The 225,913-nt window shown below is 67.0% G+C and carries 212 protein-coding genes and 5 pseudogenes (2 of these 217 cut by a window edge); 118 read left to right on the top strand and 99 right to left on the bottom strand.

What is annotated here, in order from left to right:
* Positions 1–183 (top strand): annotated as a pseudogene (locus GJG85_RS25080) (hypothetical protein) (its annotated part extends 3 nt beyond the left edge of the window); the annotation flags it as partial.
* Between the two features lie 65 nt (positions 184–248).
* On the opposite strand, the gene GJG85_RS25075 reads toward GJG85_RS25080, so the two are convergent.
* Both GJG85_RS25075 and GJG85_RS25070 read right to left on the bottom strand, forming a co-directional pair.
* Positions 249–758 carry a GNAT family N-acetyltransferase gene (locus GJG85_RS25075; RefSeq protein WP_204384478.1) on the bottom strand — a complete coding sequence of 170 codons (510 nt, stop codon included), beginning with the start codon at positions 756–758 and terminating at the stop codon, positions 249–251.
* 293 nt (positions 759–1,051) lie between these two features.
* The gene (locus tag GJG85_RS25070) at positions 1,052–1,714 is read right to left on the bottom strand and encodes a glycine zipper 2TM domain-containing protein (RefSeq protein ID WP_204383944.1); all 663 of its coding nucleotides are present in this window, start codon (positions 1,712–1,714) and stop codon (positions 1,052–1,054) included.
* 459 nt (positions 1,715–2,173) lie between these two features.
* Here GJG85_RS25070 and GJG85_RS25065 point away from each other — a divergent pair, with 459 nt between their 5' ends.
* From GJG85_RS25065 to GJG85_RS25055, 3 genes are read left to right on the top strand one after another with little or no spacing between them, the layout of a single operon-like run.
* Positions 2,174–3,373, top strand: coding sequence for an amidohydrolase family protein (locus tag GJG85_RS25065; protein WP_089489906.1), 1,200 nt, complete (start codon positions 2,174–2,176; stop codon positions 3,371–3,373).
* A gap of 49 nt (positions 3,374–3,422) precedes the next feature.
* A complete protein-coding gene (locus GJG85_RS25060) occupies positions 3,423–4,607 on the top strand; it encodes an amidohydrolase family protein (protein WP_050013412.1) in 1,185 nt (394 codons plus the stop codon).
* 54 nt (positions 4,608–4,661) lie between these two features.
* Positions 4,662–5,138 carry a nuclear transport factor 2 family protein gene (locus tag GJG85_RS25055; protein ID WP_050013411.1) on the top strand — a complete coding sequence of 159 codons (477 nt, stop codon included), beginning with the start codon at positions 4,662–4,664 and terminating at the stop codon, positions 5,136–5,138.
* 56 nt (positions 5,139–5,194) lie between these two features.
* Here the strand turns inward: GJG85_RS25055 and GJG85_RS25050 are convergent, their stop codons facing one another.
* Both GJG85_RS25050 and GJG85_RS25045 read right to left on the bottom strand, forming a co-directional pair.
* Positions 5,195–6,058 carry a LysR family transcriptional regulator gene (locus GJG85_RS25050; RefSeq protein WP_089489904.1) on the bottom strand — a complete coding sequence of 288 codons (864 nt, stop codon included), beginning with the start codon at positions 6,056–6,058 and terminating at the stop codon, positions 5,195–5,197.
* Between the two features lie 170 nt (positions 6,059–6,228).
* Positions 6,229–6,564 (bottom strand): nucleotidyl transferase AbiEii/AbiGii toxin family protein, encoded by a 336-nt coding sequence (locus GJG85_RS25045; protein WP_235356192.1) that lies wholly within the window; start codon positions 6,562–6,564, stop codon positions 6,229–6,231.
* A gap of 520 nt (positions 6,565–7,084) precedes the next feature.
* Between GJG85_RS25045 and GJG85_RS25040 the strand changes: the two genes are divergently transcribed.
* Positions 7,085–7,888, top strand: a complete 804-nt coding sequence (locus GJG85_RS25040; protein ID WP_050013409.1) for an ABC transporter substrate-binding protein — start codon at positions 7,085–7,087, stop codon at positions 7,886–7,888.
* A 31-nt stretch (positions 7,889–7,919) separates the two neighbouring features.
* Positions 7,920–8,768: a phytanoyl-CoA dioxygenase family protein gene (locus GJG85_RS25035; protein WP_050013408.1), complete on the top strand. Its 849-nt coding sequence runs from the start codon at positions 7,920–7,922 to the stop codon at positions 8,766–8,768.
* 82 nt (positions 8,769–8,850) lie between these two features.
* Here the strand turns inward: GJG85_RS25035 and hutC are convergent, their stop codons facing one another.
* Entirely contained in the window at positions 8,851–9,588 is a 738-nt protein-coding gene (gene hutC, locus GJG85_RS25030) for a histidine utilization repressor (protein WP_050013407.1), read from the bottom strand.
* A gap of 31 nt (positions 9,589–9,619) precedes the next feature.
* The gene (locus tag GJG85_RS25025; protein ID WP_050013406.1) at positions 9,620–10,162 is read right to left on the bottom strand and encodes an XRE family transcriptional regulator; all 543 of its coding nucleotides are present in this window, start codon (positions 10,160–10,162) and stop codon (positions 9,620–9,622) included.
* A gap of 134 nt (positions 10,163–10,296) precedes the next feature.
* Between GJG85_RS25025 and GJG85_RS25020 the strand changes: the two genes are divergently transcribed.
* Genes GJG85_RS25020 through GJG85_RS25010 form a run of 3 tightly spaced genes read left to right on the top strand, consistent with a single transcriptional unit; the run spans position 10,297 to position 12,727 of the window.
* On the top strand, positions 10,297–11,079 hold the full coding sequence (locus GJG85_RS25020) for an aldolase (RefSeq protein ID WP_050013405.1): 783 nt from the start codon (positions 10,297–10,299) through the stop codon (positions 11,077–11,079).
* Between the two features lie 50 nt (positions 11,080–11,129).
* Positions 11,130–12,026 (top strand): dihydrodipicolinate synthase family protein, encoded by an 897-nt coding sequence (locus GJG85_RS25015; protein ID WP_204383943.1) that lies wholly within the window; start codon positions 11,130–11,132, stop codon positions 12,024–12,026.
* On the top strand, positions 12,023–12,727 hold the full coding sequence (locus GJG85_RS25010) for an MOSC domain-containing protein (RefSeq protein WP_176016307.1): 705 nt from the start codon (positions 12,023–12,025) through the stop codon (positions 12,725–12,727). Before GJG85_RS25015 ends, GJG85_RS25010 begins: the two co-directional genes overlap by 4 nt.
* Positions 12,728–12,744: 17 nt before the next feature.
* Here GJG85_RS25010 and GJG85_RS25005 read toward each other — a convergent pair whose 3' ends face one another.
* Positions 12,745–13,506, bottom strand: a complete 762-nt coding sequence (locus GJG85_RS25005) for an SDR family oxidoreductase (RefSeq protein ID WP_124556552.1) — start codon at positions 13,504–13,506, stop codon at positions 12,745–12,747.
* Between the two features lie 408 nt (positions 13,507–13,914).
* Between GJG85_RS25005 and GJG85_RS25000 the strand changes: the two genes are divergently transcribed.
* Entirely contained in the window at positions 13,915–14,625 is a 711-nt protein-coding gene (locus tag GJG85_RS25000; protein ID WP_050013493.1) for a YceH family protein, read from the top strand.
* Positions 14,626–14,724: 99 nt separating this feature from the next.
* Here GJG85_RS25000 and GJG85_RS24995 read toward each other — a convergent pair whose 3' ends face one another.
* Positions 14,725–15,147 (bottom strand): hypothetical protein, encoded by a 423-nt coding sequence (locus tag GJG85_RS24995; RefSeq protein WP_124556551.1) that lies wholly within the window; start codon positions 15,145–15,147, stop codon positions 14,725–14,727.
* A 28-nt stretch (positions 15,148–15,175) separates the two neighbouring features.
* On the bottom strand, positions 15,176–15,730 hold the full coding sequence (locus GJG85_RS24990) for a hypothetical protein (RefSeq protein ID WP_050013400.1): 555 nt from the start codon (positions 15,728–15,730) through the stop codon (positions 15,176–15,178).
* Between the two features lie 283 nt (positions 15,731–16,013).
* Here GJG85_RS24990 and GJG85_RS24985 point away from each other — a divergent pair, with 283 nt between their 5' ends.
* Complete coding sequence (locus GJG85_RS24985) at positions 16,014–17,144, top strand: 3-deoxy-7-phosphoheptulonate synthase (protein ID WP_050013399.1); 1,131 nt, start codon at positions 16,014–16,016, stop codon at positions 17,142–17,144.
* Between the two features lie 438 nt (positions 17,145–17,582).
* Complete coding sequence (locus GJG85_RS24980) at positions 17,583–18,011, top strand: PRC-barrel domain-containing protein (RefSeq protein WP_050013398.1); 429 nt, start codon at positions 17,583–17,585, stop codon at positions 18,009–18,011.
* Positions 18,012–18,067: 56 nt separating this feature from the next.
* Here the strand turns inward: GJG85_RS24980 and GJG85_RS24975 are convergent, their stop codons facing one another.
* The 8 genes from GJG85_RS24975 to dapF all read right to left on the bottom strand — a co-directional run bounded on the left by GJG85_RS24975 (position 18,068) and on the right by dapF (position 24,337).
* Complete coding sequence (locus tag GJG85_RS24975; protein ID WP_204383941.1) at positions 18,068–18,820, bottom strand: SDR family oxidoreductase; 753 nt, start codon at positions 18,818–18,820, stop codon at positions 18,068–18,070.
* A gap of 40 nt (positions 18,821–18,860) precedes the next feature.
* Positions 18,861–19,376: an Ohr family peroxiredoxin gene (locus tag GJG85_RS24970; RefSeq protein WP_050013396.1), complete on the bottom strand. Its 516-nt coding sequence runs from the start codon at positions 19,374–19,376 to the stop codon at positions 18,861–18,863.
* 25 nt (positions 19,377–19,401) lie between these two features.
* Complete coding sequence (locus GJG85_RS24965) at positions 19,402–20,157, bottom strand: SDR family oxidoreductase (protein ID WP_050013395.1); 756 nt, start codon at positions 20,155–20,157, stop codon at positions 19,402–19,404.
* A gap of 205 nt (positions 20,158–20,362) precedes the next feature.
* Positions 20,363–21,367 (bottom strand): LysR family transcriptional regulator, encoded by a 1,005-nt coding sequence (locus GJG85_RS24960; RefSeq protein WP_050013394.1) that lies wholly within the window; start codon positions 21,365–21,367, stop codon positions 20,363–20,365.
* Positions 21,368–21,477: 110 nt separating this feature from the next.
* Positions 21,478–21,879 carry a cupin domain-containing protein gene (locus GJG85_RS24955; protein ID WP_089489896.1) on the bottom strand — a complete coding sequence of 134 codons (402 nt, stop codon included), beginning with the start codon at positions 21,877–21,879 and terminating at the stop codon, positions 21,478–21,480.
* A gap of 75 nt (positions 21,880–21,954) precedes the next feature.
* Positions 21,955–22,434: a carboxymuconolactone decarboxylase family protein gene (locus GJG85_RS24950; protein WP_050013392.1), complete on the bottom strand. Its 480-nt coding sequence runs from the start codon at positions 22,432–22,434 to the stop codon at positions 21,955–21,957.
* 209 nt (positions 22,435–22,643) lie between these two features.
* Complete coding sequence (locus GJG85_RS24945) at positions 22,644–23,528, bottom strand: RNA polymerase sigma-70 factor (RefSeq protein ID WP_050013391.1); 885 nt, start codon at positions 23,526–23,528, stop codon at positions 22,644–22,646.
* Positions 23,525–24,337, bottom strand: coding sequence for a diaminopimelate epimerase (gene dapF, locus GJG85_RS24940; protein WP_050013390.1), 813 nt, complete (start codon positions 24,335–24,337; stop codon positions 23,525–23,527). The genes GJG85_RS24945 and dapF overlap by 4 nt, the downstream gene beginning before the upstream one ends.
* Before the next feature lie 269 nt (positions 24,338–24,606).
* On the opposite strand from dapF, the gene GJG85_RS24935 reads away from it, so the two are divergent.
* The 3 genes from GJG85_RS24935 to GJG85_RS24925 all read left to right on the top strand — a co-directional run bounded on the left by GJG85_RS24935 (position 24,607) and on the right by GJG85_RS24925 (position 27,733).
* On the top strand, positions 24,607–26,685 hold the full coding sequence (locus GJG85_RS24935) for a carbon starvation CstA family protein (RefSeq protein WP_050013389.1): 2,079 nt from the start codon (positions 24,607–24,609) through the stop codon (positions 26,683–26,685).
* 12 nt (positions 26,686–26,697) lie between these two features.
* A complete protein-coding gene (locus tag GJG85_RS24930) occupies positions 26,698–26,904 on the top strand; it encodes a YbdD/YjiX family protein (RefSeq protein WP_050013388.1) in 207 nt (68 codons plus the stop codon).
* 208 nt (positions 26,905–27,112) lie between these two features.
* Complete coding sequence (locus GJG85_RS24925; protein ID WP_050013387.1) at positions 27,113–27,733, top strand: hemolysin III family protein; 621 nt, start codon at positions 27,113–27,115, stop codon at positions 27,731–27,733.
* Between the two features lie 59 nt (positions 27,734–27,792).
* Here the strand turns inward: GJG85_RS24925 and GJG85_RS24920 are convergent, their stop codons facing one another.
* Both GJG85_RS24920 and GJG85_RS24915 read right to left on the bottom strand, forming a co-directional pair.
* On the bottom strand, positions 27,793–28,218 hold the full coding sequence (locus GJG85_RS24920; protein ID WP_050013386.1) for a nuclear transport factor 2 family protein: 426 nt from the start codon (positions 28,216–28,218) through the stop codon (positions 27,793–27,795).
* A 118-nt stretch (positions 28,219–28,336) separates the two neighbouring features.
* Positions 28,337–28,690 (bottom strand): DOPA 4,5-dioxygenase family protein, encoded by a 354-nt coding sequence (locus tag GJG85_RS24915; RefSeq protein ID WP_050013385.1) that lies wholly within the window; start codon positions 28,688–28,690, stop codon positions 28,337–28,339.
* A gap of 489 nt (positions 28,691–29,179) precedes the next feature.
* Between GJG85_RS24915 and GJG85_RS24910 the strand changes: the two genes are divergently transcribed.
* The 3 genes from GJG85_RS24910 to GJG85_RS24900 all read left to right on the top strand — a co-directional run bounded on the left by GJG85_RS24910 (position 29,180) and on the right by GJG85_RS24900 (position 30,690).
* Positions 29,180–29,557: a hypothetical protein gene (locus GJG85_RS24910; RefSeq protein WP_204383939.1), complete on the top strand. Its 378-nt coding sequence runs from the start codon at positions 29,180–29,182 to the stop codon at positions 29,555–29,557.
* 223 nt (positions 29,558–29,780) lie between these two features.
* Positions 29,781–30,260: a hypothetical protein gene (locus tag GJG85_RS24905; protein ID WP_089489892.1), complete on the top strand. Its 480-nt coding sequence runs from the start codon at positions 29,781–29,783 to the stop codon at positions 30,258–30,260.
* Positions 30,261–30,429: 169 nt separating this feature from the next.
* The gene (locus GJG85_RS24900) at positions 30,430–30,690 is read left to right on the top strand and encodes a hypothetical protein (protein WP_050013382.1); all 261 of its coding nucleotides are present in this window, start codon (positions 30,430–30,432) and stop codon (positions 30,688–30,690) included.
* A 154-nt stretch (positions 30,691–30,844) separates the two neighbouring features.
* Here GJG85_RS24900 and hpnH read toward each other — a convergent pair whose 3' ends face one another.
* Positions 30,845–32,005 (bottom strand): adenosyl-hopene transferase HpnH, encoded by a 1,161-nt coding sequence (hpnH, locus tag GJG85_RS24895; RefSeq protein ID WP_012339213.1) that lies wholly within the window; start codon positions 32,003–32,005, stop codon positions 30,845–30,847.
* Positions 32,006–32,017: 12 nt separating this feature from the next.
* Entirely contained in the window at positions 32,018–32,959 is a 942-nt protein-coding gene (gene ispH, locus GJG85_RS24890; RefSeq protein ID WP_050013381.1) for a 4-hydroxy-3-methylbut-2-enyl diphosphate reductase, read from the bottom strand.
* A gap of 403 nt (positions 32,960–33,362) precedes the next feature.
* On the opposite strand from ispH, the gene GJG85_RS24885 reads away from it, so the two are divergent.
* A complete protein-coding gene (locus tag GJG85_RS24885) occupies positions 33,363–34,550 on the top strand; it encodes a glycosyltransferase (protein WP_089489891.1) in 1,188 nt (395 codons plus the stop codon).
* Positions 34,551–34,669: 119 nt separating this feature from the next.
* Here GJG85_RS24885 and GJG85_RS24880 read toward each other — a convergent pair whose 3' ends face one another.
* Together GJG85_RS24880 and hpnA are read right to left on the bottom strand one after the other, a co-directional pair.
* Entirely contained in the window at positions 34,670–36,067 is a 1,398-nt protein-coding gene (locus tag GJG85_RS24880; RefSeq protein ID WP_050013379.1) for a hypothetical protein, read from the bottom strand.
* Between the two features lie 108 nt (positions 36,068–36,175).
* A complete protein-coding gene (gene hpnA / locus GJG85_RS24875; protein WP_011353724.1) occupies positions 36,176–37,183 on the bottom strand; it encodes a hopanoid-associated sugar epimerase in 1,008 nt (335 codons plus the stop codon).
* A 152-nt stretch (positions 37,184–37,335) separates the two neighbouring features.
* On the opposite strand from hpnA, the gene GJG85_RS24870 reads away from it, so the two are divergent.
* The 3 genes from GJG85_RS24870 (at position 37,336) to GJG85_RS24860 (ending at position 40,102) form a co-directional block, all read left to right on the top strand.
* Positions 37,336–37,632: an acylphosphatase gene (locus GJG85_RS24870; RefSeq protein ID WP_050013378.1), complete on the top strand. Its 297-nt coding sequence runs from the start codon at positions 37,336–37,338 to the stop codon at positions 37,630–37,632.
* A 27-nt stretch (positions 37,633–37,659) separates the two neighbouring features.
* Complete coding sequence (gene rarD, locus GJG85_RS24865; protein WP_050013377.1) at positions 37,660–38,559, top strand: EamA family transporter RarD; 900 nt, start codon at positions 37,660–37,662, stop codon at positions 38,557–38,559.
* A 418-nt stretch (positions 38,560–38,977) separates the two neighbouring features.
* Positions 38,978–40,102, top strand: coding sequence for an OpgC domain-containing protein (locus GJG85_RS24860; RefSeq protein ID WP_089489889.1), 1,125 nt, complete (start codon positions 38,978–38,980; stop codon positions 40,100–40,102).
* A gap of 40 nt (positions 40,103–40,142) precedes the next feature.
* Here the strand turns inward: GJG85_RS24860 and GJG85_RS24855 are convergent, their stop codons facing one another.
* Positions 40,143–40,349: a hypothetical protein gene (locus GJG85_RS24855; protein ID WP_050013375.1), complete on the bottom strand. Its 207-nt coding sequence runs from the start codon at positions 40,347–40,349 to the stop codon at positions 40,143–40,145.
* Between the two features lie 120 nt (positions 40,350–40,469).
* Positions 40,470–41,987: a peptide MFS transporter gene (locus GJG85_RS24850; RefSeq protein ID WP_050013374.1), complete on the bottom strand. Its 1,518-nt coding sequence runs from the start codon at positions 41,985–41,987 to the stop codon at positions 40,470–40,472.
* Positions 41,988–42,483: 496 nt separating this feature from the next.
* On the opposite strand from GJG85_RS24850, the gene GJG85_RS24845 reads away from it, so the two are divergent.
* The 7 genes from GJG85_RS24845 to GJG85_RS24815 all read left to right on the top strand — a co-directional run bounded on the left by GJG85_RS24845 (position 42,484) and on the right by GJG85_RS24815 (position 50,365).
* Positions 42,484–43,062 carry a cupin domain-containing protein gene (locus GJG85_RS24845; protein WP_011548888.1) on the top strand — a complete coding sequence of 193 codons (579 nt, stop codon included), beginning with the start codon at positions 42,484–42,486 and terminating at the stop codon, positions 43,060–43,062.
* 178 nt (positions 43,063–43,240) lie between these two features.
* Positions 43,241–44,854, top strand: a complete 1,614-nt coding sequence (locus GJG85_RS24840; protein ID WP_050013373.1) for a peptide ABC transporter substrate-binding protein — start codon at positions 43,241–43,243, stop codon at positions 44,852–44,854.
* Between the two features lie 10 nt (positions 44,855–44,864).
* Positions 44,865–45,803 carry an ABC transporter permease subunit gene (locus tag GJG85_RS24835; protein WP_050013372.1) on the top strand — a complete coding sequence of 313 codons (939 nt, stop codon included), beginning with the start codon at positions 44,865–44,867 and terminating at the stop codon, positions 45,801–45,803.
* A 13-nt stretch (positions 45,804–45,816) separates the two neighbouring features.
* Positions 45,817–46,719 carry an ABC transporter permease subunit gene (locus GJG85_RS24830; RefSeq protein ID WP_050013371.1) on the top strand — a complete coding sequence of 301 codons (903 nt, stop codon included), beginning with the start codon at positions 45,817–45,819 and terminating at the stop codon, positions 46,717–46,719.
* A 2-nt stretch (positions 46,720–46,721) separates the two neighbouring features.
* Positions 46,722–47,714, top strand: coding sequence for an ABC transporter ATP-binding protein (locus GJG85_RS24825; protein ID WP_089489888.1), 993 nt, complete (start codon positions 46,722–46,724; stop codon positions 47,712–47,714).
* The gene (locus tag GJG85_RS24820; RefSeq protein ID WP_050013369.1) at positions 47,711–48,730 is read left to right on the top strand and encodes an oligopeptide/dipeptide ABC transporter ATP-binding protein; all 1,020 of its coding nucleotides are present in this window, start codon (positions 47,711–47,713) and stop codon (positions 48,728–48,730) included. The genes GJG85_RS24825 and GJG85_RS24820 overlap by 4 nt, the downstream gene beginning before the upstream one ends.
* A 168-nt stretch (positions 48,731–48,898) precedes the next feature.
* Complete coding sequence (locus GJG85_RS24815) at positions 48,899–50,365, top strand: OprD family outer membrane porin (RefSeq protein ID WP_050013492.1); 1,467 nt, start codon at positions 48,899–48,901, stop codon at positions 50,363–50,365.
* Between the two features lie 55 nt (positions 50,366–50,420).
* Here the strand turns inward: GJG85_RS24815 and GJG85_RS24810 are convergent, their stop codons facing one another.
* The 3 genes from GJG85_RS24810 to GJG85_RS24800 all read right to left on the bottom strand — a co-directional run bounded on the left by GJG85_RS24810 (position 50,421) and on the right by GJG85_RS24800 (position 54,441).
* Positions 50,421–51,413 carry a DedA family protein/thiosulfate sulfurtransferase GlpE gene (locus tag GJG85_RS24810; protein WP_050013368.1) on the bottom strand — a complete coding sequence of 331 codons (993 nt, stop codon included), beginning with the start codon at positions 51,411–51,413 and terminating at the stop codon, positions 50,421–50,423.
* A gap of 155 nt (positions 51,414–51,568) precedes the next feature.
* Positions 51,569–51,838, bottom strand: a complete 270-nt coding sequence (locus tag GJG85_RS24805) for a hypothetical protein (protein ID WP_050013367.1) — start codon at positions 51,836–51,838, stop codon at positions 51,569–51,571.
* 269 nt (positions 51,839–52,107) lie between these two features.
* The gene (locus GJG85_RS24800; protein ID WP_089489886.1) at positions 52,108–54,441 is read right to left on the bottom strand and encodes a phospholipase C, phosphocholine-specific; all 2,334 of its coding nucleotides are present in this window, start codon (positions 54,439–54,441) and stop codon (positions 52,108–52,110) included.
* Between the two features lie 349 nt (positions 54,442–54,790).
* Between GJG85_RS24800 and GJG85_RS24795 the strand changes: the two genes are divergently transcribed.
* The 3 genes from GJG85_RS24795 (at position 54,791) to GJG85_RS24785 (ending at position 57,384) form a co-directional block, all read left to right on the top strand.
* Positions 54,791–54,937 carry a hypothetical protein gene (locus tag GJG85_RS24795; RefSeq protein WP_235356191.1) on the top strand — a complete coding sequence of 49 codons (147 nt, stop codon included), beginning with the start codon at positions 54,791–54,793 and terminating at the stop codon, positions 54,935–54,937.
* A gap of 99 nt (positions 54,938–55,036) precedes the next feature.
* On the top strand, positions 55,037–55,537 hold the full coding sequence (locus GJG85_RS24790; protein ID WP_176016300.1) for a GNAT family N-acetyltransferase: 501 nt from the start codon (positions 55,037–55,039) through the stop codon (positions 55,535–55,537).
* A 251-nt stretch (positions 55,538–55,788) separates the two neighbouring features.
* On the top strand, positions 55,789–57,384 hold the full coding sequence (locus tag GJG85_RS24785) for a thioredoxin family protein (RefSeq protein ID WP_089489884.1): 1,596 nt from the start codon (positions 55,789–55,791) through the stop codon (positions 57,382–57,384).
* Positions 57,385–57,423: 39 nt separating this feature from the next.
* Here GJG85_RS24785 and GJG85_RS24780 read toward each other — a convergent pair whose 3' ends face one another.
* Positions 57,424–57,675, bottom strand: a complete 252-nt coding sequence (locus GJG85_RS24780; protein ID WP_011694888.1) for a DUF4148 domain-containing protein — start codon at positions 57,673–57,675, stop codon at positions 57,424–57,426.
* A gap of 284 nt (positions 57,676–57,959) precedes the next feature.
* On the bottom strand, positions 57,960–59,270 hold the full coding sequence (locus GJG85_RS24775; RefSeq protein ID WP_080334224.1) for an alpha/beta hydrolase: 1,311 nt from the start codon (positions 59,268–59,270) through the stop codon (positions 57,960–57,962).
* A gap of 349 nt (positions 59,271–59,619) precedes the next feature.
* Between GJG85_RS24775 and GJG85_RS24770 the strand changes: the two genes are divergently transcribed.
* Together GJG85_RS24770 and GJG85_RS24765 are read left to right on the top strand one after the other, a co-directional pair.
* A complete protein-coding gene (locus GJG85_RS24770) occupies positions 59,620–60,909 on the top strand; it encodes a hypothetical protein (protein WP_124631352.1) in 1,290 nt (429 codons plus the stop codon).
* A gap of 37 nt (positions 60,910–60,946) precedes the next feature.
* Positions 60,947–61,453 (top strand): 3D domain-containing protein, encoded by a 507-nt coding sequence (locus GJG85_RS24765; protein WP_050013361.1) that lies wholly within the window; start codon positions 60,947–60,949, stop codon positions 61,451–61,453.
* A gap of 117 nt (positions 61,454–61,570) precedes the next feature.
* Here the strand turns inward: GJG85_RS24765 and GJG85_RS24760 are convergent, their stop codons facing one another.
* Positions 61,571–62,974 (bottom strand): GntP family permease, encoded by a 1,404-nt coding sequence (locus GJG85_RS24760; protein WP_050013360.1) that lies wholly within the window; start codon positions 62,972–62,974, stop codon positions 61,571–61,573.
* A gap of 326 nt (positions 62,975–63,300) precedes the next feature.
* Between GJG85_RS24760 and GJG85_RS24755 the strand changes: the two genes are divergently transcribed.
* From GJG85_RS24755 to GJG85_RS24735, 5 genes are all read left to right on the top strand, one after another.
* A complete protein-coding gene (locus tag GJG85_RS24755; RefSeq protein ID WP_050013359.1) occupies positions 63,301–64,788 on the top strand; it encodes a sigma-54-dependent Fis family transcriptional regulator in 1,488 nt (495 codons plus the stop codon).
* Between the two features lie 54 nt (positions 64,789–64,842).
* Entirely contained in the window at positions 64,843–65,370 is a 528-nt protein-coding gene (locus GJG85_RS24750; protein WP_050013358.1) for a BON domain-containing protein, read from the top strand.
* 61 nt (positions 65,371–65,431) lie between these two features.
* Positions 65,432–65,704 carry a hypothetical protein gene (locus GJG85_RS24745; RefSeq protein ID WP_012493616.1) on the top strand — a complete coding sequence of 91 codons (273 nt, stop codon included), beginning with the start codon at positions 65,432–65,434 and terminating at the stop codon, positions 65,702–65,704.
* Between the two features lie 102 nt (positions 65,705–65,806).
* Positions 65,807–66,112, top strand: a complete 306-nt coding sequence (locus GJG85_RS24740; RefSeq protein ID WP_050013357.1) for an H-NS histone family protein — start codon at positions 65,807–65,809, stop codon at positions 66,110–66,112.
* A 581-nt stretch (positions 66,113–66,693) separates the two neighbouring features.
* On the top strand, positions 66,694–69,051 hold the full coding sequence (locus GJG85_RS24735; protein ID WP_050013356.1) for a GNAT family N-acetyltransferase: 2,358 nt from the start codon (positions 66,694–66,696) through the stop codon (positions 69,049–69,051).
* Positions 69,052–69,703: 652 nt separating this feature from the next.
* On the opposite strand, the gene GJG85_RS24730 is transcribed toward GJG85_RS24735, so the two are convergent.
* Both GJG85_RS24730 and GJG85_RS24725 read right to left on the bottom strand, forming a co-directional pair.
* Complete coding sequence (locus GJG85_RS24730) at positions 69,704–70,255, bottom strand: hypothetical protein (RefSeq protein ID WP_050013355.1); 552 nt, start codon at positions 70,253–70,255, stop codon at positions 69,704–69,706.
* A gap of 205 nt (positions 70,256–70,460) precedes the next feature.
* Positions 70,461–71,282 carry an IclR family transcriptional regulator gene (locus GJG85_RS24725; protein ID WP_050013354.1) on the bottom strand — a complete coding sequence of 274 codons (822 nt, stop codon included), beginning with the start codon at positions 71,280–71,282 and terminating at the stop codon, positions 70,461–70,463.
* 654 nt (positions 71,283–71,936) lie between these two features.
* Between GJG85_RS24725 and GJG85_RS24720 the strand changes: the two genes are divergently transcribed.
* Positions 71,937–72,785, top strand: coding sequence for an ureidoglycolate lyase (locus GJG85_RS24720; protein WP_089489882.1), 849 nt, complete (start codon positions 71,937–71,939; stop codon positions 72,783–72,785).
* Positions 72,786–72,924: 139 nt separating this feature from the next.
* Here the strand turns inward: GJG85_RS24720 and GJG85_RS24715 are convergent, their stop codons facing one another.
* Complete coding sequence (locus GJG85_RS24715; RefSeq protein ID WP_050013351.1) at positions 72,925–73,308, bottom strand: VOC family protein; 384 nt, start codon at positions 73,306–73,308, stop codon at positions 72,925–72,927.
* A 251-nt stretch (positions 73,309–73,559) separates the two neighbouring features.
* Here GJG85_RS24715 and GJG85_RS24710 point away from each other — a divergent pair, with 251 nt between their 5' ends.
* Complete coding sequence (locus GJG85_RS24710) at positions 73,560–74,219, top strand: ABATE domain-containing protein (protein ID WP_089489881.1); 660 nt, start codon at positions 73,560–73,562, stop codon at positions 74,217–74,219.
* 15 nt (positions 74,220–74,234) lie between these two features.
* Here GJG85_RS24710 and prpR read toward each other — a convergent pair whose 3' ends face one another.
* The gene (gene prpR / locus GJG85_RS24705) at positions 74,235–76,223 is read right to left on the bottom strand and encodes a propionate catabolism operon regulatory protein PrpR (protein ID WP_089489880.1); all 1,989 of its coding nucleotides are present in this window, start codon (positions 76,221–76,223) and stop codon (positions 74,235–74,237) included.
* Positions 76,224–76,393: 170 nt separating this feature from the next.
* Here prpR and prpB point away from each other — a divergent pair, with 170 nt between their 5' ends.
* The 4 genes from prpB to prpF all read left to right on the top strand — a co-directional run bounded on the left by prpB (position 76,394) and on the right by prpF (position 82,391).
* The gene (gene prpB, locus GJG85_RS24700) at positions 76,394–77,287 is read left to right on the top strand and encodes a methylisocitrate lyase (RefSeq protein ID WP_006480320.1); all 894 of its coding nucleotides are present in this window, start codon (positions 76,394–76,396) and stop codon (positions 77,285–77,287) included.
* 40 nt (positions 77,288–77,327) lie between these two features.
* A complete protein-coding gene (gene prpC, locus GJG85_RS24695) occupies positions 77,328–78,500 on the top strand; it encodes a 2-methylcitrate synthase (RefSeq protein WP_006480321.1) in 1,173 nt (390 codons plus the stop codon).
* Between the two features lie 81 nt (positions 78,501–78,581).
* The gene (gene acnD, locus GJG85_RS24690) at positions 78,582–81,176 is read left to right on the top strand and encodes a Fe/S-dependent 2-methylisocitrate dehydratase AcnD (RefSeq protein ID WP_050013348.1); all 2,595 of its coding nucleotides are present in this window, start codon (positions 78,582–78,584) and stop codon (positions 81,174–81,176) included.
* Positions 81,177–81,200: 24 nt separating this feature from the next.
* Complete coding sequence (gene prpF, locus GJG85_RS24685; RefSeq protein ID WP_050013347.1) at positions 81,201–82,391, top strand: 2-methylaconitate cis-trans isomerase PrpF; 1,191 nt, start codon at positions 81,201–81,203, stop codon at positions 82,389–82,391.
* Positions 82,392–82,449: 58 nt separating this feature from the next.
* On the opposite strand, the gene GJG85_RS24680 is transcribed toward prpF, so the two are convergent.
* The 7 genes from GJG85_RS24680 to GJG85_RS24650 form a co-directional block, all read right to left on the bottom strand.
* Positions 82,450–83,388 (bottom strand): alpha/beta hydrolase, encoded by a 939-nt coding sequence (locus GJG85_RS24680; protein WP_050013346.1) that lies wholly within the window; start codon positions 83,386–83,388, stop codon positions 82,450–82,452.
* Between the two features lie 38 nt (positions 83,389–83,426).
* Positions 83,427–84,581, bottom strand: a complete 1,155-nt coding sequence (locus tag GJG85_RS24675) for an acyl-CoA dehydrogenase (protein ID WP_050013345.1) — start codon at positions 84,579–84,581, stop codon at positions 83,427–83,429.
* A gap of 37 nt (positions 84,582–84,618) precedes the next feature.
* A complete protein-coding gene (locus GJG85_RS24670) occupies positions 84,619–85,941 on the bottom strand; it encodes an MFS transporter (protein WP_050013344.1) in 1,323 nt (440 codons plus the stop codon).
* 10 nt (positions 85,942–85,951) lie between these two features.
* Positions 85,952–87,004, bottom strand: a complete 1,053-nt coding sequence (locus tag GJG85_RS24665; RefSeq protein WP_050013343.1) for a porin — start codon at positions 87,002–87,004, stop codon at positions 85,952–85,954.
* 81 nt (positions 87,005–87,085) lie between these two features.
* Positions 87,086–87,883, bottom strand: coding sequence for an enoyl-CoA hydratase-related protein (locus GJG85_RS24660; RefSeq protein WP_080334222.1), 798 nt, complete (start codon positions 87,881–87,883; stop codon positions 87,086–87,088).
* On the bottom strand, positions 87,880–89,100 hold the full coding sequence (locus GJG85_RS24655; protein ID WP_050013342.1) for a CoA transferase: 1,221 nt from the start codon (positions 89,098–89,100) through the stop codon (positions 87,880–87,882). The genes GJG85_RS24660 and GJG85_RS24655 overlap by 4 nt, the downstream gene beginning before the upstream one ends.
* An 80-nt stretch (positions 89,101–89,180) precedes the next feature.
* A complete protein-coding gene (locus tag GJG85_RS24650) occupies positions 89,181–89,963 on the bottom strand; it encodes a crotonase/enoyl-CoA hydratase family protein (protein WP_050013341.1) in 783 nt (260 codons plus the stop codon).
* Positions 89,964–90,097: 134 nt separating this feature from the next.
* On the opposite strand from GJG85_RS24650, the gene GJG85_RS24645 reads away from it, so the two are divergent.
* From GJG85_RS24645 to GJG85_RS24630, 4 genes are all read left to right on the top strand, one after another.
* Positions 90,098–90,862: a helix-turn-helix domain-containing protein gene (locus GJG85_RS24645; RefSeq protein ID WP_050013340.1), complete on the top strand. Its 765-nt coding sequence runs from the start codon at positions 90,098–90,100 to the stop codon at positions 90,860–90,862.
* A 160-nt stretch (positions 90,863–91,022) separates the two neighbouring features.
* A complete protein-coding gene (locus GJG85_RS24640) occupies positions 91,023–92,075 on the top strand; it encodes a CaiB/BaiF CoA-transferase family protein (RefSeq protein WP_050013339.1) in 1,053 nt (350 codons plus the stop codon).
* Between the two features lie 128 nt (positions 92,076–92,203).
* Positions 92,204–92,452, top strand: coding sequence for a type II toxin-antitoxin system Phd/YefM family antitoxin (locus tag GJG85_RS24635; RefSeq protein WP_048023838.1), 249 nt, complete (start codon positions 92,204–92,206; stop codon positions 92,450–92,452).
* Positions 92,442–92,723, top strand: a complete 282-nt coding sequence (locus GJG85_RS24630; RefSeq protein ID WP_050018268.1) for a type II toxin-antitoxin system RelE/ParE family toxin — start codon at positions 92,442–92,444, stop codon at positions 92,721–92,723. The genes GJG85_RS24635 and GJG85_RS24630 overlap by 11 nt, the downstream gene beginning before the upstream one ends.
* 28 nt (positions 92,724–92,751) lie before the next feature.
* Here the strand turns inward: GJG85_RS24630 and GJG85_RS24625 are convergent, their stop codons facing one another.
* Positions 92,752–93,195 carry a PaaI family thioesterase gene (locus GJG85_RS24625; RefSeq protein ID WP_050018269.1) on the bottom strand — a complete coding sequence of 148 codons (444 nt, stop codon included), beginning with the start codon at positions 93,193–93,195 and terminating at the stop codon, positions 92,752–92,754.
* Between the two features lie 250 nt (positions 93,196–93,445).
* Between GJG85_RS24625 and GJG85_RS24620 the strand changes: the two genes are divergently transcribed.
* A complete protein-coding gene (locus GJG85_RS24620; protein ID WP_050018270.1) occupies positions 93,446–95,065 on the top strand; it encodes a methyl-accepting chemotaxis protein in 1,620 nt (539 codons plus the stop codon).
* On the opposite strand, the gene GJG85_RS24615 is transcribed toward GJG85_RS24620, so the two are convergent.
* Positions 95,038–96,147, bottom strand: a complete 1,110-nt coding sequence (locus GJG85_RS24615; RefSeq protein WP_176016298.1) for an AGE family epimerase/isomerase — start codon at positions 96,145–96,147, stop codon at positions 95,038–95,040. The two genes, GJG85_RS24620 and GJG85_RS24615, sit on opposite strands and share 28 nt — an antisense overlap.
* Positions 96,148–96,260: 113 nt before the next feature.
* Here GJG85_RS24615 and GJG85_RS24610 point away from each other — a divergent pair, with 113 nt between their 5' ends.
* Positions 96,261–96,959 carry an MgtC/SapB family protein gene (locus GJG85_RS24610; protein WP_050018272.1) on the top strand — a complete coding sequence of 233 codons (699 nt, stop codon included), beginning with the start codon at positions 96,261–96,263 and terminating at the stop codon, positions 96,957–96,959.
* 123 nt (positions 96,960–97,082) lie between these two features.
* Here GJG85_RS24610 and GJG85_RS24605 read toward each other — a convergent pair whose 3' ends face one another.
* Positions 97,083–97,634, bottom strand: a complete 552-nt coding sequence (locus tag GJG85_RS24605) for a YbhB/YbcL family Raf kinase inhibitor-like protein (RefSeq protein WP_124631379.1) — start codon at positions 97,632–97,634, stop codon at positions 97,083–97,085.
* 213 nt (positions 97,635–97,847) lie between these two features.
* Here GJG85_RS24605 and GJG85_RS24600 point away from each other — a divergent pair.
* The 3 genes and pseudogenes from GJG85_RS24600 to GJG85_RS24590 form a co-directional block, all read left to right on the top strand.
* A pseudogene (locus GJG85_RS24600) lies at positions 97,848–98,124 on the top strand (transposase); the annotation flags it as partial.
* Positions 98,125–98,249: 125 nt separating this feature from the next.
* Positions 98,250–99,158, top strand: a complete 909-nt coding sequence (locus tag GJG85_RS24595) for an AraC family transcriptional regulator (protein WP_239468944.1) — start codon at positions 98,250–98,252, stop codon at positions 99,156–99,158.
* A gap of 88 nt (positions 99,159–99,246) precedes the next feature.
* Positions 99,247–100,536: an MFS transporter gene (locus GJG85_RS24590; protein WP_204383937.1), complete on the top strand. Its 1,290-nt coding sequence runs from the start codon at positions 99,247–99,249 to the stop codon at positions 100,534–100,536.
* 109 nt (positions 100,537–100,645) lie between these two features.
* On the opposite strand, the gene GJG85_RS24585 is transcribed toward GJG85_RS24590, so the two are convergent.
* Together GJG85_RS24585 and GJG85_RS24580 are read right to left on the bottom strand one after the other, a co-directional pair.
* Positions 100,646–101,329, bottom strand: coding sequence for a response regulator transcription factor (locus GJG85_RS24585; protein ID WP_124631341.1), 684 nt, complete (start codon positions 101,327–101,329; stop codon positions 100,646–100,648).
* Between the two features lie 124 nt (positions 101,330–101,453).
* Positions 101,454–101,822, bottom strand: coding sequence for an H-NS histone family protein (locus tag GJG85_RS24580; protein WP_081083370.1), 369 nt, complete (start codon positions 101,820–101,822; stop codon positions 101,454–101,456).
* Between the two features lie 609 nt (positions 101,823–102,431).
* Here GJG85_RS24580 and GJG85_RS24575 point away from each other — a divergent pair.
* From GJG85_RS24575 to GJG85_RS24535, 9 genes are all read left to right on the top strand, one after another.
* Positions 102,432–108,551: a YadA-like family protein gene (locus GJG85_RS24575; RefSeq protein ID WP_204384477.1), complete on the top strand. Its 6,120-nt coding sequence runs from the start codon at positions 102,432–102,434 to the stop codon at positions 108,549–108,551.
* Between the two features lie 144 nt (positions 108,552–108,695).
* The gene (locus tag GJG85_RS24570; protein ID WP_204383935.1) at positions 108,696–109,847 is read left to right on the top strand and encodes a DUF2827 domain-containing protein; all 1,152 of its coding nucleotides are present in this window, start codon (positions 108,696–108,698) and stop codon (positions 109,845–109,847) included.
* 204 nt (positions 109,848–110,051) lie between these two features.
* A complete protein-coding gene (locus GJG85_RS24565) occupies positions 110,052–111,167 on the top strand; it encodes an EAL domain-containing protein (RefSeq protein WP_176016294.1) in 1,116 nt (371 codons plus the stop codon).
* 65 nt (positions 111,168–111,232) lie between these two features.
* Entirely contained in the window at positions 111,233–112,381 is a 1,149-nt protein-coding gene (locus tag GJG85_RS24560) for a DUF2827 domain-containing protein (protein ID WP_060733344.1), read from the top strand.
* A 26-nt stretch (positions 112,382–112,407) separates the two neighbouring features.
* Positions 112,408–112,875 (top strand): DUF4019 domain-containing protein, encoded by a 468-nt coding sequence (locus GJG85_RS24555; protein WP_050012205.1) that lies wholly within the window; start codon positions 112,408–112,410, stop codon positions 112,873–112,875.
* Between the two features lie 162 nt (positions 112,876–113,037).
* Entirely contained in the window at positions 113,038–113,535 is a 498-nt protein-coding gene (locus GJG85_RS24550; protein WP_124631333.1) for a hypothetical protein, read from the top strand.
* A gap of 542 nt (positions 113,536–114,077) precedes the next feature.
* Positions 114,078–115,439: a flagellar hook-length control protein FliK gene (locus tag GJG85_RS24545; RefSeq protein ID WP_204384476.1), complete on the top strand. Its 1,362-nt coding sequence runs from the start codon at positions 114,078–114,080 to the stop codon at positions 115,437–115,439.
* Positions 115,440–115,614: 175 nt separating this feature from the next.
* Positions 115,615–115,770, top strand: coding sequence for a hypothetical protein (locus tag GJG85_RS24540; RefSeq protein WP_162838117.1), 156 nt, complete (start codon positions 115,615–115,617; stop codon positions 115,768–115,770).
* A 159-nt stretch (positions 115,771–115,929) separates the two neighbouring features.
* Positions 115,930–116,409, top strand: coding sequence for a GNAT family N-acetyltransferase (locus tag GJG85_RS24535; protein ID WP_050012203.1), 480 nt, complete (start codon positions 115,930–115,932; stop codon positions 116,407–116,409).
* A 149-nt stretch (positions 116,410–116,558) separates the two neighbouring features.
* On the opposite strand, the gene GJG85_RS24530 is transcribed toward GJG85_RS24535, so the two are convergent.
* The 3 genes from GJG85_RS24530 to GJG85_RS24520 form a co-directional block, all read right to left on the bottom strand.
* Positions 116,559–119,636, bottom strand: coding sequence for a heavy metal translocating P-type ATPase (locus GJG85_RS24530; RefSeq protein ID WP_124631332.1), 3,078 nt, complete (start codon positions 119,634–119,636; stop codon positions 116,559–116,561).
* 192 nt (positions 119,637–119,828) lie between these two features.
* Positions 119,829–120,152, bottom strand: coding sequence for a toxin-antitoxin system HicB family antitoxin (locus tag GJG85_RS24525; RefSeq protein ID WP_050012202.1), 324 nt, complete (start codon positions 120,150–120,152; stop codon positions 119,829–119,831).
* Positions 120,149–120,400, bottom strand: coding sequence for a toxin HicA (locus GJG85_RS24520; protein ID WP_050012201.1), 252 nt, complete (start codon positions 120,398–120,400; stop codon positions 120,149–120,151). Before GJG85_RS24520 ends, GJG85_RS24525 begins: the two co-directional genes overlap by 4 nt.
* Before the next feature lie 304 nt (positions 120,401–120,704).
* Between GJG85_RS24520 and GJG85_RS24515 the strand changes: the two genes are divergently transcribed.
* Positions 120,705–122,141: a DUF1254 domain-containing protein gene (locus GJG85_RS24515; RefSeq protein WP_050012200.1), complete on the top strand. Its 1,437-nt coding sequence runs from the start codon at positions 120,705–120,707 to the stop codon at positions 122,139–122,141.
* Between the two features lie 149 nt (positions 122,142–122,290).
* Positions 122,291–126,124: a DUF748 domain-containing protein gene (locus GJG85_RS24510; protein ID WP_204383933.1), complete on the top strand. Its 3,834-nt coding sequence runs from the start codon at positions 122,291–122,293 to the stop codon at positions 126,122–126,124.
* A gap of 60 nt (positions 126,125–126,184) precedes the next feature.
* On the opposite strand, the gene GJG85_RS24505 is transcribed toward GJG85_RS24510, so the two are convergent.
* Entirely contained in the window at positions 126,185–126,406 is a 222-nt protein-coding gene (locus tag GJG85_RS24505) for a hypothetical protein (RefSeq protein WP_050012198.1), read from the bottom strand.
* A gap of 239 nt (positions 126,407–126,645) precedes the next feature.
* On the opposite strand from GJG85_RS24505, the gene GJG85_RS24500 reads away from it, so the two are divergent.
* Positions 126,646–128,304, top strand: a complete 1,659-nt coding sequence (locus tag GJG85_RS24500) for an alkaline phosphatase family protein (RefSeq protein WP_089489869.1) — start codon at positions 126,646–126,648, stop codon at positions 128,302–128,304.
* A gap of 78 nt (positions 128,305–128,382) precedes the next feature.
* Here GJG85_RS24500 and GJG85_RS24495 read toward each other — a convergent pair whose 3' ends face one another.
* A complete protein-coding gene (locus GJG85_RS24495) occupies positions 128,383–129,279 on the bottom strand; it encodes a LysR substrate-binding domain-containing protein (protein ID WP_050012197.1) in 897 nt (298 codons plus the stop codon).
* A 161-nt stretch (positions 129,280–129,440) separates the two neighbouring features.
* Between GJG85_RS24495 and GJG85_RS24490 the strand changes: the two genes are divergently transcribed.
* The 6 genes from GJG85_RS24490 to GJG85_RS24465 all read left to right on the top strand — a co-directional run bounded on the left by GJG85_RS24490 (position 129,441) and on the right by GJG85_RS24465 (position 134,146).
* Positions 129,441–130,292 carry an ABC transporter permease subunit gene (locus tag GJG85_RS24490; protein WP_050012196.1) on the top strand — a complete coding sequence of 284 codons (852 nt, stop codon included), beginning with the start codon at positions 129,441–129,443 and terminating at the stop codon, positions 130,290–130,292.
* A gap of 7 nt (positions 130,293–130,299) precedes the next feature.
* Positions 130,300–131,343, top strand: a complete 1,044-nt coding sequence (locus tag GJG85_RS24485) for an ABC transporter ATP-binding protein (protein ID WP_050012195.1) — start codon at positions 130,300–130,302, stop codon at positions 131,341–131,343.
* Between the two features lie 26 nt (positions 131,344–131,369).
* The gene (locus tag GJG85_RS24480; RefSeq protein WP_050012194.1) at positions 131,370–132,458 is read left to right on the top strand and encodes an extracellular solute-binding protein; all 1,089 of its coding nucleotides are present in this window, start codon (positions 131,370–131,372) and stop codon (positions 132,456–132,458) included.
* 10 nt (positions 132,459–132,468) lie between these two features.
* Positions 132,469–133,299 (top strand): ABC transporter permease subunit, encoded by an 831-nt coding sequence (locus tag GJG85_RS24475; protein ID WP_050012193.1) that lies wholly within the window; start codon positions 132,469–132,471, stop codon positions 133,297–133,299.
* Between the two features lie 76 nt (positions 133,300–133,375).
* Positions 133,376–133,831, top strand: coding sequence for a TIGR00725 family protein (locus GJG85_RS24470; protein ID WP_089490019.1), 456 nt, complete (start codon positions 133,376–133,378; stop codon positions 133,829–133,831).
* Positions 133,832–133,951: 120 nt separating this feature from the next.
* On the top strand, positions 133,952–134,146 hold the full coding sequence (locus GJG85_RS24465; RefSeq protein WP_034206306.1) for a YqaE/Pmp3 family membrane protein: 195 nt from the start codon (positions 133,952–133,954) through the stop codon (positions 134,144–134,146).
* Positions 134,147–134,357: 211 nt separating this feature from the next.
* Here the strand turns inward: GJG85_RS24465 and GJG85_RS24460 are convergent, their stop codons facing one another.
* The 3 genes from GJG85_RS24460 to GJG85_RS24450 are packed head-to-tail and all read right to left on the bottom strand — an operon-like array spanning position 134,358 to position 136,958.
* On the bottom strand, positions 134,358–134,537 hold the full coding sequence (locus tag GJG85_RS24460; RefSeq protein ID WP_050012191.1) for a hypothetical protein: 180 nt from the start codon (positions 134,535–134,537) through the stop codon (positions 134,358–134,360).
* Positions 134,509–135,516 carry a cytochrome d ubiquinol oxidase subunit II gene (gene cydB, locus GJG85_RS24455; RefSeq protein WP_050012190.1) on the bottom strand — a complete coding sequence of 336 codons (1,008 nt, stop codon included), beginning with the start codon at positions 135,514–135,516 and terminating at the stop codon, positions 134,509–134,511. The genes GJG85_RS24460 and cydB overlap by 29 nt, the downstream gene beginning before the upstream one ends.
* Positions 135,517–135,545: 29 nt before the next feature.
* Positions 135,546–136,958 (bottom strand): cytochrome ubiquinol oxidase subunit I, encoded by a 1,413-nt coding sequence (locus GJG85_RS24450; protein ID WP_089489867.1) that lies wholly within the window; start codon positions 136,956–136,958, stop codon positions 135,546–135,548.
* A 386-nt stretch (positions 136,959–137,344) separates the two neighbouring features.
* Here GJG85_RS24450 and ltaE point away from each other — a divergent pair, with 386 nt between their 5' ends.
* On the top strand, positions 137,345–138,358 hold the full coding sequence (ltaE, locus tag GJG85_RS24445; RefSeq protein ID WP_050012188.1) for a low-specificity L-threonine aldolase: 1,014 nt from the start codon (positions 137,345–137,347) through the stop codon (positions 138,356–138,358).
* Positions 138,359–138,471: 113 nt separating this feature from the next.
* Here the strand turns inward: ltaE and GJG85_RS24440 are convergent, their stop codons facing one another.
* Together GJG85_RS24440 and GJG85_RS24435 are read right to left on the bottom strand one after the other, a co-directional pair.
* On the bottom strand, positions 138,472–138,684 hold the full coding sequence (locus GJG85_RS24440; protein WP_034205979.1) for a DUF1059 domain-containing protein: 213 nt from the start codon (positions 138,682–138,684) through the stop codon (positions 138,472–138,474).
* A 159-nt stretch (positions 138,685–138,843) separates the two neighbouring features.
* Positions 138,844–139,749 (bottom strand): HTH-type transcriptional regulator ArgP, encoded by a 906-nt coding sequence (locus tag GJG85_RS24435; protein WP_050012187.1) that lies wholly within the window; start codon positions 139,747–139,749, stop codon positions 138,844–138,846.
* 288 nt (positions 139,750–140,037) lie between these two features.
* On the opposite strand from GJG85_RS24435, the gene GJG85_RS24430 reads away from it, so the two are divergent.
* Complete coding sequence (locus GJG85_RS24430) at positions 140,038–141,108, top strand: MBL fold metallo-hydrolase (RefSeq protein ID WP_204383931.1); 1,071 nt, start codon at positions 140,038–140,040, stop codon at positions 141,106–141,108.
* Between the two features lie 130 nt (positions 141,109–141,238).
* Complete coding sequence (locus GJG85_RS24425; protein WP_124631326.1) at positions 141,239–141,898, top strand: glutathione S-transferase family protein; 660 nt, start codon at positions 141,239–141,241, stop codon at positions 141,896–141,898.
* 102 nt (positions 141,899–142,000) lie between these two features.
* Here the strand turns inward: GJG85_RS24425 and GJG85_RS24420 are convergent, their stop codons facing one another.
* Together GJG85_RS24420 and GJG85_RS24415 are read right to left on the bottom strand one after the other, a co-directional pair.
* Positions 142,001–142,693, bottom strand: a complete 693-nt coding sequence (locus tag GJG85_RS24420) for a phosphatase PAP2 family protein (RefSeq protein ID WP_050012184.1) — start codon at positions 142,691–142,693, stop codon at positions 142,001–142,003.
* Between the two features lie 428 nt (positions 142,694–143,121).
* Entirely contained in the window at positions 143,122–144,354 is a 1,233-nt protein-coding gene (locus tag GJG85_RS24415) for an MFS transporter (protein WP_050012183.1), read from the bottom strand.
* A 101-nt stretch (positions 144,355–144,455) separates the two neighbouring features.
* Between GJG85_RS24415 and GJG85_RS24410 the strand changes: the two genes are divergently transcribed.
* Positions 144,456–145,439 carry a LysR family transcriptional regulator gene (locus GJG85_RS24410; protein ID WP_080334160.1) on the top strand — a complete coding sequence of 328 codons (984 nt, stop codon included), beginning with the start codon at positions 144,456–144,458 and terminating at the stop codon, positions 145,437–145,439.
* A gap of 30 nt (positions 145,440–145,469) precedes the next feature.
* Here GJG85_RS24410 and GJG85_RS24405 read toward each other — a convergent pair whose 3' ends face one another.
* Together GJG85_RS24405 and GJG85_RS24400 are read right to left on the bottom strand one after the other, a co-directional pair.
* Positions 145,470–146,108, bottom strand: a complete 639-nt coding sequence (locus tag GJG85_RS24405) for a 2-hydroxychromene-2-carboxylate isomerase (protein ID WP_204383930.1) — start codon at positions 146,106–146,108, stop codon at positions 145,470–145,472.
* A 145-nt stretch (positions 146,109–146,253) separates the two neighbouring features.
* The gene (locus GJG85_RS24400; protein ID WP_050012180.1) at positions 146,254–147,072 is read right to left on the bottom strand and encodes an IclR family transcriptional regulator; all 819 of its coding nucleotides are present in this window, start codon (positions 147,070–147,072) and stop codon (positions 146,254–146,256) included.
* 172 nt (positions 147,073–147,244) lie between these two features.
* Between GJG85_RS24400 and GJG85_RS24395 the strand changes: the two genes are divergently transcribed.
* The 4 genes from GJG85_RS24395 to GJG85_RS24380 all read left to right on the top strand — a co-directional run bounded on the left by GJG85_RS24395 (position 147,245) and on the right by GJG85_RS24380 (position 152,028).
* Positions 147,245–148,231 carry a hydroxymethylglutaryl-CoA lyase gene (locus GJG85_RS24395; RefSeq protein ID WP_204383929.1) on the top strand — a complete coding sequence of 329 codons (987 nt, stop codon included), beginning with the start codon at positions 147,245–147,247 and terminating at the stop codon, positions 148,229–148,231.
* Positions 148,228–149,520, top strand: a complete 1,293-nt coding sequence (locus GJG85_RS24390; RefSeq protein WP_089489864.1) for a CaiB/BaiF CoA-transferase family protein — start codon at positions 148,228–148,230, stop codon at positions 149,518–149,520. Before GJG85_RS24395 ends, GJG85_RS24390 begins: the two co-directional genes overlap by 4 nt.
* An 83-nt stretch (positions 149,521–149,603) precedes the next feature.
* Positions 149,604–150,911 (top strand): MFS transporter, encoded by a 1,308-nt coding sequence (locus tag GJG85_RS24385; RefSeq protein ID WP_050012177.1) that lies wholly within the window; start codon positions 149,604–149,606, stop codon positions 150,909–150,911.
* A 1-nt stretch (position 150,912) separates the two neighbouring features.
* Entirely contained in the window at positions 150,913–152,028 is a 1,116-nt protein-coding gene (locus GJG85_RS24380) for an amidohydrolase family protein (protein WP_089489863.1), read from the top strand.
* Positions 152,029–152,043: 15 nt separating this feature from the next.
* Here the strand turns inward: GJG85_RS24380 and GJG85_RS24375 are convergent, their stop codons facing one another.
* The 3 genes from GJG85_RS24375 to GJG85_RS24365 all read right to left on the bottom strand — a co-directional run bounded on the left by GJG85_RS24375 (position 152,044) and on the right by GJG85_RS24365 (position 153,462).
* Positions 152,044–152,520 (bottom strand): SRPBCC family protein, encoded by a 477-nt coding sequence (locus tag GJG85_RS24375; protein ID WP_050012440.1) that lies wholly within the window; start codon positions 152,518–152,520, stop codon positions 152,044–152,046.
* 119 nt (positions 152,521–152,639) lie between these two features.
* Positions 152,640–153,125 carry an SRPBCC family protein gene (locus tag GJG85_RS24370; RefSeq protein WP_124555264.1) on the bottom strand — a complete coding sequence of 162 codons (486 nt, stop codon included), beginning with the start codon at positions 153,123–153,125 and terminating at the stop codon, positions 152,640–152,642.
* On the bottom strand, positions 153,097–153,462 hold the full coding sequence (locus tag GJG85_RS24365; protein ID WP_124555265.1) for a metalloregulator ArsR/SmtB family transcription factor: 366 nt from the start codon (positions 153,460–153,462) through the stop codon (positions 153,097–153,099). The genes GJG85_RS24370 and GJG85_RS24365 overlap by 29 nt, the downstream gene beginning before the upstream one ends.
* A 219-nt stretch (positions 153,463–153,681) precedes the next feature.
* Between GJG85_RS24365 and GJG85_RS24360 the strand changes: the two genes are divergently transcribed.
* Both GJG85_RS24360 and GJG85_RS24355 read left to right on the top strand, forming a co-directional pair.
* Positions 153,682–154,212 (top strand): GNAT family N-acetyltransferase, encoded by a 531-nt coding sequence (locus GJG85_RS24360; protein ID WP_204383928.1) that lies wholly within the window; start codon positions 153,682–153,684, stop codon positions 154,210–154,212.
* Between the two features lie 25 nt (positions 154,213–154,237).
* Positions 154,238–154,816 carry a hypothetical protein gene (locus GJG85_RS24355; RefSeq protein WP_050012172.1) on the top strand — a complete coding sequence of 193 codons (579 nt, stop codon included), beginning with the start codon at positions 154,238–154,240 and terminating at the stop codon, positions 154,814–154,816.
* A gap of 48 nt (positions 154,817–154,864) precedes the next feature.
* Here GJG85_RS24355 and GJG85_RS24350 read toward each other — a convergent pair whose 3' ends face one another.
* Positions 154,865–155,443 carry a TetR family transcriptional regulator gene (locus tag GJG85_RS24350; RefSeq protein ID WP_050012171.1) on the bottom strand — a complete coding sequence of 193 codons (579 nt, stop codon included), beginning with the start codon at positions 155,441–155,443 and terminating at the stop codon, positions 154,865–154,867.
* Positions 155,444–155,785: 342 nt separating this feature from the next.
* Between GJG85_RS24350 and GJG85_RS24345 the strand changes: the two genes are divergently transcribed.
* Positions 155,786–156,490 carry an SDR family oxidoreductase gene (locus tag GJG85_RS24345; RefSeq protein WP_050012170.1) on the top strand — a complete coding sequence of 235 codons (705 nt, stop codon included), beginning with the start codon at positions 155,786–155,788 and terminating at the stop codon, positions 156,488–156,490.
* 57 nt (positions 156,491–156,547) lie between these two features.
* Here GJG85_RS24345 and fabV read toward each other — a convergent pair whose 3' ends face one another.
* Complete coding sequence (gene fabV, locus GJG85_RS24340; protein ID WP_089437238.1) at positions 156,548–157,750, bottom strand: enoyl-ACP reductase FabV; 1,203 nt, start codon at positions 157,748–157,750, stop codon at positions 156,548–156,550.
* A gap of 162 nt (positions 157,751–157,912) precedes the next feature.
* On the opposite strand from fabV, the gene GJG85_RS24335 reads away from it, so the two are divergent.
* The 6 genes and pseudogenes from GJG85_RS24335 (at position 157,913) to GJG85_RS24310 (ending at position 163,081) form a co-directional block, all read left to right on the top strand.
* Positions 157,913–158,446: a MarR family transcriptional regulator gene (locus GJG85_RS24335; RefSeq protein WP_050012168.1), complete on the top strand. Its 534-nt coding sequence runs from the start codon at positions 157,913–157,915 to the stop codon at positions 158,444–158,446.
* Positions 158,447–158,534: 88 nt separating this feature from the next.
* Complete coding sequence (locus GJG85_RS24330; RefSeq protein WP_050012167.1) at positions 158,535–159,854, top strand: SDR family oxidoreductase; 1,320 nt, start codon at positions 158,535–158,537, stop codon at positions 159,852–159,854.
* Positions 159,851–160,321 (top strand): DUF2269 domain-containing protein, encoded by a 471-nt coding sequence (locus tag GJG85_RS24325; RefSeq protein ID WP_089489857.1) that lies wholly within the window; start codon positions 159,851–159,853, stop codon positions 160,319–160,321. The genes GJG85_RS24330 and GJG85_RS24325 overlap by 4 nt, the downstream gene beginning before the upstream one ends.
* 145 nt (positions 160,322–160,466) lie before the next feature.
* A pseudogene (locus GJG85_RS24320) lies at positions 160,467–160,889 on the top strand (DUF393 domain-containing protein); the annotation flags it as partial.
* Positions 160,886–162,385: a TIGR01777 family oxidoreductase gene (locus GJG85_RS24315; RefSeq protein WP_204383927.1), complete on the top strand. Its 1,500-nt coding sequence runs from the start codon at positions 160,886–160,888 to the stop codon at positions 162,383–162,385. The pseudogene GJG85_RS24320 and the gene GJG85_RS24315, both read left to right, overlap by 4 nt.
* A 72-nt stretch (positions 162,386–162,457) precedes the next feature.
* The gene (locus GJG85_RS24310; RefSeq protein WP_050012163.1) at positions 162,458–163,081 is read left to right on the top strand and encodes a glutathione S-transferase; all 624 of its coding nucleotides are present in this window, start codon (positions 162,458–162,460) and stop codon (positions 163,079–163,081) included.
* A gap of 78 nt (positions 163,082–163,159) precedes the next feature.
* Here the strand turns inward: GJG85_RS24310 and GJG85_RS24305 are convergent, their stop codons facing one another.
* Positions 163,160–164,581, bottom strand: a complete 1,422-nt coding sequence (locus GJG85_RS24305) for a serine hydrolase (protein WP_204383926.1) — start codon at positions 164,579–164,581, stop codon at positions 163,160–163,162.
* Between the two features lie 242 nt (positions 164,582–164,823).
* Here GJG85_RS24305 and GJG85_RS24300 point away from each other — a divergent pair, with 242 nt between their 5' ends.
* From GJG85_RS24300 to GJG85_RS24280, 5 genes are all read left to right on the top strand, one after another.
* Complete coding sequence (locus GJG85_RS24300) at positions 164,824–165,243, top strand: HIT domain-containing protein (protein ID WP_050012161.1); 420 nt, start codon at positions 164,824–164,826, stop codon at positions 165,241–165,243.
* 263 nt (positions 165,244–165,506) lie between these two features.
* Positions 165,507–165,671: a hypothetical protein gene (locus GJG85_RS24295; protein WP_162838116.1), complete on the top strand. Its 165-nt coding sequence runs from the start codon at positions 165,507–165,509 to the stop codon at positions 165,669–165,671.
* 156 nt (positions 165,672–165,827) lie between these two features.
* Complete coding sequence (locus tag GJG85_RS24290; RefSeq protein WP_124594348.1) at positions 165,828–166,487, top strand: isoprenylcysteine carboxylmethyltransferase family protein; 660 nt, start codon at positions 165,828–165,830, stop codon at positions 166,485–166,487.
* Positions 166,488–166,864: 377 nt separating this feature from the next.
* Complete coding sequence (locus GJG85_RS24285; protein ID WP_050012159.1) at positions 166,865–167,302, top strand: hypothetical protein; 438 nt, start codon at positions 166,865–166,867, stop codon at positions 167,300–167,302.
* A gap of 846 nt (positions 167,303–168,148) precedes the next feature.
* A complete protein-coding gene (locus tag GJG85_RS24280; protein ID WP_050012158.1) occupies positions 168,149–168,985 on the top strand; it encodes a bifunctional allantoicase/(S)-ureidoglycine aminohydrolase in 837 nt (278 codons plus the stop codon).
* Between the two features lie 81 nt (positions 168,986–169,066).
* Here the strand turns inward: GJG85_RS24280 and GJG85_RS24275 are convergent, their stop codons facing one another.
* Positions 169,067–169,480 (bottom strand): hypothetical protein, encoded by a 414-nt coding sequence (locus tag GJG85_RS24275; RefSeq protein WP_050012157.1) that lies wholly within the window; start codon positions 169,478–169,480, stop codon positions 169,067–169,069.
* Between the two features lie 248 nt (positions 169,481–169,728).
* Positions 169,729–170,523, bottom strand: coding sequence for an aminoglycoside phosphotransferase family protein (locus tag GJG85_RS24270; RefSeq protein ID WP_050012156.1), 795 nt, complete (start codon positions 170,521–170,523; stop codon positions 169,729–169,731).
* Positions 170,524–170,763: 240 nt separating this feature from the next.
* Here GJG85_RS24270 and GJG85_RS24265 point away from each other — a divergent pair, with 240 nt between their 5' ends.
* Positions 170,764–172,893, top strand: coding sequence for a PBP1A family penicillin-binding protein (locus GJG85_RS24265; protein WP_050012155.1), 2,130 nt, complete (start codon positions 170,764–170,766; stop codon positions 172,891–172,893).
* 8 nt (positions 172,894–172,901) lie between these two features.
* Positions 172,902–173,513 (top strand): trimeric intracellular cation channel family protein, encoded by a 612-nt coding sequence (locus GJG85_RS24260; RefSeq protein WP_050012154.1) that lies wholly within the window; start codon positions 172,902–172,904, stop codon positions 173,511–173,513.
* A 31-nt stretch (positions 173,514–173,544) separates the two neighbouring features.
* Here GJG85_RS24260 and GJG85_RS24255 read toward each other — a convergent pair.
* The 10 genes and pseudogenes from GJG85_RS24255 to GJG85_RS24210 all read right to left on the bottom strand — a co-directional run bounded on the left by GJG85_RS24255 (position 173,545) and on the right by GJG85_RS24210 (position 183,099).
* Positions 173,545–173,933, bottom strand: a pseudogene (locus GJG85_RS24255) (VOC family protein).
* A gap of 95 nt (positions 173,934–174,028) precedes the next feature.
* The gene (locus tag GJG85_RS24250) at positions 174,029–174,859 is read right to left on the bottom strand and encodes a heme ABC transporter ATP-binding protein (protein WP_050012153.1); all 831 of its coding nucleotides are present in this window, start codon (positions 174,857–174,859) and stop codon (positions 174,029–174,031) included.
* A gap of 19 nt (positions 174,860–174,878) precedes the next feature.
* The gene (locus GJG85_RS24245; RefSeq protein WP_050012152.1) at positions 174,879–175,967 is read right to left on the bottom strand and encodes an iron ABC transporter permease; all 1,089 of its coding nucleotides are present in this window, start codon (positions 175,965–175,967) and stop codon (positions 174,879–174,881) included.
* A gap of 15 nt (positions 175,968–175,982) precedes the next feature.
* On the bottom strand, positions 175,983–176,852 hold the full coding sequence (locus GJG85_RS24240) for a helical backbone metal receptor (protein WP_239468999.1): 870 nt from the start codon (positions 176,850–176,852) through the stop codon (positions 175,983–175,985).
* 32 nt (positions 176,853–176,884) lie between these two features.
* Positions 176,885–177,976 carry a ChuX/HutX family heme-like substrate-binding protein gene (locus GJG85_RS24235; protein WP_089489851.1) on the bottom strand — a complete coding sequence of 364 codons (1,092 nt, stop codon included), beginning with the start codon at positions 177,974–177,976 and terminating at the stop codon, positions 176,885–176,887.
* A 49-nt stretch (positions 177,977–178,025) separates the two neighbouring features.
* On the bottom strand, positions 178,026–180,302 hold the full coding sequence (locus GJG85_RS24230) for a TonB-dependent hemoglobin/transferrin/lactoferrin family receptor (RefSeq protein WP_050012149.1): 2,277 nt from the start codon (positions 180,300–180,302) through the stop codon (positions 178,026–178,028).
* 233 nt (positions 180,303–180,535) lie between these two features.
* Positions 180,536–180,763, bottom strand: a complete 228-nt coding sequence (locus GJG85_RS24225; RefSeq protein WP_012339294.1) for a hypothetical protein — start codon at positions 180,761–180,763, stop codon at positions 180,536–180,538.
* A gap of 186 nt (positions 180,764–180,949) precedes the next feature.
* Positions 180,950–181,333 (bottom strand): DUF6232 family protein, encoded by a 384-nt coding sequence (locus GJG85_RS24220; protein WP_050012148.1) that lies wholly within the window; start codon positions 181,331–181,333, stop codon positions 180,950–180,952.
* 124 nt (positions 181,334–181,457) lie between these two features.
* On the bottom strand, positions 181,458–181,718 hold the full coding sequence (locus tag GJG85_RS24215; RefSeq protein ID WP_011548992.1) for a DUF2866 domain-containing protein: 261 nt from the start codon (positions 181,716–181,718) through the stop codon (positions 181,458–181,460).
* A 220-nt stretch (positions 181,719–181,938) separates the two neighbouring features.
* Positions 181,939–183,099 carry a porin gene (locus tag GJG85_RS24210; protein ID WP_050012147.1) on the bottom strand — a complete coding sequence of 387 codons (1,161 nt, stop codon included), beginning with the start codon at positions 183,097–183,099 and terminating at the stop codon, positions 181,939–181,941.
* A gap of 310 nt (positions 183,100–183,409) precedes the next feature.
* Here GJG85_RS24210 and GJG85_RS24205 point away from each other — a divergent pair, with 310 nt between their 5' ends.
* Entirely contained in the window at positions 183,410–184,216 is an 807-nt protein-coding gene (locus GJG85_RS24205) for a MetQ/NlpA family lipoprotein (protein WP_050012146.1), read from the top strand.
* Positions 184,217–184,367: 151 nt separating this feature from the next.
* Here GJG85_RS24205 and GJG85_RS24200 read toward each other — a convergent pair whose 3' ends face one another.
* The 4 genes from GJG85_RS24200 to GJG85_RS24185 form a co-directional block, all read right to left on the bottom strand.
* Positions 184,368–185,483, bottom strand: a complete 1,116-nt coding sequence (locus tag GJG85_RS24200) for a succinylglutamate desuccinylase/aspartoacylase family protein (protein WP_050012145.1) — start codon at positions 185,481–185,483, stop codon at positions 184,368–184,370.
* Between the two features lie 224 nt (positions 185,484–185,707).
* Positions 185,708–186,490, bottom strand: a complete 783-nt coding sequence (locus GJG85_RS24195) for an ABC transporter substrate-binding protein (RefSeq protein ID WP_050012144.1) — start codon at positions 186,488–186,490, stop codon at positions 185,708–185,710.
* Positions 186,491–186,716: 226 nt separating this feature from the next.
* Positions 186,717–187,637 carry a LysR substrate-binding domain-containing protein gene (locus tag GJG85_RS24190; RefSeq protein WP_050012143.1) on the bottom strand — a complete coding sequence of 307 codons (921 nt, stop codon included), beginning with the start codon at positions 187,635–187,637 and terminating at the stop codon, positions 186,717–186,719.
* 60 nt (positions 187,638–187,697) lie between these two features.
* Positions 187,698–188,645 carry a helix-turn-helix domain-containing protein gene (locus GJG85_RS24185; protein ID WP_050012142.1) on the bottom strand — a complete coding sequence of 316 codons (948 nt, stop codon included), beginning with the start codon at positions 188,643–188,645 and terminating at the stop codon, positions 187,698–187,700.
* Between the two features lie 105 nt (positions 188,646–188,750).
* Here GJG85_RS24185 and GJG85_RS24180 point away from each other — a divergent pair, with 105 nt between their 5' ends.
* The gene (locus GJG85_RS24180; RefSeq protein ID WP_050012141.1) at positions 188,751–189,059 is read left to right on the top strand and encodes a DUF3817 domain-containing protein; all 309 of its coding nucleotides are present in this window, start codon (positions 188,751–188,753) and stop codon (positions 189,057–189,059) included.
* Positions 189,056–189,457: a CopD family protein gene (locus GJG85_RS24175; RefSeq protein ID WP_089489849.1), complete on the top strand. Its 402-nt coding sequence runs from the start codon at positions 189,056–189,058 to the stop codon at positions 189,455–189,457. The genes GJG85_RS24180 and GJG85_RS24175 overlap by 4 nt, the downstream gene beginning before the upstream one ends.
* 10 nt (positions 189,458–189,467) lie before the next feature.
* On the opposite strand, the gene GJG85_RS24170 is transcribed toward GJG85_RS24175, so the two are convergent.
* The 3 genes from GJG85_RS24170 to GJG85_RS24160 form a co-directional block, all read right to left on the bottom strand.
* A complete protein-coding gene (locus GJG85_RS24170) occupies positions 189,468–190,061 on the bottom strand; it encodes a hypothetical protein (RefSeq protein ID WP_050012139.1) in 594 nt (197 codons plus the stop codon).
* Positions 190,062–190,275: 214 nt separating this feature from the next.
* Positions 190,276–191,664 (bottom strand): NCS2 family permease, encoded by a 1,389-nt coding sequence (locus tag GJG85_RS24165; protein WP_050012138.1) that lies wholly within the window; start codon positions 191,662–191,664, stop codon positions 190,276–190,278.
* Positions 191,665–192,115: 451 nt separating this feature from the next.
* Positions 192,116–192,793, bottom strand: coding sequence for a TetR family transcriptional regulator (locus GJG85_RS24160; protein WP_204383922.1), 678 nt, complete (start codon positions 192,791–192,793; stop codon positions 192,116–192,118).
* A 48-nt stretch (positions 192,794–192,841) separates the two neighbouring features.
* Between GJG85_RS24160 and GJG85_RS24155 the strand changes: the two genes are divergently transcribed.
* Entirely contained in the window at positions 192,842–193,507 is a 666-nt protein-coding gene (locus GJG85_RS24155) for an O-methyltransferase (RefSeq protein ID WP_089489847.1), read from the top strand.
* Positions 193,508–193,628: 121 nt separating this feature from the next.
* Here the strand turns inward: GJG85_RS24155 and GJG85_RS24150 are convergent, their stop codons facing one another.
* The 7 genes from GJG85_RS24150 to GJG85_RS24120 all read right to left on the bottom strand — a co-directional run bounded on the left by GJG85_RS24150 (position 193,629) and on the right by GJG85_RS24120 (position 199,930).
* Positions 193,629–194,147, bottom strand: a complete 519-nt coding sequence (locus tag GJG85_RS24150) for a DUF3455 domain-containing protein (protein ID WP_050012135.1) — start codon at positions 194,145–194,147, stop codon at positions 193,629–193,631.
* 138 nt (positions 194,148–194,285) lie between these two features.
* The gene (locus tag GJG85_RS24145) at positions 194,286–195,251 is read right to left on the bottom strand and encodes a cyclase family protein (protein WP_089489846.1); all 966 of its coding nucleotides are present in this window, start codon (positions 195,249–195,251) and stop codon (positions 194,286–194,288) included.
* A gap of 19 nt (positions 195,252–195,270) precedes the next feature.
* Positions 195,271–196,386, bottom strand: a complete 1,116-nt coding sequence (locus tag GJG85_RS24140) for an alkene reductase (RefSeq protein WP_089489845.1) — start codon at positions 196,384–196,386, stop codon at positions 195,271–195,273.
* Between the two features lie 69 nt (positions 196,387–196,455).
* Positions 196,456–197,262 carry a 2,5-didehydrogluconate reductase DkgB gene (gene dkgB / locus GJG85_RS24135; protein ID WP_050012132.1) on the bottom strand — a complete coding sequence of 269 codons (807 nt, stop codon included), beginning with the start codon at positions 197,260–197,262 and terminating at the stop codon, positions 196,456–196,458.
* 149 nt (positions 197,263–197,411) lie between these two features.
* Positions 197,412–198,362, bottom strand: coding sequence for an LLM class oxidoreductase (locus tag GJG85_RS24130; RefSeq protein WP_050012131.1), 951 nt, complete (start codon positions 198,360–198,362; stop codon positions 197,412–197,414).
* A 13-nt stretch (positions 198,363–198,375) separates the two neighbouring features.
* Positions 198,376–198,699, bottom strand: coding sequence for a hypothetical protein (locus GJG85_RS24125; RefSeq protein WP_050012130.1), 324 nt, complete (start codon positions 198,697–198,699; stop codon positions 198,376–198,378).
* Between the two features lie 28 nt (positions 198,700–198,727).
* Positions 198,728–199,930 carry an MFS transporter gene (locus GJG85_RS24120; protein ID WP_050012129.1) on the bottom strand — a complete coding sequence of 401 codons (1,203 nt, stop codon included), beginning with the start codon at positions 199,928–199,930 and terminating at the stop codon, positions 198,728–198,730.
* Between the two features lie 101 nt (positions 199,931–200,031).
* Between GJG85_RS24120 and GJG85_RS24115 the strand changes: the two genes are divergently transcribed.
* The gene (locus tag GJG85_RS24115; protein ID WP_204383920.1) at positions 200,032–200,973 is read left to right on the top strand and encodes a LysR family transcriptional regulator; all 942 of its coding nucleotides are present in this window, start codon (positions 200,032–200,034) and stop codon (positions 200,971–200,973) included.
* Between the two features lie 70 nt (positions 200,974–201,043).
* Here the strand turns inward: GJG85_RS24115 and zwf are convergent, their stop codons facing one another.
* Complete coding sequence (gene zwf / locus GJG85_RS24110) at positions 201,044–202,519, bottom strand: glucose-6-phosphate dehydrogenase (protein ID WP_089470721.1); 1,476 nt, start codon at positions 202,517–202,519, stop codon at positions 201,044–201,046.
* A 201-nt stretch (positions 202,520–202,720) separates the two neighbouring features.
* Here zwf and GJG85_RS24105 point away from each other — a divergent pair, with 201 nt between their 5' ends.
* The 5 genes from GJG85_RS24105 (at position 202,721) to GJG85_RS24085 (ending at position 207,903) form a co-directional block, all read left to right on the top strand.
* Entirely contained in the window at positions 202,721–203,299 is a 579-nt protein-coding gene (locus GJG85_RS24105; protein WP_050012126.1) for a TetR/AcrR family transcriptional regulator, read from the top strand.
* 152 nt (positions 203,300–203,451) lie between these two features.
* Complete coding sequence (locus tag GJG85_RS24100; RefSeq protein WP_124638893.1) at positions 203,452–204,327, top strand: SDR family NAD(P)-dependent oxidoreductase; 876 nt, start codon at positions 203,452–203,454, stop codon at positions 204,325–204,327.
* A gap of 258 nt (positions 204,328–204,585) precedes the next feature.
* Positions 204,586–205,203, top strand: a complete 618-nt coding sequence (locus GJG85_RS24095; protein WP_089489843.1) for a glutathione S-transferase — start codon at positions 204,586–204,588, stop codon at positions 205,201–205,203.
* 100 nt (positions 205,204–205,303) lie between these two features.
* Positions 205,304–207,373 (top strand): pyridoxamine 5'-phosphate oxidase family protein, encoded by a 2,070-nt coding sequence (locus GJG85_RS24090; RefSeq protein WP_204383918.1) that lies wholly within the window; start codon positions 205,304–205,306, stop codon positions 207,371–207,373.
* A gap of 50 nt (positions 207,374–207,423) precedes the next feature.
* Positions 207,424–207,903 (top strand): nuclear transport factor 2 family protein, encoded by a 480-nt coding sequence (locus tag GJG85_RS24085; protein ID WP_089489841.1) that lies wholly within the window; start codon positions 207,424–207,426, stop codon positions 207,901–207,903.
* Between the two features lie 57 nt (positions 207,904–207,960).
* Here the strand turns inward: GJG85_RS24085 and GJG85_RS24080 are convergent, their stop codons facing one another.
* Positions 207,961–208,866, bottom strand: a complete 906-nt coding sequence (locus GJG85_RS24080) for a LysR family transcriptional regulator (RefSeq protein WP_089490014.1) — start codon at positions 208,864–208,866, stop codon at positions 207,961–207,963.
* Positions 208,867–208,916: 50 nt separating this feature from the next.
* The gene (locus GJG85_RS24075) at positions 208,917–209,954 is read right to left on the bottom strand and encodes an AraC family transcriptional regulator (protein ID WP_089489840.1); all 1,038 of its coding nucleotides are present in this window, start codon (positions 209,952–209,954) and stop codon (positions 208,917–208,919) included.
* 65 nt (positions 209,955–210,019) lie between these two features.
* Here GJG85_RS24075 and GJG85_RS24070 point away from each other — a divergent pair, with 65 nt between their 5' ends.
* A complete protein-coding gene (locus GJG85_RS24070) occupies positions 210,020–210,556 on the top strand; it encodes a carboxymuconolactone decarboxylase family protein (protein WP_089489839.1) in 537 nt (178 codons plus the stop codon).
* 54 nt (positions 210,557–210,610) lie between these two features.
* Here GJG85_RS24070 and GJG85_RS24065 read toward each other — a convergent pair whose 3' ends face one another.
* Positions 210,611–211,441 (bottom strand): IclR family transcriptional regulator, encoded by an 831-nt coding sequence (locus GJG85_RS24065; RefSeq protein WP_089489838.1) that lies wholly within the window; start codon positions 211,439–211,441, stop codon positions 210,611–210,613.
* Between the two features lie 113 nt (positions 211,442–211,554).
* On the opposite strand from GJG85_RS24065, the gene GJG85_RS24060 reads away from it, so the two are divergent.
* Both GJG85_RS24060 and GJG85_RS24055 read left to right on the top strand, forming a co-directional pair.
* Entirely contained in the window at positions 211,555–213,903 is a 2,349-nt protein-coding gene (locus GJG85_RS24060) for a cytochrome P450/oxidoreductase (protein ID WP_089489837.1), read from the top strand.
* 67 nt (positions 213,904–213,970) lie between these two features.
* Positions 213,971–215,302, top strand: a complete 1,332-nt coding sequence (locus GJG85_RS24055; RefSeq protein WP_050012116.1) for an MFS transporter — start codon at positions 213,971–213,973, stop codon at positions 215,300–215,302.
* A 703-nt stretch (positions 215,303–216,005) separates the two neighbouring features.
* On the opposite strand, the gene GJG85_RS24050 is transcribed toward GJG85_RS24055, so the two are convergent.
* On the bottom strand, positions 216,006–216,635 hold the full coding sequence (locus GJG85_RS24050; protein WP_089489836.1) for a TetR family transcriptional regulator: 630 nt from the start codon (positions 216,633–216,635) through the stop codon (positions 216,006–216,008).
* Between the two features lie 132 nt (positions 216,636–216,767).
* On the opposite strand from GJG85_RS24050, the gene GJG85_RS24045 reads away from it, so the two are divergent.
* From GJG85_RS24045 to GJG85_RS24010, 8 genes are all read left to right on the top strand, one after another.
* The gene (locus GJG85_RS24045) at positions 216,768–217,850 is read left to right on the top strand and encodes an alkene reductase (protein WP_089489835.1); all 1,083 of its coding nucleotides are present in this window, start codon (positions 216,768–216,770) and stop codon (positions 217,848–217,850) included.
* 56 nt (positions 217,851–217,906) lie between these two features.
* Positions 217,907–218,695, top strand: coding sequence for an SDR family oxidoreductase (locus tag GJG85_RS24040; protein ID WP_089490013.1), 789 nt, complete (start codon positions 217,907–217,909; stop codon positions 218,693–218,695).
* A 224-nt stretch (positions 218,696–218,919) separates the two neighbouring features.
* Complete coding sequence (locus GJG85_RS24035) at positions 218,920–219,765, top strand: alpha/beta hydrolase (RefSeq protein ID WP_204383916.1); 846 nt, start codon at positions 218,920–218,922, stop codon at positions 219,763–219,765.
* Positions 219,766–219,820: 55 nt separating this feature from the next.
* Positions 219,821–220,219 carry a helicase gene (locus GJG85_RS24030; protein ID WP_089490012.1) on the top strand — a complete coding sequence of 133 codons (399 nt, stop codon included), beginning with the start codon at positions 219,821–219,823 and terminating at the stop codon, positions 220,217–220,219.
* Between the two features lie 6 nt (positions 220,220–220,225).
* Positions 220,226–221,476: an NADH:flavin oxidoreductase/NADH oxidase family protein gene (locus tag GJG85_RS24025; protein ID WP_089489833.1), complete on the top strand. Its 1,251-nt coding sequence runs from the start codon at positions 220,226–220,228 to the stop codon at positions 221,474–221,476.
* Positions 221,477–221,521: 45 nt separating this feature from the next.
* Positions 221,522–222,103 (top strand): TetR/AcrR family transcriptional regulator, encoded by a 582-nt coding sequence (locus GJG85_RS24020; RefSeq protein ID WP_204383914.1) that lies wholly within the window; start codon positions 221,522–221,524, stop codon positions 222,101–222,103.
* Between the two features lie 70 nt (positions 222,104–222,173).
* Positions 222,174–223,037 (top strand): alpha/beta hydrolase, encoded by an 864-nt coding sequence (locus tag GJG85_RS24015; RefSeq protein WP_089490011.1) that lies wholly within the window; start codon positions 222,174–222,176, stop codon positions 223,035–223,037.
* A gap of 315 nt (positions 223,038–223,352) precedes the next feature.
* The gene (locus GJG85_RS24010) at positions 223,353–224,354 is read left to right on the top strand and encodes an NADP-dependent oxidoreductase (protein WP_089489831.1); all 1,002 of its coding nucleotides are present in this window, start codon (positions 223,353–223,355) and stop codon (positions 224,352–224,354) included.
* Positions 224,355–224,686: 332 nt separating this feature from the next.
* Here GJG85_RS24010 and GJG85_RS24005 read toward each other — a convergent pair.
* Positions 224,687–225,019, bottom strand: a pseudogene (locus GJG85_RS24005) (SOS response-associated peptidase family protein); the annotation flags it as partial.
* 626 nt (positions 225,020–225,645) lie between these two features.
* On the opposite strand from GJG85_RS24005, the gene GJG85_RS24000 reads away from it, so the two are divergent.
* Positions 225,646–225,913: the 5' portion of a TRAP transporter substrate-binding protein gene (locus tag GJG85_RS24000; protein WP_089490010.1), read on the top strand. It continues 764 nt past the right edge of the window; only the first 268 of its 1,032 coding nucleotides appear in the window; it begins with the start codon at positions 225,646–225,648; its stop codon lies beyond the right edge, outside the window.

Here is a 225,913-nt window from a genome sequence, read left to right as displayed (position 1 = left end):
GTCACGCTCGGCTGCGACGACCAACTGATGAGCGACGCGATGTGCACGCGAGCACCGGTCGTGCAGAACGTGACGGTCACGTCGCCGGGGCCGATCTATGCGTTCAACGTGAGCGCGATGACGCTGACGAACGTGACGATCGCCGGGCAGGTCGTCAACACGACGATCACCGACAAGCGGTGAGATGAGGTGACACGCCACGACGTTCGCGTGCGGCCGATCGGTACCTGCACGCGAACACGAATACGCTACGCCAGCGTCTTCACCATGTAGTGCTCGTCGTAGAAGCGGCCGTCGACGCACATCGAGCGCGGCTCCGTGCCGAACCGCACGAATCCCTGCGACGCATACAGCCGCTCCGCGGCGTGGTTGACTTCGTTCACGCACAGCATCAGCTGGCTGCATCCCCACGCGTTCGCCGCATGCGCGGTCGCGCGGTCGAGCAGCGCCTGCGCGACGCGTTGCCCGCGATACGCGGCGTCGACGTACACGCCCCAGATCGTCGCCTTGTGCGCGATCTTCGTGCGCGCATCGCGGCGTACGCCGGTGATGCCGACGAGCGTGCCGCCGTCGAACGCGCCGAACACGGCCTGTGCTTGCGTCGGCGTGAGGCGTTTCGCGAATTCGTCGACCGGCACCTGCGACTCTTCGTCGAGCGTCGGCAGGAAAGACGTCGGGGCAGTGTCGACCGCACGCAGGCGGACGGTATGGAACTGCGCCGCGTCGGCGGCGTCAAGCAGGCGGATCGTGATTGTCATCGTGATCGTCATCGGCGGCATTCCGGTTGAGGGGTGTGCATGCCGGCGCGCCGCTGCGGCGGTCGCGGGGATGCATCGTCCTGATCCTAATAGGAATCCGGATGCCGCGTGGCGATGCGCGGTGCGTCGCAGGGGCGGCGGGCGCGATCGTGAACGGAGAAGACAGTGATGATGGCGTGTCGTACCGCGATCAAGGAGGGTGCGCGTCAAGCGCATGCGCGGTCGCGCCGGTCTGGCGCACGACGTCGAACAGGCGACGTGCGCGCGATCAACTCACGCGCACGCCACGGGAATCAATAGCGCGACAGTTGATTGCCGTTGATCTGTACGCGGTCGCCCGGACGCAGGTTGCCCGGCGACTGCACGTCGAACGAGCGCATCGAGCCGTCGCTGACCTGCACGTCGATCCGGTAGCTGCTCGGGCCTTGCGCGGCGCCCATCTGCTGGCCGATCTGGTTGCCGGCCACCGCGCCGCCGAGCGCGCCGATCACGGTCGCCGCATCGCGGCCGTGACCGCGGCCGAACTGGTTGCCCACCAGCCCGCCGACCAGCGCACCGACGACGGTGCCGGCGATGCCCGACGGAGCGACCGAGCCGTTGACCGGCTGGATGTTCGACACGGTGCCGTACTGCGTGCCGTAGCCGTTGCCGTACGGGGTCGCGTATTGCTGTTGCGGGTTGCCGTACTGGTCATACGGCTGCGAGCCGTATTGCGACGGGTTGCCGTATTGATCGTACGGTTGCGGCGCCTGGTTCGGATACGCCGGTTGCTGCTGCACGTAGCCCGGCTGCGAATATGCGGGCTGCGCATAGCCGGGCGTCGCGTATTGCTGTTGCTGCGGATAGCCCGGCTGCGCGCCGTAGTAGCCCGGCGCGACGCACGCGGTGAGCGGAAGCGCCGCCACGGCGACGAGCGAGGCGAACAGAACGGTCTTCGTGGAAGGCATGCGCATCATGATGTTTCCTGCATCGGCAACGTGTCCGCCGATGGATTCCCGTCAGGGTGGCGAACTCGGCGTGAGTATAAGGAATGGCCGGATGCGCGTCCGGTGCGGCCGGGTAACAACGTGTAAAGTCTGTTGCCGCGTAAATCGCCGGTGGGGTGGGCGTCGAAGGGGCGGCCGGCAACGGCGCGACGCGGTTCCCCGGCGCACGCGTGCGGGCGCTGCACCCCCGCGCGGCCGCCGACATTCCAGCCGCTTCCACGGCCAACGAAACCCGTCTCCGCGTTCGGTCCGCCGGCGCTGCGCGCCGCACATCGGGAAATCGAATGCGCGGCATCGCGACTTTTAATTGGCCTCGCGCAGCGGCGTCCGATATCGTGGCCGGATTCCCTGCCAACGGTCGCGCCGCGCCGGCCGCGTTTCCTCCCCTGTCCGCGTCGGTGTCGCGCCGCGACCGCCCCAATCGAAGCCATGACCGAACGATTCTTCATCAACGCCCGCGACGCCAGCGGCCAACCCGTCAATCTCGTCGTCCGCGACGGCCGCTTCGCCGCGATCGGCGCCGATTGCACCGCCGCGCCCGGCGCGCAGACGATCGACCTCGACGGCCGCGTCGTGCTGCCCGGTTTCGTCGACGGCCACATCCATCTCGACAAGAGCTTCGTCGGCGATCGCTGGGTGCCGCATGAGCCGGTCGGCTCGCTGCGCGAGCGGCTCGCGGTCGAGAAGCGCCAGCTCGCGGCCGCGCCGCCGATCGTCGAGCGCGCGAACGCGCTGATCGCGCAGGCCGCCGCGTTAGGCACGATCGCGATGCGCAGCCACGTCGACGTCGATGCGACGACGGGGCTGTCGAACCTGCACGCCGTGATGGCCGCGCGAGAACAGTGGCGCGGGATCGTCGACATCGAACTGGTCGCGTTTCCGCAGGCCGGCGTGATCACGTGCCCGGGCACCGCCGAGATCCTCGATGCGGCGGTGCGCGAAGGCGCGGACGTGGTCGGCGGAATCGACCCGACGACGCTCGACGGCGATGCGGACGGCCAGCTCGACATCGTGTTCGGCATCGCCGAGAAGCGCGGCGCGAAAATCGACATCCACCTGCACGAGCCGGGCGAAACGGGCATCGCGCAATTGCTGCGGATCGCGGCGCGCACGCGCGCGGCCGGGCTCGGCGGACGCGTGAACGTGAGCCATGCGTACGCGCTCGGCCAGGTGAGCGCCGACGACGTGCAGCGCACCGCTGCGGTGCTGGCCGACGCCGGCGTATCGATCCTGACGAATGCACCGGGCGACTGCGCGTTCCCGCCGGTGCAACGGCTGCGCGACGCGGGCGTGCACGTGTTCGCGGGCAACGACAACATCCGCGACGCGTGGTGGCCGTACGGCAACGGCGACATGTTGCAGCGCGCGATGATGATCGGCTACCGGTCGGGCTTCTACACCGACGAAGCGCTCGGCATCGCACTCGACATGGCGACGCACGCCGGCGCGCGCGTGATCGGCAAGGAGCACTACGGAATCGCGGTCGGCTGCGACGCGAGCTTCGTCGCGGTGCGTGCGCCGAACGCGGCAGCGGCCGTCGCGGGCGTGCCGGCCGAACGCTGGGTATTCCGCCGCGGCGAAAGCGATCAGGGCGCACCGCTCGCGCCGTCGCTGCGCTTCACGCGCTGATCCGCCCGACCCGCGGCACCTTGCACCGACCGACCCGACCGGAACCGACATGACGAACCTGCTGATCCGCAATGTCCGCACGAACGCCGACGCCGCGCTCGATATCCTGATCGAAGGCGATCGCATCGCGCGCGTCGGCCCGTCGCTCGACGCGCCCGCCGGCTGTGCGATCGAGGACGGCGCGCTCGCGTTGGCGCTGCCCGGCCTCGTCGAAGGCCACACGCACCTCGACAAGACCCATTGGGGGATGCCGTGGTATCGCAACGCGGTCGGGCCGCGTCTCGTCGACCGTATCGAGAACGAACGCCGCTATCGCGCGACGAGCGGGCATGACGCGGGCGCCGCGTCGCTCGCGCTGGCGCGCGCGTTCCTCGCGGCCGGCACGACGCGCATCCGCACGCACGTCGACGTCGATACCGAAGCCGGGCTGCGCCATCTGCACGGCGTCCTCGCGACGCGAGAAACGCTGCGCGGGCAGGTCGAGATCCAGATCGTCGCGTTTCCGCAGTCGGGCGTGCTCAAGCGGCCGGGCACCGATGCGCTGCTGTCCGACGCGCTCGACGCGGGCGCCAACCTGCTCGGCGGGCTCGATCCGTGCGCGATCGAAGGCGATCCGGTCGAGGCGGTGGACGTGCTGTTCGCGATCGCCGAACGCCACGGCCGCGGACTCGACATCCATCTGCACGAGCGCGGGTCGATGGGCGCGTACTCGCTCGACCTGATCCTGCAGCGCACCGCGACGCACGGCATGCACGGCAAGGTCACGATCAGTCATGGTTTCTGTCTGGGCGATCTCGTCGAACGCGAGCGCGATGCGCTGCTCGCGCGGATGGCCGAGCTCGGCGTTGGAATCGTCACGACCGCGCCGGCCGCGGTGCCGGTGCCGCCGGTAGCCGCGTGCCGCGCGGCGGGCGTGACCGTGATCGGCGGCAACGACGGCGTGCGCGACACGTGGACGCCCTACGGTTCGCCCGACATGCTCGAACGCGCGATGCTGATCGGCATGCGCAACGATTTCCGCCGAGACGATGCGCTCGAAGTCGCGCTCGACTGCGTGACGCACGGCGCGGCGCGCGGCTGCGGTTTCGCGGATTACGGGCTGCAGCCGGGCAGCCGCGCGGACGTCGTGCTCGTCGATGCGCTGACGTTCGCGGAGGCCGTCGTCGCGCGGCCGGTGCGGCGTCTCGTCGTATCGTCCGGGAAGATCGTCGCGCGTCATGGTGCGCTGGTCTGAGCGCCGCGTCGCCCCGGTATGATCCGGTTTTCAACCGGATGTCGGGAGACGACGATGCGACGCACGACCGCGGCACGGGCCGCACGATGGATGGCGGCGGCCCTGTTCGCCGTGAGCGCCGCGCATGCGGTGGCGACCGGCTCGGCCGACGACGCGCAGCAGGAAGCCAACCGGCGCACGGTGCTCGCGTTCTATGAGAAAGGCTTGAACGAGAAGGATGCGGACGCCGCGCTCGCGTATGTCGGCGATCGCTACGTGCAGCACAACCCGAACGCGGCCGACGGGCGTGACGGTTTCCGCAAGTTCGTCGCGTTCCTGCGCGACAAATATCCGCAGTCGCACAGTGAGATCAAACGTTCGTTCGTCGACGGCGACTACGTGATCCTGCACGTGCACGCGGTGCGCGAACCGGGCACGCGCGGCAGCGCGATCATGGATATCTTCCGGCTCGAGCACGGCAAGATCGTCGAACACTGGGACGTCAACCAGCCGGTGCCCGAGCAGGCGGCGAACGGCAACACGATGTTCTGACACGTGTGGCGCGCGGCGCCCCCCTGCGCGCCGCTCCCGTTCGAAATCCGCTTCGCCTACCGCCCTTCGAGTTCCAGCATCGCCGCGAGCGTCTTCGTCAGCGCGCGGACCATCGGGTCGGCCGTCGGCCGATGCAGGATCGCGATGTCCATATGCTCGATCGGCGCGAAGCCCTGCTTCGCGGTCAGCACCACATGCTCGTCCGTCACCACGCGCGCGGGCAGTACGCTGATGCCGAGCCCGTCCGCGACCGCCGCCTGGATGCCGCTCAGGCTCGACGTCGTGAAGCTGATCCGCCAGCGGCGGCCGCGCTCCTCGATCGCCTTGATCATGTCGTCGCGGTAGAGTCCGCGCGGCGGGAACACGACGATCGGCACCGGGTCGAGATCGATCGACGGATGCTTCGCGCTGTCGATCCAGCGTAGCTTCTCCGGCCAGCGCACGACGGCCTCGCGGCTGTCGCGCCGCTGCTTGATCAGCACGAGGTCGAGTTCGCCGCGATCGTACGCGGCGCTGATGTCGCGACTCAGCCCGCACGTCACTTCGAGCTTCACCTGCGGATGCTCGCGCTTGAACGCCGCGAGCGCGTGCGTCGTGCGGCCCGCCGCGAAATCGTCGGGCACGCCGAGCCGGATCGTCAGCGCGACCGTCGCGCCCGACAGCGCCTCCAGCATCTCGTCGTTCAGCGCGAGCATGCGTCGCGCATAACTGAGCACCGTCACGCCCGCATCGGTCGCCCGCACGTCGCGCGCGCCGCGGTCGAGCAGGCGGTGGCCGGCGATTTCCTCGAGTCGGCGCACCTTCTGGCTGACCGTCGACTGCGTCGAATGCAGGCGCGCGGACGCCGTCGTGAAACTGCCGCAGTCGGCGACCATCACCAGCGCACGCAGCAGGTCGATGTCGAACAGGGGTCTATTCATTTATGCACTTCTAGGGATTCGGGCATTGCATTTTCAAATGCGTGCGACGACTTTTAACATGGCAGGGCAGCGCGGGCAATCGCGGTTTCGCCCGAGTTGGGCGGGTGTTTTGCGGGGTTGTGAGGTGCTTGACGACTTCCTGTGGATGACGTTCGCGGGCGCGGTAGGGATCAGCGGCGGCGCGATTTGGGTTCAGGCGTGCCGCCGGGGAGTTTTCGCAGGAATGCGTCGGCGAGTTCAACGCAATAGTCGAACGACGGCGTGTAGCCGAGTGTCCGGATGTCGTCGAACCGCGGTTGTACGAAGGCGCGATGCTCGTTGAGCAGACGCAGAAACGTGTCGCGATGCCGAACGAGGAACGCACCGGCTTCCATCAAGCTTTCCGGCTCCCGCTCGATGACCAGGCACAGATCGAACAGGTCCCGCGCAGTCGGACGATCGCCGCGGTGCCGCATTTTCTTGGCGACGATTTCCGCGGAAGTCTCGACCTTGACGACACGATCCATCAGCGTCCGTTCGTCGTAGCCGGGAGACGTCAGATTCCGGGAGACCCACGAAGTCGATTTCGCCGTCGGGCAGCATCAGCTTCACGAACCCGGCGTGTTCCTCATCATTCGGCGTGATGTCGGACGCGGCATCGCTGATGTGGGGATTCACGTTGAAAAATTCCATCGCAGTATAGGGCACGTTGCCAGTAGATTCGACGGAACCGCGGGAAACACGTCGCGGTGGTGGCCGGTGTCCGGAAAACGCATTCTGGGTCAGGTGCGGATCGCGCAGGGTAAACATCCGAAATTTCCCGGAAAATCTCTCAATGGAGCGTCACCCGCCTCCCCGGCTTCGATCTTTTATTAATCCGCCGCCCTCCCGCATTTCCCTGCTTGTGCTCAAAAATCAAGCGGTCTAGACTGCATGGCAGTTTCACCGAAGTCCCTCGTCTTTCGCGCCCCGCGCCGGCACCCCGTCGCATCGCCCCAAACCGAACGCCGGCGTCGCCCGCCGCGTCGAGACCTTCAAGGACATGCCATGAACCGCACCGCAAAGCTCCTCGTCACCGCGCTGGCGTTCGCACCGCTCGTATCGTTCGCGCAGGACGCGTCGACGATCCGCTGGGGCATCGACCCCACGTATCCGCCGTTCGAGGCGAAGCAGCCCGACGGCTCGCTGGCCGGCTTCGACATCGACCTGCGCAACGCGATCTGCGAGCAACTGCATGCGAAGTGCGTGTGGGTCGAACAGAGCTTCGACGGGATGATCCCGGCGCTGCGTGCACGCAAGTTCGACGTGATCATGTCCGCGATGACGGCCACCGACGAGCGGCTCAAGCAGATCGACTTCTCGAACAAGCTGTATGCGTCGCCGGGCGCGCTCGTCGCGCCGGTCGGCTCGAAGCTGCTGCCGAATGCCGCGTCGCTCGCCGGCAAGCGCGTCGGGATCGACCAGGGCACGACGCAGGAGGCGTACGCGAAGGCCGAATGGGCGACCAAGGGCGTGACGATCGTGTCGTACCAGAATCAGGACCAGGTGTATCAGGATCTGGTGAACGGCCGGCTCGATGCGACGTTCCAGGACAAGACCCAGGCCGGCTACTCGTTCCTGAAGACGCCGCGCGGCAAGGGTTACGCGTTCGCGGGCCCGGACGTGACCGACGCGCGGATTACCGGACACGGCGTGGCGATGGGCATACGCAAGGGCGACGGCGACATGAAGAAGCGGCTGAACGACGCGATCGTCGCGATCCGTGCGAACGGCACGTACCAGAAGATCGCCGCGAAATACTTCGACTTCGACATCTACGGCGCAAAGCAGCAACTGACTTCGGCGCCGTGACCCCGTGACTCATCCAACCGACAGGCACACCATGACGAGTATCCAGGATCGCGTCGCGCAAGCCGTGACGCCCGAACTGATCGCCGCGTTCCGCGACGAAGGCGCGGTCTGCATCAAGGGCATCTTTTCGCCGGACGAAGTGGCCGCGCTGCAGGCCGGCATCGACGCGAACCTCGCGCAGCCGAGCGAACGCGCGAAGGTCGCGAGCCGGCCCGACGATCCGGGCTGGTTCTTCGAGGATTTCTGCAACTGGCAGCACAACGACGCGTATCGCGACTTCATCGTGCGCTCGCCGGCGCCGTCGGTCGCCGCCGCGCTGATGGGCACGGACACCGTGCGGCTGCATCACGACCACCTGCTCGTGAAGGAGCCCGGCACGCGGCAGCGCACGCCGTGGCACCAGGACCAGCCGTACTACGACATCGAAGGCGACGACAACGTCAGCATGTGGATTCCGGTCGATCCGGTGCCGCTCGAATCGACGCTCGAATTCGTCGCGGGTTCGCATCGCGGGCCGTGGCTGATGCCGCGCACGTTCATGGACAAGGAGGCGAAGTGGTTTCCGGAAGGCAGCCTCGCCGACCTGCCCGACATCGAAGCCGACCGCGCGGCCTTCCCGATCCGTCGCTGGGCGCTCGAACCGGGTGACATGGTGTGCTTCCGGATGCTGACGCTGCATGCGTCGGGCGGCACGCAGAACCGCCGGCGCGCGTTTTCGATCCGCTTCGTCGGCGACGATATCCGTCACGCGTCGCGCCGCTGGAAAACGTCGCCCCATTTCCCCGGGCTCGCGGAACAACTGCCGGACGGTGCGCCGCTCGATCACCCGCTGTTTCCGGTCGTGTGGTCGCGCGATGCGGGGCAGGTCGGCGCGATCTGACTCTGGCGCGTCGAGGTAACGAACCCGGCGGCGGTTCCAGGGACGAAACGGCCGTCGTGCGTTGGGCGCGTGCGACGAAGGATCAGGTCGGGTGGCGTCCCGCGCCCGGTTTGAAGCGCGAGCCGAGCCGGTAGCGGTTGCCCGGATGCAGGAAATGCACGAACGTGACGGGCAGCCCATCCGTCCACGTGCGGCGCGTGAGCGTCAGGCACGGCTCGTCGGCGCGCATGTCGAGCAGCTGCGCCTGCTCGCCGGTCGGTAGCGACGCGTCGACGACGTGCTCGATTTCCAGTTCGTGGTGCGACACGTTGTTGTACAGGTACTCGGACGGCGGCTCGGTCTGGAAATCCTGATCGATGAAGCCGGGCGCGGCGGCCGGGTTCACGTAGCGATCCTCGAGCTGGATCGGGCGGCCGTTCTCCTCGTGCACGCACACCACGTGAAAGACCGGCGTGTTGACCGGCAGGCCGAACGCGGCCGCGACGTCGAACGACGCGGGCTCGCGCGACTGGCTGAGCACGCGGCAGCGGTACTCGTGGCCGCGCGCGCGGATCTCGTCGCGGATATGCGCGATCATCAGCAGGTTCGACTGCGGCTTCACCTCGGCGACGAAGGTGCCGACGCCCGCGATGCGCTTGAGCACGCCTTCCTCGGTCAGCTCGCGCAGCGCGCGGTTGACCGTCATGCGCGCAACGCCGAACTGCGCGGCGAGATCGAGCTCGGACGGGATGCGGTCGCCGGGGCGCCAGTCGCCGGACTCGACGTGCTGGCGAACGAGCGTCTTGATCTGCTGGAACGGTGCGGTGGCCTTGGTGACCATCGGAAGATCCTTGCGCGAAGAAGTGACGAGGCTAGTCGTCGTGGCTGACGATGACCAGGATCTCCGCCTGCGCGGCGCCGAGGCTGCGCGTGCGGTGCGGGATGAGTGCGTTGAAATAGACTGAATCGCCGGTCCTGAGTTGCACCGTCTCGTTCGGAAATTCGATTTCGACGCGCCCCTTGTGCACGAACAGGAATTCCTCGCCTTCGTGTTCGCGGAACGTCGACGCGACGAATTCGTGGGGCGGATGCACGACGAACGGCAGCATCTTCTTCGGCGCGACGCCCGCCGCGATGCTCTCGAAGCGGTGCGCGTGACTATCGGCTGCCGCGCCCATCGCGGTGCGCTCGCCGGCGCGCGTGACCGTGATCAGCTCGCGGTTGCTGCTTTCCGAGAACAGTTGCTCGACGTCGACGTTCAGCGCCTTCGACAGCTTCAGCGCGACCGCGATCGACGGCACGCTCAGGCCGCGCTCGACCTTCGACAGGTAGCTCTTGGTGAGGCCGGTCTCGTCGGCCAGCACGTCGAGCGTCCAGCCCTTCTGTTTTCTGAGCAGCTTCAGGCGAATCGTCATGGGGCGCCAGGTGTCCTTCGAAAAACCGATTGTAACGCATGACACAAAGTGTCATTCGGTGTATCGTGTGTCACGAACGCCGGAAAAAACGGCCGCGGACGGCGCGGCAGACCCGGTTCATTCAGGAGGCGAACATGGCGGAAACGCTGAATTTGACGAAGGAAGCGCTGGTCGCGCTGGCGGAGCGGCGGCTTGAAAACGAAGTGGGCGACAGCGGCTGGTCTGCGCGACAAAAGCTCGCGCTGACGTGCCGGATCCTGTTCGACGCCGGCCACGATTCGGGCCTGGCCGGGCAGATCACCTGCCGCGCGGATGCGGCCGGCACGTACTACACGCAGCGGCTCGGGCTCGGTTTCGACGAAATTTCGGCCGCGAACCTGCTGCGCGTCAACGAGGATCTCGACGTCGTCGATGGCGAAGGCATTCCGAACCCGGCCAATCGGTTCCATACGTGGATCTATCGCGAGCGCCCGGACGTGAACTGCATCATCCATACGCATCCGGCGCATGTCGCGGCGCTGTCGATGCTCGAACAGCCGCTGGTCGTGTCGCACATGGACACCTGCCCGCTGTACGACGATTGCGCGTTCCTGAAGGACTGGCCGGGCGTGCCGGTCGGCAACGAGGAGGGCGAGATCATCTCGAGGGCGCTGGGCAGCAAGCGCGCGATCCTGCTGTCGCATCACGGCCAGCTGGTGGTCGGCAAGACGATCGAGGAGGCGTGCATCCTCGCGCTGCTGATCGAACGCGCGGCGAAGCTGCAACTGCTCGCGATGTCGGCCGGCGAGATCAAACCGGTGCCGCCGGCGCTGGCGCGCGAAGCGCACGACTGGATCTCGAAGCCGAAGCGCGATGCGGTGACGTTCGACTACTACGCACGCCGTGCGTTGCGTACGCATCGGGATTGCGTCGCTTGAGCGCGTGCGCCGTTTCGATCTCTTCACACAATCATTGAGGAATACCCATCGTGTCCATCCTGCTGAAAGGCATCATTGCCTACCCGGTCACGCCGTTCTCCGCCGCCGGCGACGTCGATCTGAAAGCGCTCGATGCGCTGATCGAACGCCTGATTGCCGACAGTGTTCACGCGATCGCGCCGCTGGGCAGTACCGGCGAAAGCGCATACCTGTCCGATGCCGAATGGGAGGCCGCCGCCACCGCGTCGATTCGCGCGGTGCGCCGGCGCGTGCCGACCGTCGTCGGGATATCCGATCTCACCACGGCGGGCGCGGTGCGCCGTGCCCGCTACGCCGAACAGGCCGGCGCCGATGCGGTGATGGTGCTGCCGGTGTCGTACTGGAAGCTCGGCAACGACGAGATCGTCGCGCACTATCGCGCGATCGGCGACGCGATCGGCATCCCGATCATGCTGTACAACAACCCGGCGACGAGCGGCGTCGACATGTCGCCCGACCTGATCGCGACGATCTGCCGGGCCGTCGACAACGTGACGATGGTCAAGGAAAGCACCGGCGACATCGGCCGGATGCACCGGCTCGCGCAGTTGAGCGACGGGACGATTCCGTTCTACAACGGCAGCAATCCGATGGCGCTCGCCGCGCTGGCCGCGGGCGCGTCCGGATGGTGCACGGCCGCGCCGAACCTGAATGCCGCGTTGCCGCTCGCGTTGTTCGACGCGATGCGCACGGGCGATCTCGCGCGCGCCAGATCGGTTTTTCACGCGCAGTTGCCGTTGCTGCAGTTCATCGTCAACGGCGGGTTGCCGGTGACGGTGAAGGCCGGACTGAGGCTGCGCGGTTTCGACGCCGGCGAACCGAGGCGGCCGCTGCTGCCGCTCGGCGACGCACGCACGCGCGAACTCGAGCGCCTGCTGGCGGCGCTGCCGGAGGTTGCCGCGGCATGAGCGACGACGCGCGGCCGGCGATCGCGGCCGTCATCGACGCGGTGCGGATCGGCGCGAGCCGGCCGCTCGCCGGCACGCCGCACGCGAGCGCGATCGACAAGCAGCCGGTCGATGCGCGCCGGTGGCTGGGTGCGCTCGGCTTTGCCGGCGACGAGCAGGCCGATGCGCGGCATCACGGCGGCCCCGACAAGGCCGTTCATCACTATGCGCACGATCACTATGCGTGGTGGGCCGGGCAGATCGGCGCGCGCGACGTGCTCGCCCGGCCGGGCGCGTTCGGCGAGAACCTGTCGACGAGCGGCATCACCGAGCGCGACGTGTGTCTCGGCGACGTGTTCACGCTGGGTGGCGCGGTGCTCCAGGTGTCGCAGTCGCGGCAGCCGTGCTCGAAGCTCAACGCACGTTTCGATCATCCGAGGATGGCGGCGCTCGTGCAGCAAAGCGGCCGGACCGGCTGGTACTACCGCGTGCTGCAGGAAGGCTGGGTGGCGGCGGGCGACGTGCTGGCGCTGCATGCGCGCCGCTACCCGCAATGGCCGTTGTCGGCGGTGCTCGACGTGCTGTATCGACGCACGCTCGACATGGCCGCGCTCGACGCGCTGTGCGACGTGCCGCTGCTGCCGCCCGGCTGGCGCAAGATGCTCGAGAAGCGCCGCACGGAGCGGCAGGTCGAGGACTGGACGAAGCGGCTCGAAGGATGACGGGCCGCGTCCGATGCTTACTTCGTCGGCAGGTTGCGCACGTCGGCCGTCGGCTCGTTACCGAATGCGTCGCTCAGCACATAGCCGATCAGCTGTCGGGCGGTGGCCTCGGGCGTGGCGAGCGCGCCGCTCGCCTTCAACTCGTCGAATTTCTCGCGCATCGGGAAATTGTTTTGGTCGGTCGCGCGGATCGTGGCCTGCATGCCCGTATCGACGACACCCGGCGCGACGCTGCAGATCCGCAGTGCGCCGTTCGCGTCGAGCGCGACGGCGCGCGCATGGTGATCGAGCGCGGCCTTGGTCGCGCAGTAGATGCTCCAGCCCGCATACGCGTTGCGCGCCGCGCCGCTCGACAGGTGCGCGATCCGGCATTCGGTCGCGGCCGACGCGGCTTGCACGAGCGCGGCCGACAGCATCAGCGGCGCGGCGACGTTCAGGCCGACCGCGCGGGCGACGATCGTCGGGTCCTGCACGGCGAGCGGGCCGATCGGATCGACGATGCCCGCGTTGTTGAACAGCAGCACGAGCGACGCGCCGTCCACGAAGCGGCACAGCGTGTCGCCGGCCAGCCAGGCCGCGACGGCCGTGGAATCCGACAGGTCGAGTTCGACTTCGGCGAAGCGCTCGCCGGCCTGCGACGCGAGCGACGGATGGCGGCTGCGCGACACGCCGAGCACGGCGATGCCTTCCTGCAGCAGTTGTTCGGCGAGCGCCGCGCCGACGCCGCGCGTGTGTCCGGTGACGATGGCGCGCACGGGTGCGGGAGAAGATGCAGTCATGGTGGTGAACCGGTGAGGGGTGAACGGTAGTGGCGAGCGGCGCGCACGCACGGCGGCAGTGAATTCGGGGCGAGTGATGCGTGGTATCGACGAGCGAAGACGGTCGCGCGCGGCGCGCTCGATATCGGGATGAGCGCCTATCGTAGCGCCGGCATGGGCATCGCGCAAACGCGGGGGCGTGCGCGAAGGCCGAATCTGCGGCGCTGCGGCCCACGCATCGTCGCATTGCACCGCGCGCGATCGGCCGCGCCGCTACGTCGGACGAAAGCATGCCGCGGCACGTGCGCGCGCTGGTGCGATGAGCGGCGCCGGGCCGCTCGCCGCGAGCTATCATATGGCTCGCCCGTGCGCGATGCCGCGCGGGCCGCGATCGTTTCCCTTCACCTGCTGCACGCCGCGACGCTACTCATGAACACCACGCCGGATACGCCCACGCCCCGCGCCCTTCGCGAACTCACGCCCCTCGAGGCCCGCATTCTCGGCGTGCTCGTCGAGAAACAGCACACGGTGCCGGATACCTACCCGCTGTCGCTGAACGCGCTGACCGCGGGCTGCAACCAGAAAACCGCGCGCGCGCCGGTGATGAACGTCAGTGAGGACGAAGTCACGACCGCGCTCGACGGGCTGAAGCACCTGAGCCTCGTGATGGAAGGCAGCAGCAGCCGCGTGCCGCGTTTCGAGCACAACATGAACCGCGTGCTCGGCATCCCGAGCCAGGCGATCGCGCTGCTGACGATCCTGTTGCTGCGCGGCCCGCAGACGGCCGCCGAGCTGCGCCTGAACAGCGCGCGCCTGCACGGCTTCGCGGATATCTCGTCGGTCGAGGCGTTCCTCGACGAACTCGCGGCGCGCACGCAGCCGCTCGTCGTCCGGCTGCCGCGTGCACCGGGTGCGCGCGAGAACCGCTGGATGCACCTGATGTGCGGCGAAGTGAACATGGCCGACTTCGCGAGCGCGGATGCCGGCGGTGGCGCGGATTCGGTGCCGCCTTCCGAATTCGAGGCACTGAAGGCCGAGCAGAAGCGCCTCGCGGACGAAGTGGCGCGACTCAATGCGCTGGTTCAGCGGATGGCGAGCGAACTCGGTATCGACGTCGATGCGCCGGGCGACGCGGGCTGACAGACGCCCAAGGCACCTGAAACGGAGTGACACCGGCGCACACGCGCTCACGCGCGCGCCGGGTGACGAACGCGCTCCGCAACCCTGCCCGAAGCCGCATTACCAGCGGCACCCCGCCTTCGCGGACGCATCGACGTCCTGCGCCCACGCGAAATCCGTTTGCTTGCCGGTGCGTGCGTTGCGGTACGTCATCGAATAGACGATCGCGCCCTGGCTCGTCATCTCGTACTCGCCGTTGATCTTGCCGTCGACCATTTCCCACCACGTGGTCGTGAACTGGTACGGTCGGCCCTCCGCCAGTTCTTCGTGATCCTCGTGCTTGAACAGCAGCGGGATCGCCGTCTTCGACTTCGCATACCGGACGACACCGCCTTGCCACTTGGCCACGTCGTCGTAGTACGTGCGCAATTCGAAGCGCACGGGTTTGTCTCCGCTCGTCTGAAAACACAGCACTTCGGTACTGACTTCCGCCGACGCGGGCAATGCGATGCACACCAGCAACGCCGCGAATGTTTTTTTCATGTTCGTCTGTCCGTCATGGAAAAGCGCTTCAACCGACACTGATTCGCGTGGCGCCCGCATCGACGAGCCGGAACAGCAGGTCCTCGACCGCCGCGCCCGGCGCCGAGCCGAGATCCGCGTTGACGCGCCATCCTTGCTCGGTGTTCGCCGGTTCCGACAGATAGTGAACGATGCCGTGCAGGCCGTCTTCGGCCGGCATGCTTTCGTCGTCGGCGTCGAACCACGCGAAGAACCAGGTCTTGAACACCTCGGTGGCCGCGGCTTCGTCGAGACCGTCGGCTTCGATCGTCGCCCAGTCCCACACGAACGGATGGATCGATACGGCTACCGTTTCGAGCTCGAACGCGAACGGCTCGAAATCGAGTTGTGTGGTCGAATCGACCATCGCCGGCTGGCCAGCCGATTCGCCTTCGCCGTGAATGGTGTCGGCCCGGCATGGCAGCGCGAGCGGGCCTTCGGTGGCGAGCGTGCCGTCGGCTTTCCGGTAGGCCGGCTCGACGACGGCGGCCGGTTGCGTGGCCGCTTGCGCGAGCAGGTCGGCGTAGGGTTGGCGGATGGCGCTGAGGAGGTCGGATACGGTCATCGTGGCGTGTCGGGCAAGGGGTGAACGATCGGTCGCAGGCAGGCGGCGCATGGTGCCGCCGGTGTCGAGCGAGGGGCCGCATCGGCAGCGGACAGCCACGATCGTACGGCACCGCGGTGACATGCGACCACTCGGCCGAATGGCCGGCGGACTGCGATCGCCGTCACGTCGCGACCCGTCGTGTCGATTTCGGTCGACTTCCCCGCAACCCGCTATCGTTCCGCACGGGTGCCATAATCGAGCCTGCCCATCATTCCAGACAGATGTCCCCCGGAGAATCACCATGCAGAACCTCGACAATCCTTCCCACGATCGCGAGGTAGGCAGCGCCGACGCGACGCAGGACACCACCCGCATCGACGACGTCCGCATCGGCGCGGTGCGTCCGCTGATTTCTCCCGCGCTGCTGCTCGACGAGTTGCCGGTGCCGGCCGCGACGCAGACGCTCGTCGAGGATACGCGCCGCGCGATCGGCGACATCCTGCACGGCCGCGACGACCGGCTGCTGCTCGTCGTCGGCCCGTGCTCGATCCACGATCACGACCAGGCGCTCGATTATGCGCGCCGCCTGAAGGCCGCCGCCGACGCGCTGAAGGACGACCTGCTGATCACGATGCGCGTGTACTTCGAGAAGCCGCGCACGACGGTCGGCTGGAAGGGGTACATCAACGATCCGCGCCTCGACGGCAGCTTCCGCATCAACGAAGGGCTGCGCGCCGCGCGGCAACTGCTGCTCGACATCAACGCGCTGGGCCTGCCGGCGTCGACCGAATTCCTCGACCTGCTGAGCCCGCAGTACATCGCCGACCTGATCGCGTGGGGCGCGATCGGCGCGCGCACGACCGAGAGCCAGAGCCATCGTCAGCTCGCGTCCGGGCTGAGCTGCCCGATCGGCTTCAAGAACGGGACCGACGGCGGCGTGCAGGTCGCGTCGGACGCGATCGTCGCCGCGGCCGCGAGCCATGCGTTCATGGGGATGACGAAGATGGGGATGGCCGCGATCTTCGAGACGCGCGGCAACGACGACGCGCACGTGATCCTGCGCGGCGGCAAGAACGGCCCGAATTACGATGCGGAGCACGTCGAAGCGAGCTGCGCGGTGCTGCGCAAGGCCGGCTTGCGCGAGCAGGTGATGGTCGACTGCTCGCATGCGAACTCGAACAAGTCGCACGAGCGGCAGATCGAGGTCGCGCAGGATCTCGCGCGGCAGTTGGGGCAGGGCGAGCACCGGATCGTCGGCGTGATGGTGGAGAGCCATCTCGAGGCGGGCAGGCAGGACCTGAAGCCGGGCGTGCCGCTGCAATACGGCGTGTCGATCACCGATGCGTGCCTGAGCTGGACGCAGACGGAGCCGGTGCTCGACGTGCTGGCGGAGGCGGTGCGGCATCGCCGGGTGTATGCGCGGAATGCGTGATGCTGCGCGGCGGCGCGGCGCCCGCCGCGTGATTCGATGTGTTCGACACGCCGCGAAGATCGGGCGCTCGTCCGTGAGATTGCGCTAATCGACGGGTCACGGCGCGATTTTCCGCGCCGCGCGCGCCGTCTGTTTGCACGAATCTTGATCCTGATCCGTTCCGCCCCGCTTGCCACGTTGCACGCTCAACGCACGATCCGGCGAATCCCGCTACCATGAAAGACGTGTTGCTCGCTGCAGTCCGGCCACGCACACACGCAGTGGCGGTGCGGCCGGCCGTCACGCGACCGACGAAGCGCGGGGCGGCCGTCCGCGGGGCGGCCATCCGCGGGGCGGCCATCCGCGGGGCGGCCATCCGCGGGCGCTCACCGATCAGCCATTGCGCCCGCGTCGCTTCGTTCCCGGAATCCACAACAACCGAACCGGAGTGCATCACACATGAAGTTCTACAAGACCCTCCTCGCAGCAACCGTCCTCGCGTCGAGCATCAGCGCGCATGCGCAGATCGCGGGCGCGCAGCCGATCAGCGTGACCGTCGAGCAATCGCAGGCGCTGCTCGAAGGCTGGAGCGTGAAGAAAAGCGTGCTCGGCAAGACCGTGTACAACGACGAGAACCAGAAAGTCGGCAAGGTGCGCGACCTGATCGTCGCGCCGGACGGCTCGGTGTCGGCCGCGATCGTGTCGGCAGGCGGCTTCCTCGGCGTGGCCGCGCACGACGTCGCGGTGCCGATCGCGTCGCTCGACGTGCGCAACGGCAACATCTACCTGCCGGGTGCGACCAAGGAAGCGCTGAAGGCCACGCCGGCGTTCCAGTACGCGAAGGTGCCGTCGGCGCCGAAGCCGAAGAAGGTCGACGAAAAGCACTGATTTGCCGTATCGCGCGGCACGCGTCGTACGTCGCGTGCCGCGCGTCCTTGCGACGGTCAGGTTGCGTCGAGTCCGCCGTCGACCGTGACCACCTGACCTGTCATCCATGCCGCCTGCGGCGACGCGAGCGACACGATCCAGTTCGCGACGTCCGCGGGCTCGCCGCGCCGGCCAAGCGGAATGCGCGTGCGCTCCTGCGCCTTGATTGCTTCGATGTCGGGTGCCGACAGCTTCATCCGTTCGGACAGGAAGTCCGTTTCCGTCGGGCCCGCCGCGACGGCGTTCACGCGTACGCCCGCCGATGCGAGCTCGAGCGCCCAGCAGCGCGTCAGATGCTCGAGCGCGGCCTTGCTCGCTGCATAGTGCGACAACAGCGCCGCGGCCTTGTGTCCGAACGTGCTCGACACGTTGACAATGCTGCCGCGGGCTGCTTTCAGATGCGGCAGCGCGGCGGTCGCGAGCATCGACGGTCCGAGCGTATTGACGCGGAAGATCGCGCTGATCGCGTCGAAGGTCGCCGACTCGAGCGGCAGGATCGCCCCCGCGCCCGCATTGTTGACCAGCACGTCGAGCCGCCCCGCCAGTGCGACCGTTTCGTCGATCGTGCGCGTGGCGTCGGCCGGATCGCCGGCATCCGCGACCACGTAGTCGATGCCCGGCGCGCTGCGCGCGGCGGCGGAAAGCGCCTCTTCGCGGCGGCCCGTGATGACGACGCGCGCCCCTTCGCGTGCGAACGCGACGGCCGCCGCCCGCCCGATGCCGGCGCCGCCGCCGGTAATGAGGACCACCTTGTTGTCGAATGACTGCATGACTTTCTCGTGAAGATGATGGGTTGAACGTGCGTGCCGTTTAGCGTTCGTGCGCATCGTCCGCCGGCGCCAGCGCCACCACGTGGCTGATTCCCTCATGCGCCATCTTCGTGTAAGGACTGAAACGCTCCGTATTGCGGACGAGCTCTTCCGCCACGACGCGTTCGACGCCCGGCAGCCGCACGCGAATGTTCGCGTTCAGCATGAACAGCCCGTCCATCGGATCGCGGCAGAAGTCGATCGACGCGGACACCGATGCACCGGCGATCGACACCCCCGCCCGTGCAGCCAGCAGGCTCAGCGCGCCGTGAAAACACGCCGCATAGCTCGCGGCGAACAGTTGCTCCGGGTTCGGGCCGTCGCCGGGTCCGCCGAGCGCGGACGGCAGGCGCAGCTCGACATCGAGCCGCCCGTCGTCGGAACGCGCGACGCCCGATGCGCGGCCGTGCTCCGCCGCGCCGCCGGTAACGGTCACCGTCGTCGAGTACAGCGTCTGCGGTTCTCGTCCGCGATACCGGTCGAGCAGCGATAGCGGCGGCGGGCGCAGCGGCGTCATGATGTGCGTGATCCGGCCGAGGCGCTCAGCGCGCGGGCTGGTTCTGCCGGAACCACGCGTCGAAGGTCGTCGCGCCGAGGCGCGCACCGGCTGTCGGCACGAGCGTATCGTCCTGCAGCACGGCGCCGAAGTAGTCGGCGCTGGCGTCGCGCGTCACCGTGCGCGCGTCGTGCGTCGCCGACAGGAAACGCTCGACCAGATCGGCGATCCGCACGCGCTCGGGGCCGCCGATTTCGGCGATGCCGTTGCGCGGCGCGTCGAGCGCGAAGTCGGTCACGGCGGCCGCGACGTCGTCCGATGCGATCGGCTGGAAGTGCGCGGTGGTCAAGCGGACCGTGTCGCCCTGCGCGCCGGCCTGCGCGATCGCGCCGACGAATTCGAAGAACTGCGTCGAGCGCACGATCGTGTACGGCACGCCGGCTTCGCGGATCAGGTTCTCCTGGATGATCTTGCCGCGGAAATACGCGCTCTGCTGCAGCCGGTCGGTGCCAACCACCGACAGCGCGACGTGATGGCGTACGCCGGCCGCGCGCTCCGCGGCGAACAGGTTGCGCCCCGACGCCTCGAAGAACGCCTTCACGGCCGCTTCCTCGAACGACGGCGAATTCGCGAGATCGACGACGACCTCCGCGCCGGCCAGCGCGGCGTCCAGCCCCGCGCCCGTGATCGTATCGACGCCCGTCGACGGCGCGGCCGCCACCGCGTCGTGGCCGCGTGCGATCAGGTTCCTGACGACCTTGCTGCCGATCAGGCCGGTACCACCAATCACGACGATTTTCACGATTGCTCTCCTTGAACGGGCGCGCGACATGCGCGCCGCTTGAATCTGCCGAAACCGGCGCCCATCGCGTTCGCGCGATCGGGCCGGTACGTTGCCGAACGGCGCAGCGCCGTATTCGCGTGCCTGTCGAACAGCCCGCATCGTAGGCATGCGCCGCGCGATCCGGTAGAGGCCGGCAAGCCCTCACCATGTTGCCGGGAATGCATCAATCGACCGTCTCCAGCGGCGCCAGCGTCGTCATCGTGGTCAGGCACTGCAGATCGCGCGCCCGCGTCTGTTCGATCATGTAGTCGATGAACACGCGGATGCGCGTGGGCAGATGCTTGCGGCTCAGGTAGCAGAGATAGTGGCCGCCGTCGTCCGGCGCGTGCTGGCCGAGACAGCTCAGCAGCCGGCCGTCGGCGAGCAGGTCGCACACCTGGTACGCGGGCAGTTGCGCGATGCCGAGCCCGTCGAGCGCCGCGTGCACGACGAGATCGATGTCGTTGAACGTGTGATGCGCGGCGATCTGGCGCTGCTGCGTCGCCCCGTCGATCCTGAATTCCCATTCCGTCACGCGGCCCGATGCGGTGCGCAGGTTGATGCAGCGATGCCGCTCGAGATCGTCGACGTGGCGCGGCAAGCCGTGCCGGTGCGCGTACGATGGCGACGCGCAGACGATCATCTGCATCGGAATCAGCCGGCGCGCGACGATCGCGCTGTCCTCCATGCGGCCGTCGCGAAACGCGACGTCGATGCGGTCGGCGGAGAAATCGACGGGCCTGTCGTTCAACAGCAGTTCGAGCGTGATGTCCGGATACCGCGCATGGAAGTCGCGCAGCAGCGGCGCGATGACCTTGCGGCCGAAGCCCGGCGTCGCGCCGATGCGCAGGTGTCCGCTCGGCGGCCCGCTGCGCAGCTCGCGCATGTCCTCGAGCGCCTGCGCCAGATGCTCGATGCCGGGCCGGCAGTTTTCGTAGAAGAGTTCGCCTTCGCGCGTCAGCGACATGCTGCGGGTCGTGCGCTGGAACAGGCGGGCGTCGAGCCGATCCTCGAGCCGTTGCACGTGGCGGCTGACCGACGAGCGGCCGACGCCGAGGCGATCGGCGGCGCGTGCGAAGCTGCCTTCCGTGACAACGGCCAGGAAGGTGACGACGCCGGCGTAGCAGGTCGAGAAGCTGCGTGCGAAAGGGTCGTCGGCGTCGGGGCGGCGGATGGAGGTGTCGGGCATGGAGGCGCTGGAATCGTGGTGTCCGTATGCGACTAGACGGTTCAGCGCTGCCGCCTGTGACACCGCCCGCCGCATTTTTTCAAAAAAGGGCGCGGCGGCGTGCGGGCCGGCTATTTCTCCGGCACGAGCACGGGCGCGCCCTTGTCCTTCAACAGCAGCACGATGAACTTCGCGGGCCGCGTCCGGCTCGCGTTGCGTCCGACCGTGTGCAGATCGTTCGGGCCCTCGTAGAAGGTCTGGCCCGGCTTCAGCGTGACGGGCTCGCCGCCCTTCACCTGCATCACGATCGAGCCCTCGACGACATAGACGAAGGCCTCGGCGTGGTGACGGTGGACCGGGTCGACCGCGCCGGGCGGGTATTCGACCGAGATCATCTGGGCTTCCTTGCCCGGGTATGCGTCGAGCGGCTTCGTCATCAACGGGGTGACGATGGCCGAAGGCGCCGCGTGGGCAGCGCCGGTGGTCGAGGCGGCGACGAGCGCGGCCGCGATGGCATGTTTCAGGCGAATCATCGGATGGATTCCAGTGAAGCCGCCGGCCGGCAGCCGGCGGCGAAGCAGGGAGCGGCCCGTAGCCGGGCGCGGGCGTCAGGCGAGATTGGCCTTGTCGAGGCCGTAAGCCTTGTCGGCCGAGCCCGGCGCGGTGCGGAACGCCACGTTCGCGCGGTTCCAGCCGTTGATCGCCATCACTTCGAACGTCAGGTCCGACAATTCCTTCTCGGAGAACTGGCCGCGCACGCGATCGTAGACGTCGTCGGGCACGCCGTGCTCGGGGAGTTTCGTCAGTACTTCGGTCCAGGCCAGCGCAGCCCGCTCGCGCGGCGAGAACAGCGTCGATTCGCGCCACGTCGCGAGATGGTGAAGGCGCAACTCGCGCTCGCCGTGCAGGCGAGCCTCCTTCACGTGCATGTCGAGGCAGAATGCGCAGCCGTTGAGTTGCGACGCACGCGCGGACACGAGGTCACGGATCGATTCCTCGATCGCGCTGCCGCGCAGCAGGTTGCTGAGTTCGAGGAATTGCCGGAACAGTTCCGGCGATTGATGCATGTAGTTGAGACGCTGCGTCATGATTTCTCCTGGCGACGAAGAGGCTGGCCCGCGTTGCGCGGGCGTCGGGGGCGGCAGGGCGCCGCGCGAAATCATCTTAGGAGTGTGGGCCGGCGCGCGGTAGCCACGCACAGGGACGCATCGTGTTGCGCGGGCTGCACCAATGCCGCATCGAGCGGTGCACGACGCGCGCTTCGGGGTTCAACCCATCGCTAGGGCGTGAACACGCCCTAGCCAGCACTGCACGCGGCTGCGATGCGCGCGAGCTTGTCGGGGTTGCGCTGCACGAGAATCCGGACGATGCGCGTGCCGTCCGTCTCGAACGCCATCGCGGATTCGAGCTGGCCGGCGATGATGCGCAGCATCGCCCATTCGCCGTTCAGCACGACCGGACGCATTTCGACGCCGCTGCCGCAGCGCAACCACGTCGCGTAGAACAGTTGTGCGATGCGGCGACCGCCGACCATCGGTTTCGGGAAACTCTGGACCTTGCCGCCGCCGTCGCCGATCAGCATCGCATCTTCGGCGAGGAGCGCCTGGATCGACGGAAAATCGCCCTGCGCGAGGGCATGCGAAAAGGTCTGCAGCAATTGCCGGTGCGTTTCGCGCGGCACGATGTGGCGCGGCCTGTCGTCGTCGCGCAACTGGGCCTTCGCCCGGCTGACGAGCTGCCGGCACGCGGCTTCGGATTTGCCGATCGCGTCGGCAATCTCGTCGTAGTCGGCATCGAACACTTCGCGCAGCAGAAAGGCTGCGCGCGCTTCCGGCGTCAACCGCTCGAGCAGCAGCAAATAGGCGACCGACACGTCGTTCGCGCGCTCCGTCACTTCCTCGGGCGTCGCAGGCGATTCGCCGAGTTCCGGCTCGGGCAGCCAGATACCCGTGTAGTGCTCGCGCCGGATCTTCGCCGCGCGCAGCCGGTCGATCGACGTCCGGGTCGTGACCGCGACGAGCCATGCCTCGGCATTCTCGATACCGTCGCGCGCCGCGTCGTGCCAGCGCAGCCACACGTCCTGCACGATGTCTTCGGCGTCCGCGATGGAGCCGAGCATCCGGTACGCGATCTTTTGCAGGCGCGGACGCAGCGTGTGGAAGATCTGTGCGTCGTCGCTCATGACAGCCACACCCCGCTGAACCCGAATGCAACCGGCCCGCTCAGGAACACATTGCCGGTGCCATCCCAATGCACCGTCACGTTGCCGCCGTCGCATTCGACGTTCACGGTCTCGTCCAGCAGGCCGCGCCGGATACCGTTGACCACCGCGCCGCACGAACACGAGCCGGAGCCGAGCGGCACGCCGCCGCCGCGCTCCCAGATGCGCAGGCGAATGTGCGTGCGATCGATGACCTGAACGAAATGCACGTTGGTTTTCCGCGGAAACAGCGGATGCGTTTCGATCGCCGGGCCGAGCGTTGCGAGGTCGAGTGCAGCGACATCGTCGAAGAAGAACGTGCAGTGCGGATTGCCCATGCTGCAGGCGGCCGGTGTGCCGGGCAGCGGCAGCGCGAGCGTGTCGGCGGCTTCGGCAAAGGGTATGTCCTGCCAGCCGAACCGCGGCGCGCCCATCTCGACCTTGATCAGTCCGTGCGCATCCTGCGAACAGTGCAAGCGGCCGCGATTCGTGCGCAGCACGACCGACGCCGCGCCGGTTTCCCGCATCAGCTTCCATGCGGCGCCGCGCGTCGCGCTGCCGCAGGTATCGAGCGTCGAGCCGTCGGGATTCCGGAAGGCGACGTACGCGGTGGCGTCGTCGCAGTCCGAGATCAATGCGAGCTGATTGAAGCCGATGCCGCGATGCCGGTCGCCCATGCGCCGCACGAGATCGCGATCGACGCGGTGCGCTTGCTCGTGTCCCTGATCGCGCAGGTCGACGATGACGAAGTCATCGCCATTCGCGTTCATCTTCTGAAATGCGATCGGCATGGCGGTTCCGGAGTGGGGGTAGGCGAACACTGTACGTGGCTCGGCGGTCGCGGGCAATCGTTGCCCGACGAGGCGCATGCGACAGGGGGCTACGTAATTCTACGTAGCCCCGCATACGTAGTTATCCGCTTGTAAGCCTCCCCCATCGCGCGGAATACTACGGCCCATCGCCGCGGCCTCTGCGAGGCTGTGGCACGACGCATCGACGTCACGCGGGTTCGGCGCCTCGCCGCATCCACTCAAAAACACATTGGAGACCAGGAGACGCCATGAATCGGGCTTCCAGTACCCTGCTATGGATCGCGGTCGCGCTGCTCGGCGCGTTCGCATTCGGCACGATCGCACTCGCGCACGGCGAACGCGTCAGTGCCCTCTGGATCGTGATCGCCGCAGTCTGCGTGTATCTGATCGCGTATCGCTTCTACAGCCGTTTCATCGCCAGCAAGGTCATGCAGCTCGACGGGCTGCGGATGACGCCGGCGGTCAAGTACAACGACGGCCTCGACTACGTGCCGACCAACAAGTACGTGCTGTTCGGCCATCACTTCGCCGCGATCGCCGGCGCCGGGCCGCTGGTCGGACCCGTGCTCGCCGCGCAGATGGGCTATACGCCCGGCATGCTGTGGATCCTGGCCGGCGTCGTGTTCGCCGGCGCGGTGCAGGACTTCATCGTGCTGTTCATCTCGACGCGCCGCGACGGCCGCTCGCTGGGCGACCTCGTCAAGATGGAGCTCGGCACGGTGCCCGGCGTGATCGCACTGTTCGGCGCGTTCCTGATCATGGTGATCATCCTCGCGGTGCTCGCGCTGATCGTCGTGAAGGCGCTGACCAATTCACCGTGGGGCACGTTCACCGTCGCCGCGACGATTCCGATCGCGCTGTTCATGGGCGTCTATACGCGCTACATCCGCCCGGGCCGCATCGGCGAAGTGTCGATCATCGGCTTCATCGGGCTGATGGCCGCGATCGCGTTCGGTCAGAACGTGGCCGCCTCGCCGGCGATCGCCGCGTGGTTCACGTTCAGCGGCACGCAGCTCACGTGGATCCTGATCGGCTATGGCTTCGTCGCGTCGGTGCTGCCGGTGTGGCTCTTGCTCGCGCCGCGCGACTACCTGTCGACGTTCCTGAAGATCGGCACGATCCTCGGCCTCGCGATCGGCATCCTGGTCGTCGCACCGGAACTCAAGATGCCCGCGCTGACGAAGTTCGTCGACGGCACGGGCCCGGTGTGGGCGGGCAACCTGTTCCCGTTCCTGTTCATCACGATCGCGTGCGGCGCGGTGTCGGGCTTCCACGCGCTGATCTCGTCAGGCACGACGCCGAAGCTGATCGACAACGAAACCAACGCGCGCTTCATCGGTTACGGCGCGATGCTGATGGAATCGTTCGTCGCGATCATGGCGCTGGTCGCCGCGTGCGTGATCGAACCGGGCATCTACTTCGCGATGAACGCGCCGGCCGCCGTGCTCGGCTCGACGCCGGAAGCGGTCGCGAACACCGTCACGCAATGGGGCTTCGTGCTGACGCCCGACATGCTCACGCAAACCGCGAAGGCCGTCGGCGAAACCACGATCATCGCGCGTGCGGGCGGCGCGCCGACGCTGGCCGTCGGCATGGCGCACATCCTGCACCAGGTGATCGGCGGCGAAGCGATGATGGCGTTCTGGTATCACTTCGCGATCCTGTTCGAGGCGCTGTTCATCCTGACGGCCGTCGACGCCGGCACGCGTGCGGGCCGCTTCATGCTGCAGGATCTGCTCGGCACGTTCCACCCGGCGCTCAAGCGCACCGAGTCGCTGCCCGCCAACCTCGTCGCCACCGCGCTGTGCGTGGCCGCGTGGGGCTACTTCCTGTACCAGGGCGTGGTCGATCCGCTCGGCGGCATCAACACGCTGTGGCCGCTGTTCGGCATCTCGAACCAGATGCTCGCCGCGATCGCGCTGGTGCTCGGCACCGTCGTGCTGTTCAAGATGAAGCGCGAGCGCTACGCCTGGGTGACGATCGTGCCGACCGCGTGGCTGCTGATCTGCACGCTGACGGCCGGCTGGCAGAAGATTTTCGACGCGAACCCGAAGGTCAGCTTCCTCGCGCACGCCGCGAAGCTGCAGGCCGCGGTGGACGAGGGCAAGGTGCTCGCGCCGGCGAAGTCGATCGCGCAGATGAAACGGATCATCTTCAACGACTACATCGATGCGGCGCTGGCCGGGCTGTTCATCTTCGTCGTCGTGGCGATCGCGGTGTACGGCCTGCTCGCCGTGCTGCGCGCGCGCCGCGAGTCGAAGCCGACCGTGCGCGAGACGCCGTACGAAGCGATGCCGGCCGCGCAGGCGCTCGGCAGCGGACGTTAAGGGGAGGCCGCGATGTTCAGCGATCTTGGCGGCGACCTGCGCAGCGCGGGGCGTTACCTTGGGCAGGCGTTGCGGCTGATGGTCGGCCTGCCCGACTACGATACCTACGTCGCGCACATGCGCGACACCCATCCGGACCGCGAGCCGATGACGTACGAGGAATTCTTCCGTGAGCGTCAGAATGCGCGGTACGGGTCGGGGGCGGGGAAGTGTTGCTGAACCGGGCCGTTGCAATCGCCTGACGAATCGGTTCGGTATCGAAACGGAAGCGCCGCGATGGCTGTCGCGGCGCTTTTTTCTTTGGTGGGCCGACGACGCGCACCGCAGGGCGCTTGCGTGCCGTTTGCCCGCGCGCAGCGCGGCGGCATCCGGCCGCCGGTATCATTAGGGCACTTTCTTTTCCCGATGGACCGCAGGAGAACACGTCGTGCATGTCGGTGAGCGTTTCAACAGCATTTCCCATCTCGTCGGCGCGGTGCTGTCGGTGGCCGGCCTCGTCGCGCTCGTGACGATGGGCGCGCTCGAAGGCGACCCGTACAAGGTGGTGAGCTTCAGCGTGTACGGCGCGATGCTGATCCTGCTCTACGCGATCTCGACGGCCTATCACAGCGTGCGCAACCCGCGCCTGAAGGCGATCCTGCAGAAATGCGACCATGCGGCGATCTATCTGCTGATCGCAGGGAGCTATACGCCGTTTACGCTCGTCACGCTGCGCGGCCCGTGGGGCTGGTCGCTGTTCGGCGTGAGCTGGGGGCTCGCCGTGTTCGGCATCGTGCAGGAGCTGACGCTCGGGCGCCGCACGCGCCTGCTGTCGATGATCCTGTACGTGCTGATGGGCTGGCTCGCGCTCGTCGCCGTGCGGCCGCTGATCCACGCGCTGCCGCCGGTCGGCACCGCATGGCTCGTGGCCGGCGGCGTGATCTACAGCGCGGGGATCTACTTCTTCATCAACGACGAACGCATCCGCCACGGACACGGTATCTGGCACCTGTTCGTGCTGGCCGGCAGCCTGTGCCAGTTCGTCAGTGTCGCGATGTACGTCGCGTGAGGGGCATGGCGCGTTGAGCGCGTGATGCTCCGCGCGTCGCGAGTCGGCCGCAGCATGCGCTACCGGCGCGGCGCGTCCCGCAGCGCGCCGAAGCCCACCCATCCCCAGTACACGCGATGATGCGCGATCAACCCGTCGCGCAGATCCATCACCTCGACGAGATCGACCTGATCGCCGTCCGGCGTGGCGCGCGGGTATTCCCAGACGAGCTGGCGGCCGTTCGAGAAGAACAGCCCGGTCCGGTACCAGCGTCCGAGCGGGTTGTCCGGATTGCGCAGGCCGGCCGCGAAGAACGCGCCGATCGCGGCCTTGCCGTGCAGCACGCCCGAGCCGTGTTCGGGCAGCGTGGCGACGACGAGCGGCGTTTCGAGCACCGCGTCGTCGGCATACAGCGACATCAGCGCGTCGAGGTCGCGGGCGACGACGGCCGCGTGCCAGTCGTCATGGATGCGCCGGGCATCGGCATCGGTGTCTGCGGGTGTCATGGCGGGTTTCCGGAAGTCGATCACGGAAACCACTGTAGGGGTGCGCCGCCGCGAGACGTTTCACGTCGACCCGAAACGTGGATGCCGGGCCGCGCCGCGGGCGCTCTGCGGGTGGCGCCTAGCCGGCCAGCGCGTCGAGATTCAGCGCATGCGACTTGCCGATCCACACCGCGCAATCGCGGTGGTCGCGCAGTTCGTCGTGCGTATTCGGATGCAGGAAGATGTCGAGCGCGCCGTGGTTCAGCACGAGCCACGGCACGATGTCGTCGAATCGCGCGGCATCGAACGCGATCTGGTACGACCACGCCGGATGCGGGCCGACGAGGCGTTCGTGAAAGCGGCCGAGTTCGATGACCGCGCCGAACCGCGCGTCGACGACCTGGCGAAATGCCCAGGCCGCGTCGCGGCTTGCCGCATCGAAATAGACGTGCGCGTGCCAGCTGTCGATGGCGGTAGTGTCGAGAGCAGCCATGGGAAGACTCGATTAAAAATGAAAATGCCTGGGATGCCGTGCGAAACGGTCGATGCGTGATTATCGCGCGTCCTGGCAGATTGCGTCGCGTCTCAATCCGGCGGGCCGATGCGAGTGATTTGTCCTGCATCAGAAGAATCGGCTGATCCGACTCGATCGCTTCGATGGTATCCGTGTGCGCGATAACACGCCGGAAGCCTTGTGCGCAGGCGCGTCGGCCGGATTTCCGTCGGCAACACGTCATTTCGGAAATTGAAAGAGCGCGGTGAGTGCCCCACCGGATCGCCGGTCAAAGTCCGATCAGATCGTTGAATGAAATAAAGAAATTCCATTTCGAAGGGATACGCGAATGACGCAGTTCGCACGCCGAATGCGCGGCTGAAAATAACAATTGCGGATTCGGCTATTCAAGCGGGATGCGGCCCGACATACGATGATTTCAACGCATCGATGCTGGATCGATGCGGGGACAACCATCTGGAGGCCATTATGCGATCCCTCGTTCCCGTTGCCGTTCTTTCCTGCGCACTCGCTGCGCTGCCGGCCGTCAGCTTCGCGCAGTCGATCGGCGTCGCCGACACGTCGCATGCCGCGCCGTTGACCTGGTCGGCGGCGCGTGCCGAAACCGATGTGCAGCTGATGCAGATGACGCGTGCCGGCTATCGCGCGACGACGGCCGGCAACCAGAACTATCCGCTCGCGATGCAACGTGCGCTCGAGCGCGTGTACAACCCGGTGCCCAACCGGTGGCCCGACGAAAAAGCCGCGATGCAAGCGCGGGCGGCCCGCGACGTGCAGAGCGGCCATCCGGTGAAGGCGTTCTTCGTGAAAACCGCGTACTACCTGAAGGGCGACAACACGTTTTGACACAGGAGACGAACATGGCATGCGCTGACCGATTGCTCGGCGGGTGGCGTGCGTCGGCGATACGCAGGCCGCCGCACGCGTGCGCGGCACGGCGGCGCGCCGATGTGCACGGCATGCGACGCCGAGCGGACGACCTGCGCGACGCGGGCGGGTGCGCGGTTGCATGCGGCGACGCGCGGTCCGGGGCGACGGCGGACGACGCGAGCGCGAGCGAGGGCGGATCATGAAGGCTGCCCGGAAAGGCCGTCGCCATCCGCCGTTGACGCGCGAATGGCTGCTGCCGCTGCCGCCCGCGCATGCACGCGACATCTCGCTGAAATGCCACATGGCGCTGGTCGCGCTGCGCGGCGAGCACGGTAGCGAAACGCTGCTGATGAGGCTGCGCACGAGCGTGTATCTGGTGTTCCTCGCGCTCGACGATGTGGTCTCTCCCGACGCGACCATCGACCTGTGCGTCGACGCGGAGCGCGTGCTGGACGCGAGCGTGGCGCGCGCCGCGCGAAGCGGTGCATGGACGCTGCACGACGACGAATGCGCGGTGCTCGAACGCGTGCTCGCCGCGAACGACGCATGCGTCGCGACGCTCACGCGGCATCGGCTGGCCGAGCTGTGGCGTCACGTCTGCACGTTCGCTTCCGCCGAACAGCCGGGGATCGTCGCGCAGGCGGCGGCGAAGATGCGGGCGCCGGCCGTTCTGCATTGAATCGCTGGCCGCGGGCCGCGTTTCATACCCGTCCGATTCCATCGCGCGGCCGCGCGCCGTCTAATGACACGACTGGAACCCGGCGTGGCCGGGCGACGAGGATCCATCCTCGCGTTTGCGGCGATCGTGCGTGTCGACGCGAACGCATTCGTTTCGGTCAGGAGGAGCGATGGCGCTATACAGGAGCGGCGGCTACTTCACGTGCGGAAGTGGCCGCGCATTCAGCGAGAATCTGCCGCCGGGCAGCAAGGTGACGGTGGCGGGCATCTATCGATGCACCGTGTGCGGCGACGAAATCGGCATTGCGAAATGGCAGATGCTGCCGTCCGAGGACGCGCATCCGCACGATCTCGATCCGCCGTCCGACCCGCTGCTCGATCCGGGGCCGACCGCGTGGCAACTGATCGCCGCGGCGGAGTCGCGCAGCTAGGCAACCGACGTTCGCCGCCGCACGCACGCGCGTGAGCGCAATGCGGCACGCGGCGTCCGCCAAAACAAAAAGCGCCGCGGAGCGAACTCCGTGGCGCTTCTTCGATCCCAGGCCGCTGCGAAGGCGCGACCCTCCGCGCGGCTCACCGCGCTGCTTAAGCGGCCGTCGCCGACTTCGCCGGCTTCTGCAGCTTGCCCTTGCCGGCGCGCTGGATTTCCTCGAGCTTGATCTCGACGTGGCGCGAGAACACGTACTCGGCCGGACGCTGCTTCGCGATCGAGATATCCGGTGCGAACGGGCCGTCGGTCTTGATGCCCTTGCGGCTCACGCGCAGCGCCTTCAGCGGGTTCGAGATCGTGTCCATCACGGCCGTGGCCTCGAAGCCGCAGTGGACCATGCAGTCCGCGCACTTCTCGTAGTTGCCGACGCCGTAGTTGTCCCACTCCGTCGTTTCCATCAGTTCCTTGAAGGTCTTCACGTAACCTTCGCCGACCAGGTAGCACGGCTTCTGCCAGCCGAACACCGTACGCGCCGGGTTGCCCCACGGCGTGCACTTGTACGTCTGGTTGCCGGCCAGGAAGTCGAGGAACAGCGACGACTGGCTGAACGACCAGCGCTTGCCGCCTTCGCCGCGCTTCAGGATTTCGCGGAACAGGTTCTTCGTCTTGTCGCGGTTCAGGAAGTGCTGCTGATCCGGCGCGCGCTCGTATGCATAGCCCGGCGACACGGTGATGCCGTCGACGCCGATCGGGCCCAGCGTGTCGAAGAACTTCGCGACGCGTTCCGGCACCGCATCGTTGAACAGCGTGCAGTTGATGTTCACGCGGAAGCCGCGGCGCTTCGCTTCCTTGATCGCCGCGACGGCCTTGTCGTACACGCCTTCCTGCGACACCGAGTGATCGTGCGCTTCCTTGTCGCCGTCGAGGTGGACCGACCAGACGAAATACGGGCTCGGCTGGTAGTCGTCCATCTTCTTTTCCATCAGCAGCGCATTCGTGCACAGGTACACGAACTTCTTGCGCTTCATGATGCCCTTGACGATTTCCGGCATCTCCTTGTGGAGCAGCGGCTCGCCGCCGGCGATCGACACGACGGGTGCGCCGCACTCGTCGACGGCCTGCAGGCATTCCTCGACGGACAGGCGCTGGTTCAGGATCGGATCCGGATAATCGATCTTGCCGCAGCCGTTGCACGCGAGGTTGCAGCGGAACAGCGGCTCGAGCATCAGCGCGAGCGGATAGCGTTTGTTGCCGGACAGGTGCTGGCGCACGATGTAGGCGCCGACACGGACTTGCTGGAGCAGCGGAATAGACAAGGGATGTCCTCCTTAAACTTCGCGGGCGACAGCTTGCGTGAGCTTCGCCGGCAACTTGAATTCGACTTTTTCTTCACGGCCCGCCATCGTCGCGACATCGACGGGCCCCAGCGCGCGCAGCGCGCCGATTACATCCTCGACCATTTCCTCGGGCGCCGACGCGCCGGCGGTCAGGCCGACCGTCTGCACGCCCGCGAACCATTCGGCTTTCACTTCCGAGCCGTCGGCGACGAGATAGCTCGGTACACCGCTTTCGGTGCCGATCTCGCGCAGGCGGTTCGAGTTCGAGCTGTTCGTCGCACCGACGACGAGCAGCACGTCAACCTGTTCGCTCAGCTCGCGCACGGCGGCCTGGCGATTCTGCGTCGCATAGCAGATGTCGCGCGTGTCCGGGCCGACGAGGTCGGTGAACCGGCGCTGCAGCGCTTCGATGATGCCGCGCGTGTCGTCGACCGACAGCGTGGTCTGCGTGATGTACGCGACCGGCGTATCGACGGGCAGCGTCAGCGTATCGACTTCGGCTTCGCTCTGCACGAGGATCACCTCGGCCGGAATCTGGCCGATCGTGCCTTCGACTTCCGGGTGGCCCGCGTGGCCGATCAGGATCAGCCGGCGGCCCGCCGCGACGTACTGGCGGCCCTGTACGTGCACTTTCGTGACGAGCGGGCAGGTCGCGTCGAGCACGTCGAGCCCGCGCGTTTGCGCGTCGCGCTCGACCGTCTGGGCGACACCGTGCGCGCTGAAGATCGCGACAGCGCCGTGCGGCACCTCGTCGAGTTCCTCAACGAATCGTGCCCCTTTATTACGCAGATTTTCGACGACATGCCGGTTGTGCACGATCTCATGACGCACATAGACCGGCGCACCGTGCTGTTGCAGCGCGCGATCGACGATCTCGATCGCACGGACAACCCCCGCACAGAAGCCGCGGGGCTGGGCAAGGATGACTCGCATAAGTGAGCGAACTCCGACGACAGACGCCGGGGTTCGAGGCGCTTGGCACGCGCTTGCTCGCCCCGGCTTGATGTTATGAAGGCAGGAACGAACCGGCCGGCCAGGCCCCGGAACCCCGAATTAATCGCGCATTTTAACCCTATCGGGCCGTCCGTGCTTCGGTGCCGTGTCGACACCGTTGCAATTGCGGGAGAGCCGCGTCGGCGCTGGCGCGCGCGGAACCCGGTAAACTGCGCGGTTTCGCGGGCGGCCGCTCCGGCTGCCCGCCGTCGCGCTCATTTCAAGGCCATTCGATGACCGTCGATTCTCACGCGTATTGCCCGTCCGCCCGTGCGGCGTCGGGCGTTTTGTTCCAGACCCTTATTTCTACCGAACGAGCCGACGGGCGGCAGGAGGCAGGCCGATGATGCTCGCGATCGCTTTCCTGGTGTCCGGCCTGTCGCTGGTGATCTGGATCGTGCTGCTCGTCGCGCGCGGCGGCTTCTGGCGCGCGCAGCCCGCACGGCCGCTGCCGCCCGACGCGCGCGGCGCGGCGGCCGAGGCCGGCTGGCCGGCCGTCGTGGCGGTCGTGCCGGCGCGCAACGAAGCCGACGTGATCGCCCGGGCGGCGACTTCGCTGCTCGAGCAGGACTATCCGGGCGACTTCCACCTGATCATCGTCGACGACCACAGCGACGACGGCACCGCCGACGCGGCCCGCGCGGCCGCGCTCGCGATCAACCGCGCCGACCGGCTGACGGTGCTGAGCGCGAAGCCGCTGCCGGCCGGCTGGTCGGGCAAGGTGTGGGCGCAGTCGCAGGGAATCGCGGCGGTGCAGACGCTCGGCCTGCCGGCCGACTACCTGCTGCTGACGGATGCCGACATCGGCCATCCGTCCGACGCCGTCGCGCAACTCGTCACGCGCGCGCAGGCCGAGCAGCGCGATCTCGTGTCGCTGATGGTGCGGCTGCGCTGCGACTCGTTCTGGGAAAAGGCGCTGATCCCGGCGTTCGTGTTCTTCTTCGCGAAGCTGTACCCGTTCTCGTGGATCAACAACCCGCGCAACCGGACGGCCGGCGCCGCCGGCGGCTGCATGCTCGTGAAGCGCACGGCGCTCGAGGAAGCGGGCGGCATCGAATCGATTCGCGGCGCGCTGATCGACGACTGCAGCCTCGCCGCGCAGATCAAGCATCGCGGCAGCGGCCGCCATCCGATCCGGCTCGATCTCGCCGATCGCAGCGTGTCGCTGCGCCCATACGACAGCTGGCGCGACATCTGGAACATGATCGCGCGCACCGCGTTCACGCAGCTGCACTATTCGCCGCTGCTGCTGGCCGGCACGCTGCTCGGGATGACGATCATCTATCTGGTGCCGCCGGTTGTCGCGCTCGCCTACGGTGCGCGCGCGTGGCCGGCATGGCTCGCGTGGGCGTCGATGTGCGCCGCGTATGCGCCGATGCTGCGCTACTACCGGCGCTCGCCGCTGTGGGCGCCTGCCCTGCCGCTCGTCGCGCTGTTCTATGTGGGCGCGACGTTCGCGTCCGCGTGGCGTTACTGGCGCGGCAAGGGCGGCCAGTGGAAGGCGCGCGTGCAGGCGCCGGTGGAGCGTTGACCACGCCGGCGGAGGCCGGCCGTCCCGATCAACCGGAACGCTGAAAACACACAGCCCGGATCGACGCTAGCCGATCCGGGCTGTTTGCTTTTTGGCCGGTTTCCGGCCGATGCGCGTGCTTACCGCTGCGTCAGCATCATGTACATCTGGATCACGACGTCCGGCGAGAACGTGAACGGCACCCAGCCGTAGCCCGTGTGGCGGGCGACCAGCAGGCGGTCGCCGTTCGACTGCTTCTGCACGGCCATCATCGGATTCTTCGTCGTCACGAAACGCCAGCCGGCCGGAATGCCGGGCGGCGGCTCCGGCTGCATCGACGCGCGGGCGTGCGCGAGTTCCTCGATCAGCTGGCCCAGTTGCTCCGGATGCAGCGTGATCGACTGGCCGTTGATGGTCAGCGTGAGTTCGTTCTGGGACGGGCGCGCGACGTGCAGCGTCGCCTTGTCGGCCGGCGCGGCAGCGGTGTCGGCTTCAACCGCGGTTTCGGCTTGCGTCGTCGGAATCGGCGCGGTCTCGGCATTGGCCGGGGCGTCGGCGACTTCGACCACATCGATCGTTTCCACCGTTTCCGCCGCCAGCGCGGTCGTGTTCACCGACGCTTGCGCCGCCACGGACGGCTCGACGACATCGGCCGTCACGGCAACCGCGCTCGTCGCGGCTTCCTTGACGACGGCCTCGACCAGCGCTTCGGCGTCGGCGATCGCCTTCGCGTGGTGCTGCGCGGCCGCTTCGGCCTGCGCGATCGCTTCGGTATGGCGCTGCGTGATCGCTTCGGCTGCGGCGGTCGCTTCCGCGTGGCGTTGCGCGGCGGCTTCGGCCTGGGCGATCGCTTCGGCGTGACGCCGTGTGATGGCTTCGGCCTCGGCGGTTGCGTCGGCGTGACGCTGGGCGGCGGCCTGCGTGTCGGCGAGCGCTTGCGTATGACGCTGGGCGAGCGCCTCGGCCTCGGCGATCGCGGCTATGTGGCGCTGCGCGGCGGCTTCGGCTTCGGCGGTCGCTTCCGCGTGGCGCTTCGCGGCGGTTTCCGCTTCGGCAGTCGCCGCGGCATGACGTTGCGCGGCCGCTTCGGCTTCGGTCGCCGCGGCGTGATGACGCTGCGCGGCGGCCTCGGCTTCGGCGATCGCCGCCGCGTGGCGCTGCGACGCGGCTTCGGCATCCGCGTGACGTTGCGCGAGCGCTTCGGTCAGCGCGGTGGCTTCCGCATGGCGCTGCGAAGCGGCTTCGGCTTGCGTGGCGGCATCCGTATGACGTTGGGCGGCCGCTTCGGCGGCGGCGGTGGCGTCGGCATGACGCCGCTGCGCGGCTTCGGCGTCGGCGGCTGCGGCCGTGTGGCGCTGCGCGGCCGCCTGCGCTTCGGTTTCCGCCGCCGCGTGACGCTCGGCCGCGGCCCGGGCTTCCGCTGCCGCGGCGCGCGCGAAGGCTTCCGCGCTGCGTGCCGCCTGCTGGGCGGCGTGGTGATCGTGGAGGAGCTGATCGACGCCCGTGGCGAGCGAAGCGATCTGATCGTTCAGGTTCATGCGTGTCTTCTCTGCGTAAGACCCGCGATTTTAACCGCAGCGCCGATGCCGGTCCGTGCGCGACGTGTAACAAAGTGCGCAAAGCGGCGCGACGTGCGCCGCTTTGTGTTACTTCAGGTAGCCCGCCGAGCCGAACCAGTCGAGCGCATCGCGCAACCCTTCGCGATACGGGCGCGCACGGTAGCCGAGCTCGCGCTCGGCCTTCGCGGACGTGAAATACATCTTGTTCTTCGACATCCGCAGCCCGTCGACGGTGACGAACGGCTCCTTCTTCGTGAACTTCGCGACCGCTTCGGCGCCGACCGCGAGCGGGTACAGCGGCCAGCGCGGCAGTGCGATCGTCGGCGCCTTGCGGCCCGTCATCTGCGCGATGTCCGCGAGCATCTGCTGCAGCGGCAGGTTCTCGCCGCCGAGGATGTAGCGCTCGCCGATCCGGCCGCGCTCGAGCGCGAGGAAGTGGCCGTGCGCGACGTCGTCGACGTGCACGAGGTTCAGCCCCGTGTCGACGAACGCGGGAATCTTGCCGAGCGCGGCCTCGACGATGATGCGGCCGGTCGGCGTCGGCTTCACGTCGCGCGGGCCGATCGGCGTCGACGGGTTGACGATCACGGCCGGCAGCCCTTCGTCGGCGATCATCCGTTCGACCGCGCGCTCCGCGAGCACCTTGCTGCGCTTGTAGACGCCGATCGCCTGCTCGGCCGTGAGCGGCCGATTCTCGTCGGACGGATCGCCGGCGCTCGTCACCTTCAGCGTCGCGACGCTGCTCGTATAGACGATCCGCTCGACGCCTTCCGCGCGGGCCGCGCGCATCGTCGCGACCGCGCCTTCGAGGTTCGCGCGCTCGATCTCGTCGGGATCGGGCGCCCACAGCCGGTAGTCGGCCGCGACGTGCAGCAGGTAGCGCACGCCGCGCAGCGCGGCGCGCATCGACGCCTCGTCGCGCATGTCGCCGGTGACGATCTCGGCGTCGAGATCCGCGACGTTCGTGCGCGGGCTGGTGGGGCGCACCAGCACGCGCACCGCATAGCCTTTCTGCTGCGCGATGCGCGCGACGGCCGAGCCGACGAAACCGGACGCGCCGGTGACGAGAACGAGATCGCGGGAAGTATCAGTCATGCGTTTCCTTCGGGGCCGCGCGGGCGGCGCGGCGGTTGAGCATCGGCGAGATTGTACGTGGTCGGCGCGCGCGGCGACGCCCGGCCGGCGCGTGTGCGAAGCGGCCGACGCGACTACAATGCCGGGCTTGAATGCAACGGGAGGGCGACGCGATGAGCCGCAATGAACTGGACGAACGGATCGAGACCTACTACGTGCGGGTGCGCGGCGTCGTGCAGGGCGTCGGCTTTCGTCATGCGACGGTGCGCGAAGCGCATGCGCTGAAGCTGCGCGGCTGGGTCGCGAATCTCGAGGACGGCACCGTCGAGGCGATGATCCAGGGCCCCGGCGCGCAGATCGACCGGATGCTCGCGTGGCTGCGTCACGGGCCGCCTGCCGCGCGCGTGACCGAGGTGACGTTCGAGGAACGGCCGACCGAGAAGCGCTTCGAGCGTTTCCAGCAGCAGTAAGCGGCACGCGAAGGGACACACAACAATATGACGGGGTATCCGGAAGCCGGGCGCGGCCTCTTGCTGTCGGTGATGGCGTCGACGCTGTTCGCGCTGATGTCGGCTTACGCGAAACTGCTCGCGCCGCTCACGGGGCTCGACATCTTCGCGTGGCGCATCGTGTGGACCGCGCCGGGCGCGCTCGCGCTGATCGCGCTGCGCGGTCGCTGGCCGGCGCTCGTGGAGCTCGCGCGGCGCAGTGCGCGCGACTGGCGCCTGCTGGTCGCGCTGCCGGTGAGCGCGGCGTTGCTCGGCGTGCAGCTGTGGCTGTTCCTGTGGGCGCCGCTGCATGGCCGCATGCTCGAAGTGTCGCTCGGCTATTTCCTGCTGCCGCTGACGATGGTGCTCGTCGGCCGCTTCTACTATCACGAAAGGCTCGACCCGCTGCAATGGGCGGCGGTCGCGTGCGCGGCGCTCGGCGTCGCGCACGAAGTGTGGGCGACGCGCGCGTTCGCATGGCCGACGCTCGTCGTCGCGCTCGGCTATCCGCCGTATTTCGTGCTGCGCCGGCGGATCAACGCCGATTCGCTCGCCGCCTTCGCGATCGAGATCGTGCTGCTGTGCCCGATCGCGTTCGCGATGGTCGCGACGAGCGCGACGCGCGTCGCCGGCCATCCGCTGCTGTGGGCCGCGCTGCTGCCGGGGCTCGGCCTCCTCAGCACGCTCGCGCTCGCGAGCTACCTGAAGGCGAGCCGGATGCTGCCGATGGCGCTGTTCGGGATTCTCGGCTACGTCGAGCCGGTGCTGCTCGTCGTGGTGTCGCTGCTGCTGCTCGGCGAGACGCTGAGCGTCTCGCAGCTCGCGACGTACGGGCCGATCTGGGTCGCCGTCGCGCTCACCGCATGGCACAGCGCGATGCTGATGCGGCGCTTGCCCGCGCGCGGTTAAGCGCATCGTCGCGATGCGCGGGCCGTGCGGAACGTGCCGCGCATCGCGCATCGTCCGGCCGTCGAACCGCGTTCGTTCCGCTGCCACGTCCTCTCGAATCCGTCGATACTGACCGCCGACTGACGCCGCGCTGACGCGAATCTGGCGACGCTGCCTGCTTCGCCGCGCCACGCTCACGCTTGTAATCGAAGAGAAGATTCAGTTGCATTTTGTTACTTAGGGTCGCCCCTGATCGGCCATTAGACTGATCTGATCGACTTCCCTTCGTATCCGGCTTTTCATTGAACGGTCACCTCCCTGCCAAGTCGGCCGGGTTGGCACGATACGGGCATACGCGTATCGTCGCCGATCGCGCTCGCCGTCTTTCTCCCGCTCCCTTCCCCGGTGCACGTCGCACCGCCGCCGTGCAGGTGCGCTCATGTCGTTGAGCCCGCTGCATGCCGCCACGGCGCAGCCGTCGCGCAGCGGCCGCCTGATCGAAATCGACTTCTTCCGCGGGCTCGTGCTGTTGATGATCGTCGTCGATCACATCGGCGCGAGCGTGCTGTCGCGCGTGACGCTGCACGCATTCGCGCTGTGCGATGCGGCCGAGGTGTTCGTGTTCCTCGGTGGCTTCGCGACCGCGAGCGCGTACGGCGCGATCGCCGAGCGGCACGGCGCGCGCGCCGCGCAGCAGCGGTTCGTGCGACGCGCGATGCAGATCTACCGCGCGTTTCTCGCGACGTCGACGCTGATGCTCGTCGTGTCGGCGGTGCTCGATCACTACGGGATCGATGCGCCGAACCTCGCGCTCGACGACGTCAGCGTGATGCTCGCGTCGCCGCTGACGGGGGCGGCCGAGCTGCTGACGTTCCAGCGCCAGCCGTATCTCGCGTCGGTGCTGCCGATGTACGTGCTGTTCGCGCTCGCGTCGCCGGTGCTGGTGCCGTTCGCGCGGCGCCGTCCGTGGCTGCTCGTCGCGCTGAGCGTCGCGTCGTGGCTCGCGGCGGGCTGGCTCGGCCCGGAGCTGCTGGACACCGACGGCTTCCGCTGGAGCTTCAACCCGTTCGCGTGGCAACTGATGTTCGTCGCTGGCGTGCTCGCGCGCTCCCAGCCGTTCTACCGGCGCGTCGCGCTCGGCCGCTGGGGCGCGGCGGCGACCGGGCTCGCGTGCGCGATCGTGCTCGGTTGCGCGAGCTACAAGCTGTTCTCGGGGCTGCCGGCGCCCGAAGGCGTGCTCAAGCGCGATCTCGCGCTGCCGCGCGTCGTGAGCTTCGCGGCCATCGCGTGGCTGATGGCCGATTGCGTGCGCTTCGGCTGGATCGCGCGGATCGCGCAGGGCGTGCGGCCCGTCGTGGCGGTTGGCCAGCGCGGGCTGATCTGCTTCGTCGCGGGTGCGGCGATCTCGCTCGTGATCGATTCGCTGCTGCATCCGGTCGCGGGCAGCGCCGATCTGCGGCATGTCGGCGTGGGCCTTGTGGCCGACGCGTGCGCGGTCGGGCTGATGATGGCGGTGGCCGGTTCGGGGACGTGGATCGCGCGATGGCGCGGCGCGGCGGCGTAGGCGCGCGCAAGAAGGGCGGCGCGGCAGGCGCCGCGCGGCGTCAGTGAGGTGAGCCGATACGGGAGCGGGGCGTGGCGGTGGCGTCGTCGGCTTCGGCGTCGTCGCGTTCGTCCGGCGCCGGGTCGTCGCGCTCCGCGAGCACCGCGTCGGCTTCGGCCGCGGCCCGGGCGGCGCGCATCGCGGTGCAGCGCTGCGCGTGCCGGATGTCCGACAGGATCCTCAACAGCCGCGTCGTCTTGCTTTTCATCGGGTTCTCCCGCCAGTGCGCATCTCGGGAAGCGGATGCGTTGCCTGCAACCAGTGTAGGACGCGTTCGCGTTTCCGGCGGGAGAATGTGGCGTGCACGCCGCACGCCGAGGGATAGTACTTACTGCGCGGCGGCGGCCTGCGCCTGCAGCGCTTCTTCTCGGCGCTCGTCCGTGCAGCGCTGATGCTGGCGCGACAGGCGGTTCATCAGCGGCAGCAGCAGCAGCGCGAGCAGCATGCCGATCGCGGCGAGCCAGCCGAGCTTCTCGAACAGCGACAGATAGAGCGGCAGCGATTCGGTGGCCGGCAGCTCGTGCGACGGCATCTGCGCGAAGTTCGCGACGACGCTGCCAAGATACTGCGACACGCCCGTCGCGACGAAATACGCACCCATCATGAAGCCGCTCATGCGCGCCGGCACGTAGCGGGCGATCATCGCGAGGCCGAGGCCGCTCACCAGCAGCTCGCCGAGCGAGTACAGCCCGTAACCCCACACCATGAACCACGACGACACGCGGCCGTCGACCGCGTAGCGGCCGCTGATCGTGAACACCAGGTAGCCGGCGGCGACCGCGCCGAAACCGAGCGCATACTTCGCGGCGACCGGCAGGTCGCGGCCGCCCTTCGCGACGGCGTTGTAGACCCACACCAGCACCGGGCTCAGCAGCATGATCCAGATCGGGTTCAGCGCCTGGAACTGCGCGGCGCTCCACGTGAACAGCGTCGTGCCGAACAGCATGAAGCGCGGGTCGACGTTGCGCAGCGCGAACAGCGTCAGCGACGTCGACATCTGCACGTAGAAGATGAAGAACAGGATCACCTGGCCGATCAGCACGAGCGCCGCGATCAGGCCCGCGCGCTCCGAGCGCTCCGACTTCGCGATCATGTACGCGAAGATCGCGAGGATCGCGAATGCGGCCGCCCACACGCTGGCGACCGCGAGCTGCTTGTGCTGCAGCACGTACAGTGTGACCAGCGCGAGCGCGACGCCGCCGGCCGCGACCGCACCGAGGCGCTTCCAGCGGATCGGCTGGTCGTCCGGCTGCGAGCCGACGTGCGCGAGCGTGCGGTGCATCAGCATGAAGTTCAGGATCGCGAGCAGCATGCCGCCGCAGCAGACCGCGAACGCGGTGTGCCAGCCCCAGTGATCCTTGATCCACGGCGTCGCGAGCATCGACACCGTCGAGCCGATGTTGACCGCCATGTAGTAGATCGTGAACGCGCTGTCGATGCGCGCGTCGTCGCCTTCGTAGATGCGGCGCACGAGGTTCGCCGCGTTGGCCTTGAACAGGCCGTTGCCGACGACGATCACGCCGAGCGACGCGTACATGTACGTCAGCTGATCGTTCGGCACCGCGAGCATCAGGTAGCCGGCGCACAGCACGGCCGCGCCGATGATCATCGTGCGGCGGGCGCCGAGCACCTTGTCGCCGATCCAGCCGCCGATCGACGGCGCGGCGTAGACGAGTGCGGTGAAGGCCCCCCAGGTCAGGTTCGCGTGGCTGTCGGTGAAGCCGAGCCGGTCGACCATGAAGAGGACCAGGAGCGCGGCCATGCCGTAGTAGCCGAAGCGCTCCCACATTTCGATGAGGAAGACCGTCGTAAACGATCGGGTCTGTGAAACAGGTGCGTGCATCATCAATCTCGTTTGAAACGGACGGCGCGGATCGCGCGTCGCCTTAAGGTCGAACTGGCGCCGGAGCACTGTGGCCGGGTAGGCTGGCATCGGCGATGGAGCAGTCGAGCGGTTAGCTCGGGCCGGGGACGGATTCCACCTGGGAAGGCGGAGCGCGGCCCCGACCGGCGCGCGAATGGTAACGTTTGCCGGTCCGGTGCGTCGGGTCCGCGCCACTTAGGGAAACTCCCGATATGGCAGCAGCTTTCAGGAACATTTGTCTCATCATCTACTTGTAAGCTTGACGCCGGTTCTCCGCAAATTCCCGGAGAGCCGCTTGCAGCTTGCCTGTGAAGGCTGCGAGTCTGGCAAGATAGCGCGTCGTTTCGCTCGCTTCGGGCCCTGTTTAGTGCACCGGGCTCAACGCCGAAGACGGGGGCGAACCCGAAGATTAAGCTATCTCGAATTAACTTAGTTACTTTCCATCAAACATTTTTTGACGACCACTTTTCGGCCTGCTATGGTTCCCCCCACTGAAAACTCGCGATCGGCAGACGCTGTCGCACTGGGCAGCAAGATTCGCGCGTTGCGCCAACGTCTGAAGCGCACGCTCGACGACACCGCTACCGCCGCGGGGATTTCGAAGCCGTTTCTGTCTCAAGTCGAGCGCGGGCTCGCGTCGCCGTCACTGACGTCGCTGGCCGGTATCGCCCACGCGCTCGGCGTGACGGTGCAGTACTTCGTGGATACGCCGAGCGAGGAACGCTCGGTGTGCCGAGGCGATCAGCTGCGCTTCTTCGGGTTTGCCGATTCGGCGAACCTGTTCGCGCGACTGACGAACGTGTCCGAAGGGCGCCAGCTGGAGGCGATCCTCGTGAGGATGCCGCCGGGGCAGAAACGGTCCGAGGTGACGACACATGCAGGAGAGGAGTTCCTGTACGTGATTGAAGGGGAAGTGTCGCTGACGCTGGAAGGCAAGACGTTCGTCCTGCAGGCCGGCGACAGTTCGCACTATCAGTCGACGGTCCCGCACAGCTGGGTCAACACCGCGAAGATCGAGTCGGTGGTGGTCTGGGTCGGTACGCCGCGACTGTTCTAACGCACGGGTATTCCTTCGTTTCTTCGACGGGATACCTGTCGAAAGAAATGTAAGGAATACTAACATGCAATACGAGAATCACGGGCCTCCTCAATCGCTGCCCCCGTCAGCGTCTCACGCGTAAGCCGCGGCATCCGCCGCGCGACGCCCACCGAACCACCTTCTCAAGACTGCCACGATGAAATCCTTGCATGCCATGTCGGCCGTGCTGGCCGCGCTCGCCCTGACGACGCCCGTCGCCCACGCCGTAACCGTTCCGTCGAACGTCGCGCTCGCTCCGCAACAGGACCTGACGCGACAGGTGCCGGCCGAAGTCGAGTCGCTCGACCCGGCGCACATCGAATCGTGGACCGGCAACACGATCGGCCTCGACCTGTTCGAAGGGCTCGCGCGCATCGATGCGGCCGGCCAGGTCGTGCCGGGCGTCGCGCTGTCGTGGGAGCGCAAGACGCCGCAGACATGGATCTTCAAGCTTCGCCACGACGCGAAGTGGAGCAACGGCCAGCCGGTGACGGCCGCCGATTTCGTCTATTCGTGGCAGCGCCTCGTCGATCCGAAGACTGGCTCGAAGTACACGATCCTCGTCGAGTTCATCAAGAATTCGAAGGACATCATCGCGGGCAAGGCCGCGCCGTCGACGCTCGGCGTGCGTGCCGTCGATCCGTACACGCTGGAAGTGACGACCGACGTGCCGGTCGCGTTCTTCCCCGAACTGACCGCGATGGCGCCGCTCGTGCCGGTGAACAAGGACGTGGTCGCGAAGTTCGGCGACGCATGGACGCGCCCGGGCAACCTCGTCAGCAACGGTGCATACCAGCTCGTCGACTGGCAGCCGAACAACCGCATCGTGATCGCGAAGGACGCGAAGTACTGGAACGCGCCGAAGGTCGTGATCAACAAGGTCACGTACCTGCCGATCGAAAGCGACGAAACCGCGATGCGCATGTACCAGGCCGGGCAGATCGACTACAGCTACTCGATTCCGTCGGGCATCTTCCAGCAGGTCAGCAAGCAGTTCGGCGCCGAGTTGCGCCCGGGCCTGCAGCTCGCGACTTACTACTACTTCCTGAACAACAGCGACGCGGCGCTGAAGGACAAGCGCGTGCGCCAGGCGCTGTCGATGGTGATCGATCGCGACGTGCTGACGTCGAAGCTCACGCAGGCCGGCGAGAAGCCGATGTACGGGCTGATGCCGAACGGCACGAAGGGCGTGCAGCCGTTCACGCCGGAATGGGCGTCGTGGCCGATGGCCAAGCGCATCGCGACCGCGAAGGACCTGCTGAAGCAGGCCGGCTATTCGGACGCGAAGCCGCTGTCGTTCACGCTCACGTACAACACCAACGACCTGCACAAGAAGGTCGCGCTGTTCACCGCATCGGAATGGCGCACGAAGCTCGGCATTACCACGAAGCTCGAGAACGTCGAGTTCAAGGTGCTGATGAAGCAGCGGCATGACGGCAAGGTGCAGATCGCGCGCGACGGCTGGTTCGCCGACTACAACGACGCGATGACGTTCTTCGACCTGATCCGCTGCGGCAGCTCGCAGAACACCGTCGGCTACTGCAACAAGCAGGTCGACGCGCTCGTCGAGGAAGGCAACCAGAAGCTCGACGACAACGCGCGCACCGCGCTGCTCACGCAGGCGCACGACATGGCGATGAAGGACACGCCGATGGTGCCGCTGTTCCAGTACTCGGCCGACCGTCTCGTGAAGTCGTACGTGGGCGGCTATTCGCTGAAGAACGTGATCGACATGCGTGCTTCGCAGGACATGTACCTGATCAAGCACTGACGGAGCGATCATGCTGGCCTACGCATTGAGGCGCACGTTGTGGGCGGTGCCGACGATCCTCGCGGTCATCACCGTCTGCTACCTGCTGCTGCATTTCACGCCCGGCGGCCCGTTCGATACGGAGAAGCAGCTGTCCGCCGCGACGCTCGCGAACCTGAACGCGAAGTACCACCTCGACGAGCCGCTGTGGAAGCAGTACCTGCTGTATCTCGGCTCGCTGCTGCACGGCGATCTCGGCCCGTCGTTCCGTTACGTCGACTGGTCGGTGAACGATCTCGTGAAGAAGGCGCTGCCCGTGAGCCTCGGCGTGGGCGGCGTGTCGATCCCGATCTCGATCGTGCTCGGCGTGCTGCTCGGCACCGTCGCGGCCGTGCGCCGCGACAGCGTGATCGACCGCTTCGTGATGCTGATCGGCAACTTCGGCAACGTCGTGCCGCCGTTCGTGCTCGGCCCCGTCATGGTGTGGATCTTCGCGATCCTGCTGAAGACGTCGGCCGGCAACGGCTGGCTGCCGGCCGGCGGCTGGGGCGACGGCGGCTGGCAGTACCGGCTGCTGCCGATCGCGCTGCTGACCCTCATCAACGTGTCGCTGCTCGCGCGCGTGATGCGCGGCTCGATGATCGAGACGCTGTCGAGCAACTACATCCGCACCGCGCGCGCGAAGGGCCTGCCGGGCTCGACGATCGTGCTGCGCCACGCGCTCAAGCCCGCGCTGATGCCGGTCGTGTCGCTGTTCGGCACGGTCTGCATCACGTCGATCACCGCGGCCGTCGTCACCGAATCGGTGTTCGCGCTGCCGGGCGTCGGGCAGCTCGTCGTGAACGGCGCGATCAACCGCGACTACACGCTGGTGCTTGGCCTCGTCGTGATGACGACCGTCTTCGCGGTGCTGTTCAACCTGCTGGTCGACCTCGCGTACGCGTGGCTCGATCCGCGTATCCGTTATTGAGCGAGGCACAGCGATGACTCCGACCACTCCCGTCGTCGGCCTGCCCGTGCAGACCGATTCGCCGCCGCATTCGCGCTCGCCGCTCGAGCTCGCGTTCGCGCGCTTCCTTCACAACCGCGCGGCGCTGTTCAGCCTCGCGCTGCTCGTGCTGATCACGCTCGCCTGCTTCGTCGGCCCGTGGCTGCTCGCGGCCGATCCCGCCGCGAGCGACTGGGCGTCGATCAGCCTGCCGCCGACCTGGGCGAACCAGCACTGGTTCGGCACCGACGAGCTCGGCCGCGACCTGCTCGTGCGCACGCTGATCGGCGGCCGCGTATCGATCGAGGTCGGCCTGCTCGGCACGCTCGTGTCGGGCCTGTTCGGCGTCGCGTGGGGCGCGACCGCGGGCTTCGCGGGCGGCCGCGTCGATTCCGTGATGATGCGCGTCGTCGACATGATGTACGCGATCCCGTACCTGCTGATCGCGATCCTGATGATGACCCTGTTCGGCCGCTCGTTCATGCTGGTCGTGCTGACCATCAGCGCGTTCTCGTGGATCGACATGGCGCGCGTCGTGCGCGGCCAGACGCTGTCGCTGCGCAATCGCGAGTTCGTCGATGCGGCGCGCGCGATCGGCGTGTCGCCGGCATCGATCGTGCTGCGTCACGTCGTGCCGAACCTGCTCGGCGTGGTCGTCGTGTACGCGACGGTCTCGGTGCCGAACATCGTGCTGACCGAATCGGTGCTGTCGTTCCTCGGCCTCGGCGTGCAGGAGCCGATGACGAGCTGGGGCGTGCTGATCCAGGACGGCGCGCAGAAACTGGAATCGATGCCGTGGCTGCTGCTCGCCCCGGCCGTCATGCTGTGCGTGACGCTTTACTGCGTGAACTTCGTCGGCGACGGCCTGCGTGACGCGCTCGACCCGAAGGATCGCTGAAGATGGTTGCTCTACTGGAAGTTGAAAACCTCGGCGTGCGCTTCACGCGCAAGGATGCGCCGCCGATCGACGCCGTCAACGGCGTGTCGTTCTCGCTCGAAGCCGGCAAGACGCTCGGCATCGTCGGCGAATCGGGCTCGGGCAAGAGCCAGACCGTGATGGCGCTGCTCGGCCTGCTGGCCGGCAACGGCACGACGACCGGCGCCGCGCGCTACCGCGGCGACAACCTGCTCGACATGGATACGCGCGCGCTGAACGCGGTGCGGGGCGATCGCATCGCGATGATCTTCCAGGACCCGATGACGTCGCTCAATCCGTTCCTGACGATCGAACGGCAGATGACCGAGACGCTGCAGCTGCATCGCAGGCTGTCGCGCAAGGAAGCGATCAAGCGCGCGATCGAGGCGCTCGAATCGGTGCGCATTCCCGATGCGGCGCGCCGCATCCGCATGTATCCGCACGAGTTCTCGGGCGGCATGCGCCAGCGCGTGATGATCGCGATGGCGCTGTTGTCCGAGCCGGAAATCCTGATCGCCGACGAGCCGACCACCGCGCTCGACGTGACCGTGCAGGCGCAGATCATCGACCTGCTGCGCGAGCTGAACCGCGAGCGCGGCACCGCGATCGTGCTGATCACGCACGACATGGGCGTGGTCGCCGGCCTCGCCGACGACGTGATGGTCATGTACGCGGGCCGCACCGTCGAATATGCGCCGGCCGAATCGATCTTCGCGGCGCCGTCGCATCCGTACACGATCGGGCTGCTCAACGCGCTGCCGCGCCTGACCGACGCGGACGATGCGCCGCTCGTCGCGATTCCCGGCAACCCGCCGATGCCCGGCACCGCGCCGGCCGGCTGCGCGTTCGCGAAGCGCTGCACGTATGCGGAAGAACGCTGTGGCGCCGAGCGCCCGGCGCTCGAAACCTATGGCGCCGCGGGCGCGGTGCGCGCGTGCCACCGGCCCCTGGCCGATCTGACGGGAGGTCTGCGATGAGCGTCGATGAACGCCGCCAAGCCGGCGCGACGGACGACACGCTGCTGTCCGTCGACAATCTGAAAGTGCATTTCCGCGTGCCGCTCGGCGGCTATCCGTGGTCGCCGAAGGGCACGCTGCGCGCGGTCGACGGCGTGTCGTTCGACGTCAAGCGCGGCGAGACGGTCGGGCTCGTCGGCGAATCGGGCTGCGGGAAATCGACGCTCGCGCGCGCATTGATCGGCCTCGTGCCGATGACGGCCGGCACCGTGAAATGGCGCGGCCAGGCCGTGGCGCCCGATCACCTGCGCGGCACCGCGATGCGGCGCGAAGTGCAGATGATCTTCCAGGATCCGCTCGCATCGCTCGATCCGCGCATGACGATCGAGCAGGTCGTCGCCGAGCCGCTCGTCACGCACCAGCCGGGCCTCGGCCGGACCGAAGTGCGCCGCCGCGTGATCTCGATGCTCGAACGCGTCGGCCTGAACGCGCATCACCTGCTGCGTTATCCGCATGAATTTTCCGGCGGGCAGTGCCAGCGCGTCGGCATCGCGCGCGCGCTGATCGGCGAGCCGAAGCTCGTGATCTGCGACGAGCCCGTATCGGCGCTCGACGTGTCGATCCAGGCGCAGATCGTGAACCTGCTGCGCGATCTGCAACGCGAACTGTCGTTGTCCTATCTGTTCGTCGCGCACGACCTGGCGGTGGTGAAGGCCATCAGCCAGCGCGTGCTCGTGATGTATCTCGGCCGCGTGATGGAGTTCGGCACGCGGCATGACGTGTACGGCGTGCCGCAACACCCGTACACGAAGGCGCTGCTCGATGCGGCGCCGACGCCGGAGCCGGCGCGCGAGCGTGCTCGCCGTCCGATGCTGCTGGCGGGCGAGATGCCCTCGCCGCTCAACCCGCCGTCCGGCTGCGCGTTCCGCACGCGCTGTCCGGTCGCGATCGACGCGTGCGCGCAGGACGTGCCGCTGCCGGAAGTGCGGCAGGGGTCGGCGGCGCGCGTCGCGTGCATCCGCGCGGGCGCGGCGTGATGTGAAGTAACGCAGCAAACAAAACCAAGGCAGGTCAACAGGGGTAGGTGCGGCGCGAACGATCTTCGCGCCGCGGGTACAGGCGCGTCCTTAGCCGGGCTCGCCGGGGGGCTGGAAGCGGATCGCAACCGGCGTGGACGATATCAACACAAGACGAGAATGATTACGATGAAAAAGCAGAAGAGGATCGGGACGGCATCGAAGATGCTGCTTGCATGGGGGCTGCCGGCGCTCGCCGGCGTCTCGCTGACGGGTGTCGCGCACGCCGACGACGCGGCGCCGCTGACGGTCGCGCAGGCCGCACCGGTCGCCGCGTCGGGCACGTCGGTTGCGCAGGCAACGACCCCGAACGCCGTGATCAACGCCGAGGCGACCCAGGCCGTCACGCCGCCCGACGAGCCGTCGGCGCAGTCGAAATCGAACGGCTTCATCGCCGACAGCCATCTCGACTTCCTGTTCCGCAACTATGCGGACGTGCTCGACAACAAGGGCGGGCCGCATCGTCATGCGTGGGTCCAGGGCGCGATGGCGAACTTCGAATCGGGCTACACGACCGGCCTGATCGGGATCGGCTTCGACGCGTCGTTGTATGCGGCGCTGAAGCTCGACGGCGGCCAGGGCGCCGGCAGCATGGTGCACATCGCGAAGGGCGGCGGTGGCGGCAACCAGCTCGCGTGGGCGTACCCGGGCATCTACGACATCAAGGCGCGCATCTCGAACACGGTGGTCAAGTACGGTCTGCAGGCCGTCGACAACCCGTTCATGGAGCAGCACGACAACCGCGCGCTGCCGCCGACGTTCCTCGGCGCGACGCTCGTCAGCAATGAATTCAAGAACGTGATGCTCGAGGCCGGCAGCTTCACGAAGACCGACGCGCGCGGCCATACCACGCTCACGAATCTGACGACGCAGTACGGCGGCACGCGCATCAATCGCCTGTCGTACGTCGGCGGCACGTGGGACTACTCGCCGAACGGCGAAGTCGCGCTGTACGCGAACCAGGCCGACGACGTGTGGCACCAGTACTACGCGTCGGTGAAGCACAGCATCGGCAGCCCGCAGACGATCAAGTGGACCGGCTTCGGCAACGTCTATTCGACGCACGACACGGGCGATGCGCTGCAGGGCAAGATCAACAACAACGCGTACAGCCTGTCGCTCGCCGCGCAGCACGGCCCGCATGAACTGCTGCTCGGCTTCCAGCACGTGCTCGGCGATCAGTTCTTCGACTACCTGAACGAAACGAACGGCATCTTCCTGACCAACTCGATGGACGTCGACTACAACGCGCCGCACGAAAAATCGCTGCAGCTGCGTTACACGTTCTACGGGAAGGAAGCGGGCCTGCCAGGCTTCAAGGCGATGGTGTGGGGCGTGACGGGCTGGGGCGCGGACGGCAGCGCGGGCGCGGCCAACGACCCGAGCAAGTCGAGCATCTACTGGAGCAACGGCGCGCCGGTGCAGGGCCGTCACCACGAGTTCGGTTTCATCCCGTCGTACACGTTCCAGAGCGGCAAGCTGAAGAACACGAAGGTCACGTTCATCGCGATGTGGCACAACGGCTCGGCACACTACTCGGACGCGACGAACACCGAGTACCGTCTGGTCGTGAACCTGCCGCTGCACGCGTTCTGATCGAACGGGGACGCACGTCCCCGGTGTCGTACGGGCCGGCCTGCGATCGGTGCGATCACGCCGGCTTGTGCCAGCCCGCCACGGAATCGTTCGCGGCGGGCATCTCTTCCACGAGCGACGTGAGCTGGCGGCCCGTATCGCGCCATGCATCGAGGCCGCCGCGCAGCGCGAGCGCATCGGTGAAGCCTGCATCGAGCAGGCGCTTCGCCATCAGCGCGGCCGTCACTTCGTTCGGGCACGAGCAATACACGACGAATTTCTGCGTGAGCGGATAGCGCGCGACGATGTCGCCGATCTGGCGTTCGTCGGCGAACTGCGCACCGGGAATCGTGAACGGGTCGAGCTTGCGATGCTCGGGCGAGCGGACGTCGAGCACTACCGGGGCGGTGGCGTCGCGCAGCAGCACGTCGAGCTCGTCGACGCCGATCCGCGCGTTCGCGAGCTGGCGGATCAGCGCACGGCGGCGCATCCACCGCACGGCCGCATAGATCGCGAGCAGCGCGACGATGACCAGCAGCACCGCGCGGCCGAGGCGGCTCGCGCCGGCGAACAGCCAGTCAATCTGCCGATAGAACACGAGGCCGGCGCCCAGCCCGACGATCGTCCACAGCGCGGCGCCGAGCGCGTCGTAGCCGGCGAACGTGCGATAGCGCGTGCCGAGCGCACCGGCCATCGGCACCGACACCAGCGACAAGCCCGGAATGAAGCGCGCGACCGCGAGCACGCGCACGCCGTAGCGGCCGAAGAAGCGTTCGGTCTTTTTCACGCAGGTATCGCGCGACAGCGACAGCCGGCAGATCGTCTTCAGCGTCGTGCCGCCGTAACGCCGCCCGGCCACGTACCAGACCGTGTCGCCGATCAGCGCGCCGAGCACGGACATCACCACGACCGTCACGAGCTGCGAGCCGATCATCGCCGGATGCATCGCGGACATCGCGCCGAACAGCACGAGCGTCGGCATTGCCGGCACCGGCAGGCCGATGGCCGCCGCGAGCACGTTGGCGAACACGAGAAGCGGCCCGTACTGGGCGACGAGGTCACGGAGCATGACGGCTGGCCGAAAAGGAAACGCGTGGGCGGGAAACGCAGATGGACCGATTATCGGCCTTTTTCAACACAGCGGCGGGAATGACGCAAAAGCGCCTGACGGCGGCAGGGGGATGTGGGTGAGCCGACGCGTTGCACGCGGCTCACCGTTCGGAATCAGGACGGCGTGCGGGCGAGCGATGCGGCGCCGTGGTTTTCGCCGGGCAACTCGGCGCCGTGCGAGCGGATCGCCGCGATCAGTTCGGCCGGGGTGATCTCGTAGCGGACCTCGCGGTGGATGCCCGGCTTGCGTTCGTCGACCTCGATCAGCAGCACGCTCTTGCCGTCGGCCGTTGCCTCGAGCCGGAGCGAGCGCAGTTCGCGGCCGTCGGCCGCGTCGTGTTCGGTGAGCAGGGTCATTGCCCCGGATGAGCCGGTAGTGCGCATCGAACCTATCCTCGTGTCGTGGTGCCGTAGCGGCAAAGATGTCTTTGTTGAATACAGCTTGACGCAGTTTAACGCGAACGGGCCGCGACACGGAGCATTTTCGTGGGGACGAAAAGAGGGTTACACCACCGATCCTTCTGATGTTTGAGCCGCGCCGGGCGGGCGTCTGCGCCGCATCGGGCCCGGCCGGAACCGGTACCCGAACGGCGTTCGCGGCCATGCCGGCGCGGGCGGCGACACGCGCTGCGCCGCGTGTCGCCGCGGCGGTGTCAGAAGCGGTCGGCGAGGCCCATCGCCGGATCGCTGACCGAGTGGCGGCCGGTTTCCACGCGGCCGGCCACGCGGCGCGAAAAGCTCGCGTCGCTGTCGGCGGTGACGATGAAGTCGTACCAATGGCCGGTCGAGTCGAGCTTCCAGTGCAGTTCGGACTGGTCGCCGGCGTGCACCGTGACCGTCCACACGGTGCCGGCGCCATGGCCGTTGCCGTTTTCGTTGCCGTGGCCATGACCGTGGTCGGCGTTTGCGCCGCGCCCGGACAGCGGCCCATAGACCTGGTTCGACTTGACCGTGAAGCGCACCGTGCCGCCGCCGTCGTTGCGTAGCCGCAGGTGGAGGTTGCCGCTCGCGCCCGCGTAGCCGACGCGCACTTCCGGCTGCGGCGCGCGAGCGCCGGCCACGCGGCTCAGGTCGCCGGTGAAGCGCCGGTGAAAGCCGTTCGGGCCGAGCACCCACAGGTCATATTTACCGCCATCGTCGGCGCGCGCGGCCCAGTCGCCGTGCAGCTTTTTGCCCGGCTCGACGACGTAGCGCCGCGGCAGCCGGTCGAGGTGCAGCTTGTCATAGACGTGAAACACGGCGGCGGCGCGGCCGGTGTTCGCGAACTTGAGCGTGACCGTGCCGGCGCCGGCATCAGTGTGCGCGCTCGCATGCAGCTCGTACGGCAGCGCGCGCGACGGGCGCACGCCGGTGGCCTGCGCGGGCAGCGCGGGCGTGGCGGGCGGCACGATCTTCGGCGCGGCTTGCTGCGCGGCGCTCAGCGCGTCGACCTGGCTTTTCGTCGTGCGGCCCGCGAGCGTCGGCAGCGGCTCGTCGTTCGGCGTGCGGAAGTTGAACGCGCTCGTCAGGTCGCCGCACACCGCGCGGCGGTATGCGCTGATCTGCGGCTCCGCGACGCCGAAGCGCGCCTCGAGGAAGCGCAGCGTCGACGTATGGTCGAACACCTGCGAATTGACCCAGCCGCCGCGGCTCCACGGCGACACGATCCACATCGGCACGCGCGGGCCCGGGCCGTACGGACGGCCGTCGGCCGCCGGCTGGCTCGCCGTGGCCGGCGCGAAGTCGTGGTACTCGACCGCGACGTCGGCGGCCGACAGCGTATGGCCGCCCGCGAGCGTGCCGTCGGCGTTGCGCGACGGCACGGCCGGCGACGGCATGTGGTCGAAGAAGCCGTCGTTCTCGTCGTAATTGACCAGCAGCACGGTCTTGCTCCAGACCTCCGGGTTCGCCGTCAGCGCGTCGAGCACGGCCTGCACGTACCAGCCGCCCTGCGCGGGGCTCGACGGCCCCGGGTGTTCGCTGTACGCGGACGGCGGGATGATCCACGACACTTCCGGCAGCTTGCCGTTGCGGATGTCGTCGCGAAACGTTTCGAGAAAGCCGTACGGCATCGTGTTGCCGAAGCCCTTCGCGAGCGGGCTCAGCGGATCGTCGATCGTCGGGTCGTAGAACGCACCGGCCGCCGTCACCGGCTGCGTGATGTCGGTCGACGCGACATACGCGGGCCGGCGCGCGGCCGGCATCTGCTCGATCGCCGCGCGCCAGTGGCGGAAGCTCATCATTTCGTTGCAGCCGAAGTTGTCGATCAGGCTCTGGTAGACCTTCCAGTTCACGCCGGCCTGTTGCAGCCGGTCGGCATAGGTCGTCCAGGTCCAGCCCTGGCTCGACGGGCCGATGTCGTTGCCGCCGTTGAACTGGTTGTTCAGCGCGGCGATCTTCACGCGATTGCCGTCGGCCGGGCTGATGCCGTTCGGGCCGTTGGTGCCGCTCCAGTAGAACAGGCGGTTCGCGATCGTGCCCGTGTGCATCCCGCAGTGGTAGTGGTCGCACAGCGTGAACGCATCGGCGAGCGCGCGCTGGAACGGCACTTCGGCCGCGTCGTAATAGCCCATCGACAGCGGCGTCTTCGCGTCGGGCCAGCGGTTCATCCGGCCGTGATCCCACGCGGCCTGCGAATCGGCCCACGTGTGCGGCGTGCCGCCCGCGCGCTGCGCGTTGCCCTGGCGCGCGTCGAGGTGATACGGCGTCACGGTCGCGGCGGGCGTCCCCTTCGTGTACGCCTGATAGAACACGTCGCGGCCGTTCGGCGACGGCACCGCGAAGCGGTCGCCATAGCCGCGCACGCCCTTGAACGTGCCGAAGTAGCTGTCGAACGCGCGGTTCTCCATCATCAGCAGCACGACGTGCTTGACGTCCTGGATGGTCCCCGTTTCGTGGAAGGCGGGAATGGCGAGCGCGCGGCGGATGCTCGGCGGAAATGCGGACAGCGCGGCGGCGGCGAGGCCGGAGCCGGCGGTCTGCTGAAGGAATTTGCGGCGTGACGTCATGGCGTTCGGATCCTGTGAAGGTGGGAGCGTTCGTGAGTGCGTCTTGTCGTGTCCGGGCGTCGTCCCGCCCCGGGACGATCGCCGATGCGTGCGCGTTCGGTGCGTCGGCCGCGCGTCGCGGTGGTGCGCGCGTTGCGCCCGACACGCGACGCCCGGCATCCGACGTCGCGCCGATGCGGCGGCCTCGTCGTCGCGGTCCCGTGCGCCGCGCGCTCGTGATGCGCGGGGCAGGTGTCGGCACGCACCGGCCCGGCGCATGCCGGGCTCGGGCGGCGCCCAGTCTAGGGAGGCGACATGACGTCGACGTGATGAAGAAATGACATCGCATGTCGCGCACGTGACGTTGTGCATGCAACGATTCGTTCAAGCGCGATGCGAGGCTGAAGAAGGTAAGAAATTACCGATCGCCGCCGGTGTGACCGGTCAGAATTTTCCGGATTTCGCGACGATGGCGCGCGCGTTTCGTTGTGGATGCAACGTGATGGGCGCCGCGTGACCTCCGTGTTTCAAATGCATGAAATCGGCTAAGCTCGTTGCGTTGCTGCGCGCGTGCGCAGCCTGCGCCTTGGCGCGACTTTTCGGAACCGGCCCACCCATGACCGATATCAGAATCCGGCACTGCGAGACGCACGACGTCGACGCGATCCGGCAGATCGCCGCGCATCCCGCGGTGTACATGAATACGTTGCAGCAGCCGTTTCCGTCGCTCGAAAAATGGCAGAAGCGGCTCGACAACCTGCGCGAGCACGGCGTGAGCCTCGTTGCCGAAATCGACCGTACGGTGGTTGGCCATCTCGGCCTGCATCCCGAGCCGAATCCGCGTCGGCGCCACGCGGCGGCGCTCGGCATGATGGTCGACGCGGCCTGTCACGGGCGCGGCATCGGCGGCCGGCTGCTCGCGGCCGCGATCGATCTCGCGGAGAACTGGCTGAACGTCACGCGTCTCGAGTTGACCGTGTTCACCGACAACCGCGCGGCGATAGCGCTCTACGAGAAACACGGTTTCCGCATCGAAGGCGAATCGCCGGATTACGCGTTGCGCGACGGCGTGCACGCGTCCGTGTATCACATGGCGCGGATCAAGGCGCGGCAATGAAAGGCCGGCCGTCGCGGACGTGACGGCACACGCCGCCGCGCGTCATATCCAATCGAGAATTCGTTCGTTTTCCTTCGGCTGTACCCGTCGTATCGTCGAACGATTTGCCGGTCTCTGCGGCTGGCTTCGCTTTTCCGTATCGATGCATGCGCGGCGCTGCGCGTCGGCCGGCCTCATCGTCATCGCTTCACGGCCCTCGTTGCGTGCGCGGCATCTCCCTGAAACCGTCTTTTTCAACGGAACCCGCTTCGATGAAAACCGTTCTCCGCACTCTCACCGCCGCCTGCCTGTTCGCTGCCGCCAGCGCGGCGCTTGCCGCCGCCACGCCCGTCGGCGCCCCGGCGGCGAGCGCATCGTCCGACGGTGCGCATCTGCCGCCCGGCATCGCGTGGCAACACGGCGACGTCGATGCCGCGTTCGCGCTCGCGAAGCGCGAGGGCAAGCCGCTGCTGCTGTACTGGGGCGCGGTGTGGTGCCCGTCGTGCAACCAGGTGAAGTCGACGATCTTCAGCCAGCAGGCATTCAAGACGCGTTCGTCGTTCTTCGTGCCCGTGTACCTCGACGGCGATACCGAAAGCGCGCAGAAGCTCGGCGAGCGTTTCAAGGTGCACGGCTATCCGACGATGATCCTGTTCCGTCCCGACGGCACCGAAGTGACGCGGCTGCCCGGCGAAGCCGATCTCGACCGCTACATGCAGGCGCTGTCGCTCGGGATGACGGCCGCACATCCGGTGCGGCAGACGCTCGCGACCGCGCTGAAGAACGGCGCGGCGCTGACGCCGGACGAATGGCGCCTGCTGGCCGACTATTCATGGGATACGGATGGCGCGCTGCCGGTGCCGGCCGATCGTGTCGCGCAGACGCTGCAGTCGCTCGCGCAACGCGCGCGGGCGGCGGGTGCGAAAGCCGAATCGGCGCGCTTCGCGCTGAAGTCGGCGGTGGTCGCCGCGTCGGACGACCCGACGCAGGCCGGCGCGCTCGACAAGGCCGCGCTCGCCGATTCGCTGCGCACGGTGCTGCACGATCCCGCGCTGTCGCGGGCCGATTCGGACGTGCTGGTCGCGGCGCCCGCGCGCGTGGTCGCGTATCTCGGCCGCGACGACGCGCAGCGCACGAAGTTGCGCGGCGCGTACGACGCGGCGCTCGCGCGCCTGTCGACCGACACCACGCTGTCGTCGATCGACCGGCTGATGGCGCTGCACGGCCGCGTGCTGCTCGCGCGCGGCGACGCGCGCAACGGCGCACCGCTCGCGGCGCCGGCGCTGGCCGACACCGCGCGCAAGCAGATCGCCGCGTCGGTGCAGGGCGCGGCGAACGCGTACGAGCGGCAGGCGCTCGTCAGCGAAGGCGCGGACACGCTGACCGACGCGGGGCTGTACGACGAATCGGATGTGTTGTTGAAGGCCGAGCTGTCGCGTTCGTCCACGCCGTACTACTTCATGTCGGGACTCGCTGCGAACGCGAAGGCGCGCGGCGACAAGGCGGCCGCGCTCGACTGGTATCGCAAGGCGTACGACGCGGCGAGCGGGCCGGCGACGAAGCTGCGCTGGGGCGCGACTTACTTTGCGAACGCGGTTGAGCTGGCGCCGAACGATTCCGCGCGCATCGAAGGGATCGCGGCCAGTGTGCTTGCGCAGGCCGACAAGACCCGGGATGCGTTCTACGGCGCGAACCTGCGTGCGTTGACCAAGGTCGTCACGCAGTTGAATCGCTGGCGCGGTAGCGGCGCGCACGATGCGTCGGTCAGGACGGTCGTCAAGCAGTTCGACGGCGTATGCGGGAAGCTGCCTGCCGGCGATCCGCAGGCGGCGGCGTGCGCGAAGCTGATCCAGCCCGTGAAGGCGTAACGACGCGCGGGGGGATCGTCGAGCGGGCCGGGGGATTCGTTACCGGCCCGATTCCGACGACGCGCCGCGATCGCTGCCGTATCCGGCGTCGTGCTCGCGGGCGATCTTCGCTTCGGCCGATACGATGCTGGCCGGATAGAACCAGTCGCTCGACTGGAAGCCGGCCTGCTTGAGCGCCTTGACTTCGGCGTGGACCTGCGCGCGCGTGAGCGGCTGGTTCGACTGCGCTTGTGCGGCGAACGGGGCCGAGACGGCCAGGGCGATGGCAACGGCTTGGATCAGGCGCTTCATGATCGGGACCTCCTCGATTCCGGTGAATCGCGGCGCTTCGTTCGTCGAAGCGCCGTGCGACGTTGAAACCAGTGTAGGCCGCGGCCGGCGCGCGAAAAATGCGATCGCGCCCAACGCAGTGTTTTGCTGCGGGTAACAATGGGCCGCTGGGGCGGACCGACCGCGAGACGGTGTGCGCGATGAAACCGTACCGGTCGCGGGAAACGGGGTGCTCGGGTCGATCACGCCGGGGTCGAACAAAACCCAACACGATGCGGCCGCGCATTCGTGCGGTCAGCGGCGGCTCATGGTGAGATAGTCAAGGTATTGCGCGTGGTGCAGACGACACGTGACGCGACAGGTGCGTTACCGACCTGCCAGTAGGTCGGGAAGCGGGCCCAGCCGGCGCTTGAACGTGCGGGCGTGTTTCTGAGGAGCAGGTTCTTGACGTCTGCCAGGATGAGGGACGTATCTCCGAAATAGCCATGCGACGGGAAATCGTCCGGGAGCGTGGACACCACGTTGGCAATCCCCGGGACATCGACCTGGGGTTTATCGCCGCAGCCGACGCGAGGATAGTCGTGAACGACGTTGGACGAGAGGCCGACGGCGAAATCGTACGGGGATAGATAGACCGTCGTCCGGTCCGATGACTTGACGTAGCTGCCGCCGAGGGTGCCGAACAATTCCCGGTCGACGTCGGCAGCGGCCAGAATGATTTGGCCAAACTTGATGGACGAGGTAGCGGGATCCGTCGCGAGCGCGTCGACGACGCGGAGAAGGGCGCGATTGCCCATGCTATGGGCGATCAGGTGAATCTTGCGGCCTTGCGCGACGTGAGCGGCGACGTCAATCAGGAATTGTCTGAGAAATATCTCACTTGCGTCGATCGTTGCTTCATCGATCGTGTATTTCAACACGTCGTGCAGTGCCGGCCAAGAGAACAGCATCATGTGATTGGGCGGGATGTCGAGATCCGCACCCAACTGGGCCGCGCGTATCGCCGCGTCGTCGAATGAGTTGTTGTATCCGTGGACGTAGACGACGACATATCCGTCCTGCGGTCCGGTGACCGAGCCCAGCGCCCGGCGGGCCAGCGCAAGGAATGCGTCGCGGTCCGCCATTTCATCGATTCTCTCAATTCGGAGAAACGGATCGGTACCGGTCATGGTTCCCCACCACGAGCCTTGCGAGCCGATGCGATGATGCTTTGGAATGGAAACGAATACGCGGCCGTAATGCAGTTTCCGATCGCGCTCTCCGGCGTATGTGGCCGGTACTTTGTTCGACGGCCCGTAAACCGGTTTTCGATTGGTTCCGTAAAGGACCGGATAAAGCACCGGTTGGTCGCTAGATTGATGATCAATCGTCAACTCCGGCGTGCCCGGACCGTAGTAACCCGCAAGGCTGCTACCCGATGGCGGCGAGGACAGGTTGGTGCATCCCGCCAGTGCCAGTGCGGCGAAGCACGCGACCATGCCACGAATCCGCCGAAGAAGCGCTGTCCATGTACCGAAAGCCGCCGGCCAGCGTGTCCGGTCATGCGTGCCGATACGACGGATGTTGCACGTAGAACGCTTGTTCCCGGCGCGCTGGCCGGTTTTGTTCTTGTACATGATATGCCCCGGTTTCTTATTGTTCGACAGCCCGATCGACCTGATTTTTCATCGCGTGCGGCATGACGCTTCTTCGTATCGCGCCAATATAAAAGAGCGGCGACGAAAACGCCACAAGGAATACCCGAGGGTATTTCGCGCGTCAGATGACTAGGTTTTTCATGAATAGCGCCGACGCGTGTAACTAAGCGCTCGGGGACTGTCGCACGCGTTTGCGTGAAGTAATCGATAAGTGGAAACGCCACCTGCATTCCCTTGTGATGGCAATTGACTTTTATCGGCAACCTCCTATGCTCAAGCAATCTGAAATTGCTGTTCACGTTCAAAAGAAACACAACGGGGATCCATCGTGAACAAGAAAGCAATCTGGTCGTGGTCATGTATTGCCGGTACGGTTGTTTGCGCGGGATGCGTGTCGCTCGATTTTGGCGGGATGTTGCTGCCGGTTGTGCCCGCGACGGATGCGCCGCCGCGACAGTCTTTGCAGACATGCAAGTCCACTTTCGTTGAAGTGCTGCGCCGGGATGCCGAATTCGCCTATGTATTGCCGCAGGCGGCCGTTGCAGAGACGATGGGGCGAACGGTTCAGCAATTGCAGGCGGCAGCGCCGGACGGTGGACTTTCGCGTAGCCTGCCGCGCGAATCGGTGAAGCGCTTCGATGCGTTCAGGAAGTCGATCGAAGCGGGAGCCGATGCACGGGTTCCGGCGGTGATCCGTGGCGATCCGGTTTACATCGCATTTCGGTCGGCAATGATCAAATCGGTAGCGACGGCACAGACTTCGCTAGGGTTTGCGGCCGGCATCCCCGGTGCCGACAAGCAAGCGGCGGAGGTGCAGGCCTATTCGCCGAATCTGACGGTGACCCTCCGGGAGTTTAAGGATTTTTCCGCCAAGATCAGCCGTGCCCAATTGCGGCCGGTACTTCGCGCACCCGTGGACAGTGCGGATGCGAAACACGACAACCTGTTTGCTGCCTATTTCTCGGCGTATTACGACGGGAAGTTTATCGATCGCTTCGGGCAGAAGATATCGAAGCCCGCATTGAAATTGCCCGACCTCGGTAGCGCGAAGGGTATCGATCTGTCGATTACCGTTTCCGATGCGGACATCTCGGGTGCGCTCACAGTACTCGTCGAATATCTGGCCGATCTCGTCGATACGACGCCGGTGTTCGGCGTGACGTCGACGGCGAAAGGCGCTAACACCGTAACTTACTACCCGGGGGGGAGCGACGCTGAACCGACGGCGCTGACGTCGAAGGCCGCCTCCTACAAGGACATATCCGCCGGCTGCGGCGTGACCGCGAAGAATGCGAAGGTTCTCGGATATGTGGCAAAGGGCGCGGGCGATGTCGCGCAGCTCGAGAACGGGTTGATCGCACAGAGCGCCGGCGGTTTCGGCGTATCGCTCGGCATCTTCGGCAAGATTTCGGTCGGTGACAACCAGACCCTCGGGACGGCCATCAAGGTCATCAGTTCGCGTGCGGCGATGCGAATTGCCTTCGCGTCGGCGTATCTCGCACTCGAACAATATTCCGCAAGCAATCCGTCCATTGCTGCCACCCAGAACTTCGTGACCGGCGCACCCGAAGCACTGGACCCCGCGGGGCCGAATGGCTATCTGGATTTTTTGGAATAGATTCCGGTTCGAGACGAGACAAGACAAGGGAATGGAGATGGCGAACGACATTGTTGACCTGCCCGGCTTTCCCTGCACGACGGGGTGGCGCATCACGGGTTATTACCTGCCGGCGGAAACGGATTTCCAGGATCCTGCCGTTCCTGCTTCGGTGACGGAATGGGGCGAGGATGTGTTTCCCGCCAAATTCCTCGACGCCTGCAGGATGGAAGGATGGGGCGAAACGCGATACGGCTGGTTTCTCGGTTGGTCGGGCGGCCACTGGGTGAAATCGGATTTTCCGAAGGATGCACGCGACGGGCGTCTGGAAATCGGCTGCGTAGCGGTCGACGTTCACGCGATTCCGTTGGGCACGGTGCTTCGCATTCCGACCGCGCCCGCTCCGTGGTGCGACCGGATTTTGACTGCCGCCGATACGGGCGGCGGCATCAAGGGCAAACACATCGACATCTTCTGCGGGTTCGGCAATGCAGCGAGGCAGGAAACCTACCATGTGACAGCCGGGAACGGCACCGTTTGCGTGTCGGCCAATACCGCGTTGTAGCAGGCAGAAGGGCGTCGATGATGCCGGCCCCGTGGTGCGACGGCACGAGCGGGCCGGGCAGGGCCGAGCTTGAGGCCGACGCGTGTGGGCGTTTGTGTCGGCGGTCGGCTCCCCGTGTTACACGAGCCCCGTCGCGTAGTACACGGCGATCACGAAGAACACCGCGAGCGTCTTGATGATGGTGACCGCGAAAATGTCGCGATACGACTCGCGGTGCGTGAGGCCCGTGACCGCGAGCAGCGTGATGACCGCGCCGTTGTGCGGCAGCGTGTCCATGCCGCCGCTCGCCATCGCGACGACCCGGTGCAGCACGTCCATCGGGATGTTGGCCGCCTGCGCGCCCTTGATGAACAGGTCCGACATCGCGGCGAGCGCGATGCTCATGCCGCCCGATGCCGAGCCCGTGATACCCGCGAGCGAGCTGACCGACACGGCTGCGTTGACGAGCGGGTTCGGGATGCTCTTCAGCGCGTCGCTGACGACGAGGAAGCCCGGCAGCGCGGCGATCACGCCGCCGAAGCCGTATTCCGACGCGGTGTTCATTGCGGCGAGCAGCGCGCCGGCGACGGCGGCCTTCGAGCCGGCCGCGAAACGGCCGCTGACGCGCTTGAACGCGGTCAGCACGACCAGCACGATACCGAGCAGCAGCGCGGCCTCGACCGACCAGATCGCGACGACCGTCTTGATCGACGTGGTGACCGGCGCGTGCACGCCCGGCAGCACTTCCGGCGCGACCGTGTACGACGCGGCGCCGTACCACTGCGGGATCAGCTTCGTGAACGCGAAGTTCGACACGCCGACGAGGATCAGCGGCAGGATCGCCAGCGCGGGATGCGGCAGCGCCTTCGCCTCGACGCGCTCAGGCTCGTTGACGAGCGACGTGCCGTAGCCTTCGCCCTTTGCCATCGCCGAACGGCGGCGCCATTCGAGATAGGTGAGACCGACGACGATGATGAACAGCGAGCCGATCGTGCCCAGCGCGGGCGCGGCCCACGCGGTCGTCTTGAAGAACGTGGTCGGGATGATGTTCTGGATCTGCGGCGTGCCGGGCAGCGAATCCATCGTGAACGAGAACGCGCCGAGCGCGATCGCGCCGGGCATCAGCCGTTTCGGGATGTTGCTCTGGCGATAGAGTTCGGCCGCGAACGGATAGACCGCGAACACCACGACGAACAGCGAGACGCCGCCATAGGTGAGCAGCGCGCACACCGCGACGATCACGGCATTCGCGCGCGAGCGGCCGATGTAGCGGATCGCCGCGTGGACGATCGACTCGGAGAACCCGGACAGTTCGATCACCTTGCCGAACACGGCGCCGAGCATGAAGACAGGGAAATACAGTTTGACGAAGCCGACCATCTTCTCCATGAAGATGCCGGAGAAGACCGGTGCGACGGCGGCGGGTTCGGTCAGGAGCACCGCGCCGAGCGCGGCGATCGGCGCGAACAGGATCACGCTGTAGCCGCGATACGCGGCGAACATCAGGAACGCCAGCGCGGCGAGGACGATCACGAAAGACAAGGGAGTCTCCTAAAAGCTTGGAATGGCTTTGGTTGTTGTTCGATCGCGCGATGCGCCGCGGACCAACTCAGGTTCGTGCAGGTTTCGTGCCATCGGCCGGATTGCGCCGCCGGACATGGGTCCGCCGGCGGCCGGCGGGCCCGCGCCGGTCCAAGTCTGACGATTCTACATAAAACGTCTCCATCTGGAGACGTTTCGGCCATCCGGCCAACCCTCGACATCGTGCAGGGCTTTCCCGGAAAACGCGTTGCGGTGTGTCTCCGGAGTGAGATAATCCGTCCCGTTCCGGAGACATCCGGCCGACGATATACGGAGACGACGACACGATGATGAACGACTGGGCCCGCCTGCCCGTCAACTACGGCGACGTGCTGCGGCGCGCCGCCGAGTCGCTGTTCCGGACCTTCGAGGATTCGAGTGCGGGCACGGTGGTCGTCGATCGCGACGCGCGTGTCGTGTGGATGAACGAGCGTTACGCGGCGCGCTTCGGTTTCGCCGATCCGCAGCAGGCCGTCGGCCTCGACTGCGAGGCCGTGATCCCGAACAGCCTGATGCGCGAGGTCGTATCGACCGGCCAGCCGATCCTGCTCGACATCATGGAGACGGGCCGCGAGCCGCTCGTCGTCACGCGCCTGCCGTTGAAGAACGAGGCCGGCGAGACGGTCGGCGCGATCGGCTTCGCGCTGTTCGATCAGTTGAAGACGCTCACGCCGATTTTTTCCCGCTATGCGCAGCTTCAGCAGCAACTGATCGCGACGCAGCGCTCGCTCGCGCAGGCGCGCCGCGCGAAATACACGTTCGCAAGCTTCGTCGGCACGAGTGCCGCGAGCCTCGAGACCAAGCGCCAGGCGCGCCGCGCGGCGCAGGTCGATTCGCCGGTGCTGCTGCTTGGCGAGACGGGCACCGGCAAGGAACTGCTCGCCCACGCGATTCACGCGGCGTCGGCACGTGCGCTCCAGCCGCTCGTGACCGTCAACGTCGCCGCGATCCCCGACACGCTGCTCGAAACCGAATTCTTCGGCGCGGCGCCCGGCGCGTACACCGGCGCCGATCGCAAGGGCCGCGTCGGCAAGTTCGAGCTGGCCGATCGCGGCACGCTGTTTCTCGACGAGATCGGCGACATGCCGCTGCCGTTGCAGGGCAAGCTGCTGCGCGTGCTGCAGGACAAGGAGTTCGAGCCGGTCGGCTCGAACCGGATCGTGCGCGCGGACGTGCGCATCATCGCCGCCACGTCGGCCGACCTGCCGGCGCTGGTGGCGGCCGGACGTTTTCGCGCGGATCTCTATTACCGGCTGAACGTGCTGACGATCCATGCGCCGCCGCTGCGCGAACGCGCATCCGACATCGCGGCGCTCGTCTACGCGACGCTCGAGGAACTGGCCGCGCAGCACGGGCGCGCCGCCCACTGCGAGCTGACCGACGATGCGCTGCGGATGCTGTGCGCGTATCCGTGGCCCGGCAACGTGCGCGAGTTGCGCAATACGCTCGAGCGCGCGCTGATGCTGTCCGACCGTTCGGTGATCGATGCGCGCGCGCTCGCGCCGTTTCTCGGGCCGGTGCGCATCTCGGCGGACGGCGCGGCGCCGGCGCAGCGGGTTGCCGCGGTGCCGGCCGAGCCGCGTGCGGGCGATGCGTCGACGGCCTCCGGGGCGCCGGCCGCTTCGTATGCCGATGCACTGGCGGCGTGGGAGCGCCAGTTCCTGAGCGATGCGCTGGCGGCTTGTGACGGCAAGGTCATTGAAGCGGCTGCGCGCATCGGCATCGGCCGCGCGACGCTGTACAAGAAACTGGCCGCGCTCGGTATTGGCCGTTAGGCCGTTCGGCGACGCCGATGCGGCCCGATGTAACGCATCGAACAGGAGGTCACGATGAAGCGGATCGGCTTCGCAGGGTGGTTGACCCTGTTGCTGGCGAGTGCCGCGCTCGCGCAGTCGGGCGATGCCGACGCGCCCGACGCGCGGCGCAACTGGTACAACGATCCGTTCGTCGCGCTGTCGCAGGACGTCGCCGAATGCCCGTTGCCGCTCGGCCCGTGGATGACGCGCGCCGAGATGACGGACGATGCGCACTACCGCGCCGAGCGCGGCACGACCTGCTGGCTCGCCCATCGCTGCACGAAGCCGAACTCGTATATGTATGACGCGTCGATCGCCGATGCGGCGAAGGCGCACTTCGCCGGCTCCGATCGCCTGCGCGGCACGAGCCTGTGGATCACCGTGCAGCGACGTTTCATCTACGTCGAAGGATGCGCGGATACGACGCTCGATCGCCACGCGCTGCAACGCGAATTCGAGGCGCTTCCGGACGTCGAGCAGGTTTTCGTTCGCATCACCGACGATCCGCGCAAGCGCTTGCCGTACAAGGCGCGCGGCCAACCCGACCGCGCGCCGGACTGACGGCCGAAGGGCAGCCCATGGCATACTCGCGACATTCAAAAAAAGGTTGACGGGAAGAATAATGAAACACATGCTTGCGTCGGTCTGTCGGTGGCCTCGGGCGGCCGTGATGTTGGCTCTGGTTGCAGGGCTCGGCGGGTGCGGCGGCGGTGCTCCGCTGTTCACGTCGGATGGGCGCCCGACCACTCAGGTGCAATGCACCGGCAGCGACTGGAGCAATTGCACGGACAATGCCCGGGCCATGTGCAACGGGGATTTCGACGTGATCCAGCAATCCACGGATGACGCCGTGCGAAACCTTCTCTTCGCATGCAAGAAGAAAAGCGGTTATTGATCCCGAAATGACCGGCTGAGGAGACACGATCGGGCAAAGCGCTTTTCCGTTTGCTTTGAGTCACTTGTTTTTCACGAATAACACTCATGGAGTCCCATCCATATGGCGACCTACAGGCAACTGAGCGCGCAGCTCGAACGGCTTCAGCAAAAGATCGACAAGGAACGTGAAAAGGCGATTGCCGACGCGATTGCGCATATCCGCGCGAAAATCGACGAATACGACATTACGCCCGAAGAGCTCGGTTTTCGCCCGGCAGGATCGGCCGCCGCCAATGCCGCCGCGAAGCCCAAGCGCACCTTGCCGCCGAAGTACCTGAACCCGAAGACGGGCGAAACGTGGAGTGGCCGCGGGCGGGCGCCGGCATGGCTCGGCAAGAACCGCGGACGTTTCCTGATCAAGGCCTGACTCCCGGAAATCCTCACCTTTCGTGTGCCGACTGACGGTGCGAACGGCCATGCGGCCTTCGCACCGTTTTGTTTTCGCGCAATCGTCACGCGATTTTCCCCGACGAATTGAAGTGCAATGCCGCGCAATTAACAGATCCCGTTTTGCGAATTCGCCGCGATCCGGCTGCATGTTGCCGGTAATTCCCGTAAACAACCGCGTAATGGCGCAATGTATGCGCATTGGTATGTGCGATTTTCGCGGTGCATGCATCACGCGGATTTTCATCACCTTTCGCATGCGGATGCGGTGTGTCGTGCGATTCCCGAAGATACTCACCATGGCTCCTGTAAATCCTCACCTTTGAGAAAACGGCTGCAGCGTCGTGCCGCGTGGCGTGCCTCGTGCATGCGGCGCTACGATGCCGGGCCGTATGTGTTGCAGGTCCATGGTGCGGGCGTTGACACCCGTCGAATAGTCGGCCGTTCGGCATATAGGCAGTCGCAAGCGGTTCGCCTATGCTTGGGGTTCGCGTCGATCGGCGCACGGCCTGCCCGGCCGCATGCCGATCGTGTCGTCTTTCGTCACCGCAGGGAGCCGATGTGACCGTTCGCCATCTCGATGCGTTGTTCCAGCCCAAGTCCGTTGCGGTCGTCGGCGCGTCGTCACGCGCCGGCAGTATCGGCGCGATGGTGTGGTCGCGTGTGCTCGACGGCGCGTTCCAGGGGCCTGTGTGGCCGGTCAATCCGAAATATCGCGAGCTCGACGGGCATGCGGTCGTCTCCGATGTCGACCGGCTGCCCACGCCGCCGTCGGTTGCCGTGATCTGCACGCCGCCCGCGACCTGGGCCGGCATCGTGCGCAAGCTCGGCGAACTCGGCACGCGCGTCGCGGTGATCGTCGGCGACGCGCGCACCGATGCCGATCGCGTCGCGGTCGATCGCACGCTGAAGGCGGCGAAGCCGTTCGTGCTCCGTATCGTCGGGCCCGGCAGCCTCGGCGTGTTGTCGCCTGCGCGGCATGCGCATTTCGGCGCGCCTGCCTATACGGCGCGATCGGGCGGCGTCGCGTGGGTGTCGCAATCGAACGCGCTGACGAACGCGGTGCTCGGCTGGGCCGATGCGCGCGGCCTCGGCTTTTCGCACGTCGTCGCGCTCGGTAGTGAAGCCGATGTCGATGCGGGCGACGTCCTCGACTATCTGGCAAGCGATCCCGGCACGCGCGCGATCCTGCTCGAACTCGATACCGTGCGCGCGGCGCGCAAGTTCATGTCGGCGGCGCGGGCGGCCGCACGCAACAAGCCGGTACTCGCGTTGCGCACCGGCCGTGCCGATCCCGGCGACGCGCTGTACACGGCGGCATTCCAGCGCGCGGGCATGGTGCGCGTCGATGCGCTCGACGATCTGCTCGACGAAATCGAGACGCTCGGCGTCGGCCGCGTCACCGCGCGGGGCGCGGCGACGCTCGTGACGAGCGATGCGGGCGTGGCGAAACTGGCGGTCGATGCGGTGGCCGACGTGCGCGACGTGCTGACCGACTGGTCGCCCGCGGCAACGTCGGCCGTCGCGGCCGCGCTGCCGCATCTCGCGGCGCCCGGCAATCCGCTCGCGCTGGGCGACGATGCGCGCCCCGAGCACTTTGCCGCGGCGATCAAGGCGCTCGCCCCGTTTCCGCAGACGGGCACGCTGTTCGTCGTTCATTCCACTTCGCACAGCGCGCCGGCCGAGTCGGTCGCGCGCACGCTGATCGATTCGCGGCAGTACGCGCATCGCGGCATCCTCGCGTGTTTCTTCGGCGCGGTCGACGCGGCGACGCGCGATGCGCTGCACGCGAACGGCATTCCGGTGCACACGACGCCGCAGCGGCTCGCACGCGCGTATGCGCGTCTCGTCGACTACAACCTCGGGCGCCAGTTGCTGATGCAGACGCCGGAGGGCACGCCGCTGCAGCCGGCCGAGTGCGTGGCGTCCGCCCAGGCCGATGCGCGCCGGCTGGTCGAAGCCGGTCAGCATGAACTGGCCGGCGAGGGCGCGCTGCATTGGCTGTCCCGTTTCGGTCTGCAGGGCGAGCAGCCCGACGAACCGGCCGGCAAGAAGGTCGTCGATATCGCGGTCGACATGTACGACGATTCGAACTTCGGTCCGGTGTTTCGCTATGCCGTGCCACCGGCCGATGGCGTATCGGCACCGTTTGTCGTCTACGGCCTGCCGCCGCTGAACACGGTGCTCGCCCGCGCGGTGATGGAGCGCTCGCCGTATGCGCGCAGCACGCGTGTCGAGCCGACGCTCGACGCGCTGACGGCCCTGTCGCAGGTCGTCTGCGACGTGCGCGAAGTCGTCGCGATGTCGGTCACGCTGCGCGTGCTGTCCGACCGCGCCTGGGTGATCGCGCCGCGCATCACGCTTGCCTCGGGGCGCAGCCGGCTCGCGATCATGCCGTATCCGCGACACCTCGAGCAGACGCTCGAGTGGCGTGGCGAGACGGTGACGATCCGTCCGATCCGTCCGGAGGACGAGGCCGCCCACAACGAACTGCTCGGTGCGATGACGCCGGAAGATCTGCGGATGCGTTTCTTCGGCGCGGTGCGCAGCTTCGATCATTCGCAGGTGGCGCGCATGACGCAGATCGACTACGACCGCGAAATGGCGTTCATCGTGTCGTTCACCGATGTGTCCGGGCGCGACCACACGCTCGCGGTGGTGCGTGCGGTCGCCGATCCGGACAACGAGACGGCGGAGTTCGCGATCGCGGTGCGACCCGATCAAAAGGGCAAGGGGCTCGGCCGGTTGTTGATGACTCGCATCATCGATTACGCACGCTCGCGCGGCACCGCGTGGATGGTCGGCGAGGCGCTGCGCGAGAATTCGGCGATGATCTCGCTCGCGAAAGCGTGCGGGTTTGCGGTGTCGACGACCGAGGAGCCCGGCGTCGTGGGTTTCAGGATGAAGTTACAGCCGTAGGCGTCGGTCCGTGGTTCGACGCCGAGGGCAGCGCATGGCGCCGATGCTGAAATGTGCCGCCATGCTGCGAATTCAATCAGGAATGCAAATAACTCCAAATCAATCTCTGCGGTGAAACGTCTGCCAACATGTCGGATCTGTCGATCGCGGCGATATCGCGCCGCACGCAGGGTGTCCGGAGACGCATGCAGTGGGCTGCGATGGCCACCTTCCGCAGCCGTTTCGAGCGATGTGCATGTACATGTTCGTGGCCGTATTCCGGCCTCGCCAATTCAAGGCCATCAGCAAGGTGAGACTTTTCGGGAGCAGCGAGTGAGCTTTTCCGGGACAGCGTGGTGAGCCGATACGGGAGCGTTCGGTGAGCCTTCCCGGGAACGGCCGGTGAGCACCTGCGGGAGAGGCCGGTGAGCCTTTTCGGGATATGTCGGTGAGCCCTTGCGGGAGCGATCGGTGAGGGCGTTCGGGAGACGTCAGCGAGCGTCTCAGGGGGCCTTGGGTGAGACTTTTCGGGAGGCCGCGGTGAGTGCTTGCGGGATGCCGAGGTGAGCTTTTACGGGAGCATGCGAACGCACGGCTCCCGTGGGCGTGGCGCCGGCCCATGCCGGCGCGACACGCGGGTGCGGGCACGCAGGAACCGTGCCCGCGGTCACGTTCACGCAGCGAGTTTCGACGCCGCGTCGTTCACCTGGTCGCGCGAAATCGCGAGTTCCTCGAGGTGCGGATCGGCGTAGACCGCGCCGGTTTCGCGCTCGAGGCGGGCGATCGTCAGCGCACAGCGCGCGGTGTCTTTCGGCATCGCGATGAAGCGCTTGACCGACTCGCCGGCCGTGAACGCGTCGAACAGTGCGCCGCGCACGTCGTCCGGAAGCGTCTTGGTCCACTGGTACGGCTTGCCGTTGAACGTGATCGACGGCGGCAGCGTGCGTTCCTTCTTGGTCGCCGTGATGAGCCCGTAGGTGCGCGCCGCGTCGCCGATCTGCTCGGGCGAGAAGAGTTCGTCAGGCGTGATGCCGAACTGCTCGATGTAGTTCTCGATCGCCTGCATCGCGGCGGCACGATCGTCGCGCTTCTTCTGCGCGCGCGCGACGATATCGCGCAGCTCGTCCGCTTCCTCGGGCGTGATCGTGAAGCTTGCCTGCTTCTGCTGAAGTTCGGAGAAACGCTGGAATTCTTGATCGTTCAGAAGTTTGGCCATGACATCCATCGGACACGACGGCCGCGACAACCGGCCGCCGTAGTTTTTGAGAGGGCCGCTATTCTAGCGTAGCGCCGCGGGCGCCCGATGCGGCATCGCGCATCGGGCGTCGCACGGGCATCGTGGATGCGGGACCGGGACCGGGACCGGGACCGGGACCGGGACCGGCGCCGCTGCGCCGCGGCCTGTGCGCGTTGCCTGGAACCCGCGCGTGTCAGCAGGTCTCCGTGCGGCACATCGACAGACGGGCGGCCGTGCCGCGCAGTGCGTCGACGACCACGTCGACGGACGGCGCGAGGTGCGCATCGATCCGGCGCATGTACGGGCACGTCAGCACCGCGATCGCATGGCCGGCCGGCCCGAGGATCGGCACGGTCAGGTCGGTCACGCCGTACGCCTGGCGGCTGTCCTGGCGCAGATAGCCGGACTGCCGGATCGACTGGCACGCGTTCGCGAGTTCCTGCTCGTTCAGCGGCGCTTCGCCCTTCACCTTGCGATGCTCGGCCAGCATGTGCGCGCGTTGCTCGGCGCTCTGGAACGCCAGCATCATGCGCCCCGACGCCGTGTCGGCGAGGCCGACGCGCGAGCCGAGCCGGACCGACACGCCCCACGGGCCGGGCCCGTCCACTTGCGCGATCACGAGCAGGTTGCCGCGATCGTAGACGGACAGGTGGCACGACTGCTCGGCGGCATCGGCGAAGCGCTGCATCGGCGGCAGCGCCTCGGCGATCAGCCGGTTCATCGGCGGATGCCGGTGCGCAAGCGCGAACAGCTTGAGGCTGAGCGTGTAGCGATCGCCGCCGGTCGAACGCATCACGTAGCGGCGCGCGACGAGGCGTTCGAGCATCCGGTAGATTTCGCTCGCATTGCGGCCGAGTTCCTTCGTGATTTCGGTGCGGGTGAGTCCTTCCTTCTGCTCGGACAGGAGTTCGAGAATGTCGAGGCCCTTGTCGAGCGCGGGTGCGCGATAGCGATCAAGAGCGGCCATCGATTCCCGTGCGTCGCAGCCGGGAAGCGGGTCGTTGGTTGTCTGCATTGTCGATGTGAAGTTGGGGGATTACCGTCGATCGGTGGGCGACGCACGCTGGCCGGTTCTGCTCCGCGTATGGCAATGAAAGCCGTCCGTACGAGCTTAGCAATAAACATACAGTGTGCAATGCAGCGTCTTTTTACCGATCATTACCCGACAAGAACGGATGGGCAAACGTTTTCGATGACAGGGGCACCCCGAATAGCCAGTATTCATGCCTCGATGGCAGGCGCGCCTGCGCATGACGGCCGGTCGATCGACGTGGGCGCGGCGCGTGTTGCGAAGCAGCTTCGGCAGTCGCACCAATAGTCGGTATCCGTCGCGTGTCATTTCACGGCGCGCGACCGGTGGTACAAAGGCTTGCGGGCCAGCGACGGCGCGGCCGCGCGTGCAGCCGGCCGGCATGGGCCGGCACGCGTCGCGGATGCCGGGCCGTCGTCGCCGATGCGCAGACCGGCGGCCGCCCGTTCGATGCGTGCCGTACTGCAGTACGGCGCCACGATCGCTGCGCCCGCGCGACGCTCGCGCGTCGACGGCATGCCGCACGCGGCGCCGACGCGTGCAATTGACGATCGACGATCGACGACCAGTCCGGCGCGTGGCTGCGAAAGGCCGCGTCGGCCGGTATCCTGTCCCATTCGACAACAGAGGTTAAGCACGATGAAACTGCTTCGCTACGGCCCGTCCGGCCAGGAAAAGCCCGGCATCCTCGACGCAGCCGGCCGCATTCGCGACCTGTCCGCGCAGGTGCCGGATCTTGCCGGCGATGTGCTGTCCGACGCGGGTCTCGCGCGGCTGCGCGCGATCGATCCGGCCACGCTGCCGCTCGTGTCCGGCGAGCCGCGCATCGGTGCATGCGTCGGCCAGGTCGGCAAATTCATCGGCATCGGCCTGAACTATGCCGATCACGCGGCCGAAGCCGGCATGCCGGTGCCGAAGGAGCCGGTCGTGTTCGGCAAGTGGACGAGTTCGATCTGCGGCCCGAACGACGGCATCGACATCCCGAAGGGTTCGGTCAAGACCGACTGGGAAGTGGAACTGGGTGTCGTGATCGGCGCGAAGTGCAAGGACGTCGACGAAGCGCGCGCGCTCGATTACGTCGCGGGCTACTGCGTCGTCAACGACGTATCCGAGCGCGAATGGCAGATCGAGCGCGGCGGCCAGTGGGACAAGGGCAAGGGCTTCGACACGTTCGGCCCGATCGGCCCGTGGCTCGTCACGCGCGACGAAGTGCCCGATCCGCAGCGTCTCGACCTGTGGCTCGACGTCGACGGCCATCGTTATCAGAACGGCAATACGCGCACGATGGTGTTCACCGTCGCGCAGCTGATCGCGTATCTGTCGACCTGCATGACGCTGCAGCCGGGCGACGTGATCACGACCGGTACGCCGCCGGGCGTCGGGATGGGGAGCAAGCCATCGCCGATATACCTGAAGGCCGGCCAAACGGTGCGCCTCGGGATCGAAGGACTCGGCGAGCAGTTGCAGAGCACACGCCACGCACAATAAGCGCGTGCGCGGCGCGGACCGGCCGGAGGATGCAGCTACCCGCGCGCAGCGAACGGCGACGTAGCCAAAAACCAGGGGCCCGATTCCGCGCGAGGCGGAATCGGGCCCTTGTCGCTCGTGCGTGTCCGGACGAAGCGGATCACACGACGTTGTCGAGTTCGCAGTGCGCTTCGAGCCGATAGCCGTCGGGGTCGACGACGAACGCCGCGTAATAGCCGGGGCCGTAGTGCTCGCGCTTGCCGGGCCCGCCGTTGTCCTTGCCGCCGTGCTCGAGCGCGGCGCGGTAGAACGCGTCGACCTCGACCGGCGACGCGGCCTTGAACGACAGGTGCAGCCCGGAATCGGGATCGGCGACGACAGGCCGGGCCGCGTGCTGCAACCACAGCTCGGGCTCGGTCGTGCCGTAGCCGAGCGCGCCGTCGTCGCTATACAGGCGCTTGTAGCCGAGTGCGCCGAGCGCGCTGTCGTAGAAGGTGCGGCTGCGATCGATGTGGGCAACGCCGAACGAAAGGTGGTCGATCATCTGTGACTCCTTGAACTGAGGGGGACGTCAGTGCGGCAAACCTGCTTACAGGCACCATGCCAGCCGCTTGTAGCGCAGCGCGCCGAGCGTGCTGTCGTCGTACCTGCGGCCAGTGGAGGTGTGGATAACGCTGAACGAAAAGCGATCGATCATCTGTGTCTCCTTGGATTGAACCGGCATCGGTGCGGCCAACCAGTTTTTAACCACCATGCCGGTTATGTTAGAAATCGCTCGGACGCTTGTCAACCGGCATGGTGGTTAGATACGATCGCGTCATGAGCAAAACGCAACCTTCCGTCACAACGGACTGCCTGATCCCGGTGCCACCCGAAACGTTGAGCCTCGATTTCGCGAACACGCTGTATTGGCGTGGCAGCGACCCACCGACGGAAACCTTCGGCACGATGGACGACCTGTTCGCGTGGTGCCGCGAGCAGGCGGGCGTACCGGCCAAGCTGACCGACGCATGTCGCGTGCCCGACAACGAGAAAGGGAAAAAGAACGGCGACGAGCCGGCGATGCTGGCGCGCGCACTCGCGTTGCGCGAGGCGCTATACCGGCTCTTTCACGCGCAGGCGGAGCAGCGCGAGCCGCAGGCCGAGGATCTCGCGCTGCTCGGCGGCTTCCTGGTGGAAGCATCGCCGCGCGTTGCGCTGGTGCGCGTCGACGGCCGCTATGCGTGGAGGATCGACGCGTCGGGCGCGACGCTCGCGCGCCTATTGAGCCCGGTGCTCTGGTCGGCGATCGACCTGCTCGGCGGCGCGCGGCTCGCGAAGGTCAAGCGCTGTGCGAACGACGCATGCCAGTGGCTGTTCATCGACGACAGCAAGAACGGCAGCCGACGCTGGTGCTCGATGTCGTCGTGCGGCAATCGCGCGAAGGCGTATCGCCACTATCACAAGGCCGAATGACGGCGCGGACGGAACCTATTTCGCCGACAACTTCCGCCACAGCGTCGTCTTGCTGATGCCGAGCATCGCGCACGCGCGATCGCGGTCGCCGCCGCACGCGTCGAGCACCGCGCGGATCTCGTCGGCTTCCGCGCGACGGCGCCGCGCGTGGAGCGTCCGTGCCTCGTCGCCGCCGGCGCCGGCCGCATCGGGCGGCGCGGCGAACAGCTCGGGCGCGATCACTCGCAGCGCGCCAGGGGCGAGCGCCGCGCACGCGGCGGCCGGATCGTTTTCGTCGACTTCCTCGGCCAGCTCCACCGCGATCCGCTCGACCACGTTCTGCAGTTCGCGCACGTTGCCGGGCCAGCGGTAGCGCGCGAGCGTCGCTTGCGTCGCGGCGAGCACGCGCAGCGCGTCGTCGGCGTCGCGCATGCGGTCGGCGAGACGCGGCTCGCGCCGCGCGGCCTGCACGAGCAGCGTCGCCGCGAGCGCGGGGATGTCGGCCGCGCGCTCGCGCAGCGGCGGCAGGCCGATGTTCAGGATGTTGAGCCGGTAATAGAGATCCGCGCGGAACGTACCGGCCTCGACGGCCGCGAGCAGCGGCCGGTGCGTCGCGGCGATCACGCGCACGTCGATGCGGATCGGCTCGGTCGAGCCGAGGCGGATCACCTCGCGCTCCTGCAGCACACGCAGCAGCCGGCTTTGCAGCGACGGCGGCATCTCGCCGATTTCGTCGAGAAACAGCGTGCCGCGGTGCGCGGCCTCGAACAGGCCGGTCTTGCCGCCGCGCCGCGCGCCGGTGAACGCGCCTTCTTCATAACCGAACAGCTCGCTCTCGAGCAGCGCTTCCGGAAACGCGCCGCAGTTGACCGCGACGAACGGATAGCTGCGCCGCGCGGACAGCGCATGCAGGCTCTGCGCGATCATCTCCTTGCCGGTGCCGCTTTCGCCGAGCACGAGCACGGTCGCGTCGGATTTCGCGTAGCGGCGCACGAGGTCGCGCACGCGCGTCATCGGCGCCGACGCGCCGACCACGTCGTCGAGCGCGTAGCGCGCGGCGAACTGCTGCGTGGTGGGCTGCGAGCGCAGCGCGCGATCGAGCCGTTCTACCGCGCGCGATTCCTGGAACGTCAGCACGCTGCCCGACGTGACGCCGCGATCGACCAGCGGCCCGCGATGCACGACGTAGCGCACGCCGCGCACGGTCGCGAGCGCGTCGCCGTCCTCGCCGCGCAGCGTGCGCAACTCGGGCCGCAGGTCGACGAGCGCGCGACCGACGGCCGCCGCGGGTTCGACCCCGAACGCCGATGCGAGCCGTTCGTTGATCGCTTCGACGCGGCCGTGTGCGTCGAGCGCGACCACGCCGTCGCGCAGGTGCTGCAGCAGCGTGTCGAGCCGCTGGCGGCGGAATGCCTCGGCGTGCGTCGCATACGCGACTTCGAGCGCCGTCTCGACGGCCCTGCGCACCGACGCATGCGAATACAGGAATACCGCGCCCATGCCGACGCTGGCGGCGAGATCGGTGACGAGGCCCGGGCCGACGATCGTCTCGATGCCGCGATCGCGCAGGTCGTGCACGCAGGCCTCCGCTTCCTGGGCGGACTGATATGACGCAAACTGCACGTCGAGGCCGTACGCGGCGACGAAGCGGCGCACTTCGGGCGGCGTCTCGCCGGCGCTGACGAGCGCGATCCGCGTCGCATCGCGCCGCGCGCGCGCGAGCGCCTGCATCACGTCGAAGCCGGTCGGCGACACGACCACCACCGGCACCTGCGCGCGCGTTTTCAGGAAGCCGCCGTTCGAGCCGGCCGCGACGATCACGTCGGGCCGCGCGGCGCCGGCCTCGGCGATCGCGCTCAGCGCATCTTCATAGGCGCGCGTGACGATGCGCACGTCCGCGCGTTCGTCGAATTCGCCGGCGATCTCGCGAAACAGCTCGCGCAGCCGGCTGATACCCATCGCCCAGATGCGCGGGCGCACCGTGCGGTCGGCGGGGCCGACGGGCTTGGTCGAGGAGAGGTCCATGACGGCCGATTATGCGCGCGCGATTTCATTTTTGAAACATGAAATCGCTAAATTGAAATCGCCGGGCGGTACCACACCCACGGCGGTCGCTTAAGAATCAGTGAGTTAGCGACGTTCCGCAAGCTGGCCCGGTCCTTGCTGTTATCGGGCATTCCATCAGGAGGCCGTTCATGAGCAATACGCATCTTCAGAGCGCCGGCGCGAAGTTCCGCGCGGCAGTCGCGGCCGAGCAGCCGCTGCAGGTGGTCGGCGCGATCACCGCGTACGCGGCCAAGATGGCGCAGGCCGTCGGCTTCAAGGCCGTGTACCTGTCGGGTGGCGGCGTCGCCGCGAACTCGCTCGGCATTCCCGACCTCGGCATCAGCACGATGGAGGACGTGCTGATCGACGCGACCCGGATCACCAACGCGACCGACCTGCCGCTGCTGGTCGACATCGACACGGGCTGGGGCGGCGCGTTCAACATCGCGCGCACGGTCCGCTCGTTCATCAACGCCGGCGTCGCGGCCGTGCACCTCGAGGACCAGGTCGGCCAGAAGCGCTGCGGCCACCGTCCGGGCAAGGAAGTCGTGCCGATCGACGAAATGGTCGATCGCGTGAAGGCCGCGGTCGACGCGCGCACCGACGACCAGTTCGTGATCATGGCGCGCACCGACGCGGCCGCCGCGGAAGGGATCGATTCGGCGATCGAGCGCGCGGTCGCGTACGTCGAAGCCGGCGCGGACATGATCTTCCCGGAAGCGATGAAGACGCTCGACGACTACCGCCGCTTCAAGGCCGCCGTGAAGGTGCCGATCCTCGCGAACCTGACCGAATTCGGCTCGACGCCGCTGTTCACGGTCGACGAGCTGCGCGAGGCGAACGTCGATATCGCGCTGTACTGCTGCGGCGCGTATCGCGCGATGAACAAGGCCGCGCTGAACTTCTACGAGACGCTGCGCCGCGACGGCACGCAGAAGGCGGCCGTGCCGACGATGCAGACGCGCGCCGAGCTGTACGACTTCCTCGGCTATCACGAATACGAGCGCAAGCTCGACGAACTGTTCGCGCAGGGCAAGAAGTAACGCGGCCCGCACCCCCCGATACCCATTGGAGAAGGAAAACATGAGCGAGACGAAAGACGCAGCAGCACCGGCCGCCGCAGGCGCATTCAAGCCGAAGAAGTCGGTGGCGCTGTCAGGCGTGACGGCCGGCAACACGGCGCTGTGCACGGTCGGCAAGACCGGCAACGACCTCCACTATCGCGGCTACGACATTCTCGACGTCGCCGAATCGTGCGAATTCGAGGAAATCGCGCATCTGCTCGTGCACGGCACGCTGCCGAACCTGACCGAACTGGCCGCGTACAAGACCAAGCTGCGCGCGCTGCGCGGCTTGCCGAGCGCGCTGAAGGCCGCGCTCGAACAGATTCCGGCGTCGGCTCACCCGATGGACGTGATGCGTACCGGCGTGTCGGTGCTCGGCACCGTGCTGCCGGAGAAGGACGACCACAACCTGCCGGGCGCGCGCGACATCGCCGACCGCCTGATGGCGTCGCTCGGTTCGATGCTGCTGTACTGGTATCACTTCTCGCACAACGGCAAGCGCATCGAGACGGAAACCGACGACGACTCGATCGGCGGCCACTTCCTGCACCTGTTGCACGGCAAGACGCCGTCGAAGTCGTGGGTCGAGGCGATGCACACGTCGCTGATCCTGTACGCGGAGCACGAATTCAACGCGTCGACGTTCACCGGTCGCGTGATCGCGGGCACGGGCTCGGACATCTACTCGGCGATCACCGGCGCGATCGGCGCGCTGCGCGGGCCGAAGCACGGCGGCGCGAACGAAGTCGCGTACGAGATCCAGAGCCGCTACAGCTCGCCGGACGACGCCGAAGCCGACATCCGCCGCCGCGTCGAGAACAAGGAAGTCGTGATCGGCTTCGGCCATCCGGTCTACACGATCTCCGATCCGCGCAACAAGGTGATCAAGGGCGTCGCGCACAAGCTGTCGAAGGAAGCGGGCGACACCAAGCTGTACAGCATCGCCGAGCGCCTGGAATCGGTGATGTGGGACGCGAAGAAGATGTTCCCGAACCTCGACTGGTTCAGCGCGGTGTCGTATCACATGATGGGCGTACCGACCGCGATGTTCACGCCGCTGTTCGTGATCTCGCGCACGTCGGGCTGGAGCGCGCACATCATCGAGCAGCGCATCGACAACAAGATCATCCGCCCGAGCGCGAACTACACCGGTCCGGAAGACCTGCAGTTCGTGCCGATCGAGAAGCGCTGATCGTCCGCCGCATGCGCCGGCGCCCGTGATGCGGGCGGCCGGCGCACGCGGCACGTCTTACCCCGAATTCCGCCCCACATCATGAATACCGCCAACCGCAAACCCCTGCCCGGCACGTCGCTGGACTATTTCGACGCGCGTGCCGCGGTCGACGCGATCGCGCCCGGCGCGTATGACACGCTGCCGTACACGTCGCGCGTGCTCGCCGAAAACCTCGTGCGCCGCTGCGATCCGGCGATCCTCGCCGATTCGCTGAAGCAGATCATCGAGCGCAAGCGCGAACGCGATTTCCCGTGGTTCCCGGCGCGCGTGGTGTGCCACGACATCCTCGGACAGACGGCGCTTGTCGATCTCGCGGGCCTGCGCGACGCGATCGCGGACGGCGGCGGCGACCCGGCGAAGGTGAACCCGGTCGTGCCCGTCCAACTGATCGTCGACCACTCGCTCGCCGTCGAATGCGGCGGCTTCGATCCGGACGCATTCGCGAAGAACCGCGCGATCGAGGATCGCCGCAACGAGGATCGCTTCCACTTCATCGAGTGGACGAAGAAGGCGTTCGAGAACGTCGACGTGATCCCGCCGGGCAACGGCATCATGCACCAGATCAACCTCGAGAAGATGTCGCCGGTGATCCAGGTGCAGGATGGCGTAGCGTTCCCGGACACCTGCGTCGGCACCGACAGCCACACGCCGCACGTCGATGCGCTCGGCGTGATCGCGATCGGCGTCGGCGGGCTCGAAGCCGAGAACGTGATGCTCGGCCGCGCGTCGTGGATGCGCCTGCCCGACATCGTCGGCGTCGAGTTGACCGGCAAGCGCCAGCCCGGCATCACCGCGACCGACGTGGTGCTCGCATTGACCGAGTTCCTGCGCAAGGAGAAGGTGGTCGGCGCGTACCTGGAGTTCCGGGGCGTTGGCGCGGCGAGCCTCACGCTCGGCGATCGCGCGACGATCTCGAACATGGCGCCCGAATACGGCGCGACGGCCGCGATGTTCTTCATCGACGGCCAGACGACCGACTATCTGCGCCTCACCGGCCGCAGCGACGAGCAGGTGAAGCTGGTCGAGACCTACGCGAAGGCGGCGGGCCTGTGGGCCGATACGCTCGCCAATGCGCAATACGAGCGCACGCTGACGTTCGACCTGTCGAGCGTCGTGCGCAACATGGCCGGCCCGTCGAACCCGCACAAGCGGCTGCCGACGTCCGATCTCGCCGCGCGCGGGATTGCCGGTCAGTGGGAAGAGAAGCCGGGCGAGATGCCCGACGGCGCGGTGATCATCGCCGCGATCACGAGCTGCACGAACACCAGCAACCCGCGCAACGTGATTGCCGCGGCCTTGCTCGCCCGCAACGCGAACGCGAAGGGCCTGACGCGCAAGCCATGGGTCAAGAGTTCGCTCGCGCCGGGCTCGAAGGCGGTCGAGCTGTATCTGGAAGAAGCGAGCCTGCTGCCGGAACTCGAGAAGCTCGGCTTCGGCATCGTCGCGTTCGCATGCACGACCTGCAACGGGATGTCGGGCGCGCTCGATCCGAAGATCCAGCGGGAGATCGTCGAGCGTGACCTGTACGCGACCGCCGTGCTGTCCGGCAACCGCAACTTCGACGGCCGCATTCACCCGTATGCGAAGCAGGCGTTCCTCGCGTCGCCGCCGCTCGTGGTCGCCTACGCGATCGCCGGCACGATCCGCTTCGACATCGAGAAGGACGTGCTGGGTCACGATCAGGACGGCAAGCCCGTCACGCTGAAGGACATCTGGCCGACCGACGAGGAGATCGATGCGATCGTCGCGTCGAGCGTGAAGCCCGAGCAGTTCCGCAAGGTCTACGAGCCGATGTTCGCGCGCAGCGCCGACGCAGGCGAGCGCGCGGCGCCGCTGTACGACTGGCGTGCGCAGAGCACGTATATCCGCCGCCCGCCGTACTGGGAAGGCGCGCTGGCCGGCGAGCGCACGTTGAAGGGCATGCGTCCGCTCGCGGTGCTCGGCGACAACATCACGACCGACCACCTGTCGCCGTCGAACGCGATCCTGCCGGATAGCGCGGCCGGCGAATACCTCGCGAAGATGGGCCTGCCGGAAGAAGACTTCAACTCGTACGCGACGCACCGCGGCGACCACCTGACCGCGCAGCGTGCGACCTTCGCGAACCCGACGCTCGTCAACGAGATGGCGGTCGTCGATGGCGCGGTGAAGAAAGGTTCGCTCGCGCGCGTCGAGCCGGAAGGCGAGGTCATGCGGATGTGGGAAGCGATCGAGACGTACATGAATCGCAAGCAGCCGCTGATCGTCGTGGCCGGCGCCGACTACGGCCAGGGCTCGTCGCGCGACTGGGCCGCGAAGGGCGTGCGGCTCGCGGGCGTCGAGGCGATCGCCGCCGAAGGTTTCGAGCGGATTCACCGCACGAACCTGATCGGGATGGGCGTGCTGCCGCTCGAGTTCAAGCCGGGCACCAACCGGACGACGCTCGGCATCGACGGCACCGAGACCTTCGACGTGGTCGGCGAGCGCACGCCCCGCGCCGACCTGACGCTCGTGATTCACCGCAGGAACGGCGAACGCGTGGAAGTGCCGATGACGTGCCGGCTCGATACGGCCGAGGAAGTGTCGATCTACGAAGCGGGTGGCGTGCTGCAGCGTTTCGCGCAGGACTTCCTCGAATCGTCGCAGGCCGCCTGACCGGCGCACATTGGGAACACAGACATGGCTCACATTCCTCAAATCAGGATTCCCGCGACCTACATGCGCGGCGGCACCAGCAAGGGCGTGTTCTTCCGGCTGCAGGACCTGCCGGATGCCGCGCAGACGCCGGGCGCCGCGCGCGACGCGCTGCTGCTGCGCGTGATCGGCAGCCCCGATCCGTACGGCAAGCAGATCGACGGGATGGGCGGCGCGACGTCGTCCACCAGCAAGACGGTGATCGTGTCGAAGAGCACGCGGCCCGGTCATGACGTCGACTACCTGTTCGGCCAGGTCGCGATCGACAAGGCGTTCGTCGACTGGACGGGCAACTGCGGCAACCTGTCGGCGGCGGTTGGCCCGTTCGCGATTGGCGGCGGGCTCGTCGATCCGGCGCGCGTGCCGCGCGACGGCGTCGCGACCGTGCGGATCTGGCAGGCGAACATCGGCAAGACGATCGTCGCGCACGTGCCGATCGTGAACGGCGCGGTGCAGGAGACGGGCGACTTCGAACTGGACGGCGTCACGTTCCCGGCCGCCGAAGTGCAGCTCGAATTCATGGACCCGGCCGCCGAGGAAGAAGGCGCGGGCGGCTCGATGTTCCCGACCGGCAACCTCGTCGACGATCTGGCCGTGCCGGGCATCGGCACGCTGAAGGCGACGATGATCAACGCGGGGATCCCGACGATCTTCGTCGACGCGGAAGCGATCGGCTATACGGGCACGGAATTGCAGGACGCGATCAACGGCGACCCGAAGGCGCTCGAGAAATTCGAGACGATCCGCGCGCACGGCGCGCTGCGGATGGGCCTGATCGACACGCTCGACGAAATCGCGACGCGGCAGCACACGCCGAAGATCGCGTTCGTCGCGAAGCCGGCCGACTACGTCGCGTCGAGCGGCAAGCGCGTGAACGCGGGCGACGTCGACCTGCTGGTGCGCGCGATGTCGATGGGCAAGCTGCACCACGCGATGATGGGCACGGCGGCGGTCGCGATCGGCACGGCCGCGGCGATCCCGGGCACGCTCGTCAATCTCGCGGCGGGCGGCGGCGAACGCAATGCGGTGCGCTTCGGGCATCCGTCGGGCACGCTGCGCGTCGGCGCGCAAGCGCGGCGCGAAAACGGCGAATGGGCCGTCACGAAGGCGATCATGAGCCGCAGCGCGCGCGTGCTGATGGAAGGCTGGGTGCGGGTGCCGGGCGACGCGTTCTGAGCGTCGTCGTCGGGATCGACGCGGATGCGGGCGGCTTCGGCCGCCCGCGTCGTTTTCGTCAGCCGTGCAGGAAGCGGCGCAGCGCGTCGTGGCTCAGGCGGCGCGCCGTTTCCGAGACCCGCGCGCCGGGTACGAGGTCGAATCCGTGTACGCCGCCGGGCAGCACGTGCAGCTCGGTCGGCACGCCCGCGCGCAGCAGGCGCTGCGCGTAGTCGAGATTTTCGTCGAGGAACAGGTCGAGCGAGCCGACCGACAGGAACGTGGGCGGCAGGCCGTCGAGTCGCGTGGCGCGCGCGGCGGCCGCGTACGGCGACACGCCGTCGATGCCCGGCGCGTGACCGAGCAACGCGGTCCAGCCGAACCGGTTGTTGGCCGCATGCCAGATAAATTCGCCGGCATGCGGATGCGGCGTGCGCGTGCAGGTGCGATCGTCGAGCATCGGATAGATCAGGTGCTGGAACGCGAGCGGGAATTCGCCGCGGTCGCGGGCCAGCAGCGCCAGCGCGGCGGCGAGCCCGCCGCCCGCGCTTTCGCCCGCCGCGCCGATCCGCGCGGCGTCGATGCCGAGCGTGTCGGCGTGACGGAACACCCAGCCGAGCGCCGCGTAGCAGTCCTCGATCGCACCGGGAAACACGGTTTCCGGCGCGAGACGGTAGTCGACCGAGATCAGCGCGCAGCCGAGCTGCGTCACGAGCGACCGGTGCACCGCTTCGAGCTCCTTCGCCGCGCCGCGCACGTAGCCGCCGCCGTGCAGGTGGACGATCGCCGGCAGCGGGCGCGCATGGCCGTCGGGCAAATAGACGAGGACCGGGACGTCCGGCGCGCCGGCAGGACCGGGTACCGTGCGGCGTTCGAGCGTGCTGCCGGCCGGGTCGGGCGGCGGCAGCGGCAGCACGCGCTGCCGCGACTGTGCGAGGTTGTCGGCGCTGAGCGTGACGGTCGGCCAGGTCTCGAGCAGCGGGCGGATTTCGGGATCGACGAGAGGCAGGGTGTTCAACGCAGGGCTCCATCGTGGAAGTGGGCGGTGCGCCGCGGTCAGAGCACGCTGCGCGCGACGACCCAACGGTGCACCTCGGTCGGGCCTTCGAAGATGCGCATCAGCCGCGCTTCGCTGGCCATCTGTTGCAACGGCATTTCCTTCGTCATGCCCATCGCGCCGAGCGTCTGCATCGCATGATCGATGACGGTCGACGCCATTTCGGTCGCGAACACCTTGACCATCGAGATCTGCGTGCGTGCATCCTGCCCGGCATCCACGCGCGCGGCCGCTTCGTAGGTCATCAGGCGGCACGCATGGATCTGCGTGAGCGCGTCGGCGACCCACCACTGGACCGCCTGGCGCTCCGCGAGCGGCACGCCGAAGGTCGTGCGCTGTTTCGCATGGTCGCACAGCAGCGCGACCGCGCGCTCGGCGCGGCCGATGCACCATGCGGCCATCTCCAGCCGCCGGTTCGCGAGCCGGGCCTGCATCGGCGCGAAGCCGGCGCCTTCCCGGCCCAGCAATTGCGCGGCGGGAATGCGGCAGTCTTCCAGCACGATTTCGTAGGTCGACAGGCCGCCGATCATCGGGATCCGGCGCTCGATGACGAAGCCCGGCGTGTCGCGCTCGACGATGAACGCCGACATGCCGCCGCGCTTGCCCTTGCTGCGATCGGTCAGCGCCATCACGATCGTCCAGTCGGCTTCGGCCGCGTGGCTGATCCAGATCTTCCGGCCGTTCAGCACCCAGGTGTCGCCATCGCGCACGGCCATCGTCGACAGCGCACCCGGATCGGAGCCGGCGCCCGGCTCGGAGATCGCCATTGCCGCGCGCGTGGCGCCGCGTGCGTACGGGTCGAGATAGCGCGCACGTTGCGCCGCGTCGGCCGCATCGCACAGCATCCGCAGGTTCGGCGAGTCGGGCGGCAGGATGTACGGGGTCACGGTCGTGCCGATCGCTTCGTTCACGCCGACCATCGCGACGGCCGGCAGGTCCGAGCCGCCCACGTCGAGCGGCGCGTCGAGTCCCCACAGGCCGAGTTGCCGCGAGCGCTCGTCGAGGTGCGCGCGCTCGTCGGCGAGCAGCCCGAAACGCTGGCCGTCGGCCTCGCGCGCCATCACCGCCGCTTCGAGCGGAATCAGTTCGTCCTTCACGAAACGTGCGACGAGGTCCCGGATCATCCGGTGTTCGAGTTCGAGGTCGAAATTCATGAGGGTGGGTCCGTACAGGGGGGAAGAAGGCGTGCCGTCAGCCGACGTTCGCGCGCGCCGCCGCGCGGGCGCGCAGCGTGCCGAGCAACGCGAACGCGCCGGCCGCCAGCAGCGCGGCATTGAAATAGAGGCCGCCGCGCATCGACCCGGTGGCCGTGTTGAGCACGCCCATCAGGAACGGGCTCGCGAATCCGCCGATCGCGCCGGTCATCGTGATCGCCGCGATCGCGACCGCCATCGAGCGCTTCGGCAGCGCGAGCCCCGGCAGCACCCAGAACGCGGGCAGCGCCGCGGCGTGCGTGGCGACCGCGATGCACAGCGCGATCATCAGGTGCGACGTGCCGGCGCTGCTCGCGAGGCCGGCGAGGGCCGCCGCGCACGCGAGCATCGCGACGGCGCCGTGCTTGCGCCATTCGCGCCGGCGCTCGGTGCGCCAGCCCATCGCGAGCATGCCGACGATGCCGCACAGGTACGGCAGCGCGGACAGCAGCCCGATCTGCATCGCGCCATGCAGGCCGCCGCGATGCAGGATCACGGGCATCCAGAACACGAGCGCGTAGCCGGCGGCCGCGATTGCGAAATTGGCCGCGCACAGCAGCCAGAAATCGCGATGTGCGAGTAGCGGTCGCGCTGCGTTCGCGGCCGGCGTACCGGCTTCGGCCTGCGCGTGCGCGGCGCGCAGCGCGGCCTTGTCGGCGTCAGACAGCCAGCGTGCGTCGTCCGGCCGGTCGTCGAGAAAGCGCAGCGCGACGAGGCCGAGCGCGCTGCTCGGCAGCCCTTCGACGACGAACAGCCATTGCCAGCCGCTCAGGCCGGCCACGCCGTCGAAGTACGACAGGATCGCGCCCGACACGGGGCCGGCGATCAGCCCCGCGAGGTACAGCGCGGTCATGAACAGCGCGAACGCCTTGGCGCGCTGCCGCGGCGGATACCACGCGCCGAGATAGAACAGGATGCCGGGGAAGAAGCCGGCCTCGAACACGCCCAGCAGAAAGCGGCACGCGTAGAACTGCGCGGGCGTCGCGACGAACATCGTCGCGGCCGAGCCGAGGCCCCACAGCACCATGATCCGGGCGATCGTCCGGCGCGCGCCGATCCGCGCGAGCCACGCGTTGCTCGGAATCTCGAACGCCATGTAGCCGATGAAGAAAATGCCCGCGCCGAGCCCGTAGACGGCGTCGGAGAAGTGCAGTTCGGCGGCCATCTGTGCGTGCGCGAAGCCGATGTTGATCCGGTCGATGAACGACAGCGTGTAGCAGAGGATCAGGAACGGCAGCAGCCGGCGCGAGATTCGGCGGTAGAGTGCCTGTGTCGCGCCATCGTCGACGGCGGCCGGGTGGATCGAAAGGGTCGGGGTCATGGGCACTCCGTCAGAAGCGGTGAGTGACGCCGAGCGCAAACACCTGCTCGGTGCCGCCCGGTTGCGGTGGCAGACCGGCGACGACGGTATTGCGGGCGTCGCCGCCGTTCTTCATGCAGAGATAGCGTGCGTAGAGCGATGTCCGCTTCGACAGCGGATGGTCGTAGCCGACGCCGAGCGCGGTCGCATCGTTCGCCGAACCCTTCACGTCGCGGCGCACCACCGACACGAGCACGCGATCGAGCGCGCCGACGTTGATCGACGCACCGACGCTCGCGGTCGAGAACGCGGGCAGGCGCGCCGCCGTGCCGACGCCATACAGGAACGCGGCGTACAGCTTGACGCGCGCGAACGCGTAGTTGGCCGCGAACACGTAGTGGCGGGTCGTCGACGGGGAGACGACGGGCGCCAGGTTGCCGGCCGACGTATCGCCCTGGAAGCCGGCGCCGACGTAGAGCCCGCCGATCCGGTACTGAAGCCCGGCGCCGTAGTTGCGTCCGGCTTGCGTCGAGAGTGCGTTCGGCGTCGGAAAGCCGTACGTGGCCATCACGCGCAGGCCGTTCCAGTCGGGACTCAGATACGACGCCGCCTGGTTGAAGCGCGGAATCGGCGGGGTCGTGTTGCTCGTGATCGTGTCGGTCGACGTTGCGAGCAGCGCGAGCGGCGACATCCGCTCGTTGAGTCCGAACGGATCGCCGTCGTACACGACGTAGAACGCGGGCGTGTATTGCCGGCCGAGCCGCAGGTCGCCGTAGCGCGTGTTCTGCAGCGATACATAGGCCTGTCGGTAGAACAGCGTGCCGCCCTGGAACGATCCGTCGGCTGGCGAGAAACCGCTTTCCAGCACGAATTTCGTCGATGTGCCGCCGCCGAGATCCTCGACGCCCGTCAGGCCGAAGCGGCTCGTCGACGCGCCGCCGCCGCTTTGCCGCAGGGTCGACAGACTGCCGATGCGATCGAATTCGACGTAGCTGTCGACGATCCCGTACAGCGTGACCGACGACGCGTGCGCCGGCGTGGCGCACAGCACGCACGCGCCGACCAGGAATGCTTTCCGTTGCATGAAGGTGTCTCCGTCCATGTTTTTTGGGCGCGCCCGCGTTCTGGGAGCGGTGCGCGCGGATGCTGCGGTGCGGCGCCGGGCTCAGCGGCCCTTGAACACCGGCTTGCGCTTCTCGAGAAACGCGCGGGCGCCCTCGATCCGGTCCTCGCTCGCGTAGACGTCGGGGCCGACGTCCAGCCGCAGCGCGGCGGCCACCGGCAGCCCCTGGCTGCGCGTCGCGGTTTCCTTGATGCGGCGGATCGTGAGCGGTGCGTTCGCGGCGATCGTCTGTGCCAGCTCGCGCACGGTGTCGTCGAGTGCGGCGCCGGGCACGACGCGGTTCAGCAGGCCGGCGCGTTGCGCTTCGTCTGCGTCGAAGCGGCGGCCCGTGAACAGCAGCTCCATCGCGATCGCGCGCGGCAACATGCGCGGCAGCAGCACGCTCGCGAAGTTCGCGCCCATGCCGACCCGCGCTTCGGGCAGCGCGAAGGTCGCGTGAGCGGCGGCGATCCGCAGGTCGCACGCGAGCGCGATTTCGCAGCCGCCGCCGATCGCGTAGCCGTTGATGGCCGCGATGGTCGGCTTGCGCAGCTCCAGGATCAGCTCGTGCACGTTGCGTGCGAGCCCACGCATCGGCTGCATTCCGCGGATCTCGGGGTCGCCGAGATCGACGCCCGCGCTGAATGCGCGTTCGCCCGCGCCGCGGATCACGACGACGCGAATCGACGGGTTGTCGTCGAGCGTGACGAGCGCGTCGCACAGGCGGCGGATCGCGTCGGCGGACAGCGCATTGGCGACGTGTGGGCGATGGATCGTCAGCCACGCGATGCCGTCGGCGTCGTCGCGCAGGATAGACGGGGCATCGTCGCCCGCCGGTGAAGAAAAGCGCTGGGTGGTCATGACGCGCTCCCGGCCACGTCCGCCCGCGTGTCGTGCAGCACGCCGGCCTGCCGCAGCGCGTCGCGGCGCGCCGCGTCGATCCCGAACGCGTCGAGCACGGCGTCGGTGTCGGCGGCAAACGGTTGGGGCGGCCGGCGTATCGAGCCGGGCGTGCGGGACAGTTTGGCGGGAATGCCCGCGCCGGTGTACGTATCGGTATCGACGAACATCGCGTTGCGCGCCGCCTGCGGATGGCCGAACGCATCGGCCACAGTGTTCACCGGCCCCGTCGCGACGCCGGCGTGCATCAGCCGCTCGACGACCTCGTCCGCCTGCAGTTCGGCGGTCAGCTGGCCGAGCAGCGTGTCGAGCGCTTCGCGATGCGCGACGCGCTGCGCATTGGTCGCGAAGCGCGGATCGCGCGCCAGTTCGGGCACGCCGAGCGCCTCGACGAGCCGCGCGAACGTGCGGTTGTTGCCGGCGCCGGTCGCGACCGGCTTGTCCTTGCACGGATAGACACCGTACGGCGCGATCGCGCCGTACACGTTGCCGGTCGCGACGGGCACGTCGCCGGTCGCCATCCAGCTCGTGCTGACCGGATGCAGCATCGACAGCGCGGTGCTGAACAGGTCGATGTCGACGTGCTGTCCGAGGCCGGAGCGCGTCCGCTCGACCAGCGCGACCAGGATGGTGGAGACGGCGCTCAGGCCGGCCGCATGATCGACGACCGGAAACGGCACCTTGAGCGGCATGCCGCCCGGCTCGCCGTTGATCGACATGAAGCCGGCGAGGCCCTGCGCGACCGCGTCGTAGCCCGGAAACCGCGCGAGCGGGCCGTCGGTGCCGTAGCCGGAAATCGAGCAGTGGACGAGGCGCGGAAAGCGTGCGCGCAGGCAGTGTTCGTAGTCGATGCCCCAGCGTTCGAGCGTGCCCTGCTTGAAGTTGTCGATCAACACGTCGGCCGTTTCGAGCACGCGCAACAGCACGTCGCGTCCGTCGGGATGCGACAGGTCGAGCGCGAGATTGCGCTTGTTGCGGTTGAGCCCCCAGTAGTAGCTGGAGATGCCGTTCGGCATCGCGGGCCCCCAGTCGCGCGTTTCGTCGCCCTGCGGCGGTTCGATCTTGATGACGTCCGCGCCATGGTCGGCGAGCGTCTGCGCGCAGAACGGCCCCGCGTAGACGCGGCTCAGGTCCACCACGCGCACGCCTGCAAGTGCGCCTTCGTTGCTGCTGGTCATGACGATGTCTCCTTCGATGTGGATTCGACGGGCCGGCAGGCCGGCATGCGTCGGCTGCACGGCCGCGATGCGTCGCGGGTTCAGCCGCGCGAGGCGAACAGCGCGGTGACCGCCGCGCGATGCTCGGGGCTGGCGTGCGCGAACGCCTGGTACGACGCCGACAGGTCGAGCAGCGTGTCGAGGCTCGCGTGGCGGCCTTCGCGCAGCAGCCGCTTGGTCAGGCGCAACGCGGTGCCCGAATGACGGGCGATGCGGCCGGCCAGTTCCTGCGCATGCGCGAGGAGGTCACCGTCGGGCACGACGCGCGACACGAGCCCGCAGCGCAGCGCGGCCTGCGCGTCCAGCGCATCGCCGGTGAACGACATTTCCGCGGCGACCGCGGCGCCGACGATCTGCGGCAGGAACCACGCGCCGCCGTCGCCCGGCACGAGGCCGAGCGCGATGAAACTCTCCGCGAAGCGCGCGCTGTCGGCGGCGATGCGGATGTCGCACATGCACGCGAGGTCGGTGCCGGCGCCGATGGCAGGGCCGTTGACTGCCGCGATGGCCGGCACTTCGAGATGCAGGAACGCGTGCGCGAGCCGCTGGATGCCGCGCCGATAGCCGGTCCGGATCGCGGCAGGGTCGTGCGGGCCCGATTCCATGAACGTGCGCATCGTCTTCACGTTGCCGCCCGACGAGAACGTCGTGCCGGCGCCGGTCAGGACCAGCACGCGGATCGATTCGTCGCGGTTCGCTTCGTCGCAGCATTCGGTCAGCGCGTCGATCGCATCGGTGTCCGAAATGGCGTTGCGGGTGTCGGGACGGTTCATCGTGACGGTCAGGATCGCGCCCTGCCGTTCACGGTTCAAAAAAGCTGCCATGGTGTCTCCGTGTATTCGGTGCCGCGGGACTTCACGCCGCGGCCCGAAGCCTAGTATCGTCACGACGGTCGGCGGCGGGAAATTCCGTTCCACATACGTGGAAGGCCCGTGCCGGTCTCTGCGGAGAAGGCGGGATGAGCGGAAACGTGGTCAAGAGCGCAGCGCGCGTGTTCGAGGTGCTGGAACTCTTCAGCACCTTGCAGCGGCCGCTGAGCGTGCGCGAGATCGCCACGCGGTGCGGGTATCCGGGATCGAGCGCGGCGGCGCTGCTGACCAGCATGAAGACGCTCGGCTACCTCGCATACGACGACTCGACCCACGCGTATGCGCCCACCGCGCGGCTCGTCAATCTCGGCGAAGCGCTGGTCGATTCGGCGGCCGGCAGCCGTCGGCACTGGCATGCCGTCGCGAAGCGGCTGGCGGCGCGCACGCACGAGGCGGTCGTGGTCGCGGTGCAGAGCGACCTGTACGTGCAGTACATCGATGCGGTCGAAGGCTCGCATTCGATTCCGGTGCAGTTCTATGCGCCGATCGGCACGCGTCGCGAGATCTGCATGTCGGGCCTTGGCTGGGCGCTGCTGAGCCTCCAGCCGGACAGCACGATCCGCCGGCTCGTGTCGCGCAGCATCCGCCGGATCGGGAAGTCGGGCAGGACGATCGACGAGGACGTCGTGCTCGACAAGGTCGAACAGACCCGCCGGCTCGGCTATTCGTATTCGGCGCATACCGTCACGCAGGGCGCCGCGATGATTTCGATGGTGATCGCGGACGGCTGGAACGGGCTGCCGCTGGCGATGGGCGTGGCCGGGCCCGTCGAGCGGATCGACCCGCATCGGGACGCGATCGTGCGCGCGATGCGGGCGGCGCTCGCCGAGCGTGCGTGCGACGTGGTCGGCTAGGGAACATTCCGCTGTTTGGAGAAATTCATTCGTGAGGCCAGCGCAAGCCCGTTATTCGCGTGAACAGGTCCTAACCGCGCGAAACCGGCGCGCGCAGGCATTCACATAGAATCGGGACGTTTCGCCGCTCCTGTCCCGACTGCATTTCAGCGAGGCCGCCATGCCATTAAACGCGCCGCTTTCCGGCATCCACGTCATCGAATTCGAAGGTCTCGGCCCCGGTCCGCTCGCGGGCTGGATGCTTGCCGGCATGGGCGCGCGCATCACGCTGGTCGCGCGCCCGTCCGGCCGCACCAGTGCGCCGGACGCGCTGCGGGCCCGCGACGGCGACCTGCTGCGCGAAGGCAAGACGATCGTCGAACTCGACCTGAAGGCGCCAGCCGGGCGTGACGCCGCGCTCGACCTGATCGCGCAAGCCGATGCGCTGATCGAGGGCTTGCGGCCCGGCGTGATGGAGCGGCTCGGCCTCGGGCCCGACGTTTGCGCGCGCCGCCATCCGAAGTTGGTCTACGGGCGCATGACGGGCTGGGGCCAGCACGGCCCGCTCGCGGCCGCGGCGGGGCACGACCTGAACTACGTCGCGCTGACCGGGCTGCTGTCGCTGTCCGCGCCGCGCGACGGCCGGCCGGGCGTGCCGCCGACCGTCGTCGGCGATGCGGGCGGCGCGCTCGGGCTCGCGTTCGGGATCGTCTGTGCGTTGCTCGACGTGCGCGGCGGCAGGCCGGGGCGCGTGGTCGATGGCGCGATCGTCGACATCGTGTCGATGCTTGGTTCGCTCGCGCTGTGGGCACGCGCGAACGGGCTGCTCGACGGCGCGCAGCCGAGCCTGTTCCACGACGCGCCGTTCTACGACGTGTATCGCTGCGCGGACGGCGAATGCGTGACGATCGGCGCGCTGGAACCGCCGTTCTATGCGCTGCTGGTCGAACGGCTCGGGCTGACCGACGTCGATCCCGCGTCGCAGTACGACCGGGCGCGCTGGCCCGCGCTGAAGGCGCGTTTCGCTGAGGTGTTCGCGCAACAGCCGTCCGCGCACTGGCGCGCGCTGCTCGAAGGCACCGACGCGTGTTTTGCGCCGGTGCTGAGCGTGGCCGACGCGGCCGTGCATCCGCACAATGCGGCGCGCGGCATCTATCGGACGGATGAGCACGGGAACGTGCGGGCGCGGGTGGCGCCGCGGTTTTTGCCGTTGGCGGGGGATGACGCCGACTAGGGCCGTCTTTCAGGAGGCTGCTTCCGCTCCTCGACGGTCGAGTGCCCAGCGCATCCGAGAACTAATTTTGATGCTAAATTTAGTATCAAATGAAGTGCAATCGACGCTCGATCGAAAAAGGAGCAGACATGCCCCACACCATTCTGGCGAGCGTGACGGCGAGCGTCTCGGAGCTGAAGCGGAATCCGATGGGAACCGTTGCCGCAGGCGAAGGTTTTCCGGTCGCGATCCTGAATCACAACGAACCCGCGTTCTACTGCATTCCCGCGAAGACGTGGGAGGCGATGGTCGAACGTTTGGAAGACATCGAAGACAATGCGTTGGCCGATTCGCGCGCCAAGGAGAAGGTCGTCAAGGTCAAGCTGAATGACCTTTGAACTCGCCTTTCTCGAACCTGCATTGAAGGAGTGGAAGAAGCTCGATCGCACCGTGCGCGATCAATTCAAGGCCAGGCTCGCGGAGCGGCTGGAGCATCCCCGCATCCCGTCAGCCAAATTGCATGGCCACCCGGATCGCGACAAGATCAAGCTGCGTGGTGTCGGCTATCGCCTCGTCTACGAAGTGCGCGACGCGGAAGTCATCGTGCTGGTGGTCGCGGTGGGCCGCCGCGAGCGTGATGCGGTTTATCTGGCTGCGATGAAACGCTAGCGCGGCATCAACGCTCGGCCTCGGCAACTCACGCCGTTTCCGCCGGCGCATCCGGCATCTTGCCGTCGCCGACGCGGTTGATCGTGCCTTGCGCGATCGCGACGAGCCGTTCGTGGTCGCCGTCGATGACGAACACGTGGCACTGGCAGGTCGCCTGGTGCCGGCCCGCGTAGACGAGCTTCGCGCGGGCGACGAGCGTGCCGTTCACGGCCGGCCGCAGGTAGTTGATCTTGTATTCGGCGGTGATCACGCGCGGGCCGAGCACGAGCGCGCCGGCGAACGTCAGCGCGTTGTCCGCGAGATAGCTGATGACGCCGCCGTGCACGAAACCGTGCTGCTGCCGCAATTCCTCGCGCACCGGCAGACACAGCGACACTTCGTTGTCGCCGATATGCATCAGCTGCGTGCCCAGCAGCATGCTGAACGGCTGCGCGCGCAATGCGCCGCGCGCGTGGTCCGTGATGTCGGTCATTGAACGTCCTTGGAAATGAGTGCCCGCTTGCGCTGAACTCTAGGAAGGGGGCTCCGGATAAGCAAGGAAATTCGTCCGCGTTTCGTGCAAATCCCGGCGCGATGCGACGCGATTATTGTGCCGAATACGCAAGATCTCCGCGTTTGCGGGCGATTCGCCTGCATTGGCGGCCATTCCGCCTAAAGTCCGACGAAGAAATGCCGCTAATGCCGGGGCATCGCCTCATCGTCCGCTCTTCAGGAATTCCCCCATGTTCGGAAAAATCAAGCTCGCGTCGGGTCTGCTCGGCGTGTTGACCGTGTTCTGCCTCTTCCTGTTCGCGATCGAAGCGCTCGGCTTCTGGACGCTCGCGTCGACGCGCCGCGGCGTCGACGATCTGTCGAACGTCGCGATCTCGCAGGTCGACGCGGCCAGCCGCGCGACCGAGCAACTGCTCGACGCGCGCATCAACCTGTCGCGGGCCGGCACGCGGATGGTGCGCGGCGGCCCGAAACCCGAAGACATCATCCGCCATGCGGGCGCGTCGCTCGCGGAAGCGGACAAGGCGTTCGCGGCGCTGACGGCCGCGCAGCCGGTCGACGACACCAACCGCACGCGCGTCGCGGCGCTCACCGAGCGTTATCGCGCGCTGCGCGGCGCGCTGGGCGAACTCGTGCAGTTCCTCGACGCCGACAACATCCAGGCGTTCCTCGACCAGCCGACCCAGGGCTTCCAGGACGCGTACATCGCCGAACTGCATCGCTTTACCGACTACGGCGGCACGTCGAGCCGCGCGGCGCTCGACACCATCGACGGCGGCATGCTGTGGTTCAAGTCGGTCGGCATCGTGCTGCTGGTGGCGATGCTCGCGGCGAGCGTCGCGATCTACGCGGCCGCGCGGCGCGCGGTCGTCGCGCCGCTGGAGCAGGCCGGCCGCCATTTCGAGCGGATCGCGCAGGGCCGTCTCGACGAAGCCGTGCAGGCGGGCGGCGTGTTCGAGATCGACCGGATGCTGCGCGGCCTCGCCACGATGCAGACGAGCATCGCGGGCACCGTGCGCACGGTGCGCCAGGCGTCCGACGCGATCCATCTCGGCGCCGGCGAGATCGCGGGCGGCAACGCCGACCTGTCGGCGCGCACGGGCACGCAGGCCGCGTCGCTCGAGGAAACCGCCGCGAGCATGGAGGAACTGACCGCGACTGTCCGCCAGAACACCGACAGCGCCCGCGCGGCGAGCGCGCTGGCCGACGCGGCGCTCGAAGCGACGAGCCACGGCGGCGGCGTGGTCGACAGCGTGATCGACCGGATGCGCGGCATCGCGCAGAGCTCGGGGCGCATCGCGGAGATCATCTCGGTGATCGACGGCATCGCGTTCCAGACCAACATCCTCGCGCTGAACGCGGCGGTCGAGGCCGCGCGGGCCGGCGAACAGGGGCGCGGCTTCGCGGTGGTCGCGGGCGAAGTGCGCTCGCTCGCGCAGCGCAGCGCGCAGTCGGCGAAGGAGATCAAGGCGCTGATCGAGGATTCGGTCGCGCAGATCAACGGCGGCGCGGCGCTCGTCGAGCGCGCCGGCGACGCGATGCGCACGGTGTCGGCGTCGATCACGCGCGTCGTGCAGACGATGTCGGAGATCACGGCGGCGTCGGTCGAGCAGAGCGTCGGGATCGAGCAGGTGAACCAGGCCGTCACGCAGATGGATCAGCTGACGCAGCAGAACGCCGCGCTGGTCGAGGAAGTCGCGGCGGCGGCCGCGTCGCTGAACGACCAGACCGCGCACCTGATGCAGGCGGTGTCGGTGTTCGAACTGGGCGACGGGCGCGCCGCACGCGGCGATCGCGCGGCGCCGTCGTTCGCTGCGACGGGTTACGAACCGGCCGGCAGCGCCGCGTAGGCGGTCGCGAGGTGGTAGGGCGTCGTCGACGGCATGTCGGCGCGCGACACCTGCCCGTCGGCCGTCTTGCACTCGAACCAGCCGCGCGGATGCAGGAAGCGCGCGGCGAACCGCTCGATCTGGCGTGCGAGCGGCGCGGAGGCCGGCGTGCCGCCGTGCGTCGCGAGTGCGCGCAGGTATTCGGTCTGCGCCCAGATCCGCTGCGTGCCGTCGATGCACGCGCCTTGCGCGTCGAGCGCCGCGCACACGCCGCCCGTCTGCGGATCGACGCCGTATTGCTCGGCGAACGCGAACGCGCGCGACAGCGCGGCGGGGAGCCCGGTCTGCGCGAGCCGCGCACCGGCCGCGTCGACCAGATAGAACCACTCGAACTGATGGCCGGGCTCGAAACGGTTGTCGGCCGCCCCGAGCGGCAGTTCGGCCACGCAGCCGGTCGCCGCGTCGACGAACGTGCGCTCGACGGCCTGCGCGGTGCGCGCGAGCGCATCGTCGAACGCCGGGTCGCCGAACGCATCGGCGGCCGCGAGCCACGCTTCGGTCAGGTGCATCAGCGGATTCTGCAGCGCGCCGCTGCCGGATGACGAGAAATCGGCGTGGCGCGCGGCATCGAGCAACGCGTCGCCGTGGCGCGGCGCGAAGCGGTCCTGGATCAGCGCGGCGGTGGTTTCGGCCACCGTGCGCGCAGCGGCGTCGCCCGACGCCGCATGCCATGCGGCGCACGCGAACACGATGAACGCGTGCGTATAGAGATCCTTGGTCGTATCGAGCGGCGCGCCCTGCGCGTCGACGCTGTAGATCCAGCCGCCGTGGCGCGCGTCGCGAAAGTGCCGGCACAGCGCGTCGAACAGCGTGGCCGCGTGCGCGGTGTCGCCGGCCTGCGCGAACACGAACAGTTGCCGGGCGCACGCCATTGCGCGATAACGGGTCACGGGCAGCGGCGCATGGGTGGCCGGATCGACGGCCTCGAACGGCAGTTGCAATGCCGGGTCGAACCCTGAACCCCGCCAGATCGGCAAGACGACGTGCGCGAAATGGTGGCGCAGTTGGGCGGCCTGGGCGGAAGCGGAGTCGGAAACGGGCATGGCGGGGTTGAGCGCTTGGATCGAAACGTGTCGGCGGCCCGGAGAATCGGCGCGGCCGGGGCCAAGGATAAAACATTCCGCGCGGCCGGCACCAAAAAAAGGAGATAAATCGGATGCTCAGCAACCTGGAACTCGTGATGCGGCTCGTTCTCGCGGCGGCGCTCGGGAGCGTCATCGGCTTCGAGCGCGAGCGCCTGTCGTGGGCGGCCGGCCTGCGCACGCACATGCTGGTGTGCGTCGGCTCGACGCTGATCATGATCGTGTCGGCGTTCGGTTTCGCCGACGTGCTCGGCACCAGCGACCACGTCGTGCTCGATCCGTCGCGGATCGCCGCGCAGGTCGTGTCGGGCATCGGCTTCCTCGGCGCGGGCTCGATCCTGCTGCGCGGCGAGATCGTGCGCGGGCTGACGACGGCCGCGAGCCTGTGGTCGGTCGCCGCGATCGGCCTCGCCGTGGGCGGCGGGCTCTATGTCGCGGCGATTTCGGCGACGATCATCATTTTGATCATCCTGGCCGGCATCAAGCCGCTGGAGCGGCGTTATTTCACGGTGCGGCAGCGGCGCCAGCTCGCGTTGACGGTGGCGAGCGGCACGCTGACGTTCGATTCGCTGCACGCGGCGCTCGGCCCCGACAGTGCGCGCGTGAAGCAGTTCATCGTGCAGCGTGCCGACGACACGGGCGAGCAGGACGAGGTGCGCATCGCGCTCGCGCGGGTGTCGGAAGGCGAATACAAGGCGATCTGCGACAAGCTGCGCGCGCTGCCGGGCGTCACGCGGTTCGACGGCGGGAACGGGCTGGGGGGCGACGAATAGCAGGCCTGTCAGCACGAATGCGCTGGGCGGAGGGAGTCGTCGGTCCGGGGCGTTGGTTGATGCCGTCGAGCGCGACGGCAACCTGGACGTCGCTGGTGGAATGTCGTTGGCGTAATCCAACCGTCAATCGGTAGTGGAGACGCGATGATATCTGGCAACGTACTTTGCCTGAGCGATGATTTTCCCGTGCATCTGATAAGCGACGACTGCGGGACTTGCCGCCGGCGCCACGTCGATTTTTGCCACGTTCAGGGCGGACGCCGTCACGACATATCGATGCGACGCCCCCTGAGGCGGGCAGGGCCCACCGTATCCGGATTCGCCAAAATCCGTCAATGTCTCGACAGCGCCGCTCGGCATGAGCTTCGGATTGCCGGAAGCGCCTTTTTCGATCGACGACGCCGAAGGTGGAATATTGACGATTTCCCAGTGGGTCCAGCCGAGCCCCCCGGTCGGCGCATCGGGATCGAAGATCGTCACGACGATGCTCTTCGTGCCGCGCGGAACGTGAGCCCACGAAATGCGCGGCGAAACGTTCTGACCGTGACAGCCGAAACCTCCGTACACGTGTTCGTTCGTAAAGTGCCCGCGATGGAGGTCATCGACCGTGATCGTGAACGGCTCCGCGCTGGCTCTCGCCGGGATGAACCCTAATGCCGTTGAGGTGAATAGCATCGCGGACAAAAAAAATCCTCGGTCGCATGACGTTGCTCCGTTGATGGGTGAGAGTTCAGTACAACGGTATCCACCGTATCTTGTAGCGATGCGCCCCGGAAGGCGCATTCGCGAACCACGGTGTTGCCTTGGCTGCAACGTCGACGCGTAGCTACTGTCAACGTTTCTCTCGACCTGTTAGCCCTGAGCCGTCGCGATAGCCGGATCAAGGAGATGGGCAGACGGATCATTGACGACGCGTTGTGGAACCTGATCGAGCCACTTCTACCACCGGCCAAGTCCCCGTCGGTTCAAGTATCCGCGTCGCAAGCCCGTGCTGAATCGCGCAGCGCTGACGGGCATTCTGTTCGTGCTGAAGACCTGCATTCGCTGGCGCGATCTTCCTGCCAAAATGGGATGTGGCTCGTGCGTGAGTTGCTGGCTGCTGCCGCGGGACTGGCAAGAGGCTGCAGTCCGGGATGCATTTCACGCGTTGCTGTTGACCAAACTACTGCGAATCCCTGTCGATCCTCGCTTCCCTCGAGGCCGGGCCTTCGCACTGCGAATCAATACTCGCCTTTATGGTCGAAACATGTTCCAATTATTGCAACATTGCATGCCACTTTTGATCCGATCATGGACGCCAATTCGGCCACGCAGTTTCCGTGTTCCAACGCCTCTCCCTCAGAGGGTCGCATCCTGACAGCGCTACCAGATACATGGAAAAGCGCACCAGTGGCGTCACCGTGGGATGGGATTCAAGTGCATAACTATCAGATCCGCGAAGAGGGAGAAGTACGGGATTTGCGATTCGAATCGAACCTGCTTCTTTGCTTGTATCGAAAGCCCCACGAGCGGGTTGAAAGCCTCAATCGATTCGGCCGCTGGCAGCACGCCGACGCTTCAGATAGCAGTGTGGCGTATGGTCCACCTAATGCGGCGTTGAATTATCGATGGGGCGTCAACCTCGAGCAAAGCCATCTCATTATCAATATCGATTGGCTTCAGGGTACCTCCGGCCGGATGCCGATCCCGCTCCATGGGTGGTTTGCGGGTATCCACGATCGCATACTGGTGCAACTCATTGACGAGATCGTGCGGGACGCGTCATCGGGCACGCCTACTGGCGTCGAACATGCCGAGTGGTTGGCGCTCTCGGCGCTTTACCGCTTCACGGCGCTGGCCCGAAATACCACATGGGAGTGCAACATGGGGCTCGCGGATGCGATTATGGACCGGGCATTGCAATTCATTCACGCTGGGCTGGATTCAACGCTTCGAGTCCGAGAGATCGCTAGTGCCGCGGGCTTCGAGTCAAATTTGTATGGTTTCATGCGCCTGTTCGGAAAGTACACCGGTTTACCACCACATCAATATGTGATGGAAGCTCGCCTCGAGCGTGCGAAGAATCTGTTGCTTCAGGGGCACGGGAGCGTAACCGACGTAGCGCTGGCATGCGGATTCAACAATATGAGCCATTTCTCGACCGCTTTCAAACGCCGATGGGCTGCGTCACCATCCCAGTTGATCAAAGGAAGCCGATGATCGCCACGGCGAGATATCACGTCGAAATCCTGCTCCCGGTCGGGAACGACACACCTTCCGCCCCGTAGGCCGCCTGTACGGAAAATTTATGAAACAAGCCTACAGCCTGCGCTGGTGGGTCGTGGCGCTCGGCTGCCTCGGTACCATCATCGATTATCTGTCCCGCAACGCGCTTGGGGTGATGGCGCCGGAACTCAAGTTCATTTTGAACATGAGTACGCAGCAATACGCATACGTGGTCGGTGCATTTCAGGCGGGCTATTTAGTCATGCAACCGATATGCGGGCTGTTCATAGACTTGATCGGCTTGCGGATTGGCGTTGCTGTATTCGTAGGCATTTCGTCATTTGCGGGTATCTTGCACGGCGTGGCCGGTGGATGGCTATCGCTGGCTGCACTGCGTGCGGTAAAAGGCGCCGCCGATGCTGTCGCGATTCCCGCCGGGATGAAAATCGTTGCCGAATGGTTTCCAGATCACGAAAAATCGGTTGCGGTCGGTTATTTCAACGCTGGCACATCACTCGGCTCACTTTTTGCACCGCTGGTCGTCGTGTTCCTGTCTCGCGAGTATGGCTGGCAAAGCGCGTTCACCATTACCGGCGCGCTGGGTTTCGTATGGTCGGCAATTTGGTATTTTGTCTACCGCTCGCCAGGGCAATACCAGGGGCTGGCCAAGACGAAACACGTCGAGCCTCCCGGTAAGCGAATGTCAGTCCGCACCGAGTGGCATGAAGGAATCCGGCGCATATGGAAGGTGCTTGGAATGCGCCGTTTTTGGGCAATAGCCCAGGCGCGCTTCTTTGCCGAGCCCGTCTGGCAGACCCTGATTTTCTGGGTGCCGCTGTATCTGGCAACGGAACGGCACATGGACCTGAAGCAGATTGCACTGTTTGCATGGCTACCCTTTCTCGCAGCCGACCTGGGTGGCCTTTTCGGCGGATACTTGTCGCCTTTCCTGATCAACCGCTTTCACGTGCGGCTAATCGGATCGCGCGTCGCCGGCGTAGCGCTCGGAGCCGTTTTGATGTTCGGGCCCGCGTGTATTGGGCTAGTCGCTACGCCGCTTCAAGCAATCGTTCTGTTCTGCATGGGTGGTTTTGCACATCAGATGATCTCCGTACTTCTCAATACGCTGTGTGCAGACGTCTTCGAACCGGATGAGGTAGGTACTGCAGCGGGACTGGCCGGTATGGTGGCCTCGATTGGAGGTCTTGGATTTTCGTTGCTGTTGGGTTCGACTGCCGACCGGTTTGGATATGGGCTTCTCTTTGGAGCATTTGGAGCCTTCGATCTGATTGGGGCGACGATACTCTTCATCCTTTTGCGTGGCGTGACGCGCCGGGCTCCGGTCGCCACGGAAGACAGGACCTTTCAATAGTTGCATCGATCGCAGAGTCCGGCGGCTCCGTCCGCCAACGAGCGCCGCATTCCGCCATGCGCAGCCCGGGAAGTAGACGATGCAACGGGCTCATGACTGGGCGTGCTGCTTAAACCTTCTCGAGTCTATATCCGAAGGTGTACACCGACTGCAGCCGGAGGCCATGCTCCCCATTCAGTCGCAGCTTGTTTTTCACGCGATAGATATGGGTGTCAAGCGAGCGCGAGGACGTGTCGCCTGCGTCTCCCCAGACAAACGTTATTAGGTGGTCGCGGGGAACGACGCGCCCGACATTTCTGAAAAGCGTGGCGATGATCTCGAACTCCTTCCTTGTCACTTTAACTGGCTCGTTGTTGACGAAGATATTTCGACCGCCGCGTGGAACCAGGTAATTTCCGACCAAGACGGAGTCATCTGATTCTTCAGAGATGTTCGTGCGTCGGATTACAGCATTCACTCTGGCGATAAAATCTTCTTTGCTCATCGGCATGCGGATCCAGTCATCTGCGCCAGCGTTGAGTACATCCGCGGTGGAACAGTCCGACAATACGCCGGACAAAGCCAAGACGGGAATTTGCTTGCCGAGGTTATGCCGAACCCAGCGGATGAGGTCGAGCCCCGGCATGGCCGGCACAGTCAATTCCAAGATAACGAGATCGAACATCGCTTGTTGAAGGGCGCGCACAGCCTGGGCGCCGTTCTTGACGGCGACCACATCATTTTCGCGTTGCTGACAGAGAAGACGCGCGAGATCACCATATACTGCTCGCTCGTCCAAAAACAAAATCTTCATATATCGTTCGTGTGAAGCGAATATTTCACCTTTGTGTGGTGAAAATCAACCACCTTCGGTTGAGGTGTGGTTCTGATTCTGAGTTAATCTGATGTGTTTCAGAATCAAGTGCATTTCTGAAATGCTAATCTAGTAACGTGTGATCGCGACCCATTTGAAGGGGCGACAATGGCTCACCGGAGCGGAGGCTTCTCTGAGTCTCATCGTGCGCGACCGGGCTCAGCAAAAATTCTTTCCGGTTTTTCCCTTTAATCCAGTGCGGCTCGCGACCGACTCCTGACCACGTGCATCCGGACACCGGATCGTAGTATTTGGCCCTTCTTTTTCGCTGGCGTTGATGTTCAGGGGGGAATACGTCGCGTGCGGTCAAGTTGAACAATTTCACGCACATCCTGATCTCTGATATCACGGCGTCAATCATTTTCAATTTCTCAATCTCAAGTTCGTGATCGAGCCGCTTCTTCAAATCGAGATAATTTTGATAGGTCTGCATTGACGTGTCCTAGAAAGGTGGAAGCAAATTATCTACACGGCTGACGCTTCCTCAAGCAATGGCGAGAGGTGGCGGGGCATTCTCTAAATTCACCCGGACGCCACTGCTATCAGTGCGGCCGGATATAGCAGGTGCGCATACTCGCTCATTGACTACTCCGTGCGATCAGATGTTCGTCCATGGATGTCTGTCTTTCTGAAATATTGTCACGCTTCGCCGTGCCGTGCTTTTTGAATTTTTGCGGGCCTCGTGGACGCGAAAAAAATTTGAAAACATCAGACAGAGCTACTGCCACCCGGAGAAAAGGCGGGGTTGGCGTGACGTATGGTCAGTCATTTTGGAGCGGTCGTTTGTTGCCATCGAGCGCCAATAAATTAAACGGCAGGCGATATTCGATCTGACGAACCTTGACACATATTCACCGGATTGGTGCATTTTCGTGAAAATTGTTCAGCCCTGACTGGAACGGTCAATTGGAGAATCGTCGCTAGCCGGTGGGTTGGTTTGGCATTTAGCTCGCCGTTGAAAGGTCGACATTTTTTAATTTGTCAGATTTATGTGAAAGGGTCGATTGGCGGAAGCTGCGGCTCGATATCGACGGGGATCTAAATGAACAAGAGTTACAGGACAATTTGGAACGAGGCGCTTGGCGCTTGGGTGGCCGCCTCTGAAAACGACTCGGCTCGCGGAAAGCCGAACAAGAGAAGCGTAGTTGCGCTGATGGCCCTTGCGCTGATTTCGTCCCCGCATACTGTTCTGGCGCAATATTCGGCGGGCTTGGGAGCGGCCACTCAAACAGGTGCGATCGCAATTGGTGGCAATAGCGGGATCACGAATGCATCGACTGCTGGGGACATTGCAATTGGTTCAGCTGCGGCAGCGAATTCAGGTTCGAACGTGCTTGGGACCATGGGGCCGGCGGTTGCCATTGGTTGGGCCGCTACCGCTTCGAATCTATATGCGACCGCACTTGGCGCGTTCGCGACCGCCGCCCAAACGCACGCCACGGCAATTGGCGGGCATGCTGTTTCGACAGTTGACGGTGGCACGGCAATTGGTTATGGGGCCACCGCTGCAGCTATAAACTCCGTGGCTTTAGGTAATGGGTCGATAGCCGATGCTTTGGTTACTGCACCGATCGGGACAACAATTAACGGTGTCCTATATACTTTTGCCGGGGGCGGCGGCAACGCGGTAGTTAGCGTAGGTGCCCCTGGTGCCGAAAGAACCATCACCAATGTTAATGCAGGGCAGATATCGTCAACTAGCACTGATGCGATTAACGGATCGGAGCTTTATGCGACGAACCAAGCGATTACTGCCGTCGCGTCGAGCGTGACAAGCCTGTCTACAGCAGCTGCCGGTGCTGTATCAGCAAGCAGTTCAATTGCGTCGCTCTCGACGGGACTCAGTTCAACCAACAGTTCCGTGACTTCGCTGTCGACGTCAACCTCCACCGGGATCAGCACCGCGCAAAGCGGCGTCACTTCGTTGTCGACAAGTCTGAGTTCGACCAAAAGCACGGTGACCTCGCTGTCGACGTCGGCCTCGACGGGGATCAGCACGGCTCAAAGCGGCGTGACGTCGTTGTCGACGGGCCTGAGCGCGACGAATAGCACGGTGACCTCGCTGTCGACGTCGGCCTCGACGGGGATCAGCACGGCTCAAAGCGGAGTGACGTCGTTGTCGACGGGCCTGAGTTCGACGAATAGCTCGGTCGCGTCGCTGTCGACGTCGGCGTCGACGGGGATCAGCACGGCTCAAAGCGGAGTGACGTCGTTGTCGACGGGCCTGAGCGCGACGAATAGCACGGTGACCTCGCTGTCGACGTCGGCGTCGACGGGGATCAGCACGGCTCAAAGCGGCGTGACCTCGTTGTCGACGGGTCTGAGCTCGACCAATAGCTCGGTGACCTCGCTGTCGACGTCGGCGTCGACGGGGATCAGTACGGCTCAAAGCGGAGTGACCTCGTTGTCGACGGGTCTGAGCACGACGAATAGCACGGTGACCTCGCTGTCGACGTCGGCGTCGACGGGGATCAGTACCGCGCAAAGCGGAGTGACCTCGTTGTCGACGGGTCTGAGCACGACGAATAGCACGGTGACCTCGCTGTCGACGTCGGCCTCGACCGGGATCAGCACGGCTCAAAGCGGAGTGACGTCGTTGTCGACGGGCCTGAGTTCGACGAATAGCTCGGTCGCGTCGCTGTCGACGTCGGCTTCCACCGGGATCAGCACCGCGCAAAGTGGCGTCACTTCGTTGTCGACCGGTCTGAGCTCGACGAATAGCTCGGTGGCCTCGCTTTCGACGTCAGCGTCGACGGGGATCAGCACGGCTCAAAGCGGAGTGACGTCATTGTCGACGGGGCTGAGCTCGACGAATAGTTCCGTGGCCTCGCTTTCGACGTCAGCGTCGACGGGGATCAGCACGGCTCAAAGCGGAGTGACGTCGTTGTCGACGGGCCTGAGCGCGACGAATAGCACGGTGACCTCGCTGTCGACGTCGGCGTCGACGGGGATCAGCACGGCTCAAAGCGGAGTGACGTCGTTGTCGACGGGCCTGAGCGCGACGAATAGCACGGTGACCTCGCTGTCGACGTCGGCCTCGACGGGGATCAGCACGGCTCAAAGCGGCGTGACCTCGTTGTCGACGGGTCTGAGCTCGACCAATAGCTCGGTGACCTCGCTGTCGACGTCGGCGTCGACGGGGATCAGTACGGCTCAAAGCGGAGTGACGTCGTTGTCGACGGGCCTGAGCGCGACGAATAGCACGGTGACCTCGCTGTCGACGTCGGCGTCGACGGGGATCAGCACGGCTCAAAGCGGCGTGACGTCGTTGTCGACGGGCCTGAGCGCGACGAATAGCTCGGTAACCTCGCTGTCGACGTCGGCCTCGACGGGGATCAGCACGGCTCAAAGCGGCGTGACCTCGTTGTCGACGGGTCTAAGCTCGACGAATAGCTCGGTGACGTCGCTGTCGACGTCGGCGTCGACGGGGATCAGTACGGCTCAAAGCGGAGTGACGTCGTTGTCGACGGGTCTGAGCACGACGAATAGCACGGTGACCTCGCTGTCGACGTCGGCGTCGACGGGGATCAGCACGGCTCAAAGCGGCGTGACCTCGTTGTCGACGGGTCTGAGCTCGACCAATAGCTCGGTGACGTCGCTGTCGACGGGTCTGAGCGCGACGAATAGCTCGGTAGCGTCGCTGTCGACGGGTCTGAGCGCGACGAATAGCTCGGTAGCGTCGCTGTCGACGGGCGTAGCAAATTCTGTGCAGTATGACAACGCAGCGCATACGTCGGTGACGTTGGGTAGTGTCGGCGCGACTACGCCGGTCACATTGACTAACGTCGCCGCAGGCGTGAATCCAACCGACGCGGTGAACTACAGTCAGTTGAGTTCACTGTCGACATCAGCGTCAACGGGCCTTTCGTCGGCGACCAGCTCGATCACGTCGTTGTCGACGTCGACCTCGACGGGCATCAGCTCGTTGTCGACCGGGTTGAGCACGACCGACAGCACGGTGACGTCGCTGTCGACGTCGACCTCGACGGGCATCAGCTCGTTGTCGACCGGGTTGAGCACGACCGACAGCACGGTGGCATCGCTGTCGACCTCCACGTCGACGGGCCTGTCGTCGGCCAACAGCTCGATCACGTCGCTGTCCACGTCGACTTCGACCGGCATCAACTCGCTGTCGACCGGCCTGAGCTCGACCGACAGCACCGTGACGTCGCTGTCGACCTCGACGTCGACCGGCTTGTCGTCGGCCAATAGCTCGATCAGCTCGCTGTCCACGTCGACTTCGACCGGCATCAACTCGCTGTCGACTGGCCTGAGCTCGACCGATAGCACGGTGGCATCTCTGTCGACTTCCGCGTCGACGGGCCTGTCGTCGGCCAATAGCTCGATCAGCTCGCTGTCGACGTCGACCTCGACGGGCATCAGTTCGTTGTCGACCGGTCTGAGCACGACGGATAGCACGGTGACGTCGCTGTCGACGTCGACCTCGACGGGCATCAGCTCGTTGTCGACCGGGTTGAGCACGACCGACAGCACGGTGGCATCGCTGTCGACCTCCACGTCGACGGGCCTGTCGTCGGCCAACAGCTCGATCACGGCGCTGTCCACGTCGACTTCGACCGGCATCAACTCGCTGTCGACCGGCCTGAGCTCGACCGACAGCACCGTGACGTCGCTGTCGACCTCGACGTCGACCGGCTTGTCGTCGGCCAATAGCTCGATCAGCTCGCTGTCCACGTCGACTTCGACCGGCATCAACTCGCTGTCGACTGGCCTGAGCTCGACCGATAGCACGGTGGCATCTCTGTCGACTTCCGCGTCGACGGGCCTGTCGTCGGCCAATAGCTCGATCAGCTCGCTGTCGACGTCGACCTCGACGGGCATCAGTTCGTTGTCGACCGGTCTGAGCACGACGGATAGCACGGTGACGTCGCTGTCGACGTCGACCTCGACGGGCATCAGCTCGTTGTCGACTGGCCTGAGCACGACGGACAGTACGGTGACGTCGCTGTCGACCTCGGCCTCGACGGGTATCAGTTCGTTGTCAACTGGCCTGAGCACGACGGATAGCACGGTGACGTCGCTGTCGACGTCGACCTCGACGGGCATCAGTTCGTTGTCAACTGGCCTGAGCACGACGGATAGCACGGTGACGTCGCTGTCGACGTCGACCTCGACGGGCATCAGTTCGTTGTCAACTGGCCTGAGCACGACGGATAGCACGGTGACGTCGCTGTCGACGTCGACCTCGACGGGCATCAGTTCGTTGTCAACTGGCCTGAGCACGACGGATAGCACGGTGACGTCGCTGTCGACGTCGACCTCGACGGGCATCAGCTCGTTGTCGACTGGCCTGAGCACGACGGACAGCACGGTGACGTCGCTGTCGACGTCGACCTCGACGGGCATCAGCTCGTTGTCGACTAGCCTGAGCACGACGGACAGCACGGTGACGTCGCTGTCGACCTCGGCCTCGACGGGCATCAGTTCGTTGTCAACTGGCCTGAGCACGACGGACAGCACGGTGACGTCGCTGTCGACCTCGGCCTCGACGGGCATCAGTTCGTTGTCGACTGGCCTGAGCACGACGGATAGCACGGTGACGTCGCTGTCGACGTCGACCTCGACGGGCATCAGTTCGTTGTCAACTGGCCTGAGCACGACGGACAGCACGGTGACGTCGCTGTCGACGTCGACCTCGACGGGCATCAGTTCGTTGTCGACTGGCCTGAGCACGACGGACAGCACGGTGACGTCGCTGTCGACGTCGACCTCGACGGGCATCAGTTCGTTGTCGACTGGCCTGAGCACGACGGACAGCACGGTGACGTCGCTGTCGACGTCGACCTCGACGGGCATCAGTTCGTTGTCGACTGGCCTGAGCACGACGGACAGCACGGTGACGTCGCTGTCGACCTCGGCCTCGACGGGCATCAGCTCGTTATCGACTGGCCTGAGCACGACGGACAGCACGGTGACGTCGCTGTCGACCTCGGCCTCGACGGGTATCAGCTCGTTGTCGACTGGCCTGAGCACGACCAACAGCACGGTGGCGTCGTTGTCGACCTCGACGTCGACAACCGTCAACTCGCTGTCGACGGGATTGAGTGCGACCAACAGCAACCTGGCATCGTTGTCGACGTCCACGTCGACGGGCATTGGCTCGCTGTCGACCGGCCTTAGCGCAACCGGGAGCAGCGTCGCGTCGCTGTCGACGGGGCTGAGCACGACGAACAGCAACGTGGCGTCACTCTCGACATCCGCATCCACCGGCGTCAGCTCACTGTCGACGGGCCTGAGCACGACCAACAGCAGTGTCGCGTCGCTGTCGACGTCAACGTCGACCGGCCTCAGCTCGACAAACAGCAGTATTACCTCGTTGTCGACGGGATTGAGCACGACCGACAGTAACGTGACGTCGCTCTCGACCGGACTGTCCACAACCAACGACAGCCTGGCATCGCTTTCAACCGCAGTGGCGCCCCTCACGTCGATCAAGACCCAGACGACGGACGGTAGCACCGCCATCGGCACCGGGGCCACCGCGGCACCGAACTCGACGGCCGTCGGTCAAGGCGCATCCGCGTCCGGAGCGAACTCGACCGCGGTGGGTGAAGGCGCGGTTGCATCCGGGCAAAACTCGACTGCAGAGGGGCAGGGCGCGATCGCCTCGGGCGCTAACTCGAAGGCGGATGGTCAGGCCGCAGCCGCGACAGGAGACAACTCGACTGCATTGGGCCAGGGATCGACTGCTTCGGGAGCCAATACGACTGCGGTAGGACAGGGCAGTGTCGCGAGCGCTTCGAATGCCGTGGCAATCGGTGCGGGTTCGGTGGCTTCGCAGCCCAACACGGTGTCGTTCGGATCGCCCGGCAATGAGCGTCGGTTGACGAACGTGGCGCCTGGCATCAACGGAACGGATGCAGCGAACATGAACCAGTTGTGGGGTGTCCAGTCGACCGTCAATGAGGTAGCACGTCGTGCCTACTCCGGGATCGCCGCGGCAACCGCGTTGACCATGATTCCCGAAGTCGACCCCGGGAAGACGATTGCGGTGGGGATCGGAGGGGGGAGTTACCAAGGGTATGCAGCGACTGCGCTCGGGGTATCCGTTCGCTTCAGCGACAACCTGAAAGCGAAGATCGGGGTAGGGATCAGCGGGAGCGCCAGCACTTATGGCGCTGGCGTCTCATATCAATGGTAAAGCGTTGATTTGAGCTCCGGGCGGATGCCGATCCTGTCGGCATCCGCCCGGAGATTTCCCTGCTCAACCGCTAATAATTTTGCCTCGTCAAGTGGGGCGTTTTATGGATAGCTTTCAACTACGCCACGCATTCCGGGTGGAACCATGAGGCATTCTCCGCTCGGATGTTCCCTCAACCACAATCGCAAAAGGCTGCGCCCAGGTGTGGGCATCTCGCTGTTTGCGCGCGACGGCCAGTCGTTGTGGGAAAACGGCATTCACCAGAACATCGCGTTCCTTGCGATGATGCTCAAGCACTCGGACCGCATCGGCCCCGTCTATTTCCTGAACGGCGGGGACGCGAACGCGCTGCCGGCCGGTCTCGACCTCGACGGCCTCGACATCCCGCTCGTGAAACCCGTCGACGTCGCGCATGAGCTCGACGTCGTGATCGAGATGGGTGCACAACTGCCGGCCGAATGGCTCAGGCACGTGAAGGCGCTCGGCACGAAGCTCGTCGCGTGCTACGTCGGCCATACGTACAGTGGCCTCGCCGAAACGCCGATCTTCGAGAAGCCTTCGGGACACATCTTCAACGGCACGCAGTTCGACGAAGTGTGGGTACTCGAAAAATCGCAAAAGATCGACGTGCCGCTGCTGCGCACGCTCACGCGCGCGCCGGTCCATACGATTCCGCATCTTTGGTCGCCGTACTTTCTCGATCGCCGTATTGCCGCGCTGGCGAGCGAAGGAATGACGTTCGGCTATCGGCCTGGTCGCCGCGCGTGGTGTCTCGCGACGCTCGAACCAAACATCTCAGTTGTGAAGTCCTGCCATTACCCGATGCTTGTTTGCGACGAGTTCTACCGCGCGCATCCCGAGGCCGTGCAGCATCTGTTCGTCGTCAGTTCGATACACATGAAGGCACATTCTACCTTCGTGCATTTCGCGAACAGCCTAGATCTCGTACGCCGACATAAGGCGACGTTCGAACCGCGCACCGACCTGCCGGGCTTCATGGCGCGCCATGCGGATGCCGTCGTGTCGCACCATTGGGAAAATCCGCAGAACTACCTGTACTACGACGTGTTATATGGCGGCTATCCGCTGATCCACAATTCGACGCTGCTCGGAGATGCCGGCTACTACTACCCCGACTTCGATTCCGTCGCGGGCAGCCAGGCGCTGCTCGAAGCGTGGCTGCATCACGACGAGCGGCTTGACGACTATCGCGCGAAAGCTGACCGGTTGCTGCGATCGGTCTCGATCGACAACCCCGCCAACCTGGACGCGTTCGTTGAGCGCCTGGCCGCATGAACCGGCCCATACGCGTGTCGGACGCCCATGTGCGTCCAGCGCCCGGCGAGGGCGAGCGCTTCGTCGTCGGTGTATCGCCGTTCATGCATCGCACCGGCCCGTGGCTGCGGGGCGACAGGATTTTTCGGAGCCTCGGGTTTCTGTGCCGGTTTTCGCCAAGGTTCGCGGGACGCCACGTTTTTCGTCCGAGTGTATGACGACGACATGAGCTACTGCACGAAGGCGATGGTGCAATATGCCCTTGCACGGGATACAGGATCTTACGGGACGCCGGACCTGAGAACGGCCGCCGTAGTGCTGGCTGCGACAGCTTGCGATCAATTGATGCTGTGCGCTCAGCCGATCTTGAGCGTACAAGATGGTGAACGGGTTTTGTATCACGAATGCCTGGTGCGACTTCGCGGCACCGACGATCAACCGATCACATATCCGTCGGCGTTTATTCCCAGTCTGGAACGGCTTGGACTCATGCGCTTCCTGGACCGCTATGTCATTGGCATGGCCATCGAGTTCCTGGAGTCGAACTTCAACATTCGATTGGGCGTCAATATTTCCGCGCAAAGTGCGAATGAGATCGGAGGATGGGCATCGGTTCTTCGGCTGCTTGAAGGCAGACCGGACATAGCGTCTCGTCTTGTGGTGGAGATTACCGAAACTACGCAGTTGTCACCCGTAACAGGTCGAGTATTTGTCGAGCACCTGCGGCGTATCGGCTGCAGTATCGCCCTGGACGATTTTGGCGACGGGTTCAGCGTGGAGAATCGCGCGGTGATTTCTTCGCCCGAAATCATCAAGATTTCTGGTCGAATGTTACCGACGGGCGAATACGACGCGATACATCTCGAGCAGTTCAAGAAATTGGTGACTAGTGCCCGAGACCAGGCATCACAGGTGGTGGTGGAGGGAATAGAAAGCGCCGACGCATTACGCACCGCCTCGCTGGCCGGGGCTCACTGGGTGCAAGGCTACTACACTGGCAAGCCGAGCCGGTTGAGAATGACAGAGCAGTCCGCAGGTGGATCGGTAGGGCGCTCGATGCAGCAATTCGAGCGTATCGCCAATGCGGTGATCGATCCGCACATGGACAGAAAGATACACGGCGACGCGAGGCGTGCCTTTTCGGCCGGACTTGCAAGCGCGTTGTATGGCAGGCGTTCCGCTATCGCAACGAGTATGCGCAGTTACCTGACGGACGCGATGGAAAAACAGGCGGAAACACACAATACATCATCAGTGCGACTGCTTCGGTGTTTTGCCATGCTCGGTCGAATCAATGGCCAGGAATTGGCACGCTCGATGAAATCGGGAGTCGACTTGTGAATGGTCGATATCGGAATTCTCAAGCGCCAAGCGCCCAGCGGTTCAACCTGGAGGAATAAACGGAAATGGCGACCACCAGACCAGTATCTCGCGCCCGCGGACGCCTCGTCGTCGGCGTGTCGCTGTTCGTGCGCGGCGCCGGCCAGTCGCTGTGGGAAAACGGCATTTTCCAGAACTGCCTGCTGCTGATCCTGCTGCTGCGCCAGTCGCCGCTCGTCGCGGATGCCGTGATGGTCAACGGCGGCGAACAGGTCGCCGATCCGCAGATGATGCTCGGCGAGTGGAACGTGCCGCTGCTGTCGATGGACGAAGCGCTCGAGCGCTGCGACGTGCTGATCGAAATGAGCGCGCAATTCGGCGCGGATTACCTGCGCGCGTTCCGCGAGCGCGGCGGCAAGGTCGTCACGATGCGGGTCGGCAACGACTACGTGATCGACATCGAGCGCGCGATGTTCGACAAGCCGTCAGGCTTCCTGTTCTCGGGCGCGCCGTACGACGCGGTGTGGACGATTCCCGAATTCGAGCGCTCGTGCCTGCACTACTACCAGACGGGCTTGCGCGCACCGGTCACGATCGTCCCGCACATCTGGCACCCGATGCTGTTCGACAAGGCGCGCGCGACGCTCGGCGCCGGTTTGTCGTTCGGCTATCAGCCCGGCAAGCCCCGGTGGCGCGTGACGATGTTCGAGCCGAACATCTGCATGGTGAAGACCAGCATCATCCCGATGCTCGTGACCGAGGAAGCGTATCGCGCGAAGCCGGCGTTCCTCGAATTCGTGCGCGTATGCAACACGCTGCACCTGAAGGAACATCCGACGTTCGTGCACTTCGCGAAGAGCCTCGACATCGTGAACCACGGGATCACGACGTTCGAAAGCCGCTACGCGGTGTACGAATTCATGGCCGCGTACGGCGACGCGGTGGTGTCGCACACGTGGGAGAACGCGCAGAACTACCTGTATTACGAGTTGCTGTACGGCGACTATCCGCTGATCCACAACTCGCCGTTCCTCGGCAAGGCCGGGTATTTCTATCCGGACTTCAATTGTCAGGAGGGGGGATGGGCACTCTTGCAGGCATTTTCAGAGCACGACGCGAACCTCGACGAGTACCGCGGAAAATCGAAATACGTGCTCGACTCGGTCAGCATCTACAACCCCGAGAACGTCGCGGCCTATACGGATGCAATCGCCGTTCTCTATCGCGACGCGTAATGCGCAGACCTTTCCGGACCCCGACAATGAACCCACGCCCGACCCTTACCCGCGCAAAATGGCTGAGTGGCTGCGCCGCCGCATCGATCGCGATCGGCGCACACGCGCAATCTTCCAGTGAATCGGCCGACACGCTGCTCCGCGATTCCGATGCGGTATTCAAGCAGCTCGATTCAGGCCTGTACGGCGCGGTATGGACCGACGCCGCACCCTTCCTCAAGGCGCGCATCAAGCAGGACCAGTTCACGGCGCAGATGCAGCAAGCACGCCAGTCGGTCGGCGCGGTCAGCCATCGTGGCTGGGCGCAGGTCGCGCGCATCCGCTACGAGCACGCAAGCGGGATGCCCGACGGGCTCTACGCGAACGTCGATTACGCGACGACGCTGGCGAGCGGCGCCACGATGTTCGAGAAGCTGAGCTTCCGCCTCGAACCCGACGGCCGCTGGCACTTGACTGGCTACGTACCGCGAATAGAGCAGAATTTTATCCAGTAGATCGTTGATCTTCGTGGACGGATAGATCGCTTCCCATCTGTCCCGGCGATCGAACTCGCGAAGCATCACCCGTCACGTCGACCAGAAGCCGGGAACAACTTGGGTCGCTTGCTGCATGACGCCGGCCGCCTGAGCGAGGCCGTCGCGTGTCTGAGACGTGCGTTGACGCTCGATCCTGGCCGTGTACCGACGATATTCAACCTGAACCCTGCTCCTGCTCGCGATGGGGCAGTACGAGGAGGGCTGCGGCTTTACGAGGCCGCTACCAACTCTCGTCGCATTGGGGCGCTGATGCATCGAATCACGTTACGCCGGACCTGCCTGCGCCGCGGCGGGGGCGAGACGCTCGACGGGAAGTCGCTCATCGTCTGGCCGGAACAGGGGCTCGGCGATGTCGTGCAGTTCGCGCGGTATCTGCCGATGCTGAAGCGGCGCGGGCTGGCGACGCTGACGGTTAGTGTGCCCAGCTGCGCTGACGCGCCTGTTGCATCGGTCGACAGGGTCGATCGTTGCGTAACGCTCGGCGATGTGGCTACATTGCCGGCGCACGATTATGCGTGTCGAATCATGAGCTTGCCGATGCTGTGCGAGACGACGGTCGACACGATCCCCGCGACGTTTCCGTATTTACACGTTCCGGCGCCGCTGGTCGAGCGGTAGCGCAGCAACGTGCCGGCCGCAGGCTTCAAGGTTGGGCTAGTGTGGGCTGGCGATCCGCGAGCCGGTCAAGCAAGTGCGCACGCGACGGACCGTGGGCGCTCGCGGTCGGCGACCGCGAGTGATCGTCGATACAACGGTAATGGAAAATACGTCGATATTTGCGACTAACCGAATGCTTTTTTGCCTGCCAGCGGGATTGCCGATCGGCACGTTCGTCGCTTCAGCGATGGAGATTTCAGGGTACGTGCCGAGGCCTGCGTCGCTTGCCAGTCACACGGCGAGGCCCACTTGCAGCCCGATTTCGTTGGAGTGAGCAGCAGTCCAGTCACTTTGCCGTCGAAGACGGGTTTGTCGCTTGGTTTGAGCGCTTTGGCTTGTTTGTCGGTTAGCATCGGTTTTTGGCCCATCACGTAGCCCATCGGGGATGACTGGACAGGCTGGATGGAGTCAGAGCAAATTGGATGGATTGAAGACGCAAGTTATTGATTTGTTGAAGAACAATAGGATTTCACTGGATGTCCCTGGACGATAATCTGGCAGACGTGAGCGAATCCGTTTCCACGCCTCGCTCCCGTTCCCGTTCCGCCCGTTCGTCGGCCCGTTCGCGCCAGCGCTCGGCCGCTGCCGCAGGCAGCACGTCCGCCAGGGCGACGGCGCGATCCGGCAGCGCAGCGGCCGGCGACGCGCCGCGCGACGAACGGACGCTCGACCTGTTCGGCGATCCGGTGCTCGAGCCCGGCGAACGCATGCCGGTTGCGGTGCGCGATGAAGCGATCGTGGGAGCCGATGAGTCGGCCGGCGCCGACGACGGGCGACAGGCCACGCTGGACGGATTCAGCCCGCCGGCGGATGCGGCTGCCGCGGGGCTGGCGGAAGCTGAAGGGGCGGCGACGCTCGATGTGGCGACCGTGGTCGTTTCGACGCCTGAAGGCGGTTTGGCCGCGAACGTCAACGGTACATCTGCAGGGGATCGTGCAACGGAGGCAGCGGATTTGCCTGCCGGCGATCGCGTCGTCACGCAGGTCGACGTGCCGGTGATCGATGGCGCCGCGAAGGCGAAGACGAACACGACACTGCAAGCTGCCGATGGCGAGGCGGCGCAGGCGGCGGAATCGCAAGCGGCAGAGGGCGAAGTCGCGAAGCCTGCCGTCGAGGCGGCGGGCGTCAAATCCCGCGAAGGGAAATCTTCCGGTGATGCCGCGAAGGAACGCCGTTCGTCTTCGGGCGGCAAGCGCCGGGCGGCTGCCGGCGCAAGCGAAGCGACGGCGACGCAGGCCGCACCGGTTCCGACGCGCATCGATTCGAAGCCGGAAGCGGCTGACTTGAACCCGCCGCCGGTCGTCGCTGCACGGGTCGAGCCGCAGACGCCGGCAGAGCCGTCCGAACCGGCGATCACCCCGCATTCCGCGAAGCCCCGCGACACGACCCGGCATCCCGACGCTTCGCCGTCGCCGGTCACGCAGCCGGTGGGCTCCGCCGCATCGTTCGTGACCAAGCCCTCGTCGGAGCGTACGCAACCGCCCACGCCGGCCTTCGATCCGGACACGCACCTGCGCCCGCTGACCGACCGGATCGCCGCGCTGCAGTCCGACGTGGACGGCCTGACGCGCGCGGCCGATCGCGAGATGCGCCGCGTGAACCGCCTGCTGCTCGCGCTGGCCGTCGTCGTGCTGGCGGGGCTCGTCGCGCTGGTACTGCAAACGCGCCAGATCGCGCACCTGAAGCAGGACGTCGCCACCAAGCAGCAGCGGATCGATCGCCTCGCGGCCGATCTGTCGACGCAGCAGGCCACGCTGATGACGCTCGAAGAGCACCACGAAGCGCTTCTGTCGCAAGTCGACCGGCTTCAGCGCAACGCGAACCGCGAGGCGGCCGTCGGGAAGCGGGCTCACCGCGCGCGCTGATCGTTTCGACCCCATCCTGGAAGCCCGACGCAGCAAGGATCGCCGTTCCGCGCCGGCGATCGGCTGTCGCGCGCCTGCGGCAAACCGATGCAGCTCACTGGCAGAATTCAGGGAAAACCCTTAGAATGGAGGTCATCTAAGGGAAAACCCTAGCCACGTCTGTCAGGAGTCTCACATGAGCTTCATCTTCGCCCTGCTGCAAAAAATCGACGACCTGTTCGTCTCCCCGCACCTGCCGCTCGACGCCGAGTACTCGTACGCTGCGCGTCATGCGGAAGCCGAGCGCGTGCGCCGTGCGCACCTCGTGCCGATCGTCCTGTACCGTCGCTGATTCGCTGATTCGCTGATTCGCTGATTCGCTGATTCGCTGATTCGCTGATTCGGCGCGGCGTTCGCCGCACCTGCCTGCCCGTTCTCCACCGCCGCATCGCGCGCCGGTGCGACTGTCACGCTACACTGGAAGTCCGCTTCCGTTCACGGCGACCGGGCCATGTTGCAGATGCGGCCGATGACGGCCGGCGAATTCCGCGCGTACCGCACGCGAGCCATCGACGGCTACGCGAGCGATCTCGTTTCCTCCGGACAAAATGCTGTCGAAGACGCGGCCGATCGTGCGCGCGCCTGTTTCGACACGCTGCTGCCGGACGGCCTGCTGACCGCCGGCCAGACCCTCGTCACGCTCATCGACGGCGCCAGCGGCGACACGGTGGGCGGCCTCTGGTACGCGATCGTCCCCGAAGGGCCGAACCGCACGCTGTTCATCTACGACCTCGACATCGTCCCGTCCCGGCGCCGCCAGGGCTGGGCCACGCGCGCGCTCGGCGCACTCGACGCCGAGGCGCGCCGCTACGGCGTCACCGAGATCGGGCTGTCGGTGTTCAATCACAACGCGGCGGCGCGCGCGCTGTATCGCGCGTGCGGCTTCGTGCCGATCACCACGACGTTGATCAAACCGGTCGTGTCGGACTGAATCCGCCGGCCGGCGATGCGTCGTCACATGCGGCCGGTTCGGCACGCCGCGTCGCCGGCCAACGTCGGCATGCGTCCCTATCCTCCCTGTTGGTCGAGCGTCGACCGCCGAACGGCCCATCCGGCCATCCGCCATTCACCGCTCACCGCTCACCGCGCGCGGCCTTTCCATCTCCGCAGCAGCAACGCGTTGGTCACGACGCTGACGCTGGAAAACGCCATCGCCGCGCCCGCGATCACCGGGTTCAGCAAGCCGAGCGCCGCGAGCGGCACGCCGACCAGGTTGTAGACGAACGCCCAGAACAGGTTCTGCTGGATCTTGCGGTACGTGCGTTTGGAGATGTCGATCGCGTCGGCGACGAGCGCCGGGTCGCCGCGCATCAGCGTGATGCCGGCCGTGTGCATCGCGACGTCGGTGCCGGTCGCCATCGCGATGCCGACGTCCGCCGCGGCGAGCGCGGGCGCATCGTTGATCCCGTCGCCGACCATCGCGACGATCCCGCCGTGCGTGCGCTTCAGCTCGGCGACGACGCGCGCCTTGTCGTCGGGCAGCACCTGCGCATGCACTTCGCCGATGCCGAGCGCCGCCGCGACGGCCGCCGCGCTGCCGCGGTTGTCGCCCGTCACGAGTGCGCTCGCGACGCCGCGCGCCGCCAGTGCCGCGATCGCGTCGCGGGCGCCCGGCTTCACGGTGTCGCCGAAGGCGATCAGCGCGAGCACCGCGCGCGGCGCGTCGGCACGCATCAGCCACGAGATCGTGTTGCCGGCGCGCTCGAGTTCCGCCGCGCGGGCGTCGAGCGCCGGCGGCACCGCGATGCCGAGTTCGTCGCGCCAGCGCGTGCTGCCGAGCGCGAGCCGCTGCCCGCCGACGTGCGCTTCCACGCCGCGCCCGGCCACCGCGCGCGCATCGGTCGCGACGGCCGGCTCCGCCGCGCCGACTTGTGCGGCCACGTCCGCTTCATGCGCGGCTACCACGGCCCGCGCGAGCGGATGGTCGCTCTGCCGCTGCACGGCCGCCGCGAGCGCGAGCGCCTCGCCGCGCGGCACGCCGACGGCGTCGAACGCGGTCACGGACGGTTTGCCTTCGGTCAGCGTACCGGTCTTGTCGAACGCGATCACGGTCGTGCGCTGCGCGAGTTCGAGCGCCTGCGCGTCCTTGATCAGCACGCCGTGCCGGGCCGCGACGCCCGTGCCGGCCATGATCGCGGCGGGCGTCGCGAGACCGAGCGCGCACGGGCATGCGATCACGAGCACCGCGACCGCGTTGAGGATCGCGGTTTCCATTCCCGCGCCGGCGATCAGCCAGCCGACCAGCGTCAGCACGGCGATGCCGAGGATCGCCGGCACGAACACCTCGCTGACGCGATCGACGAGGCGCTGGATCGGCGCCTTCTCGGCCTGCGCGGATTCGACGAGGCGGATGATGCGCGCGAGCGTCGTCTCCGCGCCGATCGCGGTGGTTTCGACGACGAGCGCGCCTTCGCCGTTGATCGAGCCGGCCGTGACCGCATCGCCGTCGTCTTTCGGCACGGGCAGGCTTTCGCCGGTGATCAGCGATTCGTCGATGTGCGAGCGGCCCGACACGATGCGGCCGTCGACGGGCACGCGCTCGCCGGGCCGGATGCTCACGTGCGTGCCGACGCGCACCTGCGACAGCGGCACGTCGCGTTCGACGCCATCCTCGACGACGCGCGCGCGGTCCGGCCGCAGCGCGTTCAGCGCGCGGATCGCCTCGGTGGTCTGGCGCTTCGCGCGCGATTCGAGCCACTTGCCGAAGCGCACGAGCGTGACGATGACGGCCGACGCCTCGAAATACAGATGGCCGGGATGCGCGGGATCGCGCAGCAACATCCACAGGCTCAGCCCGTACGCGGCCGACGTGCCGAGCGCGACGAGCAGGTCCATGTTGCCGGTGCGCGCCTTCACCGCATGCCAGGCCGCGCGGTAGAAGCGCGCGCCGAAGCCGAACTGGACGATCGACGCGAGCACGAGCTGGAGCCAGCCGGGCAGCATCAGGTCGATGCCGAACGGCGCGGCGAGCATCGGCGCGACGAGCGGCGCGCTCAGCATGGCGGCCCCGATCACGAGGTTGCGTTCGCGGATCGCTTCGCGGCGCTTGCGGGCGTCCAGGTCCTGCGCGGGGCCGGACGGTTGCAAGTCGGCGCCGGCCGGTGCGCCGGCGGGCGACGCGGCCGGAAGCGATGCATGGTAGCCGGCTGTGGTGACCGCCGCGATCAGCGTGGCGGCGTCGAGTGCGCCGGCGCCGTGCACCGACGCACGTTCGGTCGCGAGATTGACCGTCGCGCGCGTGACGCCCGGCACGGCGGCCAGCGCTTTTTCGACGCGGCCGGCGCAGGACGCGCAGGTCATGCCGCCGATGTCGAGTTCGACGACGGTGGAAGCAGGCGTGGCAGCGGAAGTGGCGGGCGGAGCCGCGACGGCTGCCGGTGTCGCGCCGTAGCCGGCTTGCTTCACCGCGTCGACGAGCTGTGCGGCGGATACGGCGTTCGACGCGTCGACGGTCGCGCGTTCGGTCGCGAGGTTGACCGACGCGCGCGTGACGCCCGGCACCTTCGCGAGCGCCTTCTCCACGCGCGACACGCATGACGCGCAGGTCATCCCGTCGATGTCGAGTTCGATGCTTGTGGGCGCGGTGGGCAATGCAGTGGCGGCGGCCGGGACGACGGTGTCCGACGCAGTTGGCGTCGCACCATAACCGGCCTGTCTCACGGCGTCCGCCAACTGGGTGGCCGAAACACCGGCCGACGCATCGACCGTCGCGCGTTCGGTCGCCAGGTTGACTGACGCTCGCGTAACGCCCGGCACCTTCGCCAGCGCTTTTTCGACGCGCGACACGCAAGACGCGCAGGTCATCCCGTCGATGTCGAGTTCGATCGTCGCAGCAGCGGGAGGAAGCCCGGAAGCCGCGGACGGCGTTTCGTCGCGCGACGCGTGCGCCGAATGCGTGGCCGCGCCGGCTTCGATGGCCGCTTCGCGCACCGCCGCGCGATAGCCAGCCTCCCGGACGGCGCCGACGAGCTGGCCCGCCGCGACGGTGTCCTGCGCCGTGACCGTCGCCGCATGCGTGTCGAGATCGACCGCCGCATCGACGACGCCCGGCACGGCGGCCAGCGCGCGCTGCACGCGGCCCGTGCAGCCGCCGCAATGCATGCCGTCGACGCTCAGTTCGATCGTTTGCAGCGCCGCGGAGGCAAGTGGTTCAGTCATGTCGGATTTCCCAAAAGCGCGGTTCGTACCGCGAATGGTTCCAGTATCAACATTCCCATGATGGTAAGGTCAAGCGTCGGCGACGATGCGACGCATGCCGATGCACACAGGGTGTCACAACGCGGAAAAAGCGAGCGCCCGGCTTCCGGACGGACAGCCGGGCGATCGTGGCCGGGGCGGGTGGGTGCGTGCTCAGGCGCAGAGCTTGGCGCTGGCGAGGCGATTGAGACTGACGCCCTGCTCGGCGGCCTGGATGACCAGCGCGCGGTGCGCCTGCGGCGGGATGCGGACCTTGAATTCACCGCTGTAGGTTCGGTCGGCGATCGGCTCGGGCACCGTCTCGCCATTCGCCGTCATCTCGTGCACGACGTCGGCGACGAGCCGCCGAATACCGACCAGCGCGCCCTCGGGCGTTGCATCGAGCCACGAAAGAGACGGGAACTCCGCGCAGAGGCCGACGTGCTCCCCGTCCTCCGGGGACCACGTTACGCGGTACGTAAAGTGGTCTTGGTTCATGATTTCTGTTCCTTCAGTCGATCGATCGCGTCGAGAACCTGCCGCACCGGATAGGCCTTTGCCTTCCCGCGATCATTCTGGATATTCACTCGAGGATCGCCTTGCCACGGTGTCTTGAAAATAGCATGGCTGGAACCGGATTGACGGGCCGCTCCGAAGTGGGCCTCGCAGATCTTGAACAGATCGTTGAAGCGCACATTCGCGGGCTCGCGCCTCATTTGGTCGAGGATCTTCCATTCGCTTGCCATAGCCTATGGTGTCAATAGTGACACCATTTGTCAATCCTCGCCGACGATCTTCGCCTGCCAACCGTTCCAGATTTTTGCTGAATCCCATGAAATATTTCAGAATCGTTGACGGTTCGGCTAGCGTTTTACCCGTTATTCGGCATATTGGGGGATGCCCTTAGGCGCTATGATACCGGCCTGACATCAGCGCCCACCGTTACGAAGCGTCACGAACGGTCATCCGGGCACGCTGGGGTGCCTTGCTTCGCCGTTCGCGAGACGAACAAGGCGTTGACTGAAAAGAACGATATTCGGCCAGTAATCGATGATTGAAAACCAGCGAGAATCAGTTTCTCTGCGACGCGCGTGCGCGTCGCTGGCCATTGCGGCGTTGCTTGCAGGATGCGCGTCGCAACCGGATGCGATCCAGCGCAAGACCGGCTGGATGCGCGCGGAAGTCGCCGACTCCTATATCTATGCGTATCCGCTCGTGCTGATGGACGTCGCGAAGGAAGCGGCGACGGGCGGCGACGGCGCGCAACCGGGGCAGGCGCCGCTCAACACGCTGCGCCACGCGCAGGCGCTGCCGCCTGTCGGCGCGGTCAATCCGCCGCTGCCGGGCGTCGACACGCTCGACTCGACCGGCTGGCTCGACGTCGCCGCCGAACCCGTGATCGTCACGCTGCCCGACACGCGCGGCCGCTATTGGGACGCACGCGCACTCGACATGTGGACGAACGTGCTGTGGTCGTCGTCGAGCGTCGCGGCACGCGGTACGCGTGGCGCCGGGCGAGCGCAAACGATTGCCTTCGCCGCGAAGGGATGGCAGGGCACGTTGCCGAAGGGCGTGGTGCGCGTCGACGTGCCGTCCGCCAATGCGTGGCTCGAAGTGCGGCTGCAGACGAGCGGCGGGCGCGACCTGACGAACGTGAAGAAACTGCAGCGCGCGATCCGCGTGGTGCCGCTGTCGGTCTACACCGGTGCCGAGCGCGGCGCGTCGGTCGCGGTCCACGCGGGCAGCGCGCCGTCCGAAGCGGTGGGCGGCGGCACGCCGGCCGAGCAGGTGGCCGCGCTTGATCCGAAGGCGTTCTTCACGCGCTTCGCGCGGGCGCTGCAGGACAATCCGCCGCCGGCCGACGATGCGCACGCGCAGGAATCGCTCGGCGACATCGGCGTGACGGCCGGCTATCCGGTACTGTGGACGGGCGACCGTCTCACGGCCGCGACGGCCGGCGTGGCCGAGGCGCGCGCGCGGCTCGCGACGCCGCCGTCGAACCTGCTGAATGCGAACGGCTGGACCTGGATCGGCGATACGGCCGGCAAGTACGGCCAGGACTACGCGCTGCGCGCGTACGCCGCCTTCACGCAGTTCGGCACCGCGACGCGCGACGACGAGACGCTCGCGGTCACCCGCGTTGATAGCGACGGTCATGCGCTGAACGGCGCGAACCGCTACGTGCTGCATTTCGCGCCGGGCGCGCTGCCGCCGGTACGCGCATTCTGGACGCTCACGCCGTACACGACCAACGGTGCGCTGCCCGACGTCGGATCGGCGCGGCGCTCGCTCGGCGATCGCGACCGGCTGCGCCGCAACCGCGACGGCTCGATCGACATCGTCGTATCGGCGTCGCCGGGCGGCACGCATGCGGCCAATTGGCTGCCGGCGCCGCGTACCGATTTCGCGCTCGCGTTGCGGCTGTACGCGCCGAAGCCGCAGGCGAGCGATGGGTCGTGGATGCCGCCCGTCGTCGTCCGGAAATGAACGGTTGACCGCCGCCGTTGTCCGACCGGCGGGCGCGGCGGCGCCCGACCGCCGTACCGTCACCTCCTGAGCCTATACTTTCGGGATAGCGTGCGCGGCCGCCCGGTTGGTCCGGTGCGGCCCGGCATCCATTCCCGAGGCATTCAAGCATGGCAAGCGCAGACAAAGAAACCCTACCCTCGACCCTCCATGCCCTCGGTGGCGTTGCACGCTCGCACCGGACCCGGCGTATCGGCATCGGCCTGCTGATCTTCGTCGTTTTGTTTGGACTGCTCGGCTTCTTCGCGGCGCCGCCGCTGATCCACCATGTCGCCGAACAGCAGTTGAGCAAGCAGCTCGACCGGCCGGCCACGATCCAGCGCATCGCGCTGAACCCGTACACGCTCAACCTCGAAGCCGACGGCATCCATCTCGGCGAGCGCGGCGGCCAGGGCGACTTCATCGACATCGGCAAGCTCGTCGTGAGGCCGTCGTGGTCGTCGCTGTTTCGCGGCGCACCGATCGTCAACGAGATCCGGCTCGACTCGCCGCGTTTTCACGTCGTCCGCTACGACGCGCAGCGCTTCAACTTCACCGACCTGATCGAGAAGTTCTCGTCGCCGTCGCCGACACCCGATAGCAAGCCGACGCAATTCTCGGTGTCGAACATCCAGGTCAACGACGGCCGGATCGATTTCGACGATCGCCTGCTGAACGAAAAGCACGTGGTCGACAACTGGACGCTCGGCATTCCGTACATCGCGACGCTGGCCTCGAAGACGGACATCTTCGTCGAGCCGAAGCTGCGCGCGCGCTTCGACGGCAGCCCGATCTCGATCGACGGCAGGACCAAGCCGTTCGCGCAGTCGCGCGAATCGGAGATCGTGCTGAAGTTCGACCGCCTCGACGTGCCGAAGCTGATCTCGTACGTGCCGGCGAAGCTGCCGGTGGCCGTGACGAGCGGGCTGCTGAGCAGCAACCTCACGGTCAATTTCGTGATGAGCGGCGAAACGCCCGCGCTGCGCGTGTCGGGCACCGTCGACCTGAACGACGCGAAGGTGACCGACCGCGCGTCCGCGCCGCTGTTCGCCGCGCGCGGCGTGCACGTCGCGGCGGCCGGGCTGGAACCGCTGCGCAACGCGATGCACTTCGACGAGATCCGGCTCGACCAGCCGGTGGTCGACCTGTCGCGCGACAAGCAGGGCGTGCTGAACGTCGAGAAGCTCGTCGCGCAACCGGCCGCCGCGCCGAAGGTCGAAGCCGGCAAGCCGGCCGCGTCGGCCGTCGCCGTTTCCGGAGCGTCCGCGGCGTCCGGCGCGACCGTCGCCGCGGCCAGCGGCGCCAGCGGTGCGAAGGCCGAAGGCGCCGCCGCGAAGGAAACGCCGCCGCTCGACCTGACGATCCGTCACGTCGCGATCGACGGCGGCACGATCAACGTCGACGACCGCGTGCCGGCGACGCCGACCGCGCTGTCGCTGACGAAGCTCGCCGCGACGCTCGACGGCTTCACGCTGCAGGGCAAGACGCCGGCGAAATACACGCTGTCGACGTCGCTGTCGCGCGGCGGCGACGTGAACGCCGAAGGCACGTTCAATCTCGCGGTGAAGCAGGCCGACACGAAGCTGACGGTCGCCGCGCTCGCGCTGCCGGCGCTGCAGCCGTACCTCGGCGAGGCGACGCGTGCGCGCGTGCTCGACGGCACGCTCGGCGCGACCGTCAACGCGAAAACCGACTGGGGCAAGACGCCGCTCGCCGCGGAAGTCGCGGACAGCACGGTGAGCCTGAAATCGCTGAAGATCGCCGCGCCGGACAACAAGGCGCCCGCGATCGTGCTGCCCGACGCGAACGCGAAGATCGCGAAGGTCGACGTCGCCGCGCGCACCGCGGAAATCGCGAGCGTCGACGCGACTGGCCTCGCGCTCGACGTGAAGCGCCTGAAGGACGGCAAGATCGATCTCGCGGCGCTGGGCGAGCCCGCGCAGGCGGCCGTGCCGCCGCGTACGGTCGCGCGCAAGGCGCAGGCCGCCGCGCCGTCGTGGCACTACCGGATCGACGCGCTGAACGTGAAGGACGCGTCCGCGAACTTCACCGACCTGTCGACGCCGCGCCCGGTGAAGCTGGCGATCAAGCCGCTCGACCTGTCGGTGCAGAAGGTGAGCGACGACCTGACGAAGCCGCTGCCCGTGCAACTGAAGGCGACGCTGAACCGCAAGGGCTCGCTGAACGTGACGGGCGACGTGACCGCGCAGCCGCTGAAGCTCGGCCTGAAGATCAACGGCAACCGCCTCGACGCGGCCGCGTTCGAGCCGTACTTTGGCAGCGCGCTGAACGCGACGATCGCGAGCGCGCTGCTCAACGCGCAAGGCAACCTGACGTTCGCGCAGGCGAAGGACACGCCGCGCGCGACCTACCGCGGCGACGTCGCGCTGGTCGACGTGCGGATGCTCGACAAGGCGACGTCCGACCCGTTCGCCGGCTGGCGCTCGCTCGCGCTGTCGAACCTGAAGGCGAACTATGACGAGAAGGGCACCGACGTCGACGCCGCGCGCGTGACGTTCTCGAACTTCTACGGTCGCGTGCTGCTCGACGCGCAGGGCCGGCTGAACCTGAAGGACGTGGTCGCGAAGGAGACGGGTCCCGCGCAGTCGCTCACGCGCGACGCGAGCAAGGGCGAGCCGGTGCCGCTGTCGCCGGGCGTGACGCCGCCGGCCGCCGCGCAGGCCGCCTCGGCCGCAGCCGCGCAGCAGGCGTCCGTGCCGGCCGCCGCGTCGGCGACGGTGGTCGTGAAGGCCGCGCCGCAGCCGCAGAACCCGGTGCGGATGCACTTCGGCGAACTGGTGCTGCAGAACGGCCGCGTCACGTACACGGACAACTTCATCAAGCCGAACTACACGGCGAACCTCGTCGCGATCAAGGGCACGGTCGGTGCGTTCGGCACGGATTCGACGACGTCCGCGCCGGTCGACGTCGCCGCGAACCTCGCGGGCAACGGGCCGATCTCGATCAAGGGCACGGTGAACCCGCTGATCGAGAAGCCGGCGCTCGACCTCACGGCCACCGCGCACGACATCGAGTTGACCAACCTGACGCCGTATTCGGCGAAGTACGCGGGCTATCCGATCACGAAGGGCAAGCTCAACGTCGACCTGCACTACCAGCTCGCGAACGACCAACTTTCGGCGAACAACCACATCTTCATCGACCAGCTCACGTTCGGCGATCACGTCGAGAACGACACCGCGACGAAGCTGCCGGTGAAGCTCGCGATCTCGCTGCTGAAGAACACGCGCGGCCAGATCGACGTGAACCTGCCGGTGTCGGGTTCGCTGTCGAATCCGGAATTCAGCGTCGGCGGGCTGATCTGGCACGCGGTGCTGAACCTGATCGCGAAGGCGGTCACGTCGCCGTTCACGCTGCTTGCGAATGCGTTCGGCGGCGGTGGCGGCGAGGATCTCGGCTACGTCGAGTTCGCGCCGGGCTCGTATGCGCTGACCGACGCGCAGCAGAAGAAGCTCGACACCGTCGTGAAGATGCTGACCGAGAAGCCGTCGATCCGCCTCGACCTGATCGGCCGCGTCGATCCGGCGCAGGACACGCCGGGGCTGCGCGACGCGTACGTCGAGCGGCTGGTGCGCCAGCAGAAGCTGAAGGACGTGATCGGGCAGGGCGAGAGCGTCGATCCGATGTCGGTGAAGGTCGACAAGGCCGAATACTCGAAGTACCTGACGCGCGCGTACAAGGCCGCCGACTTCAAGAAGCCGCGCAACCTCGTCGGCCTGCAGAAGACGCTGCCCGATGCGGACATGAAGCAGGCGCTCGCCGATCACGCGCCGGCCGACGACAACGCGCTGCGGGCGCTCGCGCAGCAGCGCGCGCAGGCCGTGCGCCAGTATCTCGACGGCAAGATCGACTCGAGCCGCATGTTCGTCGTCGCGCCGAAGCTCGACGCGAAGGGCATCTCGGACAAGGGCGCGACGACCCGCGTCGACTTCGGGCTGCAGTAAGCGTTACCACCATCCGTGATCCGCCGCCGCGCCCGCACCCGCCGGGCGCGGCGGTTTTTTTCAGCGGCTGGCGACGGCCGGCTCGCGCTTGTCCAGCTCCTTCCTCGCGGCCAGCGGCAGACGCGCGTCGTCCCACTGCGTCAGCCATTCGACTTCCTTCGTGGTGAACACCGGTCCGTGGTTGCGCAACGCGTACTGCAGCGCGTCGACGACGTGATGGCGAATGATTTCGGGGGTACGTGCATCGTCCAGCACGAACCGGAGGGCTTCCAGGGTCGACATACTCGTGCTCCGGGTCAGGGAAAACCCTTTATGCCACGCCAATAGTCGCGGGCCAACCCGAAAAAAAATCCCGGCGCACGCGACGGCCGCGCATGGCGACCGCTTCGTGTCATTTGCGATTGGTTACGTTTGACAGAGAACAGAAAGCCCCGCTTCATCCGACCGCCGCACGATCCGGCGATATTTTGCGCGCCTGATGGCAAGTCACGTAGTTCAACATCAATCGGTGAGGTGGGGTGATGATTTCCAGGTTCATCAAGCAACGGAAAACGGCGGTGATGGTGGCGGCTGCGCTGGCGCTCGTCGGCGCGGGCGTGCATGCGGCGCAACCGGACGGCAACGGCCGCGCGAGCCGCGTCGTGAAGCACGTGCTGCTGCTCAGCATCGACGGGCTGCACGAACAGGATCTCGCGCGCTGCATCGGCGCGAATACGTGCCCGAACATCGCGGTGCTCGCGAAGAGCGGCGTGACCTACGCGAATGCGTACACGCCGGGGCTGTCGGATTCATTCCCGGGCCTCGCCGCGCTGGTGACGGGCGGCTCGCCGAAGACGGCCGGCCTGTTCTACGACGTGTCGTACGACCGCAACCTGTACGCGCCGAGCGATACGACGTGCTCGGGCAAGCAGGGCTGGAACGTCGTGTTCGACGAGACGACCGGCATCGACGCGCAGAACGGCGGTGCGCTCGTGCACCTCGACGGCGGCGGCGCGTTCAATCCGCAGGCAATCCCGCATGCGAAGGTCAACGGCCAGTGCGTGCCGGTCTATCCGCACAACTACGTGAAGACCAACACGGTGTTCGAGGCCGTGAAGGCCGGCGTGCCGAATGCGCGCACCGCGTGGGCCGACAAGCACGCGTGGGGCTACGACTGGCTGAACGGCCCGTCGGGCACCGGCGTCGACGACCTGATGCGCACCGAGATCAATTCGATCGACCCGGCGACGAACACCGCCTACACCGACGTGTATTCGCACACCGCGCGCTTCGACAACCTGCACGTGCAGGCGCTGATCAACCAGATCGGCGGCCGCGATTCGACCGGCACGAAGACCGCGCCGGTGCCGACGCTGTTCGGCGCGAACTTCCAGACGCTGAGCGTCGCGCAGAAGGCGCCGGTCGCAAAGGGCGGCGGCTATCTCGACGCCGACTTCACGCCGAACGGGCAGGTCGCGAATGCGATCACGTATGTCGACGACGCGATCGGCCACGTCGTCGCGGCGCTGAAGCAGGCGAACCTGTATACGTCGACGGCCGTGATCGTCACGTCGAAGCACGGCCAGTCGCCGAGCGATCATACGAAGCTCGTGAAGAACGGCGACACGCTGACGAAGCTGCTCGAAGCGAACGACTTCATCGACCCGAACGGCAACTTCGGCCAGAACAACACGACGACGGGCAACCTGAACGACGGATCGGGCCTGGTCGGCACGGGCTTCGTGCAGACGGACGACGTCGGGCTGATCTGGCTGCGCGACCGCGGCCAGCGCACGGCCGTCGTGCAGGCGCTGAAGGCGAATCTCGGCTGCAACGCGCCGGGGATCTGCGCGGACGGCCCGCAGGCGTACGTGCTGTACGGCGCGGCGCTGGCCGACCGCTTCGGCGATCCGGCCAACGGTCGCGCGCCGGACATCGTCGTCCAGCCGAATCCGGGCGTGATCTACACGTCGAGCACGAAGAAGGACGAGGAGCACGGCGGCAACGCGCCGGACGACAGCCACCTCGGCCTGCTCGTGTCGTATCCGGGCATTCGTCGTGCGCGCACGGTGAACGATCTCGTCGGCACGAAGCAGGTCGCGCCGACGATCCTCGCGCTGCTCGGCGCCGATCCGCGCCTGCTGCAGGCGGTCGTGGCCGAGAACACGCGCGTGCTGCCGGGGCTCGGTATCGGGCGTTGACGTTGCAGGCCGGATGCCGCCGGGGGCGGTGTCCGTCGGGCTAGGGGCGCGCGCAGCCATGCGACGGTGCGCGTCGCCTTACGCGCGCCCGGCCTCGTCCAGCATCCATTCCCTGAAGCGCCGCAACGCATCGCTCGTGTCGAGGCGCTCCGGCGCGTAGCACAGGTAGTGTCCCTGCGCGGCCACGTCGACCGGCGCGTCGAACGGCTCGACCAGCGTGCCCGCCGCGAGATTGTCGAGAATCAGGAAGCGCGGCACGAGTGCGATCCCGAGTCCGGCCTGTGCGGCCTGGATCAAGACCGAATACTGCTCGAAGCGCGGCCCCGCCAGCGCGTTCATTTGCGCCGCGCGATGACGTTCCGCCCATGTGGACCACGCGATCTCCGCCTGCTCGTGCACGAGGCGCGGCGCCGCCGCCGCGTCGGCGGGCACACGCAGCGCATGCCGGTCGGCGAATTCGCGCGAGCAGACGGGCACGAAGGTCCGCCCGCCGAGATAGTCGCTTCGTACGCCCTCCCATCCACCGTCGCCGTAGCGGATCGCCGCGTCGAGCCCGAACGGAAACACGTCGCCGGGCGCGAGATGACGGCGAAAACTCAACGTGACGCCCGGCGCGGCGGCGAGAAAGCGCGTGAGGCGCGGCAACAGCCACTTCGTCGTAAACGTCGGCACGCTGGCGATCGTCAGCAGGTCGCTGTTCTCGCGGGCACTCAGCAGTTCGATCGACGCGTTGCCGATTTCGCGCAGCGGCCCGACGACGCGCGCGTGATAGACCTGACCGGCACGGGTAAGCGCGAGGCCGCGCCCCTCGCGCACGAACAGCTTCACGCCGAACAGCGCCTCGAGGTTCGCGATCTGCCGGCTGACCGCGCTTGGCGTCAGGCCCAGTTCGCGCGCCGCGTACGAGAAATTCAGGTACTTCGCGGACGTGGCGAAGGCATGCAGCTCAGCCACGTTCGGATACAGATGCTTCATCGCGAGCTGTTCCGTCCTTGCACAGGTCGATGCGGGCTTTTTACGTTTTTTTCATGACGATGCCATGTCGAAACCGCACACTGCGCCGGCTTCGACAACGCATGCGGGCCCGGCCGGCGGGCGTTGCGCGAGGTTTTTCCCGATCGTCTGCGAGTGTCTTCATGTCTGAGTCAACCGCCCCGGCCATCGCCGACGGTATTCCGATTCGTCGTAACAAACCGGCCCGGCCGCCCGTCGGGCGCCTGCTGCTGCAGGCGCTGCTCGCGGTGTTCGGCCTCTACCTGCTGTTGCCGATCGCACTGCTGCTGATCGGCGCGGTGGGCGAATCGTGGACGAACACGTTGCTGCCCACCGGCGTCACCGGGCACTGGTTCGCCGACCTGGCCGCGAACCGGAGCTTCACGCGCGCGTTCGGCGTGAGCTTCATGGTGGCGCTCGCGTGCTGCGCGCTCAACGCGGTGATCGGCCTGCCGCTCGCGTATGCGCTCCATCATCGCGCGCAGGCCGGCGGCGGGTTCGCGACGCGCGTCGTGATGCTGATGCCGGTCGCCGTGCCGGCGCTGACGCTCGGCTTCGGCTACATCGCGATCTTCAGCGGCGACACGTTGCCGTGGCTCGGCACGTTGCCGCTGATGATCGCCGCCCACGCGGTGCTGACGCTGCCGTATCTGCTGCAGACGCTGCTCGGCGACCTGCGCCACCTCGGCCTCGCGCGGCTCGAGGCCTGCGCGGCGACGCTCGGTGCGACGCCGCTGCACCAGTTCGTCACGATCGTGCTGCCGAACCTGCGGCACAGCCTGTTCTCCGGCCTCGTGATGGTGGCCGCGCTGTCGATCGGCGAATTCCAGATTTCGAACCTGATCGCCGGCTTCCGCTACCGGAACTATCCGATCGTGCTGCTGCAGGCGTTCTACGGCGCGACGGGGATGGCGTGCGCGGCCACCGTCGTGCTGCTCGTGCTTGCCGTGCTCGCGACGCTGGTCTCCGTCGGTACCGTGCAACGTCTGAAGTGAGTCATCCATGAGCCTCGAATTCGAACACGTCAGCTTTCAGTATCCGGGCGCCCGTCATGGCGTCGACGACATCACGCTGTCGGCCGCGCAGGGCGAACTGCTCGCGGTGATGGGGCGCAGCGGGTCCGGCAAATCCACGCTGCTGCGGCTCGCGGCCGGGCTGCTCGACGGCTGGCGCGGCCGCATCGCGATCGGCGGCGACGACGTGGCCGGCGTGCCCGTGTGGCGGCGCGAAGTGGGGATGGTGTTCCAGCACTACGCGCTGTTTCCGAACCTGTCGGTCGTCGACAACGTCGCGTACGGGCTGCGGATGCGAGGCGTCGCGGCCGACGTGCGGCGCCGGCGCGCGCTGGACATGCTCGAGCGGGTCGGGTTGTCCGCGCATGCGACGCGCGGCATCGCGATGCTGTCCGGCGGACAGCAGCAACGCGTCGCGCTCGCGCGGGCGCTCGTGATCGAACCGAAGCTGCTGCTGCTCGACGAGCCGCTGGCGGCGCTCGATGCCGGCATCCGTCATCAGTTGCGCGACGAGATCCGTGCACTGCAGCGCGCCTGCGGCGCGACGACGTTGTTCGTCACGCACGACCAGGACGAAGCGTTGAGCATGGCCGACCGCGTCGCGATCGTCGACGGCGGCCGCGTGCTGCAGGCCGGCACGCCGCGCGACCTGTACGAGCGCCCGGCGACCGCGCAGGTCGCGCGCTTCGTCGGGCATTCGACGCTGCTGCGCGGCCGTGTGCTCGCGCACGGCACCGTCGACGTGCGTTTCGCGACGCTGCGCGCGGAAACGGGCGAGCACCGGCCGGGCGCGGAGATCGAGGTGCTGGTGCGACCCGAACACGTGCAGGCCGATCCGCCGGGGCACAGCGCGAACCGCATCGACGGCCGTCGCGGGGACGTGCGCTATTTCGGCGCGACGCAGCGCTACGACTTCATTCCGGACGGCTCGGCCGACGTGCTGCTGTGCGAAGGGCGCGAGCCCGCCGCGCGCAGCATCGCGATCGACCCTTGCCATCTGCTCGTGCTGCCGGCGTCGCCGGCCGCGCAATGACCTCTTTCGTTCAACGGAGATTCACGATGCTTGCAGGCTCCCTTTTTGTGAAGGCCATGCGCGCCCGCGTGCTGGCGCTGTGCGCGCTCGCGGCGCTTTCCTGCGCGGCGGCGCAGGCCGCGCCGCTGTATCCGGGCGAAGACGCGTTGTACGCGAAGGCGGCCGACGAAGGGCTCGTCGTGTCGTTCGACACCGGCCCCGAATGGGCGAACTGGAAGGCGCTGTTCGCCGAATTCCGCAAGCGCTACCCGAAGGTCGAGATCACGTACAACGACATCGGCTCGGCCGCGACCGTCGTCGCGCTCGACAAGTCGCGCCGCCGTCCGCAGGCCGATACAGCGTACTACTTCGCGGCGTCGGCGCTCGATGCCGCCGGCAAGGACGTCGTCGCGCCGTTCCGGCCGGTCAACTTCGACAAGCTGCCGGGCGTGTTCCGCGCGCCCGACGCCCGCTGGTTCGCCGTGCATTCGCTGAACATCGCGTTCCTCGTCAACCGGAAGCTCGTCAAGAACGTACCGCAGCGCTGGTCCGACCTGCTGAAGCCCGAGTACCGCAACGCGGTGGTCTATCTCGACCCGCGCTCGACCGGGCAGGGCCAGGTCGCGGTGTTCGCGGCCGCGTATGCGAACGGCGGCAGCGTCGAGAACCCAAAGCCGGGCGCCGACTTCTTCGGCAAGCTGAAGCAGGCCGGCAACGTGCTGCGCGTGGAGGGCACGACGCCGTACGCGAAGTTCGTGAAGGGCGAGATTCCGATCCTGATCGGCTACGAGAACGACGGCCTCAAGGCGAAGTACGCGGACGGCATGGGCGACGCGGCCGACGTCGTGATTCCGCAGGACGGCAGCGTGTCGGCGCCGTATGCGATGAGTCTCGTGAAGAACGGCCCGAATCCGTCCGCCGCGCAGCTCTGGCTCAACCTCGTGATGAGCGACGTCGGCCAGGCGCTGTTCGCGCAAGGCTATGTGCGTCCGGCGGTGCCGGGCACGCCGGTCGCGGCGGACGTGGCGGCGAAGCTGCCGAACGCGCCGCAGGTGCGCCCGCTCGATGTCGCGAAGGCGGCGGCGCGCAAGGCCGAGGTCGACCAGTTCTGGTCGCAGGCCACGCTCGGCCAGTAAGGGGCGCGGGATGCAGGCTTCCTTACCCGAGCGCGGCGTGCTGCGCCGTTTCGGCGCGCTGCCCGCGGCCGCATTGCTCGCGGTGTGCTTCGTGCTGCCGCTGGCCGCGCTCGTCGATGCGGCATGCGCGGGCGGCGGCCGCGCGTTCGCGGCGGTGTGGCGCGATCCGCTCGTCGCCGATGCGATCGCGCGCTCGCTGGCGCTGGCGGTGGGCGCCGGCACGCTGTCGGTCGCCGTCGGCGTGCCGGTCGCGTTCGCGCTCGCCGGACAGTCGCCGGCCCGTCGCCACTGGTCGCTCGCGCTGCTCGGCGTGCCGCTGGCGTTTTCCGGGCTGGTGATCGCGTACGGGTTCATCCTCGCATTCGGCCGCGCGGGCTTCGTGACCACGCTGCTGGCCGCGCTGGGCGCCGATCCGACCGTGGTCGGCGGCGCGATCTACACGATGCCGGGGCTCGCGGTCGCCTATGCGTACTACCTGATCCCGCGCGTCGCGCTGATGATCTACCCGACGCTCGCGAATCTCGACCGGCGGCCGCTCGAGGCGGCGCTGACGCTCGGCGCGCGGCCGTGGCGCGCATGGCTCGACGTCGCGTGGCGCGAGCTGTGGCCGTCGGTCGCGTCCGCGTGGTGCCTCGTGACTGCGATCGCGCTCGGCACGTACGGCACGGCGCTCGCGCTGGCCGGCACGCAGATCAACATCCTGCCGCTGCTGATGTATTTGAAGCTGTCGGACGGGCAAACCGATTTCTCGCAGGCGGCCGTGCTGTCGATCGTGCTGACGGCCATCTGTACCTGCGTTCTTGCACTGGGGGAAGGCCTTGTTCGGCAACGGCGTCATTGAAAGCGTGTGGTCCGAACCGGCGCGCGACGCGCTCGCGCGACTCGCGCAACGGCAACGCGGCACGCACCGGCACCGGATGCCGGTCGGCGTGATCGGCCCGCGCGACGCGACGGATGAACAGATGCGCGTCGCGGAACGGATCGCGCACGCGGTGGCGGCGACGGGCGTCGCGCTCGTCGGCGGCGGCAAGCAGGGCGTGATGGAGGCCGCCGCGCGCGGTGCGCACGCGGCCGGCGGCTGCGCGATCGGGCTGTTGCCGGAAGACGACGCCGCGCTGGCGAATCCGTACCTGAGCGTCGCGCTGCCGACCGGGCTCGGCATCACGCGCAATGCGCTGGTTGCACGTGCGTCGGTGTGCCTGATCGCGGTCGGCGGCGGGCTCGGCACGCTGTCCGAAATCGCGCTCGGGTTGCAGTGGGGCAAGCCGGTGTTCACGATTTGCGGTGCGCCGCAGGTCGCGGGCGTCGAGTGCTTCGACGAAGCAGATCGGCTCGTCGCGCGCGTCGCGCAGTGGCTGGCCGATTCGGCGTAGCGAGGCGGATCGGCACGGGGTTTCGCGCGACGAGCGTCGTGGCCGGGCTTGAAACGGGGCGCGCAACCCGCCATATTGGCCGGGTGTCACCCGTTCAACGACGTACCGAGAGGATCGTTCATGCGCCTTTTGCTTGCTCTGCTGCTCCCGTGGTTCCAGTTCTTCACGATCGGCCGCCCGATCGCCGGGATCATCTGCCTGCTCCTGCAACTCACGATCATCGGCTGGCTGCCGGCCGCGATCTGGTCGGTGTATGCGCTGAGCCAGTACAAGACCGATCGCAAGATCGAAGCGGCGTTGCGCGGGCGGGGGTAGACGCGCAGTGCGCGGTGGGGTGATTCAGCCGCGTGGTTCGTATTTCGGTAGAAATCTATATATTTCGTTCACATCGGCGATGTGATTTGTATGGATTTCTGCCCAAATGGCGGATTCATGCGTTGTTCGGCTTGATGCATCCGGCTGAAGCCGCAGCCATCCACGACAAAACGGCCGCCCGGTCCATCGTTCGACCGGGCGGCCGCTCCGCCTACTTCACCGCAAACAGCGTCAGGTTCATGAAGATCTTGAACGCATAGCCGAGCGTGACGGCGCCGATCACGCCGCCCGCCCACAGAACGACGAACCACATCCAGCCGCGCATCCGCGGCCGCGGCGCGCCGGGCTGGCCGGCGGTGGAATCAGTGGTGGTAGTAATGCTGGTCTTCATGGCGCACCTTGCCTCGGAATACCCAATAGCCCATCGTCGTGTAGGCGATGATGATCGGGAGGATAACCGCTGCGCCGACCAGCGTGAAGGTCTGGCTCGAACGCGGCGCCGCCGCTTCCCAGATCGTCATCGTCTGCGGAATCGCATACGGGAACAGCGTGACGAGCAGGCCGACGTAGCCGAGCAGCACCAGCGCCAGCGCGAGCACGAACGGCGTCATGTCGTGCCGGTCGCGCACCGCGCGCCGCATCCACGCCGCGCACGCGGCCACCAGGAACGGCACCGGCAGCAGGCGCCAGAACAACCCCGAATCGAACCAGCGCTGCGCGATGGCCGGATCCTGCAGCGGCGTCCACAGGCTGATCACCGCGATGAAGCCGAGCAGCACGACGGTCAGCGGCCACACGACGCGATGCAGGCGGCGCTGCAGGTCGCCTTCGGTCTTCGCGACGAGCCAGCAGCAGCCGAGCAGCGCGTAGGTCGCGATCAGGCCGAGGCCCGTCAGCAGGCTGAACGGCGTGAGCCAGTCGAACGCGCCGCCGGCGTACACGCCGTCCTTCACGTCGATGCCCTGCAGGAACGCGCCGAGCGCGATCCCCTGGAACAGCGTCGCGCCGGCCGAGCCGCCGATGAACGCGAGATCCCACAGCTGCTTCGTGCGCCGCGCCTTCGCGCGGATCTCGAACGACACGCCGCGGAAGATCAGGCACACCAGCATGAAGATCAGCGGCAGGTACAGCGCCGACAGCACGGTCGAATAGACGACCGGGAACACCGCGAACAGCCCGGCGCCGCCGAGCACGAGCCACGTCTCGTTGCCGTCCCACACGGGCGCGACCGTGTTCATCATCAGGTCGCGTTCCTGCTCGTCCGGGAAGAACGGGAAGACGATGCCGATGCCGAGGTCGAAGCCGTCGAGCACGACGTACATGAAAAGCCCCAATGCGATGATCGCGGCCCAGATTACGGTGACGTCCATAGGTTTTCTCGTTTGCGAATGGGGTGGGCTCAGACGGTCTCGATCAGCTCGTCGACGGCCGACATCGGGCGGCGCGCGGTGTGATCGGGGCGCGTATCGGGTTTGTCGTCGTGCTTGACGTCGGGCAGCGCGGGGCCGGCCTTCATCAGCTTCAGCATGTAGTACACGCCGGTGCCGAACACGAGGAAGTACACGATCACGAACGTCATCATCGACAGGCTGACCTGCTGCACCGACAGCGGCGACACGGCCTGCGCGGTGCGCATCACGCCATACACGACCCACGGCTGGCGGCCGGCTTCGGTCGTCACCCAGCCCGCGAGCAGCGACACGAAACCGGTCGGGCCCATCACGAGCGCGAAGCGCTGGAACCACTTCGATTCATACAGGCGGCCGCGGCGGCGCAGCAGCCAGGCGAGCGCGGCGAGGCCGATCATCGCGAAGCCGAGGCCGACCATGATCCGGAAGCTCCAGAACACGACCGTCGAATTCGGCCGGTCTTCCGGCGGGAAGGCCTTCAGCCCGCGGATCTCGCCGTCCCAGCTGTGCGTGAGGATCAGGCTGCCGAGGTGCGGCACCTTCACCGCGTAGCGGGTCGTTTCCGCCTTCATGTCCGGAATGCCGAACAGGTTGAGCGCGGTGCCGCCCTTTTCGGTTTCCCACAGCCCTTCGATCGCGGCGATCTTCGCGGGCTGGTGCTTCAGCGTGTTGATGCCGTGCTGGTCGCCGATCACGGCCTGCAGCGGCGCGAGCACCAGCAGCAGCCACAGCGCCATCGAGAACATCTTCTTCACGCCCTTGTCGCGGCGGCCCTTCAGCAGGTGCCACGCGCCCGTCGCGGCCACCACCAGCGCGGCGACGATGAACGCGGCGATCGCCATGTGGAACAGGCGGTACGGGAACGACGGGTTGAAGATGATCGCGAACCAGTCGGTCGGCACGACGCGGCCGTCGACGATCTCGAAGCCCTGCGGCGTCTGCATCCAGCTGTTCGACGCGAGGATCCAGAACGTCGAGATCAGCGTGCCGATCGCGACCATCAGCGTCGCGCCGAAGTGCGCGCGCGGGCTCACGCGGTTCCAGCCGAACAGCATGATGCCGAGGAAGCCGGCTTCGAGGAAGAACGCGGTCATGACCTCGTACATCAGCAGCGGGCCGGTGACGGCGCCGGCGAAGCTCGAGAAGCCCGACCAGTTGGTGCCGAACTGATAGCTCATCACGACGCCGGACACGACGCCCATCCCGAACGCGACCGCGAAGATCTTCGACCAGAACAGGCAGAGGGTTTTGTAATACTGCTTGCCGGTCTTCAGCCAGCGATATTCGAGCACGGCGATGAAGCTGGCGAGGCCGATGCTCAGCGCAGGGAAGACGATGTGAAAGGAGACGGTGAACGCGAATTGCAGGCGGGCCAGATCGAGGGCCGAAAGTGCGGTGTCCATACCAGATGACCGAGGCTGACGATACCCGCCGGCGGGTGCCGGCGGCCCCCGGCGGACGGGCGTCGGGGTTGGCTGGAGTATGGGCTGCGATGTTGCACCGCGAAATGCGCCAACTCGTCGCAGATGTCCAGCCCGTCGTGCGTTGTTTCGCGATAAATCGTTGATTCGTATCAAGAAGGCCGTTCGCGGCGCATGCGGCCGCGGCGTGGCGGCCTGCCGCACGTGCGGCAATATGGCGCGTCGCGTCATCGGAACGACGTCGCGCGTGCGGCATCGCGGTGCGCGGCGACGGCCGGCAGGCGCCGCGCGAATTGCGTACACTCTCAGTCTCGTTTCGGCAGGGCCGGGCGCATCGGTTCCGGCTCGCGTTTACTCAGGGCACAGCGATGATCGATTTACGCAGCGATACCGTGACACGTCCGAGCCAGGCGATGCTGGCCGCCATGACCGCCGCCGAAACCGGCGACGACGTCTGGGGTGACGACCCGACCGTCCTGCGCCTGCAGGCGGTGACGGCCGAGCGGGCCGGCAAGGAAGCCGGCCTGTTCTTCCCGAGCGGCACGCAGAGCAACCTCGCCGCGCTGATGTCGCATTGCGAGCGCGGCGACGAGTACATCGTCGGCCAGCTCGCGCACACCTACAAGTACGAAGGCGGCGGCGCGGCCGTGCTCGGCAGCATTCAGCCGCAACCGATCGAGAACGCGCCGGACGGCACGCTGCCGCTCGCGAAGATCGCCGCGGCGATCAAGCCGCTCGACAATCACTTTGCCCGCACGCGCCTGCTCGCGCTCGAAAACACGATCGGCGGCCAGGTGTTGCCGGAAGGCTATGTGCAGGAAGCCGTCGCGTTCGCGCGCAGCCGCGGGCTCTCCACGCACCTCGACGGCGCGCGCGTGTGCAACGCGGCCGTCGCGTCGGGGCGCCCGATCGCCGAGCTGTGTGCGCCGTTCGACACCGTGTCGATCTGCTTCTCGAAAGGGCTCGGTGCGCCGGTCGGCTCGGTGCTGGTCGGCAGCCGTGCGCTGGTCGAGCGCGCGCAGCGCTGGCGCAAGGTGCTGGGCGGCGGGATGCGGCAGTCGGGCATTCTCGCGGCGGCGTGCCTGTATGCGCTCGATCACAACGTCGAGCGGCTCGCGGACGATCACGCGAATGCCGCGCATCTCGCGGCCGGCCTCGCCCGCATCGATTCGGTGAAGGTGCTGTCGCATGCGACGAACATGGTGTTCGCGCAATTCCCCGAAGCCGATTGCGCGCCGCTCGAGGCGTGGCTGAAGGAACGCGGGATCCTCACGCAGATGCTGTATGCGTCGCGCTTCGTCACGCATTGCGACGTGTCGCGCGCGGATATCGACACCTTTATCGGCGCGGTCGGCGCGTATTTCGCGCAGCGTCGCGCATAACGCGTTACGCGGAATGCGCCGGCCGGCGACGGGCCGGCGCGGCGTGGCATCACGCAAGACGCAGAGGAGTGACGCGCGCGGCGCGTTGCCGGCGACCCTGCCGTGCCGGCGGATTACGCTTGCCGCGGCATGTCGGCGGGCGGTGTGCCGTCGTGAAACAGCGATTTCAGTTGCGTGCGCAGTTCGGCGCTGTCGGTGTGCTGGTGCACCGAGACCGCATGCTGAACGGCGGCCTCCAGCAGTTCGTTGTCGGAGTCGGCGGAGATTGCGACCGAGCAATGCGTCGCGCTGGGAAACTCGCGGCAATCGATATAGCGGCGGGACATGATGTTCTCCTCACATGAAAGGGAACGGCCGGACCTGGATGAGCGGCCGCGCGGCGCGTTCGCGAGGCCGATGGGAAAAGTATAGGCGGCGCGGCCGACTTTCTCGTCGCCGTGCGTACCGCGCCGGCAGCGTCGCTCACCCGCGCGCCCGCCGGCGCATTACGGCAACGGCGCGAGCAGCCTGCGCGCTGCTTCGACCACCCGCGCGGACAGCGACGCCATCGTCGGCGACTGCACGGTCCACGCGTGCCAGTACAGCGTGACGTCGGTCGGATGCGCGGGCGCGAGATCGACGAGCCCCTGCGCATCGAGCGGCGCGGCGCCGATCAGCGGCTCCGGCACCATCGCGTAGCCGAGCCCGTGCCGCACCGCCGCGAAGTGCGAATGCGTGCCCGGCACGTAGTGGCACGGGTACGCGCCTTCGGGCAAGCCGAACTTCTCCTTCAGGAATGACGATTGGAGCGTGTCGCGCCGCGAATACGCGACGACGGGCGCGTGGCGCGCGCTCGTGCGGTTCAGCCCGCGCGGAAACCAGCGCACCGCGAACGCGGCGGCCGCGAGCAGCCGGTAGCGCATCGTGCCGAGCGGCGTCGCGATGCAGCCGCGCATCGGCTTCGGCTCGGTCGTCACGCAGCCGACCGCCATCCCGCTTTCGAGCAGCGCGAACGTGTGATCCTGATCCTCGACGATCAGTTCGAACAGGATCCGCTCGCCCGCGAGCACCGACGTCAGCGCCGGCAGGAACCATGTGCCGAGGCTGTCGGAGTTGAGTGCGATCGTCACGGAAATCGGCGATTCGCGGTCGGCCGCGAGCGTGCTTTGCAGGTCGGCCTGCAGCAGCGCGACGCGGCGCAGGTGCTGCAGCACGCGCTGCCCGGCCACCGTCGGGCGGCATGGCCGCGTGCGCAGCACGAGCGGCGTGCCGAGGCTCGCTTCCAGCGCGCGGACCCGCTGCGTGACGGCGGACGCGGTCACGTGCAGGCGCACGGCCGCCTGCTCGAAGCTGCCGGTGTCGGCGACGGCCAGCAGCGCGGCGGCCTGCTTCGGATCGATCGTCATCGACATGTCGGGGGCATTCCTGTGATCGGGGACGAGAACAGGCGGTAGTGTAAGGCAGCGTGCGCGGCCGTCCCGGCGCGGCGAATCGTCCCGCGGTGCGGGATTCGTCGACGGAATCGGTTGCCGCGTAGGGGACGCGCGGCGGCGCGGGCATTTTGTTCTACGCTGTATGAATGGGCGCGATGCCGCTCGCACGGCGGCGCTGTCGTCATGCCGGCGCCGGCGCCCGACGACGCCATGCAGCGTCCCGATCCGACTACACCCCCTGAAGAACACGCGACGGAGCACCGAGCCATGATCTTCCGGCAACTTTTCGACCCGCAATCGTCGACGTACACGTATCTGCTCGCCGACGCCGCATCGCGCGAAGCGCTGCTGATCGATCCCGTGTTCGAGCAGGTGCGCCGCGACGCTGCGCTGCTCGACGAACTCGGGCTGCGGCTCGTCGCGACCGTCGACACGCACGTGCATGCCGATCACGTGACGGGCGCGTGGCTGCTGAAGCAGCGCACGGGCAGCGCGATCGCGATCTCGGCCGCGAGCGGCGCGCAAGGCGCCGACTGCTACCTGAACGACGGCGAGCGCTGCGCGTTCGGCCCGCGCTACCTGACGGTGCGCGCGACGCCCGGCCACACGAGCGGCTGCGTCAGCCTCGTGCTCGACGACGAATCGATGGCGTTCACCGGCGATTGCCTGCTGATCCGCGGCACCGGCCGCACCGACTTCCAGCAGGGCGACCCGCGCGCGCTGTATCGCGCGGTGCACGGCCGGCTCTTCACGCTGCCGGCCACGTGCCTGTTGTATCCCGCGCACGACTATCGCGGGCTCACGGTGACGAGCGTCGGCGAGGAGCGGCGCTTCAACCCGCGCCTCGGCGGCGATCTCAGCGAAGACGATTTCGCCGGCTACATGCGCAACCTCGGGCTCGCGCATCCGCGCCAGATCGACGTCGCGGTGCCGGCGAACCTGCAATGCGGCGTCGCCGCGAACGCGCCCGATGCGCAGGCGGCCGCCGACTGGGCGCCGCTCGTCTACACGTTCGCCGGCTTCTGGGAAATCGATCCGCAATGGCTCGAGGATCATCTGCCGGCCGTGCAGGTCGTCGACGTGCGCGAACCGGACGAGTTCGCGGGCCCGCTCGGCCATCTGCCGGGCGCGACGCCGATCCCGCTCGGCGAACTGGCCGCGCGCACCGGCGAAGTCGCGCGCGACCGTCCGGTCGTGACCGTGTGCCGGGCCGGCGGCCGTTCCGCGCAGGCGACGGTGATCCTGAAGAAGGCCGGCTTCGACGCGGTCGCGAATCTCGGCGGCGGGATGCTGCGCTGGCGCGCCGAAGGGCGCGTCGTGATGGACGGTCGCTCGTAGCGGCCCAGGCGGTCCGTCGAAAAAAATATCGGGCCGATGGATGTCGAAACGGCCGGGCGCCGAGCGTCGTCAAGGTATCCGATCATGCGGCGCCGCCTGACGCGGCGCCGAAACCCCAGGAGCCTCCACGATGATGCCGACGCTTTACGCCCATCCGTTTTCGTCCTACTGCCAGAAAGTGCTGACCGCGCTGTACGAGAACGGCACGCCGTTCGAGTATCGCGTGCTCGCGCACGACGATCCGAAGCCGATGCAGGAACTGACCAGGCTGTGGCCGTTGAAGCGCTTCCCGGTGCTCGTCGATGCGGGCCGCACGGTGATCGAGGCGTCGATCATCATCGAGTATCTCGGCCTGAACCATCCGGGCCCCATGCGCCTGCTGCCCGACGATCCGCACGCCGCGCTCGAGGTGCGGACGATGGACCGCTTCTTCGACAACTACGTGGCGACGCCGCAGCAGAAGGTCGTGTTCGATGCGCTGCGGCCGGAAGCCGAGCGCGATGCGCGCGGGGTGGCCGACGCGCGCGCGATGCTCGACACGTCGTATGCGTGGCTCGACAAGACGATGGCCGATCGCGAATGGGCGGCCGGCGACCGTTTCAGCCTCGCCGATTGCGGCGCGGCGCCGTTCCTGTTCTATGCGGACTGGACGCACCGGATCGATCCGGCGTTCGCGAACGTGATCGCGTACCGCAAGCGTCTGCTCGTGCGGCCGTCGTTTGCGCGCGCGGTCGAGGAGGCGCGGCCGTATCGTTCGTTCTTTCCGCTCGGCGCGCCCGATTGCGACTGACGGGCGCGGCCGTCGCACGGCGTGCCGCGGCCGCGCATGGCCGGCAGCGCGCGCCGGGGCGACGGAACGACGGCAGCAGCGGCAGCATCGCGCGTCTGCCCGTCACATCGTGCGCGTGGCCGACTGCGCGAGCGTCAGCAGTTCGTCGAACTGCGTGATCAACTCGAAGCACAGCAGGAACGCGAGCGTATAGGCCGGCGCGGGGAAGCGCCGGATCATCTCCAGCACCTGCGGGGCGAAGCGCGCGCGGATCGCGTCGCGCGTCAGCAGCCATGCGATCGCGATGCCGATCGCGGCGCCCGCGATCAGGTCGGTCGGATAGTGAAAGCCGAGATACGCGCGCGGCAGGCAGATGAACACGACCGAATACAGCAGCGCGACGATGCCGACGCGGCGCGCGATGATGAAGATGCCGGTTGCGATCGCCATCCACAGCATCGCGTGATCGCTCGGAAACGAACTCCAGGTCTGCAGCGTCGCCGCGCGCAACCCGGCCGACGGGAAGTGCAGGTGCAGGTCGGGGTTGTAGATCGGCCGCACGCGGAACGGCAGCACTTGCGCGAGCACGCGGCCGACGGCGAGCGCGATGAGCCCGCTCGCGATAGTGGCGACGACCAGCTCGCGTTGCCGCTCGCGGTTCGGGCCCGGCTGGAACCACAGCCAGCACAGCGCCGGAACGAGCACGAAGCCCTTGAACGTGTAGAGGCCCGCGATCACGCGGATCGCGTGATTCATCAACGGACCGAACGTCATGTGAGTGAGGAAGACCTGGATCGTCGTGTCGAAATTGTTCATGTCCTGTGCGACCCGGGCGGACGCGCAGCGCATGACAGGCGGCCGGCTGGATCGGAAAGCGCGCTCGCACGGAGCGCAACGGGGGGCAAGTATGTCACCCGTTATTTCGAAGAAAATGCGAAAAAATACCGGGATTCCCCTGATAAAACGGGGTTCGGTGGAGGGGCCGGATGGGAGCGCGCCGGGTGGTGCGGCAGGGACGAATCGTCCGACGTTTGCGTGCGCGCGTGCACGGACGCCGGAAAAATATTTGGGTGAACTGGACAATTCGGTCAGTCGGCGCGGACCTTGCGCCGGATGAACGATTGCGGCGTTACAGCCGCGCGAATCTGCCGGGCGGCGCAGCGTCATGCGCGCGCCGATCAAAAATTAAAAAAAAGCGGGCAAGCCCCGTGGGCCTGCCCGCCGATGTTACGCGATGCCCGACTTCAGTTGCGCCACACCCGCACGGCGAGCGCGGCCAGCGACGTCACGACGGCCAGCGCGGTCACCGCGTTCCAGCCCAGTTGCGCGAGCAACAAACTGCCGATCGCGGCGCCGGCCGCCATCCCGATGAACATGCCGACGAACAGCACCGCATTGAGGCGGCTGCGCGACGCGGGATCGATCCGGTAGACGATCGACTGGTGCGCGATCAGCGTGGCCTGCACGCCGAGATCGAAGCCGATCGTCGCGACCGCGAGCAGCACGAGCTGCGCATGCGGCGACATCAGCGGCGCGGCGGCCATCGACGCGAACGACACCGTTGCGATGCCGATCCCGATCCGCGTCACGCGCTCGGGGCCGTGATGGTCGGCCAGGCGCCCGGCGGTCGGCGCGGCCAGCGCGCCGGCGGCGCCCGCGAGGCCGAAGGCGCCGGCGGCCGCGCTACCGAGGTGGAACGGCGCGCCGTGCAGCATCACCGCGAGGGTCGACCAGAACGCGCTGAACCCGACGGCCAGCAGCCCCTGCGCGAGGGCGGCGCGGCGCAGTGCCGAATGCTCGCGCCACAGCGCGCCGAGCGAGCCGATCAGCGCGCGATACGGCAGCCGCGTGGTCGGCTCGAAGCGCGGCAACCCGCGTGCGGCCACGGCGCCGATCGCGGCGACGCTGGCGGCGGCGAGCGCGAACATCGCGCGCCAGCCGGCCGTCTCGGCGACGAATCCGGCCACGACGCGCGACAGCAGGATGCCGAGCAGCAGCCCCGTCATCACCGTGCCGACGATGCGGCCGCGATGCATGTCGTGCGCGAGCGTCGCGGCGGCCGGCACGACGTCCTGCGCCATCGTCGCGGCGAGGCCGATCGCGAAGCTCGCCGCGAGCAGCAGCCCGAGCGACGGCGCGACGGCGGCCAGCAGCAACGCGGTGACCAGCGCCGCGGCCTTGATCACGATCACGCGGCGCCGGTCGAAGCGGTCGCCGAGCGGCGCGAGCAGCAGGATGCCGAGCGCATAGCCGAGCTGCGTGAGCGTCGGCACGAAGCCGATCGCCCGCGCCGACGCGCCGAGATCGGGCGCGAGCGCGCCGAGCATCGGCTGCGCGTAGTAGAGCGGGGCGACGCCGAGGCCGGCGGCGGCCGCGAGCAGCAGCACGAGCCGGCGATCGGGCATCGAATGGGCGGCCGGACGGGCCGGAGCGTGCGCCGCGCGGGGCGCGGCGTCGAGACGGGTCGGGGTGGACATCGCGTACATCCTGGGTTGAAGAATGGGATGGACGCGAGTGTGGCGGTACGCGGCCGGCGACGGTAGTGCCACCCGGCGCAGATTTGTTATACGCTCGACGAATGACCGAAAAATCCTCTCCCTCTCCCGCTGCTGGCGGGTCTCGGCGCATTCAGGCGGTGCCGGTGGACGGCGCTGGCTATCGTTTCGAGCTGATGGAAACCTTCGTGCGCATAGTCGAGGCCGGCAGCCTGTCGGCGGCCGCCGTGCAGTTGCACACGACGCAGCCGACCATCAGCCGGCGGCTGCAGGCGCTGGAAAATTCGCTCGGCATGCGGCTGCTGCAACGCACGACCCATACGATGCGGCTGACCGTCGACGGCGAGCGGTGCTTCAAGCAGGCGAAGGAGCTGCTGGCGAGCTGGGCGGCGTTCGAGGCCGATTTGCGCGGCGCGCAGGAGGAGCCGGACGGGCTGCTGCGCGTCGCGGTGCCGCACGCGTTCGGCCAGCAGCGTTTCGTTGCGCCGCTCGCGCAGTTCCTGCGCGACTACCCGCGCGTGTCGGTCGAGTGGCTGCTGCAGGACGAGGTGCGCGATTTCGTCGGCAGCGGCATCGATTGCGCGATCCAGGTCGGCGAACCGACCGATCCGGGCGTGGTCGCGATCCGGCTGACGAAGGTGCCGCGCTTCGTGGTCGCCGCGCCGTCCGTGCTGAGCGGCGCCGACGTGCCGGCCGATCCGGACGCGCTCGCCGCGCTGCCGTGGCTCGCGTTGCGCACGTACTACCGCACCGAACTCGCGCTGACGCATGCGACCACCGGCGACACGCGACGCATTCCGATCCGCCCGCGCATCACGACCGCGAACCTGTATGCGTTGCGCAGCGCGGCGCTGCTGGGCGTCGGCGCGTGCGTCGGATCGTCGTGGATGCTGGCCGACGATCTCGCGCGCGGCGATCTCGTGCACCTCGCGCCCGAATGGCAGGCCGCGGCGCTGCCCGTCTACCTGACTTATCCGCATGCGCAGTTCTATCCGTCGCGGCTCGTGCGGTTCGCCGCGATGATGCGGGAGGCGGTGCCGGCGCTCGTCGAAGGGCGCGACGGCTGAAGCGGGCGGCGCGGTGGCGGCGGCTCGCCGTCAGCCGCGCCGGATCCCTTCGGGCAGCGCGCTGATGCGGCGCACTTCGGGCGAATCGAGCCACGCGCGCGACGTCGCGCAGTCGACGAACATGTCGGTCGCGTCCTCGCCCCAGAACAGGTCGCCGTCGAGCGCGAAGGTCGGCACGCCGAACACGTTCTCGGCGATCGCGCGATCCGTGTTCGCGCGCAGCGCGTCCTTGACCGGCTGAGCCTCGACGGCCGTCACGCCTTCCGGAAAGCCGACCGCTTCGCACAGCGCGGCGAAGCCTGCGGGCGTCGACACGTCCTGGCCGTCGCGCCAGATATGCCGGAAGATCCGCCGGATCGCGTCGCGCGAGCTGCCCATCGCGATCGCGAGACGCAGCGGCTTGATCGGGTTGAACGGGTGCGCGGGCGGCATCCGGAACGCAATGCCCAGCTTATCCGCCCGGTATTGCGCATGCCGATAGGTGAACACGCGCTTGGCCGCGATTTCCGCCGGCGCTTTCTGGCCCCAGTGCGCGAGCAGCGTGCCGAGCACGATCGGCCGCGGCTCGAACGCGGCGGCGGGCGGCAACCGGTCGAACTGTTCCTGTTGCAGGTAGGCGAACGGCGAAACGAAATCGAAATACCAGCTGGCGGTGCGCGCGGCGTTCATCGCGGGGGTCTCCTCGGGCGGGTCCGGTGGTCGGTTGCACGCATGGTGCGTCGCCTGAGAACGGCGCGCTGCGCGCATCGGCGGCCAGTGTCGCATGCGGCCGTCTTTCGCGCTGCCGTATCGCGTGCCGCGCGCAACCGGCTCCCTACGACCGGGCGGCGTCGTCCGCCGACGATGCGAGCCGCGCGAGACTGTCGCGCACGGCCGGCGCGTCGTAGCGCGCGCCCGCGCCGCCGAGTGCGACGGTCGCCTTTTGCGCGAGCGGCAGCAGCATCGCGAGCGCCGCCGTCATCGCCGGCGCGGCGGCGAGCCGCGACTTCGGGCCTGATACCGTTAGCGCACCGACGCATTCGCCGGCCGCGCCGAACACGGGCACGGAAGCCGACGCCGTTTCCGGGTCGCGCTCGCCGTACGACGCGGCCCACAGCTGTTCGCGCACGTCGTTCCAGCGGGCGTCCTGCGTGTCGGTGAAGGCCAGCAGCACCTTCCCGGATGCGCCCTGGCCGACCGGAAACTCCTCGCCGACGCGGATCGACACGCGTACCGCCCGCGCGGGCTCGACGCGATACAGCACGGAGCGCACATCGCCCTGGCGCACATAGAACGATGCCGTTTCCCCGAGTTCGCGGCTCAGCGTCTCGAGCAGCGGCTCGACCACCGGGCCGACGCGGAACGAACGCTGGTACAGCGCGGCGAGCCGCTGCGGCTCGTGCCCGATCGCGTACTGGCCGTCGTCGAGTTTGCGCATGAAACCGCCATGTTCGAGCGCGGCGAGCAGACGCAGGATCGTGCTCTTGTACAGCCCGGTGCGGCGCGACAACTCGGCGAGCGACAGCCGGTCGTCGGTCTGGCCGAACGCACGGAGGATCGCGAACGCGCGGTCGAGCACCGCGACGCCGCTGGACGCCTCTTCCGTCGCCGGATCGGCTGCGTCGCCGGCGTGATCTGCTGGATTCCTGGGCACGGCCTGATTCCTTCGAATGATGGTCGGCGGACTATATCGTTCTATCTGACAGAACTCAAGTTCCAGAAAAACGCGATTCCGCGGGTATACCCCGCTTATCGCCCATTCGACACACGCTTAAAGTTCTGTCAAACAGAACTATGTTCTTTCAGATAGAACGATGGGGTATCGAATGAAGGTTTCAGAAAACTCGAAGGTGCTGGTCAGCGAGGTCGGCCCGCGCGACGGGCTGCAGAGCATCAAGACCGTGATGCCGACGGCCGCCAAGCTGCGCTGGATCACCGCGCTGGCCGCGGCCGGCCTGCGCGAGATCGAGGTCGGGTCGTTTGTGCCGGCCACGCTGTTGCCGCAGATGGCCGACGTGCGCGAAGTCGTCGCGCACGCGCTCGCGATTCCCGGGCTGCACGTCGCCGCGCTCGCGCCGAACCTGCGCGGCGCCGAGGGTGCGTTCGACGCGGGCGTGCACAAGCTGACGCTGCCGGTCTCGGTGACGCAAGCGCATTCGCTGGCCAACATCCGCAAGACGCCCGCGCAGATGATCGACGAGGTGCGCGCGATCGTCGCGCTGCGCGGCGCGCGGTTTCCGTCGGTGCAGATCGAGGCCGGCGTGTCGGTGGCGTTCGGTTGCACGATTGCCGGCGCGGTCTCCGACGACGAGACGATCGCGATGGCCGTCGCGATGGCCGAATGCGGCGTCGACGAAATCGGCCTGTCCGACACCAGCGGTTATGCGAATCCCGCGCAGGTGCGCCGGCTGTTCACGCGGCTGCAACGCGAAGTCGGCGACAGGGCCGGCGGCGCGCATTTCCACAACACGCGCGGGCAGGGGCTCGCGAACGTCGTCGCGGCGCTCGACGTGGGCGTGACGACGATCGACGCGAGCCAAGGCGGCCTGGGCGGCTGCCCGTATGCGCCGGGCGCCACCGGCAACATCGTCACCGAGGATCTCGTGTTCCTGCTCGAAGCGATGGGAGTCGACACCGGCGTCGACGTCGACGCGCTGCTCGCCGCGCGCGCGATCCTGCATGCGGCGCTGCCGTCCGACGCGCTGTACGGCCACGTGCCGGACGCCGGGCTGCCGAAGGGCTTTCGCTATGCGGATGGCCGCGTGCCCTCGGCCGCGCAGCCGGAAGGATGCATGGCGGGAGTCGCACGATGAACGATCGGCAACCGGTTGCCGCACTGCCGTACGCAGGCGTGCGCGTGATCGAGATGACGCACATGGTGATGGGCCCGACGTGCGGGATGCTGCTCGCGGATCTCGGCGCGGAAGTGATCAAGATCGAGCCGATCGCGGGCGACAGCACGCGGGCGCTGCGCGGGTCCGGCGCGGGCTTCTTCGGGATGTTCAACCGCAACAAGAAGAGCGTCGCGGTCGACGTGAAGGATCCGCGCGGGCTGGAGATCGTGCGGCGGCTCGTCGCGACGGCGGACGTCTTCAGCGAGAACTTCAAGAGCGGCACGATGGACCGGCTCGGGCTCGGCTACCCGCAGCTGGACGCGCTGAATCCGCGGCTCGTGTACGTGTCGCACAAGGGCTTCCTGCCGGGGCCGTACGAGCATCGCACCGCGCTCGACGAGGTCGTGCAGATGATGGGCGGCCTCGCGTACATGACGGGCCCCGAAGGGCGGCCGCTGCGTGCGGGCGCGAGCGTGAACGACATCATGGGCGGCATGTTCGGCGCGATCGGCGCGATGGCCGCGCTCGCGCAGCGCGAGCGCACGGGCCGCGGCCAGCAGGTGCAGAGTTCGCTGTTCGAGAACAACGTGTTTCTCGTCGCGCAGCACATGATGCAGTTCGCGGTGACGGGGCAGGCCGCATCGCCGATGCCGAGCCGGATTTCCGCGTGGGCCGTCTACGACGTGTTCTCCGTCAAGGATGACGAACAGATTTTTCTCGCGGTCGTGTCGGATACGCAGTGGGCGCTGTTCTGCGATGCGTTCGGCCTCGCCGCGCTGAAGGACGACCCGCGCCTCGCGACCAACAACCTGCGTGTGCAGGCGCGCGAATGGCTGTTGCCGGAACTACGTTCGCGGCTCGCGCCGTACTCGGCCGCGGAGATCGGCGCGATCTTCGAATCGACCGGCCTGCCGTATGCGCCGATCACGAAGCCGCAGGACCTGTTCGACGATCCGCATCTGCTCGCCACGGGCGGCCTCGAAGCCGTGACGCTGCCAGCCGACGCGAGCAGCGCCGGGCGGCCGATCGACACGCGCACCGCGCTGCTGCCGCTGACGCTCGCGGGCGAACGCCTGCGGCTGCGCTCGGCGCCGCCTGCGCTCGGCCAGGACACGTGCGCGCTGCTCGGCGAGCTCGGCTACACGCCGGACGACGCGCGTGCGCTGATCGATGCCGGCGTCGTCGCGGGGCGGTACGGCGCGGACGTCGCCGCGCACGGCGACGGACCGGGCGGTGCGCCGTCGGCGAACGAAGTGGCGAGCGCGTAGCGCAGCCGCGATTCATCGAACGAACAAAGGCGTCCCGGCCGCGCGCCGCGCGGCAGAGGATCGCCGCATCCACGGAGACAACCATGACATCCGCTTCCCCGGCGCTGGCCGCCGATCGCGACACCGACGCGTCGATCGAGCAACGCGCGGTGCGCAAGGCCGCGTGGCGCTTCATCCCGCTGCTCGCGCTCGCGTACTTCTTTAACTATCTGGATCGCACGAGCGTCGGGTTCGCCGCGCTCACGATGAACCGCGATCTCGGGCTGACGGCGACGCAGTTCGGCTGGGGCGCGGGGATCATGTTTGCCGGCTACTGCGTGTTCGAAGTGCCGAGCAATCTCGCGCTGTACCGCTTCGGCGCACGCCGCTGGCTCGCCCGCATCATGATCACGTGGGGGCTGATGGCGGCCGCGACCGCGCTCGCGACCGGGCCGACGAGTTTCTACGCAATCCGGCTGCTGCTCGGCATCGGCGAGGCTGGATTCTTTCCCGGCGTGATCTTCTTCCTCGCCGTGTGGTTTCCGGCGAGCTACCGCACGCGCGTGCTCGCGTGGTTCACCGTGTCGACGCCGCTGTCGTCGCTGATCGGCGGCCCGCTGTCGACGTGGCTGCTGCAGCTCGACGGCACGCTCGGGCTCGCCGGCTGGAAGTGGATGTTCATCGTCGAAGGGCTGCCCGCGTGCGCACTTGGTTTCCTTGTGCTGAAGCTGCTGTCCGATTCGCCGGCGAATGCCGCGTGGCTGTCGGACGACGAACGTGCCGCGCTGCAGCGCGCGTTCGAGCGCGACGGCGCGGCGGCCGGCCGCAAGAAGCGCTTCGGCGTCGCGCTGCGCGACGTGCGCGTGTACGTGCTCGCGCTGATCTCGTTCGGCTTCACGATGGGTTCGTACGGGATCGGCATCTGGTTGCCGCAAATGCTGAAGGCGCACGGGATGTCGACGATGCAGACCGGCTGGCTGTCCGCGGTGCCTTACTTCTTCGCCACGATCGCGCTGCTGTGGTGGGCGAAGCGGGTGGACCGTCGCGGCGGCCCGATCGCGAACCTGGCGATCGGCTTGTTCATCGGCGCGGTGGCGCTCGGCGTGTCGACGCATTTCCTGACGCTCGGGCCGGCGCTCGTCGGCATCACGCTCGCGCTGATCGGCACGATTGCCGGCCGCACGATCTTCTACACGCTGCCGTCGCGCTTCCTGTCCGGCCAGGCCGCGGCCGGCGGGCTGGCGCTGATCAATTCGATCGGCGCGCTCGGCGGCTTCGCGGGCCCCTACCTCGTCGGCTACCTGAAGGACAGCTTCGGCACCTTCACGGCCGGGATGCTCGGCCTCGCGATCGTGCTGGCGATCACGACGCTGCTCACGCTGTCGCTGTATGCATTCGACCGGAGCGAATGACATGACTTTTTCGATCACGCGGCGCCGGTTGATCGGCGCGGCCGCCGCATCGTTCGCGCTGCCTGCGTTTGCCGACACGGCGGCCCATGATGGAGCTTCACGCATGACGCAAAGCAACTACCTCGCGGTTCGTCCCGACTGGCTCGCGTCGGCGCTCGAACCCGCGCTCGAGCCCGACCTGCCGATCATCGATGCGCATCATCACTTCTATGAACGGCCGGGCTGGATCTACCTGCTCGACGACTATCTGCAGGACGCGCGCTCGGGTCACGACATCCAGGCGTCCGTCTACATGCAGGCGCAGACGCGTTATCGCGATTCGGGCCCGGCCGAACTGAAGCCGGTGGGCGAGACGGCCTATGTCGCCGGCGTGACCGAGCCGCTTCAGCACGGCCCGGTGGCCGTCGCGAAGGGCATCGTCGGTCACGCGGACCTGCGGCTTGGCGAACGCGTGCGCGACGTGCTGGAAGCGCATGTCGAAGCCGGGCGCGGACGGTTTCGCGGCGTGCGGCACCTGAGCACGTGGGATGCCGATCCGACGCTCGCCAATCCGCTGTCGGCGGTGCCGCGCGGGCTGCTGCTCGATCCCGCGTACCGGGCCGGCGTCGCGCAGCTCGCGCCGCTCGGGCTGTCGTACGACGCGTGGCTGTTCTTCCCGCAGTTGCCCGAATTGTTCGAACTCGCGAAAGCGAACCCCGACACGCGGATCATCGTCAATCATTGCGGCGGCGTCGTGCGGATCGGCAGCTATGCGGACAAGCGACCGGAGGTGTTCGCGCGCTGGTCGGCGTCGATGCGCACGCTCGCGCAATTGCCGAACGTGTACGTGAAGGTCGGCGGCCTCGGGATGCGCATCAACGGGTTCGATTTCGAGAAAGGCGCGAAGCCGCCGTCGTCGACGCAGCTCGCCGACGCGTGGAAGCCGTGGATGATGACCTGCATCGACGCGTTCGGTCCCGGGCGCTGCATGTTCGAGGGCAATTTCCCGGTCGACAAGGGCTCGTATTCGTTCGTGAACGGCTGGAACGCGTTCAAGCGCCTGACCGCGCAGGCCGGCGCGGACGAGCGCGACGCGCTGTTTCGCGGCACGGTCACGCGCGCGTACCGGCTCGGCTGACGCGCATACGCGGCGTCAACCGGCTTCCACCAGCGCCGCGAGCCGCGCCAGCGCCATCTGCCAGCCGGTCTCGTTGTCGGCGGCCGGCACGCCGGGCGGGACGCCGTCGTGCACCGCGTCCACGCGCGTGCCGCCCGCCTCGTCGGACAGCGTGATCGTGATCGTCATCGCGCCGCGCAGCATCGGGTCGTCGGTTTCGAATACATCGATCTCGACGATCCGCTCGTCGGGCACGAGCGTGACGAAGCGGCCGTGATAGGTGTCGGTGTGCGCGGTCGTCTTGCCGGCGCCGCCCGACGGCGCGTCGTAGCTCAGCGACACGCGCAGCGCGCCGCCTTCGCGCGTGTCGTACGCATGCACGCGGCACGTCATGCCGTCGGGCACTTTCCATTGCTCGACCGCGTGCGGGTCGAGCAGCGCGCGGTAGACCCGCCCGCGCGGCGCGTTCAGGTGCCGGCTGACCCGGGTCGAGTGCGTGTGCGTGTGCAACATGTCGCCTCCCGCGAAGCGTGCGAGACGGTGCACGCCGGCGCCCGACGTGTCGTCATGCTTCCTTCAGGAATCCTAGGCGCGGGCGCGGCGGCATGCAATGACCGCACGCGCAGCGGCGTTCAGCGCAGGGTGGCGGCGAACGCGTCGAGCTGCGTGATGCAGGTGTTCCAGCCCTCGAAAAAGCCGAGCGCTTCGTGGCGCTCGCGCGTCGCGGCGTCGGGATGCATCACGCGCGCCTCGTAGCGGCTGCCCGCGTCGTCGTCGGCCATCGTGACGATCGCCGTGAAGCCCAGCCACGGCGTCTGCGGCCGCCAGCCGCCCGCGAGCATCGACGTGAACGCGATGTGCGATTCCGGCACGATGTCGAGGAAGCAGCCGGGGTTGTCGCTCGTGCCGCCGTCGGGGCCGCGCATGAACGTATGGAAAGCGCCGCCCGGCCGCAGGTCGAATGCGCGCACCTCGGTGGTCCATGGTTTCGGGCACCACCATTCCTTCAGCAGTTCCGGGTCGGTCCAGGCGCGCCACAGCGCGTGGCGTGGTGCGCGCAGCGTGCGCGTGATGACGAGATCGTGGGCTTCAGCGGGGTCGACGTGGCTGGCTGACATCTTGCTCCTCCTGATGACGGCGTTCGACGAATTCGACGAGACGATCGGATCGCGCTTCCCACTGCGCGCGCTGCGCGGCGAGCCATGCCTCGGCCTCGGTCAGCCGGCTGCCGACCAGCGCGCAGGTGCGCGAGCGGCCGGTTTTCCGGGTCTCCACGAGGCCGCTGCGCTCGAGCACGGCGACATGCTTCATGAACGACGGCAGCGCCATGTCGAACGGCGCGGCCAGCGCGGAGACGGTCCGCTCGCCATGGCCGAGCGCGCTGACGATCGCGCAGCGCGTCGGATCGGCGAGCGCATGGAACACGTCGCTGATGTGGAGGGGAAGGTTATCCATTCGGCTAAGTGTAGGCGATGTCGACGCCGGTGCAACGACAATTTTCGTCGCGTACGATGATGGGGCGGTAACGCGCGCCGACCGGGCACGGCGTTGCCGGGCGTCTGTCGCGGGCCGCCGTGGTGCGCGCCTCGACACCCGGCCGGCGTTCGTTCCGATCCCGCCCCATGCCGAACCCGCGCGTGCGGCCCACCTGACTACCTGATTACCGGAGATGGCATGACCGAACCTGTTACCGTCCGTCGCGTCGGCGCGAGCGAAGCGATGGCCTGTGTCGATGCGCTGGCCGACGTGCTGATCGATTGCGTCGAAGGCGGCGCATCCGTCAGCTTCATGCTGCCGATCGAGCGGGCGACCGCCGTCGCGTTCTGGACGCGCGTGGCCGAAGGCGTCGCGAACGACGAGCGCATCCTGCTCGTCGCCGAGGACGGGGCCGGGCGGATCGTCGGCACCGTGCAGGTCGTGACCGCGCAGCCCGAGAACCAGCCGCACCGCGCGGACATCGCGAAGATGCTCGTGTCGCGGCACGCGCGCCGGCAGGGCCTCGCCGCGCGCCTGATGGCCGCGGCCGAAGCGGCCGCGCGCGACGCCGGCAAGACCGTGCTCGTGCTCGACACGGTGACGGGCGGCGACGCCGAACGGCTGTACGAACGGGCCGGCTGGCAGCGCGTCGGCATCGTGCCGAACTACGCGCTGATGCCCGACGGCGCGCTGTGCGCGACGACGTATTTCCACAAGCAGCTCGCGTAACGGCATCCGTCAAACCGCTGCCTCGATGAAACGCTCCTATGTCGCTTTCGCCCTCACGGGCCTGCTGGTCGCGCTGCCGATTGCCGCGTATGCGCTCGTCAAGCCGCTGCGCGTCGTCGCGCCCGCGCTGATTCCCGGCGTGTCGTGCCCGAGCGCCGACATCTGCACGGACGATGCCGCGAAGCTCGACGACGCACGGCAGCTCTATCGCGACGGCTACGCGCGCGCGGCCGCGGCCGTCGGCGCGTTCCGGGCTTCGCCGCGCGTCGTGTTCTGCTCGACGCGCGCGTGCGCCGATGCGTTCGGCCTCGGCTCGCGCGCAGCGCTGGCGCTCGGCGATTTCGGCGTGGCGATCGCACCGCGCGGCTGGCAGACCTACTTTCTCGCGCACGAGCTGATCCATCACCGGCAGGCGGAAGTGCTCGGCAACGTCGCGGTCGTGACGAAGCCGCGCTGGCTGATCGAAGGAATGGCGTATGCGCTCAGCGACGATCCGCGTCATCCGCTCGCGCAACCGTTCGAATCCTGGCGCACGCAGTTCGCCGCGTGGAATGCGGCGCGCGGCGCGCAGCCGCTGTGGGACGCCGCGCGGGTGGTGGAATAGCGGGAATGACGGCAATGACGATCGCGCGCGACCGGCCCCGCCATGCCGCTACGCCGGCACGGTCGGATCGTCCGGCTGCCCCACGAGCGTGCGCCGCCCCGCGTCGAGAATCTCGTCGGCCAGCGCCGGATCGGTGCCGGCAATCGCGCGCGACAGCACGAGCGCGCCGATCATCTGGCTGAAGACGGCGAGCGCGTCGCGGCGCGCGTCTGCCGAGCCTTCGGCGGCCAACGTCCGCTCCAGCCGGTCGAGATAGCCGGCGACGCCGCGCGTGTAGCAGGCGCGCGCCGCGTCGGTCAGCCGCGGCGCATCGCCCGCGAACCCCGACAGCGGGCAGCCGCCTTCGACGTTGTCGCGATGCGCGGTCGACAGGTAGGCTGTCACTTGCTTCGCGACGCTGCCGGCACTCGGCGAATCCGCGCGGTCCTGCATGGCTTTCTCCATCACCGCGGCGACCAGCGCATTTTTCGATTTGAAATGGTTGTAGAAGCCGCCCTGCGTGAAGCCGGCTTCCTTCATCAGTTCCGTCAGCCCGACGGCCTCGACGCCGCGCACGCGAAACAGCCGCTCGGCGGCCGCGACGATCGCGTTGCGGTTTTCCGCGGCCTGTTGTCTCGAGACGCCCATCGATCCCTCCCTCTTTCCCGCAATTGCGTCGATTGAAAAACACAATGGTGATCACCATTGACGTGCCGACCTCGCACTGGCACCATGCTGCGCAAAGACGATGGTGATCGACATTGAGATTCAAGTGTAGCCGACTTCGCGGACGAAGCGAAGCAACCCGGCGCAGCATGGATCGAAGTCGGTCGGCGTCCAGGGTGCGGCGAGGCGCGGGCGGCGGGACGGCCCGGCTGGCGGCACCGGCGGTGCAACGGTTCGGTACGCGATGGCAGCGTGGTTTTTCACCGGATTCCGGGCGTGTGGCGAACCGGCGCGCACGGGATTCAATCTCCGAAAGGAAGGGTCATGAAGATCGAAGGTGCAGTCGTTTTCATCACGGGCGCGAACCGCGGGCTTGGCCTCGAGTTCGCGAAGCAGGCGCTCGAGCGGGGTGCGCGCAAGGTCTACGCGGGCGCACGCGATCCGGCCAGCGTGACGCTGCCGGGCGTCGTGCCCGTGAAGCTCGACGTGACCGATCCGGCGGCGGTCGCGGCGGCCGCCGAGGCGGCGCGGGACGTCACGCTGCTGATCAACAACGCCGGCATCGCGCGGCTCGGCAGCCTGACCGACGACGGCGCGGTCGATGCATTGCGCGCACACCTGGAGACCAACGTGTTCGGGATGCTGGCGATGTCGCGCGCATTCGCGGGAACGCTCGCGGCCCACGGCGGCGGCGCGATCCTGAACATCCTGTCGGTCGCGAGCTGGACGAACCGGCCGATCCTGTCGGCCTACGGCGTATCGAAATCGGCCGCATGGGCGCTGACCAACGGGCTGCGCCATTCGCTGCGCGAGCAGCGCACGCGGGTGATCGGGCTGCATGCCGGCTTCATCGATACCGACCTGACGGCCGGCCTCGACGTGCCGAAAGCGACGCCGGCCGACGTCGTGCGCCAGGCGTACGACGCCATCGAGGCAGGGGCGGAGGAAGTGTCGACCGACGAGTTCACGCGGCAGGTGAAGGCCACGCTGTCGTCGGGCGTCTATCTGGACGAACCGGCGCCGCGTTGACGCCGCCGGCAGGGCGAACCCGCCGCCGCGCCGTGCGCGCGGCGGCGGATCGACCCGTCAGACCGTCGTGTCGATGATGCCCGGGATCTTCACGTCCGGGTTCACGTCCGCGTCATAGTCGACGCCGGCGATCTCGAAGCCGAACAGGCGCAGGAACTCGGTCTTGTAGCCCGCGAAGTCGGTCATCTCGTACAGGTTCTCGTTCGTCACCTTGTCCCACATCGCGACGACCTTCGCCTGCACCTGCGGATCGAGCTCCTTGTAGTCCGCGCGCAGGCGGCCTTCTGCGTCGACGTGCGGCGTCGCGCCGTACAGGCTGTCCTTCAGGAGCCCGTACACCTGCTCGATGCAGCCTTCGTGCGTGCCCGTTTCCTTCATCACCTTGAACAGCAGCGACAGGTACAGCGGCATCATCGGGATCGCCGAGCTGGCCTGCGTGACGACGGCCTTCAGCACCGACACGCGCGCATCGCCGCCGTGCGCGGCCAGCTTGTCGCGGATCGACAGCACCTTCTTGTCGAGATCCTTCTTCGCTTCGCCGATCGAGCCGTTCCAGTAGATGTCGTGCGTGATCTGCTCGCCGAGGTACGTGAACGCGGTGGTCTTCGCGCCGTCGGCCAGCACGCCGGCGTCGGCCAGCGCGTCGATCCACATCTGCCAGTCCTCGCCGCCCATCACCGCGACGGTGCCGTCGATCTCTTCCTGCGTCGCCGGCTCGAGCGACACTTCGCGGATCACTTCCTTGTCGGTGTCGAGCCCGCGGAACGTGACGGCCTTGCCGACCGGCTTGAGCGTCGAGCTGATGGTTTCGCCCGTCTTCGGGTGCGTGCGGCGCGGCGCGGCGAGGCTGTAGACGACCAGGTCGACCTTGCCGAGATCCTGCTTGATGGTGTCGATCGTGACCTGCTTGACCTTGTCGGAGAATGCGTCGCCGTTGATGCTGCGCGCATACAGCCCCTTTTCGGCGGCGAATTTCTCGAACGCGGCGCTGTTGTACCAGCCGGCCGTGCCGGGCTTCGTTTCGCTGCCGGCGCGCTCGAAGAACACGCCGAGCGTGTCCGCGCCCGAGCCGAATGCGGCCGAGATCCGGGCGGCGAGGCCGTAGCCGGTCGACGCGCCGATCACGAGCACCTTTTTCGGGCCGTTGGCGATCGGGCCGTGCGAAGTCACGTAATCGATCTGTTCCTTGACGTTGGCTTCGCAGCCGACCGGATGAGTCGTCACGCAAATGAAGCCACGCACGCGCGGTTTGATGATCATGGGAGAACCTCTAGTCAGAAAGGCGGGGACGGCCTGAAATCGGAAAAATCCCGCGCATTGTAAAGGAAGCGGCCGATCGCGGGCGGGCACGGACGGCAGGCGTCGGATCGCCCGGTTATTTCTCTCTTGACAGAAATAACTGAAAAAACTAAATTCCCCACCATGGAACTCACGCCGATTGCCGAACGATTCATTCTCCACTGGGGCGAAATGGGCTCGCGGTGGGGCGTCAACCGTACTGTGTCGCAGATTCACGCGCTGCTCTACCTGGCCGGACGGCCGGTTGCGGCCGACGAGATCGCCGAGACGCTCAACGTCGCACGCTCCAACGTCAGCACGAGCCTGAAGGAGCTGCAGGCGTGGCGGCTCGCGAAGGTCGTGCACGTGCTGGGCGATCGCCGCGACCACTTCGAGACGTCGACCGACATCTGGGAGTTGTTCAAGCTGATCGTCGAAGGGCGACGGCAGCGCGAGATCGAGCCGACGCTCACGGTGCTGCGCGATTGCCTGACGAATCCGGACATCGCGAACGAGAGCCGCGAGACCGAGCAGCGCATTCGCGACACGCTGCAGTTCGTCGAGACGCTCACGACCTGGTCCGACGAAATGCTGCGGCTCAAGCCCGATACGCTGATGAAGGCGCTCGGCATCGGCGCGAAGATCAGCCAGACGGTCAGGCGCAAGCCGTCGAAGTAAGCGGTAACGGCGGAGCGGGCACGCAGCCCGCTTTTTTCGGGGTTGATATTTCTGTCTGTACAGAAATAACTGTAAATATAGGATGAGCATGAACGCAGTCTTGCCGTCTACCTCCCCGCCCGATCGCACCGGCGCACGCGGCATGACCGTGCTCGTCTGCGGCGCGAACGGCTTCATCGGGCAGGCGCTGTGCGCGCGGCTCGAAGCCGGCGGGCATCGCGTGTTGCGCGGCGTGCGCCGCGCGGCCGGCCCGCACGACGTCGCGATCGACTTCGCGCAGGACGTCGATCCGCAAGCGTGGCTCGCACGGCTGAAGGGCGTCGACGTGGTGATCAACGCGGTCGGCATGCTGGCCGATCGACGCGGCGCGACGCTCGATGCCGTGCATCGCGCCGCGCCGTGCGCGCTCTTTACCGCGTGCTGCCTGGCCGGCGTGCGGCGCGTGATCCAGATCTCGGCGCTCGGCGTCGAACGCGGCGATACGCGGTACTTCGCGAGCAAGCGTGCAGCCGACCGTTTCCTTCAGACGCTGCCGATCGACTTCCGCATCGTGCGCCCCGCGCTCGTCTACGGGGCGGCCGGCGCGTCCGCGCGGTTTTTCCGGATGCTCGCGAGCCTGCCCGTGCACATGTTGCCGGCGGGCGGCCATCAACGGCTGCGCCCGGTGCATGTCGACGATCTCGCCGAAGTCGTGGCGCGGCTCGTCGTACAGCCGGGCGATTCGCGGGCGGCCGACAGCCGGGTGATCGACGTGGTCGGCAGCGACGAAGTCGAATACCGCGAGATGCTGGCCGGCTACCGCGCCGCGCTCGGATTTCCGCCGGCGGCCCGCGTGACGCTGCCGGGCCCGCTGGTCGGCGCGGCGGCCGCACTGCTCGGCACGCTGCCGGGGGCGATGCTGACGCGCGACACGTGGGCGATGCTGCGCGGCGGCAACACCGGCGACCCGACGGCCGTCACGGCTGTGCTGGGCCGGCCGCCGCGCGGCCTCGGCAGCTTCATCGGCGCGGAAGCCGGCGCATTGCGCCGCGACGCGCTCGCGATGTGGCGGCGCCCGGTGCTGGTGGGCGCGCTCGCGATCGTGTGGATCTGGACGGCGATCGCGAGCGCGTTCATCCATCCGCTGCACGCGAGCCTCGCGCTGCTGGCGCCTGCGCACCTGACGGGCCTGCCCGCGCTGATTGCGCTTTACGCGGCCAGCGCGCTGGATTTCGCGTTCGGCATCGCGACCGTCGTCGCGCCGTCGCGGCGCCTGTGGGCCGCGCAGGCGGCGCTGATCGTCGCGTACTCGGCGGTCATCGCGGTCACGATGCCGGGCCTGCTGGCCGAACCGTTCGGCCCCGTGCTCAAGAACGTGCCGATCCTCGCCATCCTGTTGATCCTCTATTCAGAAGAAGAACACGCATGAACACCTATCTCGTCATCAAGGCGCTTCATATCCTGTCTTCGGTGCTGCTGGTCGGCACGGGGTTCGGCACCGCGTTCTACCTGTTCTTCGCGAACCGCACGCGGTCGGTGCCCGCGATCGCGGCCGTGTCGCGGCTCGTCGTGCGCGCGGACTGGTGGTTCACGACGCCGGCCGTGATCTTCCAGCCGGCGTCCGGGCTGTGGCTCGCGCACACGGCCGGCTGGCCGTGGCATACGCCGTGGCTGCTCGCGTCGATCGTGCTGTATGCGGTCGCCGGTGTGTGCTGGCTGCCGGTCGTGTGGCTGCAGCTCGAACTTGCATCGATGGCGAAGCTCGCGCACGCGAACGGCGATGCCGCGTTGCCCGAGCGCTACTGGCGCTATGCGAAGCGCTGGGAACTGCTCGGCTATCCGGCGTTCTTCGCGATGCTGACCGTGTATTTCCTGATGGTGGTCAAGCCGATGTAAGTCTGCCGCCGTCGCGCGGGAGCGGCGGTGTACGCGGGACAGCAGTCAATCGATCGATTCATGATGCTTGAAATAACAAGCAGGAGTGCGAAGCATGGGATCAAGTGAAATGGTTCTCCACTTCGATGGGCGATGTCCGCTCACCCCGCGCCGCATCGTCGTGCGCTGGATGTACGCAGCCGCGATCGCGCACCTGCTGGTCGGCGCAGCCATTCCGTGGATCGCCGGCGCATCTTGGCTCGACGCGTATCACCGCGACGTCGAGTGGCATTTCTGGACGGGAGCCGCGCCCGAAGCCGCGCGCGCTCAGCAGGTCTGGTGGATGTCGCTGCTCGGCGCGACGGTGCAGTGCGCGTCGGTCTGGATGCTCGCGCTCGTCCATCTCGGCAACCGGCTGCGGAAACGGGAAGTGTGGGGCTGGCTGCTGGCCGGCCTGTCGATCTGGGCGCCGCAGGACATGCTGTTGTCGTGGCAGGCGCAGGTGTGGAGTCACGTGGCGATCGACGTTGCCGCACTCGTCGCGATGGCGCCGCCGCTCGTCTGGCTTTGGAGGAGGGATACCGCATGAACACGTTGCCTGCTTTCGACTGGGCGCTCAACCTGCTGATCGTGCAGGGCGCGATGGGCGCATTCGACACGCTTTATCACCACGAACTCACGCAGGACCTGCCGCACAGCCCGCGCGCGCGGCTCGAGCTGGCGATTCATGCGGTGCGATCCGTGCTGTACGGCCTCGTGTTCGCGTCGATCGCGAACGTCGCGTTTCACGGCGCGTGGGTCGCGGCGCTCGCGACGGCCGTGCTCGTCGAAGTGGTGCTGACGTTGTGGGATTTCGTCGTCGAGGACCAGAGCCGCAAGCTGCCGGCGACCGAGCGCGTGCTGCATACGCTGCTGGCCGTCAACGGCGGCGCGCTGTTCGGAATGGTCGCGATGCAGCTCGCCGTGTGGGCGCACGAACCGACCGCGCTGCACGCGATCGACGTCGGCTGGCGTGGCTGGTTGCTCAGCCTGTTCGCCGTCGGCGTGACGCTGTCGGGCGTACGCGACGGGATCGCAGCATACCGCATCGCGCCACGCGCGCCGGCCGCCAACCCGTTCGCCCGGCAGCGGCCGGGCAACGTACTCGTTACTGGCGGGACCGGCTTCATCGGCGAAACGCTCGTGAACCAGTTGCTCGATGCCGGGCATACGGTCACGTTGCTGGCACGCGATCCGTTGCGCGCGGCTTACCTGTTTCAAGGCCGCGTGCGCAGCGCGACGTCCGTCGACCAGTTGCAGCCGCACGAGCGCTTCGACACGGTGATCAATCTCGCCGGCGCGCCGGTGCTGGGCGCACGCTGGAGCAAGCGCCGGCGGGCGCTGCTGCTCGCCAGCCGCGTCGGCGTCACGCAGGCGCTGATGCGCTGGGTGGAAACCGCCGAGGTCAAGCCGCGCACGTGGATCCAGGCGTCCGCGATCGGCTACTACGGCGTGCGGCCGGGCGACGAACGGCTCGACGAGGGCAGCAGTACCGGCGCCGGCTTCATGTCCGAGCTGTGCCGGCAGTGGGAGGCGGCCGTGCAACCGCTCGAGCGCCACGGCGTGCGCGCGGTGGTGCTGCGGCTGGGCATCGTGTTCGGCCCGGGCGGCGCGTTGCGCCCGATGCTGCTGCCGCATTACGTCGGGCTGGGCGGCCGATTCGGCGACGGCGCGCAGGTGATGAGCTGGATTCACCGCGACGACGTGCTGCGGATCGTCGCGCGAGCGATGTCCAATGCGGTGATGCATGGCGTCTACAACGCGGTCGCACCGGTGCCGCTGACCCAGCGCGCGTTCGTGCAGGTCGTGACGAAGGTGCTGCGCCGTCCGGCGTTCCTGCACGTGCCGGCCGCACCGCTGCGCGCTGCGATGGGCGAGATGGCCGAGCTGCTGCTGGACGGGCAGCGCGTGGTGCCGGCACGGCTGCATCAGGACGGATTCATGTTCCGGTTCCCGACGGCCGAGCACGCGCTGCGCGACCTGACGAACCGGCCGCACACCGATTTCGCGCCCGCGGTCTGCCGTTTCCCGCGAGGTCGTGTATAAATTCGGCGTGAACGCGTTCGGCGTGTGCCGTGCGCGCCGAACGCTCCGCACCCGACCTCATAAGGAGACTGCATGCTGCACGTCCTCGGCAAGATTCCGTCCATCAACGTCCGCAAGGTGCTGTGGTTGTGCACCGAACTGAACCTGCCGTTCGAACAGGAAGACTGGGGCGCGGGCTTCCGCACGACCCACGATCCGGCCTATCTCGCGCTGAATCCGAACGCGCTCGTGCCCGTCATCAAGGATGACGATTTCGTGCTGTGGGAATCGAACACGATCATCCGCTACCTCGCGAACCGCTACGGCGGCGATGCGCTGTATCCGGCCGAGCCGCAGGCGCGTGCGCGCGTCGACCAGTGGATCGACTGGCAGGGCTCGGACCTGAACCGCTCGTGGGTCGGCGCATTCCTCGGCCTCGTGCGCAAGTCGCCCGACCATCAGGATCCGGACGCTATCGCACGGTCGATCGCGGGCTGGACGACGCACATGCGCGTGCTGAACGCGCAGCTCGACAAGACCGGCGCGTACGTGGCCGGCAACACGTTCACGCTCGCGGATATCCCGATCGGTTTGTCGGTGAACCGCTGGTTCGGCACGCCGTTCGAGCATCCGGACCTGCCGGCGGTGTCGCGCTACATCGAACGCCTCGCGACGCGCGAAGGGTTCAAGCAGTACGGCGGCAGCGCGAATCCGTAATGCAGCGCGGATAGCGCGTGAAGCGGCGGCGTCGTCACGGCCGCCGCCGTAGCGCGTGCGACGGGCAAGCGCCCGTCGTCACGCACCGGGGGCCGGCACCGCGTCGAGCACGCGCGCGAGAAACGCCTCGTGATTCCACGCGGCTTCCGGCCGCGACAGCCCGAGCCGCACGATCACCAGCTCGCGGCTCGGCACCACGCTCACGAACTGACCTTCATGGCCGACCGCATGAAACGCGTCGACCGGCATCGCGCGCGCATGCGGATCGCGATCGTTGAACGGCTCCGGCACCTTCACCCACAGCTGCGCGCCGAATTCCTGCCGCGTCGACTGCGGCGTCGCGCGCGTCAGGTAATGCACCCAGCCTTCCGGCAGCAGCCGCTGCCCGTTCCACACGCCGTCCTGCAGCAGAAGCTGACCGAAGCGCGCCCAGTCGCGTGCGCTCGCATACAGGTACGACGCGCTGACGAGCGTGCCGGACGCATCGGGCTCGAACACCGCGCTGCGCATCCCGAGCGGCGCGAACAGCGCGCGGCGCGGAAACGCGAGGTAGTCGGCGTCGCTGCCGCCCAGCGCTTCGCGCATCACGCGCGCGACGATCGCGCTCGTGCCGCTCGAGTACGACCACTGTGCGCCGGGCGTCGCGGCAAGCGGCTTCGCCGACGCGAACTGCGCGGTATCGGGCTGCGTGAACAGCATCACCGCGACGTCGGACAGCGGGTCGTCGTAGTCCTCGTTGAATTGCAGGCCGCTCGTCATCCGCAGCAGCGCGTCGAGCGTGATGGCCGCGCGCGGATCGCCGCTGCCGCGCCATTCGGGCAGCAGCGCCGACGCGTCCGGCGACAGCTTGTGCCGCGCGACCAGCGTGCCGACCAGCGCGGCGGTCACGGTTTTCGTCATCGACCAGCCGGGCAGCGGCGTGTCGGCCGTGAAGCCGCGCGCATAGCGTTCGGCGATCACCTGGCCGCGCCACATCACGACGACCGCGCGCGTGCGCCGCGGCCGCGCCGGATCGGGTTCGTCGAACGCGCGGTCGAGCGCGGTCTGCAGCTTGCGTGCGTCGATGCCGGCGGGCGGCGTGGCCGGTGCGGGTGGGTCGGGCGGCGCGACCGGCGGATCGGGGAGGGGCGGCAACGCGGCCGGCAAGGTGGCCGCCGCCGCACCGGTCGGGGCCCCGAGTGCGAGCGTGCAGCCGAGCCCGGGTCGGAAGTCGGCTTCGCGTTCGGCGAAGCCGGCGAAGGTCGCCATCGCGCGATGATGGTCGGGATCGAGCGACGGGCGTACCAGTTTCAGCAGCGGATGGACGCCGGCCATGATGTCGACGTCGATCACGGACGCGGCCGGGCGGCCCGACACGAACACGCCCGAGCACAGCGCCTTGGCCGCATAGCCGGTCGCGATCGGCGCGAGCCGGGACAGCATGTAGCCGGTGTAGCCGATAGCGGCCACGAGGGCGAGCGCGACACCGCGCAGAATCAGCTTCTTGAGGGGGATCGTCATGCGCGAGCGTCCTCGGTGGCGTGCCGGCCGGCAACGATCCGGCAGTGTCGCAGGTTCGGGCGATGCGTTGCAATCGCGGCCGCGTGACGCGTGACGACGATCGCATGCGGTCGCGTTGTCGCCTGCTCGACGATTCGGCGCGCGTCGCGCGTCGCGCGAGTTGATATCGGGCCGGCCGTCGGCCGATAATCGTCCGGCATTGTTGTCCCAGTCCCACTGTCCAATCGAGATCGGAAAACGCCATGTCCTACGACAACAACAACCCGTTCGCCAAAATCCTGCGCGGCGAACTGCCGTGCGTGAAGGTCGCCGAAGACGACGCGACGCTCGCGATCATGGATCTGATGCCGCAGGCCGACGGTCACGTGCTCGTGATCCCGAAGGAGCCGGCCGCGCAGATCTTCGAGCTGTCCGGCGACGCGGCCGCGGCCGGCATCCGCATGGCGCAGCGCGTCGCGGCGGCGGTGCGCGCGGCGCTCGAGCCGGACGGCGTGTTCATCGGCCAGTTCAACGGCGCGGCAGCCGGCCAGACGGTCCCGCATGTGCATTTCCACGTGATTCCGCGCTGGGAAGGCGCGGAGCTGCGGATGCACGCGCGGGACATCGCCGACGCCGCGACGCTCGAAGCGCTCGCGCAGCGCATTCGTGCCCGCTTCGTGTAACAACCCGTCCGCACCCGGCGCGGCGGCCGTCCACCGGCCGGCCGCTGCGCCGCCAGAGCCTGTTTCAGCGGTCACACCAGGTAACACGTGTAACCGCCCGGGAAACTCGGCCGGCCGGGCCCGGCGCTAGACTCCGCGCATTGTTTCATCGAGCGACAGGAGGGGCGGATCGCCTCTTCGTGCCGGCCGTCGCGTGGTGCGGCGACACGCGGCGGCGCGGTCTTCGCGAGATGCCGTTCGTCTTTCGCGCCGGGAACCGAGCCATGTCCAGACTTCTCATCACGCTTGCCCTGATCGGCGGCCTGTCCGGCTGCTATGTCGCGCCGCCGTACGGCTACGCGCCCGCGCCGGCCTACTACGGCTATGCCCCCGCGTATTACGCGCCGCCCGTCACCGTCGGCATCGGCGGCCACTTCCACATCCGCTGATCCGTCGCAGCACGCCGGCCGCGGCCATACCGGCCCGGTCGGCTGCCGTTGGCCGGACGATGCCCGCGCGTTCGCGCGCCGCATCACGGTGCTGCACGGCGCGCGGGCTGCGCGGTTCCTATACTTCACAGGAATGCGTATCCCCGCGAGGCCGTCATGACAGCCACCCCCAAGGTCATCGTTCTGTCGAGCCTGTCCACGCTCGTCTATCTCGGGCTCGCCGTGCTCGGCATCGGCGGGTTCGCTGCATTCTTCTCGCATCCCCAGCTGACCGTCGTCGCGCTCGCGACGCTCGCGATGGCCGTCACCGCGCTGTTCACCGAAGGCAACCTGAGCAGCGGCGAGCGCGAGCGTCGCGACAACCGCTGGGTGCTCGCGGCGTTCGCGGTGAGCGGCTTCCTGCTCGCGTACCTGCCCGCGCTGACCGACCGGCTCGACGTCTGGACGTTCGGCGGCGACACGGTGCGCTGGATCGGCGTCGCGCTGTACCTCGCGGGCGGCGTGCTGCGGATGTGGCCCGTGTTCGTGCTCGGCAAGCGCTTCAGCGGGCTCGTCGCGATCCAGCCGGGCCATACGCTCGTGACCGGCGGCATCTACAGCCGCATCCGCAATCCCAGCTATCTGGGCCTGGTCGTCAATTCGTTCGGCTGGGCGCTGGCGTTCCGCTCCGGCGTCGGCGTGCTGCTGGTCGTGCTGACGCTCGTGCCGCTCGTCGCGCGGATCCGCTCGGAGGAGGCATTGCTACGCTCGCAATTCGGCGCCGAGTACGACGCGTACTGCGCGCGGACGTGGCGGTTGCTGCCCGGCGTGTACTGACCCTCGTCGTTTCCCCCTGACCTTCGTTCGGCGGCCCGCGCGCGGCATGTGCAGATGTGTTGCCACGTGTGTCTCGAATGTGCGGCCGCTTGCATCACCGGCCTGTCGCGATGCGGGGCCAGAACCGTGCCGAAGCCAATGCCGGCAAGGGTTTCAGCCGGATTCGGCGGGTGCGTTTATCGTCTGTTATTCGTAAACAACTTGTTACCACAATGTCCACGGCAGGAATGCGGGACCGGTGCTATTCTTCGCCGCAAGCTCGTTGAAATGAATTGGTCCGCGGTTCGGCACAATGCCTGCCCCGACGTCGATCGATTCAGATCGTCGTACCGAGCGGACCTCGATAACCAGAATTGCGAACAAGGAAGAATACGGGAATGTGGAAGAAAATCGCCCCCGCTCTCGTCGTCGCCGCGTTGACCGGCGCGACTGCACTGCCGGCAATGGCCGGTGACTTGAACAACGCGCTCGGCGGCGCGCTCGGCGGGGTTGCCGGCGCAGCGGTCGGCGGCGCGGTCGGCGGCAGCACGGGCTCCGTCATCGGCGGCGCGATCGGCGGCGGCGCCGGCGGCGCGGTGACGTCGAACCGTCGTGAGCGCACCGGCGCGATCATCGGCGGCGCCCTCGGCGGCGGCGCGGGTACCGCGGCAGGCAACGCGATGGGCGGCCGCACGGGCGGCCTGCTGGGCGCGGCCGTCGGCGGCGGCGCCGGCGCGGCACTCGGCGGCAACATGTCGCGCAGCTCGTACGATCGCGATCACGGCGACCGCGGCTACCATCGCCGCAAGCATCGCCACCACCGCGACTGGGACTGATCGCCGCTGGCGCGGTCCGGTGCGCGACCCGCGCACCGGCGCGCCGACGGCGTCGGCATCCCGACGCGAGCCTCAGCCCGGCGCGCTGCCGGGCCGCTTCGCCGGCCACGCCGGCGATTCTCCTCCGGCTTCATCAGCCGCTGCCATGTGCCCGATCGACGGGCCGGCAATTCTCCTTCCGCTGTTTTCTCCGCTTCTCGACGACACCCGTTGCCGCGTCCGAATGTGCGCGGGCAGGGTCGGCCGAATGCCGTCCACTTTTCCTTCGACACGTCGGCTCGTTCTGACCTGACCGTATCTCGCGGCCCTGCCGCAGCGGTCCGCTGCCGCGCACGTTTCGACTGCCTTCGATCCGCGTAACGGGATGCATCGAGACCGGCGCTTTGCACGCTGCGTTGTCGTGCACGGACCCATCGCGCGAGCGTTCGCAACCGTCAGGATTTCCCCGATAGCCGGCGCGCCCCGCAACGCTTCCCCACCGCACATCGCGGGCGCCGGTGGGTAGTGCGAAATCGAATGCATGTCATCGCAACATTTAATTGGTCGATCGAGATCGACTTCGCTATCGTCGGCGATGCTCGCGTACCGAGTCGAACCGTGCCGCCATCCGCGCCTCGCTGCATGATCGCGAGGGCCGCGGCCTGACCGCCGGCCCGACCATCCGGGCCGCCGCGTCCGCTCGACGGACGGACCCGATGCGAAGCCTGGCCGACCGACCGAAGGCGCATGCGCTTTCAAGCCACCCCGGCAACGACGTCCCGCCGTCGTCTGCGCGTTTCACGCGCAGGCGAACCGCCCGACGCCGTTTGCGCCCGGGGCCGGACCAACCCATTGCCTGGATGCACTATGTCTAAGACAACGTATTACGCGCCGCATGGCGGCCACCCGCCGCAGACGGATCTGCTGACCGATCGCGCGATGTTCACCGAGGCGTACGCGGTGATCCCGAAGGGAGTGATGCGCGACATCGTCACGAGCTGGCTGCCGTTCTGGACCCACACGCGCCTGTGGGTGATCGCGCGCCCGCTGTCGGGTTTCGCGGAAACCTTCTCGCAGTACATCGTCGAAGTGAATCCGGGCGGCGGCAGCGACAAGCCCGAGCAGGACAAGCACGCCGAAGCCGTGCTGTTCGTCGTCGAAGGCGAAGCGGAGCTGACGCTGCAGGGCAAGCAGCACACGCTGAAACCGGGTGGTTACGCATTCATTCCGCCGGGCGCGGACTGGACGCTGCACAACGTCAGCGATGCCGCGGTGCGTTTTCACTGGATCCGCAAGCACTATCAAGTGGTCGACGGCATTCCGCTGCCGGACGCGTTCGTGACGAACGAGCAGGACGTCGAGCCGATTCCGATGCCGGGCACCAACGGCGCATGGGTGACGACGCGCTTCGTCGACATGAGCGACATGCGTCACGACATGCACGTGAACATCGTGACGTTCGAGCCGGGCGGCGTGATTCCGTTCGCCGAAACGCACGTGATGGAGCACGGCCTGTACGTGCTGGAAGGCAAGGCCGTTTATCGGCTGAACCAGGACTGGGTCGAGGTGGAAGCCGGCGACTTCATGTGGCTGCGCGCGTTCTGCCCGCAGGCATGCTATTCGGGCGGGCCTGGGCGGTTCCGTTATCTGCTGTACAAGGATGTGAACCGTCACATGAATCTGACGCTGAACCCGGCGCGCTGAAGGCACGGCGCAGGTCGGATATGAAAGCCCGTCGGTGTTTGCCGGCGGGTTTTTTTTCGCGTTCAGCGTAGGGTCAGACAGTCAGCGGATAGGCTGTCCGACAACCCGAGCCCACACCGCCCGAAGGCGTCGCGCGCGGTCTTCGAAGAGATATGACGCCGCAAGCGCCAAGAGACCTGAAATCGCACCCGTCACGATGTGCTCGACATAGGGGATGCGGTAATGACTCGTGTGCGAGTAGGCGTCGCCCAACGTCGTCAGGACGCCAACGATCAGCGCATTGCCGTATCGATGCGCGTAGAGTTTCGAGACGGGCGTGAAAGTCAGAAGTATCGCCAGGAGCCCGGTCAGCAGACCCGTATGAAAGGCGATAGTCCAGTGGGTAACGCTCATGACGTTTCCCCAGCTCCCGGGCATGCAGGTCATGCACGCGCTGGTCGGCTGCCAGAAGCGCTGGATAAACAGTCGGACGCGGTGCTTCCACTCGGTTGACATGATGCGTTTCCATCAATGCCGTCGTCACGGCCGTTGCCACTATACGTAGATGGGTCGGCGGTGCGCCGTAGAGGCCGGGTAATCACCTCGATATCGGGGAATACTACTCCACGATCGGACGGCCGCGGTTTCAAACGAGCCCGGAGTTCAGCGCTTGCGTCTATCTGTGCGGCACCGTCCGTCCGGTGGTCTTCGCCGCTTCCCCGCAGACATTCGCGATGGGCTGTTTTCATGGTCGATGCGTATCGCTACAGCCCGAGCGCAGCCGCCGCAAGCATCGCAACCTGCAGCCGCGTATCGGCCGGCTGCTCGTCCTCCATCAACCACACCGCCGACAGCCCGGCCCACGCGAGTATCCACTTCAACAACCGTCCCCGTTCGAGCCGCGCCGCATCGGCCACGACCACGACACGCCGCTCGAAACGCACCGGATCGACCGCGATCTCATGCGCAGGATTGCAGAACAGATTCGCGTAATCGAACGCGCGCTCGCCGCGCAACCCTTTCGGGTCGATCGCGCGCCAGCCGCGATCGCCGAAATGAAGCATGTTGTCATGGTGAATGTCGCCATGCAGCACGACTTCGTCGACCGACGGCCCCGCCAGCAACTGACGAGCGACCGCCGCCGAACGGCGCAGCGCGTCATTGTCGGCATCGCTCGACAGCAACGCATAGAACCAGTCATGCAGCGGCACGACCTGCGGCACCTGCGGCGCACGATGCGCGTGCAACCGAGCGACGACGTCGCACGCGATGCGCATCGTGTCGTCATCGTGGCCCGCGGCCGACAACACGGCGAGCGTCGGCGTCGGCTGCGCGCGTTCGAGCAGGATCGCGTCGCCGTCGTGCTGCCACACTTGCGCAGCGCCTTGCCCGTTCCACCACGCCATTAGCGCATTTCCACGCCGCTCTTCGTCGCAAGTGGCGACTTTCAGCATCGCGGGCCGCGCATGCCAGACGACCGGCAGCAGGCCGCCGCTTGCGGTCAGGATCGGGCCGCCGTCGGGGACGAGGCTCCACAGGTCGAGGTATCGATCGAACATCCGACGATGGTACAAGCGAACCGGCTCGCGCGCCCGGCGCGCTCGTCGCGACGAATGCCGCAAACCCGCATACACGGGGCGAGCGGGCTCCAAAGCGCTTTCCTAAATAAAATTTAGCCAGCCAAACTTTGGCTAAAGAATGTTCCGGTTTCATGCCATCCCTTCGACAATGCGCGCCTTTCGTGACCGATCGGCGCGTGTCTCGCGCCGGCCGTCGCGGCACTGAAGAAGGAGCCCGACATGACCGACCCCACCGCCAATCCGCCTCCGCCGCCCGCGCCGCCCTCCACACCGCCGCGCCGCCGCCGCGTATGGCGCACGCTCGCGGGCGCGCTGCTCGGCCTGACGCTCGCATGCGCGGGCATCGGCGCCTGGACGATCGATCGCATCTGGACGCAACTGCCGTCCGTCGAGCACCTGGCCGTCTATCGTCCCGCGTTGCCGCTGCGGATCTTCTCGCGCGACGGCGACCTGCTGGCCGAATACGGCGTCGAGCGGCGCGAGTTCGTGCCGCTCGAACGCATCCCGCCGCTGATGCGGCACGCGCTGCTCGCGGCCGAGGACGCAAAGTTCTACGAGCACGGCCCGGTCGATGTCGGCGGCCTCGCGCGCGCAACGTTCGCGAACGTCGTCACCGGGCAGCCGGGGCAGGGCGGCAGCACGATCACGATGCAGGTCGCGCGCAACTTCTACCTGACGCGCGACAAGGTGCTGAGCCGCAAGCTCGCCGAGATCCTGATGGCGGCCAAGCTCGAACGCGCATACAGCAAGAACAAGCTGCTCGAGCTGTACATGAACGAGATCTATCTGGGCGAGCGCGCATACGGCTTCGCGGCCGCCGCGCACGTGTACTTCGGCAAGCCGCTCGACGCGTTGAGCGCGGGCGAAGCGGCCGTGCTCGCCGGGCTGCCGAAGGCGCCGTCCGCGTTCAACCCGGTCGTCAATCCGGCGCGCGCGACCGCGCGGCGCAACTACGTGCTCGGCCGGATGCATGCGCTCGGCCAGCTCGACGATGCGGCGTATCGCGCGGCCGTCGACGCGCCGATCGCGCTGGCGACCACGCCGCCGCCAGGCATCATCGCGGCGCCGTACGTCGCCGAGCGGGCGCGCCGGATGATGGTCGAGCGGTTTCATGACGACGCGTACACGCTCGGCCTCGACGTGACGACGACGATCTCGATGCGCGACCAGCGCGCCGCCGAGGCCGCGCTCGAGCGCACGCTGAGCCGCCAGTCGCGCGCGACACGCGATGCGCGCAACGGCCTCGAAGGCGCGCTCGTGTCGCTCGATGCGGCCACCGGCGACATGCTCGCGCTGGTCGGCGGCGCAGATTTCAATCGCAACGTGTTCGACCATGCGCTGCAGGCGTATCGGCAGCCGGGGTCGAGCTTCAAGCCGTTCGTCTATTCGGCGGCGCTGGAGAAGGGCTACTTCCCCGGCGTGCTCGTCGACGATACGCAGCGCACGCTCACACACGCGGAAACCGGCGCGCGGCCGTGGCGTCCGCGCAATTTCGCGAACAACTACGAGGGTTTCATCCCGGTGCGGAGAGGGCTCATGCGCTCGAAGAACCTCGTCGCGGTCAGCCTGATGCAAGCCACCGATGCGCGCTACGTGCAGCAGCACGCGGTGCGTTTCGGCTTCGATGCGCATCGCAATCCGGCGTCGCTGCCGCTCGCGCTCGGCGCGGGCGCCGTGACGCCGCTCGAACTCGCGAGCGCATACAGCGTGTTCGCGAACGGCGGCACGCGGATGGAGCCGCGCCTGATCCTGTCGGTGAAGCAGCGTCACGGCGGCGCGATGTACGAGGCGACCGTGCCGGCGGGCGAGCGGGTCGTGTCGGCGCGCAATGCGTTCGTGATGGACAGCATGCTGCGCGACGTCGTGCGTGCCGGCACCGCGCGCGGCGCGCTCGCGCTCAGGCGTGACGACGCGGCCGGCAAGACGGGCACGTCGAACGGGTCGAAGGACGTATGGTTCGCCGGCTATTCGTCGGGCATCGTCGCGGTCGCGTGGCTCGGCTACGACACGCCGCGCCCGATGGGGCGCGCGACCGGCGCGACGCTTGCGCTGCCGGTCTGGCTCGACTACATGAAGACGGCCGTCGACGGGCGCACGCCGGTCGATGCGACGCCGCCGCAGGACGTCGCGCTCGTCGACGGCGATTTCGTCTACGCCGAATACACGCGCGGCACGTGCACGGCCGACGTGCCGGCGTATATCCGCAGCCGCTTTGCGTGCGGCGGCGCGGCGGCCGTCGATGCGCCGGATGCATCGGCCGACCACGGCCAGCGCGACGAACCGATGCCGGCCGCCGTCGATGCGGCCGAGCGCGAACGCGTGCTCGACCTGTTCCGGACCGACGACTGACGCGCGCGATGCATACGCTCTATCTGATTGCGATCGTCGCAGAAGCGATGTCGGGGGCGCTGATGGGCATGCGGCGCGGAATGGACCGCTTCGGGCTCGCGCTCGTCGGCGCGGTGACGGCGCTCGGCGGCGGCACCGTGCGCGACGTGCTGCTCGGCCACTATCCGCTCGGCTGGATCGCGCATCCCGAATACCTGGTGATCACGCTCGTCGCGGCGACCGTCGCGTCATGGGCCGCGCGGCACGTCGCGCGGATGAAGACGCTGTTCGTCACCGTCGACGCGATCGGCCTTGCGGCGTTCACGATCATCGGCTGCGACATCGGCGCATCGACCGGCACGGCGCCGATCATCGTCGTGCTGGCCGGCGCGATCACGGGCGTGTGCGGCGGGATGCTGCGCGATTTACTCTGCAACGAGATGCCGCTGATCCTGCGCGAGGAACTGTATGCGAGCGTCGCGTTCGCCACGGGCGCGCTGTATGTCGGGATGCAGCATGTCGACATCGATGCGGGATTCGCGACGCTCGTCGCGCTGGCGGCCGGCTTCTCGATGCGGATGCTCGCGGTGCGGCTCGGCTGGAAGATGCGGACCTTCGGCGCGGCGGACGTCGAGCATTGAGCGTTCGTGCTCATGCCTGCCGTGCCGGCATTCAGTCCGGCTGCATTACCTGAAAGACGTTCCCTTCCGGATCGACGCCGTCATACAGTCGGAACGGGAAGCCATCGTAGCGCTTGGGATCGCGCACGGTCACGCCATCTCGGGCGAGCCGGTCGCGATGCGCGTCGAGATCGGCGTCGATCCTGAATACGAGTTTCACGTTGCTGGTGGTTGCGTACGCGTTCGTGTTTGCGAATGCGGCCGCATCACGGAACGCCGGCCCGGCCCGATGCAGCGCGAGTGCGATCGCGCCTGCGTCGAGCACGACCCATTCGACGTCGATTTCCCGATGACGGGCAGTGCGAAATATCGTTGGTAGAACGCCTTCAGCAACGCGACGTCGCGGACGTACAGGATGATGCGGGTCATCGGAAGCGGCACGGAGGTTTCCTCGAAAGGGGCAGACGAACGATCTCGAGCGAACGCCGCCGCTGACGGCAGCGCACGACGCTACGATCATGCGACACACGCCCGCGCTACGCGGGCACCATCACCGGCGGCGTCCCGTCGCCGGTTTCCACCCTCTTCACCGCGAAGCCATAGCACCGCGCGATATGGGCCGGCGTCATCACGTCGCGCGGTGTGCCCTGCGCGACGATCGTGCCGTCGGCGAGCATCGCGATCGTATCCGCATGTCGCGCGGCGAGGTTCGGATCGTGGACGATCGCGAGCACGCCGAGCTGCCATTCGCGCGCGACGGCGCGTACGGTATCGAGCAGCCGGTGCTGGTGCGCGAGATCGAGCGCGGCGGTCGGTTCGTCGAGCAGCAGGTAGCGCGGGCCGGTTTCCGTCGCGTCGTGGTCCGGCCACAGCTGCGCGAGGACGCGGGCGAACTGCACGCGCGCGAGTTCGCCGCCCGACAGCGTCGTGACGTCGCGGCCGACGAGTGCGTCGGCCCCCGCGCGTTCGAGCGCGCGCCACGCGATGTCGCGATCGCGGTGCGCAACGACGTGGCGGGCGCCGCTGCGCCGCGCATGCGGATAGCGGCCGAGCAGCACGATTTCGTCGACGCTGAACGGGAACGCGGGCTGCGCGGCCTGCGGCAGCACCGCGCGCAGGCGCGCGAGCCGCGGCGCATCGATGCGCGCGAGCGGTTCGCCGTTCAGCGTGACGTCGCCCGTCACGCGCACGCCGTTCGGCGCGACGCTGCCGGTCAGCTCGCCGGCGAAGGTTTTCAGCAGCGTGCTCTTGCCCGCGCCGTTGCGGCCGAGCAGCGCGGTCACGCGGCCGGGTTCGATCGACAGCGACAGATTCCGCAGGATCGTGTCGTGCCGACGGGTGACGTCGAGGTGATGGGCAGTCAGCATGGTCGTCGTGAAGAAGGGATCAGCCGCCGAGCGCGCCGCGGTTCTTCCACAGCAGCGCGAGGAAGAACGGCGCGCCGAGCAGCGCGGTCAGCACGCCGAGCGGAATGTCGGCGGGCGCGGCGACCGTGCGTGCGGCGAGGTCGGCCGCGAGCGTCAGCAACGCGCCGAGCAACGCGGCGCCGGGCAGCACGATGCGCTGGTCGGGGCCGCACGCAAGGCGCATGCAATGCGGCGCGACGAGCCCGATGAAGCCGATGATGCCCGCGCACGACACGAGCGCGCCGACCGCGAGCGCGACCGCGACGAGCACGCGCCGCTTCAGTCGCTGCACGGGCACGCCGAGATGCAGCGCTTCGGTTTCGCCGAGCTGCAGCGCGTTCAGCGCATCGCGTTCGCGCACGAGCAGCATGCAGCCGAGCGCCACGCACGGCGCGACGGCCGCGAGCGTCGACCATTGCGCGCCGCCGAGGCTGCCGAGGCTCCAGAAGGTCAGCGAGCGCAGCTGCGCGTCGTCGGCGACGAACGTGAGCAGCCCGATCGCCGCGCCGGCCAGCGCATTGATCGCGATGCCGGCGAGCAGCAGCAGCGGCAGCGCGAGCCGGCCGCGCGACGCGGCCAGCCGGTAGACGAGCGCCGCGACCGCGAGGCCGCCCGCGAACGCGGCGACCGGCAGTGCGACCGCACTCGCGTGGGCGGCAAAGAGCGCGGGGCCGAGCACGATCAGCGTGGTCGCGCCGAGCGCGGCGCCGCTCGACACGCCGACGAGCCCCGGATCGGCGAGCGGGTTGCGGAACAGCGCCTGCATCGCGGCGCCGGTCGCGCCGAAGCCGCCGCCGACCAGCAGCGCGAGCACGACGCGCGGCGCGCGGATGTCGAGCAGCACCGCGCGCGCCTGCTGAGCGGCCGCGTCGCCGCTCAGCGCGGCCCAGGCTTGCGCCAGCGGAATGCGGTACGCGCCGACGCACAGCGCGACGACGGCCATCGCGCCCACCAGAACGGCGAGCGCGGCGAGGACGAACGGCGCGAAGCGGCGCGACGTGCCAACACGGGCGGCGCCGGCGCGCGAGGCGGGCGACGGCGCGTTGAAGGGCGAAGCGTGAGCGGGCATCGGGTCGATCCGGAATCAGGCGAGCGCATTCGACAGGCGTCGATGCAGGGTCGTGACGGCGAGCGGCAGGCGCGGGCCGAAGCCGAGCAGGAACAGTGCGTCGAGCGACACGACGCGCCGCGCGCGGCCGGCCGGCGTCGCACCGAAGCCGGGCGTCGCGAGCAGCGCGGCGTGGCCGCCGACGGCCGCCAGCCCTTCGTCGGAGATCAGCACGACGTCGGGCGCGGCCGCCGCGAGCGCCTCGGTCGTCAGCGGCTTGTAGTGCTCGAAGCCCTGCATCGCGTTGCGCGCGCCCGCGTAGCGGATCATCGCGTCGGCGGCCGTGCGCTGGCCCGCGACGAGCGCCTGGGTGCCGGTGTGGTTCAGCACGAACAGCACGCGCGGCGGCTGCGCGCCGCCGGGCGCGCGCGCGGCGACCGCGTCGCGCGCGGCCTGCCAGTCGCGATCGAAGCGTTGCAGCAGCAGGGTGCCGGCATCGCGTACGTCGAGCGCCTGCGCGACGCCGGTGATCTTCGCGCGCACCGATTCGACGTCGTGGCGCTCGTCGAACGTCGTCACCGTGACGCCGGCGCCTTTCACCTGCGCGATCGCCGTCGGCGGGCCGGCTTCCGCGGAGGCCAGCACGAGATCGGGCCGCAGCGACAGCAGCCCTTCGGCCGATAGCGCGCGCTGGTAGCCGACCTTCGGCAGGCGCTTCGCGGCGTCGGGATACGTGCACGTCGTGTCGGCGCCGACGAGCCGGTAACGCGGCGTCTCGGCGCCGCCGAGCGCGAACGCGGTTTCCGCCAGCGCGCCGCCGATCACGATCACGCGTTTCGGCGCGGCGGCAGCGACCTGGGCGAGCACGCCGGCGGGCAGTGCGCCCGCGAGCGCACCGGCCAGCAGCGACCGGCGGCGCGGATCGAACGGCCGCGCGCTCACCGCGCGCCCCCGCGTGCGGCCGCCGGCAGCGTCGCGACGAGCGCGCGCCAGTCGTCGCGCTCGACCTTGCCGGGCTTGCGCTCGCCGAACAGCAGCGCGACGTGGTCGCCCTGCCGGTCGAACAGCTCGAGCGACGTGACGATGCCGTCGCTCGTCGGCTTCTTCACGACCCATGCGGCGGCGATCAGGTCCTCGCGGACATGCAGGTTGAAGCCCGGATCGAGGACGTTGATCCACGCGCCGACCTCGCGCACGTTCGCGACGGGGCCCGTATGGATCTGGATCATTCCCGCGTTGCCGACGAACACCATGATCGGCTGGCCGCTTTGCGCCGCGTGTTCGAGCACGTGGCGCAACGCATGCGCGGTTTCGACCGGATACGCGTAGTGCGGATCGGCGAGGCGCAGCGCCTGCATGCGGCTCACGCCGAAGCGCTGCGTGATGCCGAAGAACTGGTGCGTATCGGTCATCGCGTCCCATGCGGCGCGAAAGCCCGCGACGTCGATCTCGCTATCGGCGCGCTCGGGCGTTTTCGGCGCAGCGGGCGCGACCGCGAGGCCCGGCTCCTGCGACGACGCGCGCCAGCGTTCGACGAACGCGTCGTACGCGGCGTGATCGCTGTGCGCGCGCAGATAGACCTTGTGGATCGCATGGCCCTGCGCATCGAAGAACTGCAGGCTCTTCAGCGGGCCGTGCGCAGTCTCGTCGCGCACCGCGAACGCCGACACCCAGTGACGATAGAAGATGCGCAGGTCGATGTCGCCGAGCGCGAGGCCGACCGGGCCGTCGTGGCTCATCTGCGCGTATTCGCCGTCCTTTTCGTGGACGGCCGTGTCGTTGCGCGTCAGCGCCATCACGCGGCCGAGGCGCGGCATTTCCTCGAACATCGCCGGAAAGCGCGCGTCGAGCCGCACGACGTGCTCGCCGACGAACGCGGCGAGCGCCTCGCCTTCGCTGACGCCGAGCGCCTGCGCGACGTCGCGGTTGCGCAGCTGACGCTCGGTCTTGAGCTTGACGAACGCGTCGCGCAGCGCGGCGGCCGCGCGGGCCGGCGTGGCCGATTGACCGGGAAGGGCGGATTGCATCATGTCGGACTCCTTCGAGTAACGGTTGGGATGGGCGCGCGGGCGACGCGCATCAGAAATCCACTTTCATGCTGACGGCGACGGTGCGGCCGGGCGACGAATACGCGTCGAGCACCTGCGCGTCGGACGCGAGGCCGCGCACGTCCGACCAGTTCCAGTACTTGCGGTCGAACAGGTTGCGGATGCCGATCGTCGCGCTCACGTGCTTGTTGAAGCGGTAGCCGCCGTGCAGGTCGACGACGAATGAAGACGGTGGCGCGAAGCACGACGTTCTCGCCCCCGGGCACGCGTTCGCCGGGATGTCCTTGTCGCGTTTGGCGGCCTGGAACAGCAGGTCGGTCTGCACGAACCAGCGTTCGCTCGGTTCGTACCGCACGCCGAACACGGCCGAGAACGGATTGATCGTGTCGAGCGGCTGGCTGGCCGCGCCGTTGTCCTGCGTCGAGCCCTTCGTGAACGCCATTGCCGTCTTCAGCGTGATGCCGTTCGGCATCACCCATTCGGCGCGGCCTTCGAGGCCGTGGATGCGCGCGTCGGCGAAGTTCACGTACTGGAACACGAACGGGTCGACCGGCCGGCCGCTGCCGGCGATCGTCGTGCGCGAGATGAAGTTGCGGTAGCGGCCGGTGAACGCGGCCGCGCTGTAGCGCACGACGCCGTAGCCGGTGCCGGCCTTGCCGCGCAGGCCGGCTTCGAACGTGTCGCTGGTTTCTGGCTTCAGGTTCGGATTGCCGATCGACGTGTAGCCGTACACCGGGTTCGAGAAGCTGCTGTTCACCTGATCGGGCGTCGGCGCACGGAAGCCATGCGCGTACTGCACGTACGGAATGACCGCGGGCGTGATCTCGTAGAGCACGGCGACGCGCGGCGACAGTTCGTTCGCGCTCGTCGACACGGCCTTGCCGGTGAACAGCGGATCGTTTGCGGTCGGACTCAGCCGGTACGTGTCGAAGCGCAGGCCCGGCGTGACGAGCAGGCGGCCGTAACCGATCTGGTCCTGCACGAACGCGCCGAACAGCGTGTAGTCGGTGTCGGGGAACGCCTTGTTCGGAAACGCTTCGCCGACGCCCGGCACCGTGCCGTCGCGCAGGTTCGTCACGCGCGACACGCTGCCGTCCACGCCGTAGAGCAGCTTGTGTGCGAACGGGCCGGTCGCGAAGCCGCTTTCGGCGAACGCGGTGCCGCCGAACGTGCGTTCCTTGTACTGGTTGTCGCGCGAACGCGAAGCCGCCCGGCCGCGCGTCTCGAACGCGTACTGGTCCTGCTTCGCGTCCTGGTAGTAGAACTGCACGTGCGCGGTCTGGAACCAGCGGAACGCGTCGTCGCGGAAGTCGTAGTCGACGCTGAAGCGATTGCGCTCGAGCCGGTCGTAGGTCGTGAGGCCGAGCGTGGTCGGCGGGCTGATCGCCGACAGCACGTCGGTGCTCACGCGCCGCTGCACCGTTTCGGCGGTGAACTTGATCGTGTCGCGCGCGGTGGGCGTCAGCACGAGCTTGCCGAGCAGCGATTCCGAATAGACGTCCTGCGGGTTCGACGTCGTGCGCAGCGTGCTCGCCGAATTGTTGCTGCCGCGCGTGTCGACCTCGTGGCCGCGCCGGCCGTCGGCGATGATCATCCCCTGGATGCGATCGTTGCCGCCCGCGGCCGATACGGTCGCGCCGATGCTGCGGTCGGTCGAGTCGTAGCTCGGCCGGAACGAGAAGTAGTAGGGCTTTCCGTAGATCGACAGCAGGTCGCGCGGGTCCTTCGTGATGAAGTTCACCGCGCCGGTCAGGCCGTCGCTGCCGTACAGCGCCGACGCCGGCCCGCGCAGGATCTCGATGCGCTTGAGCGTGTCGAGATCGGCGTAGTCGCCGCGGCCCGCTTCGAGCGGACCGAACGAAAACGCGTTCGGCAGGCGGATGCCGTCTTCCATCAGCAGCACGCGATTGCCTTCGAGGCCGCGGATGTTGATGCTCGAATCGCCGTCGCGGCCGCCGCCGAGCGCGGCGCTGCCCGGCCGGTACGCGGTGCGGCGCACCGTGATGCCCGGCTCGTAGCGCAGCGCGTCCTTGATGTTGGTGACCTGCCGTTCTTCGAGATCCTCGTCGGTGATCACCGACACGGACGCCGCCGTGCGGCTCGCCGCAGTGGCGGTGCGGGTGGCCGTGACGGTGACGGGATCGAGCAGCGCCGCATCGCCGCGCGCGGACGCGGCGGCGGTCAGGACGGCGGAAGGCGGGTTGGCGCCTTGCGGCGACGAATCGGCGTGAGCCGGGGCAGCGGACAGGCCGAACGCGCCGAACAGCGCGGCACAGATCGGCCGCCGCGCCAGCGTATAGCAATGCACAGGTGGTCTCCCATTGACGATAACAAGCCCGAAGGCTGGCTGGGCGACGCGTTCACCTGGCTGGCCCGTTTGCGCGCGATAGGCGGCAAACGGCGATTTGAAAGGCAACTGACAACCTTGTCAGTGTAAATGAGAATTGTTATCAATACAAGAACGCAAAGCGGCTCATGCGAGTGAGCACTTGCATGCACGGCTCGGGCGAGCCGTGGCGCAAAATTTGAGAGAAACAGGCGCTAAGCCAGCGCTTCGATGCGAATCAGCAGGTTGCGCGCATGCGCGATGAACGCGTCGTGCGTCGCGCGATCGCTGTGGCTTTCGATGCCTGCCTGTTCGGCGAACGCGATCTGTTCGGTGTAGAGCTCGACGAGCGCGCGACGTGTGTCAGGGGGAAGCGCGCGGATCATCGACACGATCAGCAGTTCCTGCGCGCGAAGCATGCCGGACAGCGATTGAGCGTTCATGCTGGCCTCCTCGGACGATGCGGCGGCGAGCCGCTCTTTCCATACTAGGCGGTTGGCGTCCGCCGTGGAGGCGAGATGCGTGTGGAGCGGCGCATGGCACGCGATTCGACGGGCAGGCCGCGCACACCGACGCTCGCCGCGGGCGTGCGGCAAGCGCGAATCGAAGCGTGCACGAATGGAGTGGAATCAGCCGGCGGCGGTGGCGGACTGCGCATCGCGCACGACCTGCGCGACGCGTTCGACGAACGCGGCGTCGACGCTCGACAGCGCTTCGCGCTTGCCGTCGGGCATCTCGACCATCAGCCGATACGTGATGTCCTGCGTGGCCCACGCGAGATAGCCGACGACGACGAGCATCACGCCGACCACCAGCGCGGCGCTCGATGCGCCGATGCCGCCCGCGACGGCGACGGCCGCGCCGATCAGCGAGATCAGCGACGGCACGAGACGGTTCTTTGGAATCTTGACGACATCGACCTGGCGGATGTCACGCAGTGCGAATACCTGCCCGGCGGCCGACAGGCCGTTGCGCGTGACCATGACGCCACGTTCGTTGAATGCGTTTTCCATCGTGTGTGACGTGGACGAAAACGCGCAGCGTAGCAGGTTTCGTTGCCGCGTCAAACGAGACCGACTGCCGCACGATGCGTGCGGCGCGGCCGGCGGACGGGAAGCGGGTGGAATGGAAACGCGTTCAGAACTGCAGCCGGCCGTCGCCGTAAAGCCGGCCCGGCACGTGCGACGCGACGACCTCGGCGATCTCTTCGTCGGTCGATTCGGCCGGCACGATCTGGCGCCGCGCGGGTGCATCGAGATGCATCGTCCACTCGACGAGACGATACGGACGGCCCCATGGCCGCTGCATTTCCACCGAGACGCGGCAGCTCTGGACCGGCAGCGAGTGTTGGCACGTCAGAATCGCGTGCAGATGGCTGAAAACGGTATCTTCGATCATCGTGGCCTCCGATCCTGTCTTGTGGGCAGTTGATGGCGGTGCCGTAGGGAGTCTCAAAAAAAAAGCCGCCGATGCTCAGGCGGCCAACAGGGGGGGTGAGAGCATCGTCTCAGCCCAGAATTAAGCGAAACTTAAAAGCGCATAAAAAAGCGCCCCGCGTGGAGCGGGGCGCTGCGTGCCGTCCTGATCCGCGCGTGACGCGGACAGTTAAGCGGATGCTTTAGAACTTGTGACGGATACCGACGCGAGCAGCCAGCTGGTTCGACGAACCGTTGCCCGACGTGTTGAAGTAGCTCGTGCTCGAACCGATCTGCGCCTGCACGTTGTTGCCCGATGCCTTCTGGTAGATGACCAGGCCGTACACGTCCGTACGCTTGCTCAGTGCGTAGTCGAGGCCCACGTTGCCCTGGTTCCAGTGCGCCGAGCTGCCGCTTTGCGTCGCGTTCGTGTACGTGTAGCCCGCTGCCGCCGACAGCGCCGGCGTGAACGCATACTTCACGCCTGCTTCGTATGCGTTGTAGAACGTGCCCGATGCGCCTGCCGCGATCGGGGTGAACTGCGTGCGCGTCCACAGCAGCCATGCCGTTGCCGGGCCGAAGACATAGCGGCCGCCGACGCCATACGTGCGCAGGTCGCGGATGTTCGTCAGCGCGATGTTCGCGATCGACGTCGAGAAGGCCGGCGTCGACTGGCTCGGGAAGCGGATGTCCGTGTACGCGGCGCCGAGCGAGAACGGGCCGTTCGCGTAGTTCAGGCCGAAGCTGTAGGCGCGCGACGAACCGGCCGTCGTCGTGGTGCCCGTCGTCGTCGACGGTGCGCCGGCGAAGTCGGTCGAGTTCGAGAAGCCGTACAACGCGCCGAACGTGAAGCCGGCGTAGTTCGCGCTCTGGAACTTCACCGCGTTGTTGATGCGGCTCGACGTCAGCTGGTCGATGTCGTTCACGTGGTAAGCGTAGTTACCCGCGACCGTGTTGCCGCCGGTCGAGTAGTTCGAGCCGAGGATGTCGGTCGAGAACGAGTACTGGCGGCCGAACGTGACCGTGCCGTATTGCGCCTGGCTCAGGCCGACGTAAGCCTGGCGACCGAAGATCGCGCCGCCTTGGCCGATCGTGCCGTTACCGCTGTTGAAGCCGTTTTCGAGCACGAAGATCGCCTTCAGGCCGCCACCGAGGTCTTCGGTGCCGCGCAGGCCCCAACGGCTGCCCTGGGCCACGCCGTCGTCGTACTTGAACAGCTTGCTGCTGCCGCCGTTGGCGGTCTTGCTGTGGTTCACGTAGCTGATACCGGCATCGATGACGCCGTACAGGGTCACGCTGCTTTGTGCGTGCGCCGTGCCGGCCGTTGCTGCGAGGGCGGCGATGGTCAACAGTTTCTTGTTCAAAGGATTCTCCGAGCGAATGAATGGCGTGTCCAGTTGCGGTTCCGGCGCTCTCTATGGAGCGCTTTCACGGACCGGCGCAACTTTATCGGCGGGCCACGTAATGAATATGACAGCGACTGTCATATGACGAATCTGTGGTGCCGATGCGACACCGAATTCTGCCCGGGTTGTATAGCGGGGGTTATACCGATTTCGGCTGAGATTCGATTCCGAACCGGAATATGCACATGAAATAAGCTTGGTTTGCCGCATCCGCGCCCCGTGCCACGATCCGTCCTCCAACAAACGACACGGGACAAGAGGACACCCCATGCGACGTTCGATTCTGACCGGCCTCGGCGCACTCGCCGCCGCGCTGGCATTCGCCGCGCCCGGCGCGCACGCCGACTCCCAAACGCTGAAGATCGGCACGATGAGCGGCCCCGACGCGCAGATCTGGACCGAGGTGACGAAAGTCGCCGCGCGCGAAGGCCTCGCGATCAAGGTCATCGAATTCAACGACTACGTGCAGCCGAACGCGGCGCTCGATTCCGGCGATCTCGACGCGAACGGTTTCCAGCACCAGCCGTTCCTCGACAGCCAGATCAAGCAGCGCGGATACAAGATCGTCAACGTGGGGCTCACCTATACCGCGCCGATGGGCTTCTATTCGACGAAGCTCAAGTCGCTGAAGGATTTGCCGGCGGGCGCGAAGGTCGGGATCCAGAACGATCCGTCGAACGGCAACCGTGCGCTGTTGCTGCTGCAGAAGTACGGGGTGATCAAGCTGAAGCCGGGCGTCGGCGCGAACGGCGTGAACGCGACGCCGCTCGACATTGCCGAGAACCCGAAGAAGATCAAGATCGTCGAGCTTGATTCCGCGCAACTGCCGCGCGCGCTGCCCGACCTCGACGCCGCGTCGATCAACACCGACTACGCAGTGAAGGCCGGGCTCACGCCGGTGAAGGATGCGATCGCGATCGAGGATCTGCGCGGGCCGTACGCGAACCTGATCGCGGTGCGCGCGCAGGACAAGGACAAGCCGTGGGTGAAGAAGCTCGTCGCGGCCTATGAATCGGACGACGTGCGCAAGTTCATCGACCAGAAGTTTGGCGGCGCGATCGTGCCGGCGTTCTGAACGTCCTTCGCGCGCAGCGCGCGGCGGCGCAGCATCGGCTGCCGACGCCGGCTCCGGAAAGCAAATCGCCCGCGCAAGCGGGCGATTTCGTTTGATGCGGCCGATGGCGTGCGATGCGCGCCGCGGCCCGGCGCGCGGGCCGCGCTCAGGCTCAGGCCGACAGCAGCGAACCGGTACGGATCGCGGTCGCGCCGGCGATGCGCGCGACTTCCATGCCGGCCGTCGCGAAGCGCACGACCTGGCGCGCGTACAGCACGCCCGACACGCTGCTCTTCAGCGTGACGACGCGATCGGTCAGCGGATCGACGATGTCGGCCACGGCCTGGCCGGCCTCGATCATCGCGCCGACCGGCGTGCGGAACACGATCACGCCCGACACCGGCGCGACGAGCGGATCGGTGCCCGCGAGCGGCGTGGCCGGATGCGCGAGCGGCGGCAGCGGCGCCGGCGTGCCTTCGACGATGCCGCGCTCGGTCAGGTAGTCGACGATCGCCTGCGCGTCTTTTTCCGCGAACTCGTACGACACGTCGCGTTCGCTGCGCAGTTCCACCGTGACGGAAATCGCGCCGTTCGGGATCGGGAAGCGGTCGCCGAAGCGGTTGCGCAGATCCGACCAGCAGAAGCTGTGGATTTCGTCGAACGGGTTGCCGACCGAATTCAGCGCGAGCAGCGACGCCTTGGCATCGAGGTAGCGCGCCAGCGGCTCGACGTCCGCCCACAGATCGGGATTCGTGTAGAGGTGCATCACCGCATCGCTGTCGCAATGCAGGTCGAGCACGATATCGGCGTCGAACGACAGCTTCTGCAGCGCAAGACGCTGCGAGTCGAGTTCGGTGCGCGGCTTCTGTTCATCGAGCGCTTCGCGCATCGCCGCGCGTACGACGGCGAGATTGCGCTGCGCGTCGTTCGTGAGGCGGCTTTCGACATGCGGCAGCACGAGCGCCGCGAGATCGTGGAAATTGCGGTTGAAGTTCTGCATCGAGCCGAGCTCGAAGCGGCCGAGGTGATCGCCGAACACGTGTTGCGACAGGCCGATCGGATTGGGCACGGGCACGATGACGACTTCGCCTTGCAGCTTGCCGGCCGTCTCCAGCGCGGCGATCTTGCGACGCAGCAGCGTGGCGACCAGCATGCCGGGCAACTCGTCCGCGTGCAGCGACGACTGGATGTAGACCTTCTTGCCGCCGCGCGGGCCGTAGTGGAAGCTGGTGATCTGGCGTTCGGTGCCGACGGCGGGGGAAATCAGCGGATGGGTCTGCGTTTGCATGATGAGGGGAGTGCGGCGCAGCCGCGAATGATCCGTGTGCGTGGAAGATCGATTGTACGTTGCCTTCCTCGCCGCCATCAAACCGGTGCCGGAGCGTTCTGTTTTCCGTTGAGAATCATCGGGTTGGCGCAGAAAAAATAACGCTGCCCGCGCCGCGCGCAAAAAAAACGGGCTCCTCGCGGAGCCCGTTCCCGTCGCGCCGAATCGCGCGTCGTTCGGCCGGATTACTTGCCGTAGACGTCGAAATCGAAGTACTTCTTCGCGATCTTGTCGTACGTGCCGTCCTTGCGCATGCCGGCGATCGCGCCGTCGATCTTCGTCTTCAGGTCGGTGTCTTCCTTGCGCAGGCCGATACCGGCGCCATTGCCGAGCGTCTTCGGATCGTCGAGGTCCTTGCCGGCGAAGTCGAAGTTCGCGCCGCGCGGCGTCTTCAGGAAGCCGATCTCGGCTTGCACCGCGTCCTGCAGCGCGCCGTCCAGACGGCCGGAGATCAGGTCGGCGTAGACCTGGTCCTGGTTCTGGTAAGGCACGACGTTCACGCCCTTCGACGCCCAGTACGTCTTCGCGTAGGTTTCCTGGATCGTGCCCTGCTCGACGCCGACCGACTTGCCCTTCAGCGATTCGGCCGTCGGCTGCAGGTTCGCGCCCTTCTTCGTGACGAGGCGCGTCGGCGTGTTGAACAGCTTCGACGAGAACGCGATCTGCTCGGCGCGCGCCGGCGTCATCGACATCGACGACAGCACGCCGTCGAACTTGCGGGCTTTCAGCGCCGGGATCATCCCGTCGAAGTCGTTTTCGATCCACACGCACTTCGCGTTGATGCGGCGGCAGATCTCGTTGCCGAGATCCACGTCGAAGCCGACGACCTTGCCGTCGGCGCCTTTCGATTCGAAAGGCGGGTAGCTTGCGTCGACGCCGAACCGCACGGTCGACCAGTCCTTCGCGTATGCACTGCCGGCCGATACGGCGAGCAGGGCCACGGTCACTGCCGCAAGAATCTTTTTCACTCGGTGACTCCTCGTTTTGTTCGATGGGTGCGCGGTTGTGCCGCGCCGTAAGCCTTCGGCCCGCCGCGGCTTCGCGTCGGACAGTCCGTTTCGCCCGCCCGATGGGGGCGCGCGACGTGCGGAAGATTATCAAGACAAAATACCGGCGGGGCGCCTAGGACAAGCCCCGATACCGGGCCCGGCGGCGGCGCGTCGGACGCGCGGCCGTTTCATACACAGGAACGATTCAGCCGAGCGTTTCGTTGACCGCGCGCTGCAGGCAGGTGGCGAAGTGCGACACGGCCGGCGTGGGCAGCAGGTCGCGCCGCGCGATGATCGACAGGTCGAAGCGCGGCATGCTTTCGTCGAGTTCGGCCGTGCGGATGCCGAGCGGCGCGACCATCGCGGCAAGCGGGCGCGTGAAGCAGCCGATCACGTCCGAGCGCGCGACGAGCCCGAGCGTCACCGCGAACGACATCGGCGAGCGCAGCAAACGTTTCGGCAGCGGCAGCCCGTGCGCCTCGAACATCCCGACCATCACGCTGTGCGGAAACTGCTCGGCGCCGACGGTGACGATCCACTCGGCGTCGAGCAGTTCCTCTAACCGGCGCGCGTGCGCGAGCGGGTGGCCGTCGCGCATCACGATCGTGAATTCGGTCGACAGCAGCGGCAATTGCGTGAAATCGCGGTCGAGCGCGGGCACATGGTGCATCGCAGCGATGTCGAGCGTGCCGTTGCGCAACTGCGCGAGCGCGTCCGGCACCGTCACTTCCTCCAGATGCAGGCTCACGTTCGGCATCGACCGGCGAAACGCCGTCACCGCGTGCGGCAACGCGGTCAGCGCGATCGACGGCATCGTGCCGACCGCGACGCGGCCCGACATCTCGCCTTTCACCTGTTCGACGGCTTCGACCGTGCGGCGGACGTCGCCGAGCAACTGCTCGGCGCGCGGCAGCAGCGCCTCGCCGCAGGCGGTCAGTTCGACGCCGCGCACGCTGCGCACGAGCAGCTCCGCGTTGAGCGCCGTTTCGAGCTCGCGGATCGTGTGCGTGATCGCCGGCTGCGTGACGCCGAGCTCGCGCGCGGCGGCGCGCAGGCTCTTCAGATGCGCGGCGGAGACGAACGCCTGGAGCTGCGCGATGTTCAGGGGATTGCGGATGCGGGTCATCGGTCGGGTCCGGTTGGCGCGAACGGGGGCGGCGGGTTCAGGCGGCGAGCCCGATGAAGGTCACGCATCGGCGCGTGTGCGGAACGCCTGCCGATAGCGCTGCGGCGACGTGCCGACGATGCGCGAGAAGCGCTCGCGAAACGCGCTGACCGAGCCGAACCCGGCTTCCGTCGCCACATGTTCGATCGACAGTTCGGTCACCTCCAGCAACTGCTGCGCATGCCTGACGCGCGCGGTCTGCAGCCATTGCCCCGGCGACGTGCCCGTCTGCTCCTGGAAGCGCCGCGTCAGCGTGCGCACGCTCGTCGATGCCTTGCGCGCGATCGCGTCGAGCGTCAGCGGCTGGCGCAGGTTCGCGTGCAGCCAGTCCATCAGGTCGTGCAGCCCGTCGCCGCCGGCCGGCCATTCGGGCGCGATGAACTGCGCCTGGCCGCCTTCGCGCACGCGCGGCGCCACCGCGTTGCGGGCCGCGTCGACGGCGACGGCCGCGCCGTAGTCGGCCTGGATCATGTGCAGGCACAGATCGAGGCCGGCCGCCGCGCCGGCCGAGGTCAGGATCCGGCCGTTGTCGACGAACAGCACGTTCGGGTCGACGTCGACGGTCGGATAGCGGCGCGCGAGTTCGGCGGCCGCGAGCCAGTGCGTCGTCGCGCGCAGGCCGTCGAGCAGCCCGGCTTCCGCGAGTACGAACGCGCCGCTGCAGATCGACGCGATTCGGCGCCCGCGCGTGGCCGCCGCGCGCAGCGCGTCGAGCACGCGGCGCGACGTCGGCGCGAGCGGCACCGACGTGCCGGGCACCATGATCGTATCGGCGTCGGCCAGCGCATCGAGGCGAAACGGCGGGCGCAGCTCGAACAGGTCGCCGCCGACGCGCGGCTGTTCGCTGCACACGCGTACGCGGTACGCCTGTTCGACATGGGAGGCCCGCACGCGCACGAACGTGTCGCAGGCGACGCCCAGATCGAACGGGACGACATCGGGCAAGGCAAGAACGGCGACCGTGTGCATGGCGTTGCGGCCGTGGCCAGAATCCGTTGAAAGATGTCATTCTAGCCAATGGCTCGGGCCGGCACCACACGCGACAATCGCGGCGGACCACCTGGAGCCCTGCCGATGAAACAAGACGATCGCAACGCGTTGCGGAACCTGCAATACCTGTCGCTGCTGGAGGCGACCACGCTCGTCGCGCTGGTCTGCGTGGCCGTGCCGCTCAAGCATCTGGCCGGCTACCCGGTCGCGGTGTCGATCATGGGCCCGGTTCACGGCATCGCGTTCGCGATGTACGTGTGGGCGGTAGTCGTCACCGCATCGAGCGGGCTGTGGAGCAAGGGCGAGGTCGCGCGGCTCGTGCTGTCGGCCGTCGTGCCGTTCGCGGGGCTCGCGAGCGCCGGCTGGATCGCGCGCAGGCGGCACGCGCAATGATCTATCTGGTGCTGAAGGCGGCGCATCTGGCGGCCGTCGTCACGTTCGTCGGCGGGTTGTTGTTGTCGTCCGTCGCGGTCCGGATCGCGAACCTCGCCGTGCATCGCGCGGTGCGGCGCTGGGATCGCACGGTGACGGCGCCCGCGCTCGCGATCGTCTGGATCGCCGGCATCGCGCTCGCGCTGAGCGGTCACTGGTTCGGCGCCGCGTGGCTGTCGGTGAAGCTCGCGCTCGTCGTCGCGCTGTCGGTGCTGCACGGGATCCTGGCCGGCACGCTGCGGCGCATGGCGCGCGACGATCTCGTCGTCGTGCCGGCGCCGTGGCTCGGGTACGCGGCGGGCGCGGTGATCGTCGGGATGGCGCTCGTCGTCGGGCTGGCCGTGATCAAGCCGTTCTGACGCGGCGCGTTCAGGCGAGCGCCATCTCGACCGCTGCCAGCGTGCGGCGCCGGATCCAGCCGCTGCCCACTCGGATCGCGAGCCAGTACGGCGTGAACAGCCAGCGCGTGCGCGCGCTCGGGCAATGGACGAAGGTTTCGGTGCGCAGGATGTGCGCGCCCGACGCGAGCCCGACGACCTCGAACCGGAGCACCAGCTTCGCGTCGCGCGGGTCGTCGTGCCGGACGAACGCGTCGGCATCGGCGACGGCGCGCACGTCGGGCGTCGGGCGCCAGAAGCGTCCGACGAGGCCGAGCGACAGCGACGTGTCGTCGCGATGGAGCGGCGTGAACGTGTCGAAGCCGAAACGCGCGCGTTCGGGGCGGGCCGGCGCGTGGCGCAGCGCGCCCGCGACGGCTGCCGGGAATTCTCGCATCGTCAGCAGCGTGTCGATGACGGGATCGGCGCGCATGTCGAGCGAGGCGACGACATCGATGATGGATGCGGGCGGCGCGTCGATCGGCTGCGATTCATGCACTTCGTGGAAGCCGAACGACGGAATGAACGGCGGCTTGCGCGCCGAGGCCCGGGTGGTCGATTCGGAGACGATGCCAAGTGGGTTCATCGCGACTCCTGAAGGGGCAAAACGCGATCGTAGCACCGCGCGCGAATGAGCGCCGCGACGTTTTCGCGCAGTGCGTCGCGCTGCGTCGCACCGATAAAAAAAGCCTGGAAACTCGCGTTCCCAGGCTCGAGGCCATCAACGACGATGGTGGAGGAGACGGTATCGTCCCGATGCGCGCCGCCCTTCTGCAGGCGACGTCGCGCATGTGTCGCGCTCAGATCGCCCAGCCGCCGAGATAGAACGTGACGAGCACGGCCGCGATCAGCACGGTGCCGACGTTGAGCTTGCGGAATTCGCCGCTGGCGACGCGGCCGATCACGAGCGTCGAGAAGCCGAGCATGATGCCCGTCACGATGTTCGCGGTCAGCACGATGAACACCGCGCACACGAGGCCGGACATCGCGTCGACCATGTCGTCCATGTGCAGCTTGCTCACGCTGCCGAGCATCAGCAGCCCGACGTACATCAGCGCGGGCGCGGTCGCATACGACGGCACGAGGCCCGCGAGCGGCGAGAAGAACATCACGACGAGGAACAGCAGGCCGACCACCGCGGCCGCGAGGCCCGTCTTCGCGCCGGCGGCCACGCCGACGCTCGACTCGATGTAGGCCGCCGCCGGCGCGCCGCCGAGGAAGCCGGAGAAGATCGAGCTGATCGAATCGGCGGTCAGCGCGCGGCCGCCGTTGATGATGCGGCCGTTCGCGTCGAGCTGGCCGGCCTGGCCCGCGACCGCGCGGATCGTGCCGGTCGCGTCGAACACGGCGGTCATCACCAGCGCGAGCACGCTCGGCAGCACGGCCATCGACAGCGCGCCCTTGATGTCCATCGCGCCGATCAGCGACGCGTGGCCCGGTGCGCTCAGCGACGGCAGCGCGAAGATGCCGCGGTATTTCACGCCCGGATCGAAGATCAGCCCGAATACCGAGATCGCGATCACGACGAGCAGGATGCCGCCCGGCACGCGACGTTTTTCGAGGCCGAAGATCGCGGCGAGCCCGACGACCGACATGATGACCGGGAACGCGGTGATCTGGCCGAGCGACACCGGCAGGCCGGCGCCCGGGTTCTTGATCACGAGGCCCACGTCGTTCGACGCGATCAGCAGCAGGAACAGCCCGATGCCGATCCCCGTGCCGTGGGCGACGCCCGCGGGCAGGTTGCGCAGGATCCACGAACGCACGCCGGTGATCGAGATGCCGGTGAACACGAGACCCATCAGGAACACCGCGCCGAGCGCGACCGTCGGAGGCAGCCCCTTGCCGAGCACGAGCCCGAACGCGGTGAACGCGGTCAGCGAGATCGCGCAGCCGATCGCGATCGGCAGCTTCGCCCACAGGCCCATCAGCAGCGAGCCGAACGCGGTGGTGAGACAGACCGCGACGAACACGGCGCTCGTGTCGAAGCCGGCCTTGCCGAACATGCCGGGCACGACGAACACGGAGTAGACCATCGCGAGGAAGGTGGTCACGCCGGCAATGATCTCGCGGCGTTGCGTGCTGCCGCGCGACGAAATGCCGAAGTACCGGTCGATGGCGCCGTTGGCACCCAAGCCGGTTTCTTCCGCGCCGACGCCGAGCGTCGGCTGCACCGGGGTATCACTCATGAGCTTGCTCCTTTATCAGCATGCTGAAACGGCTCGCAGCGAACCGTCGTCAGGGTGTCTCGTATCTGGTTGGATTGATCGGCAACGTCGCGGGGACGCATGACGCGCGGTGCGTGTCGTGACGGGCGAATCGAAACGATCGCGAGGGTGTCGCGTCGGACGACGCATGGTGTGGTCGACCCCGTCACGTGTGCTTTGCCGTAGCGAAGGTTAGGCGAGCGGCCTATCACGTCCCATCGGGGGAAGAGCATGCAGCGCATGTCGCAGCGCTTATATCGGCGTGCAACGGGGCTCCGTCGCGCCGACACGCGTGTATACGCCTAGTTCGAATCCGTTAAGGCGACTATTTGAATGCAGGGTCGGCGGGCGGGGGGCATTGGACGTTACGAATGGCTTTCAAGGTGGCCCGGGAGGCCGGCGCGCGTGCATGGTTTCCGTCCCGATGCGGGCTTCAACTGCGCGCGAGATGCGCGAGATACGCGCAGAACATGTCGGCCATCGCGTCCGAGTACGCGTCGATTTCCGCGGGCGTGCGCGCGGTTTCGGAGAACGCCTTGCCGCCCGTCGTGAGCGTCGTCAGGATCAGCTCGCACGCGAGCGCATGCGTGGCGTCGGGCACGTCGGGCAGCGCTTCGCGGATGAACGCGCTGAACGCCCGGTTGCCCTCGGCCTTCACGTCCTGCGCCTCGGGGGCGTCGCGATAGAGCGGAGCGGCATCGTCGAGCGCGGTCCGCATCGGCGCCTCGTCGCATTCCGAACGGATGAACGCATGCACCGCCGCGCGCAGCCGCTCGGGCGGCGTCTTGCGCGTGTCCTGCAGGATTGCGCACAGCATGTCGTGCGTCTGCCGCCACTCGTCGTGCTGGAGCCGGAACAGCACGGACGCCTTGTTCGAGAAGTACTGGTACAGCGAGCCGACGCTCACGCCGGCCCGCTCGGCGACGCGCGCCATCGTGAAGCGCTGCGCGCCTTCGCTCGCCAAAACCTGAATAGCCGCCTGCAGGACGTCCTCGACGAGGCGGGTCGAGCGCGCCTGCCGAGGCTGCTTGCGCGTGGCGATCGGGGCGTTTCGGCGGTCGGTCATGAGCGGTTTGCCAATGCGAATAGTAAAACCTGAATAGTTCGTCATATTCTAGTCGGGTGCACTGACGCACTCAACCCGATACGGAGATATCGCATGACCACCCTGATGCTCGACCCGCTGGCTTCGCTGCTGGCGCGCCTGTTCGACGAAGCCGACGCGTCGTCGCCCGCGACGAGCCCGGCCTTCACCAACGTGTCGCGCGACGAGCAAGCGCGGCTGATGCGCAGCAAGACGGACTACGCCGATCTGTATGCGCGCCTGAAGGACTACCCGCTTCCCGTGTCGCGCGAGACGGGTATGCTGCTGTACATGCTCGCGCGCAGCGGCGGCGCGAAGGCAATCGTCGAATTCGGCACGTCGTTCGGCATCTCGACGCTGCATCTCGCGGCCGCGCTGCGCGACAACGGCGGCGGCCGGCTGATCACGAGCGAGTTCGAGCCGTCGAAGGTCGTGCGCGCGCAGGCCAACCTGGCGGCGGCCGGCTTGGCCGATCTCGTGGAGATTCGCGAAGGCGATGCGCTGCGCACGCTGGCCGCCGATCTTCCGGATTCGGTCGACCTGCTGCTGCTCGACGGGGCGAAGGCGCTGTATCCGGAGATACTCGCGCTGGTCGAGCCGCGGCTCAGGGCGGGCGCGTTCGTCGTGGCCGACAACGCGGAATACAGCCCCGACTATCTTGCTTACGTGCGCGCGCCGGAACACGGCTACCTGTCGGTGCCGTTCGGCGGCGACGTCGAATTGTCGATGCGGCTGCGCTGACCGGACGGAGCGAGGGTGTCGACGATTTCACGCCTCCCCGCATCAAATATAGGAAAACTGATTAAGCGGAAGCGGGGCGAAAGGTGAAGGGATGATCCCCGTCGCTGCGACGCCGTGCGCGTCACTTCAGGAACACATAGCGCGCGAAGTACGGGAAGCGGCCGACCGCATGCTCGGTCGTGCACGTCGCGGCCGGCGGCGTGCCGCCCGCCGTGTCGAGCCGCTGCACGAAGCGCACGCCGGCGAGCGTGCCGGTTGCGGCCGGCGTCGCCGCGAGCAGCAGTTGCGGAATGCTGGCCGGGCTGGCGCTCGGCACTTCCGCGAGCTTCTTGCCGGTAATGCGGCTGCCGTCGAGCGCTTCCCACGACGGTCCCGCGCCGTGCCGGACGACGAGCGTGCCGCCGGCATCGAACAGCAGCGCTTCGGGGTGCTGGAATGTCCACGCGAGCCGGTGTTCGGCATCGTATTCGCACGTGTAGACCTGCAAGCCGCTCGCGGTGGTCGTCAGCACCGGCGTGGCCGGCGCTGGCGCCGTGAGGCCGGCAGCCTCGTTGGCGTGCGAAGGCGCGGTAAAGGCCGCGAGGGAAAAACCGGCCGCAAGGGCCAGCAGCATGTCGCGTGTCGGGGAGCGGCTTGGCATGACGGGGCGTCCTTTCAGGTCGGGTGACGGTCGTATGGCGTCGATCCCGTCAACGTTAGACGCCGATCGCCCAGGCCGCAACTCGGAAATGACAATCGCGGCGATAGTCGCCGCGATTGCCGGAGGGCGGATGCGCGATCAGCGGATCGCGACCGGGTTGATATTGACCTGCGTGGAGCCGACGTACAGCGGCTGGCCGAGCACGAACAGGAATTCCCATGCCTTGTCGCGCACCAGCGCGCGGCTGTCGACCAGCTCCAGGTTGTAGATGCCGCGCTTCGCGAGCATGTACTGGTTGACCGGGAATTCGTCCTGCGTATGCGGATTCGGATAGACCTCCGACGCCCACGTGTCGCCGCCGAACGCGACGATCCCCTGATCGGCCAGCCACTTCGCGGCTTCCATGCCGATGCCGGGCTCGACGGCGAGGAACTGCTTGTCGTCCTTGCCGACCAGTTCGAGCCAGCCGGTGTTGAACAGCACGACGTCGCCCTTGCGCAGCGTCAGCCGCTGCTTCTTCAGCACGGCCTGGATATCGGCGACCGTGAACTCGGTGCCGCCCGGCACGATCGGCTTGCCGTAGTGGGCGGTCATGTCGAGCACGACGCCGCGCGTGACGATCGGCGGCACCTTCTCGACGCCGAGCTTCTTCACGCCGTCGACGGTCACGAAATCGGCCGCGCGGTTGCCGTTGTAGTACACGTTGTCGATGCCGATGTGGCCGATGCCGTTCAACTGCGTGCCGACGCCGGTCCATGCGTTGACGAGTTCGTCGTTGAACGTGAACTTGTTCGGGCCGAGGCTCTTGCCGGCCTGCTGGCCGACCTGCACGTTGTACAGCCGGAAGCTGCGGTGGCGGTACGCCGGCAGGTTCTTGTCCACCGGCACGGCCAGCGGATAGGTCTTGCCGGCTTTCACGAGGCCGACCGCCTGCTTGACGACGTCGGGCGTCAGCAGGTTGGCCGCGCCGATTTCGTCATCGGCGCCATAGACGGACGGATACCAGCCGGCCGCCGCCGCCTCGGACGGGGCGGCGTGGGCCGCTTGCGCGGCCGCGAACGGCAGGATCGCGGCGAGCGCGAGCCGGGCGAGCGTCGCTTTCATTCGAGACTCCTGTCGATCGTTATGCCGCGGCTTGCGCGAGCGTCGGGTAGTCGGTCAGGCCGTGGGCGTCGCCGCCGAACAGCGTGTTGCGGTCGTGCGGCGCGAGCGCGGCGCCGGTGCGCAGCCGCTCGGGCAAGTCGGGATTCGCGACGAACGGGCGGCCGAATGCGACGAGGTCGGCCCAGCCGGCGGCGATCGCCTCGCGCGCGCGCTCGGCGGTGTATGCGCCGGCATAGATCAGCACGCCCGGGAACGCGGCACGCAGTTGCTGCTTGAAGGCGACCGGCATCAGCGGCGCGTCGTCCCAGTCGGCTTCCGCGATGTGCAGGTAGCCGACGCCGAGTTCGCCGAGCAGCTTCGCGGCGGCGAGGTAGGTCGTTTCCGGATCGTCGTCGACGCAGCCGTTCAGCGTGGTCAGCGGCGCGAGGCGGATGCCGACGCGCGATGCGTCGCCGGTCCCGTCGATCAGCGCCTGCGTGACTTCGCGCAGGAAGCGCAGCCGGTTCTCCAGCGAGCCGCCGTATGCGTCGGTGCGCGTGTTCGCGTTCGAATCGATGAACTGGTTCACGAGGTAGCCGTTCGCGCCGTGCAGCTCGACGCCGTCGAAGCCGGCTTCGATCGCGTGGCGGGCGGCGGTGCGGTACTGGTCGACGATCTCGTGGATCTCGTCGATCGACAGCGCGCGCGGCTCGGACGCCTGCACGAAGCCCGGCGTGCTGCCGTCCTCGCCGGCGATGAACACGTTCACGCCCTTCGCCTGGAGCGGCGACGACGACACGGGTTGCGCGCCGCCGAGCAGGCTCGTGTGGCTCAGCCGGCCGACGTGCCACAGCTGCGCGAAGATGCGGCCGTGCGCGGCATGCACGGCGTCCGTCACCTTGCGCCAGCCGGCGACCTGCGACGGCGTGTGGATGCCGGGCGTCCATGCGTAGCCCTTGCCGAGCGGCGCGATGTAGGTGCCTTCGCTGACGATCAGGCCCGCACTCGCGCGCTGCGCGTAATACGCGGCCATCAGTTCGTTGGCTTCGTCGCCGGGCTGGCTGGCGCGCGAGCGCGTCATCGGCGGCATCACGATGCGGTTTGGCAGCGTCAGCGCGCCGAGTCGCAGCGGTTGGAAAAGCGGGTCCTGGGTCATGGTGGATTCCTGTCGGTGCCGCGGCCGGCGGGCCGCGGACGGGTCATGTCGGATGAAGGCGGCGTGTGCTCAGTCCCACTTCGGCGCGAGGCCGTCCGGGTCGACTTCGCGGCCGTTGCGCTCGAGCGCGGCGATCTGCGCCATGTCTTCGCCGGTCAGGCGCAGCGTCTGCGCGAGCAGGTTGCTCGCGAGGTTCTCGCGCTTGGTCGACGACGGAATCACCGAGTAGCCGAGCTGCAGCGCCCAGGCGAGCGCGACCTGGGCCGGCGTCGCGTCGTGACGCTGCGCGATCGCGCCGAGCACCGGGTCGCCGAGCACCTTGCCGTACGCGAGCGTCATGTACGACGTCACGTGAATGCCTTCGGCGTTCAGGAACTCGACCAGCTTGCGGTTCTGCAGGTACGGGCTCAGTTCGATCTGGTTCGTCGCGATCGCGTCCTTGCCGACGGCCGCGATCGCTTCCTTCGTCAGTTCGATGTTGAAGTTCGAGATGCCGATCTGGCGCGTGAGGCCCTTCGCCTTCGCGTCCGCCAGCGCGGTCATGAACGCGTCGATCGACACGCCGTTGCCCGGCGCCGGCCAGTGGATCAGCGTCAGGTCGACGACGTCGGTGCGCAGCTTGCGCAGGCTTTCCTCGAGGCTGGCCGCCAGTTTTTCCGGCGCGTAGTTGTCGACCCAGATCTTCGTCGTGAGGAACAGGTCTTCGCGGCGCACGCCCGACGCGGCGATCGCTTCGCCGACTTCTGCTTCGTTGCCGTAGATCTGCGCGGTGTCGATCGCGCGGTAGCCGACTTCGAGGCCGTTGCGGACCGAGTCGATGACGACCTGGCCTTGCAGGCGGAACGTACCGAGGCCGAATGCGGGAATCTTGCTCATCATGTGCTCCTGAAAGAGGGGGAACGATTGCGGTATGGAAGTCATTCTGGCGCGTGAGACTGATGAGATAAACGCGTTCATCAGTCAAAAATATTTGATTTGAAGTCAAATATAGGTCGCGCCATGGGCGTCCGGACCGTGGTCGCCGCTTATGCGGCGCGCGTCTGCGGCGTCGTGTTCGGATGGAACGCGGGCAGCACGTCCGATGCGATTTCGGCCATCGTCTCGTCGAGCGGCCGCCGGTTGCGGCGGAAATGCAGGCCGATGTGCTGCACGCCCGCGTCGCGCATCGCCGCGAGTTCTTCCGTCAGCGCGATGCGCCCCGCGCGGGCGCCGAAGCGGTGCCGCTGCAGCGGTTCGTGCGGATCTTCCGCGAGGTCGAGATGGATGAAGCTCACGTACGGCTTGTCGCCGGCCACTGCGTGCCAGTTCGCGGCGCGCTGCAGGTGATCGGCCGGCGTTCCCGGATACGCGAGGCAGCCGTCCATGTGTTCGCCGATCCACGCAGGCGTCTGCTGTGCGAGGCCCGCGACGAGCAGCGGCACCGGTGAACGGGCGGCGGGCAGCACTTCCAGGCCGGGCGGCAAGTGTCCGCGCGCGCCGTCTCGCAGCAGCGCGATCTGGTCGCGGAAGTTTTCGCCGCGCGTGGCGAAGTCGCGGCCGAACAGCGGATATTCGACCGGCCGGTCGCCGCTCGCGACGCCGAGCAGCAGGCGACCGCCGCTCAGTTCCTGGATCGTCGCGGCCGATTTCAGCGTCAGCAGCGGTTCGCGCAGCGGCAGCACGACGGCCGCGGTGCCGAGCAGGATGTCGTGCGTGATTCCGGCGAGGTAGCCGAGATACGAGAACGTTTCGAACACCTGCGCGGCATCGCCGAACGACGGGTCGTACACCGGCACGTCGCGCACCCAGAGCGCGCGAAAGCCGAGCGTGTCGGCCAGTTGCGCGAGCTCCGCGTGGATGTCGAGGTCGGGCACGCCGGGGTGGCGGCCGTCATGCCGGCGTTTCGCGTTGCCGGACGGGGTCCAGTCGTTGTCGAGCGGCAGTTCGATGCCGATGCTGAAGCCGCCGGCGGCGAGCGTGTCGAGTGAAGTGGACATGGTCGGGCTCCGTTCAGATCGCGCGCAGGCTGCCGTCGAGCCGGTAGAAATCGAGCGACGGCGCGGTGAAGAACGAGCGCGACGTGCCCGCGGCGAAGTCGTCGATATGCACGACGGTGGCGCGATCGGCTTCCTGCCACGAGATCGCGTAGGTGTCGTCGGCGATGGGCTGCCACGTATAGGCCACTTCACCCTTCGCGCCCGCGTACGGGCCTTCGGTGATCTCGTAGCGCATGTGGAGGCCGTCTTCGTCGTACGCGTTGAGCGCGGTGAGGCCGTCGTAACGGACTTCGAAAGTCTTGCCGGCGAACGGCGGACGTTGGGTCGATGCGTTCATGCGGGTGGCTCCTGCAAAAGGATGACGTTCAATGGGCGAGTTCGACGGGTTCGGCCGTGCGTTCCGGCAGGCCCTGACGGCTGTCGAGACGGCCGCTCAGCGCGGTGAGCGCAAACGCGCCGAGCGTGACGACGGCGGCGATCCACGGCGTGTGGCCGAGGCCGACGTTCGCGACGATCAGGCCGCCGAGCGACGACCCGCCGGCCACGCCGAGGTTGAAGGCGGCGATGTTGAAGCCCGACGCGACGTCGGTGGCGTCCGGCGCGAAGTGGCGCGCCTGCTTGACGACGTACACCTGCAGCCCCGGCACGTTGCCGAACGCCACGGCGCCCCACGCGAGCATCGTCAGCACCGCGAGCCATTTCACGTGGATCGTGAAGGTCAGCGCGAGCAGCACGATCGCGAGCAGCAGGAAGATCCGCTTGAGCGCCTTCACGGGGCCGACGGCGTCCGCGAGCTTGCCGCCCCACACGTTGCCGACCGCGACCGACACGCCGTAGCCGACGAGCACGAGGCTGACCTGCGACGGCGTGAAGCCGGCGATCTGTTCGAGCAGCGGCGCCATGTACGTGAACGCGATCAGCGAGCCGCCGTAGCCGACCGCCGTCATCGCATAGACGAGGAGCAGGCGCGGCTGGGCCAGCACGCGCAGCTGGCGGGCGAGCGGCGCGGGCGGCGTCTGCGGCAGCCCGCGCGGCACGAACGCGACCGCGCCGAGGAACGCGACGAGGCCGAACAGCGCGACGATCAGGAACGTCGCGCGCCAGCCGAAGTGCTGGCCGATGAAGGTGCCGAGCGGAATGCCGGCGACGAACGCGACGGTCATCCCGCTGAACATCGTCGCGATCGCGCTGGCGGCCTTGTCCTTCGGCACGAGCGTGGTCGCGATGATCGAGCCGACCGAGAAGAACACGCCGTGCGCGAGGCCGGTGAGCACGCGCGCGACGATCAGCGATTCGTAGCCCGGCGCCTGCCATGCGACGAGGTTGCCGACGGTGAAGAGCGCCATCAGCCCGGCGAGCAGCGCCTTGCGCGGCACGCGGCCGGTGAGCGCGGTGAGGAGCGGCGCGCCGATGGCCACGCTCAGCGCGTACAGGCTGACGAGCAGGCCGGCGGACGGCAGGCTGACGCCGAGGTCGGCGCCGATCGTCGGGATCAGCCCGACGATCACGAATTCGGTGGTGCCGATGGCAAAGGCGCTGATGGTCAGCGCAAGCAACGCGAGTGGCATGACGGGATCCGGGTTTCAGTAGGAATGGATCGCAGTGTGCCGGCTTTACTTTTGCGGAAAAACTGGTCTATAAACCAAATTGTTTTGATTTCAAATCAACAATGAAGATCACGCTCGACGAACTCCAGGCCTTTGCCGCCGTGGTCGACACCGGTTCGATCACCGCCGCCGCCCAGCAGCTCGACCTTACCGTGTCGGCGACGAGCCGCACGCTCGCGCGGCTCGAGGAAAAGCTGAAGACCACGCTGCTGCGCCGGACCACGCGCCGGCTCGAACTGACGGAGGAAGGGCGCGCGTTCCTGCAGGATGCGCGCGCGATCATCGAATCGGTCGAGAACGCGGAAGAGCAGATGCTCGCGCGGCGCGAGATGCCGTCCGGGCGCCTGCGCGTCGACGCCGCGACGCCGTTCATGCTGCACGTGATCGTGCCGCTCGTGCGCGGCTACCGCGAGCGCTTCCCGAAGGTCGAACTGGAGCTGAACAGCAACGAGGGCATCATCGACCTGCTGGAGCGGCGCACCGACGTCGCGATCCGGATCGGCCGGCTGAAGGATTCGACGCTGCACAGCCGGCGCATCGGCAACAGCCGGGTGCGCATCCTCGCCAGCCCCGACTACATCGAAGCGCACGGACAGCCGCGCAAGGTCGAGGATCTGCCGAAGCACACGCTGCTCGGCTTCACGCAGCCCGAATCGTTGAACGTATGGCCGATCCTCGGCACGGATGGCGAGCCCTGCCGCATCGAGCCCGACGTCTGGTCGTCGAGCGGCGAGACGCTGCGGCAGCTCGCGCTGGCGGGCACGGGGGTCGTGTGCCTGTCGGATTTCGTGACCGCACAGGACCGCGAGGCCGGGCGGCTGGTGCAGGTGCTCGCGCGCCAGACGCTCGACGTCCAGCAGCCGATTCACGCGGTGTACTACCGCAATACCGCGATCTCGTCGCGGATCGCGTCGTTCGTCGACTACCTGATCGAGGTGCTGGGCGGCGGCAGCGGCGGCGATGCGCCGGCGCGGCGCAAGGCCGCGTGGATGGAGCCGCAGTAGCGGTGCAGCGCAGGCGGCGCTGCCTTTCGGAATCCGGCGTGCCGCGCGGCGGCACGCCGGCGTGCGGCGATTACGCCTCTTCGGCCCAGGACATCCCGTCGCGCGCGAGCAGCGCCGACGAAGCCGCGGGCCCGAACGTGCCGGCCGTGTACAGGCGCGGCCGGTCGCCGAGCTGCTTCCAGCCGTCGAGGATCGGCTCGACCCACGACCAGGCGGCTTCGAGTTCGTCGCGACGCATGAAGTGCGTGAGGCGGCCGCGGATCACGTCGATCAGCAGCCGTTCGTACGCTTCCGCGCGCCGTTCCGGAATCGCCTGCTGGAGGTCGAGGTTCAGGCTCACCGGCACCATGTTCATCCCGCTGCCCGGTTCCTTCGCGAGCATCTGCAACTGGATCGACTCTTCCGGCTGCAGCTGGATCACGAGACGGTTGCCGTAATTGCGCGGGCCGGTCGGGATGATCGAGAACGGCATGTCCGCGAACTCGATCACGATTTCCGACTGGCGGCGCTGCAGCCGCTTGCCGGTGCGCAGGAAGAACGGCACGTTCGCCCAGCGCCAGTTGTTGATGTGCGCGCGCAGCGCGACGAAGGTTTCCGCACGGCTGTCCGCCGGCACGTTGTCTTCCTCGAGATAGCCCTTGACCGGCTGGCCGTCGACCGCGCCGGCCGTGTACTGGCCGCGCACCGTGTCGCGCGCGACGTCCGACAGCGACATCGGCCGCAGCGAGCGCAGCACCTTCAGCTTCTCGTCGCGCACCGCGTCCGGGTCGAGCGACACGGGCGGCTCCATCGCGACGATGCACAGCAGTTGCAGCAGGTGGTTCTGCACCATGTCGCGCAACGCGCCGGTATGGTCGTAGAAGCCCGCGCGGCTGCCGACGCCGACCGTTTCCGCGACCGTGATCTGCACGCTGCGGATGTTCGGCGCCTGCCACAGCGGCCCGAAGATCGGGTTGCCGAAGCGCAGCACCATCAGGTTCTGCACGGTTTCCTTGCCGAGATAGTGGTCGATCCGGTAGATCTGCGATTCCTCGAAGTGCTTGCCGACCGCGTCGTTGATCGCCTTCGCGGATGCGAGATCGTGGCCCAGCGGCTTTTCGAGGACGACGCGCGAGTGCGCGTCGACGAGGTGCGCGGCCGACAGGTTGTCGCAGATCGTCGTGAACAACTCCGGCGACGTCGACAGGTAGAACACGCGCACCGCGTCGCCACGCGCCGCTTCGGCGAGGCGCAGGTAGTCGTCCGGCACGTTCACGTCGATCAGCACGTACTTGAACAGGTCGAGGAAGCGGCTCCACGCGTCGGCGTCGAACGCCTTCTCGTCGATGAACGGGCGCGACTGCTCGTCCATGAACTTGCGATAGCCGTCGATGCCCCAGTCGCGGCGGCCGACGGCGATGATGCGCGTCTCGGGCGGAAGATTGCAGTGCAGGTGCGCCATGTACAGCGCGGGCAACAGCTTGCGGGCGGCCAGGTCGCCGCCGCCGCCGAAGATGATCATGTCGACGGGCCGGTCGGCCGCCGTCTGGGAAGGCTGATTCGTCATGGGAGGTTCGCGGTTTGAAACGGTGAACGTGAAACGAACGTCGAGGGCAATCGGGCGCCGGATGGCCGGCGCCGGTACGGCAAAACGCAATAGTGCACCGTTTTGATGGTTTGCGTGTGCGTTCCCCCGGATGTAACAGGGCTTGCGTTCTCGTTGATGGCTCGATTATGATTGAGTGCTCACTCATTAAAGGAATCGAACGTGGCCCGACCGCGCAGTCCCGACAAGCACGAAGCCATCCTCGCCGCAGCCGCGCGCGCGCTCGCCGAGGACGGCGCGACCGCGACGACCGCGCGCATCGCGCGGCTGGCCGGCGTGGCGGAAGGCACGGTGTTCACCTATTTCGACACCAAGGATGCGTTGCTGAACGCGCTGTACGTGAGCCTGAAGGCCGACATGCGCGAAGCGATGATGACCGGGTTTCCGGAACACGCGCCGGCCGAGCAGGCGGTACGGCATGCGTGGAACGGCTATGTGTCGTGGGGCGTCGCGAATCCGGACGGCCGGCGCGCGCTGCAGCAGCTCGGCGTGAGCGGGCGCATCGACGACCCGCATCGCGCGGCCGGCGCCGAAGGCTTCGGCGCGATCCGTGCGCTGCTGCGCGAACAGGTCGCCGCGTCGGGCGCGCTGAACCGCGACGAAGCGCATGCGTTCTGCTCGGCGTTGTTTACGTCGATTGCGGAAACGGCGATGGAATCGATCGCACGCGATCCGGTGCGCGCCGATGCGTACCAGGAAGCCGGCTTTCGCGCGTTGTGGGCCGTGTTGCACGCGGTGTGAGTCAGGCACGGCCGTCGGGCGGCGCGTGCCGCGACGGCCGGCACGGAGTTTCAGGCAGGGCGATGCGGGTCATGAAGGATCGGTTTATCGTCCATATTAATGAGTGAGTAATCATTCATTTTCATCGTTTCACCACGATCAAGGAGTGGAAAATGTCGAAAGTCTGGTTGGTAACAGGGGCCGCACGCGGCCTGGGACGCGCGATTTCGGAAGCCGTGCTGGCGGCGGGCGACCGACTGGTGGCCGGCGCACGCGACCCGGCGCAACTGGCCGATCTGGCCGAACGGTATGGCGACCGGTTGCTGCCGGTCGCGCTCGACGTCACCGACGAAGCGGCGGCAGAGCAGGCCGTCTCGGCGGCACGCGCCGCATTCGGCCGCATCGACGTGCTGGTGAACAACGCGGGCTACGGCCATACGGCGCCGTTCGAGCAGATGGGCGCCGACGTGTTCCGCGACCAGATCGAAACGAACCTGTTCGGCGTGATCAATCTCACGCGCGCGGTGCTGCCGACGATGCGCGCACAACGCGCGGGGCGCATCTTCCAGGTATCGTCGGTCGGCGGGCGCACGTCGACGCCCGGGTTGTCCGCGTATCAGGCCGCGAAGTGGGCGGTCGGCGGATTCAGCGACGTGCTCGCGAAGGAAGTCGCGCCGTTCGGCGTGCGCGTGTGCACGCTCGAACCGGGCGGGATGCGGACCGAATGGGCCGCGCAGGCGAAGCGCGACGTCGACGATCTGCTGCCCGACTATCAGCCGTCGGTCGGCAAGATTCTCGAGTTGCTCGGTGCGTATGGCGGCCACGAGGTCGGCGATCCCGCGCGGATCGCGGCGTTGATCGTCGACCTGTCGCGCCGCGACGACGTGCCGCTGCGCCTGCTGCTCGGCGGCGATGCGCTGTTCGTCTGCGAGCAGGCGGAACGGCAGCGCGCGGAAGAGGCGGCGCGCTGGCGGGACGCCACGCTGTCCACGCAGTTTCCGGACGCGAAGCTGCCGGACGGGCTGGAGGCGTTGAAGGCGATCGAGTAAGGGCGGCCGTCGTCGCGGGCGGTGCGTCGACGGCGTCGCTCGCGCAAGCCGGGTCGCGTGCCGGTGCGATGGATTGCGTCAGCGGCCCGGCGCGCAAAACGCCGCGTGCGTCCGCATCGCAACGCCGGCTTTCGCCCACCATTCGCGAAACGAGAACGATCAATTCTCCTCAGCGGGGATTCTGTCGCAACCGTCGAGTTTCTAGACTTGCCTCAAGCGATGAGACCTGCTCGTCGCACCTTCCAAAAGGACACAGTCATGAAGCTCTACGTTCACCCGCTTTCCGGTCATTCGCACCGCGCACGCCTGCTCATCTCGCTGCTCGGCATCGAGCACGAACTGATTGAAGTCGACCTGGCCGCCGGCGCGCACAAGTCGCCTGAATTTCTGGCGCTGAACCGTTTCGGTCAGGTGCCGGTGCTGGTCGACGGGGACACCGTGATCGCCGATTCGAATGCCATCCTCGTGTATCTCGCGCGCACGTCGGGCAACAGCGACTACCTCCCGCAATCGCCCGTGCAGGAAGCCGCCGTGCAGCGCTGGTTGTCCGTCGCGGCCGGCGAGATCGCATTCGGGCCGGCCGCCGCGCGGCTCATCACGGTCTTCGGTGCGAAGTTCAACGCCGATGAAGTGATCGCCCGTGCGCATCGCATCCTCGCGCTCATCGACGCCGAACTCGCGGGGCGCGACTTCATCGTCGGGCCGAAGCCGACCATCGCCGACGTCGCGTTGTATGGCTACGTTGCGCGTGCACCCGAAGGCAATGTGGACCTGTCCGGCTATTCGAACGTCGCGGCGTGGCTGCGCCGCATCGAAGCGTTGCCGGGCTTCGTCGAGTTCGTGAAGACGCCGGTCGGGCTCGCGGCGGCTGCGTGAGCGAAGCCGGTCCGTCGCCCGTGCGGTGACGGAGGGCGACGCCGGGCGCGTCAACGCGCGCCGAATGCGTCATATGCGGATTCCGTCGAGGAGACACATCGTGAGCACGGTATCGAATGAAGCGAACTCGCCGTGGCATCGGGGCGAACTCGAGCTGCAGGAAAAGACAGGCGTGATGCAGAAGATGGACAGCGTGGGACGACGCTTCGTCAGGGATCACATGCCCGACCAGCATCGCGCGTTCTTCGCGCAGCTGCCTTTCGTCGTCGTCGGCGCGGTGGCCGACGACGCAGACGTATGGGCGACCTTCGCATTCGGCCGGCCCGGCTTCATGCAGTCGCCGAACGACAAGCGCCTGCGCATCGATACCGTATTCGATCCGAACGATCCGGCTGCCGGCGGCACGCACGACGGCGCGGCGATCGGCCTGCTCGGCATCGAACTGCATACGCGGCGTCGCAATCGCCTGAACGGCATGATCCGTCGCGGCGAGACGCGCGCATTCGATCTCGACGTCGTGCAGAGCTTCGGCAACTGCCCGCAATACATCCAGTTGCGCGATTTCGCGTTCGTCCGCGAACCCGATACGTTCTCGGGAATCGCACCGGAGGAAAGCGATCGTCTCGACGATCGCGCCCGCGCGATCATCGCGGCTGCCGACACGCTGTTCGTTGCGTCCTACGTCGGCGACGGCGCCGAGCGTCAGGTCGACGTGTCGCATCGCGGCGGCAAGGCGGGGTTCGTGCGCATCGGCGACGACGGCGTGCTGACGATCCCGGATTTCGCCGGCAACCTGTTCTTCGCGACGCTCGGCAATTTTCGGGTCAATCCGCGCGCGGGCATCGTGTTCGCCGACTTCGAAACCGGTGACGTGTTGCAGATGACCGGCGAAGCCGAAGTCGACCTCGATTCACCGGAGATCGCCGCATTTCAGGGCGCGGAGCGACTGTGGCGCTTCAAGCCGCGCCGCGTCGTTTATCGCGCCGGCGCATTGCCGTTGCGCTGGACGTTCCGGGCGGAAGGCTGGTCGCCCAACTCGCTGATGACGGGGAGCTGGGACGAGGCCGCGAGCCGCCTGAGCGCCGCCGAACTGGCACGGGCGTGGCGTCCGTTCAGGGTCGCGAAAATCACCGACGAGAGCACGCTGATTCGCTCGTTCCAGCTCGACCCTGCGGACGGCGCCGGCTTGGTGCCGCACCTGGCGGGCCAGCACGTGCCGATTCGCGTGAACCTGTCGGAGGGCGGCGATCCGCTCATCCGCACCTATACGTTGTCGAGCGCGCCGTCGGACGGCGTGTATCGCATCAGCGTGAAGCGGGAAGGGCGCGTGTCGTCGCATCTGCATGACGAGGTGCAGGTCGGTGACCGCATCGACGTCCGCGCGCCCGCCGGGCAATTCACGATCGATGCGCTCGAGCGCCGTCCTGCCGTATTGCTGGCGGCCGGTGTCGGCGTGACGCCGATGCTGGCGATGTTGCGTCACATCGTCTATGAAGGCGCGCGCAAGCGCGGCACCCGCAAGACCTGGTTCTTTCACGCCGCACGCTCCGTGAAGGAGCGCGCGTTCGGCGACGAGATCGGCCAGCTCGCGTCGGCGGCGAACGGCGCGGTGAACGTGGTGCGCGTGCTGTCGGACGCGACCGGCGCGCGCGAGGGCGACGCGTTCGACGTCGTCGGCCGCATCGATGCGAACCTGCTGCGCGCGACGCTGCCGTTCGACGACTACGACTTTTACCTGTGCGGACCGTCGGGCTTCATGCAAGCGGTCTACGACGGGCTCCGCGACCTGAACGTGGCGGACCATCGAATCCACGCGGAGTCGTTCGGCCCTTCCGGGCTCAAGCGTCGAGCCGATTCGGACGCGAGTGCCCCACTGCGTGCGCCGGCGGATACGCCGACACCCGTCGCGTTCGTCAAGTCGGGCAAGGAAGCGCGCTGGCAGCCGGGCAGCGGCTCGCTGCTGGAACTGGCCGAGGCGCGCGGCCTGACGCCCGAATACGGGTGCCGCGGAGGCAGTTGCGGCACCTGCCGCACCCGGATCGTCGAAGGCGCGGTGACGTATCCGGTCGCGCCGGAATTCAAGGTACCGGACGACGAAGCGCTGATCTGCTGCGCGGTGCCCGCGCATCGCGAATCGGGCGGCGGCGACCGTCTGCTGCTCGACGTGTGATTCAGAACCCTCGTCGCACGGCGACGATTCCCAACGAAAGGAGTTTGACCATGAAAGACGTCAACATTGTTCGCCCGCCGGTTCCACCGTTCTCGCTGGAGACGGCGATCGAGAAAGTGCGGCTCGCCGAAGACGGGTGGAATACGCGCAATCCGGAGAAGGTTTCGCTCGCGTACAGCGTCGACAGCGTGTGGCGCAACCGCGCCGAATTCGCGACGGGCCGTCCGGCGATCGTTGCGCTGCTCACACGCAAGTGGCAGCGCGAACTCGACTACCGGCTCATCAAGGAGTTGTGGGCGTACGGCGGCAACCGGATCGCCGTGCGCTTCGCGTACGAGTGGCATGACGACGCGCAGAACTGGTATCGCTCGTACGGCAACGAGAACTGGGAATTCGGCGACGATGGCCTCATGCATCACCGGCATGCGTGCATCAACGATCTGCCGATCGCCGAGGCCGACCGGAAGTTCTTCTGGCCGCTCGGGCGCAGGCCCGACGATCATCCGGGCCTGAGCGATCTCGGCCTGTAGGGCCTGCTTGCCTACGGCGCGCGATGCTCGCTACGCGTGCCGACTCGCCGGTGCCTGCTAGGCAGACCACATCGGCGCTTGGGCTCTCAGCTTTTCGACGCAGAGATCGATGAACGCGCGCGCTTTCCGGTTCGCGTGCCGGCCCTCCCGATGCACGACGTGAACCGGGAGCGGCGCAAGTTCGTGCTCGGCCAGCAGCACGCACAGCGTGCCTTGCGCGAGTTCGTCGACCACCTGATAGGACAGCAGGCGCACGATGCCGAGGCCGGCCGTTGCCGCGGCAATCGCGGAATCGTTCGTCGTGGTCAGCAGGCGTGGCTGAATGGGGACGGTGAGCGTCTTGTCCCGCGCGCGGAAGCGCCATTCGGGCGCCGGCGTGATGCCCGTCGCCTGAATCGTGACGTGAGCCGCGAGATCGTCCGGATGCTGCGGCGTGCCGTGCGCGTCTAAATAAGCGGGAGACGCGCACAGCACGCGACGTACCTTGCCGACCGAGATCGCCTGCAGCGACGAGTTCGGCAGCTCGCCGATGCGCACGGCCACGTCGGCGCCTTCATCGACGAGATTGACGACGCGGTCCAGAAACCAGCAGTTGAGATTGACGGAAGGATGCTGCTGCAGATACTCGAGCGCGATCGGCGTCACGTAGCTCTTGCCGAACAGCACGGGCGCCGTGACGGTGAGCTGGCCGCGTGGCGTATTGCCGGTGCCGGTGGCGGAAAGCTCGGCCGCGTCGATGTCGGCCAGAATGCGCCGGCAGTCCTCGTAAAACGACGCGCCCGCATCGGTGATGCGGACCACGCGCGTCGTCCGCGTCAACAGCCGCACGCCGAGATATTCCTCGAGTTCCGTCATCACGCGGCTGATCACCGACGGCGAGACGTTCAGCTTGCGCGCCGCCGATGCGAACCCTTCCGTCTCGACCACCGTGACGAAGGTGGTCATGGCCTGAAGCCTGTCCATGTATGAAAGATATCCGGGTGAAGTGAACGTGTCCGCACGCGCATCGTGCGTCAGGATGAACGCGCGTCCGGCTCCGCGATGCTCGACGATCGCATGCGCCACTTCGCCGGCGTCATGCCGACCTGCCGTTTGAACACCCGTTGGAACGCGGCCTCGGATCGATAACCGACCGATTCGCCGATCTCGGCGACGGACATCGTCGTTTGCGCGAGCTTGCGCCCGGCAAGCGCCATGCGGATTTCAGTCAGGACATCGGTTGCCGAGCGGCTGATTGCCTCGTCGAAGTGGCGTGCGAACGTCGCGCGCGACATGTGGCAGCGCTCGGCCAGCCGGGCCAGCGTCCAGGGCTTTTCGGGCTCGTCGAACATCGCTGCGAGCGCCGGCTGCAGCCGATGACGTTGTGCCAGTGCAAGCAGCCCGCGCGGCGCGTGGCCTGCGTCGGACGCACTGCGCAGGGTCAACGCGAACAGCGCGCCGGACAGATGATCCACGACCGCGGCACTACCGGCGCGTTGCTCCAGCACTTCCTCGCGCATCAATTCGATGACCCGCGCGAGCCGCGTGGCTGCAAACGCGGCGTCGCGCGTCTGTTCGTCGCCCGCGGTTACGCTGCTCACGATCAGACGTCGCGGCAGATGATCGCGCAGCAACTGCTGCGGGACGGCAGGCAGCACGAAGCGCCCGCACAGCACATCGGTGTTCGCATTGGCGCTGCCGTTCGTCGCAACGGTCAGGCCGTTCCTGTGCCGCTCGCGCGCCGCGCGCGGCGCCTCGCCGCTGCCGTCGTGCAGCCGATGGGCGCTGCCGGACGGAAACACGACGATGTCGCCGGCCTTCATCCGGAGCGTCGGTTCGTCTTCTCCGTCCGTCTCGCACTCGACGACGGCCTCGCCGCGCAACAGGATGTGATAGGGGAGTTCCCACTCGCTCGACTCGGGATGGTCGATGCGCCACGGCGCCCCGAAGTGGCACCGCACGTCGAGCCGCCCGGTGACCGGCATCATCGACAGCAATCGGTCGAGCATTTCCATATGAGACGTTTGAGCATGGAGTTGCGGCAGTATGGCATTAAAGAAACCGTCGCGCATCCCTACACTGACTCCCATGCCATACGACATGGCTAACCGTTCAACCACGAAGCAAGGAGTCGATCATGTCCCGTCTCACCACCATTCGCCCTGAAGAGGCAACCGGCGCGACCGCTGAAGTGTTCGCGAAGATCAAGAAGGCCGTCGGCAAGGTGCCCAACGCATACGCAACCATCGGCACGCAAAGCCCCGAAGCGCTCGGCGCGGCGCTGGCGTTCGATGCGGCGGTCGCGGCGAGCACGCTCGGCAAGGCCGATATCGAAACGATCAAGCTCGCGGTCAGCGAATACGCGGGATGTGATTACTGCGTCGCCGCTCACACGCTGATGGGCAAGCTGGCAGGCCTGACGAGCGATCAGCTGAAGCAGGTGCGCGCGGGCGCGGCAACCGGCGACGCCGCGCGCGACGCGCTGGTCGCGTATGTCCGTACGCTCGTCGGCACGCACGGCACGGTCCCCATTGCGGTCGTCGATGCGGTGCGCGCAGCGGGCTATACGGAACGCCAGCTCATCGAGATCAATCTCGCGATCGCGTCGATCACGTTCACGAACCTCGTCAATCGCGTGAACGATACGACGCTCGATTTTCCGGCCGTGGCGTAACGGCGCGGTGGATCGCGGGCAGGAAGCCCGCGTCCGCGCCGATACACTGGCGCACTACCGGCCGTCGGAATCGGCGCTGTACCCGAGCTCGCCGCTGATCAGCGCGGCCTCGTGGCGCAGTGCCGTTGCGACCGGCCCGTCGATCGATGCGTCGAAGCCGCCGGTCGCGCCCAACGCGGTGATCGCCGCACACATATGTCCGTTCGCATCGAATAGCGGTGCCGACACGGCGCTGATGCCCTTCAGGTTCGTGTCGCAGACGGTCGCGAGGCCGGCCGCGCGAATCTCGCGCTGCAAGTGACCGACCGGATCGCGTCGATCGAGCTGCGCGCGCAGCTCGGCCGGCGCCGACGCGAGTTCGTCTTCCGCAAGCTGTCGCACCTTCGGCTCGTCGAGCAGCGCGAGGAACAGCCGCCCGGTTGCGGACCATAGCAACGACATCACCGAGCCGGCGCGAACGTTGACCGTGACCGGCAGGCCGGGCTCTTCGAAGCGCATGATCGTCGGCCCGCGGTTGCCCATGATCGCGACGAAGCACGTTACTTCCAGGCGCTCGCGCACGCGCACGAGCGACGGTTCGGCGAGCCGTATCGGGTCGGCCATCCGGATCGCCGAGAGCCCGATCGAGATGCACTGGGGGCCGAGCACGTATTGCTGGCTCGCGCGCTCCTGCGTGACGAACGATTCCTCCATCAGGCTCGCCAGATAGCGGTGAACCTTCGCGGGATTCTCGTCGAGCCGCGCCGCGAGCGCGGTCAGCGTGGCGCGGCCGCCGCACGCGGCGAGTTCCTTCAGCACGAGCAGGCCGGTCGACGCGGACTGGACGCGTTGCCGACGGTCGCGCTCGGGCGGCGCGGTCTTCTTCGTTCTGGCGATTTTTTCCATAAGCCGGATTCTAGCCGGACGGCCGGCGGCGCCCGGCCGCCAAGGTTTACCCCAGTCGTTTGATTACGCATTGCGTATTAGATTTACGCAAAATCATAGCACGGGAGCGAATCATGTCCGTCACGGAGCGCCACGCGTCATCGTCGAAGTGTCCGTTTCATCCTGCGCCGGCCGCGGCGAGCGCACCGAACGGCTGTCCGGTGAGCGCCGCCGCAGCCGCGTTCGATCCGTTCGACGACGGCTACCAGCAGGACCCGCCCGAGTACGTGCGCTGGGCGCGCGAGCAGGAGCCCGTGTTCTACAGCCCCAAACTCGGCTACTGGGTCGTCACGCGCTACGACGACATCAAGGCGATCTTTCGCGACAACCTCACGTTCAGCCCGTCGATCGCATTGGAGAAGATCACGCCCACCGGCCCCGAGGCGAACGCGGTGCTCGCGTCATACGGCTTTGCGCTGAACCGCACGCTCGTCAACGAGGACGAGCCCGCGCACATGCCGCGCCGCCGCGCGCTGCTCGACCCGTTCACGCCCGACGCGCTGAAGCATCACGAACCGATGGTGCGCCGGCTCGCACGCGAATACGTGGACCGCTTCATCGACGACGGTCGAGCGGATCTGGTCGACCAGATGCTGTGGGAAGTGCCGCTCACCGTCGCGCTGCACTTTCTCGGCGTGCCCGAGGAGGACATGGACACGCTGCGCGAATACTCGATCGCGCACACGATCAACACGTGGGGGCGCCCGAAACCGGAGGAGCAGGTCGCGGTCGCGCATGCGGTCGGCAAGTTCTGGCAGTTCGCGGGCAAGGTGCTCGACAAGATGCGCGAGAATCCGTCCGGGCCCGGCTGGATGCAGTACGGGATCCGCAAGCAGAAGGAACTGCCGGACGTGATCACCGATTCGTATCTGCATTCGATGATGATGGCGGGCATCGTCGCGGCGCACGAGACGACCGCGAACGCGACGGCGAACGCGATGAAACTGCTGCTGCAGCATCCGGACGCGTGGCGCGACATCTGCGAGGATCCGTCGCTGATTCCGAACGCAGTCGAGGAGTGCCTGCGCCACAACGGCTCGGTCGCCGCATGGCGACGGCTCGCGACGAAGGACGTGACGATCGGCGGCATCGACATTCCGGCGGGCTCGAAGCTGCTGATCGTCACGTCGTCCGCGAATCACGACGAAGCGCGCTTCGCGGACGCCGACCTGTTCGACATCCGCCGCGAGAACGCGAACGATCAGCTGACGTTCGGCTATGGATCGCATCAGTGCATGGGCAAGAATCTCGCGCGCATGGAGATGCAGGTCTTCCTCGACGAGTTCACGCGCCGTCTGCCGCACATGAAGCTCGCCGAGCAGCGCTTCACGTATGTGCCGAACACGTCGTTCCGAGGCCCCGAGCATCTGTACGTCGAATGGGATCCTGCGCTGAATCCCGAGCGCCGCGACCCGTCGGTGCTGCACCCGCGCGCGGCGGTGCGCATCGGCGAGCCGCCGTCGCACGCGGTGAGCCGCGCGGTCACGGTCGAACGCGTGTCGATGTGCGCGGATCGCATCGCCCACATCCGGCTCGTGTCCGCCGACGGCCGCCCGCTGCCGCGCTGGACGCCCGGCTCGCACATCGACGTGATCTGCGGCGATACCGGCATCACGCGCCAGTATTCGCTGTGCGGCGACCCGGACGAGCGCGACGTGTACGAGATCGCGGTACTGCACGAAGCGCAGAGCCGCGGCGGATCGGCGTGGGTGCATGCGAACCTGCGCGCCGGCGATGGGCTGAAGATTCGCGGCGCGCGCAATCACTTCCGCTTCGCAGCCGACGTCGACAAGGCCATCTTCGTCGCGGGCGGCATCGGCATTACGCCGATCAGTGCGATGGCGCGCGAAGCGAAGGCGCGCGGCATCGATTACGAAATCCACTACAGCGGCTCGCGACGTGCGTCGATGGCGATGCTCGGCACGCTCGCCGCGCTGCATGGGGAGCGTCTGCACGTATACGTGTCGGAAGAAGGCTCGCGTAACGACTTTCGCGCGCTGTTCGCGCAGCCGGCCGACGACACGCACATCTACGCGTGCGGCCCCGCGCGGATGCTCGACGCACTCGAAGCGAGCTGCGCGCACTGGCCGCGCGATGCGCTGCGAGTCGAGCATTTCGTGTCGACGAAGGCGGCGCTGGATCCGTCGAAGGAGCGGCCGTTCGAAGTCGAACTGAAGGATTCGGGCATCACGCTGACGGTCTCGGCGAACCAGACCGTGCTCGACGCGTTGCAGCACGCGAACATCGACGTGCAGAGCGACTGCCGAGAAGGGCTGTGCGGCTCGTGCGAAGTCCGCGTGCTGGCCGGTCGAGTCGATCATCGCGACAGCGTGCTCACGCGCGCGGAGCGCGACGCGCACGACCGCATGATGACCTGCTGTTCGCGCGCGTGCGGTGGCGAGCGGCTCGTTCTCGAACTTTGAACGCGCGGTGGCGCCGCGAGCGCCGCTCGCCCCCCATAAACCACAAAAAAGACCGGAGACATGCGCGATGAAAAAGCGTGCCAACCTGATGTTCGCCTGCACCGTCGGCACCACGCTCGAGTGGTACGACTTCTTCGCGTTCGCCGCGTGCGCGGTGCTCGTGTTCGACAAGCAGTTCTTCGTCGTCGGCAATCCGCTCGCGGCCACGCTGCTCGCGCTCGCGACGTTCGCGGTCGGCTTCGTCGCGCGGCCGCTCGGCGGCATCGTGTTCGGGATGATCGGCGACCGCATCGGCCGCCGCAAGACGCTCGTCGTCAGTCTGCTGATGATGGGCATCAGCACGTTCTGCGTCGGCCTGTTGCCGACCTATGCGTCGATCGGCATCGCGGCGCCGCTGCTGCTCGTGCTGCTGCGGATCGTGCAGGGGATCGCGGTCGGCGGCGAAGCGACCGGGGCGATCCTGATGATCGCCGAATCGATGCCCGCCGCGCAGCGCGGCTTCTGGACCAGCTTCACGATGTTCGCCGGCCCGCTCGCGAACGTGCTGACCGCGTTCGTGATCGGGCTGGTGCAGCGGTTCTACGGCGATGCCGCATTCGTCGACTGGGCGTGGCGGATTCCGTTCTTCATCTCCGCGCTGCTCGTGATCGTCGGTTTCTGGACGCGCCGGCGCGTCGAGGAATCGGCGGCATTCGCCGAGCTGGCCGCCGCGCATCGGACGGTCGAGCGCGCGTCGCTGCGCGAAACGTGTGCGGGCAACTGGCGGCAGATGGCGCGTGCGTTCTTCGTGAAGGCCGCGGAAAACACGTTCCTGTATCTGTTCTCGACGTTCGCGCTCGGACTCGCGACCGGCTATCTGCACTTCAGCCGGCCGCAGGCGCTGTCCGCGCTGATGTGGGCGTCGGCGATCGAGGTCGTCGTCATCCTGATCGCCGCGCACGTGTCGGACCGGGTCGGACGGCGCCCGGTGCTGATCGCCGGCTTGCTCGGCGCGGCGGTCGCCGGTTGTTCGTTGTTCACGTTGTCGCCGGGCAGCGATTATGCGCATCTGCAACTCGCGTTGATCGCGTGCCTGGCCTGCCACGGCATCATTCTCGGACCGATGGCCGCGTACATGGCCGAACTGTTTCCGACGCGGGTGCGCTTTACCGCACTGTCGACCAGCTATCAGCTCGCATCGGTGCTCGGCGGGTCGATCGCCCCGATCGTCGGCACGCTGCTCGTCAGCTATACGGGCTCGGCGATCTTCGTCGCGGGTTACGCGATGCTGATGGCGCTTCCCGCGTTCGTCGCGGTGATCGCGTCGCGCGAATCGCGCGGTGAGGACATCGATTCACAGTCGATGTTCGCCGGACATGCGATGCGGACGAACGACCGGCCGCGTTCGACGCATGCGTAAAGAACGGCGGCCGCGTGATGCGGGCGAAGAAGCGGGTTGCGCGGCTGCGGTGTGATCTTCGATTAGATGCGGATACGTTTCTTCGATTAGATGTGGATACGGCGTTGAAACGCTCATGCAGCAAGGGTTCCCACGGATCAATGAACGTCAAGGACCGAGCCATATTGGAGCTAGGTGAGCGGCCGATGAAGTGAAATTGGACTTTCTATTAGATGCGGATACGGCACACGGAAGGCCGGCTACCTGCCCGTCACACGTTGTGCGCTCATGCAAACGGTCATATCCGACCTACCGCAGCGGATCGCCAAGGGCGCTCGAACGACACGGAGAGGCATGCGTGGTGCGAAGAAAGGCATGCTGAGGCAACAGATGTCTAGTTTTCCAGTTCGCACCGAGCATGGGTCATCATTTTCGAACCGCACCAATCATAAGGATTGCGACATGACTGACGAATTCTCGTTGTCACATATCTGCCGAGAAGCAGACCGATATATTTAAAAAATGGGTTCAATATTTCGGCGCAACCGACCCCAAAGACCTTGATCTTGGAACGTTAACGGCTATTCACGCGTGGGCCATGGACGGTTTGGAGCCGAATGATAAAAGAAGAGAACGATAGTCGGCCCCGCAGGGAACAACAGTTGTTGGAGCTCTCGTATTCCATGATCTCCAATACCTTCCAGGTGGCCGTCGGCGCCCGATGTCAATTTGACTTGGCGGAGCTGTCGTTACCCTGATTGCGACCCGGTTCGCGCGCTGTCGCCGACGGGCCCAGTGTCGCGAGAATCTTGTCGCGGCATACCGTCAGGATTTCGTCGGCCAGTGGAGAATCATCTGGGCACGCGCGCGACAACACAATGGCGCCGACCGCATGCGCCATGATGTCGAGGCAGTCGGCTCGGGCCTCCTCCGAGTCTGCACCGTCTGACGAATCATGTTCCTGGACCAACGCCGCCAGCAGTCTTTCGATGCCGTCCGCGAATGTGGCTCGGACCGCTTCGGGTTGACGCGCGGCATCCCCACCCAGCGCAGCCATCGTGCAGCCGGTTGCGCGCGCGTCGCGGTGCTCGCGCGCGAGATACTGCCGCACGAACTCCGATGCGTCCACCCCGGCCGATAGCGCAACGGTTTGCGCCATGCCGCACGCCGCCGATTCCGCCATCAGATCGGTCTTTGAGCGGAAGTGCTTGTAGAAGCCGCCGTGGGTGAACCCGGCTGCGCTCATCAGATCCGCTACTCCGACCCCATCAAAACCGCGCTCCCTGAACAGCGTCGACGCTGTTTCAACAACGTGGGCCCGGTTGGCCTGGGCCTGTGCCTTGGTGACCTTCACTTTTCCTCTCCGTGAGCGCGTTCCTGTCTGATGGCCTGACTATACATTGATGTTGGTCGTCATCAAAGTCTTGACACGTTAGATTATGGTCGTCATCATTAAGCCATTCCCACCACCCGACGCTGGAACGACATGTCAGAGAAAACGCTTTTCGAGCCGTACGCCCTCGGTGGCCTGACGCTCGCCAATCGCATCGTCATGGCACCGCTGACCCGCAACCGAGCCGGCGCCGGGTTGGTGCCCAGCGAGCATGCCGCGACCTACTACGCCCAGCGTGCGTCGGCCGGCCTGATCATCACGGAGGCCACTCAGGTTTCGGCCCAGGCCCAGGGCTATCAGGACACTCCCGGCCTGTACACGCCCGAGCAGATCGCTGGCTGGCGGAAGGTCACGGACGCCGTACATGCCAAGGGTGGACGCATCTTCGCGCAGCTCTGGCATGTGGGCCGCGTCTCGCACACTGACCTGCAACCTGGCGGTACGGCGCCGGTCGCACCTTCCGCTATCCGCGCCGAGACGAAGACTTTCGTCAACAACGGATTTGCCGACGTGTCCGAGCCACGCGCCTTGGAACTCACCGAGCTGCCGGGCATCGTGAACGACTTTCGACAGGCTGCGGCCAATGCGATTGCCGCCGGTTTCGACGGCGTGGAAATTCACGGCGCCAACGGATATCTGCTGGAGCAGTTCATCAAGGACGGGGCCAACCATCGCACCGACGACTACGGCGGCTCGATCGAGAACCGTGCGCGCCTGCTGCTGGAAGTAGTCGCCGCCGTGGTCAAGGAAATCGGCGCTGAGCGCACCGGCGTGCGCATCTCGCCCGTTTCGCCGGCCAACGGCATTTCCTGCAGCGATCCGCAAGCGCAGTACGACTACATCGCCGAACAGCTCAGCGCGCAAGGCATCGTCTATCTGCACGTGGTCGAAGGCGCGACTGGCGGCCCACGCGATGTGGCGGCATTCGACTATGACGCGCTGCGCCGCCGTTTCAAGCAGACCTATCTGGCCAACAACGGATACGACCTGGAATTCGCCACCACTCAACTCAATGAGGGCAGAGCCGACTTGTTCGCGTTTGGCCGTCCGTTTATCAGCAACCCGGACCTGGTCGAACGCCTGAAGCACGGCGCACCCCTGACGCAACTCAACCCGGCGACGCTCTATGGCGGTGGCGCGGTAGGCTACATCGATTACCCGACGATTTCCGGCTAAGGCTCGTGCTCTTGATCAAGCCTCAGCCAGAAGAACCCTTGCAAAGGAAAGTACCCATGACCACGCTTCCGACAGTCCTCATCACCGGCGCCTCCAGCGGCATCGGCGCCACCTACGCCGAGCGCTTCGCTCGGCGTGGCCATGACCTCGTCCTTGTCGCCCGTGACAAGGCGCGACTGGATGCCTTGGCAACCCGCCTGCGTGAGGAAAGCGGTGTGGCCGTAGAAGTGCTGCAGGCCGACCTGACCCAGTCCACCGATCTGTCCGCGCTCGAGGCTCGTCTGCGCGATGACAGTCGAATAGGAATTCTGATTAACAATGCCGGCGTGGCTCAGCCGGGCGGCTTCCTGCAGCAAACCCCGGAAAGCATCGAACGCCTGATCACGCTCAACACGACGGCGCTGACGAGGCTTGCAGCCGCGGTCGCGCCACGCTTTGTGCAGTCCGGTAACGGCTCGATCGTCAACATTGGCTCGGTGGTGGGTTTCGCGCCCGAGTTCGGCATGTCGATCTACGGCGCGACGAAGGCATTCGTGCTGTTCCTGTCGCAGGGCCTGAACCTCGAGTTGTCGCCCAAGGGCGTCTACGTGCAAGCCGTACTGCCGGCGGCGACGCGCACGGAGATCTGGGAGCGCGCCGGGGTCGACGTGAACACGCTTCCCGAGGTGATGGAAGTCGGAGAGTTGGTGGATGCGGCATTGATCGGGTTCGACCGTCGCGAACTGGTCACGATCCCGCCGCTGCACGTAGCCGGGCGGTGGGACGCGCTGGATGGCGCTCGCCAGGGACTGTTGTCGGACATTCGACAAGCACACGCGGCCGAGCGCTATCAGCTCAACGCCTGACTATTGCCGTTTCTGCCGTTGGCGAGCGTTAGGCTGTACCTGATCTGTAAGAAGCCGATTTTTTGCATCCCGACACTGCACCCTCTGGTTGTTTCAGGGGGCGCCGTGGTCTGTAAAGCAATTGCAGCAAACGGCGGAGCGACCAATACCACGAGGACTTTGCGCCCCAAGTGTTGGCATTTCTAGCGCATTGAAGCTGCGAAGCTGCCTCAACAGGTGAAAACATGACTGTCACCCATATCACTACGCCCACGCGCTTCGTGGATGTCGACGGTACTCGATTCGCCTACCGCCGCTGGGGTAAGGCAGACTCTTCGCAGCGGCCGTTACTGTTCCTGCAGCACTTCCGTGGGGGGATGGACAACTGGGATCCGCTGATGACGGATGGGCTTGCCCAAAGCCGCGAAGTCATTCTCTACAACGGTCGCGGCGTCGCGTCCTCCGGCGGGCAACCACGAACTCGCATTGAGGACATGGCCGATGACGCAGCGGCCTTCGTTGGCGCACTCGGCTTGCAGCAAATCGACGTTCTGGGTTTTTCGTTGGGAGGGTTTCAGGCGCTGGACCTGACCTGGCGCCATCCCGAGCTCGTGCGCAAGCTGATGCTGCTGGGTACTGGGCCGCGTGGGGGAAGTCCCGAAATGGAGCAGCGAGTGTTGACGACAGCGGTCAATCCGGTCCCTGCGTTCGAAGACTTCCTCTATCTGTTCTTCGGCCGATCAGCAGAGGCTGAGCAGGCAGCAAGGGCGTTCTGGGAGCGGCGTCATATGCGAGCCGACCAAGATCCGCCATCGTCGCCGGAAGTCTCTATCGCGCAGATTGAGGCCAACATGCTGTACATGCCGAGGCTCTCGGAAGACGATCCTTTCGCGTATCTGCGCAACATCCGGCAGCCGACGTTCATCCTCAATGGCGTGAACGACGTGATGGTCCCGACGATTAATTCGTTCTACATGGCTCGCAACTTGCCAAATGCTCAGTTGTTCATTTACCCGGACGCCGGCCACGCAGCGCAGTTCCAGTATCCGCAACGCTTCCTGGGTCACGCAATTCAGTTTCTGAGCGAGTGACGCGACAGTCGTCATAGTCCGAACGCACTTTTCTCAGGTTAAAGGGATGCCCGAAATGCTTAAGTTCAAGTTCCTGTTGTGGGCATTCGCCCAGATGCTGAGACGCAAGATCAGGAGCGACGCCAACGCCGCACGCTACGTCGCGTCCAAGAGCCTGGTATTCCAGATTCGTACGGTTTCGGGCGCCGGGCGCTACTTTGTTATCAAAGATGGCACCGTCCGATCGTTTGCGGGCCTGGCAGCGACTCCTCGATTCACGCTCACCTTTACGAGTGCCGCCAAAGGCTTCGAGATTCTGTCGGCCAAGGATGCCCAAGCGGCGTTCCTCCGGGGAGTGGGCAGTAAAGACCTGATCATCAGTGGCGACTTCCGGGAAGTGTTGTGGTTTCAGGGCCTGACGGCGTTCCTGCAGCCTCCGAAAGTCATCTTGCCTTACGACCGCACCGTCTTCTGAGTTGCCATGAAACCAGATCTGCTGAACCAGCCGCTGCGCCTGCCCAATGGCAGCTTGCTGCGCAACCGGCTCGCCAAGGCCGCCATGAGCGAGACCCTGGGCACCTACGATAATCGCCCGACACCGGACCTGGTGCAGTTGTACCGACGCTGGGCTGCGTCGGGGCTCGGACTGATCATGACGGGGAACGTGATGATCGACCGCCGCGCGTTGGGCGAGCCCGGGAATGTCGTGATCGAAGACGAGGCAGACTTGCCCGTGCTGCGCCAGTGGGCGGAGGCTGCAACCGCGCAAGGGGCGTCGATCTGGGTGCAGCTCAACCATCCTGGAAAGCAATCGACCAAGGGTTTGAACGCCTTCAACCTCGCTCCCTCCGCGGTTCCTTTCCGCGAGGACATGGCGGCATTCTTCGAGACACCGCGCGAAGCGACCACCTCCGAGATTCAAGAAATCATCGAACGCTTCGGGCGCAGTGCGGCTATTTGCAAGAAGGCTGGGTTCAGTGGCGTAGAGATCCATGGAGCACATGGCTATCTGATCAGCCAATTTCTTTCTCCGCACCACAACCGCCGCAGCGACGAATGGGGCGGCAGTCCCGAGAAGCGGCGCCGCTTCGTATTGGCCGTCTATGCGGAAATCCGCCGGCAGGTCGGCCCGGACTTCCCGGTGGGAATCAAGCTCAATTCGGCCGACTTCCAGCGCGGTGGTTTTACGGAAGAAGAATCGATCGAGACAATCCGCGCGTTGAGCGATGCAGGGATCGACCTGATCGAGATTTCTGGCGGTACCTATGAGGCGCCTGCCATGAGCGGGGCGATGCGAGAACCGAAGAAGGAATCCACCGCGGCCCGAGAAGCCTACTTCCTTGATTTTGCCCAGAAGGTGCGCGCAGCAGTCAAAGTGCCACTCATGGTGACCGGTGGTTTTCGCACCGCTGCCGGCATGAACGCGGCGCTGCACTCCAGCGCGCTGGATGTGGTGGGCTTGGCGCGGCTGCTCGCGATCGATCCCGATGCCCCCGCCGCCTTGCTTCAAGGGCGCGATAGCCTGCAGCAGGTGCACCCAATCAGTACCGGCCTCAAGGCTGTCGATCGCCTCGGAATCATGGAGGTGCTGTGGTACACGCGCCAGCTCAAGCGCATTGCGAGGGGTAGGAAACCGCGCCCCGACGAGGGCGGGCTTGCAGCATTCTTGAAGTCTGCTTTCAGCAGCGGCTGGGGAACGTTTCGCACGCGGCGTCTGCGGGCGCGCAATTGAGTGCCGAGGGCTTGCGATCAGAAACTCATCGCTGATGAACGTCATATGAAACGATCCACCACCCGATCCAAGGAAGCCACGCACGAGCGCATCGTCGACGCTGGCGCGCGCGTGATCCGCCGCAGCGGGTATGACGGCGTCGCCATTGCCGACATCATGAAGCACGCGGGCCTCACCCACGGCGGGTTTTATGGGCATTTCGCCTCGCGAGAGGCAATGCTGGTCGAGTTGGCGGATCGTGCCGGTGCCGATGCCATCGCCACCTTTTTGCGCTATGCAGCAGCCGTGCCCGCCGAGCATTCCCTGCGGGCGCTCCTGCGAGCTTATCTGTCCAAGGAGCACGTGAAAAACCCGGAGGCCGGTTGCCCAATCGCCGCTCTGGGAACGGAAATGCCGCGTCAGGCGCCGGCGGTACGACGCGCAATTACGCGCCGCATCAAAGAAATGATCGAAGTCGTCTCTCGCCAATCGGCCGACTGGGGCGAGCCCGATGCGCACAAGCGTGCCCTGGCGACCGCAGCGACGATGATTGGGGCCGTGATCCTGGCGCGCGCAGTCGACGAAGAGCCGTTGTCCGAATCGATGCTTGAAGCAGCACTCGAGCATCTTGCTTGCGGCGCGGATTGAAGTCCGACCGCTTTTTTTTACCCGTCAGCATGATGCTCGACATATGAAAGTAGCACCCAAGGAGTCAATGATGAAGAGCATCAACCCAGACACCCAATCGGCAACGTCGTTTGCTCAAGCACCGAACAAGTTCGTCAAGGCGGCTGGAACCACCTTCGTCTACCGTGAACTGGGTCCGCACGGCGGAATTCCTTTAGTTTTGCTGAACCATTGGGGAGCCGTGCTGGATAACTTCGACCCGCGCATCGTCGACGGCTTGGCTCACAAGCGTCGCGTTATCACCATCGACTATCGAGGAATTGGCTTATCCGGCGGTATCGCGCCGGTGACCGTGGACGAGATGGCGCGCGACACCATCGCGGTGATTCGGGCAATGGGTTTTGATCGAATCGACCTGCTTGGCTTCTCGCTCGGCGGATTCGTGGCGCAGGACGTGGCTCTCAAGGCGCCCGGCCTGGTGCGCAAGCTCATCCTCACTGGCACGGGTCCCGCCGGCGGTCACGGCATCGATCGTGTGGGTGCCGTGTCCTGGCCACTGATGCTCAAAGGCCTGCTAACGCTGCGCGATCCAAAGGCCTATCTGTTCTTCACCTCCACAACCAATGGCCGGCGGGCAGCAAGCGCCTTCTTGAAACGGTTGAAGGAACGTAAGACTGGCCGTGACAAGGGGCCTACACCTCGCGCCTTCCTTCATCAACTCAAGGCGATCAAGGCTTGGGGCCAGCAGGCGCCACAGGACCTCACCAACCTGCCCATCCCTGTCCTGATCGCCAATGGGGATAACGACATTATGGTACCCACCGCTTTAAGCCACGATATGGCCCGCCGAATCCCCCATGCACAACTCGTCATTTATCAGGACGCGGGCCACGGTGGAATTTTCCAGCATTACACCAATTTCGTACCTACGGCACTGGAGTTCCTATCGCAATGAATACTCTGTGGAGCAGCCACGTATGAAGCTTCTCGCGAACCCCAGCAGAGCGCGCATGATTCTCGACCAAAATTCGTCGACGACGCGCATTGCCGAAAGCATCACCGAAATTTGGAGAAAGAAATGAAATCAGTCCGATTTCATAAGACCGGAGGCCCTGAAACCCTGGTGTATGAGGATGTGCCAGATCCCTCACTCGCCGACGACGAAGTTCTCATTCGCGTCGAAGCGGCTGGATAGTACCCCAGCCGTGGGCGTGAGCGCGGCTCAGTTCAGCGCCTTCACAATACAACGCAACATCGGAGTAAGAGCAACATGAAAGCACTCACATTCAAACGCTATGGCAAATCACCCGAGATTGGGTTCGCCGAAGTTCCGCGCCCCACACTAAAGCCCGACGAACTGCTGGTCGAGGTTCACGCCGCGGGGGTGAACCCGATCGATAACATGATTCCGACGGGAATTTTCAAACCCGTATTGAAGTTCCAACTGCCCGCGACTATGGGTAGCGACCTCGCTGGCATTGTGATCGATGTTGGCAGCCGCGTAACTCGCTTCAAGAAAGGCGACGCAATCTTTGCAAGTCTGTTCGACCTTGGAAGAGGATCTATCGCCGAATTCGCCGTTGTACCGGAGAGTGCAGCAGCCCCAAAACCGGTTAATCTCGACTTCGTGCAGGCTGCCTCAGTTCCAATGGTCGCACTCACTTCCTGGCAAGCGCTGAAGGAACGTGCCAATCTTCACGCGGGTCAGAAGGTGTTCATTCCTGCGGGATCTGGCGGTATTGGCACGTTTGCGATCCAATTGGCCAAGTATTTTGGTGCTAAAGTAGGGACCACCACCAGTACGGGTAATATCCCATTGGTTACAAACCTGGGCGCGGACGAGGTAGTCGACTACAAGAAACAAGAGTTTGAGAAAGTGCTGCGCGGCTACGATGTGGTGATTGGCACGATCAGGGGCGACGCGATTGAAAAATCGATAGGAATCCTGAATCACGGAGGCAAGATCGTCTCTCTTATCGGGCCGCTGGACGTAGCGTTCGCCCGTGCTCGCGGGCTGAACTTCGTCCTGAGGTTCGTGTTCAGCCTAATGAGCCGCAAGATCATGCGGCTCGCGAAAACGCGGGACGTCACCTACTCATTTCTCTTCGTACGCCCCGACGGTGCTCAACTCGCCGAGATTGGCAAACTGGTCAAGTCAGAACGCATCCATCCGGTGATTGACAAGGTATTTCCGTTTGAACAGGCAAAGGAAGCGCTTGAGTACCTAGCGCAAGGACGCGCCAAGGGTAAGGTCGTGGTCAAGATCAAGTAAGGTACCTGAGGGTTGATTGTTGAGGCGTGCCGAGCTCGGGAATGATGTGTGACTCTCAATACGCCTACCCCTGGGCGAGTCGGCGTCAGGCGTTCGCAACGCCGAGCGTCGGGACGACTGTATTTCGCGGCACGTATGACGACATTTTCCCCTTCGGCGTCGGTTTCGGCCGGCGAAGTGACCTCCTTCTTTTGCAAACGATGACGATTTTGCGTTGGTCGATGCTCTCGAAGGGGCGTCTAACGCTGATACTGGGGAACCGAGCCACAACCTGTTCGTTGTGGAAGTGCCCACCAGATCAAAGACTTAGACGATCTAGCAGTTGGTTGTATTCAGATACAACGATTGTGACCGGCCGCCGCTACTTCGGGCGGCGGATCATCGGTGACCACCGCGATCGACCACAGATCGTCCGCGTCCGGGATCTCGGTGCGCGTCCACAAGCACGCAACCTGCATAGGCTGTGGGGGCGCTCGGTCGAAGCGCAGCCCCACGCGCTGACCATCAAGCTGGACGTTCTCGAAGAAGGCGTCGACGAGCACAATGCCGTGCGTGAATCCGAAGACCTTTCGCCAGGCCGTCGAGAGCGAGTCGATGCGCCCGTTATAGGCCCCCGGCTTCTTTCGTTCGTTTACGTCCGTCAATCGCGGCAAGCGGCACCGGTAGCAGCGCAAAATAATCTAGCGGTGCGTGGCTTGAGGAGCGGACACGCTCAATCCTTGCGCTCACCAGTAGCGCTCAGCGATGTCGCGAAGCCAAAGGCTATCGGACCTATCACTGCGATCAGTGGCGATGGCGCTAGGCAGCTCCGTCCACGTGCCGATTTTTTTTCACCGTAGAAGCGGTTTTTAAGCAGATCGCTAATTCCGGCGTAGTCCCCGACTTTTGGGGCCGCGACTGGTTGTGAGTGAGGTCCGCGCAAGCGAAGAAGACCGCGCGTCCAGGCCGCCGCCCTGCGGCGAAGCCAGAGCGGGATTTCCCCAATACGCGGTCACCAACACTGCACGCCACGGTGTTCACAGTCCGCGGTCGCTGCTTCGCGGGGGAGTATCTGTTGAACCCGTCGCCTCTCGAATTCGAGCCAGCGATTTTTTCTCACCATAGGTCGAAATAAAGTCGTTTGTTGTGAGGCGACACGTCCGCTACTCTAAATACGCGCACCAACCTGACAGGCGCGTCAAATCAAAAGCGCACCATACCGCTCCTTCGACCCATCGCGTCGGGGAAGGGCGAGCAAGCATATAAAGCGCAAGTCCTTGACGGACGATTATCAAAATTGTTGGAGACGAACATGGGATTCACCCGTAGAAACTTTCTCATCACCGGAACCGGAGCAGCCGTTGTTGCGGCGACAGGCCTCCTGGATGGTCCGTGGATTCGGCGCGCCAATGCTGCAGAATTTTCCTATAAGGTCGGGACGAACCTACCGGCAACTCACCCTCTGAACGTGCGCATCCAAGAGGCATCGGATGCGATCAAAAAGGAGACAGATGGTCGAGTCGACCTTCGGGTGTTTCCGAATAATCAGCTCGGTGGCGACCCGGACATGTTCTCGCAGT

The sequence above is a fragment of the Burkholderia sp. MS389 genome, from assembly GCF_016899425.1.
GTDB classification, from domain to species: Bacteria; Pseudomonadota; Gammaproteobacteria; order Burkholderiales; family Burkholderiaceae; genus Burkholderia; species Burkholderia sola.
The sequence above is the reverse complement of the archived record's forward strand: the minus strand, read 5'-3'. Positions and strand labels throughout refer to the sequence as shown.

Bases quoted from the DNA above. Each gene is read 5' to 3' on its own strand.
- GJG85_RS25075 (WP_204384478.1), bottom strand. From the start codon at position 758: ATGACAATCACGATCCGCCTGCTTGACGCCGCCGACGCGGCGCAGTTC.
- GJG85_RS25070 (WP_204383944.1), bottom strand. From the start codon at position 1,714: ATGATGCGCATGCCTTCCACGAAGACCGTTCTGTTCGCCTCGCTCGTC.
- GJG85_RS25065 (WP_089489906.1), top strand. From the start codon at position 2,174: ATGACCGAACGATTCTTCATCAACGCCCGCGACGCCAGCGGCCAACCC.
- GJG85_RS25060 (WP_050013412.1), top strand. From the start codon at position 3,423: ATGACGAACCTGCTGATCCGCAATGTCCGCACGAACGCCGACGCCGCG.
- GJG85_RS25055 (WP_050013411.1), top strand. From the start codon at position 4,662: ATGCGACGCACGACCGCGGCACGGGCCGCACGATGGATGGCGGCGGCC.
- GJG85_RS25050 (WP_089489904.1), bottom strand. From the start codon at position 6,058: ATGAATAGACCCCTGTTCGACATCGACCTGCTGCGTGCGCTGGTGATG.
- GJG85_RS25045 (WP_235356192.1), bottom strand. From the start codon at position 6,564: ATGGATCGTGTCGTCAAGGTCGAGACTTCCGCGGAAATCGTCGCCAAG.
- GJG85_RS25040 (WP_050013409.1), top strand. From the start codon at position 7,085: ATGAACCGCACCGCAAAGCTCCTCGTCACCGCGCTGGCGTTCGCACCG.
- GJG85_RS25035 (WP_050013408.1), top strand. From the start codon at position 7,920: ATGACGAGTATCCAGGATCGCGTCGCGCAAGCCGTGACGCCCGAACTG.
- hutC (WP_050013407.1), bottom strand. From the start codon at position 9,588: ATGGTCACCAAGGCCACCGCACCGTTCCAGCAGATCAAGACGCTCGTT.
- GJG85_RS25025 (WP_050013406.1), bottom strand. From the start codon at position 10,162: ATGACGATTCGCCTGAAGCTGCTCAGAAAACAGAAGGGCTGGACGCTC.
- GJG85_RS25020 (WP_050013405.1), top strand. From the start codon at position 10,297: ATGGCGGAAACGCTGAATTTGACGAAGGAAGCGCTGGTCGCGCTGGCG.
- GJG85_RS25010 (WP_176016307.1), top strand. From the start codon at position 12,023: ATGAGCGACGACGCGCGGCCGGCGATCGCGGCCGTCATCGACGCGGTG.
- GJG85_RS25005 (WP_124556552.1), bottom strand. From the start codon at position 13,506: ATGACTGCATCTTCTCCCGCACCCGTGCGCGCCATCGTCACCGGACAC.
- GJG85_RS25000 (WP_050013493.1), top strand. From the start codon at position 13,915: ATGAACACCACGCCGGATACGCCCACGCCCCGCGCCCTTCGCGAACTC.
- GJG85_RS24995 (WP_124556551.1), bottom strand. From the start codon at position 15,147: ATGAAAAAAACATTCGCGGCGTTGCTGGTGTGCATCGCATTGCCCGCG.
- GJG85_RS24990 (WP_050013400.1), bottom strand. From the start codon at position 15,730: ATGACCGTATCCGACCTCCTCAGCGCCATCCGCCAACCCTACGCCGAC.
- GJG85_RS24985 (WP_050013399.1), top strand. From the start codon at position 16,014: ATGCAGAACCTCGACAATCCTTCCCACGATCGCGAGGTAGGCAGCGCC.
- GJG85_RS24980 (WP_050013398.1), top strand. From the start codon at position 17,583: ATGAAGTTCTACAAGACCCTCCTCGCAGCAACCGTCCTCGCGTCGAGC.
- GJG85_RS24975 (WP_204383941.1), bottom strand. From the start codon at position 18,820: ATGCAGTCATTCGACAACAAGGTGGTCCTCATTACCGGCGGCGGCGCC.
- GJG85_RS24970 (WP_050013396.1), bottom strand. From the start codon at position 19,376: ATGACGCCGCTGCGCCCGCCGCCGCTATCGCTGCTCGACCGGTATCGC.
- GJG85_RS24960 (WP_050013394.1), bottom strand. From the start codon at position 21,367: ATGCCCGACACCTCCATCCGCCGCCCCGACGCCGACGACCCTTTCGCA.
- GJG85_RS24955 (WP_089489896.1), bottom strand. From the start codon at position 21,879: ATGATTCGCCTGAAACATGCCATCGCGGCCGCGCTCGTCGCCGCCTCG.
- GJG85_RS24950 (WP_050013392.1), bottom strand. From the start codon at position 22,434: ATGACGCAGCGTCTCAACTACATGCATCAATCGCCGGAACTGTTCCGG.
- GJG85_RS24945 (WP_050013391.1), bottom strand. From the start codon at position 23,528: ATGAGCGACGACGCACAGATCTTCCACACGCTGCGTCCGCGCCTGCAA.
- dapF (WP_050013390.1), bottom strand. From the start codon at position 24,337: ATGCCGATCGCATTTCAGAAGATGAACGCGAATGGCGATGACTTCGTC.
- GJG85_RS24935 (WP_050013389.1), top strand. From the start codon at position 24,607: ATGAATCGGGCTTCCAGTACCCTGCTATGGATCGCGGTCGCGCTGCTC.
- GJG85_RS24930 (WP_050013388.1), top strand. From the start codon at position 26,698: ATGTTCAGCGATCTTGGCGGCGACCTGCGCAGCGCGGGGCGTTACCTT.
- GJG85_RS24920 (WP_050013386.1), bottom strand. From the start codon at position 28,218: ATGACACCCGCAGACACCGATGCCGATGCCCGGCGCATCCATGACGAC.
- GJG85_RS24915 (WP_050013385.1), bottom strand. From the start codon at position 28,690: ATGGCTGCTCTCGACACTACCGCCATCGACAGCTGGCACGCGCACGTC.
- GJG85_RS24910 (WP_204383939.1), top strand. From the start codon at position 29,180: ATGCGATCCCTCGTTCCCGTTGCCGTTCTTTCCTGCGCACTCGCTGCG.
- GJG85_RS24905 (WP_089489892.1), top strand. From the start codon at position 29,781: ATGAAGGCTGCCCGGAAAGGCCGTCGCCATCCGCCGTTGACGCGCGAA.
- GJG85_RS24900 (WP_050013382.1), top strand. From the start codon at position 30,430: ATGGCGCTATACAGGAGCGGCGGCTACTTCACGTGCGGAAGTGGCCGC.
- ispH (WP_050013381.1), bottom strand. From the start codon at position 32,959: ATGCGAGTCATCCTTGCCCAGCCCCGCGGCTTCTGTGCGGGGGTTGTC.
- GJG85_RS24885 (WP_089489891.1), top strand. From the start codon at position 33,363: ATGATGCTCGCGATCGCTTTCCTGGTGTCCGGCCTGTCGCTGGTGATC.
- GJG85_RS24880 (WP_050013379.1), bottom strand. From the start codon at position 36,067: ATGAACCTGAACGATCAGATCGCTTCGCTCGCCACGGGCGTCGATCAG.
- hpnA (WP_011353724.1), bottom strand. From the start codon at position 37,183: ATGACTGATACTTCCCGCGATCTCGTTCTCGTCACCGGCGCGTCCGGT.
- GJG85_RS24870 (WP_050013378.1), top strand. From the start codon at position 37,336: ATGAGCCGCAATGAACTGGACGAACGGATCGAGACCTACTACGTGCGG.
- rarD (WP_050013377.1), top strand. From the start codon at position 37,660: ATGACGGGGTATCCGGAAGCCGGGCGCGGCCTCTTGCTGTCGGTGATG.
- GJG85_RS24860 (WP_089489889.1), top strand. From the start codon at position 38,978: ATGTCGTTGAGCCCGCTGCATGCCGCCACGGCGCAGCCGTCGCGCAGC.
- GJG85_RS24855 (WP_050013375.1), bottom strand. From the start codon at position 40,349: ATGAAAAGCAAGACGACGCGGCTGTTGAGGATCCTGTCGGACATCCGG.
- GJG85_RS24850 (WP_050013374.1), bottom strand. From the start codon at position 41,987: ATGATGCACGCACCTGTTTCACAGACCCGATCGTTTACGACGGTCTTC.
- GJG85_RS24845 (WP_011548888.1), top strand. From the start codon at position 42,484: ATGGTTCCCCCCACTGAAAACTCGCGATCGGCAGACGCTGTCGCACTG.
- GJG85_RS24840 (WP_050013373.1), top strand. From the start codon at position 43,241: ATGAAATCCTTGCATGCCATGTCGGCCGTGCTGGCCGCGCTCGCCCTG.
- GJG85_RS24835 (WP_050013372.1), top strand. From the start codon at position 44,865: ATGCTGGCCTACGCATTGAGGCGCACGTTGTGGGCGGTGCCGACGATC.
- GJG85_RS24830 (WP_050013371.1), top strand. From the start codon at position 45,817: ATGACTCCGACCACTCCCGTCGTCGGCCTGCCCGTGCAGACCGATTCG.
- GJG85_RS24825 (WP_089489888.1), top strand. From the start codon at position 46,722: ATGGTTGCTCTACTGGAAGTTGAAAACCTCGGCGTGCGCTTCACGCGC.
- GJG85_RS24820 (WP_050013369.1), top strand. From the start codon at position 47,711: ATGAGCGTCGATGAACGCCGCCAAGCCGGCGCGACGGACGACACGCTG.
- GJG85_RS24815 (WP_050013492.1), top strand. From the start codon at position 48,899: ATGAAAAAGCAGAAGAGGATCGGGACGGCATCGAAGATGCTGCTTGCA.
- GJG85_RS24810 (WP_050013368.1), bottom strand. From the start codon at position 51,413: ATGCTCCGTGACCTCGTCGCCCAGTACGGGCCGCTTCTCGTGTTCGCC.
- GJG85_RS24805 (WP_050013367.1), bottom strand. From the start codon at position 51,838: ATGCGCACTACCGGCTCATCCGGGGCAATGACCCTGCTCACCGAACAC.
- GJG85_RS24800 (WP_089489886.1), bottom strand. From the start codon at position 54,441: ATGACGTCACGCCGCAAATTCCTTCAGCAGACCGCCGGCTCCGGCCTC.
- GJG85_RS24795 (WP_235356191.1), top strand. From the start codon at position 54,791: ATGCAACGATTCGTTCAAGCGCGATGCGAGGCTGAAGAAGGTAAGAAA.
- GJG85_RS24790 (WP_176016300.1), top strand. From the start codon at position 55,037: ATGACCGATATCAGAATCCGGCACTGCGAGACGCACGACGTCGACGCG.
- GJG85_RS24785 (WP_089489884.1), top strand. From the start codon at position 55,789: ATGAAAACCGTTCTCCGCACTCTCACCGCCGCCTGCCTGTTCGCTGCC.
- GJG85_RS24780 (WP_011694888.1), bottom strand. From the start codon at position 57,675: ATGAAGCGCCTGATCCAAGCCGTTGCCATCGCCCTGGCCGTCTCGGCC.
- GJG85_RS24775 (WP_080334224.1), bottom strand. From the start codon at position 59,270: ATGTACAAGAACAAAACCGGCCAGCGCGCCGGGAACAAGCGTTCTACG.
- GJG85_RS24765 (WP_050013361.1), top strand. From the start codon at position 60,947: ATGGCGAACGACATTGTTGACCTGCCCGGCTTTCCCTGCACGACGGGG.
- GJG85_RS24755 (WP_050013359.1), top strand. From the start codon at position 63,301: ATGATGAACGACTGGGCCCGCCTGCCCGTCAACTACGGCGACGTGCTG.
- GJG85_RS24750 (WP_050013358.1), top strand. From the start codon at position 64,843: ATGAAGCGGATCGGCTTCGCAGGGTGGTTGACCCTGTTGCTGGCGAGT.
- GJG85_RS24745 (WP_012493616.1), top strand. From the start codon at position 65,432: ATGAAACACATGCTTGCGTCGGTCTGTCGGTGGCCTCGGGCGGCCGTG.
- GJG85_RS24740 (WP_050013357.1), top strand. From the start codon at position 65,807: ATGGCGACCTACAGGCAACTGAGCGCGCAGCTCGAACGGCTTCAGCAA.
- GJG85_RS24730 (WP_050013355.1), bottom strand. From the start codon at position 70,255: ATGGATGTCATGGCCAAACTTCTGAACGATCAAGAATTCCAGCGTTTC.
- GJG85_RS24725 (WP_050013354.1), bottom strand. From the start codon at position 71,282: ATGCAGACAACCAACGACCCGCTTCCCGGCTGCGACGCACGGGAATCG.
- GJG85_RS24720 (WP_089489882.1), top strand. From the start codon at position 71,937: ATGAAACTGCTTCGCTACGGCCCGTCCGGCCAGGAAAAGCCCGGCATC.
- GJG85_RS24715 (WP_050013351.1), bottom strand. From the start codon at position 73,308: ATGATCGACCACCTTTCGTTCGGCGTTGCCCACATCGATCGCAGCCGC.
- GJG85_RS24710 (WP_089489881.1), top strand. From the start codon at position 73,560: ATGGTGGTTAGATACGATCGCGTCATGAGCAAAACGCAACCTTCCGTC.
- prpR (WP_089489880.1), bottom strand. From the start codon at position 76,223: ATGGACCTCTCCTCGACCAAGCCCGTCGGCCCCGCCGACCGCACGGTG.
- prpB (WP_006480320.1), top strand. From the start codon at position 76,394: ATGAGCAATACGCATCTTCAGAGCGCCGGCGCGAAGTTCCGCGCGGCA.
- prpC (WP_006480321.1), top strand. From the start codon at position 77,328: ATGAGCGAGACGAAAGACGCAGCAGCACCGGCCGCCGCAGGCGCATTC.
- acnD (WP_050013348.1), top strand. From the start codon at position 78,582: ATGAATACCGCCAACCGCAAACCCCTGCCCGGCACGTCGCTGGACTAT.
- prpF (WP_050013347.1), top strand. From the start codon at position 81,201: ATGGCTCACATTCCTCAAATCAGGATTCCCGCGACCTACATGCGCGGC.
- GJG85_RS24675 (WP_050013345.1), bottom strand. From the start codon at position 84,581: ATGAATTTCGACCTCGAACTCGAACACCGGATGATCCGGGACCTCGTC.
- GJG85_RS24670 (WP_050013344.1), bottom strand. From the start codon at position 85,941: ATGACCCCGACCCTTTCGATCCACCCGGCCGCCGTCGACGATGGCGCG.
- GJG85_RS24665 (WP_050013343.1), bottom strand. From the start codon at position 87,004: ATGCAACGGAAAGCATTCCTGGTCGGCGCGTGCGTGCTGTGCGCCACG.
- GJG85_RS24660 (WP_080334222.1), bottom strand. From the start codon at position 87,883: ATGACCACCCAGCGCTTTTCTTCACCGGCGGGCGACGATGCCCCGTCT.
- GJG85_RS24655 (WP_050013342.1), bottom strand. From the start codon at position 89,100: ATGACCAGCAGCAACGAAGGCGCACTTGCAGGCGTGCGCGTGGTGGAC.
- GJG85_RS24650 (WP_050013341.1), bottom strand. From the start codon at position 89,963: ATGGCAGCTTTTTTGAACCGTGAACGGCAGGGCGCGATCCTGACCGTC.
- GJG85_RS24645 (WP_050013340.1), top strand. From the start codon at position 90,098: ATGAGCGGAAACGTGGTCAAGAGCGCAGCGCGCGTGTTCGAGGTGCTG.
- GJG85_RS24640 (WP_050013339.1), top strand. From the start codon at position 91,023: ATGCCATTAAACGCGCCGCTTTCCGGCATCCACGTCATCGAATTCGAA.
- GJG85_RS24635 (WP_048023838.1), top strand. From the start codon at position 92,204: ATGCCCCACACCATTCTGGCGAGCGTGACGGCGAGCGTCTCGGAGCTG.
- GJG85_RS24630 (WP_050018268.1), top strand. From the start codon at position 92,442: ATGACCTTTGAACTCGCCTTTCTCGAACCTGCATTGAAGGAGTGGAAG.
- GJG85_RS24625 (WP_050018269.1), bottom strand. From the start codon at position 93,195: ATGACCGACATCACGGACCACGCGCGCGGCGCATTGCGCGCGCAGCCG.
- GJG85_RS24620 (WP_050018270.1), top strand. From the start codon at position 93,446: ATGTTCGGAAAAATCAAGCTCGCGTCGGGTCTGCTCGGCGTGTTGACC.
- GJG85_RS24615 (WP_176016298.1), bottom strand. From the start codon at position 96,147: ATGCCCGTTTCCGACTCCGCTTCCGCCCAGGCCGCCCAACTGCGCCAC.
- GJG85_RS24610 (WP_050018272.1), top strand. From the start codon at position 96,261: ATGCTCAGCAACCTGGAACTCGTGATGCGGCTCGTTCTCGCGGCGGCG.
- GJG85_RS24605 (WP_124631379.1), bottom strand. From the start codon at position 97,634: ATGCTATTCACCTCAACGGCATTAGGGTTCATCCCGGCGAGAGCCAGC.
- GJG85_RS24595 (WP_239468944.1), top strand. From the start codon at position 98,250: ATGGACGCCAATTCGGCCACGCAGTTTCCGTGTTCCAACGCCTCTCCC.
- GJG85_RS24590 (WP_204383937.1), top strand. From the start codon at position 99,247: ATGAAACAAGCCTACAGCCTGCGCTGGTGGGTCGTGGCGCTCGGCTGC.
- GJG85_RS24585 (WP_124631341.1), bottom strand. From the start codon at position 101,329: ATGAAGATTTTGTTTTTGGACGAGCGAGCAGTATATGGTGATCTCGCG.
- GJG85_RS24580 (WP_081083370.1), bottom strand. From the start codon at position 101,822: ATGCAGACCTATCAAAATTATCTCGATTTGAAGAAGCGGCTCGATCAC.
- GJG85_RS24575 (WP_204384477.1), top strand. From the start codon at position 102,432: ATGAACAAGAGTTACAGGACAATTTGGAACGAGGCGCTTGGCGCTTGG.
- GJG85_RS24570 (WP_204383935.1), top strand. From the start codon at position 108,696: ATGAGGCATTCTCCGCTCGGATGTTCCCTCAACCACAATCGCAAAAGG.
- GJG85_RS24565 (WP_176016294.1), top strand. From the start codon at position 110,052: ATGAGCTACTGCACGAAGGCGATGGTGCAATATGCCCTTGCACGGGAT.
- GJG85_RS24560 (WP_060733344.1), top strand. From the start codon at position 111,233: ATGGCGACCACCAGACCAGTATCTCGCGCCCGCGGACGCCTCGTCGTC.
- GJG85_RS24555 (WP_050012205.1), top strand. From the start codon at position 112,408: ATGAACCCACGCCCGACCCTTACCCGCGCAAAATGGCTGAGTGGCTGC.
- GJG85_RS24540 (WP_162838117.1), top strand. From the start codon at position 115,615: ATGAGCTTCATCTTCGCCCTGCTGCAAAAAATCGACGACCTGTTCGTC.
- GJG85_RS24535 (WP_050012203.1), top strand. From the start codon at position 115,930: ATGTTGCAGATGCGGCCGATGACGGCCGGCGAATTCCGCGCGTACCGC.
- GJG85_RS24530 (WP_124631332.1), bottom strand. From the start codon at position 119,636: ATGACTGAACCACTTGCCTCCGCGGCGCTGCAAACGATCGAACTGAGC.
- GJG85_RS24525 (WP_050012202.1), bottom strand. From the start codon at position 120,152: ATGAACCAAGACCACTTTACGTACCGCGTAACGTGGTCCCCGGAGGAC.
- GJG85_RS24520 (WP_050012201.1), bottom strand. From the start codon at position 120,400: ATGGCAAGCGAATGGAAGATCCTCGACCAAATGAGGCGCGAGCCCGCG.
- GJG85_RS24515 (WP_050012200.1), top strand. From the start codon at position 120,705: ATGATTGAAAACCAGCGAGAATCAGTTTCTCTGCGACGCGCGTGCGCG.
- GJG85_RS24510 (WP_204383933.1), top strand. From the start codon at position 122,291: ATGGCAAGCGCAGACAAAGAAACCCTACCCTCGACCCTCCATGCCCTC.
- GJG85_RS24505 (WP_050012198.1), bottom strand. From the start codon at position 126,406: ATGTCGACCCTGGAAGCCCTCCGGTTCGTGCTGGACGATGCACGTACC.
- GJG85_RS24500 (WP_089489869.1), top strand. From the start codon at position 126,646: ATGATTTCCAGGTTCATCAAGCAACGGAAAACGGCGGTGATGGTGGCG.
- GJG85_RS24495 (WP_050012197.1), bottom strand. From the start codon at position 129,279: ATGAAGCATCTGTATCCGAACGTGGCTGAGCTGCATGCCTTCGCCACG.
- GJG85_RS24490 (WP_050012196.1), top strand. From the start codon at position 129,441: ATGTCTGAGTCAACCGCCCCGGCCATCGCCGACGGTATTCCGATTCGT.
- GJG85_RS24485 (WP_050012195.1), top strand. From the start codon at position 130,300: ATGAGCCTCGAATTCGAACACGTCAGCTTTCAGTATCCGGGCGCCCGT.
- GJG85_RS24480 (WP_050012194.1), top strand. From the start codon at position 131,370: ATGCTTGCAGGCTCCCTTTTTGTGAAGGCCATGCGCGCCCGCGTGCTG.
- GJG85_RS24475 (WP_050012193.1), top strand. From the start codon at position 132,469: ATGCAGGCTTCCTTACCCGAGCGCGGCGTGCTGCGCCGTTTCGGCGCG.
- GJG85_RS24470 (WP_089490019.1), top strand. From the start codon at position 133,376: ATGCCGGTCGGCGTGATCGGCCCGCGCGACGCGACGGATGAACAGATG.
- GJG85_RS24465 (WP_034206306.1), top strand. From the start codon at position 133,952: ATGCGCCTTTTGCTTGCTCTGCTGCTCCCGTGGTTCCAGTTCTTCACG.
- GJG85_RS24460 (WP_050012191.1), bottom strand. From the start codon at position 134,537: ATGAAGACCAGCATTACTACCACCACTGATTCCACCGCCGGCCAGCCC.
- cydB (WP_050012190.1), bottom strand. From the start codon at position 135,516: ATGGACGTCACCGTAATCTGGGCCGCGATCATCGCATTGGGGCTTTTC.
- GJG85_RS24450 (WP_089489867.1), bottom strand. From the start codon at position 136,958: ATGGACACCGCACTTTCGGCCCTCGATCTGGCCCGCCTGCAATTCGCG.
- ltaE (WP_050012188.1), top strand. From the start codon at position 137,345: ATGATCGATTTACGCAGCGATACCGTGACACGTCCGAGCCAGGCGATG.
- GJG85_RS24440 (WP_034205979.1), bottom strand. From the start codon at position 138,684: ATGTCCCGCCGCTATATCGATTGCCGCGAGTTTCCCAGCGCGACGCAT.
- GJG85_RS24435 (WP_050012187.1), bottom strand. From the start codon at position 139,749: ATGTCGATGACGATCGATCCGAAGCAGGCCGCCGCGCTGCTGGCCGTC.
- GJG85_RS24430 (WP_204383931.1), top strand. From the start codon at position 140,038: ATGATCTTCCGGCAACTTTTCGACCCGCAATCGTCGACGTACACGTAT.
- GJG85_RS24425 (WP_124631326.1), top strand. From the start codon at position 141,239: ATGATGCCGACGCTTTACGCCCATCCGTTTTCGTCCTACTGCCAGAAA.
- GJG85_RS24420 (WP_050012184.1), bottom strand. From the start codon at position 142,693: ATGAACAATTTCGACACGACGATCCAGGTCTTCCTCACTCACATGACG.
- GJG85_RS24415 (WP_050012183.1), bottom strand. From the start codon at position 144,354: ATGTCCACCCCGACCCGTCTCGACGCCGCGCCCCGCGCGGCGCACGCT.
- GJG85_RS24410 (WP_080334160.1), top strand. From the start codon at position 144,456: ATGACCGAAAAATCCTCTCCCTCTCCCGCTGCTGGCGGGTCTCGGCGC.
- GJG85_RS24405 (WP_204383930.1), bottom strand. From the start codon at position 146,108: ATGAACGCCGCGCGCACCGCCAGCTGGTATTTCGATTTCGTTTCGCCG.
- GJG85_RS24395 (WP_204383929.1), top strand. From the start codon at position 147,245: ATGAAGGTTTCAGAAAACTCGAAGGTGCTGGTCAGCGAGGTCGGCCCG.
- GJG85_RS24390 (WP_089489864.1), top strand. From the start codon at position 148,228: ATGAACGATCGGCAACCGGTTGCCGCACTGCCGTACGCAGGCGTGCGC.
- GJG85_RS24385 (WP_050012177.1), top strand. From the start codon at position 149,604: ATGACATCCGCTTCCCCGGCGCTGGCCGCCGATCGCGACACCGACGCG.
- GJG85_RS24380 (WP_089489863.1), top strand. From the start codon at position 150,913: ATGACTTTTTCGATCACGCGGCGCCGGTTGATCGGCGCGGCCGCCGCA.
- GJG85_RS24375 (WP_050012440.1), bottom strand. From the start codon at position 152,520: ATGTTGCACACGCACACGCACTCGACCCGGGTCAGCCGGCACCTGAAC.
- GJG85_RS24370 (WP_124555264.1), bottom strand. From the start codon at position 153,125: ATGTCAGCCAGCCACGTCGACCCCGCTGAAGCCCACGATCTCGTCATC.
- GJG85_RS24365 (WP_124555265.1), bottom strand. From the start codon at position 153,462: ATGGATAACCTTCCCCTCCACATCAGCGACGTGTTCCATGCGCTCGCC.
- GJG85_RS24360 (WP_204383928.1), top strand. From the start codon at position 153,682: ATGACCGAACCTGTTACCGTCCGTCGCGTCGGCGCGAGCGAAGCGATG.
- GJG85_RS24355 (WP_050012172.1), top strand. From the start codon at position 154,238: ATGAAACGCTCCTATGTCGCTTTCGCCCTCACGGGCCTGCTGGTCGCG.
- GJG85_RS24350 (WP_050012171.1), bottom strand. From the start codon at position 155,443: ATGGGCGTCTCGAGACAACAGGCCGCGGAAAACCGCAACGCGATCGTC.
- GJG85_RS24345 (WP_050012170.1), top strand. From the start codon at position 155,786: ATGAAGATCGAAGGTGCAGTCGTTTTCATCACGGGCGCGAACCGCGGG.
- fabV (WP_089437238.1), bottom strand. From the start codon at position 157,750: ATGATCATCAAACCGCGCGTGCGTGGCTTCATTTGCGTGACGACTCAT.
- GJG85_RS24335 (WP_050012168.1), top strand. From the start codon at position 157,913: ATGGAACTCACGCCGATTGCCGAACGATTCATTCTCCACTGGGGCGAA.
- GJG85_RS24330 (WP_050012167.1), top strand. From the start codon at position 158,535: ATGAACGCAGTCTTGCCGTCTACCTCCCCGCCCGATCGCACCGGCGCA.
- GJG85_RS24325 (WP_089489857.1), top strand. From the start codon at position 159,851: ATGAACACCTATCTCGTCATCAAGGCGCTTCATATCCTGTCTTCGGTG.
- GJG85_RS24315 (WP_204383927.1), top strand. From the start codon at position 160,886: ATGAACACGTTGCCTGCTTTCGACTGGGCGCTCAACCTGCTGATCGTG.
- GJG85_RS24310 (WP_050012163.1), top strand. From the start codon at position 162,458: ATGCTGCACGTCCTCGGCAAGATTCCGTCCATCAACGTCCGCAAGGTG.
- GJG85_RS24305 (WP_204383926.1), bottom strand. From the start codon at position 164,581: ATGACGATCCCCCTCAAGAAGCTGATTCTGCGCGGTGTCGCGCTCGCC.
- GJG85_RS24300 (WP_050012161.1), top strand. From the start codon at position 164,824: ATGTCCTACGACAACAACAACCCGTTCGCCAAAATCCTGCGCGGCGAA.
- GJG85_RS24295 (WP_162838116.1), top strand. From the start codon at position 165,507: ATGTCCAGACTTCTCATCACGCTTGCCCTGATCGGCGGCCTGTCCGGC.
- GJG85_RS24290 (WP_124594348.1), top strand. From the start codon at position 165,828: ATGACAGCCACCCCCAAGGTCATCGTTCTGTCGAGCCTGTCCACGCTC.
- GJG85_RS24285 (WP_050012159.1), top strand. From the start codon at position 166,865: ATGTGGAAGAAAATCGCCCCCGCTCTCGTCGTCGCCGCGTTGACCGGC.
- GJG85_RS24280 (WP_050012158.1), top strand. From the start codon at position 168,149: ATGTCTAAGACAACGTATTACGCGCCGCATGGCGGCCACCCGCCGCAG.
- GJG85_RS24275 (WP_050012157.1), bottom strand. From the start codon at position 169,480: ATGTCAACCGAGTGGAAGCACCGCGTCCGACTGTTTATCCAGCGCTTC.
- GJG85_RS24270 (WP_050012156.1), bottom strand. From the start codon at position 170,523: ATGTTCGATCGATACCTCGACCTGTGGAGCCTCGTCCCCGACGGCGGC.
- GJG85_RS24265 (WP_050012155.1), top strand. From the start codon at position 170,764: ATGACCGACCCCACCGCCAATCCGCCTCCGCCGCCCGCGCCGCCCTCC.
- GJG85_RS24260 (WP_050012154.1), top strand. From the start codon at position 172,902: ATGCATACGCTCTATCTGATTGCGATCGTCGCAGAAGCGATGTCGGGG.
- GJG85_RS24250 (WP_050012153.1), bottom strand. From the start codon at position 174,859: ATGCTGACTGCCCATCACCTCGACGTCACCCGTCGGCACGACACGATC.
- GJG85_RS24245 (WP_050012152.1), bottom strand. From the start codon at position 175,967: ATGCCCGCTCACGCTTCGCCCTTCAACGCGCCGTCGCCCGCCTCGCGC.
- GJG85_RS24235 (WP_089489851.1), bottom strand. From the start codon at position 177,976: ATGATGCAATCCGCCCTTCCCGGTCAATCGGCCACGCCGGCCCGCGCG.
- GJG85_RS24225 (WP_012339294.1), bottom strand. From the start codon at position 180,763: ATGAACGCTCAATCGCTGTCCGGCATGCTTCGCGCGCAGGAACTGCTG.
- GJG85_RS24220 (WP_050012148.1), bottom strand. From the start codon at position 181,333: ATGGAAAACGCATTCAACGAACGTGGCGTCATGGTCACGCGCAACGGC.
- GJG85_RS24215 (WP_011548992.1), bottom strand. From the start codon at position 181,718: ATGATCGAAGATACCGTTTTCAGCCATCTGCACGCGATTCTGACGTGC.
- GJG85_RS24205 (WP_050012146.1), top strand. From the start codon at position 183,410: ATGCGACGTTCGATTCTGACCGGCCTCGGCGCACTCGCCGCCGCGCTG.
- GJG85_RS24200 (WP_050012145.1), bottom strand. From the start codon at position 185,483: ATGCAAACGCAGACCCATCCGCTGATTTCCCCCGCCGTCGGCACCGAA.
- GJG85_RS24190 (WP_050012143.1), bottom strand. From the start codon at position 187,637: ATGACCCGCATCCGCAATCCCCTGAACATCGCGCAGCTCCAGGCGTTC.
- GJG85_RS24185 (WP_050012142.1), bottom strand. From the start codon at position 188,645: ATGCACACGGTCGCCGTTCTTGCCTTGCCCGATGTCGTCCCGTTCGAT.
- GJG85_RS24180 (WP_050012141.1), top strand. From the start codon at position 188,751: ATGAAACAAGACGATCGCAACGCGTTGCGGAACCTGCAATACCTGTCG.
- GJG85_RS24175 (WP_089489849.1), top strand. From the start codon at position 189,056: ATGATCTATCTGGTGCTGAAGGCGGCGCATCTGGCGGCCGTCGTCACG.
- GJG85_RS24170 (WP_050012139.1), bottom strand. From the start codon at position 190,061: ATGAACCCACTTGGCATCGTCTCCGAATCGACCACCCGGGCCTCGGCG.
- GJG85_RS24165 (WP_050012138.1), bottom strand. From the start codon at position 191,664: ATGAGTGATACCCCGGTGCAGCCGACGCTCGGCGTCGGCGCGGAAGAA.
- GJG85_RS24160 (WP_204383922.1), bottom strand. From the start codon at position 192,793: ATGACGAACTATTCAGGTTTTACTATTCGCATTGGCAAACCGCTCATG.
- GJG85_RS24155 (WP_089489847.1), top strand. From the start codon at position 192,842: ATGACCACCCTGATGCTCGACCCGCTGGCTTCGCTGCTGGCGCGCCTG.
- GJG85_RS24150 (WP_050012135.1), bottom strand. From the start codon at position 194,147: ATGCCAAGCCGCTCCCCGACACGCGACATGCTGCTGGCCCTTGCGGCC.
- GJG85_RS24145 (WP_089489846.1), bottom strand. From the start codon at position 195,251: ATGAAAGCGACGCTCGCCCGGCTCGCGCTCGCCGCGATCCTGCCGTTC.
- GJG85_RS24140 (WP_089489845.1), bottom strand. From the start codon at position 196,386: ATGACCCAGGACCCGCTTTTCCAACCGCTGCGACTCGGCGCGCTGACG.
- dkgB (WP_050012132.1), bottom strand. From the start codon at position 197,262: ATGAGCAAGATTCCCGCATTCGGCCTCGGTACGTTCCGCCTGCAAGGC.
- GJG85_RS24130 (WP_050012131.1), bottom strand. From the start codon at position 198,362: ATGTCCACTTCACTCGACACGCTCGCCGCCGGCGGCTTCAGCATCGGC.
- GJG85_RS24125 (WP_050012130.1), bottom strand. From the start codon at position 198,699: ATGAACGCATCGACCCAACGTCCGCCGTTCGCCGGCAAGACTTTCGAA.
- GJG85_RS24120 (WP_050012129.1), bottom strand. From the start codon at position 199,930: ATGCCACTCGCGTTGCTTGCGCTGACCATCAGCGCCTTTGCCATCGGC.
- GJG85_RS24115 (WP_204383920.1), top strand. From the start codon at position 200,032: ATGAAGATCACGCTCGACGAACTCCAGGCCTTTGCCGCCGTGGTCGAC.
- zwf (WP_089470721.1), bottom strand. From the start codon at position 202,519: ATGACGAATCAGCCTTCCCAGACGGCGGCCGACCGGCCCGTCGACATG.
- GJG85_RS24100 (WP_124638893.1), top strand. From the start codon at position 203,452: ATGTCGAAAGTCTGGTTGGTAACAGGGGCCGCACGCGGCCTGGGACGC.
- GJG85_RS24095 (WP_089489843.1), top strand. From the start codon at position 204,586: ATGAAGCTCTACGTTCACCCGCTTTCCGGTCATTCGCACCGCGCACGC.
- GJG85_RS24085 (WP_089489841.1), top strand. From the start codon at position 207,424: ATGAAAGACGTCAACATTGTTCGCCCGCCGGTTCCACCGTTCTCGCTG.
- GJG85_RS24080 (WP_089490014.1), bottom strand. From the start codon at position 208,866: ATGGACAGGCTTCAGGCCATGACCACCTTCGTCACGGTGGTCGAGACG.
- GJG85_RS24075 (WP_089489840.1), bottom strand. From the start codon at position 209,954: ATGCGCGACGGTTTCTTTAATGCCATACTGCCGCAACTCCATGCTCAA.
- GJG85_RS24070 (WP_089489839.1), top strand. From the start codon at position 210,020: ATGTCCCGTCTCACCACCATTCGCCCTGAAGAGGCAACCGGCGCGACC.
- GJG85_RS24065 (WP_089489838.1), bottom strand. From the start codon at position 211,441: ATGGAAAAAATCGCCAGAACGAAGAAGACCGCGCCGCCCGAGCGCGAC.
- GJG85_RS24060 (WP_089489837.1), top strand. From the start codon at position 211,555: ATGTCCGTCACGGAGCGCCACGCGTCATCGTCGAAGTGTCCGTTTCAT.
- GJG85_RS24055 (WP_050012116.1), top strand. From the start codon at position 213,971: ATGAAAAAGCGTGCCAACCTGATGTTCGCCTGCACCGTCGGCACCACG.
- GJG85_RS24045 (WP_089489835.1), top strand. From the start codon at position 216,768: ATGTCAGAGAAAACGCTTTTCGAGCCGTACGCCCTCGGTGGCCTGACG.
- GJG85_RS24040 (WP_089490013.1), top strand. From the start codon at position 217,907: ATGACCACGCTTCCGACAGTCCTCATCACCGGCGCCTCCAGCGGCATC.
- GJG85_RS24035 (WP_204383916.1), top strand. From the start codon at position 218,920: ATGACTGTCACCCATATCACTACGCCCACGCGCTTCGTGGATGTCGAC.
- GJG85_RS24030 (WP_089490012.1), top strand. From the start codon at position 219,821: ATGCTTAAGTTCAAGTTCCTGTTGTGGGCATTCGCCCAGATGCTGAGA.
- GJG85_RS24025 (WP_089489833.1), top strand. From the start codon at position 220,226: ATGAAACCAGATCTGCTGAACCAGCCGCTGCGCCTGCCCAATGGCAGC.
- GJG85_RS24020 (WP_204383914.1), top strand. From the start codon at position 221,522: ATGAAACGATCCACCACCCGATCCAAGGAAGCCACGCACGAGCGCATC.
- GJG85_RS24015 (WP_089490011.1), top strand. From the start codon at position 222,174: ATGAAGAGCATCAACCCAGACACCCAATCGGCAACGTCGTTTGCTCAA.
- GJG85_RS24010 (WP_089489831.1), top strand. From the start codon at position 223,353: ATGAAAGCACTCACATTCAAACGCTATGGCAAATCACCCGAGATTGGG.